This window comes from Rheinheimera sp. B2H12, from assembly GCF_059620065.1.
In genome coordinates, this window is the sequence record NZ_CM184363.1 from 2,246,337 (window position 1) to 2,477,022 (window position 230,686).

General features: G+C 48.7%; 161 protein-coding genes, 4 tRNA genes, 3 rRNA genes and 1 pseudogene (2 of these 169 only partly in view). 104 read left to right on the top strand and 65 right to left on the bottom strand.

Going from position 1 to position 230,686, the window contains the following annotated elements; genetic code table 11:
* From AC53GJ_RS09795 to AC53GJ_RS09815, 5 genes are all read right to left on the bottom strand, one after another.
* On the bottom strand, positions 1–325 hold the 5' portion of the coding sequence (locus AC53GJ_RS09795) for an exonuclease domain-containing protein (RefSeq protein WP_496732500.1). It extends 344 nt beyond the left edge of the window; only the first 325 of its 669 coding nucleotides appear in the window; its start codon is at positions 323–325; its stop codon lies beyond the left edge, outside the window.
* A 1-nt stretch (position 326) separates the two neighbouring features.
* Positions 327–2,153, bottom strand: coding sequence for a DUF294 nucleotidyltransferase-like domain-containing protein (locus tag AC53GJ_RS09800; protein WP_496732501.1), 1,827 nt, complete (start codon positions 2,151–2,153; stop codon positions 327–329).
* Positions 2,154–2,213: 60 nt separating this feature from the next.
* Positions 2,214–2,762: a hypothetical protein gene (locus AC53GJ_RS09805; protein WP_496732502.1), complete on the bottom strand. Its 549-nt coding sequence runs from the start codon at positions 2,760–2,762 to the stop codon at positions 2,214–2,216.
* 94 nt (positions 2,763–2,856) lie between these two features.
* A complete protein-coding gene (locus tag AC53GJ_RS09810; protein WP_496732503.1) occupies positions 2,857–4,623 on the bottom strand; it encodes a sodium:solute symporter family protein in 1,767 nt (588 codons plus the stop codon).
* Between the two features lie 6 nt (positions 4,624–4,629).
* Entirely contained in the window at positions 4,630–4,890 is a 261-nt protein-coding gene (locus tag AC53GJ_RS09815) for a DUF4212 domain-containing protein (RefSeq protein ID WP_496732504.1), read from the bottom strand.
* A gap of 157 nt (positions 4,891–5,047) precedes the next feature.
* Here AC53GJ_RS09815 and AC53GJ_RS09820 point away from each other — a divergent pair, with 157 nt between their 5' ends.
* The 3 genes from AC53GJ_RS09820 (at position 5,048) to AC53GJ_RS09830 (ending at position 10,594) form a co-directional block, all read left to right on the top strand.
* A complete protein-coding gene (locus AC53GJ_RS09820) occupies positions 5,048–8,599 on the top strand; it encodes a hybrid sensor histidine kinase/response regulator (protein WP_496732505.1) in 3,552 nt (1,183 codons plus the stop codon).
* A 67-nt stretch (positions 8,600–8,666) separates the two neighbouring features.
* Entirely contained in the window at positions 8,667–9,767 is a 1,101-nt protein-coding gene (locus AC53GJ_RS09825) for an AI-2E family transporter (protein WP_496732506.1), read from the top strand.
* Positions 9,767–10,594: a P-loop domain-containing protein gene (locus tag AC53GJ_RS09830; protein WP_496732507.1), complete on the top strand. Its 828-nt coding sequence runs from the start codon at positions 9,767–9,769 to the stop codon at positions 10,592–10,594. Before AC53GJ_RS09825 ends, AC53GJ_RS09830 begins: the two co-directional genes overlap by 1 nt.
* Before the next feature lie 17 nt (positions 10,595–10,611).
* Here AC53GJ_RS09830 and AC53GJ_RS09835 read toward each other — a convergent pair whose 3' ends face one another.
* On the bottom strand, positions 10,612–11,286 hold the full coding sequence (locus AC53GJ_RS09835; RefSeq protein ID WP_496732508.1) for a LuxR C-terminal-related transcriptional regulator: 675 nt from the start codon (positions 11,284–11,286) through the stop codon (positions 10,612–10,614).
* A 136-nt stretch (positions 11,287–11,422) separates the two neighbouring features.
* Positions 11,423–13,372, bottom strand: coding sequence for an acetate--CoA ligase (gene acs, locus AC53GJ_RS09840; RefSeq protein WP_496732509.1), 1,950 nt, complete (start codon positions 13,370–13,372; stop codon positions 11,423–11,425).
* Positions 13,373–13,584: 212 nt separating this feature from the next.
* Here acs and AC53GJ_RS09845 point away from each other — a divergent pair, with 212 nt between their 5' ends.
* The 7 genes from AC53GJ_RS09845 to rrf all read left to right on the top strand — a co-directional run bounded on the left by AC53GJ_RS09845 (position 13,585) and on the right by rrf (position 20,918).
* Positions 13,585–14,769, top strand: a complete 1,185-nt coding sequence (locus AC53GJ_RS09845) for a DcaP family trimeric outer membrane transporter (protein ID WP_496732510.1) — start codon at positions 13,585–13,587, stop codon at positions 14,767–14,769.
* A gap of 91 nt (positions 14,770–14,860) precedes the next feature.
* On the top strand, positions 14,861–15,151 hold the full coding sequence (locus AC53GJ_RS09850; protein ID WP_496732511.1) for a DUF6482 family protein: 291 nt from the start codon (positions 14,861–14,863) through the stop codon (positions 15,149–15,151).
* 564 nt (positions 15,152–15,715) lie between these two features.
* A 16S ribosomal RNA gene (locus tag AC53GJ_RS09855) occupies positions 15,716–17,240 on the top strand.
* A gap of 207 nt (positions 17,241–17,447) precedes the next feature.
* Positions 17,448–17,524: transfer RNA gene (locus AC53GJ_RS09860), tRNA-Ile, on the top strand.
* A 12-nt stretch (positions 17,525–17,536) separates the two neighbouring features.
* Positions 17,537–17,612 (top strand) — tRNA-Ala (locus AC53GJ_RS09865).
* Between the two features lie 205 nt (positions 17,613–17,817).
* Positions 17,818–20,701: ribosomal RNA gene (locus AC53GJ_RS09870) — 23S ribosomal RNA — on the top strand.
* 102 nt (positions 20,702–20,803) lie between these two features.
* Positions 20,804–20,918, top strand: a 5S ribosomal RNA gene (gene rrf, locus AC53GJ_RS09875).
* The 16S, 23S and 5S rRNA genes sit together here with 2 tRNA genes alongside, the layout of an rRNA operon.
* Before the next feature lie 263 nt (positions 20,919–21,181).
* On the opposite strand, the gene AC53GJ_RS09880 is transcribed toward rrf, so the two are convergent.
* From AC53GJ_RS09880 to AC53GJ_RS09895, 4 genes and pseudogenes are all read right to left on the bottom strand, one after another.
* A protein-coding gene (locus AC53GJ_RS09880) for an IS630 family transposase (RefSeq protein WP_496732747.1) occupies positions 21,182–22,217 on the bottom strand; the annotation gives its coding sequence in 2 pieces (ribosomal slippage) (positions 21,182–21,758 and positions 21,757–22,217; 1,038 coding nt in all).
* A 243-nt stretch (positions 22,218–22,460) separates the two neighbouring features.
* Positions 22,461–22,949, bottom strand: coding sequence for a helix-turn-helix domain-containing protein (locus AC53GJ_RS09885; RefSeq protein WP_496732512.1), 489 nt, complete (start codon positions 22,947–22,949; stop codon positions 22,461–22,463).
* Between the two features lie 69 nt (positions 22,950–23,018).
* A pseudogene (locus tag AC53GJ_RS09890) lies at positions 23,019–23,223 on the bottom strand (IS630 family transposase); the annotation flags it as partial.
* A 472-nt stretch (positions 23,224–23,695) separates the two neighbouring features.
* Complete coding sequence (locus tag AC53GJ_RS09895) at positions 23,696–24,298, bottom strand: arylesterase (protein ID WP_496732513.1); 603 nt, start codon at positions 24,296–24,298, stop codon at positions 23,696–23,698.
* Here AC53GJ_RS09895 and AC53GJ_RS09900 point away from each other — a divergent pair.
* Complete coding sequence (locus AC53GJ_RS09900) at positions 24,297–25,004, top strand: ABC transporter ATP-binding protein (protein WP_496732514.1); 708 nt, start codon at positions 24,297–24,299, stop codon at positions 25,002–25,004. The genes AC53GJ_RS09895 and AC53GJ_RS09900 overlap by 2 nt on opposite strands.
* On the top strand, positions 24,991–27,546 hold the full coding sequence (locus AC53GJ_RS09905; protein WP_496732515.1) for an ABC transporter permease: 2,556 nt from the start codon (positions 24,991–24,993) through the stop codon (positions 27,544–27,546). Before AC53GJ_RS09900 ends, AC53GJ_RS09905 begins: the two co-directional genes overlap by 14 nt.
* Before the next feature lie 57 nt (positions 27,547–27,603).
* Here the strand turns inward: AC53GJ_RS09905 and AC53GJ_RS09910 are convergent, their stop codons facing one another.
* From AC53GJ_RS09910 to AC53GJ_RS09935, 6 genes are all read right to left on the bottom strand, one after another.
* Positions 27,604–28,497 carry a TIGR01777 family oxidoreductase gene (locus AC53GJ_RS09910; protein WP_496732516.1) on the bottom strand — a complete coding sequence of 298 codons (894 nt, stop codon included), beginning with the start codon at positions 28,495–28,497 and terminating at the stop codon, positions 27,604–27,606.
* A 43-nt stretch (positions 28,498–28,540) separates the two neighbouring features.
* Entirely contained in the window at positions 28,541–28,906 is a 366-nt protein-coding gene (gene folX, locus AC53GJ_RS09915) for a dihydroneopterin triphosphate 2'-epimerase (protein WP_496732517.1), read from the bottom strand.
* Positions 28,907–29,050: 144 nt separating this feature from the next.
* A complete protein-coding gene (locus AC53GJ_RS09920; RefSeq protein ID WP_496732518.1) occupies positions 29,051–29,434 on the bottom strand; it encodes a hypothetical protein in 384 nt (127 codons plus the stop codon).
* A gap of 32 nt (positions 29,435–29,466) precedes the next feature.
* A complete protein-coding gene (locus AC53GJ_RS09925) occupies positions 29,467–30,786 on the bottom strand; it encodes an ATP-binding protein (RefSeq protein WP_496732519.1) in 1,320 nt (439 codons plus the stop codon).
* Positions 30,786–31,463, bottom strand: a complete 678-nt coding sequence (locus AC53GJ_RS09930; protein WP_496732520.1) for a response regulator transcription factor — start codon at positions 31,461–31,463, stop codon at positions 30,786–30,788. The genes AC53GJ_RS09925 and AC53GJ_RS09930 overlap by 1 nt, the downstream gene beginning before the upstream one ends.
* A 53-nt stretch (positions 31,464–31,516) precedes the next feature.
* Positions 31,517–32,023, bottom strand: coding sequence for a glycine zipper 2TM domain-containing protein (locus tag AC53GJ_RS09935; RefSeq protein WP_496732521.1), 507 nt, complete (start codon positions 32,021–32,023; stop codon positions 31,517–31,519).
* Between the two features lie 225 nt (positions 32,024–32,248).
* Between AC53GJ_RS09935 and AC53GJ_RS09940 the strand changes: the two genes are divergently transcribed.
* On the top strand, positions 32,249–32,569 hold the full coding sequence (locus AC53GJ_RS09940) for a ComEA family DNA-binding protein (protein WP_496732522.1): 321 nt from the start codon (positions 32,249–32,251) through the stop codon (positions 32,567–32,569).
* Positions 32,570–32,716: 147 nt separating this feature from the next.
* Here AC53GJ_RS09940 and AC53GJ_RS09945 read toward each other — a convergent pair whose 3' ends face one another.
* From AC53GJ_RS09945 to AC53GJ_RS09990, 10 genes are all read right to left on the bottom strand, one after another.
* Positions 32,717–33,940, bottom strand: coding sequence for an EAL and HDOD domain-containing protein (locus tag AC53GJ_RS09945; protein ID WP_496732523.1), 1,224 nt, complete (start codon positions 33,938–33,940; stop codon positions 32,717–32,719).
* A gap of 130 nt (positions 33,941–34,070) precedes the next feature.
* Complete coding sequence (putP, locus tag AC53GJ_RS09950; RefSeq protein WP_496732779.1) at positions 34,071–35,522, bottom strand: sodium/proline symporter PutP; 1,452 nt, start codon at positions 35,520–35,522, stop codon at positions 34,071–34,073.
* A 244-nt stretch (positions 35,523–35,766) separates the two neighbouring features.
* The gene (locus tag AC53GJ_RS09955) at positions 35,767–36,477 is read right to left on the bottom strand and encodes a DUF3379 family protein (protein WP_496732524.1); all 711 of its coding nucleotides are present in this window, start codon (positions 36,475–36,477) and stop codon (positions 35,767–35,769) included.
* Positions 36,470–36,982 (bottom strand): sigma-70 family RNA polymerase sigma factor, encoded by a 513-nt coding sequence (locus AC53GJ_RS09960; protein WP_496732525.1) that lies wholly within the window; start codon positions 36,980–36,982, stop codon positions 36,470–36,472. The genes AC53GJ_RS09955 and AC53GJ_RS09960 overlap by 8 nt, the downstream gene beginning before the upstream one ends.
* Before the next feature lie 209 nt (positions 36,983–37,191).
* Positions 37,192–38,889 carry a BatD family protein gene (locus AC53GJ_RS09965; RefSeq protein WP_496732526.1) on the bottom strand — a complete coding sequence of 566 codons (1,698 nt, stop codon included), beginning with the start codon at positions 38,887–38,889 and terminating at the stop codon, positions 37,192–37,194.
* The gene (locus tag AC53GJ_RS09970; RefSeq protein WP_496732527.1) at positions 38,883–40,715 is read right to left on the bottom strand and encodes a vWA domain-containing protein; all 1,833 of its coding nucleotides are present in this window, start codon (positions 40,713–40,715) and stop codon (positions 38,883–38,885) included. Before AC53GJ_RS09970 ends, AC53GJ_RS09965 begins: the two co-directional genes overlap by 7 nt.
* Positions 40,705–41,721 (bottom strand): vWA domain-containing protein, encoded by a 1,017-nt coding sequence (locus AC53GJ_RS09975; protein WP_496732528.1) that lies wholly within the window; start codon positions 41,719–41,721, stop codon positions 40,705–40,707. Before AC53GJ_RS09975 ends, AC53GJ_RS09970 begins: the two co-directional genes overlap by 11 nt.
* Positions 41,714–42,223, bottom strand: a complete 510-nt coding sequence (locus AC53GJ_RS09980; protein WP_496732529.1) for a DUF4381 family protein — start codon at positions 42,221–42,223, stop codon at positions 41,714–41,716. Before AC53GJ_RS09980 ends, AC53GJ_RS09975 begins: the two co-directional genes overlap by 8 nt.
* Positions 42,210–43,181 carry a DUF58 domain-containing protein gene (locus AC53GJ_RS09985; protein ID WP_496732530.1) on the bottom strand — a complete coding sequence of 324 codons (972 nt, stop codon included), beginning with the start codon at positions 43,179–43,181 and terminating at the stop codon, positions 42,210–42,212. Before AC53GJ_RS09985 ends, AC53GJ_RS09980 begins: the two co-directional genes overlap by 14 nt.
* Complete coding sequence (locus AC53GJ_RS09990; protein ID WP_496732531.1) at positions 43,181–44,131, bottom strand: AAA family ATPase; 951 nt, start codon at positions 44,129–44,131, stop codon at positions 43,181–43,183. The genes AC53GJ_RS09985 and AC53GJ_RS09990 overlap by 1 nt, the downstream gene beginning before the upstream one ends.
* Positions 44,132–44,334: 203 nt before the next feature.
* On the opposite strand from AC53GJ_RS09990, the gene fadI reads away from it, so the two are divergent.
* From fadI to AC53GJ_RS10005, 3 genes are all read left to right on the top strand, one after another.
* Positions 44,335–45,645, top strand: a complete 1,311-nt coding sequence (gene fadI, locus AC53GJ_RS09995; RefSeq protein WP_496732532.1) for an acetyl-CoA C-acyltransferase FadI — start codon at positions 44,335–44,337, stop codon at positions 45,643–45,645.
* The gene (fadJ, locus tag AC53GJ_RS10000; RefSeq protein WP_496732533.1) at positions 45,645–47,774 is read left to right on the top strand and encodes a fatty acid oxidation complex subunit alpha FadJ; all 2,130 of its coding nucleotides are present in this window, start codon (positions 45,645–45,647) and stop codon (positions 47,772–47,774) included. The genes fadI and fadJ overlap by 1 nt, the downstream gene beginning before the upstream one ends.
* 139 nt (positions 47,775–47,913) lie before the next feature.
* On the top strand, positions 47,914–48,108 hold the full coding sequence (locus AC53GJ_RS10005; RefSeq protein ID WP_496732534.1) for a hypothetical protein: 195 nt from the start codon (positions 47,914–47,916) through the stop codon (positions 48,106–48,108).
* Here AC53GJ_RS10005 and AC53GJ_RS10010 read toward each other — a convergent pair.
* On the bottom strand, positions 48,105–48,917 hold the full coding sequence (locus AC53GJ_RS10010) for a LysR family transcriptional regulator (RefSeq protein WP_496732535.1): 813 nt from the start codon (positions 48,915–48,917) through the stop codon (positions 48,105–48,107). The two genes, AC53GJ_RS10005 and AC53GJ_RS10010, sit on opposite strands and share 4 nt — an antisense overlap.
* Before the next feature lie 151 nt (positions 48,918–49,068).
* Between AC53GJ_RS10010 and AC53GJ_RS10015 the strand changes: the two genes are divergently transcribed.
* Both AC53GJ_RS10015 and AC53GJ_RS10020 read left to right on the top strand, forming a co-directional pair.
* On the top strand, positions 49,069–49,416 hold the full coding sequence (locus tag AC53GJ_RS10015; protein ID WP_496732780.1) for a MaoP family protein: 348 nt from the start codon (positions 49,069–49,071) through the stop codon (positions 49,414–49,416).
* 60 nt (positions 49,417–49,476) lie between these two features.
* Complete coding sequence (locus AC53GJ_RS10020) at positions 49,477–49,635, top strand: hypothetical protein (protein WP_496732536.1); 159 nt, start codon at positions 49,477–49,479, stop codon at positions 49,633–49,635.
* A gap of 55 nt (positions 49,636–49,690) precedes the next feature.
* Here AC53GJ_RS10020 and AC53GJ_RS10025 read toward each other — a convergent pair whose 3' ends face one another.
* Both AC53GJ_RS10025 and AC53GJ_RS10030 read right to left on the bottom strand, forming a co-directional pair.
* Positions 49,691–51,922, bottom strand: coding sequence for a putative bifunctional diguanylate cyclase/phosphodiesterase (locus AC53GJ_RS10025; RefSeq protein ID WP_496732537.1), 2,232 nt, complete (start codon positions 51,920–51,922; stop codon positions 49,691–49,693).
* 163 nt (positions 51,923–52,085) lie between these two features.
* The gene (locus tag AC53GJ_RS10030) at positions 52,086–54,857 is read right to left on the bottom strand and encodes an insulinase family protein (protein WP_496732538.1); all 2,772 of its coding nucleotides are present in this window, start codon (positions 54,855–54,857) and stop codon (positions 52,086–52,088) included.
* 172 nt (positions 54,858–55,029) lie between these two features.
* Here AC53GJ_RS10030 and sixA point away from each other — a divergent pair, with 172 nt between their 5' ends.
* Positions 55,030–55,521 (top strand): phosphohistidine phosphatase SixA, encoded by a 492-nt coding sequence (gene sixA / locus AC53GJ_RS10035; protein WP_496732539.1) that lies wholly within the window; start codon positions 55,030–55,032, stop codon positions 55,519–55,521.
* Between the two features lie 50 nt (positions 55,522–55,571).
* Here the strand turns inward: sixA and smrB are convergent, their stop codons facing one another.
* The gene (gene smrB / locus AC53GJ_RS10040) at positions 55,572–56,099 is read right to left on the bottom strand and encodes an endonuclease SmrB (RefSeq protein ID WP_496732540.1); all 528 of its coding nucleotides are present in this window, start codon (positions 56,097–56,099) and stop codon (positions 55,572–55,574) included.
* Positions 56,100–56,134: 35 nt separating this feature from the next.
* On the opposite strand from smrB, the gene prmB reads away from it, so the two are divergent.
* From prmB to AC53GJ_RS10055, 3 genes are all read left to right on the top strand, one after another.
* Positions 56,135–57,085, top strand: coding sequence for a 50S ribosomal protein L3 N(5)-glutamine methyltransferase (prmB, locus tag AC53GJ_RS10045; protein WP_496732541.1), 951 nt, complete (start codon positions 56,135–56,137; stop codon positions 57,083–57,085).
* 3 nt (positions 57,086–57,088) lie between these two features.
* Positions 57,089–58,207: a chorismate synthase gene (gene aroC / locus AC53GJ_RS10050; protein WP_496732542.1), complete on the top strand. Its 1,119-nt coding sequence runs from the start codon at positions 57,089–57,091 to the stop codon at positions 58,205–58,207.
* 110 nt (positions 58,208–58,317) lie between these two features.
* Positions 58,318–59,475: an MFS transporter gene (locus AC53GJ_RS10055; RefSeq protein WP_496732543.1), complete on the top strand. Its 1,158-nt coding sequence runs from the start codon at positions 58,318–58,320 to the stop codon at positions 59,473–59,475.
* A 23-nt stretch (positions 59,476–59,498) separates the two neighbouring features.
* Here the strand turns inward: AC53GJ_RS10055 and AC53GJ_RS10060 are convergent, their stop codons facing one another.
* Positions 59,499–60,908: a coniferyl aldehyde dehydrogenase gene (locus AC53GJ_RS10060; protein ID WP_496732544.1), complete on the bottom strand. Its 1,410-nt coding sequence runs from the start codon at positions 60,906–60,908 to the stop codon at positions 59,499–59,501.
* Positions 60,909–61,192: 284 nt separating this feature from the next.
* On the opposite strand from AC53GJ_RS10060, the gene AC53GJ_RS10065 reads away from it, so the two are divergent.
* From AC53GJ_RS10065 to bamJ, 3 genes are all read left to right on the top strand, one after another.
* Positions 61,193–62,377, top strand: a complete 1,185-nt coding sequence (locus tag AC53GJ_RS10065) for an ATP-NAD kinase family protein (RefSeq protein ID WP_496732545.1) — start codon at positions 61,193–61,195, stop codon at positions 62,375–62,377.
* On the top strand, positions 62,364–62,645 hold the full coding sequence (locus AC53GJ_RS10070) for a YfcL family protein (RefSeq protein WP_496732546.1): 282 nt from the start codon (positions 62,364–62,366) through the stop codon (positions 62,643–62,645). The genes AC53GJ_RS10065 and AC53GJ_RS10070 overlap by 14 nt, the downstream gene beginning before the upstream one ends.
* A 174-nt stretch (positions 62,646–62,819) precedes the next feature.
* Positions 62,820–63,437: a BamJ family beta-barrel-assembly machinery protein gene (bamJ, locus tag AC53GJ_RS10075; protein ID WP_496732547.1), complete on the top strand. Its 618-nt coding sequence runs from the start codon at positions 62,820–62,822 to the stop codon at positions 63,435–63,437.
* An 81-nt stretch (positions 63,438–63,518) separates the two neighbouring features.
* Here bamJ and dsbB read toward each other — a convergent pair whose 3' ends face one another.
* Positions 63,519–64,052 carry a disulfide bond formation protein DsbB gene (dsbB, locus tag AC53GJ_RS10080; protein WP_496732548.1) on the bottom strand — a complete coding sequence of 178 codons (534 nt, stop codon included), beginning with the start codon at positions 64,050–64,052 and terminating at the stop codon, positions 63,519–63,521.
* 184 nt (positions 64,053–64,236) lie between these two features.
* Here dsbB and fadR point away from each other — a divergent pair, with 184 nt between their 5' ends.
* Positions 64,237–64,953, top strand: a complete 717-nt coding sequence (gene fadR / locus AC53GJ_RS10085; RefSeq protein WP_496732549.1) for a fatty acid metabolism transcriptional regulator FadR — start codon at positions 64,237–64,239, stop codon at positions 64,951–64,953.
* A gap of 435 nt (positions 64,954–65,388) precedes the next feature.
* Complete coding sequence (locus AC53GJ_RS10090) at positions 65,389–67,644, top strand: aminotransferase class V-fold PLP-dependent enzyme (protein WP_496732550.1); 2,256 nt, start codon at positions 65,389–65,391, stop codon at positions 67,642–67,644.
* A gap of 57 nt (positions 67,645–67,701) precedes the next feature.
* On the opposite strand, the gene AC53GJ_RS10095 is transcribed toward AC53GJ_RS10090, so the two are convergent.
* Both AC53GJ_RS10095 and AC53GJ_RS10100 read right to left on the bottom strand, forming a co-directional pair.
* A complete protein-coding gene (locus AC53GJ_RS10095; RefSeq protein WP_496732551.1) occupies positions 67,702–68,376 on the bottom strand; it encodes a ChrR family anti-sigma-E factor in 675 nt (224 codons plus the stop codon).
* The gene (locus AC53GJ_RS10100; protein ID WP_496732552.1) at positions 68,360–69,019 is read right to left on the bottom strand and encodes a sigma-70 family RNA polymerase sigma factor; all 660 of its coding nucleotides are present in this window, start codon (positions 69,017–69,019) and stop codon (positions 68,360–68,362) included. The genes AC53GJ_RS10095 and AC53GJ_RS10100 overlap by 17 nt, the downstream gene beginning before the upstream one ends.
* 188 nt (positions 69,020–69,207) lie before the next feature.
* Here AC53GJ_RS10100 and AC53GJ_RS10105 point away from each other — a divergent pair, with 188 nt between their 5' ends.
* From AC53GJ_RS10105 to AC53GJ_RS10115, 3 genes are all read left to right on the top strand, one after another.
* Complete coding sequence (locus AC53GJ_RS10105) at positions 69,208–69,807, top strand: FMN-dependent NADH-azoreductase (RefSeq protein ID WP_496732553.1); 600 nt, start codon at positions 69,208–69,210, stop codon at positions 69,805–69,807.
* A 234-nt stretch (positions 69,808–70,041) separates the two neighbouring features.
* Positions 70,042–72,522 (top strand): S9 family peptidase, encoded by a 2,481-nt coding sequence (locus tag AC53GJ_RS10110; RefSeq protein WP_496732554.1) that lies wholly within the window; start codon positions 70,042–70,044, stop codon positions 72,520–72,522.
* A gap of 277 nt (positions 72,523–72,799) precedes the next feature.
* Entirely contained in the window at positions 72,800–72,988 is a 189-nt protein-coding gene (locus AC53GJ_RS10115; protein ID WP_496732555.1) for a hypothetical protein, read from the top strand.
* Between the two features lie 82 nt (positions 72,989–73,070).
* Here AC53GJ_RS10115 and AC53GJ_RS10120 read toward each other — a convergent pair whose 3' ends face one another.
* Positions 73,071–73,781, bottom strand: a complete 711-nt coding sequence (locus AC53GJ_RS10120) for a pseudouridine synthase (protein WP_496732556.1) — start codon at positions 73,779–73,781, stop codon at positions 73,071–73,073.
* A gap of 82 nt (positions 73,782–73,863) precedes the next feature.
* Here AC53GJ_RS10120 and AC53GJ_RS10125 point away from each other — a divergent pair, with 82 nt between their 5' ends.
* Positions 73,864–74,538 carry an RluA family pseudouridine synthase gene (locus AC53GJ_RS10125; protein ID WP_496732557.1) on the top strand — a complete coding sequence of 225 codons (675 nt, stop codon included), beginning with the start codon at positions 73,864–73,866 and terminating at the stop codon, positions 74,536–74,538.
* A gap of 35 nt (positions 74,539–74,573) precedes the next feature.
* Here AC53GJ_RS10125 and rrtA read toward each other — a convergent pair whose 3' ends face one another.
* Complete coding sequence (gene rrtA / locus AC53GJ_RS10130; protein WP_496732558.1) at positions 74,574–75,176, bottom strand: rhombosortase; 603 nt, start codon at positions 75,174–75,176, stop codon at positions 74,574–74,576.
* 152 nt (positions 75,177–75,328) lie between these two features.
* On the opposite strand from rrtA, the gene ggt reads away from it, so the two are divergent.
* The gene (ggt, locus tag AC53GJ_RS10135; RefSeq protein WP_496732559.1) at positions 75,329–77,119 is read left to right on the top strand and encodes a gamma-glutamyltransferase; all 1,791 of its coding nucleotides are present in this window, start codon (positions 75,329–75,331) and stop codon (positions 77,117–77,119) included.
* Positions 77,094–77,834, top strand: coding sequence for an enoyl-CoA hydratase-related protein (locus AC53GJ_RS10140; RefSeq protein WP_496732560.1), 741 nt, complete (start codon positions 77,094–77,096; stop codon positions 77,832–77,834). Before ggt ends, AC53GJ_RS10140 begins: the two co-directional genes overlap by 26 nt.
* Positions 77,835–77,876: 42 nt before the next feature.
* Here AC53GJ_RS10140 and AC53GJ_RS10145 read toward each other — a convergent pair whose 3' ends face one another.
* Positions 77,877–78,320: a hypothetical protein gene (locus AC53GJ_RS10145; RefSeq protein ID WP_496732561.1), complete on the bottom strand. Its 444-nt coding sequence runs from the start codon at positions 78,318–78,320 to the stop codon at positions 77,877–77,879.
* A gap of 100 nt (positions 78,321–78,420) precedes the next feature.
* Positions 78,421–79,389 carry a cysteine synthase A gene (gene cysK / locus AC53GJ_RS10150; protein WP_496732562.1) on the bottom strand — a complete coding sequence of 323 codons (969 nt, stop codon included), beginning with the start codon at positions 79,387–79,389 and terminating at the stop codon, positions 78,421–78,423.
* A gap of 110 nt (positions 79,390–79,499) precedes the next feature.
* Here cysK and AC53GJ_RS10155 point away from each other — a divergent pair, with 110 nt between their 5' ends.
* The 4 genes from AC53GJ_RS10155 to AC53GJ_RS10170 all read left to right on the top strand — a co-directional run bounded on the left by AC53GJ_RS10155 (position 79,500) and on the right by AC53GJ_RS10170 (position 83,972).
* Positions 79,500–80,345: an AAA family ATPase gene (locus AC53GJ_RS10155; RefSeq protein ID WP_496732563.1), complete on the top strand. Its 846-nt coding sequence runs from the start codon at positions 79,500–79,502 to the stop codon at positions 80,343–80,345.
* Positions 80,346–80,348: 3 nt separating this feature from the next.
* Complete coding sequence (locus tag AC53GJ_RS10160) at positions 80,349–81,521, top strand: vWA domain-containing protein (RefSeq protein ID WP_496732564.1); 1,173 nt, start codon at positions 80,349–80,351, stop codon at positions 81,519–81,521.
* A 55-nt stretch (positions 81,522–81,576) separates the two neighbouring features.
* Positions 81,577–82,659: an RDD family protein gene (locus AC53GJ_RS10165; protein ID WP_496732565.1), complete on the top strand. Its 1,083-nt coding sequence runs from the start codon at positions 81,577–81,579 to the stop codon at positions 82,657–82,659.
* A gap of 194 nt (positions 82,660–82,853) precedes the next feature.
* Positions 82,854–83,972 (top strand): beta-ketoacyl-ACP synthase III, encoded by a 1,119-nt coding sequence (locus AC53GJ_RS10170; RefSeq protein WP_496732566.1) that lies wholly within the window; start codon positions 82,854–82,856, stop codon positions 83,970–83,972.
* A 14-nt stretch (positions 83,973–83,986) separates the two neighbouring features.
* On the opposite strand, the gene AC53GJ_RS10175 is transcribed toward AC53GJ_RS10170, so the two are convergent.
* From AC53GJ_RS10175 to pabB, 4 genes are all read right to left on the bottom strand, one after another.
* Positions 83,987–84,289, bottom strand: coding sequence for an isoamylase early set domain-containing protein (locus AC53GJ_RS10175; RefSeq protein ID WP_496732567.1), 303 nt, complete (start codon positions 84,287–84,289; stop codon positions 83,987–83,989).
* Positions 84,290–84,662: 373 nt separating this feature from the next.
* Complete coding sequence (locus AC53GJ_RS10180; RefSeq protein ID WP_496732568.1) at positions 84,663–86,045, bottom strand: L-serine ammonia-lyase; 1,383 nt, start codon at positions 86,043–86,045, stop codon at positions 84,663–84,665.
* A 179-nt stretch (positions 86,046–86,224) separates the two neighbouring features.
* Positions 86,225–86,791 (bottom strand): CoA pyrophosphatase, encoded by a 567-nt coding sequence (locus AC53GJ_RS10185; protein ID WP_496732569.1) that lies wholly within the window; start codon positions 86,789–86,791, stop codon positions 86,225–86,227.
* A 14-nt stretch (positions 86,792–86,805) separates the two neighbouring features.
* A complete protein-coding gene (gene pabB, locus AC53GJ_RS10190; protein ID WP_496732570.1) occupies positions 86,806–88,296 on the bottom strand; it encodes an aminodeoxychorismate synthase component I in 1,491 nt (496 codons plus the stop codon).
* A gap of 252 nt (positions 88,297–88,548) precedes the next feature.
* On the opposite strand from pabB, the gene AC53GJ_RS10195 reads away from it, so the two are divergent.
* The 3 genes from AC53GJ_RS10195 to AC53GJ_RS10205 all read left to right on the top strand — a co-directional run bounded on the left by AC53GJ_RS10195 (position 88,549) and on the right by AC53GJ_RS10205 (position 92,906).
* Complete coding sequence (locus AC53GJ_RS10195; RefSeq protein WP_496732571.1) at positions 88,549–90,072, top strand: fumarate hydratase; 1,524 nt, start codon at positions 88,549–88,551, stop codon at positions 90,070–90,072.
* A 95-nt stretch (positions 90,073–90,167) separates the two neighbouring features.
* Positions 90,168–92,189, top strand: coding sequence for a S9 family peptidase (locus AC53GJ_RS10200; protein WP_496732572.1), 2,022 nt, complete (start codon positions 90,168–90,170; stop codon positions 92,187–92,189).
* Between the two features lie 414 nt (positions 92,190–92,603).
* The gene (locus AC53GJ_RS10205; RefSeq protein WP_496732573.1) at positions 92,604–92,906 is read left to right on the top strand and encodes a hypothetical protein; all 303 of its coding nucleotides are present in this window, start codon (positions 92,604–92,606) and stop codon (positions 92,904–92,906) included.
* On the opposite strand, the gene AC53GJ_RS10210 is transcribed toward AC53GJ_RS10205, so the two are convergent.
* A protein-coding gene (locus AC53GJ_RS10210; protein WP_496732760.1) for an IS3 family transposase occupies positions 92,899–94,073 on the bottom strand; the annotation gives its coding sequence in 2 pieces (ribosomal slippage) (positions 92,899–93,806 and positions 93,806–94,073; 1,176 coding nt in all). The two genes, AC53GJ_RS10205 and AC53GJ_RS10210, sit on opposite strands and share 8 nt — an antisense overlap.
* A gap of 62 nt (positions 94,074–94,135) precedes the next feature.
* On the opposite strand from AC53GJ_RS10210, the gene AC53GJ_RS10215 reads away from it, so the two are divergent.
* From AC53GJ_RS10215 to AC53GJ_RS10305, 19 genes are all read left to right on the top strand, one after another.
* Positions 94,136–94,555, top strand: a complete 420-nt coding sequence (locus AC53GJ_RS10215) for a transposase (RefSeq protein WP_496732781.1) — start codon at positions 94,136–94,138, stop codon at positions 94,553–94,555.
* Positions 94,501–95,037 (top strand): transposase, encoded by a 537-nt coding sequence (locus tag AC53GJ_RS10220; protein WP_496732574.1) that lies wholly within the window; start codon positions 94,501–94,503, stop codon positions 95,035–95,037. The genes AC53GJ_RS10215 and AC53GJ_RS10220 overlap by 55 nt, the downstream gene beginning before the upstream one ends.
* A gap of 1,063 nt (positions 95,038–96,100) precedes the next feature.
* A complete protein-coding gene (locus tag AC53GJ_RS10225; RefSeq protein WP_496732575.1) occupies positions 96,101–98,572 on the top strand; it encodes a penicillin acylase family protein in 2,472 nt (823 codons plus the stop codon).
* On the top strand, positions 98,569–100,266 hold the full coding sequence (locus AC53GJ_RS10230) for a cyclic peptide export ABC transporter (RefSeq protein WP_496732576.1): 1,698 nt from the start codon (positions 98,569–98,571) through the stop codon (positions 100,264–100,266). The genes AC53GJ_RS10225 and AC53GJ_RS10230 overlap by 4 nt, the downstream gene beginning before the upstream one ends.
* A 24-nt stretch (positions 100,267–100,290) precedes the next feature.
* Positions 100,291–106,737 (top strand): amino acid adenylation domain-containing protein, encoded by a 6,447-nt coding sequence (locus AC53GJ_RS10235; RefSeq protein ID WP_496732782.1) that lies wholly within the window; start codon positions 100,291–100,293, stop codon positions 106,735–106,737.
* The gene (locus tag AC53GJ_RS10240) at positions 106,734–114,557 is read left to right on the top strand and encodes an amino acid adenylation domain-containing protein (RefSeq protein ID WP_496732577.1); all 7,824 of its coding nucleotides are present in this window, start codon (positions 106,734–106,736) and stop codon (positions 114,555–114,557) included. Before AC53GJ_RS10235 ends, AC53GJ_RS10240 begins: the two co-directional genes overlap by 4 nt.
* A complete protein-coding gene (locus AC53GJ_RS10245) occupies positions 114,554–121,174 on the top strand; it encodes an amino acid adenylation domain-containing protein (protein ID WP_496732578.1) in 6,621 nt (2,206 codons plus the stop codon). Before AC53GJ_RS10240 ends, AC53GJ_RS10245 begins: the two co-directional genes overlap by 4 nt.
* A gap of 43 nt (positions 121,175–121,217) precedes the next feature.
* On the top strand, positions 121,218–134,921 hold the full coding sequence (locus tag AC53GJ_RS10250) for an amino acid adenylation domain-containing protein (RefSeq protein WP_496732579.1): 13,704 nt from the start codon (positions 121,218–121,220) through the stop codon (positions 134,919–134,921).
* A 93-nt stretch (positions 134,922–135,014) separates the two neighbouring features.
* Positions 135,015–135,839: a DUF6875 domain-containing protein gene (locus AC53GJ_RS10255; RefSeq protein ID WP_496732580.1), complete on the top strand. Its 825-nt coding sequence runs from the start codon at positions 135,015–135,017 to the stop codon at positions 135,837–135,839.
* Positions 135,836–137,191 carry an FAD-dependent oxidoreductase gene (locus AC53GJ_RS10260; protein ID WP_496732581.1) on the top strand — a complete coding sequence of 452 codons (1,356 nt, stop codon included), beginning with the start codon at positions 135,836–135,838 and terminating at the stop codon, positions 137,189–137,191. The genes AC53GJ_RS10255 and AC53GJ_RS10260 overlap by 4 nt, the downstream gene beginning before the upstream one ends.
* Positions 137,192–137,257: 66 nt before the next feature.
* On the top strand, positions 137,258–138,391 hold the full coding sequence (locus AC53GJ_RS10265) for a cupin-like domain-containing protein (protein ID WP_496732582.1): 1,134 nt from the start codon (positions 137,258–137,260) through the stop codon (positions 138,389–138,391).
* Positions 138,392–139,162: 771 nt separating this feature from the next.
* Complete coding sequence (locus AC53GJ_RS10270; protein ID WP_496732583.1) at positions 139,163–139,909, top strand: reverse transcriptase domain-containing protein; 747 nt, start codon at positions 139,163–139,165, stop codon at positions 139,907–139,909.
* On the top strand, positions 139,893–140,108 hold the full coding sequence (locus AC53GJ_RS10275; RefSeq protein WP_496732584.1) for a hypothetical protein: 216 nt from the start codon (positions 139,893–139,895) through the stop codon (positions 140,106–140,108). Before AC53GJ_RS10270 ends, AC53GJ_RS10275 begins: the two co-directional genes overlap by 17 nt.
* A gap of 319 nt (positions 140,109–140,427) precedes the next feature.
* Positions 140,428–141,675 (top strand): HlyD family secretion protein, encoded by a 1,248-nt coding sequence (locus AC53GJ_RS10280; RefSeq protein WP_496732585.1) that lies wholly within the window; start codon positions 140,428–140,430, stop codon positions 141,673–141,675.
* A gap of 15 nt (positions 141,676–141,690) precedes the next feature.
* Positions 141,691–142,413 carry an ABC transporter ATP-binding protein gene (locus AC53GJ_RS10285; RefSeq protein ID WP_496732586.1) on the top strand — a complete coding sequence of 241 codons (723 nt, stop codon included), beginning with the start codon at positions 141,691–141,693 and terminating at the stop codon, positions 142,411–142,413.
* Positions 142,413–144,812, top strand: a complete 2,400-nt coding sequence (locus AC53GJ_RS10290) for an ABC transporter permease (RefSeq protein ID WP_496732587.1) — start codon at positions 142,413–142,415, stop codon at positions 144,810–144,812. Before AC53GJ_RS10285 ends, AC53GJ_RS10290 begins: the two co-directional genes overlap by 1 nt.
* A gap of 68 nt (positions 144,813–144,880) precedes the next feature.
* Positions 144,881–146,302, top strand: coding sequence for a sigma-54-dependent transcriptional regulator (locus AC53GJ_RS10295; RefSeq protein ID WP_496732588.1), 1,422 nt, complete (start codon positions 144,881–144,883; stop codon positions 146,300–146,302).
* Between the two features lie 2 nt (positions 146,303–146,304).
* The gene (locus tag AC53GJ_RS10300; RefSeq protein WP_496732589.1) at positions 146,305–147,636 is read left to right on the top strand and encodes a sensor histidine kinase; all 1,332 of its coding nucleotides are present in this window, start codon (positions 146,305–146,307) and stop codon (positions 147,634–147,636) included.
* A 55-nt stretch (positions 147,637–147,691) separates the two neighbouring features.
* Positions 147,692–148,294, top strand: a complete 603-nt coding sequence (locus AC53GJ_RS10305) for a S9 family peptidase (RefSeq protein WP_496732590.1) — start codon at positions 147,692–147,694, stop codon at positions 148,292–148,294.
* Positions 148,295–148,420: 126 nt separating this feature from the next.
* On the opposite strand, the gene fghA is transcribed toward AC53GJ_RS10305, so the two are convergent.
* From fghA to asnB, 5 genes are all read right to left on the bottom strand, one after another.
* Entirely contained in the window at positions 148,421–149,263 is an 843-nt protein-coding gene (gene fghA, locus AC53GJ_RS10310) for an S-formylglutathione hydrolase (protein ID WP_496732591.1), read from the bottom strand.
* 43 nt (positions 149,264–149,306) lie between these two features.
* The gene (locus AC53GJ_RS10315; protein WP_496732783.1) at positions 149,307–150,416 is read right to left on the bottom strand and encodes an S-(hydroxymethyl)glutathione dehydrogenase/class III alcohol dehydrogenase; all 1,110 of its coding nucleotides are present in this window, start codon (positions 150,414–150,416) and stop codon (positions 149,307–149,309) included.
* 73 nt (positions 150,417–150,489) lie between these two features.
* The gene (locus AC53GJ_RS10320) at positions 150,490–150,795 is read right to left on the bottom strand and encodes a VF530 family protein (protein WP_496732592.1); all 306 of its coding nucleotides are present in this window, start codon (positions 150,793–150,795) and stop codon (positions 150,490–150,492) included.
* Positions 150,788–152,923: a hypothetical protein gene (locus tag AC53GJ_RS10325; RefSeq protein ID WP_496732593.1), complete on the bottom strand. Its 2,136-nt coding sequence runs from the start codon at positions 152,921–152,923 to the stop codon at positions 150,788–150,790. Before AC53GJ_RS10325 ends, AC53GJ_RS10320 begins: the two co-directional genes overlap by 8 nt.
* Positions 152,924–153,169: 246 nt before the next feature.
* Positions 153,170–154,834 (bottom strand): asparagine synthase B, encoded by a 1,665-nt coding sequence (asnB, locus tag AC53GJ_RS10330; RefSeq protein WP_496732594.1) that lies wholly within the window; start codon positions 154,832–154,834, stop codon positions 153,170–153,172.
* A gap of 167 nt (positions 154,835–155,001) precedes the next feature.
* On the opposite strand from asnB, the gene AC53GJ_RS10335 reads away from it, so the two are divergent.
* From AC53GJ_RS10335 to AC53GJ_RS10355, 5 genes are all read left to right on the top strand, one after another.
* Entirely contained in the window at positions 155,002–155,931 is a 930-nt protein-coding gene (locus tag AC53GJ_RS10335) for a DUF3025 domain-containing protein (protein WP_496732595.1), read from the top strand.
* Positions 155,928–156,713 (top strand): ABC transporter ATP-binding protein, encoded by a 786-nt coding sequence (locus AC53GJ_RS10340; RefSeq protein ID WP_496732596.1) that lies wholly within the window; start codon positions 155,928–155,930, stop codon positions 156,711–156,713. Before AC53GJ_RS10335 ends, AC53GJ_RS10340 begins: the two co-directional genes overlap by 4 nt.
* A 1-nt stretch (position 156,714) precedes the next feature.
* The gene (locus tag AC53GJ_RS10345) at positions 156,715–157,917 is read left to right on the top strand and encodes an ABC transporter permease (RefSeq protein ID WP_496732597.1); all 1,203 of its coding nucleotides are present in this window, start codon (positions 156,715–156,717) and stop codon (positions 157,915–157,917) included.
* Between the two features lie 51 nt (positions 157,918–157,968).
* A complete protein-coding gene (locus tag AC53GJ_RS10350; protein WP_496732598.1) occupies positions 157,969–158,838 on the top strand; it encodes an NUDIX hydrolase in 870 nt (289 codons plus the stop codon).
* A gap of 131 nt (positions 158,839–158,969) precedes the next feature.
* A complete protein-coding gene (locus AC53GJ_RS10355) occupies positions 158,970–159,422 on the top strand; it encodes a transglutaminase-like cysteine peptidase (protein WP_496732599.1) in 453 nt (150 codons plus the stop codon).
* On the opposite strand, the gene AC53GJ_RS10360 is transcribed toward AC53GJ_RS10355, so the two are convergent.
* The 6 genes from AC53GJ_RS10360 to astE form a co-directional block, all read right to left on the bottom strand.
* Positions 159,417–160,730: a sensor histidine kinase gene (locus AC53GJ_RS10360; protein WP_496732600.1), complete on the bottom strand. Its 1,314-nt coding sequence runs from the start codon at positions 160,728–160,730 to the stop codon at positions 159,417–159,419. The genes AC53GJ_RS10355 and AC53GJ_RS10360 overlap by 6 nt on opposite strands.
* The gene (locus AC53GJ_RS10365; RefSeq protein ID WP_496732601.1) at positions 160,730–162,127 is read right to left on the bottom strand and encodes a sigma-54-dependent transcriptional regulator; all 1,398 of its coding nucleotides are present in this window, start codon (positions 162,125–162,127) and stop codon (positions 160,730–160,732) included. The genes AC53GJ_RS10360 and AC53GJ_RS10365 overlap by 1 nt, the downstream gene beginning before the upstream one ends.
* A 104-nt stretch (positions 162,128–162,231) precedes the next feature.
* Complete coding sequence (locus tag AC53GJ_RS10370; RefSeq protein WP_496732602.1) at positions 162,232–164,394, bottom strand: FtsX-like permease family protein; 2,163 nt, start codon at positions 164,392–164,394, stop codon at positions 162,232–162,234.
* Position 164,395: 1 nt separating this feature from the next.
* On the bottom strand, positions 164,396–165,121 hold the full coding sequence (locus AC53GJ_RS10375; RefSeq protein WP_496732603.1) for an ABC transporter ATP-binding protein: 726 nt from the start codon (positions 165,119–165,121) through the stop codon (positions 164,396–164,398).
* Between the two features lies 1 nt (position 165,122).
* Positions 165,123–166,379, bottom strand: coding sequence for an efflux RND transporter periplasmic adaptor subunit (locus AC53GJ_RS10380; protein ID WP_496732604.1), 1,257 nt, complete (start codon positions 166,377–166,379; stop codon positions 165,123–165,125).
* Between the two features lie 199 nt (positions 166,380–166,578).
* Complete coding sequence (astE, locus tag AC53GJ_RS10385; RefSeq protein WP_496732605.1) at positions 166,579–167,664, bottom strand: succinylglutamate desuccinylase; 1,086 nt, start codon at positions 167,662–167,664, stop codon at positions 166,579–166,581.
* 282 nt (positions 167,665–167,946) lie between these two features.
* Between astE and AC53GJ_RS10390 the strand changes: the two genes are divergently transcribed.
* The gene (locus AC53GJ_RS10390) at positions 167,947–168,351 is read left to right on the top strand and encodes a hypothetical protein (RefSeq protein WP_496732606.1); all 405 of its coding nucleotides are present in this window, start codon (positions 167,947–167,949) and stop codon (positions 168,349–168,351) included.
* An 8-nt stretch (positions 168,352–168,359) separates the two neighbouring features.
* Here AC53GJ_RS10390 and AC53GJ_RS10395 read toward each other — a convergent pair whose 3' ends face one another.
* Positions 168,360–169,232 carry a DMT family transporter gene (locus AC53GJ_RS10395; RefSeq protein WP_496732607.1) on the bottom strand — a complete coding sequence of 291 codons (873 nt, stop codon included), beginning with the start codon at positions 169,230–169,232 and terminating at the stop codon, positions 168,360–168,362.
* Between the two features lie 305 nt (positions 169,233–169,537).
* On the opposite strand from AC53GJ_RS10395, the gene AC53GJ_RS10400 reads away from it, so the two are divergent.
* From AC53GJ_RS10400 to AC53GJ_RS10440, 9 genes are all read left to right on the top strand, one after another.
* A tRNA-Pro gene (locus AC53GJ_RS10400) sits at positions 169,538–169,614 on the top strand.
* 969 nt (positions 169,615–170,583) lie between these two features.
* Positions 170,584–171,606, top strand: a complete 1,023-nt coding sequence (locus tag AC53GJ_RS10405) for a hypothetical protein (RefSeq protein WP_496732608.1) — start codon at positions 170,584–170,586, stop codon at positions 171,604–171,606.
* Between the two features lie 650 nt (positions 171,607–172,256).
* A complete protein-coding gene (locus AC53GJ_RS10410) occupies positions 172,257–173,438 on the top strand; it encodes a thiamine pyrophosphate-dependent dehydrogenase E1 component subunit alpha (protein ID WP_496732609.1) in 1,182 nt (393 codons plus the stop codon).
* Positions 173,439–173,440: 2 nt separating this feature from the next.
* Positions 173,441–174,418 (top strand): alpha-ketoacid dehydrogenase subunit beta, encoded by a 978-nt coding sequence (locus AC53GJ_RS10415; RefSeq protein WP_496732610.1) that lies wholly within the window; start codon positions 173,441–173,443, stop codon positions 174,416–174,418.
* A gap of 20 nt (positions 174,419–174,438) precedes the next feature.
* Positions 174,439–176,007, top strand: coding sequence for a dihydrolipoyllysine-residue acetyltransferase (locus AC53GJ_RS10420; protein ID WP_496732784.1), 1,569 nt, complete (start codon positions 174,439–174,441; stop codon positions 176,005–176,007).
* A gap of 502 nt (positions 176,008–176,509) precedes the next feature.
* Positions 176,510–177,790, top strand: a complete 1,281-nt coding sequence (locus AC53GJ_RS10425; RefSeq protein ID WP_496732611.1) for an efflux RND transporter periplasmic adaptor subunit — start codon at positions 176,510–176,512, stop codon at positions 177,788–177,790.
* On the top strand, positions 177,771–178,475 hold the full coding sequence (locus tag AC53GJ_RS10430; RefSeq protein WP_496732612.1) for an ABC transporter ATP-binding protein: 705 nt from the start codon (positions 177,771–177,773) through the stop codon (positions 178,473–178,475). Before AC53GJ_RS10425 ends, AC53GJ_RS10430 begins: the two co-directional genes overlap by 20 nt.
* Positions 178,476–178,518: 43 nt before the next feature.
* Positions 178,519–180,912 (top strand): ABC transporter permease, encoded by a 2,394-nt coding sequence (locus AC53GJ_RS10435; protein ID WP_496732613.1) that lies wholly within the window; start codon positions 178,519–178,521, stop codon positions 180,910–180,912.
* A gap of 211 nt (positions 180,913–181,123) precedes the next feature.
* Positions 181,124–182,305, top strand: coding sequence for a YbfB/YjiJ family MFS transporter (locus AC53GJ_RS10440; protein WP_496732614.1), 1,182 nt, complete (start codon positions 181,124–181,126; stop codon positions 182,303–182,305).
* A gap of 1 nt (position 182,306) precedes the next feature.
* Here the strand turns inward: AC53GJ_RS10440 and AC53GJ_RS10445 are convergent, their stop codons facing one another.
* Positions 182,307–183,185 (bottom strand): substrate-binding periplasmic protein, encoded by an 879-nt coding sequence (locus AC53GJ_RS10445; RefSeq protein WP_496732615.1) that lies wholly within the window; start codon positions 183,183–183,185, stop codon positions 182,307–182,309.
* A 115-nt stretch (positions 183,186–183,300) separates the two neighbouring features.
* Between AC53GJ_RS10445 and AC53GJ_RS10450 the strand changes: the two genes are divergently transcribed.
* The 19 genes from AC53GJ_RS10450 to AC53GJ_RS10540 all read left to right on the top strand — a co-directional run bounded on the left by AC53GJ_RS10450 (position 183,301) and on the right by AC53GJ_RS10540 (position 211,477).
* Positions 183,301–185,127 (top strand): serine/threonine protein kinase, encoded by a 1,827-nt coding sequence (locus AC53GJ_RS10450; protein WP_496732616.1) that lies wholly within the window; start codon positions 183,301–183,303, stop codon positions 185,125–185,127.
* A 130-nt stretch (positions 185,128–185,257) separates the two neighbouring features.
* The gene (locus AC53GJ_RS10455; RefSeq protein WP_496732617.1) at positions 185,258–185,932 is read left to right on the top strand and encodes an SIMPL domain-containing protein; all 675 of its coding nucleotides are present in this window, start codon (positions 185,258–185,260) and stop codon (positions 185,930–185,932) included.
* 82 nt (positions 185,933–186,014) lie between these two features.
* Positions 186,015–186,488, top strand: coding sequence for a GAF domain-containing protein (locus AC53GJ_RS10460; RefSeq protein ID WP_496732618.1), 474 nt, complete (start codon positions 186,015–186,017; stop codon positions 186,486–186,488).
* Positions 186,485–186,838, top strand: coding sequence for a hypothetical protein (locus tag AC53GJ_RS10465; RefSeq protein ID WP_496732619.1), 354 nt, complete (start codon positions 186,485–186,487; stop codon positions 186,836–186,838). The genes AC53GJ_RS10460 and AC53GJ_RS10465 overlap by 4 nt, the downstream gene beginning before the upstream one ends.
* Positions 186,839–186,841: 3 nt before the next feature.
* A complete protein-coding gene (proQ, locus tag AC53GJ_RS10470; RefSeq protein ID WP_496732620.1) occupies positions 186,842–187,594 on the top strand; it encodes an RNA chaperone ProQ in 753 nt (250 codons plus the stop codon).
* Positions 187,595–187,610: 16 nt separating this feature from the next.
* Entirely contained in the window at positions 187,611–189,635 is a 2,025-nt protein-coding gene (gene prc / locus AC53GJ_RS10475; RefSeq protein ID WP_496732621.1) for a carboxy terminal-processing peptidase, read from the top strand.
* Between the two features lie 145 nt (positions 189,636–189,780).
* The gene (locus tag AC53GJ_RS10480) at positions 189,781–191,160 is read left to right on the top strand and encodes a sodium-dependent transporter (RefSeq protein WP_496732622.1); all 1,380 of its coding nucleotides are present in this window, start codon (positions 189,781–189,783) and stop codon (positions 191,158–191,160) included.
* Between the two features lie 57 nt (positions 191,161–191,217).
* Positions 191,218–192,717 carry a Na+/H+ antiporter NhaC gene (gene nhaC, locus AC53GJ_RS10485; RefSeq protein ID WP_496732623.1) on the top strand — a complete coding sequence of 500 codons (1,500 nt, stop codon included), beginning with the start codon at positions 191,218–191,220 and terminating at the stop codon, positions 192,715–192,717.
* A 156-nt stretch (positions 192,718–192,873) separates the two neighbouring features.
* Positions 192,874–195,465: an aminopeptidase N gene (pepN, locus tag AC53GJ_RS10490; protein WP_496732624.1), complete on the top strand. Its 2,592-nt coding sequence runs from the start codon at positions 192,874–192,876 to the stop codon at positions 195,463–195,465.
* The gene (locus AC53GJ_RS10495; RefSeq protein WP_496732625.1) at positions 195,437–195,694 is read left to right on the top strand and encodes a DUF2835 family protein; all 258 of its coding nucleotides are present in this window, start codon (positions 195,437–195,439) and stop codon (positions 195,692–195,694) included. Before pepN ends, AC53GJ_RS10495 begins: the two co-directional genes overlap by 29 nt.
* 315 nt (positions 195,695–196,009) lie before the next feature.
* On the top strand, positions 196,010–198,163 hold the full coding sequence (locus AC53GJ_RS10500) for a DUF1302 domain-containing protein (protein WP_496732626.1): 2,154 nt from the start codon (positions 196,010–196,012) through the stop codon (positions 198,161–198,163).
* Positions 198,164–198,179: 16 nt separating this feature from the next.
* A complete protein-coding gene (locus AC53GJ_RS10505) occupies positions 198,180–199,541 on the top strand; it encodes a DUF1329 domain-containing protein (protein ID WP_496732627.1) in 1,362 nt (453 codons plus the stop codon).
* 75 nt (positions 199,542–199,616) lie between these two features.
* Positions 199,617–200,648, top strand: coding sequence for a WD40/YVTN/BNR-like repeat-containing protein (locus AC53GJ_RS10510; protein WP_496732628.1), 1,032 nt, complete (start codon positions 199,617–199,619; stop codon positions 200,646–200,648).
* Positions 200,645–202,963: an efflux RND transporter permease subunit gene (locus tag AC53GJ_RS10515; protein ID WP_496732629.1), complete on the top strand. Its 2,319-nt coding sequence runs from the start codon at positions 200,645–200,647 to the stop codon at positions 202,961–202,963. Before AC53GJ_RS10510 ends, AC53GJ_RS10515 begins: the two co-directional genes overlap by 4 nt.
* A gap of 280 nt (positions 202,964–203,243) precedes the next feature.
* Positions 203,244–208,079, top strand: a complete 4,836-nt coding sequence (locus tag AC53GJ_RS10520; RefSeq protein WP_496732630.1) for an NAD-glutamate dehydrogenase — start codon at positions 203,244–203,246, stop codon at positions 208,077–208,079.
* Positions 208,080–208,311: 232 nt separating this feature from the next.
* A complete protein-coding gene (gene pyrD / locus AC53GJ_RS10525) occupies positions 208,312–209,322 on the top strand; it encodes a quinone-dependent dihydroorotate dehydrogenase (RefSeq protein ID WP_496732631.1) in 1,011 nt (336 codons plus the stop codon).
* 101 nt (positions 209,323–209,423) lie between these two features.
* Positions 209,424–209,948 (top strand): cell division protein ZapC domain-containing protein, encoded by a 525-nt coding sequence (locus tag AC53GJ_RS10530; RefSeq protein ID WP_496732632.1) that lies wholly within the window; start codon positions 209,424–209,426, stop codon positions 209,946–209,948.
* 142 nt (positions 209,949–210,090) lie between these two features.
* Positions 210,091–211,221 (top strand): 1-acyl-sn-glycerol-3-phosphate acyltransferase, encoded by a 1,131-nt coding sequence (locus AC53GJ_RS10535; RefSeq protein ID WP_496732633.1) that lies wholly within the window; start codon positions 210,091–210,093, stop codon positions 211,219–211,221.
* Position 211,222: 1 nt separating this feature from the next.
* Positions 211,223–211,477, top strand: a complete 255-nt coding sequence (locus AC53GJ_RS10540; protein WP_496732634.1) for a DUF2960 domain-containing protein — start codon at positions 211,223–211,225, stop codon at positions 211,475–211,477.
* Between the two features lie 25 nt (positions 211,478–211,502).
* Here the strand turns inward: AC53GJ_RS10540 and AC53GJ_RS10545 are convergent, their stop codons facing one another.
* A complete protein-coding gene (locus AC53GJ_RS10545) occupies positions 211,503–211,994 on the bottom strand; it encodes a DUF192 domain-containing protein (protein WP_496732635.1) in 492 nt (163 codons plus the stop codon).
* Positions 211,995–212,240: 246 nt separating this feature from the next.
* Positions 212,241–213,362 carry an alanine dehydrogenase gene (gene ald / locus AC53GJ_RS10550; protein ID WP_496732636.1) on the bottom strand — a complete coding sequence of 374 codons (1,122 nt, stop codon included), beginning with the start codon at positions 213,360–213,362 and terminating at the stop codon, positions 212,241–212,243.
* A gap of 90 nt (positions 213,363–213,452) precedes the next feature.
* Between ald and lrp the strand changes: the two genes are divergently transcribed.
* From lrp to AC53GJ_RS10585, 7 genes are all read left to right on the top strand, one after another.
* Entirely contained in the window at positions 213,453–213,986 is a 534-nt protein-coding gene (lrp, locus tag AC53GJ_RS10555) for a leucine-responsive transcriptional regulator Lrp (RefSeq protein ID WP_496732637.1), read from the top strand.
* Positions 213,987–214,102: 116 nt separating this feature from the next.
* Entirely contained in the window at positions 214,103–217,024 is a 2,922-nt protein-coding gene (locus AC53GJ_RS10560; protein WP_496732638.1) for a DNA translocase FtsK, read from the top strand.
* Positions 217,025–217,639, top strand: coding sequence for an outer membrane lipoprotein periplasmic chaperone LolA (lolA, locus tag AC53GJ_RS10565; protein WP_496732639.1), 615 nt, complete (start codon positions 217,025–217,027; stop codon positions 217,637–217,639).
* Positions 217,636–218,979, top strand: a complete 1,344-nt coding sequence (locus AC53GJ_RS10570) for a replication-associated recombination protein A (RefSeq protein ID WP_496732640.1) — start codon at positions 217,636–217,638, stop codon at positions 218,977–218,979. Before lolA ends, AC53GJ_RS10570 begins: the two co-directional genes overlap by 4 nt.
* The gene (gene crcB, locus AC53GJ_RS10575; protein ID WP_496732641.1) at positions 218,972–219,358 is read left to right on the top strand and encodes a fluoride efflux transporter CrcB; all 387 of its coding nucleotides are present in this window, start codon (positions 218,972–218,974) and stop codon (positions 219,356–219,358) included. The genes AC53GJ_RS10570 and crcB overlap by 8 nt, the downstream gene beginning before the upstream one ends.
* A gap of 5 nt (positions 219,359–219,363) precedes the next feature.
* Entirely contained in the window at positions 219,364–220,656 is a 1,293-nt protein-coding gene (gene serS / locus AC53GJ_RS10580) for a serine--tRNA ligase (RefSeq protein WP_496732642.1), read from the top strand.
* 120 nt (positions 220,657–220,776) lie between these two features.
* The gene (locus AC53GJ_RS10585; RefSeq protein WP_496732643.1) at positions 220,777–220,920 is read left to right on the top strand and encodes a hypothetical protein; all 144 of its coding nucleotides are present in this window, start codon (positions 220,777–220,779) and stop codon (positions 220,918–220,920) included.
* Between the two features lie 50 nt (positions 220,921–220,970).
* Here the strand turns inward: AC53GJ_RS10585 and AC53GJ_RS10590 are convergent, their stop codons facing one another.
* The 5 genes from AC53GJ_RS10590 to AC53GJ_RS10610 all read right to left on the bottom strand — a co-directional run bounded on the left by AC53GJ_RS10590 (position 220,971) and on the right by AC53GJ_RS10610 (position 223,062).
* Entirely contained in the window at positions 220,971–221,306 is a 336-nt protein-coding gene (locus AC53GJ_RS10590; protein ID WP_496732644.1) for a TusE/DsrC/DsvC family sulfur relay protein, read from the bottom strand.
* A complete protein-coding gene (locus tag AC53GJ_RS10595; RefSeq protein ID WP_496732645.1) occupies positions 221,300–221,548 on the bottom strand; it encodes a DsrH/TusB family sulfur metabolism protein in 249 nt (82 codons plus the stop codon). Before AC53GJ_RS10595 ends, AC53GJ_RS10590 begins: the two co-directional genes overlap by 7 nt.
* On the bottom strand, positions 221,549–221,905 hold the full coding sequence (locus tag AC53GJ_RS10600) for a DsrE family protein (protein WP_496732646.1): 357 nt from the start codon (positions 221,903–221,905) through the stop codon (positions 221,549–221,551).
* 28 nt (positions 221,906–221,933) lie between these two features.
* Positions 221,934–222,296, bottom strand: a complete 363-nt coding sequence (locus AC53GJ_RS10605) for a DsrE family protein (RefSeq protein ID WP_496732647.1) — start codon at positions 222,294–222,296, stop codon at positions 221,934–221,936.
* Between the two features lie 100 nt (positions 222,297–222,396).
* Positions 222,397–223,062, bottom strand: coding sequence for a Bax inhibitor-1/YccA family protein (locus AC53GJ_RS10610; protein WP_496732648.1), 666 nt, complete (start codon positions 223,060–223,062; stop codon positions 222,397–222,399).
* A gap of 230 nt (positions 223,063–223,292) precedes the next feature.
* Between AC53GJ_RS10610 and AC53GJ_RS10615 the strand changes: the two genes are divergently transcribed.
* Positions 223,293–223,383, top strand: a tRNA-Ser gene (locus AC53GJ_RS10615).
* 151 nt (positions 223,384–223,534) lie between these two features.
* On the opposite strand, the gene sppA is transcribed toward AC53GJ_RS10615, so the two are convergent.
* On the bottom strand, positions 223,535–225,415 hold the full coding sequence (gene sppA / locus AC53GJ_RS10620; protein WP_496732649.1) for a signal peptide peptidase SppA: 1,881 nt from the start codon (positions 225,413–225,415) through the stop codon (positions 223,535–223,537).
* Between the two features lie 156 nt (positions 225,416–225,571).
* Here sppA and AC53GJ_RS10625 point away from each other — a divergent pair, with 156 nt between their 5' ends.
* The 3 genes from AC53GJ_RS10625 to AC53GJ_RS10635 all read left to right on the top strand — a co-directional run.
* Positions 225,572–227,590, top strand: coding sequence for an oxidoreductase (locus AC53GJ_RS10625; RefSeq protein ID WP_496732650.1), 2,019 nt, complete (start codon positions 225,572–225,574; stop codon positions 227,588–227,590).
* 713 nt (positions 227,591–228,303) lie between these two features.
* Positions 228,304–229,536, top strand: coding sequence for a glucose-1-phosphate adenylyltransferase (gene glgC, locus AC53GJ_RS10630; protein ID WP_496732651.1), 1,233 nt, complete (start codon positions 228,304–228,306; stop codon positions 229,534–229,536).
* Positions 229,537–229,619: 83 nt separating this feature from the next.
* Positions 229,620–230,686, top strand: the 5' portion of a protein-coding gene (locus tag AC53GJ_RS10635) for a glycogen synthase (protein ID WP_496732652.1). It continues 346 nt past the right edge of the window; only the first 1,067 of its 1,413 coding nucleotides appear in the window; it begins with the start codon at positions 229,620–229,622; the stop codon falls past the right edge of the window.

The following is a 230,686-nucleotide window of genomic DNA, read 5'->3' on the forward strand; positions in this document are numbered from 1 at the left end:
ATTCGGTCAAAACGTCAGCGAGGTCATGCGCATTGCTGAAGTCTTTATCATGTAAGCCATGGAAAATGGCGCTCTGACCGACGCTGACCGGGCTGTTGATCAGATAATGCCGGGCCGCACTGAGTTCAATTTGCAACTGTCGCACCGGCAGCCAACCGATACTGAGGATATAATCTTTTTTTGCCACCAGACCTGTAGTTTCAATATCCAGCACCAGAAAGTCGCAATTGGAAACCTCGGTCGAAGCTGCTGGCAGTGGCACCGCATTAAAGCGTTTCACCACTTCATTGACCGTTTCTTTTTGCCACTGCAACCATTGCCACATGTTAAATTTCCCGGGTAAAGCGATAACGTAACGAACCTTGTGCATTATGGATCACGGCAAAGCTGTCTTTCAGTTGATGGCGTTGCAGACTGGACAGCACCACCGGATCCAGCAAATTGGTGACATCGTGGCCTTGTTGCAGTTCATGGATATGTTTATCAAAGCGCAGCTGCGCCAGTACATCGAAAGCGTCCAGCAGATCCTGCACATCCTTCGCTGCTAATTGTTGTTGTGCCGCTAGTTGTTCCAGCCGATGCCGGGTATTGACTGCGCTGATCCCCGCGGCCAGGGCATAGACCCGAACTAAGTCAGTGATCAAACTGATGCCGCGTTTTTTCAGATCCAGGCCTTTTTTATGCTTGCCATCTTGTTCCAGGATAAAATTCTTTAAAAATCCGAGCGGGGCAGTGCGCTCTAGTGCGGTTTTGGCCAGATGGAGCAAAAACAGCTCCTGCTGCGCAGTACGAGCCAGAATATCCTGTTGTAAGGCATTAAATAACCCACGGCTACCTTCGATCACTCTTAAATCAAAGTAGATACTGGCATTGAGCAACGCCTGGGGCGTTGGGGTGCTGATCCAGCGGGCAAACCGCATCGACCAGCCTTTCAGGCTGAGTCTGAGTTCGGGGTTGCTGGCCATAATATTGCCAGGGCACAATCTGATACCACAGCGGTCCAGGCCGCGACAGACAAACTCAGCCAGTCTGGCAAAATAATCCGCCACTTCGCCTTCGGGTTCTTTTTCCAGCAGCAGGGCATTGTCCTGATCAGCATTCAGGCTTTGATCCATTCTGGCTTGGGAGCCAAAAGCCAACCAACTGAAGACACAAGGTGGTTCACCCAGTTGCACAATCGCCAGCTTAATCAGCCGTTGGGTAATGGCATCGGTAATAGTCGTGATGATATGGCCTGCTTCATGTGCCGGCACCTGTTGCTTGCCCATCGTCAACGCCATTTCGGCAATATGTTGACTGCATTGCTCCAGTCCATCCAGACTTTGTTGACGGTGAATTTCGCCAATCAGATACACCGGATGATCCTGCTGCGCCCGGATAATATCAGTGGCTGTGATCATACTAAAACTTTGACCTTGTTCTGTCACTGGTAAATGATGAATGTTATAGCGACTCATCAACTGCACAGCCTCGAACAAATAGCCATGCTTATCAATGGTATAAGGTTGTTTTGTCATCACTTGGCTGATCAAGGTGCTGGCTGGCAGATTTTGTGCAAGTACCCGGCTGCGTAAATCCCGGTCGGTCAGGATGCCAACCAATTGCTGGCCGGTTTCGACCAGTAATGAGGATACCCGCTGTGCTGTCATTAAGGCGGCGGCTTGTTGTACTGTTTGCTCTGGCTCGATGGCAATTTTATGCGCTTGCACCACATCGGCTATTTTCAATGTGAAGCGGGAGTTTTGTTGCTGCTCCCGGTATTGATGCAAACGGCGGCTGAATAAACGCTGGAAAAAAATATCAATATTTTTATATTGGTGCCTGAGTTGATGGAAAGCGTCGGCGCCCAGCCAATACACCAGTCCATCTTCTTCACAGCGCAGTTGATCATCATCAGCTAAGTCAGTTAATAACAACTGGTAGCCATAAAAATCGCCTTCCTGCAATTTGGCCAACAGCTGTTGTTGGTCGCTGTACAGGGCAAATACCCCAGTGCGAACTATCATCAGCCGGTTGGTACCTGGCGGCACCAGTTCGGCTTGCTGATAGTAATACACCTGAATTTGCCGGGCGAGCTGGCCGAGTTCCGCGCTGGCCAAATGATTAAAAGGAGTGGTATGCGCCAGAAATTTGGTGACTTCGCTGATTTCCATAATAGCTCCTGTCTCAAGGCCTTTACTCTAGCAAGGGCAGGCCAGCCTCGACAGTCTACTTTAGTCTGAAGCTGCCGCCTTTTCGTCTGAGCCGGCCGGACAGACTTGCAGCAAAGACTGTTCACCACTGCCGATGGGGTGCCATGCCTGGCCCAGCGCGGTACCTGCAGCAGGGATCGGTAATTGCTCAGTGAAATCAGCTCGATACTGTAAGCCACAATGGATCACTTGTCGGATTGCAGCCGCTGGGCTTCGGCGTTCAAATAAATACAAAGTCGCCAGCATCAGCTGTGGATTTTGCTGATTCGCGGTGGCATTTTTCACATCCAGCGCCATAAAACGAACCACTTGTGGTCTGAGGTAGCTCCAGGGCCGCCAAGCGGTACTTTCAGCCACGGCTTTCACCACCACCACTCCCTCAGGTAACAGGCTTTTCTGATGTTCAAACCACTGATATTCGCTGTAAATCTGAAACCCCAACATACCGGCGGCGGCAAATGCAGGGACCAGATAACGGGGAGCACGTTGCGAGCTGAGTTTACGTAGCAATAATGCGATACCGGCGGCGCCAACTCCAGAGACGATAGTTGCAATCAAATCCCATAGCATAAAATGTTCTTCTCCAAAAAAACACGGGCTTTCAGTGAAAGCCCGTGGTGTAAGCTTCGTCTGAGCGCGCTCAGACCACTGCGTTTTATCTTACTTAATGATCGATGGCTGTACCAGCACCACGCGGGAAGCGCACGCTTTCCACTAAATCCTGAATGGCTTTTGGTGGCGCTTCGGTGACCGCTGACAATGCAAAGGCGACCGTGAAGTTAATCATTGCACCTATAGCGCCAAATGACAGCGGAGAGATACCAAATAACCAGTTTGCCGGCACGTTTTCGAAGCTAGCGGTGCCAGGCAGGAAGAACCAGCCCTGATACAGGAAGATATAAACACATGTGGAAATCAAGCCTGCCAGCATACCAGCGACAGCACCTTTGCTGTTGACGCGTTTGGAGAAAATACCCATCATCAGCGCTGGGAAAATTGAAGCTGCGGCGATACCAAAGGCCAGCGCCACCGTCTGCGCAGCAAAGCCAGGCGGATTCATGCCAAGATAAGTTGCAACAACGATAGCCACACCCATTGAAATACGGGCAGCCCGTAACTCACCTTTTTCACTGATATTTGGATTGATGGTGCCTTTGATCAGATCGTGACTGATTGCGGCAGAAATCGCCAGCAATAAACCGGCTGCGGTTGACAATGCTGCTGCCAGACCACCTGCGGCGATCAGGCCAACGACCCAACCTGGCAAATTGGCAATCTCAGGATTGGCCAGCACCAGAATGTCGTTATTGACCGTCAGTTCATTGCCTTTCCAGCCACGTTCCGCCGCTTTTTCAGCAAATGCTGGCGCATCACTATAGAACTGGATCCGACCATCACCGTTCAGGTCATTGTGTTTAATTAAGCCGGTTTTTTCCCAGTTTTTAATCCAGTCTGGTCTGGCGCTGTATTCAATCGCTTCCGCTTTTGGACCTTCCGGGAAAATAGTGGTCATCAGGTTTAACCGGGCCATGGCAGCAACAGCTGGTGCTGTCAGATACAACAACGCGATAAACACCAGTGCCCAGCCGGCAGACCAGCGAGCATCCGCAACTTTAGGTACAGTGAAAAAACGGATAATCACGTGCGGCAGACCGGCAGTACCAATCATCAATGACAAGGTGAATAACACCATATTCAGTTTGTTATCAACATCGGCGGTGTAATCAACAAAACCAAGTTCGCGTACCACTTCATCCAGTTTTTGCAGCAGTGGCACACCTGATTCGGTATGTTCAGCGAACAAACCCAGCGGTGGCAGGAAACTGTCGGTCAGTTGCAATGAAATAAACACCGCCGGAATGGTATAAGCCACAATCAACACCACATACTGCGCCACTTGGGTGTAAGTAATACCTTTCATGCCGCCCAGTACCGCATACATAAAGACTATCACAGCGGCAATGATCAGACCCATATCACTGCTGACTTCAAGGAAACGGGAAAACGCCACCCCAGCTCCCGTCATCTGACCGATAACATAAGTCACTGAAGCAATAATCAGGCAAGCAACAGCAACTAAACGGGCGCTGGTGCTGTAGAAACGATCACCGATAAAATCCGGTACGGTAAATTTACCGAACTTACGCAGATAGGGCGCCAGTAACATGGCCAGCAATACATAACCACCGGTCCAGCCCATCAGATAGGTCGAGTTGGCATAGCCGCCCAATGAAATAAGGCCAGCCATTGAAATAAAAGATGCCGCCGACATCCAGTCAGCTGCAGTTGCCATCCCGTTCATCACCGGATGGACACCACCGCCTGCGACATAAAACTCTTTAGTCGAACCAGCTCTGGCCCAGATCGCAATTGCGATATAGAGGGCAAAGGAACCTCCGACAAATAATAAGTTGATTGCAAATTGGCTCATCTGGAATTACTCCTCATCAACGCCAAATTCTTTATCAAGCTTATTCATTCTCCAGGAATAGAAGAAGATCAGGATGATAAAGGTAATAATTGAGCCCTGTTGTGCAAACCAGAAGCCAAGATCAGTGCCACCGACAGTGATGCCACTGAGCCAGGGACGAAATAAGATGCCACCGCCGTACGACACCAGCGCCCAGATGATCAGGCTGCCGATAATCAGTCGCAGATTGGCTTGCCAGTACTCCTGCGGACTATGTTTAGTTACCATGATGCATGTTTCCTTTAGTTATTTTTATCGAGCGATCTTAATCTAGCAGTTGGTGTGTGAAGCGTAAGCCCGACTTTAGTCGAAGGAAAAATATCAGCATTGACATCTGACCCGGACTGGCCAACAGTATGCGACTAAAAAGATGCTGGAGAATGCTGTGGCAGCGTGGATTATTGCGGTGTTGGCTCTGTTGTATGTCGGTGGCCTGTTTTATATTGCCAACTGGGCGGAGCAGCATAGAGCGGACAGGCTACTACGAAAGTATGGGGGGCTGATCTACAGTCTGGCGCTGGCGGTATACTGTACTTCCTGGACTTATTATGGTGCTGTGGGTTCTGCTATCAGTTCCGGCTGGGATTATTTACCGATTTATCTCGGGCCTTTACTGGTTTTTTGCTTCGCCCAGCCCATGTTGCGTAAGCTACTGCACGTCGCCAAAAAACATAACGTTACTTCTATTACCGACTTTATCAGTGCCCGTTATGGCAAACGTCATGCCATCGCCGCGATGACGGCATTGTTATGCCTGGTGGTGGTGGTGCCATATATTGCATTACAGCTCAAAGCAGTGTCTGCTTCTTATCTGGTGTTACTTGGCCGCAGTGAAGACAGCTTGCAACTGTGGTGGCAGGACACAGCGCTGATGAGCGCCCTGGCAATGACCCTGTTTGCTATTTTGTTCGGCACCCGCAAAGTGCATCTGACTGAACAAAATCGCGGTGTCATGGTCGCAATTGCCTTTGAGTCGGTGATTAAACTGGCGGCGTTATTGACGCTCGGCATTGCGGTCTGCTGGTTTGTGCTGGACAGGCCTTGGCACATACTGCACGATTTTAGCCAGTATGCCCAAACCCACAGTCTGGAAGACAGCGGTAGCTGGCTGGCGTTTTTCACCAAAACCATCCTGGCGATGGCAGCCATCTTTTTATTACCGCGCCAGTTTCATGTCACCTTTGTCGAAAATACCTCACCTGGTCATCTTGGCTATGCTAAACGCTGGTTTGGCAGTTATCTGGTGTTGGTGACTTTGGTGGTTCTGCCAATTGCGCTGGCTGGCTTGCAATTATTTCCGCAAAAACTGCATCTGGCCGATAGTTTTGTGCTGCTGTTGCCGGCCAGTCAGGGCTGGCAAAGTATTAGCGCACTGGTGTTTATTGGTGGTTTTTCGGCTGCCACTTCGATGATTATCATCGCCACGTTGGCGCTCAGTACCATGATCAGTAATGACGTGGTGATGCCGACCTTGTTAAACACCGATCCGAACCAACAGCTGGCGCGTGATTACAGCCCGATGATCCTGCGGGTACGACGCTTGATGATCGTGATGGTGATGGCATTGTCTTACGGTTATTACAGCCTGTTTGCCCGCAATTATGAATTGGCGGAAACAGGTTTATTATCCTTTGCGCTGATTATTCAACTGGCACCAGCGCTGCTGGGGGGGCTGTACTGGCGGCGTGGTCATGCGCTTGGCGTTTATGCCGGCGTCAGTATTGGTTTTGCCGGCTGGTTTTATTGTCTGATGCTACCGCAACTGGTCAGTGTTGGGGTGCTGGATTTAACGATTTTACAGCAAGGCGCTTTTGGTCAAAGCTGGCTCAGACCTACGGCGTTGTTTGGGCTAGAGTTGGATCCACTGACGCATGGTGTGTTTTGGTCTTTAGGGCTCAATCTGCTGGCTTATGTGTTGTTCTCGTTGCTGCACAAAGCCGATTTGAACGACAAACTGCAAGCGGTGGCTTTTGTCAAACCAAACCTGCCGCTGGATGATCTCAAAACGGCACGTCGCACCCGGATTGTCGGCCAGGATTTACTGACGTTGCTGGAGCGTTTTGTCGGCACGGCTCGGGCCAGAGAGTCCATTGCTGAATTTAGCCGTCGTCAGCCGATGCCGCCGCAACTGGAGGATATGCCAGAGCCGGCGTTTATTCGGCACATTGAACGGGAGCTGGCCGGTGTCATAGGTTCGTCCAGTGCGGCCGCTATGGTCAATGCCGTGCTGGATGGCCGGCAACTGGCGTTTGAAGATGTAGTGACCTTATTTGATGATACCCGCCAGGCGATTATGTTTTCCCGCAAGATCCTGTTTTCGACATTGGAGCACCTCAGTCAGGGGGTGAGTGTGGTGGATCGGGACTTACAGCTCGTCGCCTGGAACCGGCAATATCTGGAAATGTTTAATTACCCGGAGGGGATGGTGCGGGTCGGCCGTTCTGTTGCTGATATTGTCAGGTTTAACGCCGAGCGCGGTTTGTGTGGTGAAGGTAGTGCAGAAGAGCATGTGCAAAAACGGCTGCAGCATATGCAGCGGGGCACACCTCATGTCTTTCAGCGGGTACGACCTGATGGTTCTGTGCTGGAGATGCGCGGTAATCCAATCCCGGGTGGCGGTTTTGTCACCAGTTTTACTGATATCACCGAACACGTGCAGGCAGTGCGGCAATTGGCAGAAGCAAAACAGCATCTGGAGCAACGGGTGCAACAACGAACACAGCAAATCAGCCAAATCAATGAAGAACTGCGCGATGAAATAGCTTTGCGCCGGATCACCGAACAACAACTATTGCTGGCCAAAGCTGAAGCGGAAGCTGCCAATGCTTCGAAAACCCGTTTTCTGGCGCTCGCCAGTCATGACATTTTACAACCGCTGAATGCCGCCCGGCTTTTTACTTCAGCGCTACAGGAACAGCCTGAGCCGGAACGGCAGCAACAAATGTTGTTACAGCTGGATAATTCATTAAAAGCGACTGAAGAGTTGATTTCAACTTTACTGGAAATTGCCAAACTCGATGATGGCAAATTGGAGCCTGCCAGTCAGGAAATAGAACTTGGGCCTTTGTTATTGCAACTGCGTGATGAGTTTTCCCTGTTGGCGGCGCAAAAACAGTTGCAGCTACAAGTACGGAATACGCCTTATCTGGTCAGCAGTAATCCAACTTATCTGCGGCGTATTTTGCAAAATATGTTATCCAATGCGGTGAAATACACCAGCACAGGGAAAGTTCTGCTTGGTTGTCGCCGCCTCGGCAGCAGCCTTTGTATTGAGGTGTGGGATACTGGTCCTGGCATTCGATCCCAGGAATTACCGCATATTTTTGATGATTTTTATCGGGTGGATGCCACCTCCCGTGGTCAGCAAGGGGTTGGCCTTGGGTTGGCCGTGGTGCAACGGATGGCGAAAAGTCTGGGGCATCAGCTCAGTGTCGCGTCAAAGCCAGGCCAGGGCACAGTATTCAGGCTGACGGTGCCGCTCGTTGGCAGACAGCAGGCCAAAGTGCAACCCGGGTTAGCAGCTACCGTTGGCACTGAGCAAACACCGGTGAGTCCATTTACCCGGCTGTCGGTTTGTTGTGTCGATGATGATGTCAGTAATGTCAACGCATTAAGGGCCTTATTGCAACAATGGCAGGTTGGACAGATTGATACTTGTCTTGACGTCAATGAAACCCTGGCACTGGCAAAGCGCCAGGGACCGCCGGATTTACTGATTATCGATTACCAGCTCGGTCAGCATCAGAATGGTCTGGTTTTGCATCAGCAACTACAGCAATTTTGGCCTGGTGTGCCGGCCATTTTGGTCTCAGCCGCGCCTGAACCAGATTTACCAGGACGGGCCAAACAACAGGGACTGATTTTTTTGCCAAAACCAATTAAAGCGGCGGCACTACGGGCAACTTTTAACTATCTGAAATTAGGCAAGAACAATTAACTCAATGCCAGAGCAGTCAGCAAGCGTGTTAGCATGCTGCAAGTGAAACCATGGAGAGCGTAAACGGATGAGAGCACAATTAGAACGGCAATTTTTTCTCGGGTTACTGGCGCTGGTGACCTTCGGCTTTGGTTTAGTGCTGGAACCATTCTGGAGTGCCATTTTTTGGGCTTGTGCTTTGACGGTGATTTTTTATCCACTACAAACCTTATTGTTACGTCATTTAGGCAACAGACCCAGTCTGGCGGCACTGTTGACGCTCAGCATTTGTGTGGTGATGGTGGTGCTGCCGTTATTGGCAATAGGCGCTTCCTTTATTCAGGAGGGCGTGGCGTTTTATCAGCGTATTCAAAATGGCGATTTGAATCCGGCCGCTACTTTGGAAAAAATCCGTCAAGCCTTCCCGCTGGTATCTCAAACCTTACTCGAATTTGGTGTAGACACAGACAATTTACGCCAGCGCTTGTCAGATGCTGCGGTGGAAGCCAGCCGTTTGTTAGCCAAAGAAACATTGGCGATAGGTCAGAATGCGGCAGGCTTATTTTTGCAAATTGGTCTCATGCTCTATCTGGCGTTTTTCCTGCTGCGCGATGGCGCTAAACTGGTTGAATTACTGGTGCGAGCTTTACCACTGGGGGATGTCAGAGAGCGGATGTTGTTTGCAAAATTTGCCGAGGTAACCCGAGCCACAGTGAAAGGCAATTTGGTGGTTGCTGTGGTACAAGGTACGCTGGGTGGGTTGATTTTATGGATCTTAGATATTCCTGCACCTGTCCTTTGGGGCGTGCTGATGACGTTCTTAAGTTTATTACCTGCAATTGGAGCTGCGCTGGTGTGGTTTCCGGTGGCGTTATATCTTTATGCCACCGGTCAGTGGTGGCAGGCAACCATACTGATTGCTTATGGTGCAGTGGTGATTGGGCTGGCGGACAATATTTTGCGGCCGTTATTGGTTGGGCGGGATACCAAATTACCGGATTATATTGTGTTGTTTTCGACTTTGGGCGGTATCACTTTGCTTGGTATCAATGGCTTTGTGCTGGGGCCTTTAGTCGCGGCACTTTTTATGGCGTTCTGGCAAATTTTCATGGTTGAATTTAACCATGCACCTGTCAGTGTCGACGAATGTGCTGCTGACACACAACATGACAACAACAGCGAACTCTGATGCTGCCAACTGTTGATTTGTCGCAAAGTGGGATCCCGGCAGAGCACTGGCCGCAGTACCAGCGCGCAGTGACAGCGTTATTGCAACAACTGTCGATGCGGCCTGAACTGCGATTGATTGCTATCAGTGGAGCGCAGGGTTGTGGTAAATCGACGCTGGCGGCTGTGTTGGTCAACACGCTGCAACAACACGGCTGTCGGACCGCGGCAGTGTCGCTGGATGATTATTATTTTGCTAAACAACAGCGGCAGCAGTTAGCGCAACAAGTACATCCCTGGCTGGCGCAGCGCGGTGTCCCCGGCACTCATGATATAGCCCGTGCTATTCGTGATGCTGAGGCAGTGTTGACAGGGCTGCCAGTAAGTTTGCCCTGTTTTAGCAAAGCACTGGATGATGTGTTGCCAGACCGGCCGTCCCAACAGTTAGATGTACTGATTGTGGAGGGATGGTGCCTGGGCTGCCCACCTCAGCCGGCTTCGCAATTGCAACGCGCCGTCAATCAGCAGGAACAGCAGTTGGATGCAGATGGACGTTGGCGGCGTTATGTCAACCAGCAATTGGCAGGGCCTTATCAGCGGTATTTTCAGTTCATCCAGTATTTGTTGTATCTGCAGGCGCCGGATTGGCAAGCGGTGTGCCGTTGGCGGCAGCGACAAGAAGAAAAGTTGTGGCAGGCGCAAGGGCAGGGCATGACTGCAACTGAACTGGCCCATTTTATGGCCAGCTTTCAACGGCTGACCGAGTATGGTTGGCAACAATTACCGCAGTTGGCAGATGTTTGCTGGCAACTGGATCAGCAACAGCTGATCCTGCCGACACCTGCGTAGCGCTCAGCCAGCCGTGGTTAGTGTTGTTGTGCTAAAGCCCGATCCACCGGCGCTTCTAGTTGGAGTCGTTGAGCCTGGATCACCACTTGAGTACGGTTCGTCACGCCTAATTTTCGGAAAATTGCCGTCAAATGTGCTTTGACTGTGGCTTCCGAAATATGCAAATCGTAGGCAATTTGTTTATTTAGCCAGCCCTCAGTCAGGTAATACAACACCTTGTATTGCTGATTAGTCAGTTGCGCTACTTTATCTGCTAAGTCTAAATCTGCCAGATTGTTTGGATCGGGTTTAAATAAGGCCTGTAAATGTGCCGGTAACCAAAGTTCACCCGCCATCACGGCATTCAGAGCCTTACCAATTTCAACCGGGTGTGCTGATTTGGGGATATAAGCTGAAGCCCCAAAGTTCATCACCCGCCGGATCACATCCGGATCATCACTGGCTGAGATCACGACTATAGGCAACGTAGGGAAATTTTTACGCAATTGGATCAGTCCGAGAAAACCGCAGTTGCCTGGCATATGTAAATCCAGTAGCAAGAGATCAGTGTCCGGATGCTGTTCAAGCGCCTGACAGGTGGCTTCAAAACAGTCGGTTTCAATGGTTGCTTTGGTGACAAAAGTATTACTGATGGCATTGATCAGTGCATTTCGAAACAGCGGATGATCGTCCGCCACTATCAGTTTAGCCATTTCAGACTCCGTTCGGACAGGACTCAGCTGACAGCCGAGAACCAGAGGATATGTTGCAGCATAATCAACCTGATGGCAGCTGTCTATGTTTTGCATAGAGCATAAGCCATTCGTGGCTTATGCTCTGTCACGGAGGTTATTTATTCAGCCGGTGATTGATCAGATGTTCAACCACGGATGGATCGGCCAGTGTTGAGATGTCGCCTAATGAATCATGTTCGTTGGCAGCAATTTTACGCAAAATCCGCCGCATAATTTTACCGGAGCGGGTTTTCGGTAAACCCGGAGCCCATTGGATCAGATCCGGACTGGCGATTGGCGAAATTTCACGTCTGACCCAATCTCTGACCGCTTTGGTCAGATCATCACTTGGTTCAACACCAACCCTTGGTGCAATAAACACATAAATGCCCTGACCTTTTAAGTCATGCGGATAGCCAACGACTGCGGCTTCAGCAATAGCTTCATGCGCCACCAGACAGCTTTCAATTTCGGCAGTGCCTAAGCGGTGACCTGACACGTTTAACACGTCATCCACCCGGCCGGTTAACCAGTAATAGCCGTCTTCGTCGCGTTTGGCGCCATCACCGGTGAAATACATGCCTTGGTAGGTCGAAAAATAAGTCTGTTCAAAACGGTCATGATCCCCGTACAAAGTCCGCATTTGACCGGGCCAGCTATCCAGTAACACCAGATTGCCTTCAGTGACACCGTGCAGCAGATTGCCTTCGTTATCAACAATGGCGGGTTTCACACTGAAAAATGGGCGGGTAGCAGAACCTGGTTTTAATGCGGTAGCACCTGGTAATGGGGTGATCAGGATGCCACCGGTTTCGGTTTGCCACCAGGTATCGACGATAGGGCAGTTGTTTTTGCCGACTTGCTGATGATACCAGTTCCAGGCTTCCGGATTAATAGGCTCGCCGACACTACCTAACACTTTTAATGACGATAAATCAGCGCCTTCCACAGCGGCAGTGCCATGTGCCATTAAGGCCCGGATGGCAGTCGGCGCTGTATAAAGGATATTTACCTTAAATTTGTCGACGATTTGGGCAATGCGTTTGACACTCGGATAGGTGGGGACGCCTTCAAACATCACGCTGGTGGCACCATTGGCGAGTGGTCCATACACAATATAAGTATGACCTGTGACCCAGCCAACATCGGCGGCACACCAGTAAACATCGCCTGGATGGTAATCAAATACATACTGATGGGTCATTGACGCCCATACCATATAACCACCCGTGGTATGCAGTACGCCTTTAGGTTTACCGGTAGATCCGGAAGTATAAAGAATAAACAGCGGATCTTCCGCATTCATTGGCTCTGGTTCACAATGCTTCGGTTGCTGCGCCAGTAATTCGTGATACCAGACATCTCGGCCGGCATGCTCATCAATATTGTCGCCAACATGCTTGACGACGATCACATGTTTGACCGGGTTGGCTTTACCCAAATGGCCGAGTGCCATATCGGTATTATCTTTTAATGCAGTGACACGAGCGCCCCGCAGCGCCTGATCGGCAGTGATGACAAGTTTAGAATCACAATCGACAATCCGGCTGCCCAGCGCGTCTGGTGAAAAACCGGCAAAGACCACCGAATGTACTGCACCAATCCGGGCACAGGCCAGTAAGGCAACTGCAGCTTGTGGGATCATCGGTAAATAGATGGTGACGCGATCGCCTTTGCCGATGCCAAGACTTTTCATGCCATTGGCCAGTTGACAGACTTCATCATAGAGTTGTTGGTAAGTGACTGCTTTATCTACACCAGGCTCATCACCTTCCCAATAATAGGCAACTTGATCGGCTTTTTCTGCCAAGTGGCGGTCCAGACAGTTATAGCTGGCGTTTAAGGTACCGTCGCTGAACCAGTTCACATGGACATTGCCCAGTTCAAAGCTGGTGTCTTTTACTTGGGTAAATGGTGTAAACCAGTCGATGCGTTTACCATGTTCAGCCCAGAATTGTTCTGGTTGTTCAACAGACTGCTGATACATAGCAAGATAAGCAGCATCATCCAGATAAGTTCTGGCTTTGGCGGCTGCTGTCACCGGATAAAGTTGTTGTTGCGACATAATTCGTCTTCCCCGTTGGCGATCTGCGCCTGCTGTTATTGAATAATGTTGTTCTACCTGAACCCTTTAGCTGGCGAAATTAGACATTAGTCTAGCCGCTGCGTTCACCCGGATGTTCGACTAAAGGCTAATTGAGCTCTTTGGCTGCATCAACCACATTAAATTGGTTACAACTCGAACAACGATAACGACAGGGCGAACGGAGCACAACTATGCAACAAATTAACAGTAAACAAGGTCACACCAGATTGAAGCAACTGACACTGGCGATGCTGGCAGTGTTATTCAGTCAGGCCGTGCAGGCCGGTTTTAAAATGGGTGACAACACCGAAATTGGTATCGGTGGTTATGTCAAACTTGACGCGATGTGGACTGACACTTCAGAAGGGATGATTGGTAATGGTGTTGGGCGCGATTTTTATGTGCCGTCGACGATTCCGGTGACTGGTACCTCAGAATCGGCGAAATGGGATATGCACGCCCGTCAGTCCCGCTTCTTTATTACCAGCGATACGCTGCTGGAAAACGGCAAAAAAATCAGTGGCCGGTTTGAATTTGATATGATGGGTACTTATCCGATTGGTGATGAAAGAACCAGTAATGGTTATTCGCCAGAAATCCGCCATGCTTTTATCAGCTATGACGGTTGGCTGTTTGGCCAGACCTGGACCACCTTTATGGATGTCAATGCGTTGCCGGACAGTATCGATTTTGTTGGCACCACTGATGGCACAGTGTTTGTCCGTCAAGCGCAAGTGCGTTATACCAATGGTGGTTTCCAGGTTGCACTGGAAAATCCGGAAACCACAGTCTCACCACTAAAAAGCACCAGCAGAGTGGTGACTGATGATAATTCTATGCCAGATGTGGTGCTGCGTTATAACCATACTGCAGACTGGGGTGGTTTGACGGTCGCTGGTTTAAGTCGGCAATTGTCTTATCAGGAAGGTGCGGTGGATGACAGTACTCGAGGTTATGGTCTGACATTCAGCGGTAAGTTTAATCTGTCAAAAACTGATGATATTCGTTTTGCCGTCACCTATGGGGAAGGATTGGGTCGTTATCTGAGTCTGAACACCTCGAACGATGTGGTGGTCCGCCCTGACAATCAACTGGAAACGATTAAAAGTGTTGGTTATACCCTGGCTTATAAACATGCTTGGAATGACAAATGGCGTTCGAGCTTCTTTTATTCCGCTCAGAACATTGATAATCCGATTGAATTTACCGGCACAGCCTTAACAGAATCAACTTCAAGCTATAGTGCAAACCTAATTTATCAGGTTGCCAGTAAGTTATCGGTGGGCGCTGAATTCCGTCATGCGACCCGGGTGTTGGATTCGGATTTGGAAGGTGATTTAAACCGTATCCAATTTATGGCCAAATACGATTTCTGATGTCAGAACAATGTGCCGGTCTTTGCGATCACCGGCACAGATCCAGATGTAACTGCATGGCGTACTTCCTCTGACTACAATGGAGGGCGTTATGGCACATAAGTTAGAACATCTGAATTTTGACGACGTGGTAATTAACAAGTTAACAGTTCATTCATTAGAGATGGGCCTTTATCTGGCAGAAGTCGACTTTGACGGCCGGACCGGCTTTATCGTCGGTGACGATAACAGGCCAAAGCAATTCTATAGTGTGACCCAGGTAAAAGACCAGCTCAGTCAGGCCAGAATTAAATCCTCGGTGTTAGTTCATCAGTCCGCCTATGATGAAATGATCGGTTTAGCGAGCAAAAGTGACAATAAACTGGAAGTGCCTCTAGGTTGATGCTGCCAGGGTGGCAATGAACGTTGGTATTTCGCACAATGTGCGTGGTATTTGAGCTGTCGCGCGCTTTTTGGCACATTTTTTGATTTTTATCTGCTTTTGCGCTTGCACCCGGCGAAAAACTCCCTATAATGCGCCCCATGCCGACGGGGTGGTGCGAAAGCAGCAAGCCGGGTGAGTTTGAAGAAAGTTGAAAATGTCGATAAAAAGACGCTTGACACGAAATGAAAACTGACTAAAATAGCCGCCTCGCAGCGACGACAGGTTGAAAGGTCTGAAAGTTGTGGTGAGGTAGAAATCAGCAGTGATTTCTGAAGTAAGGCAGGTTGAGCAGAGAAGCTCATTTAAATAGTGAAATTCTCTGCTTGACTTAAATTCTGGGAAGTGTAACATACGCCTCCCGCTTCGTAGTCGAAGCACGCTCTTTAACAATTAGCAATCAATCATCTGTGTGGGCACTCGATTCATGAGATTCGCAAAACGAATTAACTGAGTGTGAGTGACCAGATAGTAAAATATTTAGTCAGTAATACTGAGCAGCTACTTAGGTAGCGAAAAAACTTTTAATTGAAGAGTTTGATCATGGCTCAGATTGAACGCTGGCGGCAGGCCTAACACATGCAAGTCGAGCGGGGTTTTCGGACCTAGCGGCGGACGGGTGAGTAATGCGTAGGAAGCTACCCGACAGAGGGGGATACCAGTTGGAAACGACTGTTAATACCGCATAATGTCTACGGACCAAAGTGTGGGACCTTCGGGCCACATGCTGTCGGATGCGCCTACGTGGGATTAGCTAGTTGGTGAGGTAATGGCTCACCAAGGCGACGATCCCTAGCTGGTTTGAGAGGATGATCAGCCACACTGGAACTGAGACACGGTCCAGACTCCTACGGGAGGCAGCAGTGGGGAATATTGGACAATGGGCGCAAGCCTGATCCAGCCATGCCGCGTGTGTGAAGAAGGCCTTCGGGTTGTAAAGCACTTTCAGCGAGGAGGAAGGGTTGGTCGTTAATAGCGGCTAACTTTGACGTTACTCGCAGAAGAAGCACCGGCTAACTCTGTGCCAGCAGCCGCGGTAATACAGAGGGTGCAAGCGTTAATCGGAATTACTGGGCGTAAAGCGCACGCAGGCGGTTGGTTAAGTCAGATGTGAAAGCCCCGGGCTCAACCTGGGAATTGCATTTGAAACTGGCCAACTAGAGTACGTGAGAGGGGGGTAGAATTCCAAGTGTAGCGGTGAAATGCGTAGAGATTTGGAGGAATACCAGTGGCGAAGGCGGCCCCCTGGCACGATACTGACGCTCAGGTGCGAAAGCGTGGGGAGCAAACAGGATTAGATACCCTGGTAGTCCACGCCGTAAACGATGTCTACTAGCTGTTCGTGGTCTTGTACTGTGAGTAGCGCAGCTAACGCACTAAGTAGACCGCCTGGGGAGTACGGTCGCAAGATTAAAACTCAAATGAATTGACGGGGGCCCGCACAAGCGGTGGAGCATGTGGTTTAATTCGACGCAACGCGAAGAACCTTACCTACTCTTGACATCTAGCGAAGATTGTAGAGATACGATTGTGCCTTCGGGAACGCTAAGACAGGTGCTGCATGGCTGTCGTCAGCTCGTGTTGTGAAATGTTGGGTTAAGTCCCGCAACGAGCGCAACCCTTATCCTTAGTTGCCAGCACGTAATGGTGGGAACTCTAGGGAGACTGCCGGTGATAAACCGGAGGAAGGTGGGGACGACGTCAAGTCATCATGGCCCTTACGAGTAGGGCTACACACGTGCTACAATGGTACGTACAGAGGGAGGCAAGCTGGCGACAGTGAGCGGATCTCTTAAAGCGTATCGTAGTCCGGATCGCAGTCTGCAACTCGACTGCGTGAAGTCGGAATCGCTAGTAATCGCAAATCAGAATGTTGCGGTGAATACGTTCCCGGGCCTTGTACACACCGCCCGTCACACCATGGGAGTGGGTTGCAAAAGAAGTAGGTAGCTTAACCTTCGGGAGGGCGCTTACCACTTTGTGATTCATGACTGGGGTGAAGTCGTAACAAGGTAACCCTAGGGGAACCTGGGGTTGGATCACCTCCTTACCTATAGCGAACTGATGTTTCGAAGTGTCCACACAGATGATTGATTGCAGAGATAGAGCAAAACAGTTAGAGGCCATCAGGCTTATAACGAAGAATGTTTGGCTTAGTGCAAGGCGCAGGCTGAGCGAGCGAAGGAGTGTACTGTAGTACATGACTGAGTGAGCAAAGAATGCAACGCAGCAATAAGACGAACAGGCAAGTTAGAATTGGTCTGTAGCTCAGGTGGTTAGAGCGCACCCCTGATAAGGGTGAGGTCGGTAGTTCGAGTCTACTCAGACCAACCAAATTTTATATTTGGGGTTATAGCTCAGCTGGGAGAGCGCCTGCCTTGCACGCAGGAGGTCAGCGGTTCGATCCCGCTTAACTCCACCATTCCTTAGAAGATTCTAAAGAATACCTGATTAATTGCTCGCAAAATTCAAATCAAAGCGCACTTGTTGGTGTGGTTTGATTTGAGTTTATCTCAAAATGCTCTTTAACAATTAGGCAAGCTGATAGTAGTAAAAATAAAGGTCAACAATTTTATTGTGAACCTTAAGCACAAACTTACGATTTCCAAGACAATTTGGGGTTGTATGGTTAAGTGACTAAGCGTACACGGTGGATGCCTTGGCAGTCAGAGGCGATGAAGGACGTGCTAACCTGCGAAAAGCTGTGAGAAGTCGGTAAGAGACGTTAGACTCACAGATGTCCGAATGGGGAAACCCACCAGATTTATCTGGTATCGTATGATGAATACATAGTCATACGAGGCGAACCGGGAGAACTGAAACATCTAAGTACCCCGAGGAAAAGAAATCAACCGAGATCCCCTTAGTAGCGGCGAGCGAAAGGGGGCTAGCCCTTAAGTTGGTGAAGAATTAGTGGAAGGCTCTGGAAAGTGCCGCGATACAGGGTGATAGCCCCGTACACGAAAAGTCTTCATCAGTGAAAACGAGTAGGACGGGACACGAGACATCCTGTTTGAATATGGGGGGACCATCCTCCAAGGCTAAATACTCCTGACTGACCGATAGTGAACCAGTACCGTGAGGGAAAGGCGAAAAGAACCCCTGTTAGGGGAGTGAAATAGAACCTGAAACCGTGTACGTACAAGCAGTGGGAGCCTCCTTTGTGGGGTGACTGCGTACCTTTTGTATAATGGGTCAGCGACTTACATTCTGTAGCGAGGTTAACCGAATAGGGGAGCCGTAGGGAAACCGAGTCTTAACTGGGCGAATAGTTGCAGGGTGTAGACCCGAAACCGGGCGATCTACCCATGAGCAGGTTGAAGGTTGGGTAACACTAACTGGAGGACCGAACCCACTAATGTTGAAAAATTAGGGGATGACTTGTGGGTCGGAGTGAAAGGCTAATCAAGCTCGGAGATATCTGGTTCTCCTCGAAAGCTATTTAGGTAGCGCCTCGAGCGAATACCATTGGGGGTAGAGCACTGTTAAGGCTAGGGGGTCATCCCGACTTACCAACCCTTTGCAAACTCCGAATACCAATGAGTACTACTCGGGAGACACACGACGGGTGCTAACGTCCGCCGTGAAAAGGGAAACAACCCAGACCACCAGCTAAGGTCCCAAAGTCATGGTTAAGTGGAAAACGATGTGGAAAGGCATAGACAGCTAGGAGGTTGGCTTAGAAGCAGCCACCCTTTAAAGAAAGCGTAATAGCTCACTAGTCGAGTCGGTCTGCGCGGAAGATGTAACGGGGCTAAACCATGCACCGAAGCTGTGGACTTGCACTATGTGCAAGTGGTAGAGGAGCGTTCTGTAAGCCGTAGAAGGTGTCTTGTGAAGGATGCTGGAGGTATCAGAAGTGCGAATGCTGACATAAGTAACGATAAGGGGAGTGAAAAACTTCCCCGCCGGAAGACCAAGGGTTCCTATCCCATGCTAATCAGGGTAGGGTAAGTCGGCCCCTAAGGCGAGGGCGAAAGCCGTAGTCGATGGGAAACGGGTTAATATTCCCGTACCGACAGTACTGCGATGGGGGGACGGAGAAGGCTAGGCAGGCATGGCGTTGGTAGTCCATGTGAAAGTATGTAGGTTGGGTGTTTAGGAAAATCCGGACGCCTAAGACTGAGATACGAGACGAGCCACTAAGGTGGTGAAGCTGTTGATGCCACGCTTCCAGGAAAAGCCTCTAAGCTTCAGGTACTTGTCGACCGTACTCGAAACCGACACAGGTGGTCAGGTAGAGAATACCAAGGCGCTTGAGAGAACTCTGGTGAAGGAACTAGGCAAAATAGTACCGTAACTTCGGGAGAAGGTACGCTCTTGGGTGTGAAGGACTTGCTCCGTAAGCATCTGAGAGTCGCAGTGACCAGCTGGCTGCAACTGTTTATTAAAAACACAGCACTCTGCAAACTCGAGAGAGGACGTATAGGGTGTGACACCTGCCCGGTGCCGGAAGGTTAATTGATGGGGTTAGCGCAAGCGAAGCTCTTGATCGAAGCCCCGGTAAACGGCGGCCGTAACTATAACGGTCCTAAGGTAGCGAAATTCCTTGTCGGGTAAGTTCCGACCTGCACGAATGGTGTAATGATGGCCAGGCTGTCTCCACCAGAGACTCAGTGAAATTGAAATTGCGGTGAAGATGCCGTATACCCGCGGCTAGACGGAAAGACCCCGTGAACCTTTACTATAGCTTGGCACTGAACATTGACCCTGTATGTGTAGGATAGGTGGGAGGCTTTGAAGTTGTGACGCTAGTCACGATGGAGCCGTCCTTGAAATACCACCCTTGCATGTTTGATGTTCTAACGTGGGCCCCTAATCGGGGTTGCGGACAGTGTCTGGTGGGTAGTTTGACTGGGGCGGTCTCCTCCTAAAGAGTAACGGAGGAGCACGAAGGTTGGCTAAGTACGGTCGGACATCGTACGGTTAGTGCAAAGGCAGAAGCCAGCTTAACTGCGAGACAGACACGTCGAGCAGGTACGAAAGTAGGTCTTAGTGATCCGGTGGTTCTGTATGGAAGGGCCATCGCTCAACGGATAAAAGGTACTCCGGGGATAACAGGCTGATACCGCCCAAGAGTTCATATCGACGGCGGTGTTTGGCACCTCGATGTCGGCTCATCACATCCTGGGGCTGAAGTCGGTCCCAAGGGTATGGCTGTTCGCCATTTAAAGTGGTACGCGAGCTGGGTTTAGAACGTCGTGAGACAGTTCGGTCCCTATCTGCCGTGGGCGTTGGATGATTGATTGGAGTTGCTCCTAGTACGAGAGGACCGGAGTGAACGAACCGCTGGTGTTCGGGTTGTCATGCCAATGGCACTGCCCGGTAGCTACGTTCGGAACGGATAACCGCTGAAAGCATCTAAGCGGGAAGCCGGCCAAGAGATGAGTCATCCCTTGTACCTTGAGTACACATAAGGGTTGTTGGAGACCACAACGTTGATAGGTGAGGTGTGGAAGCGTAGTGATACGTTAAGCTAACTCATACTAATTGCCCGAGAGGCTTAACCATACAACGCCCAAGTTGTTTTGCAGTAAGTGTGCGACTACTATCAAGAGCTACTAAAAATTAGTAATCAAGCTTGTCTAAGTTAAAGAAGCTAAACAGTTTTTGCCTGGTGGCAATAGCGCTGTGGAACCACCTGAATCCATTCCGAACTCAGAAGTGAAACGCAGCTGCGACGATGGTAGTGTGGCAGATGCCATGCGAGAGTAGTACACCGCCAGGCTCCCAATAAATGAAAAAGCCCCAGTCGAAAGACTGGGGCTTTTTTATTTATCGTGATTCTGGCGCTGGAGTACTTGGAGAGTAGTACAGTGAAGCCCGAAACAGACAACGCCAACAATTTGGCGTTGTCCGGGCTGAACGGCCCTGAGCTCTGCGAAGGGCATGAAGGCTCCCAAACTCGCTAGGCTTTTTTATTTATCGTGATTCTGGCGCTGGAGTACTTGGAGAGTAGTACAGCGAAGCCGGGAATTATACCATTCCATCTTAAAGTCTGTTCAGTACCGCCCAGTTTCTTGAGCACATCTTGCTCACCCGTACTTTATCGCTGATAAAGTCATTCCAGGCATCGCTACAGGCATCCACAATCGCTTCGTAGCTCTCGAAACAACGATTGGCTATGTGGTGTTGACGTAGCCAGCTCCATACTTGCTCTATCGGATTGAGTTCAGGTGAATACGGTGGCAGTTTTAATATCGACAGGTTATGAAAATCATCTGCAATATCATCAGTATGCCAACCCGCGCCATCCATCACGACCACTGCATAGCGGCCCTTGGCTGTTGTGGCTGAAATTTGCGCTAAGTGCATTTTCATCACCTCTTTACTCAGAAAAGGAACTATCAATGCTTCTGTTGCGCCATTGGCCGGGCAGATGGCGCCGAAAAGATGAGCGTATTCAAATTGCTGCTGTTTAACCGCACGTGGCCGAGAGCCTGTGCTAGCCCATAAGCGCGTGGTTGTATTCTGCTGGCCGATACGAGCTTCATCCTGGAACCAGACATCGACATCTTCCAGCCGCACCGTGCCAGGAATGTTAAGGATCGTTTCCAATTGGAAGTTTTATATATGCGTCCTGGACGCCTTGTTGTTGCTTCGGGTGCCGCGAGCGACTGGTTATCCAGCTAAATCCAAGTTGTTTCAGTAACTTATAAATGGCGTTATGGTGATAATGTACACCAAACTCGGCTTTGATATAGTTAAGAATTTTTTCACCGGTCAGCCTGCCACCATGTTCATTCTGGCTTTGGCATGTAATAAAGTCGCCCAATTGTTTTTGCTGCTGGGCAGTCAAAAATGGCGTACGTCCTTTTGCTTTACGTGCTTCTAAACCCTCGAGGCCAGAAGCAAGGTAGTTGCTCACCCAAGTATTCACACTGGTGCGACTGATTTTAAGCTGCTCAGCAACTGATGTACGGTTTTTACATTGAAGAAACAGAGACAGCGCCAGCAAGCGCATACGCTTGCGGGCATTTTTTTCGGCTCGAGAGCGCTTCAGTAAGTCTTCAGGAGTAAGATCCATCATGCGAATGCCGTATTGATGCTAATAGCTCAATTAGAACAGAAAATTAGATGGAATGGTATTACGCCATTGGCCGGGCAGATGGCGCCGAAAAGATGAGCGTATTCAAATTGCTGCTGTTTAACCGCACGTGGCCGAGAGCCTGTGCTAGCCCATAAGCGCGTGGTTGTATTCTGCTGGCCGATACGAGCTTCATCCTGGAACCAGACATCGACATCTTCCAGCCGCACCGTGCCAGGAATGTTAAGGATCGTTTCCAATTGGAAGTTTTATATATGCGTCCTGGACGCCTTGTTGTTGCTTCGGGTGCCGCGAGCGACTGGTTATCCAGCTAAATCCAAGTTGTTTCAGTAACTTATAAATGGCGTTATGGTGATAATGTACACCAAACTCGGCTTTGATATAGTTAAGAATTTTTTCACCGGTCAGCCTGCCACCATGTTCATTCTGGCTTTGGCATGTAATAAAGTCGCCCAATTGTTTTTGCTGCTGGGCAGTCAAAAATGGCGTACGTCCTTTTGCTTTACGTGCTTCTAAACCCTCGAGGCCAGAAGCAAGGTAGTTGCTCACCCAAGTATTCACACTGGTGCGACTGATTTTAAGCTGCTCAGCAACTGATGTACGGTTTTTACATTGAAGAAACAGAGACAGCGCCAGTAAGCGCATACGCTTGCGGGCATTTTTTTCGGCTCGAGAGCGCTTCAGTAAGTCTTCAGGAGTAAGATCCATCATGCGAATGCCGTATTGATGCTAATAGCTCAATTAGAACAGAAAACTAGATGGAATGGTATTACTCAGAAAAGGAACTATCAATGCTTCTGTTGCGCCATTGGCCGGGCAGATGGCGCCGAAAAGATGAGCGTATTCAAATTGCTGCTGTTTAACCGCACGTGGTCGAGAGCCTGTGCTAGCCCATAAGCGCGTGGTTGTATTCTACTGGCCAATTCTGGCTTCATCCCCAAAACAGAACATCGATACCTTCCAGTCGCACCGTGCCAGGAATGTTATTGACAATGGTGCGGCTAATTTTAAGCTGGTTGGCAACCAATGGAGGTTTTTACATTCAAGAAACAGAGACAGCGCTAGCAAACGTATACGCTTGCTGGCATTTTATCGGCGCATGAGAGTTTGAGCAAATCTTCAGCGGTATAATTCATAAGGCTAAGCCATACTGATGAAGAAACTCAATTAGAACAGAAAACAAGATTGAATTGGATAAATCCGCTGCTGTGGATTTGTGCATTATGGGGCAGGGCTGTTTAGACTGGTGCTCTGCGGCGAGTCCAGTCTAGGCATTTTGAGCTCTACCAACTTATTTGCATTCCATTGACCTAGAATTTTACAATTTTGCGTACAGTTGGCGTTAGGTCAATCGCTTGATGCCGGTTTATTGGGCTGCCCGACAGCGACCATCAAAAAATTTTGCGGCAGTAAATTCGCCATAAAGCAATTTTTCGACGAGTGGTTATACCGTAAATTCAATTTTCTACTAAGTCTTCAAGCAAAGGTAACATCATGTTACTGATCTTGACTTGCGCCTTTACATTCGGGTGAATACCATCAGCTTGCATCAGGTTTGGCTCGATAGCAATTTGGTCCATAAAAAATGGCCACAACGTTAATTGCTGTTGCTCGGCCAGTCGCGGATATAATGCGACAAACATTTGGTTATAGCGTGGTCCATAGTTCGGTGGGATCCGTATTTGCATCAGCACAGGCCGAGCGCGCTGGGCTTTAATCAGTTCAATGATTTGTAAGAGGTTTTTTTCGATAGTAGGGATCGGGAAACCACGTAGGCCATCATTGCCACCTAATTCGATCAGCACTGTATCAGGTTGGTGCTGTTGCAATAATTCAGGTAATCTGGCTAAGCCACCGGCTGTTGTTTCGCCGCTGATACTGGCATTGACCAGTCGCCAGGGCAATTTTTTCGCTGCGCTTTGTTGTTGCAGCAGGTGCACCCAACCTTGTTGTTGTTGCATGCCATAACCTGCGCTCAGGCTGTCGCCGAGAATAAGCAGTTTTTGTGCTTGCAGTTGCCAGCTTAAAATTACACACAGAAGAGTGAAAAAATATCTCATGTCGCATACACCAGAAATTTATATCCAGGCCAAAAACCTGACCAAGACTGTCGCGTTGACCGATTCAACACTGACTATCCTGCAACAGATTGATTTAACAATCAACCGTGGTGATAGTGTCGCTATCGTTGGCGCTTCAGGATCTGGTAAATCTACCTTATTGGGCATTCTGGCTGGATTAGATACTGCAAGCACTGGTGAAGTTTATTTGGCAGGCCAGCCATTACATCTGTTGTCTGATGATGCCAGAGCCGAACTTCGAGCCCGCTCGGTTGGTTTTGTCTTTCAGTCTTTCCTACTGCTGCCTGGCTTGACGGCACTGGAAAATATCACTTTACCCGCTGAGCTGGCTGGTTTGGCGGATGCCACCGAGCGTGGCCGCGAATTGTTATCCTTGGTTGGCCTATCGCATCGGGCTGACTTTTATCCGAGCCAGTTGTCTGGTGGTGAGCAACAACGCGTGGCTATTGCCCGGGCCTTTATTACCAAACCCGCTATTTTGTTTGCCGATGAACCTTCTGCGAATCTTGACGCCACTACAGGTGTGATGATCGAAGATTTATTGTTTGCATTAAATGAGCAGCAAGGCACAACTTTAGTACTGGTGACGCATAATCCGACCCTCGCCAGACGCTGTCGTTATCAATTACAAATGATTGCCGGTGTGTTGCAACAACAGCAGCAGGAGGTTCATGATGTGGCCTAATATAGCCTGGCGCTTGTTTTGGCGTGAACTGAAGCGCGGTGAGTTGTGGGTGATCGCATTTTCGCTGAGCCTGGCAGTGTTCACTGTGGTGACATTAACTGGTATTACCGAAAGTGTCCGTTCGGCGCTCGCTCAGCGCAGCAGTAACTTTATCGCGGCAGATAAAGTATTACGTTCCAGTTTACCTTTTAATGAACAAATTTTTCAGCAGGCGAACGCGCTTAATCTGCAAAGTGCCCGTCAGATCCAATTCAGTACTATGGTATTTGCCGGCGACGCTATGCAGTTGGTCAATGTTAAAGCTGTGTCTGGCAATTACCCATTACGCGGCAAGTTATTATTACAGCAATCTGAGCAATCTGAGCAATCAGCGGCTGCAGCGATATCACAACTTCAACCTGGTGAGGTTTATCTAGAACCACGATTGTTGCAGCTACTCCAGCTTACCATTGGTAGTCAGTTGGAAATTGGTGTGTTATCACTTCAAGTTGCTGGCGTGATTGTGGAAGAGCCGGATGCGCCACTCAGTGTGTTTGGCAATGCACCGCGGTTATTGATGCATGTTGATGATGTAGGCGCTACTGCAGTGATCCAGCCGGGCAGTCGGATTAACTATCGATATCAGTTTGCTGGCAGTGACAACCAATTGCAGCTGCTGGAACAGCAGGTCAAGCCGCTACTCACTCCCCATGACCGCTGGCAAAAGCTTGATCGCGAATCTGCTATTGGCGCTGCGCTTGACAGGGCTGAAAAGTTTTTATTACTGGCAGGTTTATTAGGTATAGTATTAGCAGCCTGTGCGGCAGCAGTGGCATCTAATCAATATAGTCAGCGACACGCTTTATCAGTCGCCATTATCAAAGCACTTGGCGTCACCACTGCGGTGGCACGTAAAATTTATGCCAGTCACCTGGCACTGGTGAGTTTGTTCAGTCTGCTATTAGGGCTTGGGCTTGGCCAATTGGCCAGTAGTAGCGCGCAATGGCTGATTAGTCGCTGGTTGGGTGACTACCAGGCTGAATTTAGTAGCAGACCCTTATGGTTGGGTTTGTTGACGGCATTGATTTGTAGTTGTCTGTTCTCAGCAAGGCCGATCTGGCGCTTGGCAGCAGTTCCTGCGCTGAATGTGTTACGACAACGCCAGCAGGAATGGCAATTGGACTGGTGGCATCTGAGCAGTGGTGCAGCGGCAATTTATCTGTTGATGTGGTTATTTAGCGGCGACGCCTTGCTTTCGGGCTGGTTGTTTGCGCTTTGCGTATTGTTTGCCGCTTTATTACTCGGTTTTGCTGCTGTACTGGTCAAAGTAGCCAGACCAATGGCTGCAGGTCAGAGTAGTGCGTTAAAGTTAGCGTTGGCTAATTTGCGCCGCCGGTTGTGGCCAAATAGTTTTCAGTTGATCACCTTCAGTCTGGCGTTATTTTTGACCTTGTTATTGTACTTTTTGCGCGCTGAATTGATTTCACAGTGGCAGCAACAAGTGCCGGCAGGCGCGCCGAATCAATTTCTTGTCAATGTAACAGCTGAAGAAAAACCCAAAATCAATCAGCTACTGCTCGAGCATCAATTACAGGCCGGTGATTATTATCCAATGATTTCAGGTCGGGTGCTGGCTGTAAATGATGAAACACTGGCTGATGAGCCGCCAGTGGAACAGGCTGCAGCGGCCGAACAGCAAAAAGGGGAGCAACAGGCTGATACTGACAACAACAGCAACAGTGCCAATAGTCGGCAAGGTGTTGGACGTGAGTTAAATCTGACCTGGTTAACTCAATTACCAGCTAATAATGAGGTCTTGGCCGGGCAATGGTTCAAAGCTGATGCAAAGGCTGAAGTGTCCGTTGAGCATGAGCTGGCCGAACGGTTGCAATTAAAATTAGGCGATAATTTAACTTTTTCGGTTGGTGGCCAGTTGTTTAAAGCCAGGGTCAGCAGCTTGCGCAAAGTTGACTGGAACAGCTTACAGCCTAATTTCTTTATGATTTTGTCACCAGATCTGATGCAGAATTTTCCGGCAACCTATCTGACCGCTTTTTATTTACCGGCGGAGCAACAGTTGCTGTTAAATCAACTTGCCAGACAATTCCCAACAATTTCAGTATTATCGGTCGACAATATTCTGAAACAAGTGAATGAAATTATCAGTCAGGTATCATTAGCTCTGACCGTTATTTTACTGTTGGTCTTTGCAGCAGCAGTGCTGGTGCTGGTTGCCCAGGTGCAGGCAACTCTGGAGCAGCGACAACAGGAGCTGGCAATTTTACGTACTTTGGGTGCCAAAACAGTATTTTTACGCCAGGCCATGTTAGGGGAGTTTGCTGTTCTGGGTTTATTAGCCGGGATATTTGCCACTATATTAGCAGAGGTGTTACTGGCAGTATTGCAAGTCAGATTATTTGAATTACCGTTCAGATTACACTGGAATCTGTGGTGGATAGGCCCTGGTCTTGGGGCTTTGCTGATCGCAGGATTGGGTTTTCTGTTATTGCGAGGTCTACTGAATATTCCGGCGCCAGTCCTAGTCAGAAGAGCACTCAGCTAACCTTAAATTTGCTGGCCGCTCTGATTGTGCTATCTATCAGAGTTGCCAGCAGTCAATTCAAAGTTTCAGCACCAGCAGGGCATTTCGAAGTTGGCTGTATTGAAAATGAAAACCTGCATCAAGTAGCCGTTGTGGATAAATATTCTGGCCAAATAACAATAAATCAGCCATTTCACCAAACAGTAACCTCATAACGAAAGCCGGCATTGGTAACAGCGCTGGCCGCTGTAACCGTTCGGCCAGTAAGCGGGTGAACTGACGATTACTAACCGCCATCGGAGCTGTCGCATTAAACACGCCGGACAACTCCGGTTTGTTTAACAAAAAATCAAAGGCGGCGACCAGATCATCCAACTGGATCCAGGACATATATTGTTCCCCACTGCCAATAGCGCCCCCCAAGCCTAACTTAAACGCAGGTAACATTTTTTGCAGAGCCCCACCTTGTTCTGCCAACACAATACCAATCCGGGTGATGCAAACTCTGGTCTTCGCAGATTTGGCTCTGTTCGCCAGATTTTCCCAACGCGCACAGACGTCATGCGAAAATTCCGGATAGTAGGACTGATAGCTTTCATCAATAGCTTCAGACCCTTGTCGACCATAAAATCCAACTGCTGAGGCATTTAGCAGCGTATGGGGCGGGGTACTGGCCTGTTGGATCAGGGCAACCAGTTGTTCGGTCAAGTGCCAGCGACTTTGACAGATCTGTTGTTTTTGACTTTCCGACCAGCGCTTGGCTGCAATAGGTTCACCAGCCAGATTCACCACCACATCTAACTGGTTAAAATCCAGCTGCTCCAGTTCTGCCACCACTTGCACTGCCGGGCCAAGTAACTGGCCGGCTTTCACGCTATTGCGACTCAATGCAAACAGCTGGTGCTGATGCTGCCAGCGCTTGATCAAGGCCTGACCGACTAAACCGGTGGCACCTGTCAGCAATATTCTCATCGCAAAACTCCTGTTGGCAGAATATGGCTGAGTATAGCCAGTTTCAGTTTTTGTGGACGGATAATGCTAATGATACAGAATCAGCAAAACGTAAGGCATGCGGTTTGTCAATCTCCACTTCGGCGAATCGAACGGCGGGGTGCTCGGATGCTATTGCCAATACCTCAGCCGTAAGTTTTTCCAGTAATGAAAATCTTTTATTTTCAACTAGTTGAATAATTTTTTTGGTGATAGTGCGGTAATTTAACGCCTGATCCATTTCATCAGAATCCGCTGCGTTGGCAGCGCTGTATTCAATACGGACATTAATCACTACATCTTGTTTGTTATTAATTTCTTCCTCTTTGATGCCGATAAAAGTCCGTAATCTGAGGTTTTTAATCCGAATAATAGCGTTATTTAAATTCATCTTGTTCCTGCTGACGGCCTTGCCGTAAGTTGTTTTGCCTGAAAGTTGCAGACATTACGCGGTTGCACTGCTATCAGATCAAGATTTGGCACGGTAATGGCTATCTTTAGCAGCTATCACTTTGCCTTGGGCAAGCACGCAATTTTAGTAGTGGATGTTCTGCAAAATAGTGACCTGATTTTGTAACTGCTGCAGCATACATTCTTTAAAGGCGCCAGTTCCGGCCTGACTATCCGGGATTAAAGCCAGGTATTGCCAGCGGCAATGATCGGTGCTGAATTTAATAAATTCTTTCCGTGAGCGTTTAAACACCCGTAATGGTTCGCTGCGGCCGGTATTTTTCTCCAGTTCTTCCAGTCGGAATAAATGGCTGTTTTCCCAACTACTGACTTCACGTTGCACTTTTTCCAGTTCTTGGTCCAGACAACGGAAATATTCAATGTGGAGTTGGCGTTTTTCGGCACAAAGGCTCGCTGCCTGAGTGTCCAGCGTTAAAATAATACATAAGCATAAAAACCATTTTTTCACAGCGGTGCAGCATCCTACAAAAAAGATGGATATTAATACTGGTGGTCAGGAAATTGTAAACAAAAACTGGCACCACCAAGAGAACTGCGATCAATCAATAATTTACCTGAATATGACAAACAAAGTTCATGCACAATTGAAAGACCTACCCCATGGCCTTCTTTATAAGTATCAAGCCTGGTACCACGGTCTAACAGCTCAAGGGTTTTATCCGCCGGGACACCAGGACCGTCATCCTCGACCAAAAATGTTAATGGTTTCAGATTGATGGTCAAATTCACCTGATATTGACAGGCTTTGCAGGCATTATCCAGCAGATTTCCCAGCATTTCCATCAGATCGGTTTCGTCACCGCGGAACATGGCTTCAGGTGGGCAACGCAACTGCAGCTGAATATTTTTCGCCCGATAGATTTTGCTTAAAGCATTTTGCAATTGGTCCAACACCGGCTGGATAGCGATCTGTTTATGCCAGACATCCTGACCTGAACTACTGGCTCTTTTTAACTGGTGCTCAATCATTGCTGTGATACGGTCAATTTGTAATTTCAGTTCAGGCTGAGCTGCCAGCGCAGAAGTGTTTAGCACGGCCACAGGCGTCTTTAAGGCATGAGCAAGGTCACTCAAATGATGACGATAACGTTGTTTTTGCCGGTTCTGACTGGCCAACAACAAATTAACATCTTCTTTGAGGGTGGTTAACTCGGCCGGATAAAACCCTGACAGTTGCTGTTGTTGACCACTTTCTACCTGACGAATTTCATGATCCAGCGCCGATAATGGCTGAGTTGTCCAGTAGTAAGCCAGCAGCATCACCAGCATCAATACAGCGGCGATGCCAATAAACCAACGGATCAGCGTATTACGAAAGCTCTGAATGGGTGCCTGTAATAATTGTTCATCCTGCACTATATGGATCGTCAGTGGCATGCTGCGATCCCCCATATCAAATAACAGGGCAAAAGAAAGCGTCCAGTAGGTTTTATCATCCTGTTCCAGCGCCACAAATTCATGTTTGCCCGGTAACATTTCATGTTGTGGCGGTATAAAATTCTGATTTAATGAGGAATCAGATTGCCACATTAACTTCTCACCGCTGACGATAAATGCACTGGTGCCGGAATCAGGCCGTAAAAAATCTGCCGGTAAAATACTATTATTGATTTCCAGGATATCGTTTTTAGAAGTTAATTCTGCCAGAAAGGAATAGAGGTGAACTTCGAGCTTTTGTTCAGTACTGGTGAGTAATTGCGCAAAAAATGCCCGTTCAATCGCCAGAAATGAAGCTGGTAATAAAATTAACAGCAGCACCAGGCTGACAACAGCCTGGCGCAACTTGAGCGATAACATCATTACTGCACAGCCAAATTAAAGCGGTAGCCACGTCCGCGCAGCGTTTCTATCGGTTTGAGTTCGCCAGTAGGGTCCAATTTCTTCCGCAGCCGTAACACAAAGACTTCAATGACGTTACTGTCCAGATCAAAATCCTGATCGTAAATATGTTCCGTCAACTCAGTCTTAGAAATCACTTTAGTTGGGTTGAGCATAAAATATTCCAACACCTTATATTCATAAGCGGTCAGTGGTACTTCTTCACCATGACACCAGACCTGTTGGGTTCTGCTGTTCAGACTGACAGGTCCGGCGGTGAGGGTTGGATCAGGTTGGCCAGCTGCTCGACGGATCAAAGCATTACAACGCGCCAGCAGCTCTTCGACATGAAAAGGTTTGGTCAGGTAGTCATCAGCGCCGGCATCAAGTCCTTGCACTTTTTCCTGCCAACTGCCGCGAGCCGTCAGTACGATGACCGGTGTTTTAATATCGGCGCTACGAGCTTTACGGATCAGCGACAAGCCATCCATCTTCGGCAAGCCAATATCAATGATGGCCAGATCATAGGGATATTCAGTGAGTTTATAAAAGCCATCACTGCCGTCATGCGACAAATCAACACTGAACTGTTGTTGCAACAAATGATTTTTTATTTGATCTGCTAACAGGACTTCATCTTCAACGACTAACACCCGCATGTTTTTTCCTTTTTATTCTGTAAAGTCCGAACCACTCAGCCTGAGCACTGCTATTAATTGCCACGCACCGGCTCAACGTAGACTGGCATGTTAGGGCCTGGGTCACGATCCATCCGGGTGTTATATTCCCGGCCATTCAATTGATAGGTGACTTGATAACCATCCACTACGCTCTGATATTCAACATCTGTCCCAGCCTGATAGCAGACGGTTTCATGATGTATCACATCAGTGCCATTACTCTGTCCGACATCGTAACCGACTGAGCCGCCTAAAATTGCGCCTGCTGCCATGCCGACTTTTTTATTGCTGCTGTTATGACCGATAGCATTGCCCAAGGCACCGCCGATAATAGCACCGACAATAGTTGGTGTCGCGGAATCCTGATGACGTTTGACCACTTGTCGTTCTTCACAGACCCGCTTTGGTTTGTGAACCTCAATGGTACGATAAATCGGTTGGGCCGAGGTCACAGTTGCCATCACATAGTGCTGCCGCTGATTTTGAGAATAACTACTACAGGCGGTCAGTATTGGCAGCAATAATGCTAAGTATTTCATCAGTCTAACTCCTCTGGTGGTGGCATTATCACCATAGCAACTGCAATCTTAATTGCCGCTGAATCTAAAAAAAAGCCTTTAATGTAAAATTGATATAAATAAAGTTAATTATATGTTTATTTTTATCCTATGGTTAACAAGTCGGCCGTTTGGCAGAATGTCACTGTGGTTTCTGCTCGCTCAGCCGTGCGATATTTTACTCACCTTTAACCAAACAAGGAATGGATGATGCGAATCAAATCATTGAAGTTGGCCCTATGGTACTGCGTGCCGGCGTTGTGGCTGAATCCGGTGCTGGCCGCTGAGCCGGCAGGTCAGGTTGCCAAACTGAGCAGTCAAACGCAGGCGGTAAAAACATTACTCAGTATCAATAAAGCCACAGCTGAACAATTGGTGGCAATTCCCGGTATCGGTCAGAAAAAGGCTGAAGCTATCCTGGCTTATATTAAAGAGCAAGGGCCCATTAAAAATCAGCAACAGCTGACTGAAGTGAAAGGCATTGGTGCAAAACTGGCGGAAAAAATTGCCGCTTATGTCAGTTTCTGAAACTGCACTATGGCTGCAACTGGGTTTGCTCCGTGGGGGCTGCAAATCCTGACGCAGACAACAGTCATAGCACAATCAACCGCATTGGCCTGCAACAATGCGGTTGTATTGAACCTGATGTGGGAGGAGACCATCACATCAGGTTATTTAACTTTCACCAAGGGCTTTCATTTGGGTATTCGCCCATTGTACTGCCTCATGGTAAGCATCAGGTAACCGGGTTGCCGGTAATGCCAACTGCGCTATCGCTTGATTGGCCTGTTGCCATTGTGCTTGTTCATAACATTTAACCAAGGCCAGATAATCGGACAATAAGCCCGGTTCACCGGTCAGCGCATCTTTAATATCCTTGGATAAAGGGAGTTTACTCATGACAGAGGTCATTGGCTCATCCAAAATTGCATCCATCAAAGACATCATGCCGGTCAAAAATGCTTTAGCGGTATCTGTTTTGCCATGTAAAGCGGCAATGCCCTCTGCAAATTTGGCTCTGGTCATGGCGAGCCGCATCAATTCGGCCGGCTTTTCGCTGCTGACCTGGGCGGTGAACAACACCGATAAAAACTTTTTCAACTCATTCTGACCCAGCACGACCAAGGCTTGTTTGATGGTTTCGATTTCAGACCGGCGTTTAAATACGGCGGAATTAGAATACCTGAGTAATTTATAAGATAAGTTCACATCACGCTGAAAGATGGCGGTAATGTTGGCCAAGTCCATTTCTGATTTTGACGTTTCATACAATAATTCAGCTAGCGTTAGCTGGGCAGGGGATAACGCTTTGCTTTGCAGCATTTCCGGCTTGGAGAAAAAGTAACCCTGAAAATAACTAAATCCCATATTCAGTGCCAGTTGAAACTCTTCGATGGTCTCAACTTTTTCTGCCAGCAGCTTGATATGTGGAAATTCTGCGATAGCTGCAATGATTTCGTGCATCAGTGGCTGACTGGTGGTGCGAAAATCAATTTTGATAATATCGACATAAGGGTAAAAATGCCGCCAGACTTTCTGATGGATATAATCATCCAATGCAATCTGATAGCCCTGTTCTTTTAACAACTGCACTTCACTGAGCAGACGCTTGCCTGGTTGCACTGTTTCCAGTATTTCGACCACTATCTGCTCTTTGGGCAATAGCGTTGGGTATTTCTTCAGCAGGGTATCCAGAGTGAAATTGATAAAACCTGGTTTATCGCCAAGAAAATCTTCCAAACCAAAATTAAACTGGCTACCGGCGATCATTCTGGAGGTGGCTTCATCACCGTCAATATCCGGAAACACATTTTCCAGACCATCACGAAACAACAATTCATAAGCAAAAAGATTTTTATCACGATCGAGAATAGGTTGCCGTGCAGCATAAAAATACATAAAGACTCAGATCCTTTCCCTGTTGCTTTTGCAACAATGTAGCAAAGAATTGGTTATGGTGGTGAAAAATTTAGTGGTCAGTCGGTGCACAAAGACGGGCAACTGAAAACGACAGTTGCCCGAGGAAGAATTATTTTGATTTTCGCAGTTGTTGCAGCATTTGTTCAAATTGGTTGAGCACGGCTTGCTCAGGTGCGGCCGTCAGCTTAGTGATCAGCCAAATGACCAAGGTCGAAACCAATACACCCGGGACTATCGCGTAGAGGTAATCATTGAGCGGCATGCCGTTCATTGTCCATGGGCCATAAACCCAGAGTAACACTGTAACCGCACCGGCAACCATCCCCGCCAGAGCCCCCCAGAGGTTCATTCTTTTCCAATACAGACTGAGCAGGACCAAAGGACCAAAGGCTGCACCAAAACCCGCCCAAGCGTTGGCAACCAGACTCAGGATAGAACTGCTGCGGTCCAGTGCAATGACAATTGCCACCACAGCAACCAAAAACACCGACAGCCGTCCCATTAACACCAGATGATGATCAGAGGCGGTTTTATTCAGGAAGGTTTTATAAAAATCTTGCGTCAGGGCACTGGAGGTGACCAGTAATTGACTGGAAATGGTACTCATCACTGCAGCCAGTAAGGCTGCCAGTAAAAATCCGCCAACAAAGGGATGGAATAAAACCTGAGATAATAAAATAAAAATGGTCTCTGGATCCTTTAATTCGACGCCTGTTTTATGGACGTAGGCAATGCCGACAAAGCCGGTGGCGACAGCACCAATCAGAGAGACAATCATCCAGGACATACCGATACGGCGCGCCAGCGGAAAATCTTTTACCGACCGTATCGCCATAAAACGAACAATGATATGCGGCTGACCAAAATAACCTAAGCCCCAGGCCATCAAAGACACGATGCCAATCAGACTGGTACCGGTGAATAAATCCAGATGGTTTGGATTGAGCATCGCTACAGTATCCAGCACAGGGCCAACACCACCGACTTCATTTAAGGTGACGACTGGCACCATCACCAGCGCCAGAAACATGATAATACCCTGCACAAAGTCAGTCATGCTGACGGCTAAAAAACCACCGAGTAAGGTATAAGCAATGACAACCCCTGCCGTCAGCGCTAAACCGAGGCGATAATCGAGCTGAAATACGGATTCGAACAGTTTGCCGCCGGCAACTACGCCAGATGCGGTATACAAGGTAAAAAATACCACAATAACCAAGGCTGAAATTAATCGCAGCAAGCGGGTATGGTCAGCAAATCTGTGTTCCAGATAATCCGGTAGGGTGATGGAGTCTTTGGCAACTTCTGTAAAAACCCGAAAGCGCGGTGCCAGCAGTAAGTAGTTAAGCCAGGCGCCCAAAACCAATCCAACCGCCATCCAAATTTGCGAAATACCCAGCAGGTACAAGGCGCCAGGTAAGCCCATCAGCAACCAGCCGCTCATATCGGACGCGCCAGCCGATAAAGCCGTGACTGCCGGGCCTAGTTTACGACCTCCGAGCATATATTCGGACAGATTGCTGCTGGACTGGCGGTAGGCATACAAACCTATCGCCAGCATGGCAATGAAATAGATTAACAATGCGAGAATTGTGCCCGTTTCCAAAATGACGACCTCAGCTGAATGATTTGATTATTATTGCTTGAATACTGTTAAAGGCAGACTCAGTTGACCGAGATGGTCAAATAGTGCTGCAGCATCGATAAAAGCGCAACATGCTAACAAGCACTGGCGGACAGAGCCAGTGCTTTTCTATGGATCACCTCACTGATGCTACCAGTTGCGGCTGGCAGAACACCAATGGTTAAATTCGCCAGCGGATATGTTGTTGCAGTTCGTCGGTAAAGGGTTGCAGTGCCTGCTGTCTCTCGGTGACCAGCACCAGTGAATGTTGGCCTAGTTGCAGGCTCTGGCCATGGAAGTTCTGATCGGCAAATTGCTGGTCGCCAGTTAAACCGTGTTGTGGTGGCAGTACAAACACAGTCAGCAGTCCATCCGCAGTCTGCAGGATCAGATGTAAAGAACGCTGGCCCTGAAAATCACAATAACGGGCATAACGCACGGCTCCTGGCCATTGCGTTAACTCGGCATTAAAATCAGCCAGTAGCTGATTGACCTCGGTCAGTGGCAAGTCAGTACTCTGGCCGACCAGATAAGCCGCTTCATGATAGACATGCGCCAGTGCATGCTCGGCTAAATTGTCGGACCAGAACAGTTGCTTATAAAGGGTGGGGGCCAGTAAACCAAGCACCAGCACTGCTGCGGCCAGACTGAACCAACGCTGCCGTTGCTGTTTGCGCTCACTGAAGCTGGCGATGCCCTGAGCCAGTAATAACCGGTCGGCCAGATCGGCAGGTACCGGCAGCTGCAGACTTTGTTTCAGCTTCTGTTCCAGCTCCAACAATTCCTGCTGATAGCATTGTCGCTGTGAGTCCAGTTGTAGCTGCTGTTGCACTTCTGGCTGGCGCGCCTGTGGATCAGCCAGCAGTCGACGGCGGAATTCAAGTTCATCCATGCTGATCTGCTCCTCTGGTTGGGGCTTGCAGCAGCTCTTTTAACTGTTGACGTGCCCGGAATAAACGGGTGTTGACGGTGTTTAAATTCAGCTCAAGTGCATTCGCAATTTCATCGCCGGTCATGCCGAAAATCAGTTGTAACAACAAAGGCTCCCGGTAATCTGCCGCCAGTTGCAAAATATGCTGGCGGATCAGTCGTTGTTCAGCTTGCTGTTCCTGAGTCAGATTTTGCTCATCTAACAGCACATCCTGATCAATATCCTGATAATCGAATTGTTTGCGCTCAAAGCGGCGGGCATTTTCCCGGCGTAAAATCGTGATCAACCAACTTTTTGCCGCCGCAGCATCGGTCAGGCTGTCGAGACTTTTCCAGGCCCGTAAAAACGTTTCCTGTAATAAATCTTCTGCCACGGCTTTGTGCTGGCATAACCAGCAGGCATATCGATAGAGATCCGCATGATAAGAACGGACCAGTGCTTCATAACGCAGATGTTTGTTGGTCATAACCGAAAGTTTCATTTTCAGCAGGTTGATACTGTAACAGACCGGCGACAGCGCTGAAAATGTGCAGCTCGGGGACAATTTTTTTCGCAGGCAAACAAAAAAGACCAAAAACAGTTTCAAGGCACTCAGCAGACAGGCCGTTTTCTGTTTGGCCTGTCTGCTGACAAGTGTGGGTCAGACCATGCAGTCGGTTGACATAGTCGCCGACGCTAAGCCGGGTACAAGGGGGGCAGCGCCGATACCGCCATGCTCTTGGCTGGCGTAAATTCAGACCAGGCGCGGTAGAGGGCATCACCTTGCCACACGACTGCCTCGCGCTGGTATTGCTGATAAGCCAGCTTTTCCAGTTGCAGTTTCAGCTCGCCAGCGGGTAGCAAGGGCAATAATTGGGACAACTGACGGATATCAGCAGCAAAGGTTTCCCGGCCCCAACGCAGCAAAAAGGTACTCACCAGCTCGGCATCATGCTGCTGACAAGCGGTTTTAAAACGGTTGGCATTAAATTTCACGTCGCTTGCTGCCACCTGCTCAGAACCTGCAGTGCCAGCGCCTATGTGGGTTCTGCGCTGCCAGAAAAACCAAACCGCAAAGGCTGTCACGGTCAGCAACCAGAGTAAAAACAGCGCGGTACTCAGATAATTCCACTGCCAGGGATTGACTGGCCCAGCGACAACAGTAGCGGGCTCAGCAGCGCCAACTGTTGTGACTGGTGCCATATTGGCTTGTGCCAGTTGCTGCGGATTCGCTATCACCTGCAGCTCACGAGCCGGTAACTCGGCATAGTCGATTTCGCCTTTAATGCTGTTCCACCAGGGCAAGCGCACTGCGGGTAACAGCAGTTTGCCCTGCTGATTGGCAATCAAAGCCGAGGTAAAGACTTTTTGCGCCACCATCCGGCCTTTGCGCTCAGCCTTTTTACTCTGTGGCTTTTCGTCGTAACTTTTAATGCCAGCAGGTAAATTGATCTGTAGGTCCGGTAATTGATGATCGGCCAAATCCATTGCCGTCAGCGTGATAGTGCGCGTGATGGGTTCACCTTGTACCAGTTGTGTTGGATCAGCTGACCATTCTTCCTGCAAAGTGACTAGTTCAGAGACCAACCATTGCCCCTCAAAACCGGTTTCGATAGGCTTTACCTGAAAACTCAGTGTTTGCCCTTGGGCTGAAACCGCTTTAGTTTTGGCAAAATAGTCGTATCTGGAGCTGCTGCGATCAATCATCTCGCCCTGGAACCAGGGCGCGGTCAGCTGATAGTCCCCACTTTGTTGTGGCACCAGACTATAACGCCGGGTAATGGTCTGGTAACGTTGACCATTCACCAGTTCGCTGCCCTCAATATCCTTGCCTATTTGTTCTATCGTCACCTGAGCTAATTCAGGTTGACTGAGACTGCCGCGTTGTAAATCACCGCTATAAAAAATTTTGACTTCGTAATAGCCCATTTGCTGCACATGCAGCTTGCTGCTACTGAGTGTACTTTCAATAAATAACTCGGCCGAACCTTTCCCTTGCTGACTGGCGGGTAAGATTTCTACGGTGATGGGTTCGGAACGGACCCCGGCCACTGCAAAAGCCGGGATTTGCACAGTCCCTGGCTGATTGGCAAATAAACTCAATTGCCAACGGGTACTCTGGCTGGATTGACCATTAATAATCTGCATACTCTGGCTGACCGCAGGGGGGCCAAACTGGAAATGTGCAGACAGTGGTGTGAAGTCGACCGCATCGGCGGGCACTTTTTCGTCCAGCTCCAACAACAAAATTAATTCCTCACCCATCATCAATGGGTTTTTATCCACCCGCGCGGTCAGACTGCTGGCGGCCTGGACACCGAAGGCTGTGCTTAATAACAGGCAGCACCATAACGTCTGCCACATCCGTTGCCAGATGAATCGCCCTGTTACCATTCTTGTTCTTCTCCTTGCGGCAAGCGTTGCTGTTGCCGTTTCTGATATTCCAGTAACATTTTGTTGCGCAATAACAAGGACGGATCATCCTGTACCTTACGCATTAAACTGTCCAGTTGCTGAGTTTGTTCGGCGTTGGCATTGGGCCAGGCTTGCGTCACGGCTTTTTCTTGAGGCTGCGCTTTGGCTTGCTCAGATTCAGCAGCGTCCTTGGCACTAGCTGGATCAGGTTTGGCTTGGGCTGGTTGTGGTTCTTGCTCTGCTGCGGACTCTGAGTTCGCTTGCGCTGGATTATCCTGCTGACCAGCATTATCCTGACCTTGCTGTTGTTGCTTACCCTGTTGTGCCTGCTCGGATTGTTGTTGATCCGACTGTGACTGTTGATCCTGTTGCTCGCCAGGTTTTTGCTCGCCTTGCTGCTGACCCTCTGATGCCTGTTGCTGCTGATTATCTTGCTGCTGAGCTAATAATTTTTCCATCAGACGGGCATTTTGTTCCGCTTTGGCAAAGTCAGGCTGTTGTTTCAGTGCTTGCTGATAAGCTGCCAGTGCTTCGGTATATTGTTGTTGCTGCGCCAGACTGTTGCCCAAATTAAATTGGCCAGTGGCAGACTGATCTTGCCGGTAATGCTCAGCGGCAGCGGCATAATCACCGTCACGGTAGGCGGCATTGCCTTGCCAGAGTGGCTGGCTAAATTTCTGCCGCGCCGTGGCATAATCTTGCTGCTGATAAGCATTTTGCGCTTGTTGCTGTTTGGTTTGCCACAAATCCTGCCAATTCAGTTCAAAAGCCTGTACAGTTTTGGGCTGCCACAAACAGAGCAACAGCAACAATAATTGGCTGCGCTTGCCAAGCCAAAGTGCGAGCGGTAACAACAACCACAGCAAATAAACGCCGGCATCTTGCCATTGATCGCCCATCATTTTGGCATTCTGATTGCTGTCTTGCAGTAAATCCAAGGGTTTTAAGCTCAGTAATGTAGTGACATCGCTGGTATCAAAAGTATTGCGGCTATAAACGCCGCCGGTCAATTCCGCCAGACTGCGGAGCTGGGTCAATGCGACTTTAGGTAACACGATCTGACCGCGCTGATCTTTTAATAATTCACCAGTGCTGAGCTGAATAGGTGCGCCTTCAGCGGTGCCAAAAGCCAGCACTGATATCCGGTGTGGGAACTGATTTAACTGATCTCTGAGTTGTTGGTAATGACCGGCACTGAAACCATCTGTCATCAGCACGATATCCCCTTTGGGATAACCGGCCTGCTGTAACAATTGATCAGCCAAGCGCAGTGCCTCCGCCACATTTGAACCTTGTGCTGGCATAATTTCCGGTTTCAGATCCGGCAATAACAGCTTGATATTATTATGATCGGGGGTAAGAGGTGAAATGACAAAAGCATCGGCGGCAAAACTGACCAGTGCCAGTTCACCTTCTTTGAGTTGACCGGCAAAATCCAGTGCTTTAAATTTGGCTTGCGCCAGCCGGTTTGGTTTGGCATCTGTTGCCAGCATCGACAACGACATATCCATCACCAGCACAGTCGCTTTATTCAGTTGAAAAGCCGGTTGCGGTATTTTTTGCCAACTGGGTCCGGCGGCAGCGAATACGCCACACACCAACAGCAGCAGTACCAACCAGAAATGCTGACGACTGTAGCGCTGCTGTTGGTGGTCAGTTAATAATAACTGTTGTAAGTGCACTGACAACCAAGCCTGCCAACCGCTGTTGTTCGGTTGATAACGCCACAGCCAATAAGCCAGCAAGGCAACGACAGGCAATAATGCCAGTAGCCAGGGCCGCAAAAAATGAAAATCACTCAACATCTGAGCCTCCGAATTTGCCGCTCATTCGGGTTGCCAACCATGAGTGCCATGGTAGCCGCGGCAACAATATCAGCCACAACACCAGCAAAGCCGCCAGCAGTGGCCAATGTAATAAACTTTGTTGCGGCCGGTAATTGATTTTTTCCCGCTCAATGGGTTCTAGCTGATCGAGTAATTGATAAATTTGCGCTAATTCTTTCAGATCACGGGCACGGAAGTATTTACCACCTGTCTCAGTGGCGAGTTCGGTTAATAACTTTTCGTCCAAATCATCAGAAGGGTTGACCAACTGCGGGCCAAAGATCCCTTGCTGGATCATTTGTTCAGCGCCCACACCGACAGTATAAATTTTCACCCCGGCCGCTTTGGCCAGTTTTAACGCTTCCCTTGGCTGGATTTGACCGGCGGTATTGGCACCGTCGCTGAGTAAAATCAGTACTTTATTCGAGCTTTGATAGGTATTAAAACGTTTGACGGTTAAGCCTATCGCCTCGCCAATGGCAGTGCGCTGACCAACCAGCCCAAGCACGGCTTCGTCCAGCATTTGCTGTACTGTGTCGCGGTCAAAAGTCAGCGGTGTTTGCTGATAGGCCGCATCGGCAAATAACACCAGCCCAAGCCGGTCGCCCTGGCGTCTGGCAATGAAGTCTTTCAGCACATATTTCACCGCATCCAGCCGGTTCAGTGGCTGGCCTTCAATCATCATATCACTGATATTCATCGAACCGGATAGATCAACCGCCAGCATCATATCCCGGCCTTGTTGTGGCAGGCTAATGGATTCCCCCAGCCACTTCGGTTGACAGGCTGCGATGACCAGCAACAACCAGAGTAGGGCGGCCAACCAGCGCCGGCTGCTGTGAACCTGACGACTGGATTGATGTTTCGCAGCCAAAGCTGCGAGCGGAGGCAGATATAAACTGGCGCTTGGTTGCTGGGCGCGACGTTTTAAAACAAGTGGCAGTGGCAGCAACAATAACAACCACGGAAAACTGAGTTCAAGCATCGCGGACTCCTGAATATGGCTGGGCTATTGCGCTATGAGCCAAATCCGCCTGATGATATTGCAGCCAGTGACGGGCAAAATCGGCATAGGCCTGCAAGTCCTCAGTCGCTGGGGATGCCTGATAATGTAACGTCAGTAAATCCGGTAATAATTGTGCTGCCGGCTGGCTCAGTGATTGTTGTAAAAACTGCTGCCACTGCCCGCCAGTCTGAGTCAACGCCGGATGTTGTGGCACCTTGGTCTGCAGGTAGCGTTTAAGCACAGCCGTGATGGCAGACGCACTCGCTGCTTGTTGCAGGTCAATACCGGCAAGTTCGTTCAGTGCCAGTTGCTGCGATTGTGGTGGTGGCCGGCGCTGGCGCAGCAGTCGCAGTAGCCATAGCAATAACAGCAGAAGCAGAACTGCCAGTAGCCACCAGATGGGTGCTAAATACCAGTCGCTGGCCAACAGCGGTTCCTGAATATCAGCCAGGCTCTGCAGACGCGGATCAGGCTCTGTCATCGCTGACTCCATATAATTGATGTAATAACGGCAAGTCGCTCGTCAACTGCCAGTGCCGACAGCCCAACAAACGCCAGTGCTGTTGTAACAGCTGGTTCGCTTGCAGTTGTTGTTGTTGATATTGTTGCTGCAACTGACGGTCTGATAAATCCAGCGGGATAGGTTCTGCTCCGGCCGAAACCGAAGCGATGCCGGTGGCGCTGGCAGGTAAAGCCAGCTCCAGTGGATCTGTGATCTGGCAAATCCGCACTTCGTTGTGTAATCGTATGGCCTGTAAATGCCGCAGCGCCTGGTCATTCAGTTGCTGAAAATCAGAAATCACAAACACTAAACTGCCGGGGCGGACCAAACGGCGTAACTGGCCCAGTGCATCCGCTAACTGAAAACTTGCTACTGTTCCTGGCGGTTCGGACAACTGGGTAATCGCCTGTTGTTGCAGTTCTATCAACTGATGCAAATATCTTAATACCGCCACACTGCGCCCAGCCGGTTTTAATTCGCGGATGGCTTGTTGATGAAACAGCAAACCGCCGAGTTTGTCGCCGGTTTTTTTCACATGCCAGGCAATTAACGCTGCCAAATGGGCGGCCTGCACCGACTTTAACAATAAAGTGGAACCAAACTGCATGCTGCGGCTAAGATCAGTCAGAATAAATACTGGCCGTTCTTTTTCTTCACGGAATAACTTGGTGTGCACTTTGCCGGTGCGGGCCGTGACACGCCAGTCGATGGTCCGGACATCATCCCCTGTCTGATAATGCCGGACTTCATCAAACTCCATGCCGCGGCCTTTACTTTTGGCCAGATAACTGCCTGCCAATTTATTCTGAATGGTCTGGGCAGGGCTGAGATCCAGCAACTGGGTGTGGCGCTGATATTTCAGCAATTGCGGTAAATCAAGCCGGATGCCATCGGCGGCCAGTTCCGTCAACCACTGGCGAATTTGTGGCTGCTGCATCAGGCGACCGGTACCAGACGTAAGATTTCATCCAGCACCTGATCACACTGAATGCCTTCTGCTTCCGCTTCATAAGTCAGGATTAACCGGTGCCGGACCACATTATGAAACACCGCTTGCACATCATCCGGTGTGACAAAGTCACGACCTGCCAGCCAGGCTCTGGCACGGGCACAGCGTTCCAGCGCGATAGTGGCGCGTGGCGAGGCGCCGTACGCAATCCAGCGCGCCAGTTGCGGGCTATAGCTGGCGGCTTTGCGGGTTGCCATAATAAGTTGCACCACATACTGTTCCAGTCCTGGTGCAAAATGCAGTTGCAAGATGGCCTTGCGGGCAGCAAAAATATCAGCCTGACTGATCCGTACCGGTTGCTCCGAAGCCTGCTCCAACGCTTCACCACGAGTCAGTTTCAAAATAGCCAGTTCAGTCGCTGCATCCGGGTAATCGACTTTTAAATGTAATAAAAATCGATCTAACTGCGCTTCAGGTAACGGGTAAGTGCCTTCCTGCTCCAGCGGGTTTTGGGTGGCCATCACTAAAAACAGCTCAGGTAACTTATAGCTGTGACGGCCAACGGTAATCTGTTTTTCTGCCATCGCTTCTAATAAAGCCGATTGTACTTTGGCTGGCGCCCGGTTGATTTCATCGGCCAGAATAATATGGTGAAACAGCGGGCCACTCTGAAATTCAAATTTGCCGGTTTCCGGCCGGTAAATGTCGGTGCCGGTTAAATCGGCCGGTAATAAATCCGGCGTAAACTGAATACGATGAAAACTGCCTTCGACGCCATGCGCCAGTGCATTGACGGCACGGGTCTTGGCCAGACCTGGTGGGCCTTCTACCAGTAAGTGCCCGTTGGCCAGTAAGGCCAGCAAAATACCTTCGGTCAGCGCCGGCTGACCCAGAACCTGAGAATCGAGATAAGTTTTTAACCGGTTAAAAGCGTTCACAGCAGCACTCTTCTGTTGTTATTCATATGAAATGATTGGCTATTTTTCAAGCGTTTCGGTTTAAAACCGTCTAGGCTATGACCTGTGTCAGGATATAAGGTTCTGACTTCATTAAAACAAGTGTTTTAATTTATCGGATCTCTCGTTACAATCGAAAAAAAGTACAGGTCAGACCTGTATCGAGCCATAAAAAGAGGATCACTATGACCACCCAGATTAAATTAACCACCCGTCAAGGGGACCGGATTGCGATAGTTCGCGGTTTACGTACGCCATTTGCCAAGCAAGCGACTGAATTTCACGGTGTTTCAGCGCTGGACTTAGGCAAACTGGTCGTCAACGAATTGTTGATCCGCAGTGAGCTGGATGCCAAATTAATTGATCAGGTGGTTTACGGTCAAGTTGTGCAGATGCCGGAAGCGCCGAATATTGCCCGGGAAATTGTGCTTGGCACTGGAATGAACGTTCATACCGATGCCTTTAGCGTGACGCGCGCCTGCGCCACCAGCTTCCAGTCGGTGGTCAGTGTGACAGAATCAATGATGGCGGGTATCCACCAGGTTGCCATTGCCGGTGGCGCAGATTCCAGTTCAGTGTTACCTGTAGGCGTGAGCAAGGCGCTGGCGCGTGCGCTGGTGGATTTAACCAAAGCCAAGACTTTTGGCCAGAAAGTGGCGATTTTCCGCCGCTTAGGGTTAAAAGATTTATTACCGGTACCCCCAGCGGTGGCTGAATACACCACGGGTCTATCGATGGGCGATACCGCTGAGCAAATGGCGAAAAGTCATGGTATCAGCCGCGCTGATCAAGATGCATTAGCGCACCGCTCACATACACTGGCAGCGCACGCCTGGGCGCAAGGTTGGTTAAAAGATGAAGTGATGAGTGCCCATGTCGAGCCTTATCAAAAATTCCTGGAGATGGATAACAATATCCGCCAGGACTCGAAACTGGAATCTTACAGTAAATTAAAACCGGTGTTTGACCGTCAGTACGGTTCTGTCACTGCAGCCACCAGTACACCGCTGACCGATGGTGCTTCTGCGGTACTGATGATGCCGGAAAGTTATGCCAAAGCCTTAGGGTACAAGCCATTGGGTTATGTGCGCAGTTACGCTTTTGCTGCCATCGATGTCTGGGAAGATATGTTGATGGGGCCATCTTATGCCACGCCAATTGCGCTGGATCGGGCTGGCTTAACGCTGAACGATTTAACCCTAATTGAGATGCATGAAGCCTTTGCGGCGCAGGCGCTGGCGAATATGAAAATGTTCGGTAGCAAAAAATTTGCCGAAGAAAAACTCGGTCGCTCTGCGGCTATTGGTGAGATTGATATGGCGAAGTTTAACGTCAATGGCGGTTCACTGGCCTATGGTCATCCTTTTGCGGCCACCGGCACCAGATTAATTACCCAGACCCTGAATGAACTAAACCGCCGCGGCGGCGGTATCGGTCTGACGACAGCTTGCGCGGCTGGTGGTTTAGGCGCAGCCATGATTGTGGAGACAGAATAATGACAACAACCCCAACTTTTTCTCTGGCAGTACGCGACGATGGCATCGGTATCATTACTATGGATGTCGCTGGCGAGAGTATGAATGTGCTTAAAGCCGCTTTTGCCGATGAAATTAAAAGCCTGCTCGATGAAATCCGCAGTAACAAGCAGATCAAAGGCTTAGTTATTATCTCCGGCAAAGCTGATTCTTTTATCGCCGGTGCTGATATCACTATGCTAGATGCTTGCCAAAGCGCACAACAAGCCACTGAGATTGCGGCTATGGGTCAGCAGATGTTTGGCCAGTTAGAGGCGCTGAATCTGCCGCTGATCGCGGCGATTCACGGTCCTTGCCTCGGCGGTGGTCTGGAGCTGGCGATGGCCTGTCATGGCCGGGTGGCGACTGACGATGGCAAAACAGTGCTTGGTTTACCAGAAGTGCAGTTAGGTCTGCTCCCTGGTAGTGGTGGCACCCAAAGATTGCCACAACTGGTGGGCTTACAAAAAGCGCTCGATATGATGCTGACCGGCAAACAGTTGCGGGCGACTCAGGCGAAAAAAGCCGGTTTAGTCGATGCAGTGGTGCCAAAAAGTATTTTACTGGAGGCGGCTGTAAAAATGGCACTGGCGGGTAAACCGCAGCGCAAACCGGTGAAATTGCCTTTGGTCGGACAACTGCTGGAATTTACCTCCATCGGTCGCGGCATTTTATTCAGTCAGGCCGAAAAACAAACCTTGGCTAAAACAGGCGGCCATTATCCGGCCCCGCTCAAAATCATCGAAGCCATCAAGGCTGGGGTCAATAGTGGGATGGCCCGTGGCTTACAAGTTGAAGCCCAGGCCTTTGGTGAGTTGTGTATGACGCCGGTGTCGAAATCACTGCGTGGCTTGTTTTTTGCTACCACTCAGATGAAAAAAGAATCGGGTGCTGGTGATGTCAAAGGCGGCAAAGTGAAAAAAGCGGCCGTGCTTGGCGGTGGTCTGATGGGCGGTGGTATAGCTAATGTCACTGCTGGTAAAGCCGGTATTCCGGTGCGGATCAAAGATATCAACCAGCAAGGGATCAGCAACGCACTGAAATATAGCTACAGCCTGTTATATAAAAAGTTTAAACGCCGCTATTTAAGCCGCACTGAAATGCAAAAACAAATGGCTTTGCTGACCGGTACGACGGATTACAGCGGTTTTCATGATGTTGATTTGGTTGTGGAAGCGGTGTTTGAAGATCTGGCGCTGAAACAACAAATGGTGCGGGACATTGAAGCGCATTGCCACGAGCAGACCATTTTTGCTTCCAATACCAGTTCCTTGCCTATTGGCCAAATCGCTGCAGGCGCAGCCCGGCCGGAAAATGTGATTGGTCTGCATTACTTTTCACCGGTGGATAAAATGCCGCTGGTGGAAGTGATTGCGCATGACAAAACGTCGGCTCAAACCATTGCGACTACTGTGGCTTTTGCCCGTAAACAAGGCAAAACACCGATTGTGGTGAAAGACGGCGCTGGTTTTTATGTTAACCGGATCCTGGCTTTATATATGAATGAGGCCGCCAATCTATTGCTGGAAGGCGAGCCAGTGGAAAAAATCGACAAGGCACTGACCAAGTTTGGCTTGCCGGTCGGTCCTATCACTTTGCTCGACGAAGTCGGGATTGACGTTGGTGCGAAAATTTCGCCGATACTGCAGCGTGAACTTGGCGAGCGTTTTGCCGCGCCAGGGGCTTTTGACAAATTGATGGCAGACGGGCGTAAGGGTAAAAAAGTCGAAAAAGGCTTTTACCGTTATGGCGCCAGTGTGAAAAAAGGCCGCAAAGAAGTAGATACTTCAGTCTATGCCTTACTTGGCGTGCAACCGGCCGGTCGCTTGTCAGCTGAACAAATCAGTAATCGTTGTTTAGTGCAGATGCTGAACGAAGCAGTGCGTTGTCTGGAAGAGGGCATTATTGCTTCTGCCCGCGATGGCGACATTGGGGCTATTTTCGGCATTGGTTTCCCGCCTTTTATCGGTGGACCATTCCGCTATATCGATGCAATGGGCGCGACCAGCCTGGTCGCCGACCTGCGCCGCTATGAAGCGCAATTTGGCAGCCGTTTTGCGCCAAGTAACTTATTGCTGCAGATGGCAGAGCAGGGCAAGACTTTCTATTGAGGGTTGCACTGCGTTGACATGCGACTAAAGTCGCTGGCCTGATGAAAAAAAGAGCTGTTATAATACAGCTCTTTTTTTATCGGCCTTCAAATAGCCTGAGACACAATGCCGGCAGCAGTCCGTCGGTCAGGAGTTCGCCATGTGGTTGTTGCTGATCGCACCTTTGTGCAGTCTGTATTGTTTTGTCCAGGCGCGCCGCGCTGGCTTGCGGCCGTTGATCTGGACTCTGCTGGGTGCTATTGCCGGTCCACTGGCGTTGCCGTTATTCCACAACCATAAGCGCTTACAGCTGAAAAAAGCCATTGGCCATGGCAAAGTGTGGTTCAGACCCTAAAGTGTGCTGACAAGCGCGCTGTGGCTTTGTAGTTGCTGTTGCCATAACAGCGGCCAGCTGGCATCTGGTAAACTATGGGCATAAACCGGGATTTTCAGCAGCATAGTATCCAATAATACCAACTTGTGTTGTGCCAGCCAGGGTTTGACTAACAATGCTGGCAAATAGGCGCAGCCATGCTGACTCAACAGCCACTGCAACAAGACGGCCGGATCTGCAGAACTGAATTGTAATGGCAAGGTACTCAGTCTGGGCGGCGCCGTGCTTAATAATAAACTCGCTTCAGCCACGGCAGGTGCTGCTGCACTTCGCACCGGCCACAATTCCAGGGCGCCAAGAAAATGCACTGCACTGAGTGGGTGGGCCGTTAGCGGTGCGCCGGTACTCACCACCCCATCAACCTGATTAAAATCTTGTCTTGCCAGTAAAGTGGCTGGTAAAAAGTCCAGCTGCCAGTGCGGACCGCTTGGACACAAGATGGCTAAGCAGTGCGGATCGGCAAGTACTGCTAATTCCTGTGACAACAATAGTTGTCTGGATTTGTGGGGTTGTAATTGGTTCTGGATCTGTTGTCTGGCCGCACCTATAGCACTGAGGACAGCTTCGGCATGAGGTAACAGTAACTCACCGGCTGAGGTCAACTGGATATTGTTACGGTAGCGGATAAACAGCGGCACGCCTAAACTTTGCTCCAGTTGACGGATCCGAAAACTGACGGCTGACTGGGTCAGATACAGATTTTCGGCGGCTTTGCCAAAATGCCTGGTTTTTTGCACTTCGAGAAAGGTTTTCAGCAGTTCGGTATCCAACAGTCTTCCTTCAGCAATTTGAGGTTTATTTTTTAGTATAATTGATTGTAACCATAAAAAATATTTGTTTTACGATCGGAATTTTGTTTACCATACTCCGCACAGTTTATTGGGATAGCTTTAGATTCAACAAGATCAGGGGAAAAAAGTGATGCAGCAAAGTTTTGTGGCTAAACGTCGCTTTTTTGATGACCGGAATTTCCCGAAAGGGTTTACCAGGTCAGGGCGTTTTACGCTGGCAGAGGGCAATCTGCTTGAGAAACACGGTGCAGCGATGTTGGAACTGGAAGAGGGCACACGTCCGCCAGCCAACGAGGAAGAACAGCGGTTTTTATTAGTCTGTAAAGGCGAAGCTGAAGCGCTGTCTTTATTTGAAAAAGTGTGGATTAAGTACAAACAGCGGGTGCAGGAAAAGAAAAAATTCCACACCGTGTTTGGTAAAAAACGCATTGCTGATGGCAGCGATGACTTTTCTTACGTCGAAACCGACAACGATTAAGCACGGATCTGACTCATGCTGCCGGCCTCTCATTGCAGGCAGCGCTCACAGGAGTGACAGGTGACTGACTTTTTTCGCGCCTTGATGCGCCCCGAAGTGCTGATTTTTTTAATCCCGCTGGCTGGTATTGGTCTCGGGGCATTAAAGCTGTGGTTTAATCACCAGGAGCGGATGGAAAAAATTCGCCATGGCATAGATCCGGATGCGCGCAGTCGTTAACCCGATCTGCAGAGCATAAAAAAAGCGCCAACGGCGCTTTTTTTATGCTCTGCCATCAGACTACCGCAGGTACTGCCGCTAACTTGGGTTTATGTTGTTTTTGATCGAGCAAAAACTGGGTGAAATCAGCTGCCGATAAAGGTTTGCTGTAATAATACCCCTGAATGATTTCACAGCGGAGTTGTTTCAGTTGCTGCAACTGCTCTGCATATTCCACCCCTTCAGCAACTACAGTCAGGCTTAAGTTGTGGGCAATGGTGACAATGGTATCAACCATATTGCGGCCACGGGCGGTGTTCATATCGTCGATAAAAGCTTTATCTATTTTCAGCGTGTTAAGCGGAAACTGTTTCAGATACGCCAGCGATGAATAACCGGTACCGAAATCATCCATCGCCAGATGGATCCCGCGCGCGCGCAATTTTTTCATGGTATCAATCGCCATCTTTGGCGATTGCATCACGGTGCCTTCAGTGATTTCTAACTCCAGATGATAAGAGGGCAGCTCGGTTTGCTGCAGCACATCGTCGATTTGCTCACACAAATAAGGTAACATAAACTGTTTCACGGACAGGTTCACCGCAACACGACCATGAAACAAACCTTGATCAATCCAGCGTTTAACGTCTTTACATGCTTTGCGTAGCACCACTTCGCCGATTTCAACAATCTGGCCGGTTTCTTCTGACACCGGAATAAAAGAGGCAGGGCTGATTAAGCCACGTTTAGGCGTGATAAACCTGACCAGAGCTTCCATCCCGACCAATTGCCCACTGAGAATATCCATTTTCGGCTGATAGTACACAGTAAAATAATCTTCTTTTAAGCCGTGCCGGATCAGGTTTTCCAGTTGTAGCCGTTTTACCGCCAGTTTGTTCATCGAATCATTAAAAAACAGATAACGGTTGGCGCCCTCATTTTTGGCGTGGTACATCGCCGTATCGGCGTTTCTGAGTAGGGCTTCCGGATCAGTGCCGTCTTCCGGATACAACACAATACCGATACTGCTGGTGATCGCCAATTCGTGTTGGTTGATAAAAAATGGCAGATTGATTTGTTTGATCAGCTCTTTGGCCATAGTGGTAATGGTATGGATATCGTTGGTGTTTTCCAACAGAATGGCAAACTCATCACCACCAAGCCGGTATAACCGCTCTTTTTGCCGGGTCAACTGACTTAACCGCTGCGCCAGTTTAATCAGCAGGGAATCGCCCAACTGGTGGCCAAGTGAGTCATTGATTTTTTTGAAGTTATCCAGATCAAACACCAACAGCGCGTGTTTAACTTCCCGCTCCACCAGTCGGCTCAGTTCGGACGAGAATAAAGCACGGTTGGGTAAACCGGTCAGGGTATCGGAATTAGCCAACCGGCTGAGCTCAGCCTCTTTGCGTTTGCGCTCGCTGATATCAGAAAAAACGGCAACATATTGGGTAATGGTATGATGGTCATCTTTGACCACATCAAAATTCAGTTCGGCCTGGTAGACTTCGCCGCTGATGCGCTGGTCCTGAATTTCACCTTGCCAACTGCCTTCAGCCTGCAGCACCACGCCAATTTCCTGTAGAAAACGGGTTGGGTACATGGCCAGATCAAAAGGTTTTTTGATCACTTGTTCCCGGCTTTTGCCGGTGATGGTACTGAACGAGTGGTTGACTTCAATGACCATGAAATTGGTGTCGCAGATCACCACCGCATCGGAAATATTTTCCAGACAACGGGCAAATAACTCCAGCCGTTCTTCGGTGTGTTTGAGTAACTGAATGTTTTTGATGGTGCCAGTCATCCGGGTGGCGATGCCATCCGCATCGGTACTGACCACTTTACCGCGGTCCAGCACCCAGACCCAGCCGCCATCAGAAGCCCGCAACCGGTAAGCGGCTTCGTAATAAGGGGTATCGCCAGCTAAATGCAAATACAGCTGTTCAGTGACACGTTCTAAATCTTTTGGATGAATTTGATCGCGGTTGGGCGGGAATTGATTGGTTTCAGGTTTCATTTCAACCGGATGTTGCCAGGAGCTGGAACGGTACAAAGTGCCAAAACTGATATTCCAGTCCCATAATTCATCACCGCTGCCCCACAAGGACAGCCGTAATCTTTCTTCACTTTGTTCCAGCCGGTTCTGATAACGCCGCATTTTCAGGATAGATAAATGCGCCAGCAGCAAAGCGCCGAAAGAAAACAACAAGATAGAGGATAATACATAAGGCATTGACCTTTGCCAGTCCAGCGCCAAAGCCGGCAATGGGCAACAAAAGCCAGCAAGCAGCAAAGCGAACTTATTCATTTTGTTATTATTTTTCACACGTTAAAGAATCCGGCAGGTCGTTACCGGTAAATTATATAAAATAGCAGGCGCTGTCAAAGCCAATCTATCCCAAGCCGGACTGTTCTGGTCGTTTCCAATGCTGAAAAAACGAGCAGCATTATGTTTTTGTTATGTTTTCAATTCAGTTATGCTGTATTAACTTTAATTTTCCCCTTAACGCAGCACAGGCCAGACTTTGCAGATGGCTATGCTCAGGTGCTGTGCCGGTCGCCAGAAAAATGGCATCATAGTCAGGTGCCAGCAGGCTATAACAGAAGCTGACAAAGTCAGCCAGGCTGAGGTCTTGCAGTTCATGCTCAATCGCACTGGCAAGCTGACAATGGATATCACCCTGACCAATGGCTAACCAGACCCGTTTTGCTCTGCTACTCAGACTGCTGTCTCTTTCCTGAATTTGCGCCTGCAAGCTTTGTTTTAATTCGTTAAATTCATCCAAAGGCAAATCTGGTAGTTCTTCGAGGAATTTGCGGTAAAAAATCACTGTGGCAAAATACAGATCCGCACTGCTCACCCTTGGTGACTGCACATAAAAAGCGATGCCTGGCTTCAGGTCCATCGGCACGTAACCGGTGCCAACCAGGTAACCCAGTTGTTGTTCGGTGCGCAGGGCATGGAAATACTCAGGTGACAACAGATGATTTGCCAGCATAAACAACGCCATGCTTCGAGGTGTACGGTCCTTGGCTGGCAGATAAATCACCAGCGCGGCATCCTCCTGTGACATTGGCAACTCCAGCCAGACAGGCCCAAGTCCACTGGTGCTATAACTTTGCCGCGCCAGCCGCTGGCCTGTGCTTGGCAGTTGCTGTTGCCAGTGCCGTAATTTTTCTGCCAGTTGACCGGCATCACTTTGTGTCCAGTTGCCCAGCATCAGTGCTTCCAGATGCACCTGCACGAACATCTGCTGACAGAACTGGTTAAATTCGGCAAAGCTGGTTTGTTGCAGCAGTTGCGCTAATTTGACTGGATCCGGATTCAGCGGTTGTAGCAAAGAAGATAGCTGGCTGAACAGGCGGCTGACCGGTTTATTCCGGCCATGGTTCTGCCAGTGCTGGATGAGTTGACGTTGTAGTTCAATAAAACGCTGCTCGCTAAATTGCCGGTTGGGCATTTGCTGCAATACATCGCTGACCAGGGCAATCTGATTACCGGACAAGCCTGAACTGTGCAGCGTCAGCCCATGTTGTTGTACATAAAGGTTGTAATGCAGGCCGGCGGTGGTGGCAGGATAAAATTGCTCATTGATATCGTCGAGCAATAACTCGAGCCACAGTTTGGTCAGCGCCAGTTCGGTTAAATCCCGAATCGTGTTTGGCAGCGTTAACTGGACAAAAATATGCCCCTTGGGCGTTTGAAATTCGGTATCAGGCTTAAACCATAAGGTGAGTTCAGGACTTTGCAGCCAGACTTGTGGTACAGGCTGGTGTTCGGTCTGATCTAACAGTTGTAATTGTGCCACCAGATATGGATTGGTGCCGGGTAAATGGCAGTGCTGACTGGGACCCACCTGAGCCAGCCGTTGCAGTAGTTCATTCGGTAACGCCAACTGGCTGTAAGGCGTATGATACCAGCGCGCCTGGCGGTCGACGTTGACGTCCGGCGCTATCAGCATCAGTCGCAGGTTTTCAGCATGGAAATAACCTAATAACTGTTGATAGAGCGCGACCGGCGGCGCTTCCATCCGATAATCTCCAAAAATGTAATCCTCTACCGGATAGTGTTGCAGATTAATCGCCAGATCGCTGGCCAGCTGCAAGGGTGGTTTTTGCTCCTGATAATCAAAACCCCAGCTGACCAGTTTTTGCCGTTCGGCAAACAAGGTCGCCGGAAAGGGTTGTTGTCTGAGCATGGCCAGATAGGCAAAACTTTCCGCCAAAATATCATCCAGATGAAACATACCGGCTGGCATCAGTTCAAAAGCCAGGGTGAAATCTTTGTAGTTACTGCCATCTATACCACCACCAGCGCTCAGGCCATTCACCCAACCACGATGTTTTAGCAGACTTAATAATGAACCAGGCCCTTCGTCACCCAATAAATGCGCCAGAAAGCTGACCAGTTTGTAGCGATACCAGGGCTGAATATCAGGTAAAGCAAAACTAGCGACAAAACGCTGGGTTGGTTTATGCGGCTGGATATTGAGTTGGATGCCCAGGTGTTCAGCCAGATAGAGTGGGGGTTGTAAGGGCGTTTTGGCCGGCAAATGATTCGGTAAATTATTGAAATAGCGTTCGCACAGCGCTTGTTGCTCTGCCAATGGCAAAGCAGACACCAGCACCAGCGTCATCCGCTCACTACTGTATTGTTGCTGATAAAAATCCTGTACCGCTTGTTGTGCGCTTTGACCAGGTCTGTCATCGAGAGTTGCCAGATTACCGACCGAAAACTTAGCAAACGGATGCTGCGGATTAATGCTCTCTTTATGTGCCTGGTAAATCCTGCGGCCATCATCTTTGAGTTTCATCGAAAACTCCGCTTCAATGGCCTGCCGCTCTTTGTCGACGGCTTCTGCGCTGAACAGCGGGGCACTGAACATATCAGCAAAACGGTGTAAGGCTTCCGCCAGGTGCGGATGTTCGATATCAAAATAAAAACAGCTATGCTCAGTGCCGGTCCATGCATTGTGGCTGCCGCCATGGGCACTGATAAATTGCTGATAACTGCCAGCTTGCGGAAAATTGGCCGATCCTAAAAATACCAAATGTTCCAAAAAGTGTGCCAGGCCTTCCCGATCCGCCGGATCGTCAAAATGGCCGACATTGACTGCCAGCGCGGCAGCACTTTTTTCGGCATCTGTTTGTTCGACCAATAACAGCCGCAAACCATTGGACAAGGTGTAGGGGAAATAGCGGCGATGATCGTTAGGGCTTTGCAGTACATGGCTTTTTTTCAAGGCTGGCCTCGTTTGGTTGCAAATCTGGACGAGTAAAACAACGACTCATCATACCGAATAGGAATATAAAGCATAAATTTTATGCTTTATTAACAGTTACTGTGACAGCAATCTTTCATTATCATAGCGCACTCTTTTCGCGTTGGGCGCGAAGTTGTAAATGGTGTAGACAATGGTCAATCTGGTTATCATGCGTCACGGCGACGCAGAGCCCTTACAGAGTCAGGATAGTCAACGGCAGCTTACCGGCAGAGGCCGGGCAGATGTCAGTCAAATGGCGCTTTGGTTATCCCGCCATTATCAGAGCTTTGATCGGGTGTTTTGCAGCCCTTATCTACGCACCTGCCAAACTGCTGAGCTTATGGTGGCACAACAACAGCAGGTTTCACAATTTGAAATTTTGCCTGAGTTAGTGCCGGAAGGCGACAGTCAGCAGGTACAACTCTATCTGGATGCGTTGTGGGCGGACCAACCCCATGGCCGGTTTTTGCTGATATCACACATGCCACTGGTCAGTTTTCTGGTCGAGACCTTCAGTCGGGGGGCTTTGGCGCCAATTTTTGAAACGTCCGGCCTGGTTTGTCTTGATTATCAGCCAGGACAGGCAGCCAGGGTGCTGGAGAGAATGGCGCCACAGGATTTAGTGTTAGCCGGTTTAAGCTAACCTGGGTTGTCAGCTCAAGGTCAGGCTTGTCATCATCGCCTGACCAACAGTTACAGCGGTGTCCGAAGCAACACCAGAACAGCGCCGTCGCGCCCCCAATGGGTGGGGGCAGTATGAAAGGCCCGCACATTTGGGTGCTGGAGCAGCCAATTGGGCACTTTTTTTGCCAGGATGCCACTGCCTTTGCCATGCACAATACAGGCACAATTCAGATGTTCACGTTGGCAATAGGCTAACAAGCCAGCCAGCTCAGTTTTGGCCTGTTGTTGCGTCAAACCATGCAAGTCCAGCACAACTGCCGGTTGATACTCACCACGTTTGAGGTTTTTGGGTAGATAGGGGTCATCGCCAGGTTGCACGTAACTGATGGTCAGACTCTCCGACTGATAACCTTCAAATTCATCAGAAAAATAGAATAAATCAGCTGGCTCAGGCTCTGCAGCCGTCTTTACGGCAGTTTTTTTGTTGCGGACCCGCCGTTCAGGCGGTATCTTGTCCTGCTGCATAGGCCGGGCGCCGGAAATCGCGTCCCGGAACAGCCGGATTTCATCTTCACTAGGAAATTTAGACTTGCTCATAGCGGGCAGTCTACCCAAAGAGCTAAGTTAAATAAATGACTGAACACGAACCTTTTCAACTGACCGCTGAATTAATCGACGAAGCGGTGACGGATTTATGCACTGTGCACGATTGGTTGCGCTGGGCTGTCAGTCAGTTTAATGCTGCTGATCTGTATTTTGGCCATGGCACAGATAATCCATGGGATGATGCGGGTGTATTATTGGCTTATACCCTCCATCTGACTCATCTGGCGGAACCGGCGTTGTTACAAACCCGCCTGACCCGCAGTGAAAGGCGGCAATTTTCGGCGTTAGTGCAACAACGGATTGAACAACGGATCCCGTCGGCCTATTTAACGTCACAGGCTTATTTTGCCGGTTTACCTTTTTATGTCGATGCGCGGGTGTTGGTACCACGTTCACCAATTGGCGAACTCATTGTGCAACAATTTGCATCATGGTTCCCGGTGACGGCGCCGCAGCGCATTCTGGATTTATGCACGGGTTCTGGCTGTATCGCTATTGCATGCGCCCATTATCTGCCTGAAGCCGAAGTGGATGCGGTTGACATCAGTGAAGACGCATTGGCCGTTGCTGATTTAAATATCTGTCAGCATGGACTGGAGCAGCGGGTGTTCCCGATTCAATCGGATTGTTTCAGTGCATTACCGGGCCAACAGTATGATTTGATTGTCACCAATCCGCCTTATGTGGATGCTGAAGATATGGCCGATTTACCGGATGAATATCAACATGAGCCTGAACTGGGGTTAGCTTCAGGCGTTGATGGCCTGGAGTTGACGCGCCAGATCCTGCGTGAAGCTGCCAGTCATCTGACCGAGCAGGGCGTGCTAATTTGTGAAGTGGGGAATTCGATGGTGGCGCTGGCGGCTCAGTTTCCACAAGTGCCATTTCACTGGATTGAATTTAATAAAGGCGGCATCGGCGTGTTTGCGCTGACCAAAGCACAGTTAGTGGCTCATCAGCAAGCGTTTGAGGAGTAAGTCATGGCGGGTAATAGTATCGGCGAGTTGTTCCGCTTAACAACTTTTGGTGAGAGTCATGGCCCGGCCATTGGGGGCATCGTCGATGGTTGCCCGCCAGGACTGGTGCTTGATCTGGCTGCCATTCAGCATGATTTGGACCGGCGTAAACCTGGGACTTCACGTTATACCACGCAGCGGCGTGAAGATGATGTGGTGAAAATTTTATCCGGCGTGTTTGAAGGCACCACCACCGGCTGTTCCATTGGCTTATTGATTGAAAACACCGATCAGCGCTCGCAGGATTATTCCGCCATCAAAGACGTGTTCCGGCCTGGTCATGCTGATTATACCTATTGGCATAAGCATGGCATCCGTGATTACCGGGGCGGCGGCCGCTCTTCGGCGCGTGAGACTGCCATCAGGGTTGCCGCTGGTGCTATTGCCAAACAATATTTGAAACAACGTTTTGGTGTCGAAGTCCGGGCTTATCTGGCGCAGTTAGGGCCGATTAAAGCTGAACAACTGGATTGGGCGCAAGTCGAGCAAAATGATTTTTTCTGTCCCGATGTGACTAAAATCAGCGTGCTGGATGAATTTATGCGCGACTTGAAAAAAGCTGGCGACTCGGTAGGGGCCCGGATTAACGTGGTTGCCAGCAATGTGCCTGTGGGTTGGGGTGAGCCGGTATTCGATCGTTTAGATGCTGATATTGCCCATGCCATGATGAGCATCAACGCAGTCAAGGCAGTGGAAATTGGCGATGGTTTTGCGGTGGTGGAACAACAGGGCTCGACTCATCGTGATGCCTTAACGCCGACCGGTTTCAGCGCTAATCATGCCGGTGGTATCTTAGGCGGGATTTCCTCTGGTCAGGATATTCAGGTCAGTATTGCGCTGAAACCAACCTCCAGTATCAGTATTCCGGGGGATAGTATCAATACCAGCGGTGAAGCTGTACAAATGCTGACCAAAGGCCGGCACGACCCCTGTGTCGGCATTCGGGCTGTGCCTATCGCAGAAGCCATGCTGGCGATAGTGCTGATGGATCATTTCCTGCGTCATCAGGCGCAAAACCATCAGGTCCAGGTAAGCACCCCGGATATTGCCCGGATCGGCCGTGGTCAGATAACTGGGCAATAGCAGTTTGCTGCGAGCCTGATGACCCGGTATGTCAGTTGACCCGGCAGTGCTGCAGCCTCAGCCTGACCGGGTTTTTGTTTTTTATCGCAGCTCAAGATGCGGAGTTTTGCTTGAAACTGTCAACGCCACAGACGCTCAGTCTGGCTTATTTTGCGTATTTTGCCGTGTTAGGCGTTTTTGTGCCTTACATTGGCTTGTTTCTGGATAATCGCGGGCTGAATTCACATGACATTGGGGTATTGCTCGCCATCGTCACCGGCATGCGGATCCTAGGACCTAGTTTATGGGCGGCCTTGGCAGCAAAACGGCGAGATCCGATCGGCGTGATGAGGTTTGGTGCTGTGCTTGCCACTATTGGCTGGCTCAGTAGTTTTTATCAGGGCGGCTATTGGTCGCTGGTGCTGGGGCTGGCTGTATACAGTCTGTGCTGGACCGCCATTTTACCGCAGCTGGAAAGTTCCGCTTTTCATTATCTTGACAATAACACCAGCAGATACAGCAAGGTCCGAACCGCAGGCTCAGTCGGGTATATTGTACTGGTGATGCTGGGCGGTTGGTGGTTTCAGCAAACCGGACCGCAGATGCTGCCCCATAGTGCACTGTTGTTTTTGTTGTTGATGCTGCTCACTTTGTGGCTGCTGCCGAAATTTCAGTTATCGGCTGAACACAGCAGCACGCCATTTCGTTTTCGCCAATTATGGCGCCACAGTGGCTTTGTCAAATTTATGCTCGGTGCCTTTTTTATCCAGATGAGTTTTGCGCCCTTTTATGGTTTTTTTACCCTGTATACCCGTGATCATGGCTACAGCGGTACCGAAGCCGGTCTGTTGATTGCGCTGGCGGTGGCGGCCGAAATTGTGGCTTTTTATTTTGCCGGAAAAATTTTGGCAGGCCGTAGTTATCAGAAACTACTGGGGTTTTGTTATGCAGTGACGGCACTTCGCTGGCTGATAGTGGCCTTTTGTGTCGATAGTCCCTGGTTGCTGGCTGCCAGTATGTTATTGCATGCCTTTAGTTTTGCCATTGCGCATAGCTGCGCCATGCAGTTTATTCAGCAATTTTTTCCGCAGTCACATCGCAGTCGTGGTCAGGCGCTGTATGCCGGTTTAATTTATGGCGGCGGTGGCGCACTTGGCGCTTATATTGCCGGTATCAGTTGGCAGGATGGCGCGGGCTCGACTTTCAGTTTTGTGCTGGCGGCAGGTTTTGCTTTGTTCTCAGCGCTGCTGGCTGTTTGGTTACCAAAACAAATCCAGCCAGCAGTCTAATACCAGCTGGCATTGTTGCCGGATCAGGCTTTTAATAACCAGCGGATAATCGGATCCAATAGTTTGGCACGATACTGCGGATAGGCCGGCAAGGTGCTGTTGATCCGGCCTTTTTGATGCACGGCTTTGGCATGACTGAAGGTGTAAAAGCCTTCTTTGCCATGGTAATGCCCCATACCGGATGGGCCGATACCGCCAAAAGGTAAATCATCCTGGCCAACATGTAACAAGGTTTCGTTCAGACAGACGCCGCCGGCGTGGGTTTCATGCAAGACTTTTTGCTGTAGAGTCGGGTCATCGGTAAATAAATACAGCGCCAGCGGTCTGGGTCTTTGCCGGATAAAAGCCAAAGCTGCGTCGATATCGTCGTAAGCCTGAATCGGCAATACAGGCCCAAAAATTTCCTGTTGCCATAATGTCGCCTGGTCCGGAGCATCCAGTACCAGTTGCAGCGGCAATAAACGCTGTGGATTTTGCTGTTGCAGATAATCTTTGCCGTCACAGCCAATGACAGTGGCACCCAGCTGCTGCGCTTGCTGCAGATTATCCAGCAAACGCTGATAATGGCGCTGATTAATCACACTGGTATAAGGGGTACTGCCAGCGCCGTCGGCCGGATAAAACTGTTGAAATTGCTGTTGTAAGGCTTCGACCAGTGCTGGCAGTTGTGGCCTTGGCACCAGCACATAATCAGGCGCTACACAGGTTTGACCGGCGTTGGCGGTTTTACCAAAGATGATGCGGTTGGCCACCTTGGCAATATTGGCATCCGGTGCCAGTAACAACGGTGATTTCCCACCGAGCTCCAGCGTAACTGGCGTCAGATGTTGGCTGGCTGCCCGCATCACCTGATGACCAATTGCGGTAGAGCCGGTATAGAGCAAATGATCAAAAGGCAGTTGGCTAAACTCAGCGGCCACTGCGGCATCCCCTTCGATCACCAGCGCTGCATCAGGTAAGGCCGTTTCAATGATGAGCTTCAGCACCTGATTGGTTTTTGGGGTAAATTCGGACAATTTCAGCAGCACCTTATTGCCTGCGCTGATGGCGGCAATCAGCGGCCCTAAACTAAGGAAAATTGGATAATTCCACGGCACTATCACACCCACCACGCCGAGCGGCTGGTAAAGCACATAATTTTTCGCGGGCAAAAATAGCCAACTGACATGACGGCGACTGGGTTTGAGCCAGTTAGACAGGTGTTTCAGGCTGTAATCAAGGCTATTGAGCGTTGGCAAAATTTCCAGCAACCTGGTTTCACTATCAGCGCGTTGACCAAAATCAGCATTGGCTGCGGCGCAGAGGCTAGCTTGTTGGCGTAATAATTGTTGTCTTAACGCCTGTAGCTGCGCTTTGCGCTGTGCCAAGGATGGATAAGGGGTGGTGGCAAATGCCTGGCGCATTTGCTGAAAGTGCAAGCCTGACAACGTCATATCAAAGGTCCAACCAGAAGCGTAAAACGTCAATCTAATGGAGTTGAGCCTGGCTGGCAATCTGTTGATAGCGAAAAGCCGTTGCCAAACCAGCAAGGATGGCTTCGATTGTGGTCGGGCATGACCTCAACTCAGGCAGCATGACCATTCAGACTGGGAAAACCGCGACACAATGGTTACAATGCCGGCCGTTGCAGCGCGCTTGCGGATGTAAGTGAAAGCTGTAGTACGACGACCGGGTCTGGCTAGTCGGCAGACAGGTCTTTGACCCTAATGAAAGTAGGATGGCGCAAATCGTGAGTGCAGCTGAGGCAATCGCAGATAAAATAAAATCTCCGTTATTCAGATTAGGTTTAATCATTAATCCATGGGCTGGGGTCGGCGGCTCCGTGGGTCTCAAAGGCAGTGACGGGGTGGCGGTGCAAGCGTTAGCGCTCGGGGCTGTGCCCCAGGCCCAACAGCGGGTTGCCGCTGCGTTAACTGAATTGCTGCCGTTGCAATCCGAGCTTGAGATCCTGACGGTGGCAGCTGATATGGGGGCAACACTGGCCAGCAGTATGGGTTTTGCTGTCAGGGTGGTCTATGCGGCGGCGCAACAGCCTTCTACTGCCCAGGATACCGAAGCCGCAGCGAAAGCCTTGGTTGCGGCAGGTATCGATTTACTGTTGTTTGCCGGTGGTGATGGCACTGCCCGCAATATCTGTAGCAGCGTGGGGGCTGCGACCACAGTGCTTGGCATTCCGGCCGGTTGTAAAATCCATTCCGGCGTCTATGCCATCACGCCTGCTGCGGCTGGTAAAGTGGTGGCGCAGATGGTGCGCGGCGAGTTGGTGACAGTGCAGGACGCGCAGGTGATGGATATCGATGAAACCGCCTTCCGCCAGGGCACTGTGCGCGCCAGACGTTACGGCGAAATGCAAATTCCCAGCGAGTTGCGTTATGTGCAAAGCGTTAAAATGGCTGGCAAGGAATCGGAAGAACTGGTGCTGGATGATCTGGCAGCTTATCTGGTCAGTCAAATGGAAGATGAGGTCCGTTATGTAATGGGCTCTGGCAGTACAGTGGCTGCTGTGATGCAGCAGCTTGGTTTGCCCAATACCTTACTGGGTGTTGATGTGGTGGAAAATGGTACTGTGCTCGCCTCGGATGTGACGGCAGAGGCGCTGTTACAGCTGGTGACGCCGGGCGCCACCCGATTGGTGATCACCCTGATTGGTGGTCAGGGCCATATCTTTGGTCGCGGCAATCAACAACTGTCGCCTGCAGTGATCCGGGCTATTGGCCGCGAGAACATTCTGCTGGTGGCGACCAAACATAAATTACAACAACTCCAGGGCCGGCCGCTGCTCAGTGACAGTGGCGATGCCCGTTTGGATCAACAGCTAAGTGGCATGATCAAAGTGCTGGTTGGTTATAACGACTATGTGATGTACCGGATAGGATTTGAGGAAGAAGATGCAGCAAACTGAGTTGTTTATTCAGGCAATCGCCGATTATTTTGATCAAAGTGTCGCCACCGCCAGCGATGATCAGTTATTTGCCGCCGGTTATCTGCGCGGGCATGTTGATTTAGCGGTGGGAACCTTACAGCTGTCAACCGCTGAGTTTAGTCAGACTGAATTGGTGCAACAGGTCGAGCAGAGTCTGCAACACGCGATTACGGCTGGCGAACTGACACCGGCGGATCAAAGTCTGGTGCGGCAGATCTGGACTGAGTTACAGCAACTTGCCGTATAAGCTGGCTGGCATGTTTGCCAGGTTCTGGTTGTGAGACTCGACAGTCAGCCGCGAAATGCGCCTCTGACAAGACAATTGTGACTTTTTCAGCTAGCATAGTGGTTTTTTCCGGGATGACTGATGGTCATCCGTCTTTTAACGTCGCCTGATGGCGCATAGCAAGAAGTGATCTTTATGTCGACATTCACTACGCTCGAACAACACGCCAGTTATGGCATTGGTCTGCAAATGGGTCAGCAACTGGCTGATAATCCGTTTGATGGCCTGGACATCGCTGCAGTGGCGGCTGGTTTGGCTGCAGCTTTTTATGGCGACGAGCCAGAAGTGTCAGAAGACCAAATCCGTGCTGCTTTTGAAGTGATTAGCGCCCGGATGCAGGAAGTTCAGGCTGAACAAGCCAAACAGGCCGCTGGTGCCGGTGATGCTTTCCTGGCTGAAAACGCCAAAAAAGCCGGTGTTACAGTCACTGCATCTGGTCTGCAGTTTGAAGTGCTGGTGCAAGGTGATGGTGAGAAACCAACACGTTCATCGACAGTCCGTACGCATTACCACGGTACTTTAATCGACGGTACTGTGTTTGACAGTTCATACAATCGTGGTCAGCCGGCAGAATTCCCGGTCGGGGGTGTAATTGCAGGCTGGACTGAAGCGCTGCAGATGATGCCGGTTGGTTCTAAATACCGCCTGTACATCCCACATCAACTGGCCTACGGTGAGCGTGGCGCCGGTGCTGCTATTGCACCATTCAGTGCTTTGGTGTTTGATGTCGAGTTGCTGGCTATCGTGGCGTAATGCTGCGGTAGTACTGATAAACAAACCGATAAAAAAAGCGCCAATGGCGCTTTTTTTATGCATAAGATACCATCCATACAGTTAATCGTAAGGATTGTACTTATGCTTTTTCAGTTGGCTGGCCATCACCATCAGCACCATCAATAAATAACCGGCAAAAATTAACCGCATCCAGAAAGGCATTGAATAGCCCATAAACTGCCAGGCCACTTCACCGCAGATGCCGGTTGGTTTGAAGATAGCAGGGAACCAGCTATCAAGCGGCAACCAGGTTGGGAATTCAGCAAAGATACCACAAGTCGAAAAGCCGCCTGACCGAACTGTTTCTTCCACCAGCACCTGATCATGGGCGATTTTTAGCCCCCAGCCTGCGGCAATTGTCCAACCGCTATAGGCCAACCAGCGGCCAGCGCCGTACTGATGCGTCCAAAGTCCCACTAAGCCTGCCAACAGGATACCGACAATGGCAAAACGCTGATATACACACATAATGCAAGGTTCGAGACCCAGACCATATTGAAAAAACAATGCAACTAACAATAAAGTCAGGGCGGTTAATGTTAATAAAACCCAAGGCCAACGTTGTTTTGGCCAACGAGCCACTGCTGCAAACATCCGATTTCCCTTGTTGGTCAACTTGTTATTCCAAAGTGACAATCTAAGCGAAAATCATTGTTAAAACAACCTTTGCGATAAACTGAGCCACGCAATTTTTATTGCATGGCTTGTTAACTGTTTTGTCTCTGGTACAATCAGTCGCAATCATGGTGAGACAGACAACAAGAACGGACAAATCCGGATGACCAATCTGATAAAAGCGCAAAGCCCGGCAGGTTTTGCTGAAGAATATATTGTTGAATCCATTTGGAATGGTAAGTTTGCCCCCGGTTCCATTCTGCCGGCTGAACGTGAATTGTCCGAACTGATCGGCGTCACTCGCACCACGTTGCGGGAAGTATTACAACGTCTGGCGCGTGATGGCTGGCTGACTATCCAGCATGGTAAACCAACGAAGGTCAATAACTTCTGGGAAACCTCAGGCCTGAATATTCTGGAAACACTGGCGCGGCTTGATGAAGAACGGATGCCGGAATTGGTCGATGAATTATTATCAGCCCGCACCAATATCAGCGCTATTTATATTCGGGGTGCCATTAAAACGCATCGTGAGCAAGTGATTTCGGTGTTTGCCGGTGCTGAAAACTTGGCCGATACCGCCGAAGCTTTTGCCGATTTTGATTATCGGCTGAATCATGAACTGGCGCTGCACTCATCAAATCGCATTTATGTGCTGATCCTCAATGGTTTCCGTGGTTTATATCGTAAGATCGCGACCTTTTATTTCTCGCAGCCGGAATCCCGTGAATTGGCCCGCAAATATTACCATCAGCTCAAACTCTATGCTGAAGCCGGCAAGCATGATGAAGTGGTGTTTGCTGTGCGTAAGTACGGTAAAGAAAGTGGTAAAGTTTGGTCAGCACTCAGACCAGATATTCCAAAAGATCTGGTGGAATAGCCCCGAAAAAACTCCGCACTGCGGAGTTTTTTTTCGGGCGAAATCGAGCGACTGTTGACGCGGTTTTCCAATAATGAACCAGCGCGGACTCTGTTCAGAGCCGGCTTAACTGGGATCATGGCCCAAGCCGATGAAAAAAACTGCGCTTCGGCTCTTGTCCTGAGATAGTAGGCTGCTTATTATGTCACGGCATAAGTTATAACTTTTTGTTATAATTTAGAGTATGACCACAGGTGCTGATAAGCTGTTGCCAGCGGTGACAGGTCGCAGCATGCAATCGTATTGGATAGTCTGGCCAGGCAACTGCTGCTTTATTGGCTAAAAGCCGGCGGGTCCAGCCTGTCTGCGCTGTCGCAGAGATTCTGTTAGGGTTGCCAGTATCAGCATAGGTTTCACGTAATGTTAGTCACTTACACCTCAGTAAAGAGTACAGAAATGTCAGCTACAACCGAGTCGAATCCGTTAAAACAGCAAGAAATCTATCTGGATAACAATGCGACCACCCCCGTACTGGCCTGTGCCGCTGCCGCGGTGATGCATCATATGCAAACTTGCTTTGGCAATCCAAGCAGCAGCCACAGCACAGGTCTGAAAGCAAAAGTTGAACTGGAAGCGACCCGCGCTTTAGCACGCCAGGTGATTGGTGCCAGCAGTGGCCAGATAGTTTTTACTTCAGGCGCGACTGAAGGGATCCAAACGTCGATTGTATCGGCATTATTAGATGCGCGTAGTCGTAGCCTGACTGGGCCGGAAGTATTGCTGTTATATGGCGCGACCGAGCATAAAGCGGTGCCGGAAAGTCTGAAGCACTGGAATCAGGTGCTGCAATTAGGCGCCACTGTGATGGCCATCCCGGTTGATCAACATGGGGTATTGGATCAGACGTTTATCCGCCACAAGCTCCCGGCGGCAGCGTTAATCTGTACTATGGCGGCGAATAATGAAACTGGTGTCAAACAAGATTTAGCGGCGCTCGATCAGTTGATCCGCAGTGTCAATCCAACGGTACGCTGGATGGTTGATTGTGTACAGGCGCTTGGTAAAATGTCGCTGGATATTGCTAATACCAGCATCGATTACGCGCCCTTCAGTGGTCATAAATTGTATGCACCTAAGGGGATTGGCTTTTTGTATGTCCGCTCTGGCAGCCCTTACCGGCCTTTTATTGCCGGTGGCGGCCAGGAAAGTGGTCTAAGATCGGGCACTGAGAATTTACCGGGTATTGCAGCATTACATGCCATTTTTACTGAACTAAATAAAACCACCGGTTCTGTATTTCAATCCGAAACCATGTTATGGCAGCATCGGCAGCAACTACTCGACGCATTAAGGCAGGTCTTTCCGGCGTTGGTGCTGAATAGTCAGCAACCTTATATAGTACCGACCACGCTGAATTTCTCAGTACCTGGGTTTTACAGTAAAGATATCATGGATTTATTTGACGCTGCGGGTATCCGTGTCAGCTCCGGCTCGGCCTGTAGTTCTAAAGTACCAACCAGCTTTGTGCTGGATGCGATGGGGCTGGATACCTGGCGTAGTCAAGGTGCGATCCGGTTATCCTTTGGACCTGCGATGACAGTCGAAGAATGTCAGCAGGCCTGTACCGCCATTCGTCGGCTCAGTCGCATCGTGCAGCAATGCTGCCTGGTGTTATCTGATGTTGAACCTTTGGCTGATTTGGCGATTGGCGGCCTGACGCAACTCAAGCATGAAGATATGTGCAGCTATTTGCTGGTCTGCGAGCAAAGCCGCAGTGCTGTGATTATTGATCCGGTGCCAGCCTTAGCCAACCGGCTGGCGAATATGGTGCAGGGTCATCAACTGAACCTCATCGCTGTGCTGGATAGCCATTTACATCAGGATCATCGCTCGGCGAGGGTAGATTTAATGACGTTGCTCAGCCAGCAAACGCAGGCGGTCGATGCGCTTGGTTGGCCTGTCAATGAATTGCAGCTTAGCTTGGGTCAGTATCAACTGAAACTGCTGGCGACGCCTGGTCATAGTGCCGAAAGTCGCAGTTACCTGTTGTATCAGCAACAACAGCTGGTGGCGGCCTTTGTTGGTGATTTGCTGCTACCAGGTGGCACCGGCAGGCTGGATTTAGCCGATTCGGATCCGCTGGCGTTTTGTCAGTCGTTGACGCAGTTACAGCGTTATGTTGCCGCCGACACAGTGCTGTTATCCAGCCATGACTATGCACAGCGCTTTTTTACCAGTTGGCGGCTCGCCTGCCAGGAGCAACCGCTGCTGGCGGATTTAATTGAACAACAGCAGCCGCCAAGCGCCTGGCTGAACCAGCTACAGCAACAGAATGCCGCGCTGGCAGCACAGAACCAATACAGTTGCGGTATTGTTGAAGTGTGTTGGTCAGATGCCAAAGCCGTGATCGAAACCTCAGAATTAGCGGCCTTTTTACAAGCCAAACCGCAAACCGTACTCGTCGATGTGCGTGAGCCTTATGAGCAAAGTGCGGGCATGTTACAGCAGTTTATTCCGACTGGTTGTACTGTGCTGCAATTACCATTGACCCGGCTTTGTGATGCACTGATGAGCGGAGCGTTAACACAGGCACAACCGTTGTTGTTGGTTTGTCGTTCTGGTAACCGCAGTTTAGTGGCCGCGAAAGTGCTAAACAGGGCCGGTTTCAGCGAAATTTATAATCTCAAGGGTGGCATCGCCATGTTGAACTGATGGCTGGATTGCCAGACGAGCACAAATTTATTTGTGATCGCCTGGCAGCTGCTCGCATTAGTAAAAGAAACGTTGCAATGGGTTTAATAATCGGGTCAAGCCCTGTTTAAATTCCAGCGGTGCCGTCAGCACTGATAAGCACAAGCAAGGCTCATCACTTAAATTGCGCGGCGTATGGGTATGATCCGGTGTATTGATAATCAGATCACCAGCGGCATAACGACCCATTTCATCGACCATTTCACCTGCCAGTACCAGGGTGATCTCCAGTCCTTTGTGGGTATGTAGCGGCACTTCAGTACCTGTATCAATACAGAGCAAAGATAAATGATGCTCAGCAGTGCCTGGCAACTTTGCTGTGGCAATACCGCCTAAACTCAGCCATTTACTGCGCTTTTCGGCGATCCGTTGCAAACTTCGTGGCAGCTTAAACTGATGTTCGCCCACTTGCAGTGAGACCTCGTTGGCAGCAGCTTTGTGCACAACTGTTGTAGCAGGAGTGGCCAGAATAGTATCTAACATCTGTTGCCAATCTTGCCCTTGCGCTGCCGCCGCTGGCTGTTGCGCCAGGCTGCAGGCTAAGTCTGCTTCAATATCACGGTGCAATGACTGACAATGTGGACAAAAATCCAGATGAGCAGCCACCACCAGTGCCACTTCCGGCGTCAAAGTCCCTTCGCTGTATTGTTCCAGCAAACTCAGGCTGGGATGAAATTTAACTACGTGGGCCATCGATCGCCTCTCTTAATCTGTCTAATGCCAGCCGGATCCGTGATTTTACTGTCCCCAGTGGAATACCTAATTGTTCTGAAACTTCCTGATGCGATTGTTCTTCCAGGTAGACTTTTTCCATCACCAGCCGTTGTGCTGGGGGCAGCGCATCGAAATAAGGGGCCACTTTTTCTGCCACCAAATACAGATCCCATTGTTGACTGTGGTTACCTTCCTGTTCAGGGTAATCACCGTTTTCCCATAAATCGTCGGCACTGATGTCGTCTTTACGGCTTTGTTTTTTCCGCAACATGTCAAAACGCACATTGCGGGCTATGGTAAAAATCCAGGTCGAAGCACAACCTCGGCTGGCATCAAATAAAGCAGCTTTTTGCCATACATTGAGCATAGTGTCCTGAACCATTTCCATCGCTTGTTGTTCATTGCCGAACATCTTGATACCAAAAGCTTTTAATCTTGGTGCAAAATAGCTAAACAACTCTGCATAGGCTTTTTTATCCCGATGCACGGCCACAACGCCTAAGGCTTCTTCCCACTGACCCAGTGCAAGCACTGGCGTTATTTCATTTGGTGAACTCATGCAGGTGCTCAGATGACTGATATCCGCGCCATGATGACCTGTTAGTCCCGACGGATCCAACATTATTTATATCCTCAGCCAGAGTTGAACCGGCAAATAAAGCATTTTGCTACTGTGATTAAATACGCAACCATAGTTCGTTCAGACCTCCAGTTTTCAATGAATAAAATAGAACGATTAAAGTGATTTAATCTTATTTTCTGTCTAAAAAGTTAGATATAGAATAGTGGCATCTAAGCAAGAGGTGCGGTATGAAAAATATTCTGGTGATTAAAAGTTCAGTAAGTGCAGGTCAGGGTCATTCCAATCAACTGATTGATTTCTTTTTACAACAAGTGCCTAGCACTGTGGCCGTGCAGCAAGTGGATCTGGTGGCAACGCCATTCCCTCATCTGGAAATGGCGGATTTAGCCGCCTGGAGTACGCCTGTCGACGAACGCACAGCTGCACAACAGCAACTTGCTGCTTTGTCAGATGATGCTATTGCAGCGGTACAAGCGGCAGATTTAATTGTAGTTGGTGTGCCGATGTACAACTTTGGCCTGCCGAGTCAGTTAAAAGCCTGGCTGGATCGGATAGCCCGTGCCGGCGTGACTTTTCGTTACACCGAGACTGGCCCTGTTGGCTTGCTGGCGGATAAACCCGTGTTAGTGGTGGCAAGCCGCGGTGGTATTTATCGCGATACCCCAAATGACACCCAAACGCCATTTTTACAAAGCATCTTCAACTTTGTCGGTTTAACTCAGCAGCATTTTGTCTATGCCGAAGCGTTAAATATGGGGCAAGCTGAGCCTGCCATCGCCGCTGCGCAAGCCGAACTGGTCAGCCTTGCCCAGCAATGGTTACGCTAATAAGTACTAAGACGCCATCCTGACTTCGCTTTGTGCTTAGGCAGTCTAAGCCGCTGCAATCAGTTTCGTACCTTGTCACAGTCTGGTTCCCCATCGCCGGACTGTGACTTTTTTTTGCGTTGCTCGCGGCATGCTTTTTGACTTGCCGGGACTGTGCTTAAACGCAGAAGTTTGAAATTCTGTCGCTTCCTTTGTATAACTGATACACCTCAATCCGACTTAAATATTAACTCAATGAAATCACAAGTATTTCCTTTGCATGCTTTGTTGCTGGCAACAACGCTTGCGCTCAGTGTGCAGCCGCTCAGCATCAAAGCGGCTGAAACTCAAACCTATCAGACCACTAGGGTACAAGTGGCTTCGCAAGCAGGGGAAACCCTGATGACACTGGAGCAGGCGATGGCGCATCCTGACTGGCTGGGGCGTCAGCCAGAAGCTGCCTTCTGGGGTTATGACAGTAAAACTGTTTATTACCAGCGCAAGCAACAAGGCAGCGAATTACGGGATTGGTTTGCCCAGCCGGTCGCCAACAGTAACCAACCACAACAGGTCAGTTTGCAGCAATGGGATGATATTGGCGAGCAACTGCAGATTTTCTCTGCCGACGGTCAATATGTGGCCTGGACTTTTGAAGGTCAGGTGATGGTACGGCAGCTCAGAACCGGCTTGACCAGTCAAATCACCCGTAATCATAAGATGCACCAAGGCCTGCTGTTCCTGCAGGATGGCCGGTTGAGTTTTCGCCAGGGCTGGGATTTTTATGCCGTTGATCTAGCCGAAGGCTTAGCCAAAGGCCGTGTTAGTTTAATCGCCAGTTTGAGCAATGCCAAAGCGCCGGCAGAGCCTGCTACCCCGGACAGTTATCTGGCGCGCGAACAGCACAAGCTGATAGGCTTTATTGCGTTGGAACACAAAAACGCGCAAGACCAATTCCTGCATGAACAACAACTGCAACAGCAAAGTGATGCGTTAGCGCCAAAGCCTATTTATCTATCGGCGGATAAACAAATTGTGGGCGCCTATATGTCGCCAAAAGCAGATCAGTTGGTGGTGGCTCTCGGTGACAAGGACAGCCAGCAAGCACGGGATATCATGCCAAACTATATCACTGCCACCGGTGATATTGCGGCGCAACCGGTGCGCAGCCGGGTGCATGATGCTAAGCCAGAAAGCCAGCAGTTGCTGCTGATCGATCTGAAAACCGGTCTGCAAAGAACATTATCTTTTGCTGATCTACCTGGCTTTGATGAAGATGTGCTGGCAGCGGTGAAAACGGAAAACGCCGTCCGTGCTGGTAAAAAGTACACCTCCGTCAAAGCGCCACGCGCCATCAGTCTGTTAGGGGGTTGGGGCAGTCAGGATGCACCGGTGCGCTGGAATAATGATGGTACTGCCGTCGCTGTGATGCTTAGAGCCTGGGATAACAAAGACCGCTGGCTGGCGACTGTCGATCTGAAACAAGCCAAACTGGTGAATCAACATCGGTTACATGATGATGCCTGGGTCAATTACAGTTTTAATGACTTTGGCTGGAATAAAGCCGGCGACAGCTTATGGTATTTGTCAGAGCAGTCGGGTTATTCGCATTTATATTGGCAACCACTGCACAGTAAAGCCAAAAAGCTGACAGCCGGCACTTTTGAAGTCAGTGATCCGGTGTTAAGCCGCGATGGCAAGAGTTTTTATTTCCGTGCTAATCCGTCGCATCCTGGTATCTATAACCTGTTTAAACTGGATATAGCATCAGGTCAGCAGCAACAATTAACCGCGCTGACCGGCAATCTTAGTTATCTGTTGTCACCGGACGAGCGTAAAATTTTGCTGACGTATTCAACGTCAGTGCAGTTACCAGAATTGTATCTGATGGAGAATCAGCCGGCGGCTAAGCTGCAACGTCTGACCTTTACTACCTCAGAGCAGTTCAGCAAAATGGCATTGCAAGCGCCCCAGGTGATTGCAGTACCCTCTAGTCATGGTCAACAACCGGTTTTTGCCAAATTATATCTGCCAAAGGATTACCAGCAAGGTCAGAAACGACGGGCGGTGATTTTTAACCATGGTGCCGGCTATCTGCAAAACTCTGATTTAGGTTGGTCGAATTATTTCCGCGAATTTTTCTTCCATAACCTATTAACCCAACAAGGTTATGTGGTGCTGGATATGGACTATCGGGCTTCTGCCGGTTATGGCCGTGATTGGCGCACCGCGATTTATCGCCGGATGGGCACGCCGGAAACCGAAGATCTGATGGATGGCGTCAAATGGCTGGCTGAAAATGCCAATGTGGATGTGAAACGGATCGGCACTTATGGCGGTTCTTACGGCGGTTTTATGACCTTTATGGCGATGTTTACCCAGCCGGACTTGTTTAAAGCCGGTTCCGCGCTGCGGCCGGTCGGTGATTGGGCGTATTATAACCATGGTTATACCTCTAACATCCTCAATACGCCGGACGTGGATCCGATAGCTTATGAGCGCAGCTCACCGATTTATTTCACCCAAGGGCTGAAAAACCAGTTATTAATCAATGCGCCTATGGTGGATGACAATGTGTTTTTCCAGGATGTGGTGCGGGTGGTGCAACGTTTAATCGAGCAGGAAATCAATAGCTTTGAAACTGCTATTTTCCCGGTTGAACCTCATGGTTTCCGTCAGCCAAGCAGTTGGCTGGATGAATACCGCCGGATTTATAAGCTGTTTGAACGCGAATTGTAAAAGACGCTGTCACAGATGAAGTGATCTGAATACTGTTTACTCTCGATCCCCCGGTGCCAGCCGGGGGATTTTTTTTATCGGGGTTACGTAGCAAAAGTCCAGCCGTAACATGGCCGCGGCAACTCTGGTTCATATTCAGTTATCGCTCGTTGTGATAGATGAGGAGTTGATAAAAATATTACAATGATGAGTCACTTATTGTTTTTTTAAGCATGTGGTTGCTAGTTTGGTGTTAGCTGGAATTGGTTCCAGTGTCGAGCAAAAAAGGAATGCAAAGATGAAATTAACACTTCTCAAGTCACAACTGGTCAACTTGTCGCCAGATAAAGAAATTCTGCCTAATGACCAAGTGCTGCCAAACGAACTGACACCACAGGCTGCGGGCGGCAATTCGACCATGCCACCAATGCTGACCGGTGATGAAAACTGCGGCACTGGTTATTGGTCAATTAATTTCTGCCTTTGATTCAGGCAGTCAGGGCGGAAGCGTCGCTTCCGCCTTCGTCGCACCGGTCTCAAGGTTGGTCATCCGAGCACAGCGATAGCGCTTAGCGTTGTAACCAAGCAGGATCCCAGTCTTGTTGTAGCATAAATTCGACCGGTTCAGGCCAGTTGCAAAACTCGAGCGAAACACCGGAGTAGGGGTGTTGCAACTGTAACTGGGCGGCGTGCAACAATAACCGAGGAGCAGCTTGTTGCGCTGCCTCTGGTGCATACAGCGCATCACCTAAAATCGGATGGCCGATCTGTTGTAAATGCACTCTGAGCTGATGCGCGCGACCAGTATGTGGAAAGAGCGCCAGCAAGGGATGACCGTCCGCAGTGATGTCGGGTAAGGTGCGATAAAAGGTGTGTGCGCTTTTGCCCTGTTGCCAGCAGACTTTATTGCGCGGTGGCGCAGTTAAATCCGCAATCAGTGGCAATGCAATATCGCCAGTTGACTCAGCTGGGCATGACCAGACTCGCGCCAGATAGACTTTTTTCACCAGGCGATTGGCAAATTGTTGTTTCAGATTGGCTTCTGCTTTGCGTCTTAACGCAAAGACCACGAGCCCAGAGGTCGCCATATCCAGCCGATGCACCAGCAAGGCTTGCGGAAATTGTTGTTGCACCCGACTGAGCAAACAATCTGCCAAGTGCTCGCCGCGGCCAGGGTTGGTTAATAAACCGCTTGGTTTGGCAACCACCAGCACATCTTTATCCTGATGTAATATATGCAGTGGACTTTGTGGCGGCTGGTAAAGAAACGACGCTGGCATATGTTGAAAAATCCTCTGGCTGCACCCAGTTTTGGCTGGCTGTGGCATAATAGCAGTTTTTCAGTGTTGGAAGCGTGTTCAGATGACCACAGCCGTAGATGAATTAACAGTGTTAACAGCCACAACACAGCCTTGGCAATTACTTTATCAGGATGAGGATCTGCTGGTGGTGGATAAACCAGCCATGTTGTTGACTGTGCCGGGTCGACATCCGGCCAATTTCGATTGTCTGATTAGCAGAGTACAACAACAATTTCCGACCGCTCAGGTCGTGCACCGGCTGGATTATGATACGTCGGGTCTGGTGTTATTGCCGCTGCATAAAAAAGCTTTATCTGACCTCAGTAAACAATTTCAGGCCAGAACCATCGAAAAACATTATCAGGCGCTGGTTGGCGGCGAATTGTTACCCGAAAACGGCAGTATAGATTTACCTATTGCGGCAGATGCTGAACGTCGACCTCTGTATAAAATCTGTCAGCAAAACGGCAAAGCATCCCTGACGCATTACCAGCGGCTGCAGTATGATGCAACAGAGGATTTAAGCCGGGTGTTGCTCAAACCCGTGACTGGCCGCTCTCATCAGTTACGATTACACTTGGCCAGTATTGGCCATGCCATTAGTGGCGATACGCTGTATGCCAGTACTGAACTTGCCAGGCGTCACGACAGATTATGTTTACATGCAGCCTGGATCCGACTTGTGCAGCCGCGCACAGGACAGCCGTTGGAATTTACTGCAGCACTGCCGTTTTAACTGAACATGATACTGGCTTCGGCAAACAGCGATGGCTAACCGGCGTGGCTGTGCTGCAGTTGTTTTAACTGCTCTGCAAAATAACAGCCGCCAAATAATACCAGACCGGCCAGAGCGCCATAGAGATGGGCGTCGATCGCAACTTCTGCGCCGATGAGCGCTGCCACATCCTGACTGGCGCCACGGTATTGTTCCCATAATACTTTGCCAAAGGTCGCGGCTAAAATCAGCCAGCCACTGCTCCAGTTGCGTTGAATATCAATCAGGCAACCACAGACTAACAAGGCATGCAAAAAGCCGGATAAGCCGAGATAAATCTGGATATCCGGACTAAACCAGAACAGCGCCAGGCCGATCAGTAAATTACCGGCGATTAATAAGGCGATTAAACTGCGGCCACTGTAATACATCCCGTGCAGTAACAAAATCAGGATAAAACCGGCCAGATTCATCAGCAGATGCCAGCTATTGGTATGAACCAGATGGCCGCTGAGCAAACGCCACCACTGGCCATCCGCAATAGCCTGACGATTAAACTCAAGCCAGGGATGCAAATCAGCCTGAAATAGCTGCAACAGCATAAACAACAACAACAGCGCCATAGCCATCCACTGTTGCCGGAGAAAAGTGCCTGACATCAAATTTTCAGTCTCTTTGGTAAAATTTTGCAAAAGGGATAACGCCAAAGTGTTTCATTCACAAGGTTATCTTAACTTATTTTTCGCTTTGATTGATCTGTTTGCGCCAGATAAGTTAAGGTGATCGCCATTTAAGAAATATGGGACATCACATGAAGTTTGCTTTTGTCCGTACTGCTGCTGTTGTAGCGATATCGGGTTTACTCAGCCTCCACAGCTTTACCTTAGCTGCCCGTTCTTCAGTTGTCGACCCCGAAGTGGCCACTGGCATTTCACAACAGCAAAAGGTGTTTGGCCGCCAAAGTATGGTGGTCACCGCCAATCCGTTGGCAAGTCAAGCTGGCCAGCAGATTTTAGCCGCTGGTGGCAGTGCCGTGGATGCCGCGATTGCGGTGCAGTTGATGTTAAGTCTGGTCGAGCCGCAAAGTTCTGGCATTGGTGGCGGCTTATTTATGCTGCATTATGATGCGTCGAAAAAACAATTACAGACCATTGATGGCCGCGAAACCGCACCTGCTGCCGCTGGCCCCGACTGGTTTATGCAACAAGGCAAAGTGCAGCCCTGGTCGCAAGCTTATGTTGGCGGCAAGGCTGTTGGCAGTCCAGGCGTGATCAAAGCGCTGGCGCTGGCGCATCAAAAGTGGGGTAAATTGCCTTGGGCAGATTTATTTCAGCCTGCAATCCAACAAGCCGAGCAGGGCTTTCTGGTGTCACCACGATTGGCAAAACTGCTGCAAATCTACCAGGACGGTTCTTTAGCGAAATTTGCCGCCAGTAAGGCGTATTTTTATCCGGATGGGCGGCCGTTAGCAGCGGGTCATTTACTGAAGAATCCTGCTTATGCGGCTATTTTGCGTAAAATTGCCAGCGCCGGTGAAGCCGGGTTTTACCAGGGCGACAATGCTAAAGCCTTAGTACAGGCTGTAAATCAAGCGCCGCTGAATCCAGGTCGGCTGACGCTGCAGGATCTGGTACAATACCAGCCAGTGCTGCGCGAACCGATTTGTTTACCTTATCGTCAGTACCGTGTTTGTGGCATGGCACCACCAAGCTCCGGCAGTTTGGCGGTTTTGCAGATGCTTGGCATCCTGCAACATTTTGACCTGGCGCCATTAAAACCGCAGTCCGTGCCGGCGTTACATTTATTTGCCCAGGCCAGTCGGCTGGCTTTTGCCGATCGGGATCGATATGTCGCAGATCCGGCGTTTAGCTCAGTGCCAGTGGCTGGTTTATTGGCAACAGATTATTTGAAACAACGGGCCGCCCTGATCGATGCAAAACTCGATAGCAGCAAGGTCGAAGCCGGTTTACCACAAGGCGCTGTGCCACTGGCCAGTGCCAAGGCTGTTGAATTTGCCAACACCACCCATTATTCGATTGTCGACAAGCAGGGCAATGCGGTGAGTCTGACCAGCAGTATTGAAAATGCCTTTGGTTCTGGTTTACTGGTCAATGGTTATCTGCTGAATAACCAGATGACAGATTTTGCCCTAGAGCCGACCCTGGATGGTTTAGCTGTGGCGAACCGGGTCGAAGCCCTGAAAAGACCACGTTCTTCGATGGCACCTATGATGGTATTTTCTGCCGACGGTCAATTACAGATGCTGGCGGGCTCGCCTGGTGGCAGCCGGATCATTAACTATGTAGCTCAGGCTTTGGTGGCGATGATTGACTGGCAACTCGATCCACAACAAGCCGCAGACTTAGCCAAAATAACCCATCGCAACGACCACCTGGCGCTGGAAGCTGGCAGTGATTTGGCAGGGTTGGCACCAAAATTCCGCGATCTGGGCTATCAGGTCAAAGTGGTTGATTTAAACAGTGGTTTGCATTTAATTAAAAGAACAGACAACGGCTGGCTGGGCGGCGCCGATCCTCGTCGTGAAGGCAAAGCCCTGGCCGAACTGAAGGTGAACAATGAGCATACAACTAAGTCGCACTGAGCGGGTCCTGACGATCACTTTACAAAGACCGGAGAAGAAAAATGCTTTATCTGGTCAGATGTATCTGGATTTAACCGCTGCTTTAGTACAAGCACAAGCAGATGAAAGTATTCATGTGGTGCTGTTGCAGGGGCAACCGGACTGTTTTTGTGCTGGGAATGACCTGGCTGATTTTATCGCCGCGGGTTCGCTCAATCATGAACATCCGACCGTGATGTTTTTACATCAGCTCAGTCAGTTTGAGAAACCGCTGATTGCGGCAGTGGCAGGCTTGGCAATCGGGATTGGTACCACGGCGTTGTTGCATTGTGATTTGGTGTATGCAGCGCCTGGCTGTCGTTTCCAATTGCCATTTACCGCACTCGGGCTATGCCCGGAAGCAGCGTCCAGTTTGTTACTCCCCAAGCTGATAGGTTACCAGAAAGCGGCACAGTATCTGTTGTTGGGGGAAGCTTTTAGCAGCGAAGAGGCGGCTGTTTTTGGTCTGGTGAATCAGTTAGTACCTGCTGAATCGTTATTTGCACTGGCAGCAGAAAAAGCGGCCAAATTGGCTGCATTGCCCGCGACAGCAGTGCAACAGTCAAAAAAGCTGTTACGCCAGCCACAACAACAGTTGGTCAAGCAGGTGCTGCATCAGGAATTGGCTGTGTTTGAACAGTTATTACATAGTCAGGATTGTCAGCAGGCATTAACCAGGTTTTTTAGCCGCGGTTAATGCCAGGCTGCTTGAGATCAGAGGCGAGGGGGGAAGCGTTCGCTAAACGCCGGGTCGGGCAAATGGATCATCTTTAATTTCAGCCAATAGCCATTTGCCACGATGTTTCTCCATCTTGACCATCCGCATATCGACTTTTTTGCTGCCATCATAGTTGCCAATAAAAATCAGCATCACATCGGCGTTGCTGGTATAAAACTCACGCACGCTTTTGTTGGTATCTTCGACATTAATTTCAACTTGATCAAAGCGCATATTCAGCACAGTGCGGGCATAAGCCCGGCCGGATGAATAAGTATCCAGTACCCTGACCATCGTCGGCACCACGTAACGGCGTGCTTCGGTCAAATCATTACGCAACAGCACGGCTTCAAAAAACTTCACAGCGATCAATTCCGGTACTTCGACACTGGCAGCAGGTGCGGGCTGATCTTCGCTGCAACTGCTGAGCAAAAACAGTAAAAACACGGCCAAAATAGCTCGCATGGCAAAATCCTGTGAAAAAATTCAGCGCGAAGTGTGCATTTTTTTCCATGCTCTGTAAAGAAAAAGGCCGCATGGCGGCCTTGTTTTTACAGTTTCCGTGTTAAGCCTGTAATTCGCTTTCGGTGAAGACATCTGCAAAGAGTGGGCTGGACAAATAACGCTCCGCCGCAGATGGCAGGATCACCACGATATTTTTACCGGCAAATTCCGCCGATTCTGCCAGGCGTTTTGCGGCGACTACTGCAGCACCAGAAGAAATACCACAAAGGATCCCTTCTTCTTTCATCAGCCGGTGAGCCATCGCGATCGCTTCATCATTGGTCACAGTTTCCACCCGATCCAACAATTCCAGATCGAGGTTACCCGGAATAAAGCCGGCACCAATGCCTTGAATTTTATGCGGACCAGGTTTTAATTCAGCACCGGCCAGCTTTTGTGTGATCACCGGTGAGTCGGCAGGTTCAACCGCAACCGAAATCAGCGGATGTTTTTTCTCCAGCTTAATATAGCGGCTGACGCCTGTGATAGTACCGCCAGTGCCAACACCGGCCACAAATACATCGACCTGGCCATCGGTATCATGCCAAATCTCCGGACCTGTGGTGTCAAAGTGAATTTGTGGGTTGGCCGGGTTTTCAAATTGCTGTAATAACAGATATTTGTTTGGATCTGATGCCTGAATTTCTTTGGCTTTTTCAATGGCACCTTTCATGCCTTTGGCCGCTTCCGTCAGCACCAGATTGGCACCTAAGGCTTTTAATAGCTTGCGACGCTCCAGACTCATCGAAGCTGGCATGGTCAAAGTCAGTGGATAACCACGGCTCGCGGCTACAAAGGCCAGGGCAATCCCGGTGTTACCAGAGGTTGGTTCAATCAGTTCTTTGCCAGCACCCAGCAGACCTTTTTTCTCAGCATCCCAAATCAGCGCTGCACCTAAGCGGCATTTCACACTGAAACTTGGGTTACGTGCTTCAATTTTGGCAAATACGTTACCCGTGGTAACACGTTTTAATTTGACCAGCGGGGTATTGCCGATTGACAATGAGTTGTCTTCATAAATTTTAGCCATGCTAAGCTCCAGCATTTACAGTCGTTGCCACAGCATAACGATTCGGGTTAAAAACGAAAGAAGCATTTGGTATAAGTTATACCCACTTTTAGTTATAAGCAGGTGTCTGGATGAGTTTTCAAAGTAATGATCAATATATTGTCAGTGCTGAGTTAGCGCTGGCGGTTAATGCTGCCATAGCATTAGAAAAACCTTTATTAATCAAAGGTGAACCTGGTACCGGTAAAACTCAGTTGGCGTTACAACTGGCGAGAACACTGCAAACCAGTCTGATCTCATGGCATATCAAATCGACGACCAAGGCACAACAAGGTTTGTATGAGTATGATGCCGTATCAAGGCTGCGTGATAGTCAGCTTGGCGATGCCAAAGTACAGGATATTGGCAACTATATTAAACCCGGCAAGTTGTGGCAGGCCTTTACCGCTGAGCAGCGGCCGATTTTATTGATTGATGAGATTGATAAAGCTGATATTGAATTCCCGAATGATCTGTTACACGAACTGGATCAAATGTCGTTTGATGTTTATGAAACCGGCCAAACCATCAGTGCCAAACAAAGGCCAGTTGTCATTATTACCTCAAACAACGACAAAGAACTGCCGGATGCGTTTTTACGACGTTGTTTTTTCCACTATATCCGTTTTCCAGACAAAGAAACGCTGGCTGCTATTGTTGAGGTGCATTTACCTGGCCTGCGGCCGGAATTACTCAGCGAAGCGCTGGAACTGTTTTTTGGTTTACGCGAGATGTCGCAGCTGAAGAAAAAGCCGTCTACCTCGGAGCTGATTGACTGGCTGAAGTTATTGCTGGCGGAGCAAATGCCGGCGCAAACATTAGCGCAAAGCCGGCAACAAGGCGGTTTAATGCCACTTTATGGTGCTTTGCTGAAAAATGAACAGGATGTCGCACTGGTGGAAAAACTGCTGTTTTTAGCCAAAAGACAAGGGCGCTAAGCCATGTTGATCGACTTTTTCCTGACTGTGCGCAAATATGGTGTGCCGGTCAGCATCACCGAATGGCTGGATTTGCTACGGGTCCTGCAACAACAGCTGGTGTTTGCAGATATGGAGCAGTTTTATCTGCTGGCAAGGGTATGTCTGGTGAAAGACGAAGTGCACTATGACAAGTTTGATCGCGCCTGCGCTGAGTATTTTGAAGGGGTAGAGCAACTGGACTTAGCCAGTGCGATACCGCCGGAATGGCTGCTGCCTGGTCTTATCCGGCAACTGAGTGAAGAAGATAAAGCTGCGTTACAAAGTCTGGGCGGCTTAGAGCAGCTGTTAGCGCAATTTAAACAACGGATGCAGGAGCAACAAGAGCGGCATCAGGGCGGTAATAAGTGGATTGGTACCGGTGGTAGTTCACCTTTTGGTGCTTATGGTTTTCACCCCGAAGGGATCCGCGTTGGTCAGCAAGCTTCGGGCCAACGCAAAGCGGTCAAAGTCTGGGACCAACGTGAATTTGCCGAGCTTGACAGTGGTGCTGAGTTAAATAATCGCAGCATCAAACTGGCACTGCGGCAATTACGGCGTTTCGCCCGTAGCGGGGCCAAATCGGAACTGGATTTAACCGGTACTGTCAGTGCCACTTCAAAACAAGGCTGGTTGGATTTACAGTTTCAAAGTGAACGGCATAACGCAATTAAAGTATTGATGTTATTTGATATTGGGGGGTCGATGGATGATTATATCCATCAAGCCGAACAACTGTTTGCGGCAGCTCATACTGAGTTTAAGCAACTGGAATATTTTTATTTTCATAACTGTGTTTACGATCAGGTCTGGAAAACTGCCAGGCGCCGGCCACAGGATGCACTGTCAGTGCAGACGTTGATCAACACCTATGGCCGGGATTACAAACTGATTTTTGTCGGTGATGCCACCATGGGCCCTTACGAAATCAGTTATCCGGGGGGCAGTGTGGAATATTTTAATGCCGAAGCCGGTGAGGTGTGGTTACGCCGTTTGCTGGCGCATTTCCCCAAGGCCGTCTGGTTGAATCCACAACCTATCGATTGGTGGCGGCAGTATCCTTCTATTGGCCAAATTGGACAGATTTTTTCTGATCGGATGTATCCGTTGTCACTGAGTGGGCTTGCCGCTGCGATCCGGACTTTATTAGTAAAATAAAACGGCCACACTGTGGTCAGCCAAATAAAAACAATAACATTTATAGAGGGAATTGATGACTGAGCCAGCTGTGTTACCTGAAGCCGCATCTGCCGATAGCAATGCACTGACAAGAAAAGAAACCCGGGAAATTGTCACCCCTTATGCGTTTGAAGTAGCACCAGAGCTGCTTGGTACAGTGCTGGCAACACCGCTGCAACGTGCGATAGCCATTGCTGTTGATGGACTGCTGATTTTAATGCTGGCCAGTGCCAGTTTGCTGGTCGTGCTGCCCCTGATGTTGTATTTATGCTGGTTGCGCTGGCAACTGAAGAAATACCGCCAAGTGGCGGCTTTAACTGTACTGACTTTGTTACTTTGTTCATCCTTTAATTGGATGCCGGAGTTCTGGCAAGATGGCGATATAGTCACCCCACAATCTGCCAACAATAGCAGTCATAAATTTGATTTCATTAGTGCGGCAGTGTTAACCAAAGCGGCGCTGACATTTAATGATGAAAATTGCCAACAAGCCTGTATTGAAGAAGAGTTGGCTGATATGTCAGAACAGTTACAAGAAAGTGGCATGGCCAGCCAAGATGCCGAATCGCTGTTTAAAGAGTTATTGCTTTTGACAAAGTTGCCGGCGCTTGAGCAGCAGCAATTACTGCAGCGTCTGATGCAGGATTATACCGCAGCTGCAGTGCAGGCAAAGTCTGAGGCCAGCGTCGAAGCGAGCGCCAACAGCGATAACGTTGCTGCGGGTAAAACTCCAACAGCTGCCGACCCAGCCACAAAACATTGGTATAAGCCGTCTGCAGGTACCCAAAGTGTGCTTGGCTGGGTGCAGGGCATTCTGGCCGATTTCGGCCTGGGTTTTGGCTGGGCCGTGTTTTATTTTACCCTGCTGACTGGTTGGGCGCATGGCCAAACGATTGGGAAAAAGTTGATGAAAATCAAAGTCCTTCAACTTGATGGCCAAGAGTTGTCATTATGGGGCGCTTTTAGCCGGCAGGGCGGTTATGGCGCAGGTTTTGCCACAGGTTTGATGGGATTTTTACAGGTGTTCTGGGATCCAAACCGACAGGCGATCCAGGACAAAGTGGCATCCACGGTTGTGATCAGGTTACATCAGGCGAAAAGACCATTACACCACTGATTCTAATAGTAAAAATAAACAAGCCAGCTTTGCAGACGCTGGCAGAGGCAGATTTTGGCAGCGGACATACAGCGCTTTCGGTTATACTGGTACGACAAGATTGGTGGGCGACTATGCTTGAATTGCGCCGCCAGCACAGAACAACAACAAACAATATGCATCGACATAGATAGCGACAGTAAGCGGAGTATCAGATGAAAGAGGTTGTGATCAGTGGCTCAGGAGTCTTCACTCCGACAGATATCATCACCAACGAAGAACTGGTGGCCAGTTTTAATCAGTATGTAGATTTGTTTAACAGCGAAAATGATGCCGCGATTGCCGCCGGCGAAGTGACTGCACTGGAATACTCCAGTTGTGAATTTATTGAAAAAGCTTCTGGTATTAAAGCGCGGCATGTGTTGTATAAAGCCGGTATCCTGGATCCTTATGTGATGCAACCGGTGTTCCCGAAACGGCTAGAAGGTGAAGTGCCGGAAATGGTAGAAATGGCGTTGGTTGCAGCCAAAGAAGCCTTAGCCCAGGCTGGAAAAACCGCAGCGGACGTTGACCTGGTGATTTGCGCGGCCTCTAATTTGCAACGTGCTTATCCGGCATTGGCCATTGAACTGCAACAGCTGCTGGGCTGCTCAGGTTATGCCTTTGATATGAATGTGGCATGTTCCTCTGCTACTTTTGCCATCAGTAACGCGGTGAATGCCATTCGCGGTGGTACGGCTAAAGTGGTGTTGGTGGTGAATCCGGAATTTGCTTCACCGCAGGTCAATTATACCAGCCGCGACAGTCATTTTATTTTTGGTGATGTCTGTACTGCTACCATTATTGAAGCAAAAGAAACTTGTACTGCAGAAAACAGTTATCAAATTCTGGGGATGAGTTTAAAAACAGAATTTTCCAATAATATCCGTTGCGATGTCAGTTATACCGATCATTGTCATCCTGAAGTCGATGCAGACACACCATTTTTTAAACAGCAAGGCCGTAAGGTGTTTAAAGAATTACTGCCAATAGTAGCGGATGTGATCCAAACCGAAATGGCCAGACTGGAGATAGCGCCAGAGCAGTTAAAACGGTTATGGCTGCATCAGGCCAATATCAATATGAATATTTTTGCCGCCCGTAAAATCCTTGGGCGTGAACCTGAAGCTGGCGAAGCTCCACTGGTGTTGGACACTTACGCCAACACCGCTTCAGCAGGTTCGATTATTGCGTTTCATCAGCATAAACAAGGGCTGCAACCTGGCGATAAGGCTGTGCTCTGTTCATTTGGCGCCGGTTATTCGGTTGGCTGTTTGTTACTGCAACACTGCTAACCGCAAGTCCTGCGTTAAACACGCAGGACTGAATTCTCCTCATAACTCAGTGGCGACGGCACATAAGCATCAGCTTCATGGTCGTTTTGCCACTGCTGTCCATCGATTAAATAGCGAAACTGAAATTCCTGATCTTTTGGCACTGTCACTGTGGTGCTGAAATCACCATTTTTTTGCTTTTTCATCAACGTTACCTGCCAGTCATTAAACTCACCGAGTACGGCGACTGTCTCTGCCGCACTTGCTTGTGCAGCTGGCACGATAAAGGTCACTTTACAGACTGGTTTGGTCTTCAGATATTGTTTGCTAATCGACATAAGCTGCTCCCTGACTGTGATTGGACCGATTGGGCATTTTTTTCAAACTGCCTGTTTAAGCTAGCACATCTTTGTGGACAAAAAAAATACATCTTTGTCACTGAAAACTTAGCTGGGCTGATTAAAAGATGGTCTGAAAGTAGATCAACGGGGTTTCATGCCACGCCATGTTAAAGTCTGTTTATATCTGCGCAGTCTGCACGTAAAAGACTGGGACCCATCTGAAGCCAAGCGTTAGTCGTCAAGGTTGCCATTCCTTGCGGTATTGCCGTCAAGTCTTGGACTGCCGCTGCACGGCGACTCAGAAGCTACTCATTTGTATAGCCAGCCCAGCGCCACCAGAGCGCTGAACTGGGCAAAGCAGCTCATTGACTTAACATTCAATAATATTGACCGCTAAACCACCGCGTGAGGTTTCTTTGTATTTGCTTTGCATATCGCGGCCGGTGTCCCACATGGTTTTGATCACTTTGTCCAGGCTCACTTTATGCTCGCCGGTGCCGCGCAGCGCCAGGCGGGAGGCGTTGATGGCTTTGACAGAACCCATGGCATTGCGTTCAATACAAGGCACTTGTACTAAGCCGCCGACTGGATCGCAGGTCAGGCCCAGATTATGTTCCATGCCAATTTCAGCGGCGTTTTCGACGTTTTCAACTGAACCACCGAGGATCTCGGTCAGTGCAGCTGCGGCCATCGAACAGGCGACGCCCACTTCCCCCTGACAACCGACTTCAGCACCTGAAATCGAAGCATTTTTCTTATAAAGAATGCCAATAGCTGCAGCGGTCAGCAGATAACGGCAATAAATGTCCGGCGTCACCGGCTGGACAAATTTATCGTAATACATCAGCACGGCTGGAATAATACCGGCAGCACCATTGGTCGGGGCTGTGACCACCCGGCCACCGGCGGCGTTTTCTTCGTTGACAGCTAAGGCAAATAAATTCACCCAGTCCATCGCCTGCAGTGGATCAGAGGATTTTTCGGCACATAACCTTTTATGCAAAGCCGGGGCGCGGCGTTTTACTTTTAAACCGCCGGGTAAAATACCTTCAGTGCGGATGCCCCGTTGCACACAGTCATACATGGTTTGCCAGATCAGGCCAAGCTCGGCTTTGATCTGCGTTTCAGAGCGCAATACCTTCTCATTTTCCATCATCAGACCGGCAATAGACAAGCCATTGTCTTTACAGAGCTTTAACAGCTCAGCACCTGAGTTAAACGGGAAAGGCGGCGGGTTATCGGCGGCAAACTGACTGGCAGCTTCTTTTTCGCTCGCAAAATCTTCCGCTTTGACAATAAAACCGCCTCCAATAGAGAAATAAATTTCACTCAGCACAATTTCTTTATTTTCGTCAAAAGCAATCAGCTCCATGCCGTTGCTGTGCTCTTTTAAAGTTTTACGCCGATGGTAAATAATGGCGCCTTCACGTGGGAAATTGACCACATGCTCACCGTTTAACCGGATCTGCTGCTGCTCATCCACTTGTTTTAATAAAGCGGGCACCATGTCTGGATCACAGTTTTCTGGCAAATAACCACAAAAGCCTAAAATCACCGCTTTACCGGTGCCGTGGCCTATGCCGGTTTGGCCTAAAGAACCAAATAACTCAGCCTTCACGCTGTGCACTTTGCCGAGCAGGCCGCTTTGTTGTAATTGATCGGTAAATTGTTTGGCGGCACGCATAGGGCCAACGGTATGCGAGCTGGACGGGCCTATGCCAATGCTGAACATATCGAATGCACTGATAATCATGGATTTAAACTACTTAAACAAAAAATTGATGCGGCATTGTAGCCCAAGCTATCTGATTCTGTAAGTCGGTTGGTAACTGGTCAGTGTTGATTTTATCTCTGGCAGTCTCTTTTAGTGTCCGTTTTTCTGGCCAGCAACTCTGTATGTTGCCGGAATAGTGACAAATGCAGAAAAAATCCTTAGCGTTGCTGGTCAAAAGGGCTTAGCTGTTGCACCAGTTGTTGCAACATGGCGGCGGTAGCGCCCCAAATCAGTTGGCCGTCAAAAGGTAAAAAATGTAAGGTGCGCTGCCGAAACTGCAATTGATGCCAGTGACTCTGACCATCAGATTGCGGCAGGGCATATTGCAGCGGCATCGTCAGCACTGCTGCCACTTCAGCTTGTTGCAGCTCCATGTGGGGGCGGGCCGGTAAATAGCCGAGCCAAGGCTGGACAATAAAACCGGTGGACGTATTGAGTGCAGCTAACGAGCCCAGCAACTGGATTTGCTGCGGCTCAATGCCGAGTTCTTCAAAGGTTTCCCTCAGCGCAGCGGCAACTGCGGTTTCACCAGCTTCAATTTTGCCGCCCGGGAAACTGATTTGCCCTGGGTGGTGGCGTAAATGGGCGGCGCGCCTTGTGAGCAATAACTGTAATTGCGAATTTTCCTCAAACAGCAGCAGCATGACGGCGGCATTGGCAGTTTGTGAGCTTGCTGTCGCCTCTGTTTTGGTCAATGGCAACTGAAACAGAAACTGTTGACGCAACAGAGGCCACTGCATTAGCTGGCCTCAGCCTGAGTGACAGTCGCTGATTCTGGTGCAAAAGCTGAACCAGCGCAGGCCGCTGCGTTGCTGCGATTGGTTGTTGATAAAGCGCTCAGCACCGGTAAAATTTTAGCCACTTTATCAAAGGTTTCCTGATATTCACTGTCAGCTTTTGAATCGGCTACAATGCCACCACCAGCCCAGCAATAGATCTGTCCTTGCTGGCAGACCAAGGTGCGGATGGCGATATTGCTGTCCATCCGGCCATGCTGACTGAGATAACCAATGGCTCCGCAATAGACAGAACGGCGGCAGGGTTCCAGTTCTTCAATAATTTGCATGGCGCGCACTTTCGGCGCGCCGGTAATGGAACCGCCCGGAAAAGCCGCCCGCAGTAAATCGGCTGCCTGATAGTCGCTTGCCAGCTCGCCGGTAACAGTACTGACCAGATGATGTACGGCCGGGAAAGATTCAATCTGAAATAACGCTGGCACCCTGACTGTACCAGGAGTGCATACTTTGCCTAAATCGTTGCGCAACAGATCGACGATCATCACATTTTCAGCGCGATCTTTATTGGATTGTTGTAGCGCTGTCGCACTTTGTGCATCCAGCACCGGATCGGCAAAACGTGGTTTAGTGCCTTTAATGGGTTTGGTTTCAACCTGACGCTGGTTAAGCAGTAAAAACCGCTCCGGCGAAATCGACAACACGGCCCCTTGTTCCAATCGGATAAAGGCAGAAAAAGGTGCGGCATTGGCAGCGCGCAGTGCCAGATAAGCTTGCCATTCTGAGCCTTGATAACCGGCACTGAAACGTTGCGCCAGATTAATCTGATAGCAGTCGCCGCTTTGTAAATACTGCTGAATTTGCTGGAATTTTTGTTGATACTGGCGCTGACTGATGCCAGATTGCCAGTCAGTTGTTAATAAAAAAGGCGGCAAAGCTGTAGCAGGCTGCGGTTGCAATGCGCTGGCAAATAAATGCTGCACTTGCTGATAATAACGGGTTGCTTGCGCCTGGTTGGCGGCGCGGCAATCGACATACCAAAGTTGTTGTTGCTGCTTGTCCAGCACCAGGCCCCAGGCATAAATACCAAAGGCCAGATCCGGCAGCTTGATGTCAGCCTGCGCTAACTCAGGTAATTGTTCGATCACCCGACCAGCGTCATAGCTGACATAACCCAGCGCACCACCATAAAACGGCAGCGGGGGCTGGTCTGTTGCGACTGCGGGTAACAGTTGTTGTTGCAATTGTTTCAGCAGCAAAAACGGGTCTTGCCCAGAATGCTGCTGTGACGCGGCCTCATCCGCAAAATGCACCTGACAAGCATGGCCATAGGCTTCCAGTCTCGCCAAAGGCTGGCAGACCAGAATATCAAACTGGCTGTTAGGATGATCCGGCGCTGCGGAGTCGAGCAACATGGCATAAGGCAACTGCTCAACAGCGGCAAAACAAGCTAATAAATCGCGCTGATTTTCAGCAATCAACAAAGCAACTGACATTCACACATCTCTTCAAACGAGGCTTGGCACACCTATGCATAAGACTGGCTGCAGAAAATTTCAGCAACAGCCCCGGCCAAGCCACAGGAAAACACCATTGGCTGACTAGCCGCTGGATTTGATGCGGGGTATGATACCAGCCCTGCTTAAAAAGAACAGCGCAGCGCAGGTTGAGCAAGCGACCTGTGCCTGTGTGATAACCAACGGCATTCCGCCTCTGTGGTGGAGTGCCAGCACGCTCGAGGGCATGACATGACCGTGATTCGCCAGCAAGACTTTATCGACAGCATCGAAGATGCACTGCAATACATCTCTTTTTATCACCCGCTGGATTTTATCCAGGCACTGGAAAAAGCCTACCATAAAGAACAAAACCAGGCCGCCAAAGACGCTATCGCGCAAATTCTGATTAACTCACGCATGTCGGCTGAAGGCCACAGACCTATTTGTCAGGATACGGGGATTGTGACTTGTTTTGTCAACATCGGCATGGATGTGCGCTGGGATAAAACCGATATGACAGTGCAACAGATGGTCGATGAAGGCACCCGCCGTGCTTATATGAATCCAATCAACCCGTTACGGGCATCTATTGTGGCAGATCCGGCCGGTAGCCGGAAAAACACCAAAGACAATACGCCAGCTGTTGTCCATATCAATCTGGTGGCCGGTCATCATATTGAAGTGGCGATTGCAGCCAAGGGCGGCGGTAGTGAAAACAAAACCAAAATGGTGATGCTCAACCCATCCGACTCTGTGGTGGAGTGGGTGCTGGAAACCTTACCAAAAATGGGAGCCGGCTGGTGTCCACCGGGCATGTTGGGGATTGGCATTGGCGGTACAGCCGAAAAAGCGGCAGTCTTGGCCAAAGAAGCGCTGATGGAGCCGGTTGATATTCAGCAATTGATTGAAAAGGGTGCAGAAAGCGGCGAAGAAAAACTGCGGTTGGAACTGTACGAAAAAGTGAACAAACTTGGTATCGGTGCCCAGGGACTTGGTGGTTTAACGACTGTGGTGGATGTCAAAATCAAATCGGCACCAACCCATGCTGCCTCCAAACCTGTGGTGATGATCCCCAACTGTGCCGCCACCCGTCACGTGCATTTCCACCTGGACGGTTCAGGCCCGGCGCAATTACCAGTGCCAAAACTGGAAGACTGGCCGGAAGTGACCTGGGAGCTGGGCGCCAATGTGCGCCGGGTTGATCTGAACACTGTGACGCCAGCCGACGTCCTGAACTGGCAAGCCGGTGAAACCGTGTTGTTATCCGGCAAGATGCTGACCGGTCGTGATGCGGCGCATAAACGGATTGCCGATATGCTGGCCGCAGGTGAAGGTTTACCAGCCGGCGTTGATTTTAAAAATAAATTCATTTATTACGTTGGCCCGGTGGATGCTGTGGGTGATGAAGTAGTAGGCCCGGCTGGCCCAACCACAGCCACCCGGATGGACAAATTCACCGAGATGATGTTAAGCCAGACCGGTCTGCTTGGCATGATTGGGAAGTCTGAGCGTGGTGATGCCACGGTCGAAAGTATCCGTCAGCATAAAGCGGTTTATCTGATGGCGGTTGGTGGCGCAGCGTACCTGGTGTCTAAAGCCATTAAACAGGCGCGCGTTGTCGCTTTTGCCGATCTGGGGATGGAAGCCATTTATGAGTTTGATGTGGTGGACATGCCAGTGACAGTCGCCGTTGACAGCCAAGGCAATAACGTGCATAAACAAGGACCTGCCATCTGGAAAGTGAAGATTGGCGAGTTGGATCAACCAGCTTAATGCTGTGGTGCGCGCTTGCAGCGCGGCCATCATAACAACGACGTCTGTCGGTGCATGGCGCCTGACAGACGCACCTATTCAGGGAAACAAGCAAGATGAAAGCATGGGGTTTTATCGTCGCCGCACTGGTGATGGGATCAGCGCAGGCCAAGACGCCACTGACTATCGAACATCTGAATAAACTGAACAACATTTACCAGGTCACCTTATCTGCGGATGGCCGCTATCTGGTATATGGCCAGAAAAATGGTGGTTTGCAACCGGCTGATAAAACCGCAGATTTGTATCTGGTAGACTTGGTTGAGGGCAATAAAGTGAAACGCCTGACTGAAAGCGCCAGTATGGAACATTCAGTACGTTTTAGCGCCGATGGCAGCAGCCTGTATTTTCTGACCGATCGCAGTGGTTCAACTCAACTCTGGCAACTGCCCCTGACTGGTGGTGAAGCGCGGCAAATCACTGACTTACCGTTGGATGTGCAAGGTTATTTATTGTCAACCGATGAGAAAAAACTGGTGCTGACGCTGGATGTGGTGCCTGGCTGTAAAGATTTAGTCTGTACTGTCGATTTTGACAAAAAACAGACCGAGCGCAAAGATACTGCCATGGTGTATGACCAATTGATGGTCAGACACTGGGATAGTTTTGAAGATCAGAAAAAGTCGCATTTATTTGTCGCTGATCTGAATGGCAACAAAGTCACCACCGCCAAAGACTTAATGCCAGAATGGAATACCGATGTGGCTGGTATTAGCGAGGCTGCTCTGACGCCGGATGGCAAGAATCTGGTGTTCAGTGCCAAAATCCCGGCCAAAGATCAGGCCTGGCATACTAATTTTGATATTTTTCAGGTGTCCTTGAATGGTGGCGAAAAAATCAATCTGACCAAAGATAATCCAGCCTGGGATGCGGCTCCTTCGTTTTCTGCCGATGGCCGTTTTATGGCTTATAAAGCGATGAAGAAACCGCAGTTTGAAGCCGACCGTTTTGCGCTGATGTTGCTGGATCTGGTGACCGGCGAGCGTAAAGAGCTGGCGGCTGAGTGGGATCGATCGGTTGATGAGTATGTGTTTGGCCCGGATAACCGCACCTTGTATGTCACAGCACAGGATATGGGTCAAAAAGGTATTTTTGCCATCAGCACCAGCTTTGGTGAAGTATCCAAAGTCTATGCCGATGGCAGTGCCGAGTCATTACAAGTGGCTGGCGGCAAAATAGTGTTTAAAAATCACCGCTTGAATGCTCCGGCCGATATCTACCAGATGAAAGGGGAGTCAGGCCAGCCGGTCGCCATTACCCAAATCAATGCTGATAATTTAAAAGATATCCAACTGGCTGAATTTGCGCAGTTTAATTTCCCAGGTGCCAATAATGACACTGTGCATGGTTACTGGATGAAACCCTGGAATTATCAGGAAGGCAATAAATACCCTATTGCCTTTATTGTGCATGGCGGACCGCAAGGCAGCTTTGGCAATATGTTTAACAGCCGCTGGAATGCACAGTTGTGGGCAGCGCAGGGCTATGGCGTGGTGATGATCGATTTCCATGGTTCTACCGGTTATGGTCAGGCCTTTACCGACTCGATCAGCCGGGACTGGGGTGGCAAGCCACTGGAAGACTTACAAAAAGGCATGGCTTTTATTACCCAGGATCAACCTTGGTTAGATGGTAGCAATGCTTGTGCCTTGGGGGCTTCTTATGGCGGTTATATGATGAACTGGATTGCCGGTAACTGGCCAACTGGTTTTAAGTGTCTGGTCAATCATGCAGGTTTATTTGATATGCCATCGTTTTACGGTAGCACTGAAGAGCTGTGGTTGCCGGAACATGACATAGGCGGTCCGGTCTGGAATAAAGAGGGCGATTATCACAAGTTTAACCCGGCGGCCTTAGTGGATAACTGGAAAACGCCGATGCTGGTGATCCATGGCCTGAAAGATTATCGGGTGCCCTATGCCCAGGGTCTGGCCGCTTTTACCACCTTACAGCGAAAAGGCATTGATTCCAAACTGGTATTGTTTCCGGATGAAAATCACTGGATCTTAAAACCAGCCAATGCTGAGCGTTGGTACAACGAAATTTTTGCCTGGATGAAACAACACACGGCAAAATAATCAGCTCAAGCGCCAATGGCCGCTGGTCATTGGCACTACGAATCAGAGTTGGTCAAGCACTGTGGAATGCATTTGACGTTATATTTTATTATTGTTTGCAGCGTTTTAATTTTAAATTGTTTTTTGTAAGATCACATTTTTGTTGAAGTACAGACAAAATGATGGAACTGCTATGAATGGTGAAATAGTAAAAAATAATCGGACAAGTTAGAGTTTAAAAAATTTATGTCCTGAAGGATCGCCAGAAATAAAATAACATTATCATGCTATTACCTTCCTGATATTCGACCAATCAAAAATACCTGAGGAATCCCCACACATGGAGTAGGTAAAACAAATAGTTAGGCGAGATGGGAACATTCATGGCAGTTCCTGATCTGATCTTTCGCCAAAAAAATTAACCAGTAGCACGCCATGAATGTTCAACGAATGCTCGCCGATTTTCTCTCATTTGTCACGCCAAAAAACATCCATAAAACCAGAATGGCGTCACTTTGCGCGTCGTTGCAAAGTTTAGTCACCAACGGCAAATGTACGGTCACTGCCATCGGTCGCGGCATTCAAAGTGCCGCTACTGAAAAAAGCTGTATTAAAAGAGCCGACCGGCTGCTGAGTAACGAAGGTTTACAGGACGACATTCCGCTGATTTATGCGGCACTGACGAAGGCATTAGTTCAAACTAAACAACCCCTTATCCTGGTTGTAGTGGTCAACTAATTTTGGCCACATCGTTGTAGCCAAGCCAGTACCTGCGCTCGGATTCATTCGGAGCCAAACCACCGTTATAGTGATGTGGCCTGAGCTGGCTGTAATAGCCCAGCATGTAATTCAGTATCTCTCGTTCTGCTTGAGCAAATGAGCTGTAACCTACGGTCGGAACCCATTCTGTCTTTAAGCTTCTGAAGAAGCGCTCCATCGGGCTATTGTCCCAGCAATTACCACGACGACTCATGCTTTGCCGAATTTGAAAGCGCCACAGCAATTGCCGGAACTTGGTACTGGTGTAATGGCTGCCTTGGTCTGAATGGAACATCACTCCTTCAGGCCGACCTCTGGATTCAAACGCATGACTAAGCGCCTTGCCGGTTAATTCACTGTCAGGCGAGAACGACATGGCCCAACCAATTGGTTTTCTTGCAAATAAATCCATCACTACAGCTAAGTAAGCCCAGCGGTTGCCTGTCCAGATGTAGGTCACATCGCCACACCACACCTGATTTGGTTTGGTTACGGCAAACTGGCGCGCCAGCAAGTTTGGGATATCAATCCGTTCACTGCCTGTCTTTTTATATGAATGCGCCGGTTGCTGGCAGCTGATAAACCCTAGTTTTTCCATGCATTTAGCCGCCAGGTATCGGCTCATTTTAACACCCTGAGTGCTTGCCATCGTTGCAATGCTGCGAGAGCCTGCGGAGCCATTGCTGGCATCAAACAGCTCCCGGACTTTGCTTAGCCGAACAACCTGCTCTGGCTGAATCGCCTTGGGCTTTTTCCAATACTTAAAGCTGCTGCGATGGACTTCAAACACCCGGCACAACTGCGCCACGGCATAACTCTGCTTGAGCTGAGCAATTATCGTGAATTGTTCAGCGAGTCCGACATCAAGAGAGCTGTAGCCTTTTTTAGGATTTCTTTTTCCAGCTCTATCTGTTTGATTCGCTTCTCTAATTCGCGAATTTTAAGTTGGTCTGGCGTCATCGGTGTGGCTTTGGGCGTGATGCCTGAGCGCTCTTCACGCAACTGCCGAACCCATTTATCCATGGTGGATTTACCAACATTCATCGCTGCCGCTGCTTTAGCAACCGAGTAACCTTGGTCGAGCACCAGTTGGGCACATTCCAGACGAAATTCTGGGCTAAAAGTAGGTCTTGTCTTTTTGTTCATCATGTCACCTAATTGCTTACGAGGTATAGCATAACACCTCTAATCAGGTGGCCAAATTCAGTGTGCCACTACAGGTTGATTGGAGTAACGCCGACAATAAAAAGCGTCACTTTATTTTGCGGGCCAGCCTCGCACTCGAAGGCCGCTCTTTGACCTTACTGCAAGAAGTGAAAGCGATTGATGAGTACAACTGTCCACGCGTGCATCAGGCATTTTTACTGCGCCTCAAGGCAAGCCTTCCAGCGGATTGCCGACCTATTATCGTCACCGACGCCGGTTTTAAGGTGCCGTGGCTGCAACAAATTCGTAAGTTGGGCTGGCATTATATTGCGCGGGTGCGCGGCAATCAAACGCTGCAACCACTTGATTCCATAGCATTTATCAGTGTGGCCAGCTCTACAAAAAAGCCAGAACGACGCCGCAGTGTTTGGGTAAAATTAAGCTCACTAGCAGCCAGCGTTATGTCACCACAGCAGCGTTAGTCGGCACGCCCTGGAAACTTCGAAAACGCGATAAACATAAGTCATACAAAGAGCCGTGGTTACTGGTAAGTTCATTAGCGCAAACAACTGATTATGCTTCAAAAATCGCTAAGTGTTACAGCGCCAGAATGCAAATTGAAGAGAGCTGCCGCGACCAGAAAAGCCAGACATATGGTCTTGGCAGCAACGCGCATCAGACCTATAAAAAGGAACGTCTCAAAGTGCTGTTGATGCTTGCTGCGCTCGCCAACTGGCTTCATTACATGCTGGGATTGGCGGTGGAAATCAGTGGCCAACATAGGTCGTTGCAAGCAAACAGCATCAAACATCGACGGGTGTTGTCGTGCAACTATCTAGGAATGCGATTATGTCGTCTGGCACGGCTGACTATCTCAGCGCAGGATATCCAAGCTGCTATCAGGCAAATCATGACTTGGGCTGAAGAGTTAGGTTGGAAAAACACCAAACATGCAACTTATTGATATTATTGTATAATTTACGATAAATCCGTCATGCCAGCCGAGGTGAGTTGAGGACCAATCGATTGAACAGAGTGTATGCACTGTCGGATTTGATCGGTAATTAGTTCACAATGAGCGTGCTGTGTTGCTTGTATCTGTGCTTATCAACTTTATTTTAGGTGAAATACAAGCTCCTGCTTACAGGGAAACTCCAGTTATGTGGCTGCACCTAAAACGAAAAAAAGATGGCAGGAGGATACCTATACGACTGCCCTGTTCACCCCGAAGCGCGACGCAAGGCGATACCTAAATACGCATTACTAAAATTGTACATATTAATGTGTTTGAATTGTAAATATGATTCGGTTAGGATAATGTTATCAAAAAGTACCTTCGTTTTGACGCAGGTTTGTCTGGAATGCGTTTCTGTATAACGGAAGTATTTTTAGAAATGCTCTTCGCAGTTCAAACTGTTGCAATTTTACATCTGGCGACAGCTGCAGTAGATCTCACATGTGAGATAAAAATTTTCTGCTTCGGCCTGAAAATGTGAATCTGGCACTGAAGGCTGTGGTGAGTATGTTTTACGATGCCAGTATATTGGATTTCTGTAACACAAAGCTGGGGATTTTCACAGGGCGAGAGCGTGAGTGTTCGTTTGTTGTTGAAGTTGTTTGGCAATCGTTCTAGCTAACGTAAACACGAAACTAAATATGCCAGTTACGTTCAAAAAATGTCTGCGATCCCCTAGGGATATTCAGCCAACACTTTGTACTTGCATACATAGTTAAGATTATAGGATGTTTTGTCGCATTTACTTCACAAATTGGTCGCAATTCGAAAGCATTGAACCATAACAAAGTGGCATAAAGAACGTTTGCTTATTTCCATAAGATTATATTTTTGTTGAAACAAAAATGCAATTTCCACATATTGTTCTAGTTCAGCTGTGTAACGATCATGGATTGATTATGTTGTGTATGAAATCAGTTTAATATACATTTTTTATTTACAGCTAATTACTACCCGTGGGCATTTAATAAAATTGCACCATAAATTAATAATTAAAGGGGTCGAGTGTGTAATGTCAGTCTTATTGAAAAAGTTTCCATTGATATCTAGAGCAGTAATTTTTTTTATTCTACCTGCGGCGATTTCAATCATAGTTCTCAATAAATTTTATTTCATAAATGCACTACCTCAAAATGATGGCGTTACCATTGTTGAGAATTTAAAAGAGGATGTGGCTATACAAAGAGATATCAATGGTGTTGTGTACATCAATGCATCAAATGATGAAGATGTCTATTTTTCAATGGGGTTTGTTCATGCGCAGGATCGATTGTGGCAGTTGGAATTACAACGCCGGCTCAGTCAAGGCAGGCTAAGTGAAATTTTTGGTAAAAGCGCTGTCAATCAGGATATATGGCTGCGAACTTTAGGGATAAGACAAGCAGCTGAAGCAAGTAAAAAACATTTATCTAAAGACGCACTGAAATCACTGTCAGCTTATGCCGCAGGTGTTAATGCATGGATGAAAAGCGGCAGGCAATTACCTATAGAGTTTCAGCTTCTTGATATTCAACCTGAGCCTTGGACTGTAGAGGATTCATTAAGTTGGGTTAAGATGTTTGCCCTAAATCTTTCTCAGGATTTCAAACAAGAGATCCAAGCGTTAACTGCTGCAAAATATCTATCTGCGACACAAGCTACTGTTTTTTTTCCGTATCTGAAAAATTCTGAATTCAAAGATTCTGAAGTTTCGGCTGAAAAAATGGATTCTCTACTCGGACATTTATTTTCATTACAAACCGAATTGGAAAAAAAATATAAAGTCGGCGGGCAATATGTCGGTAGTAATGCTTGGGTGATCGCAGGGAAGTTGACCAAAACTGGCAAGTCTGTGCTCGCCAATGACCCACACTTAGGTTTGCAAATTCCATCGTTGTGGTATGCAGTAAGTCAGAAAGGAAAGCATCTTTCAGCAACTGGTATGAGTCTTGTTGGTTTGCCCATTATTGTTTTTGGAAAAAATAATCACATTGCCTGGGGTGGCACAAATATGATGGCTGATGTGCAAGATTTATATATTGAACAGATTAACCCAAAAAATCAGCGTCAATATTGGCATGATGAAAAATGGAAACAATTTGAACATCGGGTAGAAGTGATAAAGGTTAAATCTGATTTTCCTGCAATTATAAGAACACCAACTAAGGATATTAAAATCCAGGTCCGAAATTCTATTAACGGACCTATTATTAGTGATGTTATTCAAGGTTTCGAGCAGGCACTGGCGTTAAAATGGACCGCCTTGCTTGATGAAGACACCAGCTATGACGCAATGTACCAGATTAGCTATGCGAAAAACTGGGAAGAATTTAACAAAGCCTTGGAGAAGCAAGTTGTACCTGTACTCAATATGTTCTACGTCGATGATAAAAATAATATTGGCATGGTTGGTGCTGGTAGAATTCCGGTCAGAGATAAGGGCTTTGGAAACTTTCCTGTTTTTTCCTCTGCACAGGGCGGGAAATGGTCTGGCTACGTTGATTTTAATAAGATGCCGAGGATATATAATCCAGAGAGTGGTTATATAATTAATGCGAACAATAAAAATATAGATAACAATTATCCATACTATATATCTAGTAGTTTTGCCGCCCCTTATCGTTACAACCGAATCGAAAGTTTAATCAATGACAGAGATAGAGGAGGTTTGTCTATTGAAGATATTAAAAGCATGCAAGCAGATGTGTTAGATGTTTCAGTTAATTTGTTGTTGAAACAGTTTAATAAATACCGGCCTAACAATGAAAATGAAGCGTATATAATATCACAATTAAATAGCTGGGATGGCATGGCAACCACTAGCAGCGTTGCTGCTACGTTGTTTTATTCTTGGCAGAGGCATTTGAAAAATGAATTATTTGATGATGAACTAATTGGTTTTTGGGGCAAAGAATCTCATCAAAAACACTTGCAATCTATTAAAGAACTTGTCAGTGCAGATGAGCTTGCAGATTTAATCAATTCTAACTCCGTTTGGTGTGATGACGTTGAAAGCGTCTTGTTGATTGAAAGTTGCCTTTCAGTATTAGATAGTTCGCTGAAAAATATGGTGGAGGAAATGACAAAATTTGCAGGTGGAGACATTTCGCAATGGCAATGGGGAAATGTACAACATACCGTCTATGGACATACACCGTTTAGTGAAATGAAAGTTTTGAAACATGTATTTGAAAGACAAATTTCTAATGGTGGAGCAGTCAATACCATTAATGTCGCAAGTAGCGAGTTTAGTGCTGATGAGGGGTATCAGCAGAAATTTGGTGCGGGCTTCAGGCAAATAATGCAATTTTCACCAGAAAATGACATTCACTTGTTTATGAACTCAACTGGACAATCTGGTCATGTCAACAGCTCACATTATGACGATATGATAGATGGGTTTAGTGACGTTGATTATTTTCATTTTTCGCGTGATCCGAAAGTTCTTAGCACTATTGGTATTGCCCCTCAATCTATAAGAAATAATTCTGGGATTTTAGAATGAGCATTCTTGCCGCGTTTACAAAAAAATCATCAAATAAGTTATTTTTATCTTTATCTTTAGGTGCATTATCAGGGGTTTTGTTCTCCGGGATTATGCCTATGTTAATGTCTGGTATTCAGCCTGAAGACCCAAATTTCGAAAGTACGGAAGCTACAGTTGTAAGTTTTTTGACTTTTGAATTTTATAATTACAAATTAGCAGCATTGTTTTTTGTGACTTGCTTTTTCATTTTTTTGACGCGAACATTATCAGAGCTAATTTTACTACGTCTCGCTAATGAAGTTGCAAAAGATATCAGAACAGAATTTTACTATCGTATATCTCAGGCTCCGTTGTCAGTATTGGAGCAAATTGGCTCATCAAAGTTTATCTCATCAATCAATATTGATGTACCCAAAATTATTAGCGGAGCAAAGACACTTCCTGTGATTCTTGTAAATAGTATCACTTTGTTAGGCATGCTGGGTTTTTTGGCATACTTAAACTTCTCAGTGTTTAAGCTAGTTATGGTTGCTATTGTTGTAGGCACTTTTTTTTATCAGGTACCTATGTTATTTGGTAAAATATTTTTGCAACGCTCTAGAAATATTCGAGATGACTTGCAGGAGTCTATTCGCGGTTTGATTTATGGAATCAAAGAGATAAAACTGGATACATTAAAGAGAAATAAGTATTTTGATTTAGAGTTGATCCACAATGAAAAATTAATTCTTCTCAACGAAAATAAATCTCAAACAATAATTAAATCGACAAAAAATTTTGGTGACCTTATAGGGTTGTTAGTGATCGGATTGGTGTGTTTTGTTTTTATCAATTACTATTCAGTTGCGCAGCATGAACTTATTGGTGTGGTCATGGCATTGCTGTACGTTACAGGGCCAATTTCAGCGCTGTTAAATTCCATACCTGATGTAACAATCGCTTCTATATCCTACCGGAAATTAAACGATTTACTCGCTGAAATTCCAAGCGAAGATGTGAGTCAAAAAATTTCCCCAGTGGCGGAGTGGTCTACTCTGCGGTTTGAACATGTTGAATATCAATATCCTGGAGTCAATGATGACAGTAGCTTCAAAGTGGGTCCGCTCAATTTAGAAATTAAAAAGGGTGAAATTACATTTATTGTAGGAGCAAATGGTTCCGGTAAATCAACATTGAGTAAACTTCTTACGTTGCATTACAGGCCAAGCGCAGGAAATATTTTATTTGATGATGTTGTTTTGTCAGATAGCTCGCTCTCAAGTTATAGGCAAATTATTGGTGCTATATACACTGATTTTTACTTGTTTGATCGGTTGCTTATTGAAGTGACTGACGATGTTGCTACACAAATTCAGCATTATCTTGTCATGTTGCATTTGGATAAGAAGGTTTCTATTTGCAATGGGCAGTTTTCTACGACATCGTTGTCGGATGGGCAACGAAAACGTTTAGCTTTACTCGTTGCTTTTCTTGAAGATAAACAGGTTTACCTTTTTGATGAATGGGCAGCTGATCAAGACCCATTGTTTAAAGCTGTTTTTTACAATGAAATATTACCTACTCTAAAATTAAAAAATAAAGCAATAATTGTTATTAGTCATGACGATAGTTACTTTGAACTTGCAGATCACATGCTTGTAATGGAACAAGGGATGCTGATGTTAAACACTAAAAGTTTGTTCGATGACACATCTACCAAAAAAATTGCTTAAAAATACAAGCGGAGTTATATGTATATGCAAGTAAATAACAAAGTAAACGCATTTCCATTAAGTCTGACTCAGAGTGATATTTACTTTGATCAACTTCGCAACCAAAATAATCCACTTTATAACATTGGTGGAATTATCAGGTTTAAAACGATCGACTTTGTCAAATTGCAAGAAGCTCATCAACGCGTCGTCTTGGAGCATGACGTTTTTGGACTGCGAATTATTGAACGGCAGCAGACACTTCTTCAATATGTCAGTGATGAAAGAAACCTTGAACTAAAGCTTTTAGACTTCAGTAGTCACTCTAATCCAGAACTTGTTGCGGATAGCTGGTTAAAAGCACTTTTTGGGGCGCCTGTCCCTATTAATGATAGCGAAATGTTTCGTGCTTACATGATCAGAATATCATCGGATAAACATTACTATGTGGGTTTTTCGCACCATTTAATTATGGATGGCTGGGGATTTTCAAACTGGGCAAGTTTACTCGCTCGTCATTACAATGCCGGAGAGGATATAAATAGTTATCTGTCTTGGCAGGAAGTCGTACAGAATGATTTGAAGTATCTGGAAAGTCAACGCTATCAGAGTAGTCTTGAATATTGGCAAACAGAATTGAAGCAAGTTCCAGATTTGATTTTTCCGGCTAGGTATCTGCAAAATTATCAGTCGGCGGTTGCTATCCCCAGTTGTCGTCATACATTTAAAGTCAGTCAAACCACCCATCAGCAACTGAAGCTAAGGGCTGAAGAGGCAAAGGTCACTGTTGCGCAGGTTTATTTGTCAGTCCTGTCTGCTTACTTTGCATTACAAACCGGGCAGCACGAACTGATGATTGGCGTGCCTGCTCACAATAGACTCAGTAAAATGGATAAAGACATGTTGGGAGTTTTCACCAGTGTCAGTCCTTTAAGAGTTAACATTGATGTCAGCCAGAATTTAGCAGTTTTTTGTCAGTCTGCGGCCCATTCGATGAAACGTAATTTCAGACATCAGCGCTTTCCCATTGGCCATATGTATCCGATGCTGCAAGATGGACATGGACGAAAACGTTTATATGATCTTGGTTTTAATTACTTAAAACTGGACAGTAGGATACATATTGAGGGTGATGCCGCTGATCTGGTGTACTTGAGTCACTACCATGAAGCCACTCCTCTGATGGTGACGATCTGGGAATATGGTGAAAACCAGGATGTTGAAGTCCAGTTAGATCATAACCTAGCCTATGTATCATCTGATGATATTGATGCAGTTGCTAGCCGGTTAGCCTGGATGCTTGAACAAGCTGCACAAAATATTGTTCGGCAGTTATCTGCTTTTTCTATAGTTCCACCTTCAGAAGTGCTGTTGATCAAGCAGTTGTCACAAGGGCCAGTACTTGAATATCCACAAGATGCTTTATTGCATCAGCTGTTTGAAACACAAGCACAGTTAACTCCACATCAGCCTGCACTGGAATTTCGTGGTGAGACCCTCAGTTATGCCGAGCTAGAACAACGGGCCAGCCAGTTAGCTGGCTATTTAAGGGCACGGCATAATGTAGGCGCTGGCTCTGTGGTAGGCCTTTGTGTCAGGCGCTCAGTTGAGATGGTTGTCGGGCTGCTGGCTATTCTGAAAACCGGGGCAACTTATGTGCCGCTTGACCCTGATTATCCCCGTTCCAGACTGGACTATATTATCGACGATGCACAGATCCGGACAGTGTTGAGTCAAAGTGGCTTATTTGGCGACAGCCAGTTGGCAGCAGAACAAATTTTGTATCTGGACCAATTGCGTCAGCAGGATTTTGCTGACGCTTTGACTGTTGACAGCCAGGTCCCGACAGCCACATCGGCAGATCTGGCTTATATTATTTACACTTCAGGTTCAACAGGCCAGCCAAAAGGGGTCGCGATCAGACATCGTAATGCTATAGCCATGTTGTACTGGGCAAGACAGGAGTATCAGGCCACTGACTTAGCCAAAGTACTGGCGAGTACGTCTTTGAATTTTGATTTGTCGGTATTTGAATTATTTGTGCCTTTGTCTTTTGGTTACCAGTGTGTGCTGGTTGCTAATGCGCTTGAATTGCTGGAACGCAAGGTGGAGGTTAGTTTAATCAACACAGTGCCGTCGGCGATCAGTGCATTGCTGGAGCAAAAAGCGATCCCGGCCACAGTACAGACAGTGAATCTGGCTGGTGAACCTTTAAGTGCTTCGATAGTTAACGAGCTGCTGCAGCAAACGTCTTGTCAGAAGGTTTACAACCTGTACGGCCCGTCGGAAGATACCACCTATTCAACAGTAAAAGTGTTTACGGCGCCGATAAACCGGGTGCCGGAAATAGGCAAGGTGATACCGAATAGTCAGGCGTATGTGCTGTCATCCGGACTGGAGTTATTACCAATAGGAACAGTGGGAGAGCTATATCTGGCTGGGGCCGGGGTGGCACAAGGTTACTTTAATAAACCAGAGCTAACAGCGGAACGGTTTTTACCCAATCCTTATGTAGATGACCGGCTTGCAGACGACAACAGTGTACTGTACAAAACCGGCGATTTGGTGCGTTATCAGGCGGATGGCAATTTAGAATATATTGGTCGAATAGATGACCAAGTCAAAATTCGTGGTTTTCGTATCGAGCTGGCAGAAATAGAGCATCAGTTGCGTCAGTGTGATGGTGTGGATTCAGCCTTAGTGCTGGCTCGTGGTGAAGCAGGCCAGAATCAGCAACTGGTTGCCTATGTGAAATTAGCGCTCGCGCATGAGGCTGTTGTGTCGCAGTCGAAGCTGCGCTTTCAGCTAAAAGAGCTGTTAGCGGAAAAATTACCGGATTACATGGTTCCTGGATTGATCGTCTTTGTCAGGGATTGGCTATTAACTGCCAATGGGAAGATTGATAAAAAAGCCTTACCAGCCCCGGATGAGTCGTTTTCAGCCGATGAATTTGAAGTACCTGCATCTGTGATTGAAACTCAGGTGCTTGAGATCTGGAGCCGCTTACTGAACACTGCGCCGCAAAAATTAAGTGTAACCGCGAGTTTTTTTGAGCTGGGCGGTCATTCTCTGTTATCCGTGCGTTTAATCACTGATATACGGCAGAAACTGGCAGTCGAGCTATCGATTCATACCGTTTTTGAACATTCTACTATTCGTAAATTATCGGCCTGGATTGCGGGGCAACCTAGGGTGGCAGCCAAAACATGCATTGCGAGGATATGTCGTACTGAGAGTCGGCATCTGGTTTCTTCTGCTCAGCGCGGTATGTGGTTCCTTGATCAGCTCAGTACGGAAAAGAGTGAATATAACATGCCAGTAGCTTTTGAGATCAAAGGTCACTTTGATTCCAGGGTCGCTGAAGAGGCATTAAAGCAGATGCTGCGCCGACATGAAATTTTGCGGACTACGTATGTGGAAGCACAAAATGAACTATGGCAAGTTATTCATGAGGACATGCAATTTCAGATCGTGCAACATGATTTAAGCCATTTACCAGCCCCGGCACAGCAACAGGCAGTGCAGCAGTTATTGATTGATAATGCACAAAAACCTTTTGATTTAAGTTCAGACCTGATGATTCGGGTCTGGTATCTCCGGCTTCAGAACGTGATAGCTAATGACAATGACACAACGGGGATCTTACAGTTTAATTTGCATCATATAGCCTCGGATGGCTGGTCCATGAAAATATTGATCAATGAGTTTTCAACATTGTATTGCGCATTGATCGCTCACGAATGTCCCGGACTCACTGAACCAGAGATCCAATATGTGGATTTTGCTTGCTGGCAAAGGCAGTGGTTGCAAAGTGATGAACTACAACCAATGTTGCATTACTGGCGGGAACAACTTGCAGGACTTCCACTCACGCACAGTCTGGTGCAAGATCAGTGCAGGCCTGCGGTAAAACAGCATCAAGGGAGGCAGGTTTCAGGACGATTAGACGCAAATATTGCCGCTGGACTGATGAACACGGCCCGCCATTATGAGCTTACCCCTTTTATGTTGCTGCACGCTGCACTGGCATTAGTTCTATCTCGTCATAGTAATAATCATGACATTGTCATTGGTACACCTGTTGCAAATCGTCTGAACAGTGAACTAGAACCTTTAGTGGGTTTATTTGTAAATACTTTGGTTCTCAGACTGAACACAGCTTATGTCCAGTTAGCCGATTATCTGGCTCACGTCAGGCAGGTGAATCTGACAGGACAAAATTATCAGAGTGTCCCACTTGAATTGTTAGTTGAGTTGCTACAGGTTCAACGCTCTGCATCATATACCCCGTTGTTTCAGATCATGCTGACTACGACCACAGATTTTGGCCGGGATTCGGTATTTAATTTAACTGGTGCGCAGTTACACTTGCTTCCCGTAGCTGTGCAAATGGTCAAATTTGATTTGGATTTAGACATCAGGATCAGTGAGGACGGGGTATTATTACACTGGAATTATGATCAAAGTATTTTTAGTGATACTCATATTGAGCGTTTAAATGCAGATTTGAGCCGTGTTTTAGTCAGCCTTGCACAGCAGACAAACCTTCCTGTGACCGTCCGCGAAATACCTCTGCTTTGTGCTGAAGAAACAAAAACTCTGCTGGAGACATTCAATAATACCACTCTGGAATATCCACAAGATGCTTTATTGCATCAGCTGTTTGAAACACAGGCACAGTTAACTCCACATCAGCCTGCACTGGAATTTCGTGGTGAGACCCTCAGTTATGCCGAGCTAGAACAACGGGCCAGCCAGTTAGCTGGCTATTTAAGGGCACGGCATAATGTAGGCGCTGGCTCTGTGGTAGGCCTTTGTGTCAGGCGCTCAGTTGAGATGGTTGTCGGGCTGCTGGCTATTCTGAAAACCGGGGCAACTTATGTGCCGCTTGACCCTGATTATCCCCGTTCCAGACTGGACTATATTATCGGCGATGCACAGATCCGGACAGTGTTGAGTCAAAGTGGCTTATTTGACGACAGCCAGTTGGCAGCAGAACAAATTTTGTATCTGGACCAATTGCGTCAGCAGGATTTTGCTGACGCTTTGACTGTTGACAGCCAGGTCCCGACAGCCACATCGGCAGATCTGGCTTATATTATTTACACTTCAGGTTCAACAGGCCAGCCAAAAGGGGTCGCGATCAGACATCGTAATGCTATAGCCATGTTGTACTGGGCAAGACAGGAGTATCAGGCCACTGACTTAGCCAAAGTACTGGCGAGTACGTCTTTGAATTTTGATTTGTCGGTATTTGAATTATTTGTGCCTTTGTCTTTTGGTTACCAGTGTGTGCTGGTTGCTAATGCGCTTGAATTGCTGGAACGCAAGGTGGAGGTTAGTTTAATCAACACAGTGCCGTCGGCGATCAGTGCATTGCTGGAGCAAAAAGCGATCCCGGCCACAGTACAGACAGTGAATCTGGCTGGTGAACCTTTAAGTGCTTCGATAGTTAACGAGCTGCTGCAGCAAACGTCTTGTCAGAAGGTTTACAACCTGTACGGCCCGTCGGAAGATACCACCTATTCAACAGTAAAAGTGTTTACGGCGCCGATAAACCGGGTGCCGGAAATAGGCAAGGTGATACCGAATAGTCAGGCGTATGTGCTGTCATCCGGACTGGAGTTATTACCAATAGGAACAGTGGGAGAGCTATATCTGGCTGGGGCCGGGGTGGCACAAGGTTACTTTAATAAACCAGAGCTAACAGCGGAACGGTTTTTACCCAATCCTTATGTAGATGACCGGCTTGCAGACGACAACAGTGTACTGTACAAAACCGGCGATTTGGTGCGTTATCAGGCGGATGGCAATTTAGAATATATTGGTCGAATAGATGACCAAGTCAAAATTCGTGGTTTTCGTATCGAGCTGGCAGAAATAGAGCATCAGTTGCGTCAGTGTGATGGTGTGGATTCAGCCTTAGTGCTGGCTCGTGGTGAAACAGGCCAGAATCAGCAACTGGTTGCCTATGTACTGTCGGAGCCAGACCTGCAGTCTGATAGGGATGAAGCTGCTCAAATCAAAGCACTAAAACGCTCGCTATCTAAGGAACTTCCTGAGTATATGGTGCCTAAACATATTATTTTTGTGGCTCAGTGGCCGCTGACCCCAAATGGTAAGACAGATAAAAAAGCATTAACTTTGTTGTCTGCACAGGCAGACATAAGCATCTGTCAGGCTCCCGTCACCCCAACTGAAAAAGTACTGGTTGAAATTTGTGCTAGGTTGCTTAAAACCGCACCGGAAAATCTCAGTGTTTCGGCAAATTTCTTTGAGTTGGGAGGACATTCTCTGTTGTCGGTAAAACTGATCGCCGAAATACGCCAGGCTTGCGGTGTTGAACTGGCGGTCGCACAAATTTTTGAATGTTCGGACATTTCAGAGTTAGCGGATCGGATAGACAGCATTGCCAGACAAAGTGATATTCAGCACAGATTCCATGATGTCACAACACGCACCGATGAACAGGTTGAAGAGTTAGTCATATGAATAATATAGAATCATTTATTGATTGGTGTGTGCATCAGTCCATCAGCTTTACTTTAGAACAAGGCGATAAACTGAAGATTAATGCCGCGAGCGGGGCTTTAACAGAGTCAGTGGTTGCCCAGTTAAAACAGCGCAAACCGGAAATTATCAATTGGTTGAAGGCGCAAGATAAAAAGAAAATCCATCCGAGAGATAACACGATAGAAAGTGTTGAACTTTCATTCTCGCAACAACGTTTGTGGTTGTTGGACAGGCTAAATCAAGGTAGTGCTGAATATAACATGCCCGCAGCTTTCCGGGTGGATGGCGAATTTGACGTCAGCAATGCGGAGCAGGCCATTAGCCAGATTATTCAAAGGCACGAAATATTACGGACAGTCTATTTAGCTGCAGATGACGGTGCATTACAACGGGTTCGGCAACATTTCGACTTTAGCATTCAACGATATGATTTAACTTCTGCTGCAGAAGAGGAGAAACAACAGCAATTGCAATTGCTGATTGAAGAAGATGTGAATCAATCTTTTGATTTAAGTCAGGATCTGATGATCAGAGTTAGTTTCATTCTGTTGGCAACAGAACCCACTGCGGCCTTTCAGCAAGGGGTCTTGCTATTTAATATTCATCATATTGCTTCTGATGGCTGGTCTCTGAAGAATTTAGTCCATGAATTTACCCTGTTATACCAAGCTTTAACAACTCAGACCACGGCTCTTTTACCGCCAGTCGGGATCCAATATGCAGATTATGCCTTGTGGCAAAGATCTTGGTTGCAGGGAGATGTGCTTGAAAAGCAACTCAACTACTGGCAGACCCAGCTGTCTAATGTGCCGGAAGTACATAGTCTGCCTCTTGATTTTGACAGAACAGAATCAACGCTAGCGCGTGGAGGCCGGGTACAGAGCCAATTATCTGCGACCAAAGCGCGACAATTACAATTGCTGGCAAAGTCATTGCAACTGACTCCGTTTATGTTAATACATGGAGCCTTAGCGCAGGTATTCGCTCGCCACAGTAACAGCTGTGATATTGTCGTCGGCACTCCGGTGGCAAATCGGATCCAGCTTGAACTGGAACCCCTGATTGGTTTTTTTGTGAATACCTTAGTATTGAGGCTGGATACAGCTCAGAGCACTTTAGCTGAATATTTTGCGCATGTCAGACAAGTGCATCTGGCAGCACAAAGTCATCAGGATGTGCCGTTTGAAAAATTAGTTGAACGACTGAATATTCCGCGTTCTCATACACACAGTCCACTATTTCAGATATTTCTGAGCACCAATACCGAGTTTGAAATTGCAGGCGATGCTCTTGCACAAAGCCTTACTTTGGACAAAGTACGATTGTCACCTGAACCATCTGAATATATTGTTACTAAGTTTGATCTTGAAATTACAGTGAATATTTCAGCCAGCGGGATAACATCAGACTGGATTTATAATAGTGGCTTGTTTCTGCCAGAACGCGTTAAGCAACTGAACGAACATTTCTGTCGCTTGCTGGATAATCTGAGTGCACTGGACCCCTCAGCGCTCTCTTCACTGCGGCTGGCTGATTTACCTATGCTGTCGGCCGTCGAAACTAAGTTTTTGGTACAGCAACTTAATGCAACTACCCGGGATTATTCTGCAGATTTACACCTGCATCAGTTGTTTGAGCGGCAATGTTTGCGCTCCCCAGGGCAGACGGCTTTAATTTTTGCCGGTGAACAACTGAGTTATCAAGAGCTGAACACCAGAGCCAACCAGTTTGCTCGTTATTTACAATCTGCAGGAGTCACAGTCGGATCTTTTGTAGGTGTTTGTTTACATCGTAGCAGTGACATGATGGTGGTGATTTTAGCTATCTTAAAAACCGGGGCTGCGTATATACCTTTTGATCCTGACTATCCGTTACAGCGGTTAAATTACATGCTGCAGGATTCACAGTTGCAGATGATGATTTGTCAGCGTGATTTGTTGCCCGCTTTGCAGCAGAATCAACTGCAACGGCTTTATTATGATGAGCTGTCAGAACTCCTGTCCCGATATTCCGCTGAAAATATTGAGCCAACCACAGTGCTTCGGCCCCATCTGGCTTTGTGTTATGTAATTTATACTTCTGGTTCTACCGGTCAGCCGAAAGGCGTACAGGTACCTCATTCATCTGTGGTGAATTTTTTACTGAGTATGAGTGAACAACCAAGTATGACGGCAGATGATTGCTTGTTGGCCGTTACGTCAACCTCTTTTGATATTCATGTACTGGAATTATTTCTGCCTTTGGTTACAGGTGCAGTTTTATTGCTGGCACCAACATCGGCCATGCGGGATCCGGAACATCTGAAAGATTTAATGGCGCATCATCCGGTCAGTGTGATGCAAGCGACGCCTGCGACCTGGAAAATGTTGCTGGACAGTGGCTGGCAAACATTACGCCCACTCAAAGTATTATGTGGCGGTGAAGCGCTGAGTCGCGCCTTGGCTAGGCAATTGTTGGTGCAGCCGATGATTTCTCTATGGAATATGTATGGCCCAACGGAAACAACAGTCTGGTCCAGTCTGCAACAGATAAAAGCGGACGATGAAAAGATCTGTATTGGCCGTCCTATCCACAACACGCAGTTTTATGTAATGTCTGCGCAGCAGGAACTGGTTCCCTTTGGTGCGGTGGGAGAGTTGCTGATTGGGGGCGCTGGCGTAACTGCCGGTTATTTAAACCGACCTGAGCTTACCAGCCGCCAGTTTATTGCAAACCCCTATTACCAAGCGTCAGAGCAGCATAGTAGTCAGTATTTATATAGAACAGGGGATTTGGTTCGTTGGCTGCCAGATCACAGAATGGAGTGCTTCGGCCGAGTGGACCAGCAGGTAAAAATCCGCGGTTACAGGATTGAGCTGGGGGAAGTTGAAGCTATTTTAGCGTCTCATCCGCAAGTGAAAGAAGCAGTAGTGCTGGCGCAGAACACCGAGGATGAAGAATCCAGGCTGATTGGTTATGTGATCCCAGCACCAGATGTCAGCACAGAACCTGCCATGGCATTACAGATTGCCGCTTCGAGTCAAATCAACTTTAGCCTGTTCTATTTTGGCGGCGACAGTTATGACCAGCAGGACAAATATAAGCTGTATCTGGACTCAGCACGGTTTGCTGACAGTCATGATTTTGAAGCGATCTGGACTCCGGAACGGCATTTTGATCGGATCGGCAGCTTGTATCCAAATCCTTCAGTGCTGAACGCTGCGCTGGCAACTATTACCAGACAAATCAAATTGCGTTCCGGCAGTGTGGTGCTGCCACTGCATGACCCTGTCAGGGTCGCTGAAGAGTGGTCAATGGTGGACAATCTGTCACATGGAAGGGTTGGCCTGGCGCTGGCACCGGGCTGGCACAGTCGCGACTTTGCCTTACAACCAGAGAATTATCAGCATCGGAAAGAAAAGCTTAAACAAGGCATCACTGAACTGAAACAGTTATGGTCTGGCCAGAGCATCACCCGTAAGGACGGGCTGGGTCAGGATGTGGAACTGACAATTTTCCCGAAACCAGTGCAGGCCCGGCTGCCGCTCTGGCTGACGGTGGCAGGTAATCCCGAAAGTTTTATTGAAGCAGGGCGACAGGGAGTCAACCTGTTAACTCACCTGATTGGTCAGACATTTGATGATCTGGCCAGAAATATTGCATTGTACCGTACTTCATTAGCCCAGCATGGTTTTGATCCGGCTCAGGGACAGGTTACGCTGATGATCCATACCTATTTAGCTGCGGATATCGGATCTGCTGTTGCCGAAGCCAGGGGCCCCTTTATTAAATACATGCTCGGTCATATTGGTTTATTAAAACCAATCCTGGATAGCTTGGAAATTGCTGGCACTGAAACTGCTAGTGTCGATATGGAAAGTATCGCCGCTATTGCTTTCGAGCGCTATGTGAACACTGTATCGCTAATAGGCACGCCTGAAAGTGTATTACCTATAGTGGATGCCGTAATACAGGCCGGAGTGAATGAAATAGCCTGCCTAATTGACTGGATGGATGTCAGTCAGGCAACAGCCGGATTGGAACACATCCTGCGTCTTAAACAACTAGCACAGCAGCCTCGGATCGATCCGCAACAGTTACTGCAGTATTGCCGGCAACAATTGCTCGATTATATGGTGCCGTCGGCTTTGATGATGTTGACAGAGTGGCCATTAACTCCAAATGGAAAAATTGATAGAAAAGCGTTGCCGGTAGTTGAGCTGATGTCGTCAGCACAAAAGTTCATAGCGCCAGAAACTGACATGGAAGTCGCACTTGCGACTATCTGGGAAGATTTGTTCGGTATAAAGCAGGTCAGTCTGTCGGATAACTTTTTCCAACTAGGAGGCAATTCTCTGCTGGCCATCCGGTTAATTTCAAAAATTAATAAAGAATTACAGGTTACCTTGCCATTAAGGACCGTAGTCAATAGCCAGACACTGGGAGCTCTGGCTTCAGCTTTAGCAGAAGAAGGGAGGCAATTAGTCCGGCCTGTTCTGGCAAGAATGCCACGTGACAGTGTCATGTTAGCGTCTTTCGCACAGCAACGGATCTGGTTTATTGATCAGTTAAATGGCCAAAGCTCCGAGTATAATAAATCGCTTGCATTTGAGGTGGAAGGACACTTTTCTCCGGAAGCGGCTGAGCAAGCTATCAACCAGATTGTCCGGCGGCATGAAGTGTTGCGTACTGTCTATCAGGGCTCACCGCTTGGTACAGTGCAAAAGATATATCCTGAGGTCGATTTCAAACTGACTTCACTGAATATTTCCCACCTCAGTGAAAAAGAGCAACAAAATGTTCTGATGCAATTGTTAAACGAAGATGCACAACGCCCCTTTGATCTCAGTGAAGATTTGATGGTTCGTGCCAGTTACATTGCACTTCAGCAAGATACTGACAAAAATCAGCCGGTAAAAGGTGTATTGCTATTCAACATCCACCACATCGCATCTGATGGCTGGTCAATGCAGGTATTGCTCAGAGAGTTTGTCACTTACTACAGAATTGCAATGGGATTGTCTGAAGACCCACTGGCAGAATTGAATATTCAATACGCAGATTATGCCCACTGGCAGCGACAATGGTTATCAGGTGGTGAGCTGGATAAGCAGCTTGGCTACTGGATCGCTCATCTACAGGATGCTCCACCGTTACACAGTGTGCCGTTAGATCGGCCAAGACCTGTAATCAAACAACGGCTGGGTGAAAGAATCACTGACACCTTGTCAGCAGCAGTGTCAAAACAGCTGCAAAAGGTCGCCAAAGAATTCAGGCTGACGCCTTTTATGCTGGTTCACGCTGCATTGTCTCTAGTGTTATCGAAACACAGTAACAGCCATGACATAGTTATCGGCGTTCCGGTTGCTAACCGGGTTGAGAGTCAGTTGGAATCGCTGATTGGATTTTTCGTCAATACTTTGGTTTTACGACTGAATACCGAATTTGATACCTTAGCCGGGTATTTTCAGCATGTACGTCAAATTCACCTCGATGCACAGACACATCAGGATGTGCCTTTTGAGAAGTTGGTGGAACATCTGAATGTTCCCAGAACAATGTCATACACGCCGCTTTTTCAGATAGTCCTTAACACCGATATGGATTATGGATTACAAGATACAACGACTGACTCAGATGTCCGGTTGCCGGGTGTTATTGTCAAATCCCTCAACAGTCAACATATTACCGCGAAGTTTGATTTGGATATCCGGATTGATGTCACCGACGACGGCGTTGAACTGGACTGGGTGTATGACTGTGCGATATTTGAGCGAGCGCATATTAGCCGATTGAACCAACATTTAACGACGTTATTAAATGCTATGGCAGATTTGAATCCATCACGTTCAGATGCAGCATCAATCAAATTGAATAGTTTGCCGATGATACTGCCTGCCGAGGAAACTCACTTACTGGAAGAACTCAATGCCACCAAAGTTGTATGGCCGATCCAGTATCCAGTGCATCAATTGTTTGAGCAACAAACGTTAAAAGTACCGGAACAAATAGCAGTCATTGCTGGCACAGAGTCTCTGCGGTATCAGCAATTAAATGAAAGAGCCAATCAGTTAGCTCATTTATTGCGGGCCAGTGGTGTTGAAAGTAATGACCGGATTGGTATTTATCTTGACCGTTCGGTCACGATGATTGTAGCTATTTTAGCTGTTTTAAAGGCTGGTGCAGCCTATGTACCTATGGACCCGGCAGCCCCAGTTTCGCGTCTTAGCTACATGGCTGAAAATTCAGCCTTAACTCTGGTGCTGACAACTGCTGAACTGGCACTAAAGCTGCCTGCAACTGTGTGTCGCTGGTTTGCGCTGGATGAGCCTGATGTGGCTGCTTTAATCGCGGGGTCAGCGAAACACAATATACAGTCATCGGAACCAGCTGAATCAGCTTATGTAATTTATACCTCCGGATCGACAGGTCAGCCCAAAGGTGTGGCGGTAACACACTCAAATCTGACCAATTATGTGCTAGGTGTTCAGCAACGCTTTGAAGTGGTTGAACAATTAAGCTACGGCGTGCTGAGCAGCATTACGACTGATTTGGGAAATACCTCGATTTACTTAGGCCTTGCCTGTCAGGGAACCTTACATCTGATGTTGGAAGAGCAAATCACCAACAGTGAACTCTTTGCACGTTACATGCAGCAGCATCAGCTTGATTTATTAAAGTTAACGCCGTCACATTTTTCAGCGTTATTTCCGTTACAGAGTTTAGACTGGCAATTTAACGCCCGCTGGTTAGTGTTGGGCGGTGAAAGAATCACAGCTGATGTGGCTGAAAAAATTAAACTGTTACTGGCAAAAAATGTCAGAGTATTTAATCATTTCGGCCCAACCGAAACGACGATCGGCTGTTGTGTTCATACATTCAGTGCAACAACGGACTGGCATAATATTCCGATTGGACGACCGTTACCCAATGTTCAGCTTTATGTGTTGTCCCCTTCGCAGCAATTGTTACCCTATGGCGCTATCGGTTGTCTGCATATCGCGGGGGCTGGTGTTGCCAGCGGTTATATTGGTCAGCCCGAATTAACTGCAAAGAATTTTATCTGGTGCTCGTTAAAAGAAGGAGCCCCAGTGCGGATGTACAATACCGGAGATCTGGTTCGTTATTTACCTGATGGTCAGTTACAGTTTTTAGGCCGTGCTGATGAACAGCTCAAAATCCGGGGTTTCAGAATTGAACTAGGTGAGATTGAATATCAGTTATCTCAATGCAGTGCCGTGCAAAGTTATCTGGTTGTGGCAAACAAAGACGATCCGGAACAGCCTCGTATCATTGCTTATGTGATTTGCAAAGCTGGAGAGCTGAATCTGGCTGAGCAGGAGGGGGCATCAGTTGATGAAGCGAAGCAACTGAGTGAAATCAGGTTGCAACTCAGGGAGACTTTGCCTGCACATATGATACCTGCTGCAATAGTTACTCTAACTGAGTGGCCTTTGATGCTGAATGGCAAAATAGACCGGAAACTTCTGCCGGTGCCAGTGGGTGGGGCTACTGGTGCCTACGTTGCTGCAACCACAGAAACTGAACAAAAACTGGTAGCTATCTGGACCAGTCTACTCCATAAGGCTGATGCGGATATTAGTATCCAGGCCGATTTTTTTGATCTGGGCGGACACTCGTTATTAGCCATCCGGTTATTAACCATGTTGCAGGATACATTTAATATTGAGTTTAGTATCAAAGACATTTTTGAACGCAAGACGATTAAATCTTTGGCTGACCATATCGAAAATTATGATTGGTTACGCAGTTCAGATGAGATGGCCGAAGATGAAACTTTTGAGGATTTTCAGTTATGAGTATTGAGCAGTTGTTCGGTCGCTTGAAAGAAACCGGAGCTAAAATAAATCTGGTTGATGGCGAAGTAAAACTGGCTTTACCTAAGTCTGTTTCTGACACTCTCAAAGCGGAGTTGGTGGAAAGAAAAGCAGAGCTTAAGCACTATCTTGAGACATTGTTCAAATTAAAAGAAACGATACCAAAAATCATCCCACAGTATGTTGAGCAAGGCGAAGTACCGTTGTCTTATGCTCAACAGCGGTTATGGTTCATTAATCAGCTGAATCCGGGCAGTACAGAGTATAATATGCAGTCTGTGCTGACCATTCAGGGATACCTGGATGTTGATCTGGTTGAGCAAAGTTTTCGTTTGATCACTGATCGGCATCAGATCCTGAGAACTGTGTACCTAAATTCGGGTTGCAACATCGTTCAATGTATTCAGAAACAGCATAATTTTGCTTTAACCCGACATGATCTGACGCAATTCTCCGCAGAGTTACAGTTAACACGTCTGACAGAGCTGCTGCATGCTGACAGAGTGCTGCCCTTTGCACTTGATAAAGATTTAATGCTGCGTGCCAGCATGATTCAATTAAAGCATCAGGATAATGGCGAAGGGGCTATGGCAACTGCAGTTCTGGCGCTGAGTATGCATCACATCGCTTCAGACGGTTGGTCTGTGCAGGTGCTGCTCAAAGAATTTATCAGCATTTATCAGGCATTGATAATATCACAGCCGGTAATATTACCTGATCTGACAGTGCAGTATGCTGATTATGCCCATTGGCAGCGTCAGTGGTTGCAGGGGGATGTGCTGGAAACCCAACTGAGGTACTGGCAAAAGCAACTGGCAGATCTGCCAACTGTGCATGGATTGACACTGAGCCAGCCCAGACCGGAAGAACCTTTACGGCAAGGTGCAGTATTACGGGGCCAGCTATCAGCCGAGATTGTGGAACAACTGACCGCAGTTGCCAGATCGCATCAGATGACTGCATTCATGTTGCTGCATGCCGGTCTTGCTCTGGTACTGGCCCGGCATAGCAATAGTCAGGATATAGTACTGGGAACTCCGGTTGCAAACCGTCGTCAGCTTGAACTGGAGTCTTTACTTGGTTTTTTTGTGAACACTTTAGTGCTGCGGGTGGATACCGGTGAAAATGACCTTGCACTTTATCTGGCTCACGTCCGGCAAGTGCATCTGGATGCGCAGAGTCATCAGGATGTTCCTTTTGAACAATTGGTTGAACGGTTAAAAGTACCACGGAGCAATACTCACACGCCCTTGTTTCAAATTATGCTAACAATGAATACAGACTATGGTTTGCAAGGTGACAACCACGACATTAAGTTGGATAATCTCACTTTCACACGATGGCCGCAGGATGTTGTGAGCACAAAATTTGATTTGAACATTGCATTTGTTTTCCGGAATTCAATGCTGGAATTAGAATGGACTTACGATACCGGGCTGTTCAGTGAAGATTATATTGCTCAGCTAAACGAGCATTGTCTGCGTCTCTTTACTTCGTTGTCAAAGGTTCCTGTGCTGCATTTCACAACAACGGCGGAATTAGCAATGCTGTCGGCACAGGAAATCCATTTTTTACAGCATGAACTCAACAACACTAGCACAGAACATCCGCAAGGTGATCTCATGCATGAGTTGTTTGAAGCCCAAGTGTTGGTCACACCCGAAAAATTGGCTTTAATCTGTGGGGCAGAGCAATACAGTTTTGCCGGGTTGAATGAACGGGCCAATCAACTGGCTCATTATTTGCGAGCTCAGGGGGTGGTTGCGGGCTCTCTGGTAGGGATCGCTTTAACCCGTTCATCACTGATGGTGGTAAGCATTCTGGCTGTGCTGAAAACTGGCGCAGCTTATGTACCACTCGATCCTGAGTCTCCGGCGCAACGACTTGAATACATGCTGGAAGACACAGGGGTGCAGTTTCTATTGACAGAGTCCTGCCTGAGTGCACGTTTTGCTTCAGTGTCAGCCCGGTTGCTGGTGTTAGATTTAGCAGATTTGCACTCATACAGCAGTGAAAATCTGCGTTTTGACTGCGGGCAAGCGACCGACAGTCTGATGTATGTTATTTACACCTCAGGCTCCACCGGGAAACCAAAGGGGGTCATGGTACCTCACTCTGCGGTCGCAAACTTAGCTTACAGTATCCGCAGTCTGGGGCTGGGAGGAGCAACAGGCAGTTGGGGTTGGATTGCTTCATTTGCGTTTGATGCTTCAGTGCAAGGCCTTACCCAAATGCTATTGGGGCAAACCCTGATTGTGATCACTGAAACACAAAAGCATGATGTGCAGCAACTGAAACAACAAATTCAGCAGCATCAAATTGGCGTCCTAGACTGTAGCCCGGCATTGTTGGAGCTCTGGAGTTATCAAGCAACTGGTGATTTGGTGGCGCCTGAGCTCGGAGTTGACTTATTGATTGGTGGTGAAGCTATCAGTCCATCGTTATGGCGGGCCTTGTTGTGTTATCAGCAACAACAAGGGCGCCTTGCCTACAACGTTTATGGTCCGACTGAATGCACGGTCGATAGTTGCTGGGCAAAGATCATAGGCGAAGCACCAGTGATTGGTGTGATGATGCCCAATACCGAGGGGATGATTCTCAGCCAGCAGCGACAACTGGTGCCTTTTGGTTGTGTTGGAGAGCTATATATTGGCGGGGCAGGTTTGGCGCGCGGCTATTTAAATCAGCAAGAACTAACGGCACAAAGCTTCATCCCACATCCTTTCAGCGATTTGAACGGGGCCCGACTGTATAAAACCGGTGATTTAGTTAGGTATACGGCTAGCGGCCAGCTGTCGTATATCGGGCGGGCAGATGAACAAGTGAAAATCCGCGGTTACCGTATTGAGCTGGGTGAGATAGAGCAGCAGTTATCGCGCTGTGAAGGCGTATCAGGCCAGTTGGTTATCGCCCGGCCGGATGCATCGGGTGACAAAAGACTGGTGGCCTATCTCAGTCTGACCGAAAGTAGTCTGCTGGCTGAAGGCTCAACAGCGGAGGTAGTGAAAGCGGTCAGAACCAGTCTGCAGCAGCAGTTGCCGGACTATATGATACCGTCCGCTTTTGTGGTCTTAGAAGCGTGGCCGCTGACCAGTAACGGCAAAATAGATAAAAAAGCGTTACCGGCAGCGGATGTGAGTCAGATGCATGCGGAGTACGAAGCGCCAAAGACAACAACAGAGTTACAGTTGGCGGAGATTTGGCAACAGCTGCTGGGTGTAGCGCAGGTGGGGAGGCATGATAATTTCTTTGCGCTGGGCGGGCATTCGTTGTTGGCAACCCGGTTGGCCAGTCAAATCCGGCAGCAACTGGAGGTTGTGGTGTCCCTACGTGACCTGTTCAGTCACAGCGAACTGATGGCGCAGGCCAGACTGATTGAGCAGGCGGGTGAAGGCGATTCCATTCCGGCGATAGTGGCAGTCAAGCATGAAGGCCCATTGCCGCTGTCGTTTGCCCAGCAGCGGTTGTGGTTGCTGGACCAGATAGAGGGAGGCAGTCCTCATTACCATATGCCGGTGGTGCTGGAGCTGAGAGGTGAGTTGGATGTGGCAGTGGCGCAGCAAGCGTTGCAGCAGATAGTAGAGCGGCACGAAGTGCTGCGCACGACCTTTGATAAAGATGCGGAGGGTGAGCCGTATCAGGTGGTGCATGCGGATGTGCAGATAGAACTGAGAGTGGAGAATGTGCAGGCGCAGGAAGGAGCCGCTCAGGTGTCGGCGGTGCGAGCTCGGGTAGCATCAGTGCTGGGACAGCCGTTTGATTTAAGTCGTGATTTGATGCTGCGTGTGCTGCTGATAAAAGTTGCGGCGCAGGAGTATGTACTGGTTGCGAATATGCATCACATTGCCTCGGACGGTTGGTCGATGGGAGTGCTGGTGAAAGAGTTTAGTGAGCTGTACCGTGCAGGCGTGGCGGGTGTAGAGCCGGAGCTGGCAGAGTTAACGGTGCAGTATGGCGATTATGCGCTGTGGCAGCGGGATTATTTGCAGGGCGAGGTGCTGGAGAGACAGTTGAGTTACTGGCGTGAGCAACTGGCGGGGTTGCCGGTGCTGCATAGTTTACCGCAGGATAAGGCGAGGCCGAAGCAACAGAGTTTTGCCGGAGGCACAGTAGAGAGTCAACTGGATGTAAAGCAGGCGCAGAAGCTGAAGCAGTTGTGCCAAAAAGAAGGAGCGACCTTGTTTATGGGGTTGCATGCGGTCTTTAGCGCGTTGTTGTCAAGGTACAGCAATGAGACAGATATCGTAGTGGGCAGTCCGGTGGCGAACCGCGAGCAAGCGGAAGTGGCGGGACTGATAGGATTTTTTGTCAATACCCTGGTGCTCAGAAGCGATGTGTCGGCACAAGCGGGGTTGGTGGACTTGATACGGCAGAGCCGTGAGACCTGTCTTGGGGCTTATGCCCATCAGCAGGTGCCGTTTGAGAAGTTGGTGGAAGTGCTGCAGGTGGAGCGCAGTCTGAGTCACAGTCCGCTGTTTCAGGTGATGCTGGTGTTGCAGAACAACGAGCAGAGTGAACTGGTGTTACCGGGGCTGACGCTGAAGCCGGTGGCGGATGAAGGCGCAAGTGCGAAGTACGATTTAACACTAAGAGCGGTTGAGGTGGACGGTGAGCTGATGCTGAGCTGGAACTACAACAGCGACCTGTTTGAGGTGTCGACTATAGCGCGGATGGCAGGTCACTTTAACCGGCTGGTGAGCGAAGCCTTACAGGCACCAACACAGTCGGTGCATAAACTGGCGCTGCTGGATGCTGAGGAAGTGGCGCAGTTAGACAGCTGGAATGAGACGGCGGTGGATTACCCGGACGCCTTATGTATTCATCAGTTGTTTGAAGCGCAGGTAGCGAAGACGCCGGATGCAGTGGCGCTGGTGTGTGGGGATGCACAACTGAGCTATAGCGAACTGAACAGACAGGCGAATCAACTGGCGCATTATCTGCGTAGTGAATACGGGGTGACAGCAGAGACACTGGTTGGTATTTGTCAGCAGCGCAGTATAGCGCTGGTGGTGTCGGTGTTGGGGGTGCTGAAGGCGGGTGGTGCTTATGTGCCACTGGACCCTTCGTATCCGGCGGAGCGACTGGGGTACATCTGTACGGATGCTGGGTTGGGTGTGGTGTTGTGTGATGATGATGGTGTTGCGGCGCTAAGCGCAGTGGCCACGGTATTGCTGGATGTGAACAGACTGGAAATTCAAACACAGGCAGAGGATAACCCGCAACTGCTGGGTAGCAGTCGTGATGGGGCCTATGTGATTTACACCTCAGGTTCAACTGGTCAGCCGAAGGGGGTGGTGGTAGAACATAGGGGGGTGCTGAATTACCTGACGGACATCAAGGCAAGATACTTCAGTGAACTGTCGGATGCAGTGGTCAGTACGCCATTATCATTTGATGCCACTGTCACCAGCTTATATGGGCCTTGGTTGGTGGGGGGATACTGTCTGCTTCAGGCAGGTCATGAGCTGGAGGAGTTGGCTGCGCTCCTGATGAAGGCAGAGCATGCGATGGTGTGGAAACTGACGCCAGCGCATCTGGATGGTCTGATGGGGTGCCTGTCGGTGCCATCGGCTCAGGCGCATCACTTTGTTGTGGGCGGAGAGCAGTTGCATACAGCAACGGCATTGCGGTGGCTGGAGCAGTATTTTCCGCAGGCACAGCTATTTAATGAATATGGCCCAACCGAAACGGTAGTGGGTTGTACAGTGCGTAGTGACTCACTGTTAAGTTTGGCCCTTAAACAGGCCGCGGTCCCTATTGGATATGCGATTAGTAATACTCAGCTGTATGTGCTAAACGGGCAATTGCAGCGGGCGCCATTGGGCGTTTCTGGAGAGTTGTATATAGGCGGTGCGGGCGTAGCGCGAGGGTATCTGAACCGGTCGGAATTAACAGCAGAGCGGTTTATTGCCAGTCCATTTGTGGCGGGAGAGCGGTTATACCGGACCGGAGATGTGGTGCGATATCGGGCAGATGGTGAGCTGGACTACCTGGGTCGCAATGACTTTCAGCTAAAAATCCGAGGTTACCGGATAGAAGCGGGAGAGATAGAAGCTGCGCTGCAAAGTTGTGGTGCAGAGGTGGCACTGGTGACGGCACACCGTGACAGTCAGGGTCATCAGATATTGGTGGGGTATTATCAGGGGGCAGAGTTAGATGCGGTGCAATTGCGAGAGCAACTGAGCAAAGCATTACCAGGCCATTTGGTACCGACGTTGTTGATAGCGGTAGATAAGTTTGTGTTAAGCGCGAATGGCAAGATAGACCGCAAAGCGTTACCGGCAGCGGATGTGAGTCAGATGCATGCGGAGTACGAAGCGCCAAAGACAACAACAGAGTTACAGTTGGCGGAGATTTGGCAACAGCTGCTGGGTGTAGCGCAGGTGGGGAGGCATGATAATTTCTTTGCGCTGGGCGGGCATTCGTTGTTGGTGATCCGTTTGAAGACACTGATCCAGAAAAAGATGGTCATTGATTATCCATTCAGAGAACTATTTATCAATGACACAATTGCTGAGCAGGCTAATTTGATTGATCTGTATCTGTATTCAACTGAGCAGCATGAAACTCAAGAAAAATATCTGGCCGAAGAGTTTTAACAAGGTTCTTCCTAGAGTGAAAAATAAAAATTAAGGGATTGTGATGAGCATTGAGTTATTGAGACAGGCGAAGGCGCAGGGTATATTTATTTCCGTTCAGGATGGCAAGTTAATTGTAAAAGCTGTGGAAGGCGGGATTACTCCCGAATTGAGGCAGGACATTAAAACTCACAAAGAGCAGTTAATTGAAACACTGACCAGGCTTTCACAAACTAACATGAAAAAGAGTCTGGCTGCTATTACAAGGATCGGCAGAGATCAGGAACTGTTCCCAGTTTCATTTAGCCAGCAACGTTTGTGGTTTATTGACCAGCTCAATGGTGGAAGCCCGGAGTACAACATGCCTGTTGTGTTTAATGTGACAGGTAATTTTGATGTTTCCGCAGCAGAACAAGCGTTTTCAAGGATTATCAGACGACATGAAATCTTGCGTACCAGGTATCATAATGTTGACGGTGTCGTCTGGCAGCAGGTTGATAATACCTCTGTTTTCGCAATAACCAGACATGATTTGAGTTGCATTGCTGAAGATCGCCAGTCGAGGCTGAATGCGCTGATTCAGGCGGATATAGCTAAACCGTTTGATTTAAATCTTGACTTAATGGTACGGGTCAGTTTTTTTGTCTTGAGTGATTCCGGTGAACACAATCAGCAAGCCGTGTTGCTATTCAATATGCATCATATCGCATCCGATGGCTGGTCGATGGATATTTTGGTCCGTGAGTTTGTCACTCAGTATAAAGCCATTGTTGATGGGCAGGCTGATTCGCTACCGCCATTAGATGTGCAATATCTTGATTATGCTTACTGGCAACGCCAATCAATGACGGAGCAAGTACTGGCGCAACAATTAGCATACTGGCTGAAGCAACTGGAAGATGTATCGCCAGTGCACAGTCTTATGCTCGATAAAGCCCGACCTGAGGTGAAGCAATTCGCAGGGCGCCGGGTGCTGGCTCAATTGGGTGCTGATGTCGCTGAGCGGCTGAATACGCTAGCCAGTGAGCATCAACTGACCCCTTTTATGCTGATGCATGCTGCGCTGGCATTGGTACTGGCCAGGCATGGTAATAATCCGGATGTCGTCGTCGGAACGCCGGTCGCTAACAGGCTGCAGGCAGAACTGGAGCCGTTGATTGGTTTTTTTGTCAACACCCTGCCACTGAGACTGAACACAGCTCATGCTGACCTTGCAGCATATTTTGTTCATGTAAGACAAGTACACCTTGATGCTCAGACTCACCAGGATATTCCTTTCGAACAGTTGGTAGAGCAACTGCATTTACCGAGGACAACAGCGCATTCGCCTTTATTCCAGATTATGCTGACAACACAGATGCAAAATCGCACTGATGATGCCCAGGAACTTGAAGTTAATGGCGTGCAGTTCACTCCGGTAGTGGATGATGAGACAGTGGCAAAGTTTGACCTTAACGTCAACATTGTACTGGAAAACAACGGTGTTTCGGTTGACTGGACTTATGACACCAGCCTATTTACCCATTCGCATATTAGTCGGTTGAGTGAGCATCTGTTGCAGTTGCTCACCGAGTTAGCCGCGCTTGAGTCCAGGGAGTCTGTGGCTTTATCCACCTTGTCAATTCTTACCGCCTCCGATAAAAAATACCTGCTTGATAATCTGAATCAGGTCGACATCAGCGCCGCAAAGCAGCAGTTACTGGACCGCATATTTGGTACCGGGGATGATAAAAAAACACGCAATCTTTTTACGTTACTCTCGGAACAGGCAAAACGAACACCGGATGCCATTGCCATTGTCGATGCGGCGAATCAGCTCAGTTATTGCCAACTGACAGAGCGGGCGCAGGGGATTGCCTGGAAATTATCGGAGGCTGGCGTGTTGCCAGGCCAAAGAGTTGCTATTGTTACAGAAAGAACCTCGGCGTCATTAACCGGGCTGTTGGGTATTTTAGCGGCAGGAGCCAGTTACGTACCTCTTGATCCACAACATCCGGCTGAACGTCTGGCTTATATTGTCAATGATGCCGACATCAAAGCACTAGTTGCTCCTTCAGCTTTGTCTGTAGTGGCAACTGCGATTGCATTGCAGCGTCCGGTAATTATTGTGGAAGATGTCAGCGCTTCGCCGACAGCGCTTGATGTTTGTGCTGACGAGGATGACGAAGCCTATGTCATTTATACATCGGGTTCTACAGGAACCCCGAAAGGGGTGATGCTTAGTCACAAAAATGTACTGAATCTGGTCAAAGGATTTATTGTCGGGCATGACTTTGTTGATCAGCGGGTCCTGATGATCCCACCACTGGTGTTTGATGCTTCAGTTGGCGATATCTTTCCGGTGTTGGCTGTAGGTTCAACGCTGATCCTGCATCATGCACCTGCAGAGCTCGATGCTGAAGCGCTCCAGCAGTTTTGCGGGGAATATCAGGTGTCTGCTATTGATGCGCCGGCAGCTATGTGGCGTCGGTGGGTTGAAGACTTTGGCAATCAGTATGAAACCGTTCTCCCGCATTTATCTTTGATGATGATAGGCGGCGAATCTGTGCCGCTGGAGGTGGTAAAACGTTTTTCCAGACAAACCTTGCAACAGGTGACTTTATCTAATCACTATGGCCCTACAGAAACATCTGTTTGTGCCGCAATGCTCAGCACTCAGGATGGTGAGGAATTCAGTGCGGCCGAACTGCCTGTCGGCAGACCCCTGCCTGGTGTCAGGCTCTATGTATTAACTCCTGAGTGCCAGTTGTTGCCTGCCGGAGTCATCGGCGAGTTGTACATTGGTGGTGCCGGAGTGGCTTCAGGTTATCTGGGAGCGACGGAATTAACAGCAAAGCATTTTATCCGGGATCCCTTTGTCGCAGAATCTGATGCCAGAATGTATCGTACTGGTGATTTAGTACGCTGGAATGATGACAAAACACTACAGTTTGTTGGCCGGATCGATCATCAGGTTAAAATCCGTGGTTTCCGTATTGATCTGGGTGAGATAGAGCAGCAGTTATCGCGCTGTGAAGGCGTATCAGGCCAGTTGGTTATCGCCCGGCCGGATGCATCGGGTGACAAAAGACTGGTGGCCTATCTCAGTCTGACCGAAAGTAGTCTGCTGGCTGAAGGCTCAACAGCGGAGGTAGTGAAAGCGGTCAGAACCAGTCTGCAGCAGCAGTTGCCGGACTATATGATACCGTCCGCTTTTGTGGTCTTAGAAGCGTGGCCGCTGACCAGTAACGGCAAAATAGATAAAAAAGCGTTACCGGCAGCGGATGTGAGTCAGATGCATGCGGAGTACGAAGCGCCAAAGACAACAACAGAGTTACAGTTGGCGGAGATTTGGCAACAGCTGCTGGGTGTAGCGCAGGTGGGGAGGCATGATAATTTCTTTGCGCTGGGCGGGCATTCGTTGTTGGCAACCCGGTTGGCCAGTCAAATCCGGCAGCAACTGGAGGTTGTGGTGTCCCTACGTGACCTGTTCAGTCACAGCGAACTGATGGCGCAGGCCAGACTGATTGAGCAGGCGGGTGAAGGCGATTCCATTCCGGCGATAGTGGCAGTCAAGCATGAAGGCCCATTGCCGCTGTCGTTTGCCCAGCAGCGGTTGTGGTTGCTGGACCAGATAGAGGGAGGCAGTCCTCATTACCATATGCCGGTGGTGCTGGAGCTGAGAGGTGAGTTGGATGTGGCAGTGGCGCAGCAAGCGTTGCAGCAGATAGTAGAGCGGCACGAAGTGCTGCGCACGACCTTTGATAAAGATGCGGAGGGTGAGCCGTATCAGGTGGTGCATGCGGATGTGCAGATAGAACTGAGAGTGGAGAATGTGCAGGCGCAGGAAGGAGCCGCTCAGGTGTCGGCGGTGCGAGCTCGGGTAGCATCAGTGCTGGGACAGCCGTTTGATTTAAGTCGTGATTTGATGCTGCGTGTGCTGCTGATAAAAGTTGCGGCGCAGGAGTATGTACTGGTTGCGAATATGCATCACATTGCCTCGGACGGTTGGTCGATGGGAGTGCTGGTGAAAGAGTTTAGTGAGCTGTACCGTGCAGGCGTGGCGGGTGTAGAGCCGGAGCTGGCAGAGTTAACGGTGCAGTATGGCGATTATGCGCTGTGGCAGCGGGATTATTTGCAGGGCGAGGTGCTGGAGAGACAGTTGAGTTACTGGCGTGAGCAACTGGCGGGGTTGCCGGTGCTGCATAGTTTACCGCAGGATAAGGCGAGGCCGAAGCAACAGAGTTTTGCCGGAGGCACAGTAGAGAGTCAACTGGATGTAAAGCAGGCGCAGAAGCTGAAGCAGTTGTGCCAAAAAGAAGGAGCGACCTTGTTTATGGGGTTGCATGCGGTCTTTAGCGCGTTGTTGTCAAGGTACAGCAATGAGACAGATATCGTAGTGGGCAGTCCGGTGGCGAACCGCGAGCAAGCGGAAGTGGCGGGACTGATAGGATTTTTTGTCAATACCCTGGTGCTCAGAAGCGATGTGTCGGCACAAGCGGGGTTGGTGGACTTGATACGGCAGAGCCGTGAGACCTGTCTTGGGGCTTATGCCCATCAGCAGGTGCCGTTTGAGAAGTTGGTGGAAGTGCTGCAGGTGGAGCGCAGTCTGAGTCACAGTCCGCTGTTTCAGGTGATGCTGGTGTTGCAGAACAACGAGCAGAGTGAACTGGTGTTACCGGGGCTGACGCTGAAGCCGGTGGCGGATGAAGGCGCAAGTGCGAAGTACGATTTAACACTAAGAGCGGTTGAGGTGGACGGTGAGCTGATGCTGAGCTGGAACTACAACAGCGACCTGTTTGAGGTGTCGACTATAGCGCGGATGGCAGGTCACTTTAACCGGCTGGTGAGCGAAGCCTTACAGGCACCAACACAGTCGGTGCATAAACTGGCGCTGCTGGATGCTGAGGAAGTGGCGCAGTTAGACAGCTGGAATGAGACGGCGGTGGATTACCCGGACGCCTTATGTATTCATCAGTTGTTTGAAGCGCAGGTAGCGAAGACGCCGGATGCAGTGGCGCTGGTGTGTGGGGATGCACAACTGAGCTATAGCGAACTGAACAGACAGGCGAATCAACTGGCGCATTATCTGCGTAGTGAATACGGGGTGACAGCAGAGACACTGGTTGGTATTTGTCAGCAGCGCAGTATAGCGCTGGTGGTGTCGGTGTTGGGGGTGCTGAAGGCGGGTGGTGCTTATGTGCCACTGGACCCTTCGTATCCGGCGGAGCGACTGGGGTACATCTGTACGGATGCTGGGTTGGGTGTGGTGTTGTGTGATGATGATGGTGTTGCGGCGCTAAGCGCAGTGGCCACGGTATTGCTGGATGTGAACAGACTGGAAATTCAAACACAGGCAGAGGATAACCCGCAACTGCTGGGTAGCAGTCGTGATGGGGCCTATGTGATTTACACCTCAGGTTCAACTGGTCAGCCGAAGGGGGTGGTGGTAGAACATAGGGGGGTGCTGAATTACCTGACGGACATCAAGGCAAGATACTTCAGTGAACTGTCGGATGCAGTGGTCAGTACGCCATTATCATTTGATGCCACTGTCACCAGCTTATATGGGCCTTGGTTGGTGGGGGGATACTGTCTGCTTCAGGCAGGTCATGAGCTGGAGGAGTTGGCTGCGCTCCTGATGAAGGCAGAGCATGCGATGGTGTGGAAACTGACGCCAGCGCATCTGGATGGTCTGATGGGGTGCCTGTCGGTGCCATCGGCTCAGGCGCATCACTTTGTTGTGGGCGGAGAGCAGTTGCATACAGCAACGGCATTGCGGTGGCTGGAGCAGTATTTTCCGCAGGCACAGCTATTTAATGAATATGGCCCAACCGAAACGGTAGTGGGTTGTACAGTGCGTAGTGACTCACTGTTAAGTTTGGCCCTTAAACAGGCCGCGGTCCCTATTGGATATGCGATTAGTAATACTCAGCTGTATGTGCTAAACGGGCAATTGCAGCGGGCGCCATTGGGCGTTTCTGGAGAGTTGTATATAGGCGGTGCGGGCGTAGCGCGAGGGTATCTGAACCGGTCGGAATTAACAGCAGAGCGGTTTATTGCCAGTCCATTTGTGGCGGGAGAGCGGTTATACCGGACCGGAGATGTGGTGCGATATCGGGCAGATGGTGAGCTGGACTACCTGGGTCGCAATGACTTTCAGCTAAAAATCCGAGGTTACCGGATAGAAGCGGGAGAGATAGAAGCTGCGCTGCAAAGTTGTGGTGCAGAGGTGGCACTGGTGACGGCACACCGTGACAGTCAGGGTCATCAGATATTGGTGGGGTATTATCAGGGGTCAGAGTTAGATGCGGTGCAATTGCGAGAGCAACTGAGCAAAGCATTACCAGGCCATTTGGTACCGACGTTGTTGATAGCGGTAGATAAGTTTGTGTTAAGCGCGAATGGCAAGATAGACCGCAAAGCGTTACCGGCAGCGGATGTGAGTCAGATGCATGCGGAGTACGAAGCGCCAAAGACAACAACAGAGTTACAGTTGGCGGAGATTTGGCAACAGCTGCTGGGTGTAGCGCAGGTGGGGAGGCATGATAATTTCTTTGCGCTGGGCGGGCATTCGTTGTTGGCAACCCGGTTGGCCAGTCAAATCCGGCAGCAACTGGAGGTTGTGGTGTCCCTACGTGACCTGTTCAGTCACAGCGAACTGATGGCGCAGGCCAGACTGATTGAGCAGGCGGGTGAAGGCGATTCCATTCCGGCGATAGTGGCAGTCAAGCATGAAGGCCCATTGCCGCTGTCGTTTGCCCAGCAGCGGTTGTGGTTGCTGGACCAGATAGAGGGAGGCAGTCCTCATTACCATATGCCGGTGGTGCTGGAGCTGAGAGGTGAGTTGGATGTGGCAGTGGCGCAGCAAGCGTTGCAGCAGATAGTAGAGCGGCACGAAGTGCTGCGCACGACCTTTGATAAAGATGCGGAGGGTGAGCCGTATCAGGTGGTGCATGCGGATGTGCAGATAGAACTGAGAGTGGAGAATGTGCAGGCGCAGGAAGGAGCCGCTCAGGTGTCGGCGGTGCGAGCTCGGGTAGCATCAGTGCTGGGACAGCCGTTTGATTTAAGTCGTGATTTGATGCTGCGTGTGCTGCTGATAAAAGTTGCGGCGCAGGAGTATGTACTGGTTGCGAATATGCATCACATTGCCTCGGACGGTTGGTCGATGGGAGTGCTGGTGAAAGAGTTTAGTGAGCTGTACCGTGCAGGCGTGGCGGGTGTAGAGCCGGAGCTGGCAGAGTTAACGGTGCAGTATGGCGATTATGCGCTGTGGCAGCGGGATTATTTGCAGGGCGAGGTGCTGGAGAGACAGTTGAGTTACTGGCGTGAGCAACTGGCGGGGTTGCCGGTGCTGCATAGTTTACCGCAGGATAAGGCGAGGCCGAAGCAACAGAGTTTTGCCGGAGGCACAGTAGAGAGTCAACTGGATGTAAAGCAGGCGCAGAAGCTGAAGCAGTTGTGCCAAAAAGAAGGAGCGACCTTGTTTATGGGGTTGCATGCGGTCTTTAGCGCGTTGTTGTCAAGGTACAGCAATGAGACAGATATCGTAGTGGGCAGTCCGGTGGCGAACCGCGAGCAAGCGGAAGTGGCGGGACTGATAGGATTTTTTGTCAATACCCTGGTGCTCAGAAGCGATGTGTCGGCACAAGCGGGGTTGGTGGACTTGATACGGCAGAGCCGTGAGACCTGTCTTGGGGCTTATGCCCATCAGCAGGTGCCGTTTGAGAAGTTGGTGGAAGTGCTGCAGGTGGAGCGCAGTCTGAGTCACAGTCCGCTGTTTCAGGTGATGCTGGTGTTGCAGAACAACGAGCAGAGTGAACTGGTGTTACCGGGGCTGACGCTGAAGCCGGTGGCGGATGAAGGCGCAAGTGCGAAGTACGATTTAACACTAAGAGCGGTTGAGGTGGACGGTGAGCTGATGCTGAGCTGGAACTACAACAGCGACCTGTTTGAGGTGTCGACTATAGCGCGGATGGCAGGTCACTTTAACCGGCTGGTGAGCGAAGCCTTACAGGCACCAACACAGTCGGTGCATAAACTGGCGCTGCTGGATGCTGAGGAAGTGGCGCAGTTAGACAGCTGGAATGAGACGGCGGTGGATTACCCGGACGCCTTATGTATTCATCAGTTGTTTGAAGCGCAGGTAGCGAAGACGCCGGATGCAGTGGCGCTGGTGTGTGGGGATGCACAACTGAGCTATAGCGAACTGAACAGACAGGCGAATCAACTGGCGCATTATCTGCGTAGTGAATACGGGGTGACAGCAGAGACACTGGTTGGTATTTGTCAGCAGCGCAGTATAGCGCTGGTGGTGTCGGTGTTGGGGGTGCTGAAGGCGGGTGGTGCTTATGTGCCACTGGACCCTTCGTATCCGGCGGAGCGACTGGGGTACATCTGTACGGATGCTGGGTTGGGTGTGGTGTTGTGTGATGATGATGGTGTTGCGGCGCTAAGCGCAGTGGCCACGGTATTGCTGGATGTGAACAGACTGGAAATTCAAACACAGGCAGAGGATAACCCGCAACTGCTGGGTAGCAGTCGTGATGGGGCCTATGTGATTTACACCTCAGGTTCAACTGGTCAGCCGAAGGGGGTGGTGGTAGAACATAGGGGAGCAGTGAATCTGACACTGGCACTTCGTAAAGATCTGATAGACGTTACTCAAGTTCAACGATGGGGTTGGTCACTTTCGTTTGCGTTTGATGGCGCAGTCAAAGGGCTCCTGGCATTGATGGGTGGCTGCACTCTGTGCGTGGTGCCGGAAGAAGCGCAGCGCTCTCCGGAGTTACTATTGGCCAGTCTGCGACAGATGAAAGTCGAATTATCAGATGGCGCGCCAGCAATGGCACAAGAAGTGTTTGGTATAGGTGATGCTGCAGGAGAATTTCACTGGGCACTGGGCGGTGATGCCATTTCACCGACGCTGTGGCGGCGGATAGGCAGTTTGATGGCTAGGTGTGGACGACGGGCATTTAACCTGTATGGGCCGACTGAATGTACGGTAAACAGCAGTTGGGGCGAGATTTTCGAAGGACAGCAGCCGACGATAGGGCGTGCGATAGCGAATGTGCAGTTGTATGTGCTAAACGGGCAATTGCAGCGGGCGCCATTGGGCGTTTCTGGAGAGTTGTATATAGGCGGTGCGGGCGTAGCGCGAGGGTATCTGAACCGGTCGGAATTAACAGCAGAGCGGTTTATTGCCAGTCCATTTGTGGCGGGAGAGCGGTTATACCGGACCGGAGATGTGGTGCGATATCGGGCAGATGGTGAGCTGGACTACCTGGGTCGCAATGACTTTCAGCTAAAAATCCGAGGTTACCGGATAGAAGCGGGAGAGATAGAAGCTGCGCTGCAAAGTTGTGGTGCAGAGGTGGCACTGGTGACGGCACACCGTGACAGTCAGGGTCATCAGATATTGGTGGGGTATTATCAGGGGTCAGAGTTAGATGCGGTGCAATTGCGAGAGCAACTGAGCAAAGCATTACCAGGCCATTTGGTACCGACGTTGTTGATAGCGGTAGATAAGTTTGTGTTAAGCGCGAATGGCAAGATAGACCGCAAAGCGTTACCGGCAGCGGATGTGAGTCAGATGCATGCGGAGTACGAAGCGCCAAAGACAACAACAGAGCTACAGTTGGCGGAGATTTGGCAACAGCTGCTGGGTGTAGCGCAGGTGGGGAGGCATGATAATTTCTTTGCGCTGGGCGGGCATTCGTTGTTGGCAACCCGGTTGGCCAGTCAAATCCGGCAGCAACTGGAGGTTGTGGTGTCCCTACGTGACCTGTTCAGTCACAGCGAACTGATGGCGCAGGCCAGACTGATTGAGCAGGCGGGTGAAGGCGATTCCATTCCGGCGATAGTGGCAGTCAAGCATGAAGGCCCATTGCCGCTGTCGTTTGCCCAGCAGCGGTTGTGGTTGCTGGACCAGATAGAGGGAGGCAGTCCTCATTACCATATGCCGGTGGTGCTGGAGCTGAGAGGTGAGTTGGATGTGGCAGTGGCGCAGCAAGCGTTGCAGCAGATAGTAGAGCGGCACGAAGTGCTGCGCACGACCTTTGATAAAGATGCGGAGGGTGAGCCGTATCAGGTGGTGCATGCGGATGTGCAGATAGAACTGAGAGTGGAGAATGTGCAGGCGCAGGAAGGAGCCGCTCAGGTGTCGGCGGTGCGAGCTCGGGTAGCATCAGTGCTGGGACAGCCGTTTGATTTAAGTCGTGATTTGATGCTGCGTGTGCTGCTGATAAAAGTTGCGGCGCAGGAGTATGTACTGGTTGCGAATATGCATCACATTGCCTCGGACGGTTGGTCGATGGGAGTGCTGGTGAAAGAGTTTAGTGAGCTGTACCGTGCAGGCGTGGCGGGTGTAGAGCCGGAGCTGGCAGAGTTAACGGTGCAGTATGGCGATTATGCGCTGTGGCAGCGGGATTATTTGCAGGGCGAGGTGCTGGAGAGACAGTTGAGTTACTGGCGTGAGCAACTGGCGGGGTTGCCGGTGCTGCATAGTTTACCGCAGGATAAGGCGAGGCCGAAGCAACAGAGTTTTGCCGGAGGCACAGTAGAGAGTCAACTGGATGTAAAGCAGGCGCAGAAGCTGAAGCAGTTGTGCCAAAAAGAAGGAGCGACCTTGTTTATGGGGTTGCATGCGGTCTTTAGCGCGTTGTTGTCAAGGTACAGCAATGAGACAGATATCGTAGTGGGCAGTCCGGTGGCGAACCGCGAGCAAGCGGAAGTGGCGGGACTGATAGGATTTTTTGTCAATACCCTGGTGCTCAGAAGCGATGTGTCGGCACAAGCGGGGTTGGTGGACTTGATACGGCAGAGCCGTGAGACCTGTCTTGGGGCTTATGCCCATCAGCAGGTGCCGTTTGAGAAGTTGGTGGAAGTGCTGCAGGTGGAGCGCAGTCTGAGTCACAGTCCGCTGTTTCAGGTGATGCTGGTGTTGCAGAACAACGAGCAGAGTGAACTGGTGTTACCGGGGCTGACGCTGAAGCCGGTGGCGGATGAAGGCGCAAGTGCGAAGTACGATTTAACACTAAGAGCGGTTGAGGTGGACGGTGAGCTGATGCTGAGCTGGAACTACAACAGCGACCTGTTTGAGGTGTCGACTATAGCGCGGATGGCAGGTCACTTTAACCGGCTGGTGAGCGAAGCCTTACAGGCACCAACACAGTCGGTGCATAAACTGGCGCTGCTGGATGCTGAGGAAGTGGCGCAGTTAGACAGCTGGAATGAGACGGCGGTGGATTACCCGGACGCCTTATGTATTCATCAGTTGTTTGAAGCGCAGGTAGCGAAGACGCCGGATGCAGTGGCGCTGGTGTGTGGGGATGCACAACTGAGCTATAGCGAACTGAACAGACAGGCGAATCAACTGGCGCATTATCTGCGTAGTGAATACGGGGTGACAGCAGAGACACTGGTTGGTATTTGTCAGCAGCGCAGTATAGCGCTGGTGGTGTCGGTGTTGGGGGTGCTGAAGGCGGGTGGTGCTTATGTGCCACTGGACCCTTCGTATCCGGCGGAGCGACTGGGGTACATCTGTACGGATGCTGGGTTGGGTGTGGTGTTGTGTGATGATGATGGTGTTGCGGCGCTAAGCGCAGTGGCCACGGTATTGCTGGATGTGAACAGACTGGAAATTCAAACACAGGCAGAGGATAACCCGCAACTGCTGGGTAGCAGTCGTGATGGGGCCTATGTGATTTACACCTCAGGTTCAACTGGTCAGCCGAAGGGGGTGGTGGTAGAACATAGGGGGGTGCTGAATTACCTGACGGACATCAAGGCAAGATACTTCAGTGAACTGTCGGATGCAGTGGTCAGTACGCCATTATCATTTGATGCCACTGTCACCAGCTTATATGGGCCTTGGTTGGTGGGGGGATACTGTCTGCTTCAGGCAGGTCATGAGCTGGAGGAGTTGGCTGCGCTCCTGATGAAGGCAGAGCATGCGATGGTGTGGAAACTGACGCCAGCGCATCTGGATGGTCTGATGGGGTGCCTGTCGGTGCCATCGGCTCAGGCGCATCACTTTGTTGTGGGCGGAGAGCAGTTGCATACAGCAACGGCATTGCGGTGGCTGGAGCAGTATTTTCCGCAGGCACAGCTATTTAATGAATATGGCCCAACCGAAACGGTAGTGGGTTGTACAGTGCGTAGTGACTCACTGTTAAGTTTGGCCCTTAAACAGGCCGCGGTCCCTATTGGATATGCGATTAGTAATACTCAGCTGTATGTGCTAAACGGGCAATTGCAGCGGGCGCCATTGGGCGTTTCTGGAGAGTTGTATATAGGCGGTGCGGGCGTAGCGCGAGGGTATCTGAACCGGTCGGAATTAACAGCAGAGCGGTTTATTGCCAGTCCATTTGTGGCGGGAGAGCGGTTATACCGGACCGGAGATGTGGTGCGATATCGGGCAGATGGTGAGCTGGACTACCTGGGTCGCAATGACTTTCAGCTAAAAATCCGAGGTTACCGGATAGAAGCGGGAGAGATAGAAGCTGCGCTGCAAAGTTGTGGTGCAGAGGTGGCACTGGTGACGGCACACCGTGACAGTCAGGGTCATCAGATATTGGTGGGGTATTATCAGGGGTCAGAGTTAGATGCGGTGCAATTGCGAGAGCAACTGAGCAAAGCATTACCAGGCCATTTGGTACCGACGTTGTTGATAGCGGTAGATAAGTTTGTGTTAAGCGCGAATGGCAAGATAGACCGCAAAGCGTTACCGGCAGCGGATGTGAGTCAGATGCATGCGGAGTACGAAGCGCCAAAGACAACAACAGAGTTACAGTTGGCGGAGATTTGGCAACAGCTGCTGGGTGTAGCGCAGGTGGGGAGGCATGATAATTTCTTTGCGCTGGGCGGGCATTCGTTGTTGGTGGTAAAAATGCTCAGTCGCAGCCAGCCTTGGTCAAAACGACGCCTGGTGGTGCAGGATCTGTTTGCGAATCAGACGCTTGCTGAGTTGGCGCTGTTGTGTGATTCAGTTGCAGTTGAGACCGAAACCAAGACGCATCTTCATGTAGTACCGCTGCGTATCGTGCCCGCATCAACCAGAACCTTAATTTGTATCCACCCTGTAGGTGGAGGTTACTGGAGTTATCGCACTTTGCTGCAATGCCTGAATTTTCCGGGGGATGTCTATGGTATTCAGTCCAGCGGACATGCCTCCATTGAGGAGATGGCTGCCTGTTATGTTGCCGAAATAAAACAACAAAATTTAACAACCACCATCTCGTTATTAGGTTGGTCAATGGGCGGGCTTGTCGCATATGACATGGCTCAAAGATTAGAAAACACCAGCCACGTAATCATGGTTGATTCACATTCATCCCGTTTAACTAAGTCAGTTACTTTGCAAGAACGAAATCTTTTGTTGTTGCAGACAATAGCATCAGAGTTGTTCATAGACTATAGCCAGGCCCTGACCAGTACAGTGCGACTACAAGAGATGCCTGTGGCTACATTGCTAGAAATGTTGTTGTCATTAGCAAAACAGCAGCAACGTTTGCCGCAAGAATATTCATTGGAAGATTTTCAAAATCAATTCAATATTTTGGATTCAAACTATAGTGCGCTTGATAAATATCAGCCAACGCCTGGTGAAACCAAAATTGACCTAATAAAAGTTAGTCAGAATCAATCTAATAGAGACGATCTGGGATGGTCAAATTATTCTATAAATACCGTAGCTCATGAAGTTCAGGGGGGGCATTTTAGCGTCATGGAACAACCTTATGTTCAAGGTCTGGCTGCTTTGATTGATGATATTTTAAATAGGTAGTAATAATTTTATTTCTGTATTCAATGAATTTAACAATTTTAATTTGTGAGGGTGGATAAAGTGAGTGTAAAAGATAACCTTCAAGGTTTTGACATGGAAAAAATAAAAGCAGAAGATAAACGTTGTCCGCATTTAGCGGAGGGGAAAACAGGTTTTGGTTTAGATTTAATTTCTGGAAATGGCTATCCAAGATTATTGCAATTATCAGCAATCAATGATTATTGTAATGATTCAAAGCCTATGTCTGCCATTCGTAACTGGGTTCATCAGTATCTGGCGCGCCCACACCCTGAACTAGGACGGAAAGGTCCGGTGTGCCCTTTTGTTTCCTTGTCAATTAAATTGGATAGCATATGGATCACTCAGGTAGCTGAGAGTGATTTGACAGAAGATAGAATACAAGAGATTATTAACTATTACAGGGATGCATTTTTTTCAACAGAACCAACAAGTGAGCAGCATAAAATGAATAAGGCGTTTATTGTATTGTTCCCAACGTTGGAAAAGTACGGTGCTGCAGTCATTGATCGTATTCAAAGTAAACTAAAAAAACATTTTGTTGAATCAGGACTCATGCTTGGTGAGTTTCACGAAGAAAATCAAAGTCCAGGACTACGGAATCCAGAATTTAAACCCTTGAGAAGTCCGATCCCAATGCTGGCGATCCGATATATGGTTGATACCGATTTACCATTTTTACTTCCAGATAATTATCCGGCGGAAGAAAGATCATTATATTTGCGTTCATATTTGACCTATCTTAGTCGAACGCTGAGTTCGGCCAACTTAAACTTGGCGATTCAGGCTTTAGTTAATGCAGAGGTAGAGACTGCAATAAACAAAATGAAAGTCGATATAGTTTCCGAACCCATCAGATTGAAATTTCAAAATAACAATTATGATATGGCTAAATTATGACATACAGCACGAATAACATATCCACAAAACACATTGAAAAAAAACGTATTGCGATTATCGGTGCAGGTTTAGCCGGATCGTTGCTGGCTCTTAAGTTATCGCAGCAAGGTTATGCTGTCGATGTCTATGAAAGACGATCAGATCCCAGGGCATTGTCTGCAAATGCAGGGCGTTCAATTAATTTAGGTTTGTCAAAGAGAGGTATGCAAGCTTTAGCTTCAGTTGGTTTATTAGAGGACGTATTAAAAACTGCCGTTGTGATGCGTGGCCGAGTGATTCATTTCCCTGATGGTTCTACTAAATACCAGGCATATGGAAAAAATGACAACGAAGTTCTGCATTCAATCGACAGGAATGAGCTGAACAACTTGCTATTGAATCATTCAGAACAATATAAAGATCTGAAGTTACACTTTAATCACAAGCTTGTCAGCGCAGATAAGACAAAGCGATTGCTGGAATTCAGCAATGAAGGACGAGTTATCACTGTGACGCCTGCGTGGGTGATTGGGGCTGATGGTGCTTTCTCCACTATGCGTAAAGAAATGCAATATGGTGAGCGGGCAGATTACCAGCAGGAATACCTGGAGTGGGGTTACAAAGAACTGACCCTAGAAGCCGGGAGCGATGGGCAATCCGTAATTGAGTTGTCTGCATTACATGTCTGGCCCCGCAATCATTGCTTGTTTGTTTCCCATCCCAACCTGGATGGCTCTCATACATTAACTTTGTTTCTGCCATTTAAAGGAGCAGACAGCTTTGAATGTCTGCATACGCCAGCAGATGTTCGTGTATTGATAGATAAATATTTTCCTGATTTGACTCCGTTATTGCCATCTTTACTTGAACAATGGGACCGGCATCCAGTTGGTGCACTAATCACTACCCGTACCAACCAGTGGTGTTTTGAAGACTGGGCTGTTTTGGTGGGGGATGCTTGCCATGCTGTATACCCCTTCTTTGGGCAGGGCATGAATTCTGCGTTTGAAGATTGTTATATGTTAATTGCTTTGTTGGCCGAACGCCCGGCGGACTTGGCTACAGTATTTAAAAAATATGAAGAAAAACGGCGACTTCATACTGATGCATTAGCGGAGTTATCAAAACAAAATTTTACTGAGCTCAGACAAAAGGTGCAATCACCATGGTTTCATGCCCGCAAAAAACTGGATGTCCTGCTTAATCAACTATTCCCTTCGGCTTGGTTACCTCTTTATACCATGATTGCACATACAACGATCCCATATGCCGAAGCCCGCGAACGGGCTCGCAGGCAAAATAATGTTATCAATGTTGGCAGCGCTGCTATTTTTTGTCTAATTGGTATTAGTGTGGTTATGTTGCTGTCTTGATCAGTACCTGCAAAGTGAAATGAAATTTTTTAATTAAAATAATAACTAGTCGTAGATGAGGTGATCATGAAATATGTAAGAGTAATCGAGAATTCAGAACTGTTAAGTGTAAGCGGTTTTAACTCAGAATTGTATCAAAATAGTATGCCTGCCATATTCAGAGGCGCAGCAAGCATCCTGGGTTGTTACAATGAATGGACTCTTGATTATTTGGAAGGGAAACTTTTTTCCAAAGAGGTCGAAGTTAATTACTGCGAGGTCGGAAACTATGATTTTACTATTGAAGGTCGTTTCCAGGAAAAGATAATGCCATTTAGTCAATTGGCTAACTTGATCCGTTTCCCACATGCTGAACCAGGTACTTATTATCTGCAAGCTGGTAATATTAACAAAGATTTTCCAGAGCTTTTTGATGGTCTATGTAATCCACGCTGGTTGATATCATCAGATTGTGTACATGATCGAAAATTATGGGTAGGTGAAGCAGGTTGTACCACACAATTACACTACGACACTTCCCCAAATTTTCTGCTACAACTTGCAGGTCGTAAGGAAGGAATTATTTACTCGCCTTTAGATAGTCCTTACTTGTATGCAAAAACTGAAGTCAAAAAAAATCATGTCAGTCAAGTGGATATAAATAATGTCGATGCTGAAAAATTTCCGTTATTCACCAGAGCTATACCAATCAAATTTGTTCTTGAGCAAGGCGATATGTTATTTCTTCCGCCAGGATGGTGGCACCAGTTTACATCAATTACACCTTGTATAAATGTTAATTTTTGGTGGCTGCGGTTTGATGTGATTGAAAATGTGGGTATTGAATATATGGATGTTGAGACTTTGGTAGTTCAGGTAAAAAAACATCTTGATCGTGGCTTTGATATTAATCACCAAGTGTATGAAGGTGATATTATTTTGCTTAAAGCGATAATAAAAGGTTTCGATAACTTGACAGAAGCATTGTTGAAGTCCGGCGCAAATGCAAATGTAGAAAGTGTACACTACCGTAAAGGTGCGAGTGCATTAAGTCTTGCAACGGAAAGGCAGAGCAATAATATTGTCAGGTTGTTATTAAAATATGGTGCCACAGATAAAAATGGCGAGGCTTTCGCACTTGCCGAACAGTCGGGCTATACAGATATTGCTGAATTATTGCAACAGCAGCAAAAATGCCCGGTGGCTACTGAAATCAGTTGATATACCTCAATTACCCTTCTGATAAAGATGTGCATTAAAACACATTTTTCATTTGGTGCGCCGGGCACGGCGCGTTGCGCGTAAGCGCAACTGGTTTGACTGTGGTAGTTAAACCGGTGACTTGGAGGTGTAAGTCCTCTACACACCCGGCAAGGGGAAGTGTTAGCTGAACGGCAAGGGTGCCTATCGCGAGGTAGGATCTGAATGAAGCTGTAAGCAAAATGCTAGCCTGACGAACAGGAAGTGGCTCAGGCGTTGTAGCAGGGTAAGGTGGCTATTATCACTAAAGCCCAATACTTGCACAGAAGACTGCAACGTACAGTCGACAGGTATAAGCAGGACAAATTCGCTTGGAGCGAATTTGCGCGTAAGCCCGAAGGGTTTATCACAAGGATGTGATAAACAACGTCGCGCGAATTACCCCGAGAGATCTGACAGTCTGCCACAGTGCTACCAACATCGGGAGGTGTTGGGATGGATGTTCAGAAGACCGGAAATGCTCCCGGCATTTTCCGGCATACACTCCATCCATGGCGATTTCAGCCGAAACCGCAGTAGTGCTGAAAACCGACAGCATGAAGGGCTGAACATAGTTAACTGTGATTAGGACTCTGGACCTCGATGTTGATTGATGATGCACAAACGCAGCAAGCTGCGGCGGGGTTAGATAACCTTAGCGTATCGGTGTTAAGACCATGGCTGATACTGCATCTGCCGACTATCAAAAGTTGACTGATTGTAGGGAGCTATCTGCCACGGGCAATTCGCAAAGTGGATATCCCAAAGCCAAACGGCGATGTGAGAACACTGGGCATTCCAACCGTAGTAGACCGGCTTATCCAGCAAGCGATAGCACAAGCATTAACACCTTATGTGGAACCGACGTTCTCAAATTCGAGTTACGGCTTCAGACCAAACCGCAATGCGTGGCAAGCGGTGCGCCAAGCGCAGCAGTTCATTCATAGCGGCAAACGCTGGGTCGTCGACATGGATTTGGAGAAATTCTTTGACCGGGTCGACCACGACATCCTGATGTCGAGGCTGGCCAGAATCATCAAAGACGAGCGGTTACTGAAACTCATCCGCCGGTATCTGGAAGCAGAGATGGTGGATGGGAAAGAGGTGTTAAAACGCAATAAAGGTATGCTGCAAGGTGGCCCACTGTCACCGCTGCTTTCGAATATCCTGCTGGATGAACTGGATAAAGAGCTGCAGCGGCGAGGCCACAGCTTCTGCCGCTATGCCGATGACTGCAACATTTATGTCAGCAGTCAAAAGGCGGGCGAACATCTACTAAAAGACCTCAGTGGATTCTTAGCAAAAACACTGAAACTACAGGTAAATGCACAGAAGAGTGCAGTGGCAAGGCCATGGACACGCAAGTTCCTTGGCTACAGCTTCACATGGCACAAAGTGGTCCGACTGAAAAATTGCAGCCAGCAGCGTGGCGAGGCTAAAAGAGAAAATCAGAACGCTCACCACGGGAAATGGTTCAAAATCAGTGGCAAAAGCGATTAGTGAACTGATACCAGTACCGCGCGGGTGGATGAGTTACTTCCGACTGATGGAAGTCAGAGCATGGGCGTCAGCGTGGAACCAGCGTGGTGCTTGGTGGAACTCTGGTGCCAGTCATATGAATCAGGGCTTCAAGAAGAGCTGGTTCGACCGACTGGGATTAGTATCATTGCTGGAATGTCACCGACAGTTCCAGTGTTAACATGAACGGCCGGATGCGGAACCGCACGTACGGTGGTGTGAGAGGACGGCGGGAGTGATCCCGCCTCTTACTCAATATAACACAGCGGATATCGCTTTTGGTGCTTTGCCGCAGTTGTGCTCAGCGTAAGGCCGCTGCGAGGTTTCAGTCGATCGCTAAACCCAGACCTGAATTCCCATTTCCATTAATTCAGTCAGTTCGATTCCGGGAATTTTAACAAAAATCGCCATGTTATATTTTATTTTTTATATAAATCATATGGTTAAGTTTGGAACAGTTTTTGCTTTGTATTATGCAAATGTATCAAAGGTAAATAAACATGGATATCAAAGTCAGTGCAAGTCGGAGAAATTTAAAAAAATGGCATGTGGCGATAGCTGCAGTCGTCTTAACCATTGGTTTTACAGTTTATTTCTATCTGCAGCCTGCTGCCAACAGTAAAATAAACGCAACGCAACTTTGGCTCGGTCAGGTGAAGCAGGGAGATTTAACTCTTGAAGTTGCCGGCTTTGGCGTCCTTGAGTCTAAAGTACAACGTTTTCTGACCGCACCCTATGCTGCAGTGATCGAAGAAATAGTACTGAGACCTGGCGCTATAGTTACCCCAGACAGTGTCATCCTGAAAATGTCGAATCCTGAAATCATACAGGGTGGAATTAATGCGGAGCTAGCGTTGAACACGCAAAAAGCAGTGTTAAAACATCTGATACTGGCACAAGAAAAAGAAAGAATGGAAGCAAATAATGCTCAGTCCGAATTAATGTCAGATCTCGAAGTGGTTAAAGCAAAATTAAAATCGCTGACGGCTGTAGCAAAGCTGGGAGCCGTCTCTCAGCTCACTCTGTTAGAAACTCAGGCTGAATTTGATAAATTAACAGTACGCTTGGCTAACAGTAAAGAAATGTTGGCACAACTGGCAGGACTGCATCAGCAAAGCCGTCAGATCCAACAAGAACAAATTGATGAAAAAACCAGCTTACTTGAATTAGCAAAAGAGCAGCAGAGCCGTTTAGCGGTCAGGGCTGGCATCCATGGAGTATTACAGGGACTGCCGGTTGAACTGGGGCAAAGTGTGACAGCTGGTGGTCAACTTGCACTGGTGGGCGGTACTGATGAGCTGATTGCTGTGGTACAGGTCCCTCAGCGGGATGTACATGGGATGGAAGCGGGGATGCCAGCGACTATAGATACGCGTGGGGGAGGGGCTGAAGGTTTGGTGCGTCGGATTGATCCTGTGGTAAAAGAAGGAAATGTTGAAGTTGAAATCAATCTTATCGGAAAGTTGCCACTTAATGCCCGTCCTTCTATGAACGTGGAAGCAAAAATCAAATTAGGTGAGCTAAAAAATGCTCTTTACATTAAATCACCAGTGAACAGTACTCAAAATTCAAAGCAGCAAATTTTTAAAGTGAATACCACAAATCAAACAGCACAATTAGCCTGGCTGGAGTTCGGTGCCAAAAGTGGCGAGTTTATTCAGATAAAATCTGGTGCTGAAATCAACGACAGTTTTATTCTGAGTGACATGCGTAACTTTGCCGAACAACCGCTGATTAAAATTAATTGAAATAAGGACATTATTATGACGAAATCAATATGCTTGCAATTAACGAAAATAACTAAAGTATTTCGTACCGATGAACTGGAGACACATGCACTGCGTGGGGTCAATCTGACCATTTATCAGGGAGATTTTGTCTCTATCTCTGGCCCTTCTGGCTGCGGTAAATCATCGCTGTTGGCTATTATGGGATTATTAGATACTGCCTCAGGTGGTAAATATATTATTGGCAATAATGATGTCAGCCGACTTGATGTTGATCAGCGTGCTGAAATCCGCAATAAAAGTATTGGTTTCATTTTCCAGTCATTTAACTTAATCGATGAGTTGAGTGTGTTCGAAAATGTAGCACTTCCATTGCGCTATCGTGAGCCGGATGAACATGGAAAGTTAGTAACCGAAGCTGAAATAACTCAGGCGGTACAAAACGCCTTGCAGCAGGTGGATATGGCACACCGCGCAGGTCACAGACCGAATCAGTTGTCAGGTGGTCAGCAGCAAAGGGTTGCCATTGCCAGAGCTCTGGTCGGTTCGCCGGCAATATTACTGGTGGATGAACCCACAGGTAACCTCGATTCAAAAAATGGCGATGCAGTGATGGCATTACTCAAACAGCTTAATCGGGCAGGAACGACCATTTGTATGGTTACCCATGATTCCCGATATGCCGAGTTTGCCAATACCCGACTGCATTTACTGGATGGAGAGATGGCTTCTGCGCATGGATTAGAGGAGGCGTGCTGATGAAGTTAAAACATGAAGTCCTTCATGCCGCTGCCGGGCTTAAACAATATCCGATGTTTGTTTTTACCTTGGTTTTTACTCTGGCATTGACTCTGGGAGCTTTGATCGCAGCCTTTAATTTAAACAATGTGATTATGTTTAAAGGATTGCCTTATCAAAACACAGAACAGTTATACATCTTGGATCAGGAAATAAAACGTGAAGGGAATCACAGAAGGGGTAAGCAGCATATTGATGCCCAGGTACAAATGTATAAAAAAAGCAAAGAATTTTTGCCTTCTGCTTTACTCCTCAGAGGGCGGGGCATACTTGCCAGCACTGAAAGTGAACCAAGGTTAAATTCTTTACATGTTACTTATGAGTTTTTCGAAATATTATCAGTGCCATTTGAAATTGGCAGAGGTTTCTCCAAAAGTGATGACTTGAGTTCGGCCCCGCCGGAAGCTGTGATCAGTTATGACACCTGGCAACGCTATTTTCTTGGTAGAGAAGATATTATCGGTCAAAGCTTGGAATTCGAACGGATGCAGTTCAAAGTTGTAGGAGTGTTAAAAAAAGACTTTAAAGAACCGCTGCTTTTTCAACCCGATGCCAGTGATATCTATATTCCGGCAGCTTTTAGTCAGTTAAACGCGCTCAATGCTGGTGCTGCAACAACTAACTTGCTGACACTGGTACAGATAGTGCCAGGAAATAATATTGAACAAATTGGCTCGCGTCTTACATCAATATTTGACGAATTTATTAAAACAGGTTCGGAAGCTCACTTATATAAAGATGCCGAACTTAGTGCACGACTCATGCTGCTGGAGGAAAATATTAAAGGCGACAGCGGAACAATTACCACTATGATTCTGGCTGGTGCTTTTGTTCTTTTATTGATTGCCTTTGTCAACGTAACAAACTTATACCTGTCACATATTAATAAGAAGCAACAAACGTTGGCAATCTGTGCCTGTTTAGGTGCGAAACCTAAGTTAATATTTAAGCGCTTGTTTGTTGAAAGCCTGGTTCTTACTATGTCATCGACATTGTTTGCCATACTGCTGGCTACCTGGTTACTTACATTTATAAAAGAATTTGCCTACGGCACCTTGCCACGATTATCTGAATTAGGGCTGGACCTCCCAACAGTGATATTCAGTGTTGTGATCGCTTTATTATTAGCGGCATTACTGGCTTTTTGTGGCCGATTTACTGTGAATTATGATGCTTTAAAAGAGCAATTGAATTCGAGTGGTAAAGGTACCAGTGCACAGGTTTCGCCTAAAGTCCGGCAGGTACTGATTGCGTCGCAGACCGCTTTGACCGGATTACTGATTGTTGCCTCTTCGATGGTGTTACAGTTGAGTCTGGCAACAGCAAATCATCCGCTCGGAATTGATGTTGAAAATGTAATTAGTGTTGAAGTTGATGCTGAGAAAAATTACACAACTGAGGCCCAGAAAGAAACACTTGCAGCAGAAATAAGAGAACGTTTCAGTCAGTTGCCGCAGGTTGCTAAAATAGCAAACACTCGAATTTCACCCATCATGCAAGGGCACTATGGTACGTTTGTGTATGATGAGAGTAAAAAAATGATTGGTGGATTTTTGTACAATACTGTGGATGAAAATTTCATGGATATAGTTCAATTACCGCTGTTGCATGGACGGAATTTCAGCCGGGAAGAGGTTGTAGACCATGAAAAAGTGGTGATACTGAGTAAATCAATGGCGCAAACAATATTTGGCGAGACGGATGTTGTTGAAAAGCGTATATATAATTCGAAAGGTCAGGCTTTTACAGTTGTTGGAGTTGTTGGCGATTATTTCAGTGTATCTAATGGTGAACCCTATTTTTATTTCACCTACAAAGCTACAGATATTAATTTACTTATAAAGCTGAAAGATCAGTCATCCTTCTCGAAACTTGATATCCTTCAACAACTCAGGACTATTGACCCAAGTTTGAATATCCAGCAATATCTTGTGTTGGAGCAAACGGCTAGGGATTTGGTCTACAAGTACCGTTTATCCGCCTGGCTGGCCGGAGCATTAAGCTTATTTGCTTTAATCCTAGCATGTACTGGTATCTATGGAGTGATCAGTTACTCTACTCAGATGCGACGTTATGAGATGGGGGTAAGGATGGCTCTGGGGGCTAAGAAAAAACGGATTATTGCGATGGTGTTAAAAGATGCGATGAACCCAATTTTAATCGGGCTTGGGATCAGCCTGCTGCTTTCCGTAGTACTCTATGGCTTGGCCAACAGCCAAGTCACGGGGCTGAGCCAGCCTGATGCAGTGCAGGTGGGAGCTTCGTTGATTTTGCTTTTAGTATTCTCTTTGTTAGCTTGTTATTTACCAGTTAACAATATTGTCCGGAGCGATCCGATAAAAGCACTCCGCAACGAATAGTCGGCAATCACAACTCAAAAGCTACCCGCCATCACAAACGGGTAGTTTTACTAAACAATAAAAATCAAATGCCAAATAAAAAAATAGTGCTTGTTATTGATGATAATGCTGATATTAGGTTAAGTGTCCGGTTTTTGCTAACGAATCATGGCTTTGAAGTGAAAGAAGCTGATAGCCCGATGCAGGGCATTGAACTCCTTAAATCTGAGCCTGTTGATTTGGTAATACTGGATATGAATTTTTCCAGAGATACCTCATCCGGTGAAGAGGGGTTGTATTGTTTAAGAAAAATAAAAGAGTTAGATCAATCCTTACCCGTAGTGGTGGTGACTGGATGGGCAGCGGTTGAGCTGGTTGTCAGCACCCTCAAAATTGGAGCTGATGATTTTATTGAAAAACCCTGGGATAACCAAAGATTGTTGCAAGTGATCCGACAGTCGCTGAAATTGGGCCGTTTAGAAAAACAAAATCTTAAATTGCAACAGTATGTCCGGGAGCAGGAAAAACCAATTCAACTGGTTGCACATTCTGCAGCCATGAAAGCGTTAAAAAGCAAACTGGACGACATTGCATGCACTGATGTCACTTTGCTGTTAACCGGGGAAAATGGCACAGGAAAAAGTACTCTGGCGCAGTATGTTCATCATTTATACCATCAGCACCATGCCCACCAATCTTTCGATGAAAGAAATACTCATTATGTAGAAGTGAACATGGGCGCTATTTCCGAACATTTGTTTGAAAGTGAGATGTTTGGTCATGTCAAAGGTGCTTTTACTGGTGCAGATCAACCCAGGGTTGGCCGCTTTGAGTTGGCAGAACATGGCACCTTGTTTCTGGATGAAATAGCAAATATAGCGCCAGCTTCACAAGCAAAGTTACTGCGGGTGTTAGAGTCAGGTCATTATGAGCGGGTTGGATCCAGCATTACTGCAAGGGCAAATGTTCGACTGATAAGTGCCACAAATGCCAGTTTTGAACGACTTATTTCTCAAGGTCAGTTCCGGCAGGATTTATACTTTCGGCTGAATACCATTGAACTGCAGGTTCCTGCCTTACGAAATCGTCGTGAGGACATCCCGGAATTAGCAAACATGATGATCGTGAAACATTGTCAGCGTTATAATAAACCACTTGTCAAATTACTTCCTTGTGCTTTGGAACGCTTGGCCAATTATGACTTTCCAGGGAATTTACGCGAATTAAGCCATATTTTAGAAAGAATTGTGTTATTTTCGACAGATTCAACAATAAGCATGGAACAACTCGTAGTGAAAGGTATCTTGCCAGAGAACTCCGCCAGCGAAAATAAAACAATTTCGGCGTTACCGCTAATGACTATTGAGCAAGCTGAAAGACAGCTTATTGAGCAGGCATTGCTAAGCAGTCAGGGCCAGACAATTGAAGCCGCAATACTGCTAGGTCTCAGTAAAAGTGCTTTATATCGTCGGCTGGAAAAGTACAACATTACGCCAAAAGAATATTCCTGAACATGAATGACAAATTTTGTGAATTCCTAAACCTGCTTAAAATAGACAGTCTGGAATTCTTTATTAAATCTTTTATTTTGTTTTTCAGTGTCTCATTTTTTTTAATAAGCTTTTCTTTTTTATGGTTGCTTGGCTTAAGTCAATTAGCATTAACTACATCAATGTTGTTTATATTATTGTTTTTGATTTTTATGTATTTCTGGGTCAAAAAAAAATTAATGTCACCATATTTCAGAATTATGGAGGCTATAGAGGCAATTAAAGTTGATGATTACTCTGTAACTTTTTTTCCTGGTTATAAATACGGCGTTATCGAAAAAATATTTTCTGAGATAAATGAGTTTTCAACTGATTTTCGCAATAAAAAAAGACGTTTTGATGAGAAAAATTTGCTGGTGCATAGTCTGATCAAACAACTGGATAGCCCTGTTTTACTACTCGATGCTGAAGGCAGGCTTATTCATGGTAATGCCGCATTTTCGCGCTGGCTTGGGAAAGACTGGCGGATGATTCGCCTGACACCCATCGGTCATTTGGGATTATCTAAGCATAAAAATTACTGGTTGTTTGACAACGACTCGACAAATATTAAGTACAAAATTCGTTCCAGTTTTTATAAAGATTCTGTTGGTGAACATCAGCTGTTAATCTTTACTGACATTAGCCGTGAACTAAGAGATATGCAAACTAAATCCTGGCAGGAAGTTGTGAGGGTGCTGAGTCATGAAATAAAAAATTCTTTAACTCCAATAGTCGCATTATCTCAGGAACTGGCTGACGTTTGTGTTGACCCGCTGCAAAAGGAAATGTTAAATGTTATTTGTGCTCGGGGTAGAAGTTTATCAAAATTTATTTCTCAGTACAGTACGCTTGGTTATGTCTACGAAATAAGTAAAACTCCGTTTAATGTAAAAGATGTTTTGCTGTCAATGTCTGGTTTGTATCCTGATGTTGCGTTCAATTTTGACATTCAGAACGAAATATTAAATGCAGATCCTGTCCTTATTGAACAGGTTTTGTTAAACCTGATTAATAATGCACAGCAGTCAATAATGAAAAAAGGAGGACTAGAAAAAGTCATTAATGTAAGTTGTTATGCGTTGGCTAGGAGAATACATCTTGATATTACAGATAATGGTATTGGTATTGAGAATGTGAGTAATATTTTTGTCCCTTATTACACTACAACACCAGGCGGGCAAGGTATAGGCCTGACTATCTGCAGGAATATTATTGAGCAGCATGGCGGTGAGCTGACGCTGACTAATAACAACATGGGTAGCGGCGCTATAGCCAGTATTAAACTGCCGATGTTGGCAGACGGATCAGGCTAAGAGCATAAACGGTTTTTATCCAAATAGAACATGTGGTTGACCCAAGAACCCGCATATGATCAGATTCAGCCTTTTGCAAAAGGATTATGATGGTTCTACCGGTTATGGTCAGGCCTTTACCGACTCGATCAGCCGGGACTGGGGTGGCAAGCCACTGGAAGACTTACAAAAAGGCATGGCTTTTATTACCCAGGATCAACCTTGGTTAGATGGTAGCAATGCTTGTGCCTTGGGTGCTTCTTATGGCGGCTATATGATGAACTGGATTGCCGGTAACTGGCCAACTGGTTTTAAGTGTCTGGTCAATCATGCCGGTTTATTTGATATGCCATCGTTTTACGGTAGCACTGAAGAGCTGTGGTTCCCTGAACATGACATGGGTGGTCCGGTTTGGAATAAAGAGGGCGATTATCACAAGTTTAACCCGGCGGCCTTAGTGGATAACTGGAAAACGCCGATGCTGGTGATCCATGGCCTGAAAGATTATCGGGTGCCCTATGCCCAAGGTCTGGCGGCTTTTACCACCTTACAGCGCAAAGGCATTGATTCCAAACTGGTATTGTTTCCGGATGAAAATCACTGGATCTTAAAACCAGCCAATGCTGAGCGTTGGTACAACGAAATTTTTGCCTGGATGAAACAACACACGGCAAAATAATCAGCTCAAGTGCCAATGGCCGAAGGTCTTGGCAGCGCATGCAAAAGTCGGCGCTCGCGCCGACTTTTTTGTATCTAGCTATGGATGGGACAGCCTTGCGATCGGAAACTCGCAGGGCTGCATGCCTTAGTCAGATAAATACGCCGCGTGAAAGCGCAAATGCTGCTCGATAAAACTGGCAATAAAATAGTAGCTGTGATCATAACCCGGCTGAGTTTCCAACTGGATGGCGGAGCCACTCTGGGCGGCAGCTGCTAACAGGGTTTCAGGTTTAAGCTGGCTGGCCAGAAACTGATCGGCATCGCCTTGGCTGACCAATATCGGTAACGGGCAATAGCTGGCGGCCAACAACAGACTGGCATCGTAGGCAGCCCAGCTTGCTTGATCAGCGCCTAAATAAGCGGTAAACGCTTTTTTGCCCCAGTCACACTGCGTTGGATTGGCAATAGGTGCAAAAGCGGACACTGAGCAAAAACGTTCTGGTTGGCGTAATGCCATCACCAGCGCACCATGACCACCCATCGAATGGCCACTAATACTGCGTCTGCTGCTAAAGGGTAATTCAGCTTCGCATAAAGCCGGTAATTCCAGACTGATGTAGTCATACATCTGATAATTATCCAGCCAGGGTTGCTCAGTGGCATTGACATAAAAGCCAGCACCTAAGCCTAAGTCATAAGCCGCATCTGCTGCATCTGGTACTTGCTCGCCACGCGGGCTGGTATCTGGCATCACTAAAGCAATACCGAGTTCAGCCGCAATCCGCTGGGCGCCAGCTTTGCTGGAAAAGTTCTCGTCTGTGCACGTCAGGCCGGATAACCAGTACAACACTGGCACCGGATGTTTGGCGGCCGCTGGCGGTAAAAATACTGAAAACTGCATGCTGCAATTGAGCAGCTCCGACTGATGTTGATAACGTTGCTGCCAGCCACCGAAGCAGTGCTGACTGGAGATTTGTTGTAATGACATGGTAACTCCAACAGTGGGCAGAGCAGCGCTCTGCCCGTCAGGGTTAAAAATGAATAACGGTGCGGATCGATTTGCCCTGGTGCATCAGCTCAAAGGCTTCATTAATTTGTTCCAGTGGCATGGTGTGCGTGATAAAAGTATCCAGCTCAAACTCACCCTGCAGATAACGCTCCACATAATCCGGCAATTCGCTGCGGCCTTTGACGCCACCAAAAGCAGTACCACGCCACACCCGGCCTGTCACCAGTTGGAAAGGACGGGTGGAGATTTCAGCGCCGCTTGGTGCGACACCGATAATGACAGATTCACCCCAGCCTTTATGACAGCATTCCAATGCCGAACGCATCACATTGACATTACCGATACATTCAAACGAGAAATCTACGCCACCGTCAGTCATTTCGACAATCACATCCTGAATGGGCTTGTCGAATTTCTGCGGGTTGATCACATCAGTGGCGCCTAATTTCAACGCAATATCAAACTTCGATTCGTTGATATCAATGGCAATAATGCGACCGGCTTTGGCCATCACAGCGCCGATAATAGCGGATAAACCAATACCACCGAGGCCAAACACCGCCACAGTATCACCAGGCTGAACTTTGGCGGTATTCATCACTGCGCCCATGCCGGTGGTGACACCACAACCAAGCAGACAGACTTTTTCCAGTGGCGCTGCTTTATTAATTTTAGCCAGCGCAATTTCAGGTAATACCGTGTATTCGCTGAATGTCGAGGTGCCCATATAGTGGTAAATCGGTTGACCATCTTTAGAAAAACGCGTGGTGCCGTCTGGCATCAGCCCCTGGCCCTGAGTGCTGCGAATGGCCTGACAGAGGTTGGTTTTACCACTTAAACAGAACTTACATTGGCCACATTCTGGTGTATACAGCGGGATCACATGATCGCCAACCGCCACGCTGCTGACGCCTGGTCCGACTGCTTCCACTATACCTGCACCTTCGTGGCCCAGAATACAAGGGAATTTACCTTCTGAATCGGCGCCCGATAGGGTATAGGCATCGGTATGGCAAACGCCGGTTGCGATCAATCGCACCAGTACTTCACCTTGTTGCGGTGGCATCAGATCCACTTCTTCAATCGATAATGGCTGACCTGGACCCCAGGCAACGGCAGCACGGGTTTTAATCATGTTCATAATTATTCCTCAGAAAAGCACCAGCAGTCACAAGCTGTGGTGGAGATGAGCCAGCACAGGGGGATTAACCCTGGCTGCCCTGACGATATAACGCAAGCCGGATAAATAATTGTTCAACTTCAGTTCGGGCCCAAGCCGTTTTACGTAAAAAATTCAAACTGGATTTTAAACTTGGGTTTTCACTGAAACATTTTAGCTTCACTTGCCTGGCAAGCGCTGGATAACCACCATAATGCGCCAACAAGGCCAATAAAATTTGCTCCAGCGTAAAACCATGCAAGGGGTTTTTCGGCTGACTGCGGCTAAGATCTGCCGCTACCGTGCTGCCAGCAGCAGTGGCAGGCACTTTGGTGCTGATGTCTTCAGTCATGTTGAGCTCCACTCTGGCTGGCTTGGTTAGGCTTGTCTGCCGTGCTAAGCGCCGTTTTGCCGCTGGCCGGTTGGGCAGGGGCTGCCGGCGCTGTTTGCACTGGCACAGGTTCGGCGGCCACTGCCGGCAATTGCCAAGGGATCACCGGCGATTGCCCATGCGGCGCAAATAAAGCCCGCCATTGGCCGTTAAAATGTTCATCTTCAGTGCCGATGGCGAGGCTGCTACCGGCGATTAAATTGCTCGGCGCTGCCAGCGCTTCGACTTTAAAACCATCAATCTGCCAGAACGCCTGACTGCTGGCGATGACGCTGATGGGCTGGGCCGCTTGCACGTCAATCAAGGCAATCTGATAAATAATAGAACTGAATGGGCCATTATCACTGGCTTCACGCACGGCACTGGCCCACAGAATATTAGACTCCAGATAGAGATCGGCAATATCACGCAGGCTTGGATCCATGCTAAACGGCAGCGGTGGCTGGGCCGCAAAGGTTTGGGCAGACCAGATAATATCGCCGGCGGCTAAATCCAGTTCACCGGCAATCAATTGACCTCTATTACCCCGACCGCCACGCTCACCCAGGATCAACAGATAACGGTTGGCAGCTTTAGCGGCACAGACCAGACCTTCAAAGTTATCGCCACTTTGTTGTTCACTGTTATCCTGTTGAATGGGTAATGGATAACTGCCAAGAATAGTGGCTTGATTTTGTTGTACTTTAAAATGGAATAACCGGCCGAATTCTCCATGCCAGCTGCCACTTTCAGCCGCCAGAAACTCATCTGGCCGGCCAGGTAAGGCACAGGCGGACTCCAGATCATTGGAGGCCTGTTGTTGTGGCCAGTTGCTGACGGACAGCGGCTGATAACTCTGGATGCCATGTTCTGTCAGTTGCAGTACGCCAAGCCGGCTGCCCCCCTGGTCGATTTTTTTATCCTGCACCAGCAAATAGCGATCCTGTTCCATTTTGGCCATAGCACTGATGCCAGGTAAGTTGACCTGCAATTTCGGCCGGCTCAGTGTGAACCAGCGTGGGTCGACTTCCAGTTGGAATAACAACGGCGACATCTGCTGAAAATGCACGGCATTGACATCACACTGAATATTATCCGGATAATGTTGTTTCCATGGGTCATTCACCAGATACACCCGGTTACCATGCACCGCCACGCCTTCCAGCGCAGTTTGCACCATCCGCTCATAAGCAGGGCATAAGCCAGAGTTGTCGGTCGCCACATAAAAACTCAGTGGCTGCACATATGGCGCGACTCTGTTGGTCAAATCAAAGATCCAGAGCTGATCGTCATTGCGCGCCACCGCCACCAGATAACCCGGATGGCCAGGGATCGGACTGGGTAAAAAGTCGATGCCATTAATCGGATGGCCTTTGCTATCCAGCGGCGGTAATGTCAGATTGGCATCGATCACTTTGACGAAGTTATCTTTGGCCCAAAAATCAGCGGTCAGCCGCGTTTTGAAAATGGCCGGAAAACTGGCACTGTTTTTTTCCAATGCCAGATACAGATTCTGAAAATCATCCACGGCCAGGCCTTCAATGCCATCATTGGGTAAATTGCCCACTTTACTGTCGAGCGGGAATTGTACTGGCCTGACGGCGGTGATTTCTGCCGCAGTAAAATCATCATTTAGACTGATTTTTAGCAACAAAGTCGGATAACTGGTGGAATTGGTTTGGGCATACTTGCGGCTGCAAGCCGGGCTGAGTTGCGCCCGGCTGGCATCTTCAGTCACAGTGATCAGCGTTTTGTCGTCGATCCTATCCCAGGTCAGGGCTTCCAGATCAGGTGAGTTGACCAGATAGTCACCAAAACAGCTATTGCGCACCTGCTCAGAGACGGTGATGTCAATCGGCGGTTTGTTCAGAGTGGCGGTCGCCGGGTCAAGCCGGAAAATCTTCATCCGAAGTGCCGGATCGGCACTTTGATCGCCGAGGCTTAACAGTTCATCATGGTGCCAGGTCAGGCCTGAGGTTTGCGGATCTTTCAGTGGTTGTTGCGCCTGATCGCGGATCCAGCTGCCAGTCAGGGCCTGCTCGGCCAGGGCGGGTGCTGACAGCGATATAGCTATCAACAGCAAACAAAAACGACGACAAGTCAGACTCATAGCTATCCTAACAAAACTGTAACATAAACGCGGTAGACAACGCCGGAGAAACAGCGGCAGTAAAGAGGCGACTAATTTACCAGAAAAATAAAGCTCAGCATACCGAAGACGATTAAATGCGGCATGGATAAGACTAAGCCAAAATAGATGATCAGTTGCGGGCCTGAACTAGATAGGGAGACTGCACTGTGATGGATGAACTTTATAGCGGCTCAGTCTGGAGCCGCTATAAAGTTGGCAGGATAATTAATAACCTTTGGCGTGGACGTCGCGCACAGCGCGGCCGGATGGATCAGTCAGTTGCGCCATTTTCGCATCCCAAGCCAGCGCTTCCGGGGTCGAACAAGCGACAGATTTACCGCCTGGCACACAAGCAATAGCACCACTGTGCGGGAAATGCTCTTCGAAGATCACCCGATACAAATACGCTTCTTTACTATCCGGCGTATTGACCGGGAAACGGAAGCTGGCCGTGGTCAGTTGTTGATCCGTCACTTCTTTTTCGGCAAAAGCTTTCAGACTGTCAATCCAGCTGTAGCCCACACCATCGGAAAACTGCTCTTTTTGCCGCCACAAAATTTCATCCGGTAACAAACCTTCAAAGGCCTGGCGCAGGATATGTTTTTCGATTTTGCCGTTGCCGCACATCTTGGCTTGTGGATTGAGCCGCATCGCGACATCCATAAAGTTTTTGTCCAGGAACGGCACCCTGGCTTCAATACCCCAGGCTGACATGGCTTTATTCGCTCTGTTGCAATCAAACATATGCAGGCGATCGAGTTTACGCAGTGTTTCTTCGTGGAATTCCTTGGCATTAGGGGCTTTATGGAAATATAAATAACCACCAAACAGCTCATCAGAACCTTCGCCAGACAGCACCATTTTAATCCCCATGGCTTTGATTTTACGTGCCATCAGATACATAGGGGTCGAAGCACGAATGGTGGTGACATCATAAGTTTCCAGATAGTACACCACGTCGCGCAGGGCATCGATGCCTTCCTGCACTGTGAATAAGACTTCGTGGTGCACTGTGCCAATAGTATCTGCAACTTTACGGGCTGCGATTAAATCCGGTGAACCGGCCAGACCAACCGCAAAGGAATGCAACCGTGGCCACCAGGCTTCAGATTGACCGTCATCTTCCACTCTGTTGCGGGCGAATTGCTGGGTAATGGCAGAGATTAACGAGGAGTCCAGGCCGCCGGATAACAATACACCATAAGGGACATCAGACATCAAATGGCTTTTGACCGACTGCTCCAGCGCCGTTTTCAATTCAGCTAAATCGGCTGGATTGTCTTGCACGGCAGCATAACTTTGCCAGTCGCGACTGTAGTAAGGCTGCAGTTTGCCGATTCTGCTGTCGAAATAATGTCCTGGCGGAAATTCCTGCATTTGTTTACAAACCGGCACCAGCGCTTTGAGTTCCGAAGCCACATACAACTGACCATGTTCATCGTAACCGTAATAAAGCGGAATAATGCCGATATGGTCGCGCGCAATTAAATAACGTTGTTGTTCGGCGTCATACAGGATAAAAGCAAACATGCCCTGTAATTGGTCAATAAAATCGGCCCCATGCTCAAGATACAAAGGCAAAATCACTTCGCAATCTGATTTGGTTTGAAACTGGTAGTCAACAGTCAAATTTTTCTCTAAATTCTTGTGATTATAAATCTCCCCATTCACTGCCAGAATGTGATTTCGATTTGGATTAATCAGAGGTTGCGCGCCATTTTCAGTATCTACAATCGCCAGACGCTCGTGCACGAGGATGGCATTATTGTCATTCCATACTCCAGACCAGTCTGGACCACGATGACGTAATAACTTAGATAACTGTAGCGCCTGTTGGCGCAAGGCTTTAACATCAGTCTTGATGTCAAGCACCCCGAATATCGAACACATGATAAAAACTCCGTTAGATTTAATCCGAATAAAAACATTCAATTTGGCAGTATGTACGTCAAGACGTACTGACCTGACTCTGCCATTTACCGCAAAAATTGCAAGCGCTTTTTGCATTTTCACTGAAGTAACTGCAACCGGAGGTTTTCAGCGCAGGAGACAAGCGGATGTCTGAAGTCACGACAAAAAACCAGAATGCACGTTTTACTGCCCCGGCCACCTGGCAGACTGAGCTGTTAACGGCAAATCCACTGTTTGCCGATTTATGCCAATTATTTCCATTTGCCAGTCAGTCAGACTTCCCGACAGTGACTGAACTTAATCAATGGCTGGCGTTACACCAGCCGCAGGCAACGATTCAATTCGTGACGGATGAAGTACTGGCTGCAGATGGGCGTTATTACGAGGTTTTTATTCATCAGACCGGTCAAATCCCAACCCGGCAGCAAAATTGGCATGATTTGTTTGGCGCTTTGATCTGGTGTTTGTTGCCCAACACTAAAACGCTGCTCAACCAGTTGCATATGCAGGAAATCAAGCTGTATGGCCAGCAACAGCGCAGTAAGCTGCGCAATAAACTGACGTTGCTGGACGAATGTGGTGTGATCCTGGCTTATAGTCCGGCCGCCACAGAGCTGATTGTGCAATTACAACAGCATCAATGGCAGTCGGCTTTTGTCGCCAAACGGTATTGCTGGACCACAGCGGCAGATCATGACACTGGCAGCGGGGCTGCTCAGGAAAACCTAGCCAGAGCGCAAGTGATGCCGCTGATGTTTGGGCATGCCAACTATGAAATGGCAACCCGGCCTTTTATCGGCCTGACCGGCAAGCTGCTGGCATTGCCGGTGGCTGACGACTTTTGGCAATTGTCATTATGGCAACGTTATGCCGTGATTGACTGCGCACTTAGTTTACAAATTGCCAACAGCGATTTTTTATTGCAAGCTGCGCAATTAACGCCGTTGCCATTACTTGGGGTGCCGGGCTGGTATGCTGCGAATACTGCTGCCGATTTTTATCTTGATCAGCAGTATTTCCGGCCTTTGCCATTGCACCGCAGGGCAGCTTTGCTGCATAACAGGGAGTCAGAATGATCCAAATCCAACATTTGGCCAAAGCCTTCGCGCTGACCAAAGATCATAAATTATCCGACAGTGAAAAAGCCGATGTCCGTTTTGGTGGCACTTTGTTTCATTCGGTGCGCGATGTCAGTTTTAACTGTGCTGCCGGTGAAGTGCTTGGGTTATTAGGCCCAAACGGCGCAGGTAAAACCACGACGCTCAGGATGCTTTCTACCGCCTTGCAACCGGACCGTGGTTCAGTGTTGATTGATGGTAGGGATGTGCTGAAAAACCCGCTGGAAGCTCGCAAAAGGTTAGGCTTTTTGTCCAGTAGTACAGGGTTGTATGGCCGGCTGACTGCGCGGGAAAATATTGCTTATTTTGGCCGTTTACATGGCATGACAGAAACGGCGTTAAATGAGCGGATTGAGCAGCTGTTTAGTTTGTTGTCGATGCATGAGTTTGCCAATCGCCGTGCTGACAATATGTCGACCGGGATGAAACAAAAAACCGCGATTGCCAGAGCTGTGGTGCATTCGCCCAAAGTGGTGGTGCTGGATGAACCGACCACCGGGCTGGATATTATGACGGTGCAAACGGTGCTGGATTTTATTCAGTCGCTCAAAGCACAAGGCACCCCTGTGATATTTTCCACCCATCACCTGGATGAAGTGGCAGCTTTGTGTGATCGGGTGGTGGTGATCAATCAGGGCATCAGTGCTTTTGATGGCAGTCTGAGTGAATTTCGACAGTTATCGGCGACTGGTGATTTGCGCCAGGCGTTTTTACAAACTTTAGCGCAGGAGCAGGCATAACATGTGGCAAGTGTACTTAAAAGAGCTGACTGAGCTTTTGCGCGACAAAAAAACACTGCTGTTTGTGATTTTATTGCCGGTACTGATTTTCCCAGTGTTGTTTGGCATTATGGGTTTGGTGATGTCCAATGTCAGCCGGCAGGCTGAAGCCGAAGAACACCGGTATGTGATTATCAACGCTGAAAAAGCACCACAATTTGCCGATGCCTTGTTTTACCATAAAAACTTCAAACGCATGACCACTGAACTGCGGGATCCGGCTGCGCTGAAACAAGCCATTCGCGACAATCAGTTTGATCTGGCCATTGTGATCCCAGCTGATTTTAATCCGGCGGCGGATAATTTGCAGCAAAGCAAATGGCAGCTTATTCATAACAGTTCATCGCAATTGGATATGATTTCCAAGCATTTCACTGAATTGCTGCAGACCTACAGTAAAAGTTTACAGCAGGCGAAACTGACTGGCTTAGGCGTCAGTGTTGACAGCATTACCGCCTTGCTGGAGCCGGTGGCGGTGGAAAAAATAAATACCGCAGAAAGCCGGGAAAATGTCGGCGAATTGATTGGCGGCTGGATTGCTTATCTGTTGGTGCCGCTCTGTCTGGCCGGCGCTTCTTATCCGGCGATGGATATTGGTGCCGGCGAAAAAGAGCGTGGCACGCTGGAAACGCTGCTGATTTGTCCTATTGCCCGCACCTCGATTGTGTTGGGTAAATTTCTGACCGTACTGACGACGGGTCTGGTGGCGGCGGCCATCACAGTGATAAGTTTTGGCGGCTGGGGTTATCTGATTGGTTCGCTGGCTGGGGTGGATATTGTCGAAAAAGCCATGTCTACTTTGGGCTTGTTGGATCTGGCGTTGATTCTTGCACTGTTGATCCCGCTAACAGCGACCCTGGCCGCGGTGTTGCTCAGCTTGTCGATTTATGCCCGCAGTTACAAAGAAGCGCAAAATTATATTGGTCCGCTGACGATGGTGGTCTTTATGCCGCTGGTGGTGTCCATTTTGCCGGGGATTGAACTGAACTGGAAACTGGCACTGGTGCCGGTACTGAATGTGGCACTTGGGATTAAAGAACTGGTCAAAGGCACCATTGACTACAGTTTGCTGGGCTTGATTTTAGTCTCAACCTTGCTGTTAGCTGGCGCCATGATTGCATTTTGTGTCAGTTGGTTCCAACGTGAAAAAGTGTTGTTTCGCTAGCGGCCGTTTGATCTGCCGCCAACACCCCAGTTGAAGCTGATGGAGCCTTGGATGTCCCATGAAATGTCTGATGAAATGTTCGATGAAATGATACCAACAGAGGTGTTCAGCGCCGTGGTTAACCCATATGCGGGCTGTTATCTCGGTCCGGAGCAACTGTTGCCTTTGCTGCAGTCGACGGCCCCTGATAGGGCAGTGGCGCTTTTCCGTAAAAGGTTACAAGCTTCTTTAGCTGCCTGGCAGCCTTTATATCAGCTGGTTTGGCTGGATTTGCCAGCCAGCGCAGCTGTGCTGATCCCTGAGGCTTTGGCACAAGGCTTTGAATTTCATCATTGCCAGCCGCAACAGCTGATGCTGGTGAAAAAGTTACAACCGCAGGCCTATTTACCGCTGGCTGCGACTCACAGTATTGGTGTGGGTGCTTTAGTCTGGTCTGGTGATCGGCAAGACAGGGGCCAGGTACTGATGGTGCAGGAGCAGCCGTTGCCCGGTCAAGCTGCTGGTTATTTTAAATTACCCGGCGGCATGGTGGAGCCCAAAGAGCACCTGGTGCAGGCGGTACAACGTGAAGTACTGGAAGAAACCGGTGTCAGCGCTCAATTTGTTGGCATGCTGGGGCTGCGGCATCATCATCAGGGTCAGTTTGGGGCGTCAAATCTCTATCTGGTCTGTGTCCTCTATGCCGGCTCACCGGCGCTATTGCCCGCGTTATCGCCACAGGCTGGTGAAATTGCCATGGCACGCTGGTTTTGGCCTGAGGAGTATCTGAGCGATGAAAAAGCCCATCCTTACAATAAGTTATTGCTAAGCAGGGCGTTAGACGCACCGCTGTGGCCCGATACCAAAATAGCCCAGTACCGGGCCCGTCACGACGATTACGAAATTTTTATCGCTGCAGCCATTAAGTCCGCAACCAAGTAGCGACTGCTTCGAAATAACACGCCGCTTTGCCTTGTCATCCGAATGCCATCAGAGCCACAGATACTGCCAGCAGAAATATGCTTTGCGCTGTCGTATTTACTGGCAGTGGCAGCTTTGTCAAAGGTGGTGCGATGAAACAGCGAATATTGCTGCTGATGTTATTACTGGGCTTGGCTTTACCGCAAACAGCAGCCGCTGAATTATTAGCGGCCAGCCCCAGTCGGCAGTTATTGCAAACTTTGCAAAATTTCGCCCAAAAGCATCACCAGTATCGCTCTGATCAGCAGCAATACCAGCAAGCTGATTATTGGCAGGCTAGTCTGGAAGGCGACTGTGAGGACTATGCCTTGTGGTTACAGCAAAAATTGTTGCTGCTGGCCGTGCCAAGTGAACTGGTCTGGGTCTGGCGTCAGGGCCAGAGTCATATGGTGTTATTGGTGGCAGATCAGTATGTGATGGATAATCTGCAGCCGCAGGTGCTGTTGCTGGCCGATGCCAAAGCACAGCATCATTATCAGCGGGTGTTTGGCAAGTGGCAGTTACAACATGGCCAGCAGGTTTTTGTAGCGCAGTCAGAGTTATAGTTCAAGCTGGTCTGCCTTGGGCTTGCTGGCTAATCCGGCATTGGCAGGCAGGGGCCAACTGGCCGTTAACAAGGCGCCACTGTCTGTGGCATTACGAGCAAGCAACTGACCCTGATGCAAATGCAGGATATCACGGCATAGTGTAAGGCCAACCCCTTGTCCCTCCGGCTTGGTGGTATAAAAGGGGGTAAATAAATTAGCCGGATTGGCAAAGCCCGGACCGGCATCCTGCAAGCTGAAGTGTTGTTGCTGATGCTGCTGATAAAACTGAATTTGTAACGGCACACCGGCCGGTTGCGGTGCTTGCTTAGCATTTTTCAGCAGATTCAACCAGAGTTGTTCAAATAACAGCGGATCAGCAAAACACCAGGTCTCGCCTTGAAAATTCACCGGAATATTCAGTAGTTCTGCACAGCGTGCCACCAGTGTATCCAGTCTGAACCATGTTGGTTGGGCCGGTGGTAATTCACTAATTTCACGATAAGCGTCAATAAATTTCAGTAATCGGGTCGCCCGCAGGCCAATCCTGCTGAGCACCTGACGCACTTGTTCGGTTTGCCATGCTGGTTGTGCTAACAGTGTCTGTGTCATAGATGCCATTGGGCTTAAAGAATTGCGCAGTTCATGCGCTAACACTCTGACCAGTCCAGTCTGACTCTGTCGCTCGCCGGCATGCAAGGCCTGGCGCAAATCCAGGGCAAACCACAGCAGATATTGCTGCTGGCCAAGGGTTAACTGCAATTGCTGTTGCCGCCAGCCGCTTGGGCACAGGGCCAGCGGCAATTGCAAAGATGTCGGTTCGGTAAAACCACACTGTGCGCTGGATTGGCCCTGTAACAGCGGTCGTTGCAAAAAATCAGCGGCTGCTTTATTGGCAAAACAGAGTTGCAGCTTTTGATCAAATAGCAACACCGGGTAGGGTAACCATTGCCACAGTTGCTGAAATAGCTGTTGTTCGGTTTGCAACTGGCTGGCATGACCGGCCTGCTGCTGTTGTAGTCTGGTTAATTCTGCCAGCCCTTGCTGACAATAAGCCGGCAGTTGCTCAGTGGCAATCCGAAGATTATGTTCGCCATGGCGCATGGCATCACAGCTGAGCGACACCCAGCGCCAGGGGCTCAGGTAACGCCGGGTACACCAGCTTAAAAAACCGATTTGTAGCAGTAATAACCCAAGGATCAGGCTCAACAACGCCAGCCAGTCCCAGCCTTGTGCTGCCAGTAGCCAGCACAGCAGAGAGCCCAGCAGCAGGCTGGGTAAGCTCCAAATCAGCAGTTCTGGGGCTAAAGATGTAGTGCGGCCTGTCATCAGCACAGATCCTGTGGTGTAGATTGTTGCGTGGGTTCCGCACTGCCATCGGCGAGTTTTTCTAATCGCCTGGCCAGCGCATGGCGGCTGATCCCGAGTAATTGCGCGGCCTGCGTTAACTGGTACTGGCTTTGTGCTAAGGCTTGCTGGATCAGATTTTTTTCCATCTGAGCTAAATCCAGCGAGACGGGTTGTGCCGGGCCAGCGCTATTTTGCGGCGCTTTGGTGCTGCCATTGGCCAGTGGCAGTTGTTCAATCACGCCATGCTGGCACAGCAAGACTGCACGCTCCAGCAAATGACTGAGTTCGCGGACATTGCCAGGCCAATGATATTGCTGCATTTGCAGCAAAGCCGACCGGCTCAGCTCAGGGGCAGTTTTACGATATTTCTGACTGAACAAACGGATAAAATGTGTGGCCAGTGCCGGTAAATCGGCCTGACGCTGTCGCAGTGGCGGCAGCTGCAGCACAAAAGTATTGAGCCGGTACAATAAGTCCTGCCGGAACAGTCCTTGTTCGATCAGTGTTTCCAGTGGCGCATTGGTGGCGCTGATCAGCCGGACATCGGCTTGTTCAGTAACGCTGGATCCCAACATTTCATATTGACCGCTTTCTAACACGCGTAATAATTTAGGTTGCAGTGGCAGCGGCAAACAGCCAATTTCATCGAGAAATAAACTGCCACCTTCGGTCATGGCAAAACGGCCAAGTCGTTGCTGGCGGGCATCGGTAAAGGCGCCTTTTTGATGGCCAAATAACTCAGCTTCAAACAAAGTATCCGGGATAGCTGCCATATTCACGCTGACCAGTGGTGCTGTGGCGCGATTTGACAACTGATGCAGCCGGCTGGCCAGCACAGATTTACCAGTGCCGTTTTCACCCAATATCAACACATTGGCATCGGTGGTGGCGATTTGTTGCAGTAGTTGCTCCAGTTCCAACATGGCTGGACTTTGCGCTATCCAGGCTGGGGTCCTTTGCTGATGCAGTGCTGTCAGCCGCTGCTGCTGACTGGTTAACTGTTTTAGTTGTTGTTGCTGGCTGACATAGCTGAGTAACTGCTGATTGTCCCAGGGTTTGGTCAGAAATTGACAAGCTCCGAGCCGGATAGCCGCCACCGCCAGTTCAATACTGCCCCAGGCCGTCAGGACAAAGACCGGTATTTGCCGTGCCACCAGCGTCGGTAATAACGCCATACCTTCCTGACCGCTGGTGGTATCGCGGCTAAAATTCAGATCTAACAGCACTAAGTCGGCTGGGCGCTCAGCCAATCGGGTGAACACTTCAGCCGGACTGGTCGCTTCGCGGCAACGATAACCGGCACCTTGCAATAATAACGTCAGTGCCAGCCGGATATCGGCATCATCATCGGCAATCAGTAGTTCAAAAGCGGCCATTGGGACTCCATTTTTAACAGTGAGCTGCACACTTTGCAAGGTAACTCACTGATTTACAAATATGATTTGATGGCGCCTTGCGAAGCCGGCAGCGCCATCCGATGTTATAAAGATCTTAAGGTTTGTAACGGATCTTGCGCTAAGGTTTGTCGCACCGGCCACCAGCCAGCGAATGCCGCCACCAACCACATCAGCAACGCCAGCAGCAACTGCATCGGCAGTTCCAGTTGTTCCAACTGGGGAAAATAATGCCAGAGCTTGGCAAGTAACTGATGCGAAATCAGCAGGGCTAAAGCTACGGCCAGCGCCAACAGTGGCAGCAGTGGTTTGAGCATCAGCAGATATAACTGACGCTGACTGGCGCCGGTTGCCAGCCGGACCGCCAGTTCATAACGGCGCTGATGGCTGTACAAACGGCCAATACCCGCCACGCCGAGCACAGCCAGTAGCAGGGAAGTGGCGGCTAACAAAGCAATCAGATAAAAATTTAGCCGTGACTGGCGGCTGTGTTGCTGAAAAAAATCCATTAACGACGTCCATTGCAGCTCTTCGGACAGACCCGCTTGTTGCAGTAATTGTGTGACTTGCTGCTGTTGTTCCGGTGTGAGCGCGCTGCTACCATCGCGGTGGCGCAGTACCAAGCCCGGTTTCATGTCTTGGTGCGGCAATCGATAGAAGGTGGGTAACGCCAAATAGCTTTTTACATCCTGTAAAATCCCAACCACCTGAAATTGCTTTTCTTCCTGGAATAATGTCAGGCCAACGGCTTGGGTCCAATCATTGCCTGCCAGTTGTTTGGCATAAAACTGATTGATGAGCACCGGGGTCGGGCCGCCAGCAGCCAAATCAGCTGGTTGCAGGTAGCGTCCATGCAGCAATGGCATCTCAAATGCTGAATGATAAACCGCATCAGTTTGTTGGGTGAGTACCATCCCGACCTCATCACTGCCTTGCTTTTTCAGGAGCAGCATTTTAAATGCACTTTGGATTGGTAAGCCTTCTGCCAGCAACACCTGATATTCTGGCAGCTGTGCACTGATAAGTTGCTGTAAACTTTGCCAACGTAAAAAATCGGCATTGTCCTGTTGTTCTTTGATGGCTTGCTCAACCTGCTCCTGGCTGTCAGCTATGCTGCGGTTGACCGTTAAATGACTGGCAGGTTGCAGTTGATAGCCCAGGTCTGTATAAATGTGGCGGTACGACGATAACGTCAGGCAAGCAGCGGTCAGCACCACAGTGGTTGACAATAACACCTGTAAAAGCAACCAGCTACGCGCCAAGCCTCGTTGAGCTGGCAGACCTTTGCCGCTGGCTGCTAAGGTACTCTGCAAGTGCGTGGCAAAGTACCGCGTTAACAATGGCAAACTTAAGGCAGTGGTTAACAGCAGCACGACCAGTAACAGCGCCAGTATGTCGCTCGGGGTTAATTGCATTTGGCTGACGAGTGGAAATAAACCCCCCGTGATCTCAGGCAGTAATCTTAACAGCCAGGCCGCAGTCAACAGTGCCAGGGTGAAGGCCGGTAAAGTCCAGGCCAGCAATTCTGTAAAAATCAGCACTCTTAATCTGCCAAGGCTGCAACCAGCGACCAGTTGCAGTGCCATGTCCCGCTGTCGGCTGGTAAAGCGACCAGCGGTCAAATTAGCCAGATTGAGCACTGTGATTGCCAGTAATAACATGCTGACAGCCAGCAGCATTAACGCCAGTACACCACTTTGCCCTAAGATCAGCTGCAAATAGGGTTGTTGTGTAATGGATAATTGCCGGTGAGGATGGCTGGCAGGCAAACCTTGTTGGTCAAGCTGAGCCTGGTACCATGTTTGCAGATCCTGTTGTTGCAGTTGTTGGGTGGATGTCTGGCGATAAAGCAAGACTGTCGTTTGCTCGCCAGTCAGTTGGCTTGCCAATTCAGCGTCAGGGATAAACTGCCAAATTTGGTTGGGCTGGGTCAAAGCGCTGGAGGAATGGCCAGCAAAATGTTCAACCACGCCAGCAATACTCATGTCGAACCCAATGGCCTGGACTTGCGCTATATCCTTCACCCCGGCAATAGGCTGCAGCCATAAAGTGCGACTGATACAAATAAGGCTCACAAACATCGCCAGCATTAACGCCAGCGACAGCACAAAGGGCACACTTTGCGTCGGTTTTCGCAGCAGTTCGCGCAGGCCTTGCCAGAACGATTGCTGCAACAGTGGCCATAATTGCCACCAACGGCTGCTTGAGGTTGCGGTCAAAGGTGCGGTTGAGATGTGGTCACTGTGCATGTTAAGCGACCTCGCGAGCGATTGCGGCAATCAGTTTGCCATCAAGTAACTGCAAGGTGCGATGGGCGCAAGCGCTGTAGCGGCTATCATGTGTCACCATGATAATGGTGGTGCCAGCACGATTCAGCTCGCCGAGCAGCGCCATCACGGCATCGCCGTTTTTACTGTCCAGGTTGCCGGTCGGCTCGTCGACTAACAATAAATCCGGTTGGGTGACAATAGCCCTGGCAATTGCCACCCGTTGTTGTTGGCCGCCGGAGAGTTGGGATGGGTAAAAATCAGCCCGATGCGACATATCAACCTGTTCCAGACAGGCCATCACTTGTTTGGCAATATCCTTGGCTGGCAGGCCGCGGTGGCGCAGTGGCAATGCCACATTATCAAAAACCTTCATGCTATCAATCAGGTTAAACGCCTGAAATACAAAACCAATATGGCGATTGCGGATCAAAGCGCGCTGATCGGTATTCAGTTGGCGGGTATCCAGCCCTGCTAACAGGTAACTCCCGCTACTGTATTGATCCATCAAGCCAAGTAAATGCAACAGGGTAGATTTACCGCAACCTGACGGACCGCTGATACTGACAAACTCACCGCGCGTGACCTGAAATGTCAGCTCCTGCACTGCCTTGGTAATGAGCTGTCCCTGGCGAAATTCTTTGGATAGTTGCTGCACATCAACCACGATCTGTGGGTTGGCACTATGGTCTGGAACCACTTTGATCATCTTATTTTTCCTTTGCTAGTTTGATTGTATCAAAAGTCAGCCAGTGCGCGGGCACGGTCGACAATACTTTTTCACCTTGAGTTAACCCGGATTTCACTAAAATCTGTTCGCCACTGATATCACCGAACACCACATCACGCCGCACCGCTTGCTGTTCGGATTGCAGCACAAAGACTTGTTGTTGATTGGGTAAAAAACTGGTCAGGTATCGGATATAAAGCGCCGACGCTAATGGCTGTAAGTCAACTTGAGCCCTTAATCTTTGGGCCGGTCGGGCGCCTGCCGGCAATGGCCGTTCCGGTTCTGCCTCCGCCATCACCATGCCTTCTTTGACGACGGCTTCTACCCGGCTGATGCGGGCAGGTAATTGCTGGCCAGCCAGTTCCAGCGTCAGCCGCGTACCGGGTTGGATCTGACTGGCATGGCGCTCTGGTAACCATAACCGCACATTTAATTGCTGTTGACTGCCAATACGTGCCAGCGGCGCGCCCGCGACGACCGACTGGCCAATTTCGACGTCCAGCTGTTGTACCAGTCCGTTGATACCGGCTCGCACTGTCAATTGTTGTTGTTGCTGTAACAGCAACTGATAAGCACTTTGCAACTGCTTGAGTTCAAGTTGACGTTGGGCATGCTGAGCCAGTTGCATCTGGCTAAATTGCTGCAATCGGGCCTTGGCATTGCTGGTGGCTGCTTGCAACTGATGAAATTTCAGTTCAGTGCGTTTGAGCTCCAGTTGTGACACCACACCGCGTTTTTGCAATTCCAGATGAACATTGAGTTCCAGCGCTGCTGCGGCTTGTGCGGCGGTGCGCTCAGACAGCTGATCCTGTTGCAGCAATAATTCCTGTTGCTGCAAAGCGGCAAAGGCCTGTAATTCAGCTTGTTTTTGCTGCACCTGCCGCTCGGCAGTCTGCACTTGTTGCACCAGTTCCGGATTGTCCAGTTGCAGCAGGATGGTTTCTGGTTGTACTTCTGCCCCTGGCCGCTGCAGTAATGAAGTCACAGTGGCTGGTACCGGGCTGGTTAACAGGCGCTGTTGCTGGCTAATCAGCTCGCCGCTGACGTTGCTTTGTTGCATAAAAAGCCCTTGCTGCACAGTGAGCAACTGATCGGCCTGATAACTGAGCACCGGCGCACCGAGTGTGTGCCATAGCAAGAGTGCCAGTGGCAGTAACAACAGCCAGTGCCAATGATGCAACCAGCGGCGGTAAAAGGGGGGCGGTGGTAACAAAATATCCAATCTTAACCTCAACATCACTCACAGGATGCCAAGCTATAGGAAGTTTTGTGCCAACATTTTTAATGTTAAAAATCAGATGGTTATATTTATTGTTAGGGGCTTTATCTTAAAATCGCGCCGCGTGGCGCGCGATTTCGCGCCACGCTGGCTGGTTGCTGTCATGATGGCTCAGACTAGACCCAGCACTGGGATACCGGCCTATGCTTTCGCTGATTCAGCACACCCGTCCGGCAATAGAAACCGGTTTGACCATCAGCATGGCGCGCTGACCAAGAGCGACATTGGCATTCGGGAAAATAATGGCTTCACCGGGTTGTTCGACCCGATATTCGAGATTGCCATCCCTGGCTAGAAGTGTGCCCAGCGGCAGTTGAGTAAAGTTTTCAATCGAAGCGGCAAAACAAAGTTCAAAAGCATCGGTTTGTTTGTTGATGGAGCGATACACTTCAAACAGCTGAAAATCGCTTTCCACAAATGGCTTTAATTGCAATGGACCGCCGCTGATCAGCGCACGCAAGGTGTCGGTCACGGCGCTAAACCGGCTCATATCGTTTTGGCCCATTGGCCGCACTTTGCCAAGCTCCAGCGTGAAAGCTGCAGCACCATGGGTGTGGGCGGCATAATAACTAAAAGTGGTGGCCGGGCTTTGCATCAATAAAAAGGTGTGAATGTCACAAGCGGCCAGCAAGCTAAACTGGGCTGCTGACCAGGGCTTGCCATGCAAAAACGGATATACCGCAAACTTCTCAAATTGTGAGCCACGAATGGCGGTGTGTAAATCGTATAAACAGCGCTGCCGGCCAGCAGGCAGCGCCTGATAAAACCGACTGACGTATTGTTCCAGCCGGGCGCAGCGGACTTTCTCAAAAGTTTCTGCGGTGGTGCTGAGGGCAGGATCGCTGATGCCATGGCTGCCACTGAAAAAACGATTCATATTGTCAAAAAGTTCACGCTTGGCTGCATTGATGGCCGGCGGATTGCCAAATAAAAACAGCACCCGTTCAGTCAACTTTAGCTGACCGGTTAAAATGTCTTGCAGCAGGGCAGCACAGATTTCAATCGGCGCGGTTTCATTGCCATGCACACCTGAACTTAACACGATGTCTTGCTGACCAAACCTGGCTGGTGTCAGGCATATGACACCTGTGTCCCAAATGTCGACCAAGGTGCCATTGTCCAGTCGCCAACTGGTGGCTGGCGCTTGATAGGGTCGCGCCAATGTCCAGGCCAGAAAATCGCCGTCCACGGCTAATTGTGCGACTTGCTGGTTGGGCGCCGGGGCAGCGGAAAAAACGCTCATGATGATTCCTTCAAAGCTAAGACCGGCAGCAGGGCCGGTTGGCAGCGGTAGGATGGGCTGCTATGTTGTTTTGTTACCCGGCAGTGTAGCCTGTCAGATGGAAAAAATTAACCCCGAACGGGCAAGCTGGGTCAAAAGCAGGGCGATGCGTATGACAAGTCGCGCACTGCACAGCGTCGCGCATTCTAAAGCAAGCCTGTAGCAATATTTGCCCGCTGCGTGGCGGATGCCCAGCGGACGCGGCGAAAGTCTGTGCGTTTACCTTAATTATGGAGAAAGCGGGTGGCAATATTGCAACAACTGGCGTTCGGCTTTCTTTTGCTTGCCAGTGGTTATTTGTGTGTGTTGGGGCTGATTGCTTTGCTAAAACCGGCGTTGGCGCTGCAGTTTTTACAAGGTTTTGCCACCACAGCCGCGAAGCACCGGTTAGAACTGTGCGTGAGGATGCTGCTAGGTGCAGCTTTTTTGTTGCAGGCAGAGCTACAGCATTGGCCGCAGCTGTTCCAGTTGGCTGGCTGGTTGTTGCTAGGCAGCAGCGCTGTGATGTTGCTGCTACCATGGCAGTGGCACCAAAGATTTGCCCGTCATACGGTGCCAGCTATTGCGCCCTGGCTCGGCTGCATCGGTTTAGTGTCATTATTGCTTGGCTGTGCCTTGTTACTGGCGTTGCTACAGCCATTGCGCTAACACCAGGCTCAGGCCCACATCACCATTACAGCCGCCAACATAATCAGCCCAAGGCCGAGGTAGTCTTGTTTTTTCAGTCGTTCACCAAAGAAAAATACTGAAATGAGCAAAGTAAACAGCACTTCAATCTGGCCCAGCGTTTTAACCAGCGGCACTATTTCCAGACTCATGGCAGTAAACCAGCCAAGGGAGCCAACACAGCTAGTGACGCTGGTCAGTAAAGTCAGCCGAGGGCGCAGCCATAATGCCACTAAGGTGGCGCGGTCTTTGAGCAGCAAATAAGCCAGCAACAGCAAGGTTTGCAAGCTGATGACGCACAGCAGCACCCAGGCCGCGCCATAAGGAAAAGGCAAACCAAGCGCCAGACTGGCTTCCCGCACCCATAACGACGTCAGTGCAAATGCCAAACCGGATGCAGAACCAATCAGCACTGTGGACCAGTTCAGACTACGGATACTACGCACACCACTAAGTAAAAACACCGCCACAGCGCCAATCAAGACGCCAAACCAGCCCAGCAGCGTTAAACTGCTGGCAAAAAATGCCACCCCCAGCACGGCGGCAAAAATGGCTTCACTTTTGGCAAGCCCGACGCCAATGGCATAGTTTTTTTGCTTAAATAGCACCACCATCAAGGCTGTCGCCAGGATTTGCATACCGGATGCTGCCACCACATAACCATAAAACTGGCCAGAAAAGGCTGGCAGCTGCGCCTCTGGATCAAGATATAACAGCCACAGATACAAAGCCGCCAGCGGACTGGCATACAGAAACCGCGCCAGCGTCACCCCCAGCACCGGCACATCGACCGACAACTGCTTTTGAAAAGCATTGCGCCAGGCCTGCATAAAAGCAGCCAGCAGGGTAAATAAAATCCACATCGAGACGACTCCGGAAATAACGGCTGATCATAACCAGCACACCAACGCTGCAACACAATCAAAGCACCGCAGTGTGACAGACACAGCGGGTTAATCATGCAACTGACCAGCACAAAGCGCTGACGCCATGACTATTTTGCACGCGGCGGATGGCCAGATGGGTAAACAAAAGATGTACTCTAGCCGATCTGACATCACTAAACTGCTGTTATTTTTGAATAAACGCTTAAAAAAAACGCAGTCAGCCAGATCTGTACCAAAGCGCCGTTGCAATCACAGTGAAAAGCATTATGATAAGCCCACGTCGGTACGTAGCGCAGCTTGGTAGCGCACTGTCATGGGGTGTCAGGGGTCGTGGGTTCGAATCCCGCCGTACCGACCATTAAATCCTTGATTTACAAAGTTATTTTAAAAGCCTCCAAATTCACTCGCGAAATACTCGCGAAACCACCAGCAGAAATGCGTGAGTTGTGTAGCGCACCACGTAGTTTGATAAATTCTTTTCACACAGTTTGATAAATTATCAAATTACCTGAAATGGCGTTAAACACCGCTTAAACCTGTATTTCACGATAAGGTAGTGTTGCTGGCTGTCCGATGATCCTGCTGCCTTCAATGTAAGCCTTATTGCCAGCCACCACTTTCATGCCAAGTACGCCAATTTTCAAAGTCGTGGGGCAGGTAGTACAGATCGCCAAAGATATCGGCGATTAAGAATTAGATCCGATTCTTACAGCTCAATTTCGTGCGGAACAAGCCGCAAGCCTTTAATCTAGAGGTTTTTAAGAAAACGATCTGTTGATCCGATTTATTTGAGAATCGGATCAGTGCCCCAGATCCGATTCAGCTGCCTGAAATTGATGAATCAGCCTCCAAGCCCTTATATACCGTGTTATTGCTGACTGATGCTTAGCATGTGGATTTCTCAAACCATCTGAAATCGGTGCGGCATAGAGTGGTGAATTTTATCAAACTGTATGAAATAACTTCCGATTCTGTTTGAACGAAACCAAGCGTTTAACCCCCCTTAAAACCCTGATAAACAAAGACGATCCCGCCAATTCCCGCCAAATTTTTCTTATTCCCACTTGTTGACCTTTTTATCAATCTATCTGGTGGGTTACAAAAATACCGACTGTTCTTTGCAGCTCCTCTGATCTACTGTTCAGAAATCATTCAGATTTGGCATGTCATGTTGCTGACAATGAGGCACGTAGCGTCACCGTGCTTGGTTGTGGCTGCAGGCTATCAATGGTGCAGGCCGAAGGTTTTGCGAAACATCTGACCAGTTCAGTTGCATGATCAGCCTAAGATAAGCTCTAAATTAACTATTCAATTACAAGGAATTAAAATGAAAGCAGCCTGGTTGATCGTGGCGACCTTATGTTCACAGTTTGCTTATGCGCAAGCGACAGCGGATAAAACCAGTATCGAACTGTTGCTGGCCAAAGAGCAATACAGCAAAACTATCGACGCTGTACAGCAAAAGCCGGATTATGCCAGCAACGCAGACTGGCAGGAGTTACACATTCAAGCCTTGATGGGGTTGCAAAAAAATGAAGATGCCGACGAACTCATGGTCAAAGCATTGCAGCAGTTTCCAAAGCGCGCTGAGCTTTATCATCTGGCGGCGATGAATAAATTTGCCCTGGCAGAGCAAGTCAGTATTTTCTCGGCGCCTGGTTATGCCAAAGAAGGCTTAGCTCAGTTAAAGCAAGCGGTGCAACTGGCGCCTGAACAAGGGCGTTTTCAACTGACACTGCTTGGGTTTTATCTGCAAGCGCCAGGTATTGTTGGTGGTGATGAAAAGCTGGCCAGACAAATGGCGGCTGATTTACAACAAGCCGCCGCTGCACAAAAGGCCGATCCGGTGGATGCGGCGATAGCACAAAGTATGGTGCTGCAAAGTGCTGAAAAAACTGCGGCGGCCCTGCAACTGCTTGATACACAACTACAACAAACGCCAGTAAATGTGCGTTTGCTAGTGCAAAAAGCCAATGTGCTGCGCAGTGATAAGCAAGACGCAGCCGCGTTGCCGCTTTACCAACAGGCAGTGAAATTGGCCGAAAAGCCTGGCGCTCAACATCAGCATTTGTATCAGATTGGTCGAATTGTGGCGCTGACAGGTCAGGATGCAAATGTTGGTAAAGCGGCGCTACAACAGGTGATTGCGTTTTATCAGCAAAGCGAAGGTCAGTCGTTACACTGGGCCCGGTTAAAACTGGCGCAAATCCATCTGGCAGAACAAGACCTCAGCTCAGCGCAACAACTGCTGCAGCCGTTATTGGCATTAGATTCACCTTCTGACCGATTAGCCGCTGAGGTGTCCGCACTGCACAAACAACTGAAAAAAACCAAACAGAAAACCAGTTAGTCAACAACGCTCCACTTGGCTTAAATCATTTGCCTGCTGGCTGTGAAGCGTTGGACGCCAAGCGTTGGACTGCCCGGCGCTTGGCACCGGGTCGAGTCCGACAATGTTGATAGTCGTATTTCCTCTGTGCTCACCAACAAACGTCCAGCATTGTACTTTGACAGCCAAGACAGATCCGATGAGTTGCTGTCAGCTGTATTCTGCCATGCTATGACAACGGCAGTCTTGTCTGAGCTGCTTGGTGTTGGATGATAAATGTTAATTTAATCATATAGATAATAATCAAACAAATAGATGGATGTTGTTGGCTCAGCCACTGCTGTCCGTAAAAATCCACAGCAGTTGGTTTGTTCTTTGCTAACTTTTAATCGGCGAGCGGGTTGCAATGCAGTTTACGTAAAGGTAAAGTTGGCCAGCATTTTAAAAACAATAGCAGCAGGGTGTTCAGGACGCTGTCTTGTTGACGCCAACGTCAAGTAAAATAATAAGCGCAACAGATTTTCAGACAGTGCTGACCCCGACGGGGAGAAGCTGCGGTGTCGGCAACAAGTGACCATCAGAGTCACGCTGCCACCGCAGCCTGGTTCAATTTCATGGTAAAGCAGGCAAACAACCAAGGTCCGCGTTACCCGAAACCTAAAGAGAGACCTATGACCAACCCTAACAACGCCACCATTTCGACTGTGCATACAGCCGAATTTACCAGTGGGCACGCGTTACAAATTCCAACCCTACGCATTTTACAGGACGATGGCAGCATTTATCCGGGGGCCACTGAGCCAGAGCTGGACCAGGCCACAGCACTAAAAATGTACCAGAGCATGACTTTTATCCGGGTATTGGATGAGCGGATGTTAGCCGCACAGCGCCAGGGCCGGATTAGTTTTTATATGCAGTGCCTGGGGGAAGAAGCGGCAACGGTCGGTAGTGCCGCGGCTCTGGATGATCAAGATATGATCATGGCACAGTACCGTGAACAAGGGGCCTTGCGGTATCGTGGTTTCACGCTGGAGCAGTTTATGAATCAGCTGTTCTCCAACGAAAAAGATTTAGGTAAAGGCCGGCAGATGCCAGTGCATTACGGCAGCAATGATATTTATTATATGACTATCTCCAGCCCGCTGGGGACTCAGATCCCACAGGCGGCAGGTTATGCCTATGCGCAGAAACTGCGTGGTTTGAGTAATGTCACTATTTGTTATTTTGGTGAAGGCGCCGCTTCTGAAGGCGACTTCCACGCCGGTTTAAATATGGCCGCAGTGCACAAAGCGCCGGTATTATTCTTCTGTCGTAACAATGGGTATGCCATTTCAACGCCTGCCAATGAACAGTTTAAAGGCGATGGTATTGCTTGTCGTGGCGTCGGTTATGGCATGAAATCCATCCGGGTGGACGGTGCCGACATTCTGGCTGTGTATCAGGCCACTAAGATGGCGCGTGATCATGCGATAGCCACCAATGAACCTGTGCTGCTGGAATCTATTGCTTACCGCTTAGGTGCGCATTCTTCCTCAGACGATCCAAGTGGTTACCGTAGTAAAGAAGAAGAAGAACAATGGCGTAAAAACGATCCGATTGCACGGTTTCGCTTATGGTTACTGGCCAAAGGCTGGCTGGATGATGTGGCTGATAAAGCCCAGTTGGAAGCCTTGCGCCAGGAAATTCTGGATGCACTGAAAGTGGCTGAAAAAGTGGCCAAACCAGGTATTGAACATTTAATTTCCGATGTCTACGCCGAACCTATACCTGAACTGGAACGCCAACTGGCGGAACTGAAAGATCATATCCGGAAATATCCGGCTGCTTATCCAATCACGTCAGGGAGAATGTAATAATGGCGAAGATGAATATGTTGCAGGCCATTAATAACGCCCTTGATCTGGCGATGGCCAAAGACAGCACTGTGGTCTGTTTTGGTGAAGACGTTGGCCACTTTGGTGGTGTGTTTCGTGCCACCTCTAAACTGCAGGAAAAATACGGTAAAGACCGCTGCTTTAATACGCCGTTAACTGAACAGGGTATTGCCGGTTTTGCCAATGGCATGGCGGCGCAAGGCATGAAACCAGTCGCTGAAATTCAGTTTGCCGATTATATCTTTCCGGCCTTTGACCAAATCGTCAATGAAACTGCCAAATTCCGTTACCGCTCAGGCAATGAATTTAATGTGGGTGGCCTGGTGTTCCGCACGCCTTATGGCGGTGGTATTGCCGGGGGGCATTATCACAGTCAGTCACCGGAAGCTTATTTTGCCCATACACCGGGCTTAAAAATAGCGGTGCCGCGGGATCCATACCAAGCCAAAGGCCTGTTGCTGGCATCGATAGCTTCTGAAGATCCGGTGATATTCTTTGAGCCGAAGAAGTTATATCGTGCTTCAACCGGTGAAGTGCCGGCAGAGTACTACGAAATTCCACTCGGCGTCGCGGAAGTGATGAAAACTGGTACTGATGTCACAGTGCTGGCCTGGGGCGCGCAGATTGAAATCTGCCAAAAAGCCATTGAAATGGCCGAAGCTGAGGGCATTTCCTGTGAACTGATTGACTTGCGTAGCATACTGCCATGGGATGTTGACACAGTGGCGGCCTCTGTGACTAAAACCGGCCGGTTGGTGATTAACCATGAAGCGCCGCTGACCGGTGGTTTTGCCGGTGAAATCGCGGCCACCATTCAGCAACGTTGTTTCTTGCATCTGGAAAGCCCGATTGCCCGCGTTTGTGGCATGGATACGCCGTATCCACTGGCACTGGAACGGGAATATGTGGCGGATCATTTAAAAACCTTTGAAGCCATCAAAGCTTCAGTCCAGTTCTGAGCGCGTGCGGCGAGGCTATGATGAAAAAAGATTTTATTCTGCCGGATATCGGTGAAGGCATCGTTGAATGTGAACTGGTCGAATGGCTGGTGAAAGAAGGCGATACCATTGTGGAAGATCAGCCGGTTTGTGACGTGATGACCGATAAGGCGCTGGTGCAAATTCCAGCCATTTTTAACGGTGTGGTCACCAAACTCTATTATGCCAAAGGTGACATTGCCAAAGTGCATGCGCCTTTGTTTGAGATGGCGGTTACAGGTGAAGCGGCTGAGACTGCGGTAGCTACGCCAGTTGCGGCAACGGTCGTTGCAGCCAGCGGCACTGTGGTGGAAGATTTCCTGCTGCCGGATATCGGTGAAGGTATTGTTGAATGTGAAGTGGTCGACTGGCTGGTGAAAGAAGGCGATATGATTGCTGAAGATCAGCCGATCTGTGATGTGATGACTGACAAAGCATTGGTGCAAATTCCGGCCAAATACGCTGGCAAAGTATTGAAGCTCTATACCGCCAAAGGCGATATTGCCAAGGTCCATGCACCGCTGTTCGCGATTGAACGCCAAGCGGAAGCCGGTGCTGTCAGTACGACTGCTGCTGTTGCAGCTGCCCCAGCGCCTGTCACTGTAGCGACTGCGCCAACCGCAGCTGTGGTGGTTGCTGGCTTGCACAAAGCGGTGGCCAGTCCGGCGGTACGTCGGTTGGCACGGGAGCTGAATATTGACCTGACCCAGGTACCGGGCTCCGGTGCGAAAGGCCGGGTTTATAAAGAAGATGTGCAGAAATTTGTGGCTGCGCCTGTGGCTGTAGCAGCGCCAGCGGCCAAAGCGGCTTGTGCTGTGGCTGCTGGCAAAGCGACCGCTGTGGCCGTCAGCGCCAGCACGGATGGCGGCCGTCGGGTTGAACCTATTAAAGGCATCAAAGCTGCCATGGCGCGGCAGATGGTTGAGTCTGTCGCCACTATTCCACACTTTACCTACTGCGAGGAGATTGATTTAACTGAGCTGATTGCACTGCGGCTGAGTCTGAAAGACGGTCTGGCCAAGCAGGGCGTCAAGCTCACCATGATGCCGTTTTTTATGAAAGCGATGTCACTGGCGCTGAACGAATTCCCGATATTAAACAGCCAGGTCAATGCCGATTGCAGCGAAATCACTTATTTTACCGATCATAACATTGGTATTGCGGTGGATTCGAAAGTAGGGCTGTTAGTGCCGAATATCAAAGGTTGCCAGCATAAGTCTATTGTTGATATCGCCAATGATCTGACCAAACTGACCGACTTAGCGCGGGAAGGCCGCGTTAGTCCAGCTGATTTAAAAGGCGGGACTATCACGATTTCCAATATTGGCGCCATTGGGGGCACTGTGGCGACCCCTATCATCAATAAACCGGAAGTGGCGATAGTAGCGCTGGGTAAAGTGCAGCAATTGCCAAGGTTTGACAGCAAAGGCCAGGTGGTGGCGCGATCCATGATGCAAATCAGCTGGTCGGGCGACCATCGGGTGATTGATGGCGGCACTATTGCCCGCTTTACCAATCTGTGGAAAAAATATCTGGAAGAACCAAGCAGCATGTTGATTGCAATGCGTTAAGTCATTGCAGCTTGCTTGAACAAAGCCGCCCGGTTTTCCGCTGGCGGCTTTTTTTATCGTGCCATGTTATGCCATTCCATCTCAAAGTATCGTTCAGACTCTTGATCGCATTTTGATGAGTCGGCTGCTATCGCTGATAAAGTCATTCCAGACCCCGCTGACGTAATAATTGCTTGTCAGTTATCAAAACAATGTTCGTCGTGCGATTTGGTGCTGATAAACCCGATATAGCTATCCAACTCTTTCTCTAAATTCAACGATATTTGTTGGTGAAGTCCCTCGTTCAAGCGCTGAAAAAAGATGTACTGAAATTAATGGAGGGCAAATTTGCTGCACTGCTTCAAGTGACGGTGACACTTGCGATTTCGAGTCTATGTCATGGTGTTAGTTGCGAATTTGTAGGCTAGTCGGCTTCGATAGATTTTGGTTTAAATTGCTGGACTTTAGATCTAATAACTTGTTATAGATTATCTGTTAATCAGGATGCTAAAAGTGGAAAAAAATGGAAATTCCAATCGATAAACCGCTATGGCGACAACATATACGGCCGCTGGCCGTGATCAGTGTTTGTTTAATGCTGGTATTAACGGGTTTGGTTTTTGCCAAACATGCACTGCAAACACCTGTCAGTGCCCAGCAGTTATCGCTGACCATCATTGAACATGCCCCTTTACAAAATAAAGTGTCGGCCTTTGGCCAATTGGCGCCAGCCAAAGTGCATAGCTTAATTGCGATGGTGGACGGTCGGGTGCAGCAGATTGACGCCAGGCCTGGTCAAATGGTGAGCGCCGGGCAACCTTTATTAAAGCTGGTAAATCCGAGATTGCAACGGCTGCTGGAAGAGCAACAACTGGCGTTACAAAGCCAACAAGCCGAAGTGATGCTGGTGGCGCAACAACTGACGCAAGAAGCCTTGCAGTTAAAACATGATCAACTGTTAGCAGCCGGTGAACTGAAATTGCTCGAAACGCAGTTAAAAGCCAAACAACAGTTATTTCAGCAGCAAATTGTGTCGGCGCTGGATTTTGCCCAAAGTCAGGTGCTGGTTGAACAAGCCCAGCAAAAATTACAGCTGGCCACAGAAAAGCTGCATGGGTTTAGCAGTAGCCGGCAAAATCGGCAACAAGCCGCCGAATTACAATTACAACGGGTGCAAAAACAATTTGCTATTGCCAGCCAGGATGTCGATGCCTTACAGATTGCCGCTGACTTTACCGGCCAGCTCATTGCGTTGGATGAAACGCTCAAACCTGGCAGTCGGGTCGAAATGGGGCAGGCGCTTGGTTTAGTGGCCAAGCCCGACGCTTTAGTGGCGGAATTAAAAATAGCCGCTGTCGATGCGGCCACAGTGAAACTGGGGCAGCAGGTGAAGGTGAATATTAAAGGTAAGCCGATGCCTGGGGTGATCAGTTGGATCTCACCTAATATCAGCGACAATTTTATGCGGTTGGATGTAGAACTGCAGGGCACCTTGCCAGACACCGCCCGCGCCAATATTGAAGTGAATGCGGAGATTCAAGCGGCGGAATTTCCAGCTGGCCCGCTGAGTGCCCGTCCCGCTTACATCAACAGTAGCCATCGCCGCTACCCAATTTTTGTGCTGAACCCGACCACAGATGTTTTTGAACGCCGCGAAGTGCAGGTTGGCGAAATTAATCAACGCCAAATGCAGCTATTAGCAGGCGGCAGTATTGGTGAGCAATTGTTACTGACAGTGCCTAGTCGCTTGTTAAACCAAGCGTCGATCAAACCGGAGGATCTTGATGACAGAACGACTGATTGATATTCAACAGGCGAGTAAATCATTTCGGCAAGGCAAGTTGGATATTCCAGTATTGCATCAGTTGGATTTAACAGTCCAGCGTGGTGAGTTTGTTGCACTGGAAGGTCGCTCGGGCAGCGGTAAATCCACCTTGTTATCCGTGATCGGTTTGCTCGATCAGTTTAGTAGTGGCCAGTATTTTTTATTAGGCCAGCAAGTGCAGGGGCTATCGGCTTATCAGCAAAGTGTGTTGCGTAACCGGGATATTGGCTGGATATTCCAAAACTTTAATCTGATTGCGGATATGACAGTGGCGGAGAATATTATGTTGCCGTTACGCTATCTGCGTGGGGTTAAAAGTTCGACCTACCGCAGTAAGGTGGAGCAGGTACTGGCGCAAGTGCAGCTGAGTGATAAATATGCTTGCTACCCAGAGCAGTTATCTGGCGGACAACAACAACGGGTTGCTATTGCCCGGGCATTAGTCACAGCGCCAAGTTTGTTATTGGCGGATGAACCCACCGGGAATTTAGATACCGAAAGCAGCGAGATAGTGTTTGATATTTTGCGCCAACAGCATCAACAAGGCGCAACTATTCTGATGGTGACGCATGAACCGGCGTTGGCGGCGCGCGCACAGCGGCGTTTGCTCCTGAAAGATGGCCGTTTTTGTCACACAGAATCCTCACTAAAGCGGGTATGTTAAATGGGGTGGTGGCAATGCAAAGCACAATGGAGAGGTGCCGCTGATGTTTAGTCTGATCTATGGGTGGCGGCAATGGCGCGGCCAGCGATTACAGTGGTTGTTTATTGCCTTGGGGTTGTCGTTATTGTCGGCCATGTTGTTATTGCTCAGTCAGTTATATCGGCAGTTGGTGGAGCCAAGCCCCGCTTGGTTAGGTGCGAGCGGGCCTTTTGTGACGGTGCAACGGCAAGATCCGCGTGGAGAGTTTCAATATATTAGTAATGCTGAATTAAACAAACTGTCGCAATTGCCTGAAGTGCTGGATGCTGGGCGGGTCAAATTTGGCCGTCTGCCAAGTGTGCGCATTGCTGAGCAGCGCCATGAAGATTTGCGGGTGGCTTATTACAGCGACAACTTACCGCAGTTATTGCAGTTGCCTGAGCCATTTAGTTATCTACCGCAACAAAAGCCAGGCGTTTATCTCAGCCATTGGCTGTGGCAACTGTTGGATAAACCGGCGCTTGACGGGTTAATGCTGGTGGTGAACCAAGCCTCGGGCTGGCAGTATCCGGTCCTTGGGGTGTTACCGAAAGAATTTAATCGCTTTACCTCGCAAAGACCCGCGCTTTGGTTGCCAATGACTGAATCTCGTCGACGTTCTACCGAGCAACGAGGTGAGAATTTTGCCGATAAACCCAGCGAGAAAACCATCGCCTTTAATGAAAATTTTCCCGATTATTTAGCCATTGCCAAATTAGCTGGCAACACGGATTTAATTGCGTTGGCTCAGCGTTTTGATGCTATCGAAACCCAATGGTTGGGTTATGGTTATCATCTCGATGAAGAGCCCCATCAAGCGGTGTTGTTGCCAGGTGTGGAGTTGTTCCCGCAACAACGCGCGATGCTATTGAATAACTGGTGGTTATTAAGTTGTCTGAGCTTGATGTTGGCCTCTGTCGTGGCGCTGAACTTGATGGTGTCTTTATTGGGGCAGTTGATCAGGCGCAGCCATGAATTTGGCGTGCGGCGTATGTTTGGGCCAGGGTTCGGCCCCTTGTGCCGACAATGTTTAATGGAGCAGTTGCCGCTGTGTCTGTTTGCTCTGGTGGGGGGCTTATGTGGCTATGCGTTGTTTATCAAGCTGTTAAGTTCCACTCAACTGTTTGGTTATTATTTCGGGCCTGCGGGTTTGCCCTTTGAGTTGTGGACTTGGTTAGGCACTGTGGTGGTGATCTGTGGTTTTATTTTACTCTGCAGTTTATTACCGCTGTGGTTGCTGGTGGGGAAAACACGGTTTTATCGCAATCGTCAGGCGCAGAGTCATCGCTGGCAGTTGCAGCTGTTGCGGTTCCAGCTGTTATTGCAAGCCAGTGTGGCAGGTTTCGTGCTGTTACTGGCGGCGTCTTTACAAGTGCTGTTGTGGCAACAACAACAAGAGATGGCACAGTACCCTTATAGTGAAATAGAGGCGAAGCTAAAGCCTGGTTATATACCGGATGCTCGACTGCAACAAGGGCTGCTAGGGGGCTTAGGGCCCATGCAGTTAGCGTTGTCAGCATCAGCCTTTGACGACCCTTTTAGTTCTGCGGGCCTGCTGGCCCTGGATGGCAGTGATACCACCTATCAGGTTTTTACGATGATGGTATCAGAGCATTATTTAACCTTTGTGAAGGCAAAAGTCTTGGCAGGAAGCTTGGTGTTGGCATCCAACCAACTGGTACTGAGTCAAAGTGTTGCCGATAAATTGCTGCAGCCTGGGCAAAGTTATGCCGATTTGATTGGGGTCGATGTAGCCTGGCAAGAGCCGATGGCGCGCAACTCACGGATTAGCGGTATTGTGGCCGACTTGCCGCATAGTGGCGTTGGCCAACAGCAGCAGCCCATGATGTATCAATTGTGGAAGCCAAATGCCTTTTTTAAATATTCAAAACTTTCTGTGTTGACTGCGCCCGCGCTGGAGGACCCGGTGTTAGATGCGCTGGACGAGTGGGCAGATCAGCAGTCGCAGGATGTGGAGTTATTGCCCAAAGGCTTATTGTCGGAGCAACTGAAGACCAAGAATGAATCACAATGGCTGTTAACGCAGTTATCTTTATGGATGGCGCTGCTGATTTGTGTGCTGACGTGCGTGAGTTTGTATTATCAAGTGAATGCGCAACTGGCCTTACAGCAACAGCGGTTGGGGACCATGTTAGCCTTGGGGGCGCAGCGCAGCAGCTTAATTGGCCGATTATGTGGCCAGCATCTGCTGCTGTTAGTGGCGGCCATGCCGGTGGTGGCTGGTTTGTTGTATGGGCTGAGTCCATGGTTGGCCAGCAAAATGGGCTCAACTGTGTTTTTACCCCAAGTGGTGCCTATGGTGGTGGCGCTGCTGTTGCTGATGGTGTTGCTCGCCAGCTGGCTACCAGCGCAATGGCGCTTACGCAGACCCATTAGTGAACTGTTACAAGCGCGCTGAGGCGGTTTTTCACAGGCGATGGAGGTGCCGCTGATGGACTGCCAGCGGACTTCTTATTACAGCAAACCATCTGCATAAAGCCGCTCTACGACAGAAGTGGCATTGGCATGGGTTGATTTTTACGTTTCAATAGGCTTTTCCTGACTTTAGCAGCAATGAGGCAAGCTAGGTGCATGCAGAGCAACAACCGCAGCCATTGGTAACCCCAGTTGTGAACGGGACTCGCTATTTACAAGTGATACTGGCCGGCATTGCCGCTTTGATCCTGACAGTGGGATTTTCCCGTTTTGCTTACACGCCGTTATTACCGCTGATGCTTGCACAGACGGAGCTGACTAAGGCGCAAGGCAGTTGGCTGGCCACCTTTAATTATCTGGGTTATCTCAGCGGCGCTTTACTGGTGGCTGCCATCCGGCAACCGCGGCTGAAATTTCGCTTGTATCGTCTTTGCCTGTTGCTGGCGCTGGCCAGTACGCTTGGCATGGGGCTGACGGAACACTATTGGTTATGGGCTGTGCTTAGATATGCCGGTGGCATTGGCAGCGTGGCGGGGTTGTTATTGGCTTCGGCTTTTGTCTTGCGCTGGTTGGCTGAACAAGGTTACAGGCCCAGGCTTGGTTTGCATTTTATCGGCATTGGTGCCGGTATTGCCTTGCCGGGGCTGTTAATAGGCTACGCCAACACCTGGTGGTGCTGGCATAGCTTCTGGCAATTGCTGGCATTGTTTGGGCTGTTATTTGCCTGGCCAGCCTGGCGCTGGATGCCGCAACCTGTCGACTTGCCCGCCAGCCTGAGCCAGCAGGCTGTCGGCGAGCAAAGCGATGATCGCTCTTGGTTGCGGGCCATGTTGCTTGCTTATTTTTGTGCCGGTTTTGCTTTTGTGGTCAGTACCACCTTTGTGGTAGTGGAACTGGAGAGTCTGCCACAATTTCAGCATCAGGGCGGCTGGATTTGGCTGGCGGTGGGGCTGGTGTGCGCGCCAGCTGCAGTGTGCTGGGATCTGCTGGCGGCAAAAACCGGTTTGATCATGGCCACAGTGCTGGCCTATGCGTTACATTTGTGCGCTTGTGCTTTACCGCTACTCAGCACTGACGCCGGTTGGCACTTGCTGGGGGCTTTATTATTTGGTGCTAGTTTTATTGGGATTGTCAGTCTGATGCTGACGCTGGCGGGACAACGCTTTGCCCAAAATGCATCAGCGGCGATGGGAAAACTGACGCTGAGTTATGGCCTGGCACAAATTCTGGCACCGTTATTGGCAGGGTTTCTGGTGCAATGGACCGGCAACTTCCGCATCATGTTGCTGTTATCCTGCTTGATGTTGCTCAGTGGTCTGCTGGTGATGGTCGGGCTGGGCTGGCGTCAAAGTGGTAGCGTTGCAGCCAGGGGGTAAATTAGCGGTTATCTGCCGCCGGTTTGCTGGCTGGGGTTGGCGAGTCTGCTGTGATGTCAAAATAGCGCTGATAACGGCCGGAACTCTGGAATTGCAGCAGCCCTTGCTGAAAAATTTCCAGCAGTAACTGGCTGTCCGGGCTTTGTTTTGGAAATAACACAAAACTTTGATTTCGAAGGATCACTGTGTCTGCATGGCTGAACAAATGTTGTGACTGCGGTAATTGACTGCGCAAAATATGGTAGCCCACCTGTTTCTCTTCCGGAAAAGCCTGGATCCGGCCTTTTAGCAGGCGCTGAAAATTTTGTATCGTCTGACTGACGCGTGTCATCTTGAGCACCCCATTGGCGATGGCGGCATCAAAAGCGGCGCCATAGCTATAACCAAAACCACCGCCAAGTTCCAAACCAGCTAAATCCTCTAGTTTGTCAAATTGAATGGACTGCGCTTTGAGTTGAAATAACACAAATTCCTCTTCCAAAACGGCAGCGCTGTAGTAGAAATCAATGGCCCGCTCCGGCGCATACATCCAGATGGCAGTGGCCGCATATTGACCATGCAAGGTTTCCCGATACGCGCGTGGCCAGGGTAAAAAGTGGAAACTGACCTGGTAACCGGCTTCGGCAAAAATGTCGCGGATCAATTGGGCAGCCATGCCTTGTCCTGGGAGCTTGGCACCCAGATAAGGCGGCCATTCACCAGCGCTGAAATGTAGTTTTTTTAGCGGTGACGCAGCCGTGGCAGCTTTGACCTGTGGCTGGTTCGCCACCGTTGACAATGGATCTTGCATGCCAGCAGCCAGCACCAACGGAGCTATCCACACCATGTAACAGACAAAACCCAATCCCAGCCACAGCAGAGGTTTGGACAAAACTTTCATTTACCACCCTCAGGCTTTGTTGCATGATGAATGCGACCTCGTTTCCCAATGTTAACCTTTTGCCAGTGTTTTGCAACGCTGGCGATGTGTTGTATTCAGACCAAAGCAGGCGGCCATGGAAAAGCATCAACTGAGAAATTTTTATATTCCGGAAGAGCAATCGTTTTATCTGCTCAATGCCAATGATGCGAAAAAATTAAAAGACTGGGTGGCACTTTGTATTGAAGAGTTGGAAAAGCTCGGTTATTGCCAGATTGAACTGGTTGGTAAAGGTGCTTACGGTTTTGCCTTTGCTGGTGTCGATGCGCGGATGCAGCAATGTGTGTTTAAGTTTTCCCGAATCAACTTACCCCAGCATATTCAGGAACGACTGGCGGATGAAGCTTATATGTTATCGCAAATATGCCACCCCAATGTGCCGGAATACCTGACCTATCAGGTGGTAAAAAAGCAAGGCATTCTGATGATGGGACGGGCCAAGGGCATCGATTTGGAACAATACAGTCTACAGCATGGGCGTTTACCGGTGCGGCTGGTGATTGATATTGCCGCTCAGTTGGCCAGCTTATTACAGGTGTTGCGTTCACATCGTAAAGATGGCGAACTTTGTCCTGTGGTGCATGGCGATATTAAACCGTCCAATATTGTGTATGACGAACAAACTGGCCAGATCAGTCTGGTGGACTGGGGATCTTCAGTGTTTGCCCAAACCGATGAGCAAGGCCAGTACATCAGCAATAATGTGATGCAACTGATGTCGGCTGATTTACAAACGTCCAATGCCAGGCTCGGCGATGTATATTTTATCGGCGATGAACAGCGCTCCGGTGCGTTATCCAGTCCCAGGTTTGATGAGCAGGGTGTTGCCGGGACTCTCTATGCGCTGGCCTCTGGTCAAAGTTGTCGCTTTGGACGCAAAGCAATCCCGGCGCGCAGTCTGGGCTTACCGGTCGAATTTGCTACTATGCTCGATAGCCTGTTAGCCGATGACCAGCAGTTGCGTTATCAGGCGGGTGATTATTATCTGCAAGTGATGGCGCGGTTAAAACGCTTAGTATTACCGGAGGTGGTATTATTTGACGATAGCGCCTTGCTGCCGGTCCGGCTGAATCAGCAGCCGCGGGAATTGGATACTGTGGTGTACTCATCACGCAAATCGTTTTTACGCGAGCACAGCGAAGAGCAAGGCATCCAGTATGTCGATGATGTGCAGTTGGAGCGTTATTACAAAAACTATCTGGTTGGCATGGGGGAAACCGAAAAAGCCTTTGTGGCTGCCGTCAGCCGGCTGGCTCGTTATCCGGTGGTGGGGGGGTTGGCCATTCACTGGCAGTTACAAGGGGTTTATATCGATTGTAATCTGCATTTATATGATCAGTCACTGCTGAGTGCTTTTAGTCTGGCGGTGAATAATGTGGTGCATTTAGCCCAGGCCATTGCCAAAGTGGGTATTTTCAAAGCCTGTTTATTTGATGCCCGTCAAACCATCCACTTAGCCCGTGAACACAGTGGGCTGGCTTTTGCCCTTAGTCCAGGTCAGCATATCCGCTATGAAGTCACGGCAGGGGCAGGCTTGGATGATAGCAGCCGTCAGCATTCTTATTTTGAAGATGGTAAGGATCCAGATGAGCAACTGGTATTACCGGATCCGATTATGGCTGATCTCGGTCGGTTAAATTTAATCCGCCACAGCGGCTGTATCATTTTTGAAGTAACACCTTTGTATATGAAAATACACAGCTTTTTTCAATTACTTGATCCAGCGCGGGAAACTGAATTTGCTGCTTTATTGGCCAGCATTCTGGCCAATATTCATCTGATCAGTGGTGAAGGTGTCGGTGGTTTTATGAAATTACCGCACAAAGATACCCGTTATTTTCAGCATCAGATGGTGCAACCAACCCTGTATTTTCCGGCCAATCCACTGAAAAACAGTAACTAAGCAGAGGCAAAACAACATTATTTCACAGTTTCTGCCGCTTAATGTTGTTAAGGTGACGGCGCTTTCAGGTCAGATTCAGCCAGTCACGGCATACTGACCGGGTAATTTTGCTTAATGATGGAGAAACAAGATGAAATTTGCAGTGTCAATGATGATGGCAGCCTCGCTGTTGGTCGCAGTGCCGGAAGTGTTTGCAGCACCAGAGATGGCGTTGATTACAGTACAAGGCTCAGGTGCTGTCGCTGGCACCCCGGATCAAGCCAGACTGAGCATGACCATCAGTAGCCGGCAATCTGCGGTACAAAAAGCCAAGCAGGAAGTGGACAGCAAAATGCAGCAATTAACCGCCATGGTGCAGAAGGCCGGTATTGCCAATGCAGATATCAATAATGCACCGCTGCGGATTTATCCGGAATACCAGCAAGATCAAAGTAAAGTCGAGCTGTACCGGGTAGAGCGGGAGTTGACGGTACTGGTACGGGATCTGAAGTTATATCCGCAATTACTGGAACAAGCCAGTGCGCTTGGCATCACACAGTTGCAACCAGCCGAATTGCTGGTGTCACAACCAGAGCCGCTGTATCAACAAGCGTTACAACTGGCTTATAAAGATGCTGAAGCCAAAGCCCGGCAATTAGCCAGTCTGAGTGGTCGGAGCATTGTGCGGGTTCATCAGATCCAGGAACAGGGATCTTCACCGGCACCGCGTTATAAAATGGCGATGATGTCAGCAGAAGCTGTACAATTTGGCAGCAATGAAGTGCGGGCCGATCTGACAATTCAGTTTGAACTGGCAGGAAACTGATAAATCTTCTCTGCAAAGGTTTAATTTTGTGCCCAAACCAAGTAAGGTAGGGGCCTTAATTCTGTTAGCCTGTTTGTGAACTATGTTTGCTGAAAAATTAGACTTTTACCGCACTTTAGTGGCTCAGGCCAAAGCATTGATCGCCGATGAAACCGATCTGATTGCCAATATGGCAAATCTTAGCGCACTGTTGTTCCAGCAAATGCCTGATCTGAATTGGTCAGGCTTTTATATTTTACGGGGTGAGGTGCTGGTATTAGGCCCGTTCCAGGGAAAACCTGCCTGTGTGCGGATCCCGGTTGGCAAAGGTGTTTGTGGCACTGCTGTGGCGACTGGTGAAATCCAGCTAGTCAAAGATGTGCATGAATTTCCTGGTCATATCGCCTGTGATGCCGCCAGTAACTCAGAAATTGTGTTACCAGTGCGCTTAGGCGGACAAATTATTGCGGTACTGGATATTGACAGTCCGTCGCTGGCCCGCTTTGATCAAGCTGATTTACAAGGCCTGGCTGAATTAGTGCAAGTATTTGAGCAGCATCTGGACCAAATCCAATGAAAGATTTAGTCTCAATCCAGGATTATTTGTTTTCTTTGACCGATGTCGGTGACTGGGAAGGTGAAGAAGAGCTGGTTGCTGATCGGATCAATGCCATTTACCATGCGGTTTGGTTAAGAATTCCGGATGACACAGCAGTCGATTTAATTGATCAGATCCTGCATAGTATCTGGGATCAGTTAAGAGGCAGTACTGTACTGCTGGAAGCCGATGAATATGAATTAATCGACTGGGCGCAGGCCTACACCAGAAAGACTTTGTCTGAAGGTGGTGATGACGATGAAGACGATGCTGACGACAACGACAGCGATACCGATGAAGAAGTTGACGAAGAAGATGAAGAGTATTAATGCATGACTAGCCAAGTCGAACCACAAGTTAAACCGCACAACGTAAAAGAAATCGTTGCCTTGCTCAGTGAACAGTTTCCATTATGTTTTTCGCTGACAGGTGAAGCTAAGCCGCTGAAAATTGGTATTTTTCAGGATTTAGTTGAAAAATTACAGGCCGATCCCTTGCTGAGCAAAACTCAGTTACGCCAGGCGCTGCGGGTTTATACCTCCAGCTGGCGTTATCTGGATGCCATTAAAGAAGGTGTCGCCCGGATTGATCTGGACGGTGTGGCAGGTGACTTAATTGATGCGCAACAGGCTGAGCATGCAGCAAAAACGTTGAGCGAAAGCAAGGCCAAAGCGGCTGAATTACGTAAAGCCCGTCATCTTGAGCAAAAGCGTCAACAACAGCAGAAACAAGCACAACAAGCGGCCGACACTCCTGCCGATGCTGTGGCAGCACAGGCTGACAAACCTGCTTACAAAAAAAACGGCCCAAAAGTTGCTGCTCAGGGTGTAAAAAGCTCTAACCTGAAAGTGAAACGTCAGCCGGCGGCAGCAACCCAGGCACCGATGAAGGCGAAAGTTCAGCCAGCGGCAGAATTGTTAGCCGTCAATGCAGCGACTTTGACAGCGGGTGCCAAAGTTCTGGTTAAACTGGGACAAAACCCGATGCCAGCTACTGTCGTTGAAGTAGTTAAACAGGATGTCGTAGTGCAGCTTACCTCTGGTATGGTAGTGAAAACACAAATCGGCAGTTTGTATCAGGCTTAACAAGACAGAGTCTCAGATGAAGAAATTATCCGGTGTAGCGGCAGCTTTGCTGCTGATTTTTGGTGGTGCCGTCAGCGCTCAAGCGCGTGCGGAAGCAGTGGTCATCCCAAAGCTGAGCCAACTTGAGCAACATTTTACCGCCAGTAAGCGGGTGTCTGCTTTTTTCACCCGCGCGCATTATTTGCCGGTGCAAATAGATGACAAGTTGTCGGCTAAAGTCTATGACCGCTATCTGGATAGTCTTGACTACTACAAAAATATCCTGCTCAAATCCGATATTGATAGTTTTGCCCAATATAAATTTCAGTTTGATGATGCCATGCAAAAAGGTCAGTTTGATTTTGCCTACCAGATGTTTAATCTGAGTTTGCAACGCCGGGCTGAACGCTTTGATTACGCGATTTCGTTGCTGGAAAAACCTGTTGATTTTACCACTGAAGATCATTACGAATATGAGCGTGAAGATGCTGAATGGCCAGCCGATCTGGCTCAACTGAATGAGTTATGGCGGCAACGGGTTAAATTTGATGCGCTTAACTTAAAGTTAGCTGGTAAAAAGCCTGAAGAAATTAAAGACTTGCTGTTAAAGCGCTACAAGAGCGCAAAAAAACGGCTGGTGCAAACCGAAAGTGAAGATGTATTCCAACTGGTGCTGAATTCCTACGCACGTAGTATTGAAGCGCACACCTCTTATTTATCACCACGTAATGCTGACCGCTTCCAGCAGGAAATGAACCTGAGTCTGGAAGGTATTGGTGCTGTGCTGCAACTGGACGATGATTACACTGTCATTTCCAGCCTGGTACCAGGTGGTCCGGCCGATTTGACGAAAAAACTCAAACAGAAAGACAAAATTGTTGGTGTGGCCCAGGGCGACGAAGAGTTTGTTGATATCGTTGGCTGGCGGCTTGATGACGTGGTTGACCTGATCAAGGGACCAAAGGGCTCAAAAGTCCGGTTGCAAGTGATTGCGGCCAGTGATGCTGCCGGTGCAGTACCACAACAAATTGAAATTGTTCGCGACAAAGTCCGGTTAGAAGACCGTGCAGCCAAAGGTGAAGTGTTTAAATCTTTATTACATCAAGACGGTAAAAACATCGGTGTGATTAATATCCCGAGTTTTTATAACAACCTGACTGAAGATGTGAAAAAAGCTATTACTTCACTAAAAACAGCCAAGGTAGAAGGTATTATCGTCGATTTACGAGGCAATGGTGGTGGTTCACTACCGGAAGCAATTACCTTAACCGGCTTGTTTATCGAGCAGGGTCCTGTGGTCCAAATTCGTGAAGGCAATGGCCGTATTACCCAGAATGACGATACCGATGCCACGGTCTTTTATGAAGGTCCTCTGACGGTGATGGTAGACCGCTATAGTGCTTCCGCATCGGAAATTTTTGCGGCGGCGATGCAGGATTATGGACGGGCGCTGATTATTGGTGAACATACCTTTGGTAAAGGGACTGTACAACAACATCGTGGCTTGGGCCGGATTTACGATACCTTTGATGCCGATTTGGGTTCACTGCAATATACCATCGCGAAGTTTTACCGCATTAATGGTGGCAGTACCCAGCACAAAGGCGTGACACCGGATATCGTGTTTCCATCGCCAATAGACCCGGCTGATTGGGGCGAAAGCAAAGAAGAAAATGCCTTACCTTGGGATTCGATCCCGGCGGCCAGTTATACTGCTGCCACCGACTTAAAAGTAGCCATTCCACTGCTGACAGAAAAACATCAGCAGCGGATCAGCAAAGAACAGGAATTCAGCTACCTGATGCAAGATATTGCCTTGTATAAACAGGAAAAAGATGAAAAAACGGTCTCACTGAATGAAAAAGTTCGGCTGGCGAAAAAAGATGAACTGACGGCAAAAGATTTAGCCCGCACCAATGAACGGTTGGCTCGACTGAAGTTACCTTTAGTGAAAAAAGCCGAAGATGCACCTGAAGTTCTCAGCAAGTTAGATCCATTCCTGGAAGAAGCTGTGCTGATCACTTCAGATCTGGTGCAGACCAGTAAGTTAGTGAAAAAATAACTTTCAGCTGCATAACAGCCGGCTCATCGTTGATAAAGGACTGATTTCAGTCCTTTATTGTTCATTGTATCTTGCAAAGGCACTAACCTTCTGCAGCCTGCCTGATGCGACATCAGTCAGTTGAGTGATAGTACAAAGGTTCCCCATGTCACAAACCCGTCAGTCAATCCACGGTCAATGGTCAGGCCGTTTCACCTTTATCATTGCTGCTACAGGTGCTGCGGTAGGCCTTGGTAATATCTGGAAATTCCCATATATCATGGGCGAAAATGGCGGTGGCGCTTTTGTGTTGGTGTATTTGCTGGCTATTTTATTGATTGGCATTCCGGTGCTGATGGCCGAAGTCCTGATGGGCAAACGTGGCCGGCAAAGTCCGGGCTTGACCGCGAGAACCCTGGTACTCGAAGCCCATGCCCATTCATTCTGGCAAATCACTGGCTGGATCGGGCTGGTGGCCGGATTTATCATTTTATCCTTTTATTCGGTGATTGCCGGTTGGGCCTTTGCCTATGTTGGTAAAGCACTGCAACAAGGTTTTGCTGGCCAGACGCCGGCTCAACTTGGCGAAATGTTTGCTAATTTCTCAAGTGATCTCAATAGTCTATTACTCTGGACTACAGTAGTTATCGTCACCACTTGTGCGGTCGTGGCACGTGGCTTAAAGCAAGGCCTAGAAAACACTTTGCGCTGGATGATGCCGGCTTTGTATCTGCTGTTAGTTGGGATGGCAATTTATGCCGGCCTGAATGGCGAATTTGCCGCCGCTTTTAACTTTATGTTTTACCCTGATTTTTCTAAATTAACAGTCAATGGCGTGTTGATAGCGCTCGGGCACGCCTTTTTTACCCTGAGTCTGGCATCTGGTGTCATGATGATTTATGGCGCTTATTTACCCAATCAGGTTTCAATCGTTAAAACGTCGATCTGGATTGCGCTGGCGGATACCTCAGTGGCGCTGATTGCAGGGATGGTTATTTATCCTATTGTATTTGCACAAGGATTGGACGCCGGGCAGGGACCAGGGCTGATTTTTGTCACCTTGCCAATCGCTTTTGGCAATATGACGGCTGGTGCTGTGATTGGACCGTTATTTTTCCTGATGCTGGTTTTTGCCGCTTTTACTTCGACTATCGCGATGATTGAGTCTGTGGTGGCCTGGTTAGTGGAGTCACGCGGTTTTCAACGGGGTCAGGCGGCCTTGTTGTCAGGGGTTGTGCTGTGGCTGTTGAGCTTATTGACGGTATTTTCTTTTAGTGGTGCCAGCTGGACGCAACTGGAGATGAACTTTCTTGGCAAGCAGGTGCATAATTTATTTGAAGTGCTGGATCATCTGGCTGCCGATATCCTGTTACCTATTGGTGGCCTGTTGATTGCTCTGTTTAGCGGCTGGGTGATGAAAAGATCCGCGACCACAGAAGAGTTGAATACTTCGCCGGTTGCTTATACTATCTGGCGCTTCTGTATCCGCTGGTTCACACCTGTCGCTATTATTGCAGTGTTTCTGAATTTAGTCGGAGTGCTCTAGCTCCATAGGATGCCATATAACAACAGCCCGGAACCACCGGGCATGCCAGGTAAGAACATGAATCAACAATTAAAACAACCCAGCTTGCTGGATGCGCTGCTACCGCTTTTTGCCCTGATTATCATGCTGGGTTTATCAGTCCAGTTGTATGGCAGTGATTCATCTTATGGACCGAATCAAATCGTCCTCTTTCTGACGGCAGGAATTGCTGCGTTGATTGGACTAAAAAATGGTTATCGCTGGGCTGATATTGAACATGCCATGATCAATGGTATTTCGTTGTCGCTTGGTGCGGTATTAATTTTATTTGCCGTTGGCGCTTTAATCGGCACCTGGTTACTGTCCGGCACTGTGCCAACGCTGATTTATTACGGCTTACAAGTGCTGAGCCCTGCCTGGTTTTATGCTGCCAGTTGTGTTTTGTGTGCTGTGGTATCCCTGAGTATCGGTAGCTCCTGGACCACGGCAGCTACTATTGGCGTGGCGTTGCTGGGCGTCGCTGCAGGCCTGGGCTTGTCGCCTGTGGTGACGGCAGGGGCTATTATCTCTGGCGCTTATTTTGGTGATAAGCTATCGCCGCTATCGGATACCACCAATTTGGCGCCGGCTGTCGCGGGCGCTGAATTGTTTGCCCACATCCGCCATATGACCTGGACCACGATCCCAAGTTTAGTGTTGGCAGTGTTAATATTCGTCGGACTTGGTTTTAATCACTCTGGTGCGCAAGACCTGGGGCGTATTGCTGAACTCAGCGATCAACTGCAACAACAATTTCAGATTGGCTGGCCAATGCTGATCCCGCTGTTGGTGTTGATGTTGATGGCGATGAAAAAAGTACCGGCCTTTCCAACGGTATTTATTGGTGCTTTATTAGGGGCGGTCTGGGCGCTGTTATTTCAGCCAGCCCAAATTGCCAAAATGCTGGACCCACAACTGAGCCCGGCGCTGGGTAGTTTAAAAGTGGTCTGGACAACGTTACACAGTGGATTTGTGCTGGAATCGGGCCAGGCGGAGCTGGATAAATTATTATCCGGTGGTGGTATGGCCAAGATGCTCAATACCGTTTGGTTGATTATTGCCGCTATGGTGTTTGGTGCCGTGTTGGAATATACCGGTTTATTACGCCGGGTGGTGCAGTTAATCCTGGCCAAAGCGCACAGCACAGGTTCCTTGGTCAGCCGGACCATTCTGACCTGTATCGCCACTAATATCCTGGCCGCTGATCAGTATATTGCCATCGTGATGCCCGGTCGTATGTACAAAGATGAATATGCCCGACGTGGTCTGGCACCGGTGAATTTATCCAGAACACTGGAAGATGGTGGCACTATTACCAGTCCGTTGGTGCCATGGAATACCTGTGGTGCTTATATGCATGGTGTGCTGAATATCAATCCGTTGGATTATCTGTTTTACGCCTTTTTTAATCTGATCAACCCTGTGTTAGCCATTGGCTATGCCTATTGTGGGATTAAAATTCTGAAACTGACCCCGCCGGAAGCCATACTGCCAGTGCCGCTCACTGCTGTGGTTGATACAGAACCTGGTCGCTCTTAAGCACAGCACTTTTGGCTCCTTGGTTGAACAAAAAGCTATCTCTTTGATTGTCCTTAAAATCTGCCCGGAAACTTTCGGGCAGATTTTACTGCCGCTTGTGATCACATTGCATTACACTTGAGAAAAATGTCTGGACTTACGCCAGGAGTGCAACTGATGAGTCAATTACCTCAGGCAAAAAAACTTGCCGATTACCAACCACCTTCTTATCTGGTTAGCCAGCTTGAGCTGACCTTCGAACTTGATCCGGCCGCGACGCTGGTCACCGCCATCAGCCAGATGAAACGGCAGGGAGAGCATCAACAGCCGCTGCTGTTAGACGGCCAAAACTTGCAGTTAGTCGGCATTTGGCTCAATGATCAGCCGGTCGATAATTATCAGCTACTGGATGGACAGTTGCTGCTGCCTGCGGTGCCTGCTGAGTTTTGTCTGAAAATTATCACGCAGATCAGTCCAGCAGCCAATACCGCGCTGGAAGGTTTGTATTTGTCCAATGGCGCCTATTGCACCCAATGTGAAGCAGAAGGTTTTCGCGCTATCACTTATTACCCGGATCGGCCTGATGTGCTGGCGGTATTTACCACCCATATTATTGCCGACCAAAGCTTGTATCCGCAGTTGCTGTCCAATGGTAATCAGATTGCCGCAGAAGTATTAGCGGATGGACGCAGTAAAGTCAGCTGGCATGATCCATTTCCAAAGCCTTGTTACCTGTTTGCACTGGTGGCTGGTGATTTTGACCAGTTACAGGATAGTTACCAGACCCGCTCAGGCCGGCTGGTCAAGTTAGTGTTTTATGTTGACAAAGGCAATCAACAGCGGGCTCGTTTTGCCTTGGATGCGCTCAAACGTGCGATGCAATTTGATGAGCAACATTTTGATTTAGAATATGATTTAGATATCTACATGGTGGTTGCTGTCGACTTCTTTAACATGGGCGCGATGGAAAACAAAGGCTTGAATGTCTTTAACAGTAAGTTTGTGTTGGCCGATGATCAATCGGCAACTGACCATGATTATTACCTGATTGAAAGTATTATTGGTCATGAATATTTCCATAACTGGACAGGAAACAGAGTCACCTGTCGTGATTGGTTTCAGCTCAGTTTAAAAGAAGGGCTGACGGTGTTTCGCGATCAGCAGTTCAGTGCCGCCATGTCCTCGCCAACATTGTGCCGGATTGATGCTATTCAGACCATTCGGACTGCTCAGTTTGCCGAGGACGCCAGCCCGATGGCCCATCCGATCCGTCCATCACAAGTTATTGAAATGAATAATTTTTATACTGTGACTGTATACGATAAAGGTGCTGAAGTGATCAGGATGCAGCACGCCTTGCTGGGTGAGGCGGGCTTTCGTCGTGGCATGGCACTTTATTTCGCCAGACATGATGGACAGGCGGTTACTTGTGATGATTTTGTGCAGGCGATGCAAGATGCCAGTGGTGTAGATTTAACTCAGTTTAAACGCTGGTACCAACAAGCCGGGACACCGGTAGTGACAGTCAGCAGTGATTATTGTGCCGACAGCAAACAGCTGCGGGTGCAACTAAGCCAGCAAACACCAGCGACTGCTGATGGTAGTCCGAAACAGCCATTATTGATCCCGTTAAAAACTGAGTTGATCAGCGCCGATGGCAGTTATCAGCAGCAGCTGTTATTGACCTTAACTGCGGCTGATCAGACCATTGTGCTTGAGGATGTGCCCGTTACGGTACAATTGGTGACGCTGGCTGATTTCTCGGCGCCGGTGAAATTAGTGCAGTCTCGGACGCTCTCAGAATTGCTGTTTGTGGTGCGCCATGCCAGGGATGGGGTAGCTCGCTGGGATGCGATGCAGACCATTTGGGGCGATTTGGTGCAACAGGCAATTGCGGGCGGGATGCCAGACGCTTTTACGCTGCCGGACGAACTGGTGGCGATGTTAGGGCATTTATTGCGAGCGCCGTTGGCCGACCAGGCTTTTTGTGCCGAGCTGCTGACGCTGCCAGGTTTTGATATTTTGGCGGAGCAGTTTGCGCCTATTCCAGTGGCCGCAATCATGCAAACACTGGCATCTTTTCGCCAACAGATCGCCACTTTGCTTGGCGCCGAGCTACTGCAGTGTTACCGCTCGTTACCGGTCATGCCTTATCGTTATGATGCTGAGCAAGTGGGTCGCCGCCGCTTACAGGCTTTGTGTTTGTCGTACCTGGCCTTATTGCCTGAGCAACTGGCGCTGTTGCAACAGCATTATTTGCAAGCTGACAATATGACGGACCGGCTCAGTGTGTTGCAGGCGTTGGTGGTGGCTGATCATCCCAAAGCAATTGCGTTCACTGATGTGTTATTGCAAAAATTGTATGACGATTACGCCAGTGACGTGCTGGTTTTTGATAAATGGGCCAGTCTGCAAGCCAGCCGGCCAACAGACAGCGTGTTTACACATATAACGCAAGTGCTTGCGTGCACACAATTTTCCTTTAGTAATCCGAACAGGGTCCGGGCTCTGTATGGTGCATTTAGCCGACTTAATCCAACGCAATTTCATCGTGCCGATGGCCAGGGCTATCGCTTGTTGGCCGATATTGTCGCAACGCTCGATGACACGAATCCGCAACTAGCAGCCCGTCTGATCACACCGCTGTTATCCTGGCGACGTTATCCGGCTGCGCAGCAACAACTGATGCAACAGCAGTTACAGCAGTTAAAAGCTAAAACGACGATCAGCAATGATTTGTTTGAAAAAGTCAGCAAAAGTCTGGATTAATCTGATGGCACGGCTTTACCGCTTTTCGTTAGTGCTGACTGAACAACAAATTCTGGGTTATTACAGCGGTCAGATTAAATATGTCTTGGTTTGGGCTGATAGTGGAGAAAAAATCCAGCTGGAAGCCCATAATTTCAGAAGATTTTTCAGCCATAGCGGTCTGTCAGGCCGCTTTGAGCTGACAACCACGGAGCAGGGGAAGTTTGTCAGCCTGACTAAAATTAATTAGAGCATCTACTTTAAACGACAGTTTAAAAACTGTGCAGTGGCATTCTTTAAATTAGCAACTAATATCATAGACTTAGCATGGTCGGATATTTCGGGTACACTCATTGTTAAACGCTGGGCAGGCTTTTTTGCGTGGCTGCACTCCAGAATTGACAAAAACTAAAACAAAATCAACATATTTAGCCTCAGCCAAGCCTTGCACCACGTAGAAAATGATGTAATTATTTTAATGCAATGAGAAGAGATCAGAGCAGTTGTTCTCTCTCAGCTATAACAAAAACAAATAGACCTGCTGGACAGGGGGGGAGATCACAAGATGAACCAAAGACCATTAGCCTTTGCTAAAAATCCTTTAGCAAAGTGCATCGCGTCTGCACTGTTAGCTTTAACTGTAACTTCAGTACAGGCAGCCAGCTTCACAGTCGGTGATGACGTTGAAGTTGTATTCGATTCAAGTTTTTCTTATGGTGCCAGCTGGCGGGCAGAAGACCGTGACTGGAATACCATCAGTAAAGCCAACCATCCGAGATTTAACTGGACCGGTTACAATGCAGGGACAGGCAACATTATTTACCCGTCGACTGAAATCTGGAAACAGCCAGGTTCTTATTCAGCCAACGGTGATGCTGGTAATCTGAATTATGACAAAGGCGATATGTTCTCCGAGCTGTTTAAAGGCACGCATGAGCTGTCGATCACCAAAGGTGATGTTGGTCTGTTCAGCCGGTTTATGTATTTTTATGACTCAGCGCTGATGGACAAAGAAGGTGCTTATACCAATCCGGTATCACAAAACCGGGTCGATCCATGTGCTGACGATGAAGCTCGTGATTTGGCATGCCGTGATATCCGTTTATTGGATGCCTATGTATTTGCTAATTTCGCGCTGAATGATGGTGCCAACCCGCTGTCGATCCGGGTCGGTAACCAGGTGCTGAGCTGGGGTGAAAGTACTTTAATCCAGCATGGTATCAATATCACCCCAATTGATGTCGGTATTGCCAGATTGCCTGGTGCTGACTTAAAAGAAGCTTATATTCCGGTTGGGATGGTGTATGCCTCGCTTGGTTTAACTGAAAAGTTATCTGCTGAAGTGTTTTATCAGTACGAGTGGAAAAACAGCTATTTGCCAGTACCTGGTACTTTTTTCTCCACCAATGACTTTGCTGGGAAAGGCGGTTATAACCAAAATATTCAGTTGGGTTTTGCCGGTAACCCGGATTTAGACCTGAGCACTTTACTGGCTGGTTTAAACAGTATTGGTAATACAGTGAAAACCTTATCCGGTGTGCTGGCCAATCCACAGGCAACAGCTGTCCAAAAACAGCAGGCCCAGGCCCAGTTAGCGCTGATGCCAACTGCTTATCTGGCGTATCCAACTAAAGTGACGTTACGTCCTTATGGCGATGCCGGTGAAATTGAACCGGAAGATGGTGGTCAATATGGGGTGAAGTTTGAGTACTTTGCGCCTGAATTAAATGACACCGAATTTGCGGTGTATTACATGAATTACCATAGCCGTACCCCGGTGATTTCAGGGATTGCCGCTGATTTCCGTGCTGCGGCTATCCAATCTGATATCGCCTATCTGACGGCGAATGCCGGTAATATCACCAAAGAAAATGTGATGAATCTCAAAGCCTTGTCTAAAGGCTTAATCGAATATCCGGAAGATATCAAGCTGTGGGGTTTTAGTTTCAATACCACTCTGGATGGTACTTCTGTCGCTGGTGAGTTGGCTTATCGTAAGGATGAGCCATTACAAATCGACGACGTAGAAATCCTGTATGCCGGTATGCCTGAACAGCTGGCTATTGGTCAGCCTGCCATTGGTGGCGGATTTGCCGGAATTTCACAAATTGGCCGCTACAACGGTCAAAAAGTTCAACCAGGTGAGTTCGCTCAAGGCTATATTCTGGCTGACACTGCGCAAGCTCAGATGACAGTCACCCATTTATTCGGGCCTGCACTGATGGCTGACAACTTCACCTTATTGGGTGAAGTGGGCGTGATCAAAATTAACAATATGCCCAAAGAAAGTGAATTGCGCTTAAACGGTCCAAATACTGACCGTAGTGGTTACCCGCTAATGGGTACAGATGCTGCCGGCAACCTGATCCCGAAACTGGGTCTGCACACAGCCGTTTCCAATGGTGCCGAAACCAACCCGTTCCCGACAGCTTCGGCCTGGGGTTATCGTTTGGTGGCTAAAGCGGATTACAACAACGTGTTGGCAGGGATGAACCTGTCACAACGGGTGACCTTTGCCCATGACGTGAACGGTATCACGCCTGATCCACTGTTTATGTTCTCAGAAGATAAAAAATCACTGAGTTACGCCGTTAGTGTGGATTATCTGAACCAGTGGTCGGCTGAAGTGTCTTATAACGCTTTCTTTGATGGCGTAGGCACCACCAACAATACCGAAGACCGTGATTTTGTGTCTTTTAACATCAAATACTCATTATAAGGGACGAGATAGTCTTATGAAAAAACTCACCCTGTTATCTACCGCCATTGCGCTGGTATTCAGCTGTGCTGCAACTGCCAAGATAAGTCCGGATCAAGTCGCGCGGTTAGGTACTGATTTAACACCGCTCGGTGGCGAAAAAGCGGGCAATAAAGATGGTAGTATTCCGGCCTGGACCGGCGGTATTACCTCTGCTCCTGCTGGTTTTAAACCAGGTGATCACCACTTAGATCCTTTTGCTGCTGATAAAGTGGTTTATACCGTCACCAAAGCCAATATAGACCAGTACAAAGCTTTGTTATCACCAGGCCAGATTGCGTTATTTAATCTGTATCCGGACACTTATAAAATCAATGTGTATCCAACGCAGCGCTCAGCGTCTTACCCGCAGTATGTTTATGACGCGACCAAGCAAATTGCCGGTAAAGCTGAGTTAGTGCAAGGCGGTAACGGTATTATTAATGCAGCTATTGGTATTCCGTTCCCAATTCCAGCTAATGGTCTGGAAGCGATCTGGAACCACATTGTCCGCTTCCGTGGTGTGGCAGCGACCCGTAATGGCGGCCAGGCAGCACCGACTGCCACTGGTGCTTACACCCTGATTGGTTTTGACGAACAAATTATGTTTAAGTATTCAGATCCGGCGGCTACACCGCAGGCGCTGCAAGCGGAGAATATTCTGTTCCGTTTTAAACAAAGCGTGACCACGCCAGCCCGGCTGGCCGGTACTGCGCTGTTGGTTCACGAAACCATGGATCAGGTTGCGACACCACGTCAGGCCTGGACTTATAACACCGGACAGCGTCGGGTGCGTCGGGCACCAAACGTAGCCTATGATGCACCAGGGACAGCGTCAGACGGTCTGCGGACCACGGATGACTTTGACATGTTTAACGGTTCACCAGACCGTTATACCTGGGAGCTGAAAGGTAAGCAGGAAATGCTGATCCCTTATAACAGCTACAAGTTACATAGCAAAGAAACCAAATACGCCAGTCTGCTCACTGCAGGTCATATCAACCCTGATTATGTCCGTTGGGAAAAACACCGGGTCTGGGTGGTTGAAGCTAAATTGAAAGACAATATGCGCCACGTGTATGGCAAACGGGTGTTTTATATTGATGAAGACAGCTGGCAAATTCATGTGGCAGATCTGTACGATGCCCGTGGCGAATTATATCGCGTGGCAACAGCCCATGGTCTGAACTACTATGAAGTGCCGACACACTGGAGTACGCTCGAAGTTTATCATGATCTGAATTCACGCCGTTATATTGCTATCGGTCTGGATAACGAAGATAAGATGTATGATTTTTCAGTGAAATTATCAGATAACGATTTTACCCCGGCGGCACTGCGCCGTGAAGGTACCCGTTAATCGGATCGTGCGGAAAATAACGGTTGGCACCTGCCAACCGTTTTTGTTTTATCCCTTGTTTGAGTCAGAGTTGTCATGATTGCGAAATTATTATCAGGTCTGGGTTTATGTTGTCTGTTGTGGCCTGCGACTGCGGCTGAGCAGGATAAACCTCAGGCTGCTTACATGCTGCCAAGAGCAGTGAACTCAGTGTTAACCGATATTATTCCGGTGGCTGATCAGTTTTATATGGCTGCCGGTGAGCGTGGCCATCTGCTAAAAAGTAAAGATGGCCAGCAATGGCAACAAGTGCCGGTGCCGCTGAATTCAAATTTAACCTCCGTCTATTTTGCCGATGCCAGCCATGGTTGGGCCGTTGGTCATGATGCCAGCATTTTACATAGCAAGGATGGTGGGGACAGCTGGCAGATCCAGCAGTATCTGCCGCAGCTGGATAAACCGCTGTTTGACGTGGTTTTCCTGGATGCAAACCAAGGTATAGCCGTCGGTGCCTATGGCATGTTTTATCGCACCACAGATGGTGGCCAACACTGGCAGACCGAATTTCATCCAGAATTAGCATCAGAGGATGATCAGGCTTTACTCGCCGAATTAAAAGCAACGGATCCGGAAGGTTATGCTGCTGAAGCTGAATCAGTATTACCGCATTTTAACCGTTTATTCCGTGATGGTCAGACTTTATACATGGTTGGCGAAGCCGGCTTTGTCGCCATCAGCGATGATTTTGGGGTGAGTTGGCGGCGGCTGGCAGAATTTTACAATGGCTCTTTATTTGCGATTGCCAGAACACCTGCGAAAACTTTATTGGTGGCAGGTTTACGGGGTCACTTATTCCGCAGCACGGATCAAGGCCAGCAATGGCAACAAATTCAACTGCCAAGCCCGGCCACTTTAAATAGTCTGTTTGTAGCCGCGGATGGTGCTATTTACGCCACAGGCAATGCTGGTACTTTGCTCGTCAGTCGAGATGACGGCCAAACCTTCAGTGCCATCGCACTGGAAGAAGGTAAAGCAATACTGCAGATGGTAGCTATTGGCGCCCAGCTGGTGCTGGCGACTGAAGCAGGTATTAAAACAATTCAGCCGGAAGACAAAACACAACCATGAGTGCTAATCGTTTAATCAATAAATGTGAATATGCTTTGTTCCGGCATCGGGGTCTGGTGATCCTGGCTTTTGTGCTGGCGACTTTATTCCTGTTGTTTAAAGCCAGCCAGATCAAACTGGATGCGGCTTTTACTAAAAATATACCGCTCAAACACGAGTATATGCAGACCTATTTAAAGCACGCCAAAGACTTTGGTGGCGCCAATAATATTCTGATTTCGGTCTGCGATGCCTCCGGTAATATTTTTAATCCACAGTTTTTCGATAGTTTTAAAAAAATCCATGATCAGGTGTATTACATGCCTGGCGTCGATCGGGTGCTGGTGAAATCTTTGTTCAGCCCAAGTACACGCTTTGTGGAAGTGGTGGAAGATGGTTTTGCCGGTGGCCCGGTGATCCCGGCAGATTTCAGTCCGGATGCCCATGGGTTGTCTATTGTGCGGCAGAATGTCGATAAAGCCGGTATTGTCGGTCGGATGGTGGCGGACGATTATAGTTGCGCTATGATCACCGCTCAGTTGCAGGAAATTAACCCGGATACCAACGAAAAACTTGATACCATTGCTTTTGCCAACCAGTTAGAAACTGAGGTGCGTACGCAATATGAAAAAGCTGGCATTAGCGTGCATATCATTGGTTTTGCCAAGATGGTTGGTGATGTGGCCAATGGCGCCAAAGGGGTGTTGGCGTTTTTTGCCGTTGCCATAGTGATCACGGCAGTGATGGTGTTTTTGTTCTCAAAATCAGTGACATTAACATTGTTACCTATTGCCTGTTCGTTAATTGCCGTGATTTGGCAGATGGGTTTATTGACAGTGCTTGGCTTCGGCATTGACCCTATGTCCATTCTAGTACCGTTTTTAGTCTTTGCCATTGGCGTCAGTCATGGTGTGCAGATGATTAACGCCACCGGTAAAAATGTCGCTGCCGGGATGAATGCCAAAACAGCCGCTCAGGCTAGTTTCCGTAAATTATTGATCCCGGGCGGGGTAGCGCTGTTATCGGATACCGTTGGTTTTATCACGCTATTGATTATTGAAATAGGTGTGATCCGCGAACTGGCCATTACTGCCAGTCTAGGTGTCGCGGTCATTATCCTGACCAACCTGATTTTATTGCCAGTCTTGATGTCTTATGTCCGCTTCAAAGCTGATTATGTGGCCAAGGTGTCAGCACCGACACCTTTAGAGGATAAGTTTTGGTATAAATTATCGGCTTGTGCTGAGCCAAAAGTGGCTGCCATTATCCTTGGCGTGACAGCACTGTTGTTTACTGCGGGTTACTGGCAATCTCAGCAACTGAAAATTGGTGATTTGCATGCCGGGGCTTCCTCTTTGCACGAAGACTCCCGTTACAACCAGGATACCTTTCTGATTACCGATCGTTATGCTATTTCGGTCGATTACATCAATGTGATGGTGGAAACTGAAGCTAATGGGTGTACCTCACATGCCGTGATGGATAGGGTTGATCAGTTCCAATGGCAGATGGAAAATATTGAAGGTGTGCAAAGCGCGGTGTCGTTGCCTTCAGTGTCAAAAGCGATTAATGCCGCTTTTAATGAAGGCAATATGAAATGGCGCATCTTACCAAGAACCACCGAAAGTCTGGTGCAATCCTCTTCCCGGGTTGAAACCAGCACAGGTTTACTCAATCCGGATTGTTCGGTGATGCCCGTGATCCTGTTTTTGAATGACCATAAAGCCGAAACCATTGAGCGGGTGGTGGCAGCAGCGAAAAAAGCCGGTGCCGAACTTGGCACTGACAATGTCAAATTTATGTTGGCCTCAGGCCCGGTTGGGGTGATGGCAGCAACCAATGAAGCCGTAGCTGCGGCGCAAAATCCGATGACCTGGTATGTGTATGGTGCTGTGATCCTGCTGTGTTTACTCAGTTTCCGCTCTCTGCGAGCCACGCTGGCGGTGATTATTCCGCTTTATGTGGTGACAATGCTGGCGACAGCGCTGATGACTTTGCTGGATATTGGCCTGACCGTATCAACGCTGCCAGTGATTGCGCTTGGCGTTGGCATTGGCGTCGATTATGGTATTTATATTCTGACCAATATGACCCAGCCGTTGCGTTCTGGTGTGCCATTACGTCAGGCTTATTACGAGGCTCTTAAATCAACCGGTAGTGCGGTTTTGTTTACAGCTCTGACCTTGGCTGTCGGCGTCAGTACCTGGGTATTCTCAGCCCTGAAGTTCCAGGTTGATATGGGGATTCTGCTGACCTTCATGTTTATTGTGAATATGTTAGGTGCAGTATTTGTGTTACCGGCACTGGCCGCCTTCTTCTGGCCAAAAAATCGTTAAACCTAAACAAAACCGGACGGCTGGCAGTATCGCCGTCCGGTTGTCAAAAATCGCATCTTTATGCACAAATCCTGATAAAACAGCTCCGCAGTTCATTTTGTAGTTAATAAGCTTGAATATCTTGTCAAATCTGGACTTTACAGCTGGTACAACCAGTGTGAAAGGCAGAAATAAAGCTCGAAAAGCACTACAATAGGCAATAAACTTCGCACCTGACACGCTCTGTATGTAATGCACAATCCTGCTTGACCCTGGCAGAGATTAAAACAAGGATACAAAAATGGCACTGATAGACGGTCAACCATCTGTACTTCTACAAAACGTAAGTAAACTCATCCGCCAAAAAGTAAAAGATCAGGTTGATCTGGTGGAGAAATTCGCCCATACCCTGTACGGCAATGTTGCTAACGAAGATATGTTCGGCCGCAACGACAGCGATCTGTACGGTGCGGCCTTAAGCCTGTGGCAAACTTTTAATGCCCATACTGCCGATGAAGCCAAAATCCGGGTGTTTAACCCGGAGATTGCCCGCCATGGCTGGGAGTCGAAACACACCATTGTTGAAATTGTGGTGAAAGATATGCCTTTCCTGGTCGATTCTGTGCGTATTGCATTAAATCGGCATAATATTACGGCGCATTTACTGTTGCATTACCCGCTGCAGACTTTCCGTGATAACCAGGGGCAAATAACCGAATTCCATAAGCTGGCTACGAAAGCCAATCCAACAACTCAGCAAACCGTATTTCATATCGAAATCGATCGGATGTCGGATAAAACCTCAATTGAACAATTGATTGCTGAACTGGATTCAGTGATGCAGGACGTATCGCTGGCGGTGTCTGACTGGAAACCGACCAAAGATAAACTGGAGCAAGTGATTGCAGAATTGCCGCAACATTGTGGCAAAGCAACACCAGCGCAACTGGCGGAAACCATTGAATTCCTGAACTGGCTGGCCAAAGATAACTTCACTTTATTGGGTTATCGTCAATACAGCATAATTCCGGTGCAAGGTGACTACCGTATCGCCGGCATGGCAGATACAGCACTTGGTTTAATGCGTCGTTCGGTATCGCGCGATCTGATGTTATCTGATCTGCCAGATGTAGCGCGTAAACAGGCGCTGAGTAATGATTTATTGATCCTGACCAAAACCAATAATAAGTCACGGGTGCACCGGCCGGCTTATATTGACTACATCGGTATTAAACGTTTTGACGCGCAGGGCCATGTGATTGGTGAAGACCGTTTTATCGGTTTGTACTCATCGTCACTTTACAATAACAGTGCTGCTGATATTCCGCTGCTGAAAAACAAATTAGCGACTGTAATGGCCAACTCAGGCTTTTCAGTCGGTACTCATGCCTATAAAGCGCTACTGAATATTCTGGAAACTTATCCGCGTGATGAGCTTATTCAGGCCGATGCTGCGGAACTGCTGGATATTTCAACCGGTGTGTTGCAGATGCAAGAGCGGGATATGACGCGACTCTTTATGCGTAAAGACGCCTTTGGTCGTTTTGTCTCTGCCATGGTGTATGTGCCGCGTGAGCGTTATAACACCCAATTGCGTAAAGATACTCAGCAAATACTGCAACAATTTTTAGGCAGTACCGAACCGGTTGAATTTACAACCTATTTCTCTGAATCAGTGCTGGCCCGGACCCATTATTTCGTTCGGATCAACGACAGCAATATCGAGTTCAACGTGAAAGATATCGAAAATAATTTAATTGAAGCAGCGCGGACCTGGGAAGATAAATTAAACAGCGCGCTGATTGGCCGCTTTGGTGAGCTGACCGGTCGTGAACTGAGTCAGAAATACGTCAACGCTTTCCCGCGTGCCTATAAAGAAGAAATGCTGCCGAATGATGCGCTGGTTGACATTGCCAAGATTGAAGCGCTGAGCGAAGAAAATACGCTGGAAATGTTGTTCTATCGGCCGCAGGAAGAAAGTGATGACTCCAAAGCGGTGCGATTAAACCTGTTCCATAAAGATCACCCAATCCATTTATCCGACGTGTTACCGATGCTGGAAAACTTTGGTTTACGGGTGATCGGTGAAACGCCTTATGCAGTGCGCTGCCCGGAAGGCTCGGTGAGCTGGATCTTAAATTTCAGTATGGAGTTAAACGGTAAGGTACCGCTGGATTTCGAAGCTGCGCAGCAATTATTCCAGGAGTCTTTTGCCAAAGTGTGGCAGGGCCAACTGGAGGACGATGGTTTTAACCGGCTGATTTTAGGCGCTGGTTTAACCGGTCGTGAAGCCTCTTTATTGCGGGCTTTTGCTAAATACAAACGTCAGATTGGGGGTACTTTCTCGCAGGCTTATATCGAATCGACTTTTGGTCGTTATCCGTTATTGGCTGGTTTGCTGGTGCAGTTATTCAACAGCAAGTTTACCCCGGGTAAAGCAGACGCGACTTTGGCAGAAAAACTGGAAGCAGAGATCCTGGCGCAACTGGAGAACGTGGCCAATCTGGATGATGATCGGATTATTCGCCGTTTCCTTGCCATTATTCAGGCTATCGTGCGTACCAACTACTTCCAGTTATCGGCTGAAGGCACAGATAAACCTTATATTTCGTTTAAAGTACGTCCGGCATTGATCCCGGATATGCCGTTGCCACTGCCATTCTTTGAGATTTTCGTTTATTCACCCAAAGTGGAAGGCGTGCATTTACGTTTTGGTAAAGTTGCCCGTGGTGGTCTGCGTTGGTCTGACCGTCGGGAAGATTTCCGCACTGAAGTGCTGGGCCTGGTGAAAGCACAACAAGTGAAAAACACCGTGATCGTGCCGGTTGGCGCCAAAGGTGGTTTTGTTTGTAAAAAATTACCGGAAACTGGTGGTCGCGAAGCTTGGTTGAATGAAGGTAAAGCTTGTTACCGGACCTTTATTCGTGCGCTGCTGGATGTGACCGACAATATCGTGCTAGGCCAAATTGTGCCGCCAAAAGATGTGGTTCGGTTGGATGAAGACGACCCGTATCTGGTGGTTGCTGCTGACAAAGGGACCGCCACTTTCTCTGATATTGCCAATGGTATTTCGCTGGAATACAACCACTGGTTAGGCGATGCTTTTGCTTCTGGCGGTTCCAATGGTTATGACCACAAAGGCATGGGTATTACCGCACGCGGTGGCTGGGAATCTGTCAAACGCCATTTCCGTGAAGTGGGCATTAACTGTCAGACCACAGATTTCACCGTAGTTGGTATCGGTGATATGGCCGGTGACGTGTTTGGTAACGGTATGTTGTTATCTGAGCATATTCGTTTGCAAGTGGCGTTTAACCACATGCATATTTTTGTCGATCCTAATCCGGATGCAGCCAGTTCATTTGTCGAGCGGCAACGGATGTTTAATCTGCCAACTTCAACCTGGGATGACTATAACAAAGCGTTAATCTCGGAAGGTGGTGGTATTTTCCTGCGTAGCGCCAAGTCAATTAAACTGAGCCCGCAAATGCAAACGATGTTAGGCACAGATAAAACTGCCCTGACGCCGAATGAATTGATCCGTGCTGCCTTAATGATGGAAGTGGACCTGATCTGGAACGGCGGTATCGGTACTTACGTTAAAGCCAGTGATGAAAGTCATGCTGAAGTCGGTGACCGTGCTTCTGAGCCGTTACGGGTCAATGGTAAAGAAGTGAAAGCCAAAATTATTGGTGAAGGTGGTAACTTAGGTACCACCCAACGTGGCCGTATTGAATATGCCGCTCATGGTGGCCGTATTAATACCGACTTTATCGATAACGTCGGTGGTGTCGACTGTTCAGACAATGAAGTGAATATCAAAATTCTGCTCAATGCCTTGGTCGCCAGTGGTGATTTGACGTTAAAACAACGCAACGAATTGCTGTACAGCATGACCAATGATGTTTCAAATATCGTGATTAACGATTGTTACCGTCAGACGCAAAGCATTTCGGTGTCTTCGCTGTTAGGCGCCGAGCAGATGAAAGAATACACCCGTTTTATCCATGCCCTGGAAAAAGATGGCAAACTCAATCGTGAACTGGAATTCCTGCCATCCGATGAAGTCTTGGCTGAGCGGATGGTCAAGGGGGCTGGTTTAACCCGACCTGAGCTGGCTATTCTGACTGCATACGGCAAAATGGTGTTAAAAGAGCAACTGGTGCTGCCGGAAATCTATGAAAACAGTTACTTTAAACAAGAGCTGTTCCAGGCTTTCCCGCAGGTACTGCAGGATAAATACGCCCGTGAAATGGAAAATCATCCGTTAAAAGCCGAAATTATTGCCACTAAGCTGGCCAATATGATGGTCAATGATATGGGCGCTAACTTTGCCCAGCGGATGATGGAAGAAACCGGTTCAACTATTGCTGAAGTGGCCATCTGTTATTCAATTGCCCGTGATCTGTTTGATCTGGAAACGGTATGGCATCAGTTGGAAGCGCTGGATAATCTGATTGATGCCCAGTTGCAAACGCGGTTATTGTTCCAGTTACGCCGTACTATGCGTCGGGCGACCCGTTGGTTCCTGCGTCACCGCAACAAGGCGCTGGATATTGCCCAGACGGTGGCATTCTTTAAACCGGCGTATCAGCAAATTGCTGCTGACTTGCCAAAACTGTTGGCGAAAGCCGAAGCTGAATCTCTGCAGGCGCATCAGGACAAACTGGTCGCACAGCAGGTTCCGGTTGAGCTGGCTTGTTATCTGGCGCAACTGAGCACTGTGTTCTCAGTGATGGATATTGCGCAGGTTGCTGATAGTGAAAAAACCAGCTTGTTACTGGTGGCTGAAATTTACTTCAAATTGGGTGATAAGCTGGATCTGCATTGGTTCCTGGAACAGATCACGCATCAACCTGTGACCAACCACTGGCAAGCACTGGCGCGGGCTTCTTACCGCGAAGAGCTGGATTGGCAGCAACGTGCATTATCCCAAGTGGTGGTCAGAACCTGTCAGGGTCATTGTGATGCAGAAACCGTGATCAGCAGTTGGTTAACCTCCAATGAGCTGGTGCTGTCACGCTGGAGCATGATGCTGGCTGAGTTCAAAACCACCAAGAGCCATGAATTTGCCAAATTCTCAGTGGCGCTGCGTGAGCTGATGTTATTAAGCCATCACTGCGATACGGTAAAATAAGCTGATAGTCAGCTATTAAGATGGCTCTGTGCCAGTTAAAATGCCCCGTTCGACGGGGCATTTTGTTAATGGCAGCTGTAGCCGCATGTTTGCTGACAGCATGCTAATACGCTGACCATTTGCTGTTCGCGCCGTGTTCAGCGTGCTTTCAACCTGAACCAGCGCATCCGTTTTTGATTATTTGCCCGGCAGCTGATGCAAAGCTGCTGTTGTTAACCCGAAGAGGCGGCCGATGTTTTACCAACTTGCACGAGATCTGATGTTTATGACAGATGCGGAAAAATCGCATCACTTTGCCTTAGGCAGTCTGAAAAAGTTGCAACATACGCCACTGGCGCAGTTATGGCGTCAACAAGTAGCGGCTAAACCAGTCACTGTTGCCGGTATTACCTTTGCAAATCCGGTGGGCTTGGCCGCCGGATTAGATAAAAATGCCGATTGTATTGATGCTTTTAGTCAAATGGGATTTGGCTTTATCGAAGTCGGGACTGTCACGCCAAGACCGCAAGCGGGTAACGACAAACCACGCATCTTCCGTTTGCCGCAGGCCAATGCCATCATCAACCGGATGGGTTTTAATAACCAAGGCGTTGATTATCTGGTCAATAATGTGAAGAACGCCCGTTATCAGGGCGTGCTCGGCATTAATATCGGTAAAAACAAAGATACCCCGAATGAACAGGGCAAAGATGATTATGTGCACTGTATGCGTAAAGTTTATCCTTATGCCAGTTACATCACAGTAAATATTTCTTCGCCAAATACCCCGGGTTTGCGTGATCTGCAGTTTGGCGATGCCTTATTCGATTTGCTGCAAACGGTAAAAAATGAACAGTTGGATCTGCAGCAGCAGCATGGCAAATATGTGCCGGTGTTTGTCAAGATTGCACCTGATATGGATGCCGTTGCAGTACAACAGGTCGCTGAGACCTTACTGCACAGCAAGATGGATGGTGCTATTGCCACCAACACCACGCTGGACCGTAGCGCCGTTGAGGGCATGCTGCATGCCAATGAAGCGGGTGGTTTAAGTGGCCGGCCGGTCCGGGAAAAAAGTACCACAGTGATTAGCCAGCTCAGAGCTGCTGTTGGTGCTGATTTTCCGATCATTGGCGTCGGTGGTATTGATGATGCCGCCTCAGCGCAGGAAAAATTGCAGGCCGGTGCTCAGTTAGTGCAGATCTATACCGGTTTTATTTATCAAGGGCCGCGTTTGATCAAAACGATCGTCGACAGCTTATAACGATCCGGTGCTGATCAGTATTTGTTAGAGCAAAACAGTCTTTACCAAGCAGCCGCAGTCGGTGTACAACGGCGACATTGGCTTCTGAACTGGCATTGACTATGTCCGCATATATTCCATCCGCGCTCTGGCACTGGCAATGTCAGGGCGATGTTCTGGCACTGGATACCGGTGTGGGTTGCCATTGCACTGGTTTTAAGTTGAGCCAGTTGTATGCCACCCCACAGCAACAGCCATTTACCCTGGCGCAAGCTGAAGCGTATTGGTTGTACTGGCATCAATTGGAAACCTTAGGTTGGCCAAAAGAGCACTGTTTTGCTGCAGCGATTGACGCTGTCGCAGGGCAATTCTTTTTACGGTTAGCAGCTCATAAAAGCTGGTGGTTTCAGCCATTGTCGCAGCAGTTTCAACCCAAAACCGGCAGTTTAGTCCAACTGGCAGCGCAGGGTATGTTGTTGGCGTTAGTGCTGAATCAAACCGCAAACTGCGCGCAATTATTATTGTTACAACATGGCATGACGCTGCAAGCGAAAACCGTGTCGGCAGGTCAGGTGCTGACGGTGCTGTGTGACAGATTACAACCCCATCGGCAGCAACTGCCGCCGAAATTGGCCAAATCAGCCTGATCTGGTCTGAGCTGTGATAGAAACATCAGCTTTTTTGTCGCTTTTGGCTTTTTCTGCTAGGCAGTCTGGCGTGGATAGGTAAAAATAGCCGCCTGTAACAGCAAGAACTTAGGTTCGCCCAGCGATTTTCAGGTAGTAAAGTTTGACAGACACAAGCCAAAATTTTGATGACATCCGTCCTTATGACGACAGTGAAGTTCCAGCCGCAGTGCAACGGATCATTGCTGATCCCGAATTTATCCGCGCTATTATCCGTTATCGTTTTGGTAGTTCAGCACCTTGGTTGATGGCGCTGGCATCGCCGCTGTTAAGTTGGTACTTGCGGCGCCACTGGTCAGGTTTAAAGACAGTGCAGGCGGTGCAACAATATGTCGCCACTTATCTGCAACGCACTCTGAGTCATACCACCCGCAGTTTAACCTGTAGCGGTCTGGAGCAACTCGATCCGAAGCAAGCTTATTTATTTGTGTCTAACCATCGGGATATCGCGATGGATCCGGCGTTAGTGAACTGGTGTTTAAGTCAGGCCGGATTTAGCACGTCGCGCATTGCCATAGGTGATAATTTGCTGAAAAAAACCTGTGTCACTGAACTGATGAAGCTCAATAAAAGTTTTATTGTCCGGCGCTCCGCCAAAGGGCCCCGCGAGATGCTCAAGGCTCTTGGTCAGCTGTCTGCCTATATTCGTCACTCTTTGCTGACCGGGCATCATATTTGGATAGCGCAAAAAGAAGGCCGTGCCAAAGATGGTCGTGATCAGACCGACCCGGCTATTTTGAAGATGTTTTATATTGCCGGTAAACAAGCGGGTATTGAATTCCCGGCTTATATGGCTAGTTTGCAAATTGTACCTGTTTGTTTGTCTTATGAATTTGACCCCTGTGATGAAGCCAAGGCGCAGGAGTTGTATCAGCTGGCAACTGCAGGTAATTATCAGAAAACCGAGTTTGAAGATATTGAAAGCATTGTCAGGGGCATTACCGGCAATAAAGGCCGGGTGCATGTGCATTTTGGCCAGGTGATGCAACAGTCCTCTGAACTGACAGATCCAGATTCGCTGGCGGCGGCGATGGATCGGCAAATTTATCAGGGCTATCGTTTTTTTCCGGCGAATTATCTGGCAGCAGAACAAGCCTTGCCGCCAGAGCTGGCCGCTGAGGGTTGTGCCGAGTATCAGCGCAGATTACAAAGTATGCCGGCAGAAATCCGGCCTTACATAACGCAGATGTACGCCAGTCCGCTGCAAAATTTTAAAAAATTGGCGGAGCACTAACATGTCGCGCAGTATCAGCTACAAATTTAAAGGTCAGAGCAAAACCATCCCTTTTAGCTACGATAAATTTCATGACATGTATGAAGCGGTGGCAGCAGCTGAAGGGATTGATTTAACAAATTTCCTGAAGATGGAACAGCAAGTGGCCATGACCGCTAAACGCAAAGCTGCGATGAAAGATTATCGGCAGCAGGAATTTAAACGTTTTGGTTTTAGTGACATTTATCTGCATAAGGATGAGCCGGAGGCTAGTTAAGCCTGCGGCTTGGCTGCCATCACAATCAAAAAGGTAGGGCCTGGCCCTGACAGTGATTGGGTTGGATCGGACAATGCAGCACCTTGCTGCCAACCTTGATATTTTGTTTGGCAAACCAGCCCAATGGCATTTCCAGCGCTGCCACCACCGGGCCTTCCGAGCTATGCCGGGTTTCACTGTAAGCTTCCATCTGGTGGATTGATAAGATAGTCCAATCCGCGCTGATAAAAGCAACATCCAGTGGTTCCGGCGTATTTTTCATCCACAACACCACAGTTTTCACTTCGTCCTGTAACAACAGCATACCGTGATGCAATGGGCTTTGTCCCATCAGGCCCTGACTTCTGCGCTCTGGGTTGTCCGCCAATTGTACTTCAATCAGTTTATCTCCCAGTTTCAGTTTGACCAGATCAAACTGGCTAAAGGGCAGTTCTGCAGGTTGCGTCTGTAGCGCTAAGGGGCCGGCATAACAAGCAGGCAATAACAACAGCAACGGCAGTAATAGTGAAGCGCGCATAAAGCCTCCAATCAAAACAACAGTTTAAGCACTATTGTCGCAGGGATGCAAGCAGTCTAAAACGCAACTTTGTTGCCGCTTGCCGTCATACAGCCTTGCTTGTTCCCGACTACAAAGCTGTAAAGTCACAGATTTGACCACCAAGCTCAGTCCGATTGCGCTTACGCGCAACGCGCCATGCCCGGCGAACCATAAAAAAAGCCAGTCACTGTGGACTGGCTTGGTCAAGATTTGGCAACAGCTGTATTACAGCGCGTTGATGGCTTGACGCGGATCAACGTAGTTCAGGTTCAGCGCTTCAGCCACGTGCTGATTGACGACCTGGCCATTGATGACGTTCAGACCATTTAATAAATGCTGGTCTTCCAGTAATGCCGCTTTATAGCCTTTGTTCGCCAATTTGATGATAAAAGGCAAAGTGGCATTGTTCAGCGCAAAGGTCGAGGTCAGTGGGACTGCACCTGGCATGTTGGCAACACAATAATGCACCACGTCATCAACGATAAAAGTTGGTTCCGCATGGGTGGTGGCATAAGACGTTTCAACACAACCGCCTTGGTCAATTGCAACGTCTACAATCGCAGAACCTGGTTTCATCTTGCGGATATGCTCGCGAGTCACCAGTTTTGGTGCTGCTGCGCCTGGAATGAGCACACCACCGATGACTAAGTCAGCTTCCAGGACATGTTTTTCCAGCGCATCGGCAGTTGAGTAGATGGCTTTCACAGCGCCGTTAAATTGGGCATTAATCCGACGTAATACATCAACATTGCGATCCAAGACTACAACATCAGCACCCAAACCTACTGCCATTTGTGCAGCGTTAGTGCCGACCATACCACCACCTAACACGACAACTTTCGCTGGTTCAACACCTGGCACACCACCTAACAGCATACCGCGACCAGCACAGGATTTTTCCAGCGCACGGGCACCGGCTTGAATGGACATCCGGCCCGCCACTTCTGACATCGGCGCCAACAGTGGTAAACCACCACGGCTGTCAGTGACAGTTTCATAAGCGATACAAATGGCTTTAGATTTAATTAAATCTTCAGTTTGCGGCAGATCAGGTGCCAGGTGCAGATAAGTGAACAGGATCTGGCCTTCACGCAGCATGGCACGTTCAACCGCTTGTGGCTCTTTTACTTTCACAATCATTTCGGCTTTGGCGAAGACTTCAGTCGCTGTTGCTAAAACCTGAGCACCCGCGGCGCTGTAATCTGCATCACCAAACCCAATGCCGCTACCGGCATTGTGTTCAACAAAAACAGAATGACCATGAGCGACCAGCTCACGGACGCTGGCTGGAGTCATACCGACGCGGTATTCATGGTTTTTAATTTCTTTTGGCACGCCAATAATCATGATGTTTTGCCTTGATAGGGTTGAGGAAAATTTTTCGCTAGTATAGTGCGAAAATTGCAGAATTAATGGTTGTTTTATACTGCTGTAATAGTGGAAAATGCTACCAATATTTCTTTATCAGCATTTTCATCTGCCATGTTTTCAGCCCAGCACAACATTCGAAAATTAGACCGGATCGACCAGAAAATTCTGCGGGAATTGCAAAAAGACGGCCGACTTTCCAATGTCGAACTGGCCAAGCGGGTAGGGCTGAGTCCGACCCCTTGTCTGGAACGGGTAAGACGCTTGGAAGCCGATGAATTTATTTTAGGTTATACCGCGCTGGTGGACGCCAATAAAGTTGGTGCCGCGTTACTGGTGTTCGTTGAAATTACCTTAAGTAAAACCTCGCCGGAAGATTTTGATGAGTTTAGTAAAGCGGTGCAAAAACTGGATGAAATTCTGGAATGCCATCTGGTCTCAGGTAGTTTTGACTTTTTACTGAAGACCAGAGTCGCCAACATGGCGGCCTATCGGGAACTTCTGGGCGAGACCTTGCTCAGATTGCCGAGTGTCAGGGAAAGCCGGACTTATGTAGTGATGGAAGAGGTTAAACAAACAACAGTGATCACAGTGAGTGGTTAAATAACAAGCAGATAGCTGGCAATTCCTGTCAGAACTGTGGTCGAAACAGATGCATCATTAGCCTCAGTCTGGTATCTTGACAGGGCATTTTTTAAGATTTTTATGGGGCCTGGCCTTTGCAAGCTAAAACAGTTTTTTCGCTAAATGGTATTCAACGGCTGGTCGAAGTCGGCTTAATTGTGTGTTCCGGCTTAGCCGCTTTTATGCTGCTGGCGCTGTTAAGTTTTGACCCATCAGATCCAAGTTGGTCGCAAACGGGCTATCAGACCGATATCGCCAATTTTGCCGGGCCTGTTGGTGCTCAGGTGGCTGATATGCTCTTTACTGTGTTTGGCTGGTTGTCTTATTTATTTCCGCCTTTTTTTGCTTTTTGTGGTTATTTATTATTTAAGCGATTTAAAGATCTGATCACCATTGATTATCTGATCCTAGGCCTGCGTTTGCTTGGTTTGTTGCTGACAGTGATTTCAGCTTGTGCTATCAGCAGCATCAATTTTGATGACTTTTTCATGTATTCCTCAGGTGGTGTGGTTGGCGATGTGTTAAGCAGCCTGTTGCTGCCCAATCTGAATTTTGTCGGCAGCAGTTTGTTATTGTTATGCAGTTTTTGCATCGGCATGACCTTATTAACCGGCATCTCCTGGTTAACAGTTGCAGATGAGCTGGGTGCCTTGGTGATGCAGGCTGTCAATTTTATTGTCAATTTCCCTGCCAGACTTAGTGAAGCAAAAACTGCAACAAAACCAGCCAGCCCGTCAGTTGCAACTGCTGCAGTAACGCCGGCCAGTAGCTTTGCCACAGCGCTGACCGAAGCGCAACAAGAGTTTGGCAGTCAAGGCCAGTCAGAGCGTCAGGAGCCCGGGTTTTCGGCACTGGATGATGCAGTGGTTGCGGATGGATTTAACGTCACGGCTAACCTTGACAGTGCCACAGGCATGGCCGGTACAGACGAATATCACTGGTCTGATTACCGACCTGTTGCGGATGACCCCTATACAGAGCATGAGACTGCCAGGATGTCTGTGAACGACACCGCAGGCAGCGATGGGTCAGTGGCTGCCGATAAAAAACCGCTGGATGCAACCGAAGCATTCCGCCAACAATTACTCAGAGATAAGCCGCAAAGTTATCAGCCCAGCCCGGAACCTGTTGCGTTGCCTAAAACCAGTGCAATCAAGACTGAACCGCAGTTGCAGAGCCGGGCATTTTTCCCGCCTGCCGATGCTGCAGTCGAGCCTTTACCATTCCAGCCATTGGATATCCGAACCGAGTCACAGGCTTTTGTCAGTGTCGACACCTTGGCGGACGATGAACTTTCTTTTAGTGCCATCGATGATAGCTTTGATGATGATGATTTAAATCAGAGTTTTATTCATACTCAGGCAGATATCAATCGTTTATTAACCGATGAAGACGATGAGCCTCCCTTTGATATGGATGAGCCTGTCCGGGCCCATGTGCCTCAGCCAGCGCGACCGGCGGCACTGAATTCATTTGGTCAGCCGTTGTTACTGGCCACTGCGGCTGATGCAGAGCCACTGGATGAATTACCGGCCTTGAGCCTGCTCGACAGACCCAATAAAACTGTTAATCCGATTTCAGTGGAAGATCTGGAGCGGGTGTCGCGGCTGGTTGAGCTGAAGTTGTTAGATTTTAATGTCGATGCCAAAGTGGTCGGTGTGTATCCGGGCCCTGTGGTGACCCGCTTTGAATTAGACCTGGCACCCGGGGTGAAGGTCAGTAAAATTACCGGTCTATCAAAAGATTTGGCCCGTTCTTTGTCGGCCATCAGCGTGCGGGTGGTTGAAGTCATCCCAGGTAAGTCTTTCATTGGTTTAGAATTGCCAAATCAACATCGCGAGATAGTCCGGTTATCAGAAGTCATCGGTGATGAGGTCTTTACCGAGTCTAAGTCGCCACTGACCATGGTGCTTGGCAAGGATATCGCCGGTAAATCTGTGGTGGCCGATCTGGCGAAAATGCCGCATTTGTTAGTCGCAGGCACCACCGGCTCCGGTAAGTCAGTTGGCGTTAATGTGATGATCTGTAGTCTACTGTACAAGTCGACGCCGGATGATGTGCGGTTTTTGATGATAGATCCAAAAATGTTGGAGTTGTCCGTCTACGAAGGCATTCCGCATTTGCTGACCGAAGTCGTCACTGATATGAAAGAAGCGGCCAACGGTCTGCGCTGGTGTGTTGGTGAAATGGAACGTCGGTATAAGCTGATGTCGGCACTGGGCGTGCGTAACTTAAAAGGTTACAACGTCAAGATTGCAGATGCCATCGCTGAAGGCCATCCGATGCGTGATCCACTGTGGCGGCCGTCGGACAATATGTTGACCGAAGCACCTTTGTTAGAAAAGCTGCCTTCTATAGTGGTAGTGATTGACGAATTTGCTGACATGATGATGATTGTTGGCAAAAAAGTGGAAGAGCTGATTGCCAGAATTGCGCAAAAAGCTCGTGCTGCAGGTATCCATTTGATTCTGGCAACCCAACGGCCTTCGGTGGATGTGATTACGGGTCTGATTAAAGCCAATATCCCGACCCGGATTGCTTTTCAGGTGTCATCCAAAATTGATTCCAGAACCATTCTGGATCAACAAGGCGCCGAAAGTTTATTAGGTCAGGGCGACATGTTATATCTGCCGCCTGGCTCTGGCGTACCAAACCGGGTGCATGGTGCTTTTGTTGATGATCACGAAGTGCATGCGGTGGTGGCTGACTGGAAAAAACGCGGTCGGCCAAACTATATCCCGGAGATTTTAAGTGGCGAAACCACAGAAGAGAATCTGTTGCCGGGCGAGACTTTAGAAGATGAAGATGCGGAAGCGGATCCGCTGTTTGATCAGGCTGTCGCTTTTGTCACTGAAAGCCGTAAGGCGTCGGTTTCTGGTGTGCAACGGCGTTTTCGCATTGGTTACAATCGTGCTGCGCGTTTAGTTGAAACGATGGAACAAGTAGGTATTGTCAGTGGACCTGGTCACAATGGCAATCGTGAAGTGTTGGCACCTCCGCCACCAAAAGGGTTTTAAATGAAAAAATTGATGCTCGCCGCCGCGTTATTAGGCACCAGCTTGTTTAGTCAGGCTGCCAGTCAGGCTGATTTACTGAAAGAAAAACTGGCGCGTTTATACAGTTATCAGGCCAGTTTCCAGCAAACTGTCACAGATGCCAGTGGCAAACCGGTGCAGACCGAAGGTGAAGGTATGTTGTCGGTCAAGCAACCGTCGATGTTCCGGTTTGAAACGCTCACCCCTGAACCAAATGTTTTTGTCGGCAATGGTGTGACTTTATGGCACCACAATCAGGTGCTGGAGCAAGTCAGCATTTATGATGCCAAACAAGAAGTCAATGTCACACCATTTGTACTGCTGACCTCCAATGATCCGGCGTTATGGGCACAATATGACGTGTCCGGTAGTGGTGAAGAATTTATCATTCGGGCTAAAGATCCGGCCAGCTCAGTGCCGCAACTGACGTTGCAATTTGCTGGTGTTGGTTTTGCCAAAATGACAGTGCTGGATCAAAACGGTCAAACCAGTGTGTTTGAATTTTTAGCAGTGCAAAATAATATCAAGCTCGATAGCAGTTTATTTAAACTCGAGCTGCCAGCCAATGTTGATATTGAAGACTTGCGCAAAAAGTGACGAGCTTAAGTTTCGATTTTCAGCCTGATGTCAGGCCCCTGGCAGCCAGACTCAGGCCGGTCAAGCTGGAACACTATATTGGTCAGCAACATTTGCTTGGGCCAGGCACGCCGCTGCGACAAGCCATTGAAGCGGGTCGGGTGACTTCACTGATTTTGTGGGGACCGCCAGGTACCGGCAAAACCACATTGGCGGAGTTGATTGCTGGTCATGCCGATGCTTTTCTGGCAAAAATTTCGGCCGTTACTGCTGGGGTGAAAGAAATCCGCGATGAAATTGCCGCTGCCAAACTACGTTTGTTGCAATATCAGCAGCGGACTTTGTTGTTTGTCGACGAAGTGCATCGCTTTAACAAAAGCCAGCAAGATGCTTTTTTACCGCACATTGAAGATGGAACTATTATTTTTATCGGTGCAACCACAGAGAATCCGTCCTTTTCGCTCAATAACGCTTTATTATCCCGCGCCAGAGTCTGCATTTTGAAAAAAATTGCCGCTGCTGATTTAGCCTTAGTGCTGCAGCGTGCACTGACCGATACAGCATTGGGTTTAGGCCAGCAGCAACTCAGTGTCGACGAAGAAGCCAAAAGCTTATTGCTGCAATTGGCCGATGGTGATGCCAGGCGGTTGCTGAATTTGCTGGAGCTCGCAGCAGAATCGGTACAGGCTGAGGGCCAACAGGTCATTAGTAAACAATTATTGATACAACTGGTGCCAAGACAATTGCCGGGTTTTGATAATCATGGCGATCAGTTTTACGATCTGATTTCAGCGTTTCACAAATCAGTGCGTGGTTCCAATCCGGATGCCGCCTTATATTGGTATTGTCGTATTCTGGATGGCGGCGGCGATCCTTTATACGTGGCTCGTCGGTTGTTGGCCATCGCCTCGGAAGATATTGGCAATGCCGATCCTCGCGCGCTCACCATGGCGATTGATGCCTGGGATACTTTTAGCCGGGTCGGGCCGGCCGAAGGTGAGCGTGCTATTGCCCAAGCTGCGGTTTATCTGGCACTGGCGCCGAAGAGTAACGCTGTTTATACCGCTTTTAACCAGATCCGCAGTTTCGTCCAGCAGTCGCCGGCTTTTGAAGTGCCGTTACACTTGCGCAATGCACCGACCAAACTGTTAAAAGAAATGGGCCATGGCAGCGAGTATCGTTATGCCCATCATGAACCTGGCGCTTATGCCGCCGGTGAGCGCTATCTGCCAGCTGAAATGGCGCAGATGCAATTTTATCAACCAAGCGATCGCGGGCTGGAAAAACAGCTGGCCGAAAAGCTGAGTTATTTGCAGCAGTTAGATTTGGCGGCCAGAAACCGGGGGGAAGGGCGTGACTAATCCGCTCATCAATTATCTGGCGATTGCTATTGGCGGGGCCATTGGCGCTTGTTTGAGATTTGCTATCAGTGAATGGATGCTACATCTTTTCGGCAGAGCATTTCCTTTTGGTACATTGCTGGTTAATATTCTCGGGTCTTTTGTCATCGGACTGTTGTATGGTCTGTTGCTCACCGAGCAAATCGCGCCTAATCCGTGGCGGATTTTTGTTGGGATCGGCGTGTTGGGTGCTTTTACCACCTTTTCAACTTTTTCTATGGACACTGTGTTGTTGTTACAGCAAGGCGATTGGCCTAAGGCCGTTGTAAATGTGGTGCTGAACGTGGTGTTGTGTTTAACCCTCGCCTGGCTTGGATTAAAGCTGGGCTCGATGAAGTAAAACTTATGTTAGATAGCAAATATTTACGCAGTGAATTAACCCAAGCCGCTGAGCGGCTGGCGACTCGTGGTTTTGTACTGGATGTAGCCCAGCTCAGTGCGCTGGAAGAACAACGCCGTGAATTACAGATGGCAACGCAGGATCTACAGAATCTGCGCAACAGCAAATCCAAGGCCATTGGTCAGGCCAAGGCCCGTGGTGAGGATATCGCGCCATTATTGGCTGAAGTGGATGGTTTAGGCAGTCAGCTTGATGCGGCTAAAATCCGGCTGGATGCCGTGTTGGCGGAGCTGGATCAGATAGCATTATCGCTGCCGAATCTGCCGGACTTGTCTGTACCTGTAGGTAAAGACGAAACTGCAAACTTAGAAGTGCGTCGTGTTGGTGATATCCCACAATTTGATTTCGTCGTCCAAGATCATGTGGCGGTCGGTGAAGCCCTGGCAGGTGGCCTCGATTTTGAAAGTGCGGTCAAAGTTGCCGGCTCACGTTTTGTCGTGATGAAAGGCCAAATCGCCAAACTGCATCGGGCCTTAGCGCAATTTATGTTGGACTTGCATACTGAGCAGCATGGCTATACCGAGTTATATGTGCCTTATCTGGTGAATAAAGACTCCTTGTATGGCACTGGTCAATTGCCGAAGTTTGGCGCTGATTTATTTCATACCCAGCCAGCCACTGAAGAAGGCGTTGGTATGAGTCTGATCCCAACTGCCGAAGTGCCAGTCACCAATTTAGCCCGCGATCGCATTTTTGATTTGGCTGAACTGCCACAAAAATATACCGCGCATACGCCGTGTTTTCGCAGTGAAGCCGGCTCTTATGGCCGGGACACCCGTGGTTTGATCCGTCAGCATCAGTTTGAAAAAGTCGAACTGGTGCAGCTGTCGCATCCGGATCACTCGATGGCCGCATTGGAAGAACTGACCGGGCATGCCGAAAAAGTGCTGCAACTGTTAGGCTTGCCATACCGGGTGATGCTGCTGTGTACCGGCGATATGGGTTTTGGTGCTTGCAAAACCTATGATTTGGAAGTTTGGTTACCGGCGCAACAGACTTATCGGGAAATATCGTCTTGCAGTAATATAGGCGATTTCCAGGCCCGTCGGATGCAAGCCCGGTTCCGGCCGGAAGAAGGTAAAAAACCAGAACTGCTGCATACCTTAAATGGCTCTGGTTTGGCGGTAGGCCGTACCTTAGTGGCTATTTTGGAAAACTATCAGCAAGCAGATGGTTCAGTCCGGATCCCTGAAGTATTGCAACCTTATATGGCTGGCAAAACTGTGATCAGTGCCTGATCCAGTATTGATGTTGAGCACTGCAGCTAAGGCTGTAGTGCTTGTTCTTCGCGTTTTTTGGATGAATCATCACAAATGGCGAGCAAAACGACGAAAACTGACAAAACGGACAGTAAAACAGTGACAAAAAAAGTGCTGGTGCAGAAAAACCCGCTTAAACAAGCACTCAGGGTGGTGTATTGGCTGGTGCTACTGGCGGTGGCTACTGTGGTTGGTGGGTTGTTGTTTGATGCTTACTGGACTTATTATAGTAATACCCGCTAACAGTTTGCTCTGCGTTTGCCAGTCGCGCTTTGCGGCTGATTGGCCAGCTTTTATAAGCAACGTGCCGGCTTGGGCAAACCTGCAATACGGGTCGCTTGTTTAGCAGGCCCTTCCGGAAACAATAAAAACAAATACTTACTGTTGCCTTTCTCTGGGCCTAACTTCTCTGCCATGGCTTTGACCAATAAACGAATGGCAGGCGAAGTCCGGTATTCCTGGTAAAAATCACGCACAAAATGAACTACTTCCCAGTGTGCATCGGTCAGGGTTAGCTGTTCGAGCCTGGCAAATTCGGCGGCCAATGCTGGAGTCCATAAGGTGAGATCAGCCAGATAGCCATGTTGATCAAGTGCTATAGGTTGATGATCGATAGTTAAAGTCAGCATAACATCACCGTGGCAGCGGCTAAAGATAAAGCCACCCATTGTTGATCGTCCAACACAGTGATGCCAGTTGGTGGGCTGATCTGGCGGTCTGCGGCATCCTGCGCTGATATATAAAGCCGGCAAGCGGGCAGGGACTCTGGTATCAGCGCCAGGTAAACGCCGTCCTGGCGCAATAATACGGCATCATCAGGACTGACCAGGGACAACGAAGCTGACGGGTTAATGACCTGAAATAACACCATTTAAAACCTCAGGATATGCTGTTGCTGTGACAGTTGCTGTTGTAATTCAGCCATGGAGCAAAGCTGCACCGGTACACGGAAATGATCTGCACTGAGCCGATACTGCAGGCAGGCGTCACTACTGACCAGGAGCTGTTCAATCTCATACAGACCAAATAGTTTTTGCCCTGGGGTAAAATCTTTGCAGCCGAGGTTTGAATGAACAGCAGTTGGCAATAATTGGCAGACGGCTTCGCCAAGATAGAGCACCGTCAATTGATGCTCCACTGCAGCCAGCGCCAGCAGCATGTCATGCGCCTCACGCGCTAGGGCGCTGCTAAAAGCAGATTGTTGTAACACTAAAGCAATTTTCACCATCAGAGCGTTCTCAATCTAGACAGAGCCGTTAAAACTGGATCAACCGATCCACTTGCGCCAACCGAATGGCAAATTCAGCCAGTCCTGCTGCAGTGTACCCAGCGCGTGCCGGTCGATGCCTGCTGGCAAAACCACGTTTTTCTGCGGCTGTTACACAATATAACAACGGGATCTGCTGTTGCTGACAAAACTCGGCCAAAGCGCCCGCCTGGTCCGGTTCATCGGCTGGTAAATCAGCCTCTGCAACCACAGCCTGAACGGCAGCCTGATAAAGAAAAATATGATCAATCTGATGACCAGAAGCTAATGCGGCTCTGGCAAAACGCAGGCAGGATGCCAGCGTCGGACTGGCATAAGTATCAGACTGCAAATAAAGCGCAAAACTTGCCATAAAACTCCGTTCAATCGAACAATACCGCCATGCCATGACTGTGATAAAAAAAGCCCCGCAAGCGGGGCATTTTAGCTTAAATCAGTCTATCTGCAACTGATTAGTCATCACTGTTCATAAAACCTAACAGCTGCAGTAAAGATGTAAACAGGTTAAAGATGTTCAGGTATAACGACACTGTGGCGCGGATATAGTTGGTTTCACCACCATTGATGATACGGCTGGTATCAAACAGAATAAAACCGGACATGATTAACACCACCACAGCATTAATAGCCAGATGCAAAGCCGGGATCTGGAAAAAGAGATTGGCCAGACCCGCCACTACAGCCAGGATTAAACCGACAAACAAGAAATTACCCATGAAGGAAAAATCTTTTTTGCTGGTCAGGGTATAGGCTGATAACGAGAAGAAAATCAGCGCCGTCGCGCCAAAGGCCTGCATGATAATTTCCGGGCCGTTGGCCATGCCAGCGTAACGATTCAGCATAGGGCCAATAGAGGCACCCATTACACCAGTAAAAGCAAACACCCAAAAAATACCGGCAGCAGAGTCTGCAGTTTTCATCACCACAAATACCAGCACCAAGGCCAGAATGGCTAAACCAAGACCAACTAACGAACTAAAATCTAACGCCATGGCGATGCTGGCAGTCACAGCACTGAATGTCAGTGTCATGGCCAGTAACATATAGGTATTTCTCAGTACTTTGTTGATGCTGAGGCTATCAGCTGTGCTGAAAACCTGTTGGTTTTGATAAGACATATTCACTCCTGTGTTTTAAGGTCTGGTGAACTATACAAGTTAATCAATAGGCTGTCAGTAGCTTTGACGTGCCGCGCTGACAGAAATTCCCATGCTTGAATAAAAAAAACACCGAAGCCGCCGATTTAATAATCGACCGGAAAAAAACATCTTTATAAAGTAATTCAATGCGTTAAAAACGAAAAAAATGCTTTCCTTTCTGCATAAATCTGATTATCATACGCGGCATTGGAGAGATGGCAGAGTGGTTTAATGCACCGGTCTTGAAAACCGGCGAGGGTTAGTAGCCCTTCAAGAGTTCGAATCTCTTTCTCTCCGCCACCTTTAAAAGCCCGCACTTGTTGCGGGTTTTTGCTTTTTGGTTCAATAACAGCAATATGCAGCGACAGGCTGATCTGAAGTCAGGCTCTTGATATATCGGAGCAAAAGTAAAAACCCGGCTATGCCGGGTTTTTACATACTGCAGCTGTCATTATTCGATTTGGCAGGTAAAGCAGTAAGAATAGATGCCGTTTGGATCATTAAACTGACTGAACTGCGCCAGTTGCTGATTAAACTGTTGCACCAGCTTGCCAATTCGTTGTTGTTCTGTACTGTGCTCAGCCGGTAATAACCCCATCGCTTTGGCTGAGCCAAACATTTGTTTCAACACCTGCTCCTGCGGGGTTAATTCCTGTTCAACCACCCAGACATCGTACTGAGTCAGACTGGCTTTGGCCGCAGCGGAGGCAATCGCATCTTCCAGTGTGCCTAATTTATCGACTAAGCCAAACTCCAGTGCTTTTGTGCCAGTCCAAACCCGCCCCTGGCCTACTTTGTCGACCGCAGATTTCTCCAGATTACGGCTGGTACCAACATGAGTAATAAACTCATCATAACCACGCTCAATCAGGCGTTGTAATAGTTTTTCCGCATCTGCAGGTAAACCTTTATACAAGGGCAAGCCTGCTGAGAAACCGGCTAATTCAGTGGTGCCAACGCCATCGACATTCAGACCTAAGGTACCCATCACGTTTTCTGCCGTCCAGAATAACGAGAAAATGCCAATTGAACCTGTGATTGTGGTTGGCGAAGCCCAAATTTCATTGGCAGGTGCGGCAATCCAGTATCCGCCTGACGCTGCGACTGCACCCATAGAGGCAACCACGGGTTTGCCGGCCGCTTTTAATAACCGCACTTCTTCGGCAATGATTTCTGAAGCAAAAGCACTGCCACCGCCACTGTCAATTCGCAGCACCACTGCTTTGACTTTTTCATCCAGTCTGGCACGACGGAGTAATTTGGCGGTGCTGTCACCACCGATAGTGCCTGCTTTAGCGGTACCATCGACAATATTGCCGCGGGCGATCACCAATGCCACTTTATCCGTTAATGGATTCACCACCGGCATTTTTGGGATCACCAGATGCTGATAGTCCTGATAATTAATTTGGTTAAAGGTTTGATTTTCCGCGTCAGTGCCAACAATCGCGATCACGTCCTGGCGGAATTGTTCAGCTGTTTTTAAACTGTCGACAAACTTGGCATCCAGTGCATACTTGGCCAGATCGCCATCAGCGGCATTCACGCGCTGATATAAACCGGCAAAAGTCTCATCAAAATTATCGATGGCAAAACCACGGCGCTCAGCAACCTGCTGCTTGTATTCGCCCCAAAGTTCATTTAACCAGGTCGCATTCGCTTCTTTCGCTTCTACTGACATATCGTCGCGCAGGAATGGCTCAACCGCTGATTTATAGGTACCGACCTTAAACACATGCATACTGATTTTCAGCTTTTCCAGCGCACTTTTATAGTACATAGGATAAGAACCATAACCTTCCAGTAACACAGCACCTTGTGGGTTTAAGTTGATATTATCAGCGTAACTGGCGAGGAAATATTGGTTCTGTGCATAAAATGCACCTGTGGCGAACACTTTTTTCTCTGCAGCTTTAAATTTTTCCAACGCGCTGCCAACAGCTTTTAACTTATCTTGTGAAGCAGATCCCAAATCGGCCAAATCAAGCACAATTACTTTGATTTTATTATCTTTTGCCGCGTGCTCAATGACTTTGACTACATCGCGGACCAACATTTCAGGTTTTGGTTTGCTGCCACCGGCGTTTTCATTGAGCAGGGCTTCGACTGGATCAGTCCAGCGTTTTTCTTCAACCAAATCACCTTTGAGCGACAACACCAAAGCGGCAGTATCAGGCACTGTGACCTCATCATCGTCGGACAACAAGACACTGATAAAACCAACAAATAGTACTAAAAAAACCAGGTTGAGCACCAGATTACGGATGAATTTAAAGCCGGAACCGAAGAAGCCAAAAAAGCGGCGGATCAAGCCAGGTTGGGCTGCTGACATAGTTTAACCTTCGTTAACATGAGAAATATCTTCGTAAGATAACGAATTTACCCGGCAAACTTAAACGGAATTTGTAAGTAAATGTATATTCCTTGTCAGTCTGAGCAAAAGCAGCTAAAGTCAGACCATTCAACAGGTATGACCAGAGGGGCGAACGTGACCTATCCTCATTTATTACAACCATTAGATTTAGGCTTTACCCAGTTAAAAAACCGGGTGCTGATGGGTTCAATGCATACGGGCTTAGAAGAAGAAAAACAAGGCTTTCGCAAACTAGCGGCATTTTATGCCGAACGGGCCAAAGGTGGAGTTGGCTTAATTATTACTGGGGGTATCAGTCCAAATTTTCGTGGTAATTTAGTACCATTTGGCAGTCAGCTCAGTTGGTTCTGGCAAGGCTGGAAACACCAGCAAGTCACTGCCGCAGTGCACCAGTATGATGCGAAAATTTGTTTGCAGTTATTACATGCCGGTCGTTATGGTTATCATCCGCTCAGTGTGGCACCAAGTAAAATTCAATCCCCTATAACGCCGTTTAAACCTGCCGCTTTGTCCTCACGGCAGGTACGAAGCACCATCAGTGACTTTGCCGCGTCGGCCCGACTGGCGCAAAAAGCCGGTTATGATGGTGTGGAGATTATGGGATCTGAAGGTTATCTGATTAATCAGTTTATCTGTCAAAGGACCAATCAGCGCACCGATGAATGGGGCGGTAGTTTTGACAATCGCTGTCGTTTTGCCTTGGAAACCATTCGCCAGGTCCGACAGCGTTGTGGCGAAAAATTTATTATTATCTATCGCTTATCTATGCTTGACCTGGTCGAGGATGGCAATAGCTATGAAGAAGTGGTGGCGCTAGCCAAAGCCGTTGCAGCCGCAGGTGCCACCATGATTAACACCGGCATTGGCTGGCATGAAGCCAGAGTCCCTACTATAGGAACTATGGTGCCCAGAGCCGCATTCAGTTGGATCACCGCGCGGGTAAAGCAGCAGGTCAATATTCCGGTGGTCGCTACCAATCGGATTAATGATCCGCAGGTGGCGGAAGATATTCTGGCCGCCGGGCAAGCTGATTTAGTCTGTATGGCCAGACCTTTTTTGGCCGACCCCGATTTTGTCAATAAAGCAGCGGCTGGGAAAGCAGATGAAATCAATACCTGTATCGCCTGTAACCAAGCCTGCCTTGATCACGTGTTTCAAAACAAAAGAGCCAGTTGTCTGGTCAATCCGCGGGCTTGTTATGAAACTGAATTAAATTTCCAGCCAGCAGCACGACAGAAAAAAATTGCCGTGGTCGGTGCTGGACCGGCCGGCATGGCTTTTAGTGTGTATGCCGCCCAGCGTGGCCATCAGGTGACTTTATTTGATGCCAACAGCCAGATCGGTGGTCAGTTTAATTACGCCAAACAAGTACCTGGTAAAGAAGAGTTTGAACAGACATTGCGTTATTTTGGCCGCATGTTGCAATTGCATGCTGTCAAACTGCAACTGGGCACATTGCAAACGGTTGAATCCTTGAGCAAGGCAGGTTTTGATGAAATTGTACTGGCGACAGGTATTGTGCCGCGTTCGCTGGCATTACCGGGTTTTGATCACCCTAAAGTGTTGAGTTATTTGGATGTTTTACGCGATCATCGCGAGGTGGGTGCGAAAGTTGCCATTATCGGCGCCGGTGGTATTGGTTTTGATGTGGCAGAGTATCTGACAGAACCGCATTCCTTAACGATGCAACCTGAAGCTTGGTTACGCGATTGGGGCATTGATCAGGATTACCAGAGCAGGGGAGCATTATTACCGGATCAGGTACCCGCTGTCGCAGCGCGTAAAGTCTATCTGTTACAACGCAAGAACAGCAAAGTCGGCGCCGGACTTGGTAAAACGACCGGCTGGATCCATCGTGCGTCATTAAAGAAAAAAGGCGTTGATATGCTGTCTGGCGCGCAGTATCTTCGGGTCGACGACGAAGGGCTCTGGGTTGATTTTCAAGGCCAGCAACGTTGCCTGGATGTCGACCATGTGATCATCTGTGCCGGTCAGGAGCCTCAGCGCGCTTTGCAGCAAGGACTGTTGGCTGCCGGTTGTTCAGTACATTTAATTGGTGGCGCCGATGTGGCTGCTGAACTGGATGCCAAAAGAGCCATCCGGCAGGGGGCTGAACTGGCTGCCAGCATCTGACAGCTCAGTCGCTGACTGAGATTGCAAATTTTGCACCATAGGTGCAGTTGATTGAGTTTGACTGCACCTTAGCTCGTTCCAAAACCCGCGATTAAATTTTCTGCCGAAAAAGATCAAATTGACTTGCCAGCTCACCACGTTTGGCGTTATTTAATGTATGGCAAAGCTGTCATGTGCCGCTCTGGTGCAAGCCGTTGTTTTTGCACCAATCTGGCGCACGCTGTCATACCTTTGCCATACCATGGACATACAATTGTCTGGTGCTGTCCTGCAACAGTGTTGTCGTCTGCGTCTGGAGCATAGCGCCGGCTCTATGGTTTCGCCACAGTAAATCGGCGGTTTGACAGCAATATCTGGCAGGGTTGCCATCTGAGAAAAGTGGTTTTTTCAACCATGGTTGGAAAATTTTTCAAGATCGCACAGGATGGTATCGCCTTTGCTTAGGTTCGTACAGCTGCAATCAGTGTCAACAGCTGTTTGCAGTGGGTACTGTTTTGGTCAGTAAAGGTTCAGAGTCATAGTGATTGAGTGACAGCAGCGGATTTTATAGCCAATAGCATTGAGGATTCGGGTAAGCGTCAAGTGAGTAAGGCTTCAGGAGCATAGTGCTGCTATCTGACTGCGGCAAGTCACTGCAAACAATTACCTCACATCTTCAACGACTAAGGGTATGCACCGGGCTGATCAAATGCTTTATTAACAGGGAGTCTCAGATGTCAGGTGTATTAACAATGATTTTAGCTGGCGGGGAAGGCACCAGACTGGCTCCTCTGACCGGGATCCGGGCTAAACCTGCTGTACCATTTGGTGGCAATTACCGGATTATCGATTTTGTACTGAATAATTTTGTCAATTCCGATTTACTGCAAATTTTTGTCATCACTCAGTTTAAATCGCATTCGCTGATGAAACATTTAAGTCGGTCCTGGCGTGTTACCGGCCTGACGAACAGGTTTATTGACCCCATCCCGGCACAGATGCAAACGGGAAAACACTGGTATCTGGGCACTGCCGACGCAGTGTATCAGAACCTGCATCTCATTCATGGCCTGGACCCTGAACATGTTTGTGTCTTTGGCGGTGACCATATTTATAAAATGGATGTGCGGCAAATGCTGGATTTTCACCGCCAGCATGATGCCAAATTGACGGTGGCGGCCATTCCGGTGCCAGTGTCGCAAGCACATGAATTTGGTGTCATTGAAGTCGATGCAACTGGCAAAATGATCGGTTTTGAAGAAAAACCTAAATCAAATCCTAAAACCATTCCCGGCAAGCCTGATTTTGTGCTGGCTTCGATGGGCAATTATATTTTCGAAGCCCGTTGTCTGGTGGATGTGCTGGAACAGGATGCAAAAGAAATTGATTCTAAACATGACTTCGGCCACAACATTATTCCAAAGCTGTTTCCGCAAGGTGATGTCTACGTTTATGATTTTTCAACCAATATTATTCGTGGTGAAAAAGAGGCTGCCTGGGGTTACTGGCGCGATGTCGGGACTATTGACTCCTATTATGAAGCCAACATGGATCTGATTTCGGTGGTGCCACCTATTGATTTATACAACAAATACTGGCCATTACGCAGTTACACGCCACCGGTGCCGCCAGCTAAATTTGTCCATGATGAAGCCAACAGGACCGGTCAGGCGATCAGTTCTATGGTGGCGGCTGGTTGTATTGTCAGTGGTTCTATCGTGTACCATTCGATCCTTGGCTATAACGTGCATGTGCACAGCCATGGCTACATCGAAAAAAGTGTGTTGATGGGCAATAACGATATTGGCCGCGGTTGTCGTATCCGCCGTGCCATTATTGATAAAGATGTCAAAATTGCGCCAGGGACTATCATCGGCGAGGATCCGGTATTGGATCGTGAACGTTTCCATGTGTCGCCGGATGGCGTGGTGGTGATCCCCAAAGGTGCTCTGGTCGGGTTTGATTAAGCCATGCCAGATCCAGGCAACTTACGCTGAACAAGCGTACTTGCCTGGAGCGCTCAGAGACAGCAAGAAGTAACGGGTTGCAGATGCAAATAGTCTTTTTATGCAGTGAATATGAAGGTTTATTAAAAACCGGTGGCTTGGCCGATGCCACCCGGGGTTTGGCGCAGGCTTTGCTGGCTGAAGGCCATCAGGTCACAGTGTTGATGCCACGTTATGGCAGTCTTTATCAGACTGCGTTGTTACCCGAATGGCAATCGCTTTATTTTCCGCTGGCAGAGCAGCGATATGGTTGTGCTATCAGGCATCTGCAACTGGATGGGGTGCAGATAGGGCTGATTGAGCATCATGATTTTTTTCAGCGGCCGCGTCCTTATGATGATGGCGAGCATGGCTATTCAGACAACGCACTGCGTTTTGCTTTTTTCTGCCGTGCTGCGTTGCAATATTTGACGACCTGGCAGCAAGCTCCAGCCATTATTCACGGTCATGACTGGCAAAGTGCATTGGGTGCTGTCTATTTACGTCAATTGCAACAGCAGGGCCAATTGCAGCACAGCCGGTTTGTGCTGAGCATTCATAATGCAGCTTACCAGCAAATGATTGGCCAACATGAACTGGGCCTGCTTGGGCTCAGCCAGGCTGATGTACCACCAGATGCCCCGCTGAGCCTGCTCGGTATTGGCGTATGGCAAGCGGCGGCGCTCAATACCGTCAGTCAGGGCTATCGGGAGGAGTTGTTATCTGAACCGGCCGCCAATGGCCTCAGCGCGTTATATCAAGCAAGACAGGCAGATTTTGTCGGTATTTTAAATGGTTGTGACTATCAGCGCTGGGATCCAATCACAGATCCGATGCTCAGTCACAATTATCATAGCGGCGATCTAACCGGTAAAGCTGGTTGTAAAACCAGCTTGTTACAACGGGTTGGCTGGCAAACTCAACGTCAAGCCTTATTTGTGGCCGTTAGTCGGGTTACCGGACAAAAAGGTTTTAGTCTGTTGCTGCCAGCATTACGGCAGTGGCTACCAAGCACCCAGGCCAGAGTACTGATGATGGGAACTGGCGAGCAGCAATTTATTCAGCCGCTGTTAGCGCTGATGGCTGACTTTCCGGCCCAGTTTCATTTTATTCAGGGCTTTGACGAGGCGTT

Excerpts from the sequence above, each read along its gene's own strand:
- AC53GJ_RS10120 (WP_496732556.1), bottom strand. The coding sequence starts at position 73,781 with ATGCCAGCGTCGTTTCTTTACCAGCCGCCACAAAGTCCACTGCATATA.
- AC53GJ_RS10170 (WP_496732566.1), top strand. The coding sequence starts at position 82,854 with ATGAAAGAGGTTGTGATCAGTGGCTCAGGAGTCTTCACTCCGACAGAT.
- AC53GJ_RS09845 (WP_496732510.1), top strand. The coding sequence starts at position 13,585 with ATGCAACAAATTAACAGTAAACAAGGTCACACCAGATTGAAGCAACTG.
- AC53GJ_RS10205 (WP_496732573.1), top strand. The coding sequence starts at position 92,604 with ATGAATGTTCAACGAATGCTCGCCGATTTTCTCTCATTTGTCACGCCA.
- AC53GJ_RS10265 (WP_496732582.1), top strand. The coding sequence starts at position 137,258 with ATGAAATATGTAAGAGTAATCGAGAATTCAGAACTGTTAAGTGTAAGC.
- fghA (WP_496732591.1), bottom strand. The coding sequence starts at position 149,263 with ATGTCATTACAACAAATCTCCAGTCAGCACTGCTTCGGTGGCTGGCAG.
- AC53GJ_RS10140 (WP_496732560.1), top strand. The coding sequence starts at position 77,094 with ATGAGCATACAACTAAGTCGCACTGAGCGGGTCCTGACGATCACTTTA.
- AC53GJ_RS10600 (WP_496732646.1), bottom strand. The coding sequence starts at position 221,905 with ATGGTGAAAATTGCTTTAGTGTTACAACAATCTGCTTTTAGCAGCGCC.
- AC53GJ_RS09805 (WP_496732502.1), bottom strand. The coding sequence starts at position 2,762 with ATGCTATGGGATTTGATTGCAACTATCGTCTCTGGAGTTGGCGCCGCC.
- AC53GJ_RS10180 (WP_496732568.1), bottom strand. The coding sequence starts at position 86,045 with ATGATTATCAGTGCATTCGATATGTTCAGCATTGGCATAGGCCCGTCC.
- AC53GJ_RS10340 (WP_496732596.1), top strand. The coding sequence starts at position 155,928 with ATGATCCAAATCCAACATTTGGCCAAAGCCTTCGCGCTGACCAAAGAT.
- AC53GJ_RS10410 (WP_496732609.1), top strand. The coding sequence starts at position 172,257 with ATGACCAACCCTAACAACGCCACCATTTCGACTGTGCATACAGCCGAA.
- AC53GJ_RS10515 (WP_496732629.1), top strand. The coding sequence starts at position 200,645 with ATGAGTGCTAATCGTTTAATCAATAAATGTGAATATGCTTTGTTCCGG.
- AC53GJ_RS10295 (WP_496732588.1), top strand. The coding sequence starts at position 144,881 with ATGCCAAATAAAAAAATAGTGCTTGTTATTGATGATAATGCTGATATT.
- AC53GJ_RS10610 (WP_496732648.1), bottom strand. The coding sequence starts at position 223,062 with ATGTCTTATCAAAACCAACAGGTTTTCAGCACAGCTGATAGCCTCAGC.
- AC53GJ_RS09825 (WP_496732506.1), top strand. The coding sequence starts at position 8,667 with ATGAGAGCACAATTAGAACGGCAATTTTTTCTCGGGTTACTGGCGCTG.
- AC53GJ_RS10395 (WP_496732607.1), bottom strand. The coding sequence starts at position 169,232 with ATGTGGATTTTATTTACCCTGCTGGCTGCTTTTATGCAGGCCTGGCGC.
- serS (WP_496732642.1), top strand. The coding sequence starts at position 219,364 with ATGTTAGATAGCAAATATTTACGCAGTGAATTAACCCAAGCCGCTGAG.
- prc (WP_496732621.1), top strand. The coding sequence starts at position 187,611 with ATGAAGAAATTATCCGGTGTAGCGGCAGCTTTGCTGCTGATTTTTGGT.
- AC53GJ_RS10125 (WP_496732557.1), top strand. The coding sequence starts at position 73,864 with ATGACCACAGCCGTAGATGAATTAACAGTGTTAACAGCCACAACACAG.
- pyrD (WP_496732631.1), top strand. The coding sequence starts at position 208,312 with ATGTTTTACCAACTTGCACGAGATCTGATGTTTATGACAGATGCGGAA.
- smrB (WP_496732540.1), bottom strand. The coding sequence starts at position 56,099 with ATGAGCAAGTCTAAATTTCCTAGTGAAGATGAAATCCGGCTGTTCCGG.
- AC53GJ_RS09980 (WP_496732529.1), bottom strand. The coding sequence starts at position 42,223 with ATGACAGAGCCTGATCCGCGTCTGCAGAGCCTGGCTGATATTCAGGAA.
- AC53GJ_RS10155 (WP_496732563.1), top strand. The coding sequence starts at position 79,500 with ATGAGTTTTCAAAGTAATGATCAATATATTGTCAGTGCTGAGTTAGCG.
- AC53GJ_RS10280 (WP_496732585.1), top strand. The coding sequence starts at position 140,428 with ATGGATATCAAAGTCAGTGCAAGTCGGAGAAATTTAAAAAAATGGCAT.
- AC53GJ_RS10365 (WP_496732601.1), bottom strand. The coding sequence starts at position 162,127 with ATGGCCGCTTTTGAACTACTGATTGCCGATGATGATGCCGATATCCGG.
- AC53GJ_RS10370 (WP_496732602.1), bottom strand. The coding sequence starts at position 164,394 with ATGCACAGTGACCACATCTCAACCGCACCTTTGACCGCAACCTCAAGC.
- AC53GJ_RS10480 (WP_496732622.1), top strand. The coding sequence starts at position 189,781 with ATGTCACAAACCCGTCAGTCAATCCACGGTCAATGGTCAGGCCGTTTC.
- AC53GJ_RS09930 (WP_496732520.1), bottom strand. The coding sequence starts at position 31,463 with ATGCGGGTGTTAGTCGTTGAAGATGAAGTCCTGTTAGCAGATCAAATA.
- AC53GJ_RS10465 (WP_496732619.1), top strand. The coding sequence starts at position 186,485 with ATGAAAGATTTAGTCTCAATCCAGGATTATTTGTTTTCTTTGACCGAT.
- fadI (WP_496732532.1), top strand. The coding sequence starts at position 44,335 with ATGACCACCCAGATTAAATTAACCACCCGTCAAGGGGACCGGATTGCG.
- ald (WP_496732636.1), bottom strand. The coding sequence starts at position 213,362 with ATGATTATTGGCGTGCCAAAAGAAATTAAAAACCATGAATACCGCGTC.
- AC53GJ_RS10115 (WP_496732555.1), top strand. The coding sequence starts at position 72,800 with ATGAAATTAACACTTCTCAAGTCACAACTGGTCAACTTGTCGCCAGAT.
- AC53GJ_RS10375 (WP_496732603.1), bottom strand. The coding sequence starts at position 165,121 with ATGATCAAAGTGGTTCCAGACCATAGTGCCAACCCACAGATCGTGGTT.
- AC53GJ_RS10590 (WP_496732644.1), bottom strand. The coding sequence starts at position 221,306 with ATGCTGACTTTAACTATCGATCATCAACCTATAGCACTTGATCAACAT.
- glgC (WP_496732651.1), top strand. The coding sequence starts at position 228,304 with ATGTCAGGTGTATTAACAATGATTTTAGCTGGCGGGGAAGGCACCAGA.
- AC53GJ_RS10500 (WP_496732626.1), top strand. The coding sequence starts at position 196,010 with ATGAACCAAAGACCATTAGCCTTTGCTAAAAATCCTTTAGCAAAGTGC.
- rrtA (WP_496732558.1), bottom strand. The coding sequence starts at position 75,176 with ATGTCAGGCACTTTTCTCCGGCAACAGTGGATGGCTATGGCGCTGTTG.
- AC53GJ_RS10355 (WP_496732599.1), top strand. The coding sequence starts at position 158,970 with ATGAAACAGCGAATATTGCTGCTGATGTTATTACTGGGCTTGGCTTTA.
- AC53GJ_RS10435 (WP_496732613.1), top strand. The coding sequence starts at position 178,519 with ATGTTTAGTCTGATCTATGGGTGGCGGCAATGGCGCGGCCAGCGATTA.
- AC53GJ_RS10450 (WP_496732616.1), top strand. The coding sequence starts at position 183,301 with ATGGAAAAGCATCAACTGAGAAATTTTTATATTCCGGAAGAGCAATCG.
- asnB (WP_496732594.1), bottom strand. The coding sequence starts at position 154,834 with ATGTGTTCGATATTCGGGGTGCTTGACATCAAGACTGATGTTAAAGCC.
- AC53GJ_RS09810 (WP_496732503.1), bottom strand. The coding sequence starts at position 4,623 with ATGAGCCAATTTGCAATCAACTTATTATTTGTCGGAGGTTCCTTTGCC.
- bamJ (WP_496732547.1), top strand. The coding sequence starts at position 62,820 with ATGTCGACATTCACTACGCTCGAACAACACGCCAGTTATGGCATTGGT.
- prmB (WP_496732541.1), top strand. The coding sequence starts at position 56,135 with ATGACTGAACACGAACCTTTTCAACTGACCGCTGAATTAATCGACGAA.
- AC53GJ_RS10145 (WP_496732561.1), bottom strand. The coding sequence starts at position 78,320 with ATGCGAGCTATTTTGGCCGTGTTTTTACTGTTTTTGCTCAGCAGTTGC.
- proQ (WP_496732620.1), top strand. The coding sequence starts at position 186,842 with ATGACTAGCCAAGTCGAACCACAAGTTAAACCGCACAACGTAAAAGAA.
- AC53GJ_RS10005 (WP_496732534.1), top strand. The coding sequence starts at position 47,914 with ATGTGGTTGTTGCTGATCGCACCTTTGTGCAGTCTGTATTGTTTTGTC.
- AC53GJ_RS10175 (WP_496732567.1), bottom strand. The coding sequence starts at position 84,289 with ATGTCGATTAGCAAACAATATCTGAAGACCAAACCAGTCTGTAAAGTG.
- AC53GJ_RS09900 (WP_496732514.1), top strand. The coding sequence starts at position 24,297 with ATGTCGCATACACCAGAAATTTATATCCAGGCCAAAAACCTGACCAAG.
- AC53GJ_RS10460 (WP_496732618.1), top strand. The coding sequence starts at position 186,015 with ATGTTTGCTGAAAAATTAGACTTTTACCGCACTTTAGTGGCTCAGGCC.
- AC53GJ_RS10530 (WP_496732632.1), top strand. The coding sequence starts at position 209,424 with ATGTCCGCATATATTCCATCCGCGCTCTGGCACTGGCAATGTCAGGGC.
- AC53GJ_RS10320 (WP_496732592.1), bottom strand. The coding sequence starts at position 150,795 with ATGACTGAAGACATCAGCACCAAAGTGCCTGCCACTGCTGCTGGCAGC.
- AC53GJ_RS10260 (WP_496732581.1), top strand. The coding sequence starts at position 135,836 with ATGACATACAGCACGAATAACATATCCACAAAACACATTGAAAAAAAA.
- AC53GJ_RS10305 (WP_496732590.1), top strand. The coding sequence starts at position 147,692 with ATGATCAGATTCAGCCTTTTGCAAAAGGATTATGATGGTTCTACCGGT.
- AC53GJ_RS10425 (WP_496732611.1), top strand. The coding sequence starts at position 176,510 with ATGGAAATTCCAATCGATAAACCGCTATGGCGACAACATATACGGCCG.
- AC53GJ_RS10090 (WP_496732550.1), top strand. The coding sequence starts at position 65,389 with ATGTCAGCTACAACCGAGTCGAATCCGTTAAAACAGCAAGAAATCTAT.
- AC53GJ_RS09910 (WP_496732516.1), bottom strand. The coding sequence starts at position 28,497 with ATGAGAATATTGCTGACAGGTGCCACCGGTTTAGTCGGTCAGGCCTTG.
- cysK (WP_496732562.1), bottom strand. The coding sequence starts at position 79,389 with ATGGCTAAAATTTATGAAGACAACTCATTGTCAATCGGCAATACCCCG.
- lolA (WP_496732639.1), top strand. The coding sequence starts at position 217,025 with ATGAAAAAATTGATGCTCGCCGCCGCGTTATTAGGCACCAGCTTGTTT.
- folX (WP_496732517.1), bottom strand. The coding sequence starts at position 28,906 with ATGAATTTAAATAACGCTATTATTCGGATTAAAAACCTCAGATTACGG.
- AC53GJ_RS10235 (WP_496732782.1), top strand. The coding sequence starts at position 100,291 with ATGCAAGTAAATAACAAAGTAAACGCATTTCCATTAAGTCTGACTCAG.
- AC53GJ_RS09905 (WP_496732515.1), top strand. The coding sequence starts at position 24,991 with ATGATGTGGCCTAATATAGCCTGGCGCTTGTTTTGGCGTGAACTGAAG.
- AC53GJ_RS10510 (WP_496732628.1), top strand. The coding sequence starts at position 199,617 with ATGATTGCGAAATTATTATCAGGTCTGGGTTTATGTTGTCTGTTGTGG.
- AC53GJ_RS10060 (WP_496732544.1), bottom strand. The coding sequence starts at position 60,908 with ATGACGTTGTCAGGCTTGCACTTTCAGCAAATGCGCCAGGCATTTGCC.
- AC53GJ_RS10290 (WP_496732587.1), top strand. The coding sequence starts at position 142,413 with ATGAAGTTAAAACATGAAGTCCTTCATGCCGCTGCCGGGCTTAAACAA.
- AC53GJ_RS10255 (WP_496732580.1), top strand. The coding sequence starts at position 135,015 with ATGGAAAAAATAAAAGCAGAAGATAAACGTTGTCCGCATTTAGCGGAG.
- AC53GJ_RS10095 (WP_496732551.1), bottom strand. The coding sequence starts at position 68,376 with ATGGCCCACGTAGTTAAATTTCATCCCAGCCTGAGTTTGCTGGAACAA.
- AC53GJ_RS10160 (WP_496732564.1), top strand. The coding sequence starts at position 80,349 with ATGTTGATCGACTTTTTCCTGACTGTGCGCAAATATGGTGTGCCGGTC.
- sppA (WP_496732649.1), bottom strand. The coding sequence starts at position 225,415 with ATGTCAGCAGCCCAACCTGGCTTGATCCGCCGCTTTTTTGGCTTCTTC.
- AC53GJ_RS10360 (WP_496732600.1), bottom strand. The coding sequence starts at position 160,730 with ATGACAGGCCGCACTACATCTTTAGCCCCAGAACTGCTGATTTGGAGC.
- AC53GJ_RS10285 (WP_496732586.1), top strand. The coding sequence starts at position 141,691 with ATGACGAAATCAATATGCTTGCAATTAACGAAAATAACTAAAGTATTT.
- AC53GJ_RS09815 (WP_496732504.1), bottom strand. The coding sequence starts at position 4,890 with ATGGTAACTAAACATAGTCCGCAGGAGTACTGGCAAGCCAATCTGCGA.
- AC53GJ_RS09955 (WP_496732524.1), bottom strand. The coding sequence starts at position 36,477 with ATGGATGAACTTGAATTCCGCCGTCGACTGCTGGCTGATCCACAGGCG.
- AC53GJ_RS10245 (WP_496732578.1), top strand. The coding sequence starts at position 114,554 with ATGAGTATTGAGCAGTTGTTCGGTCGCTTGAAAGAAACCGGAGCTAAA.
- AC53GJ_RS10335 (WP_496732595.1), top strand. The coding sequence starts at position 155,002 with ATGTCTGAAGTCACGACAAAAAACCAGAATGCACGTTTTACTGCCCCG.
- AC53GJ_RS10070 (WP_496732546.1), top strand. The coding sequence starts at position 62,364 with ATGCAGCAAACTGAGTTGTTTATTCAGGCAATCGCCGATTATTTTGAT.
- AC53GJ_RS10025 (WP_496732537.1), bottom strand. The coding sequence starts at position 51,922 with ATGAATAAGTTCGCTTTGCTGCTTGCTGGCTTTTGTTGCCCATTGCCG.
- AC53GJ_RS10520 (WP_496732630.1), top strand. The coding sequence starts at position 203,244 with ATGGCACTGATAGACGGTCAACCATCTGTACTTCTACAAAACGTAAGT.
- AC53GJ_RS10405 (WP_496732608.1), top strand. The coding sequence starts at position 170,584 with ATGAAAGCAGCCTGGTTGATCGTGGCGACCTTATGTTCACAGTTTGCT.
- AC53GJ_RS10195 (WP_496732571.1), top strand. The coding sequence starts at position 88,549 with ATGACCGTGATTCGCCAGCAAGACTTTATCGACAGCATCGAAGATGCA.
- AC53GJ_RS10350 (WP_496732598.1), top strand. The coding sequence starts at position 157,969 with ATGTCCCATGAAATGTCTGATGAAATGTTCGATGAAATGATACCAACA.
- AC53GJ_RS10540 (WP_496732634.1), top strand. The coding sequence starts at position 211,223 with ATGTCGCGCAGTATCAGCTACAAATTTAAAGGTCAGAGCAAAACCATC.
- AC53GJ_RS09970 (WP_496732527.1), bottom strand. The coding sequence starts at position 40,715 with ATGTTGAGTGATTTTCATTTTTTGCGGCCCTGGCTACTGGCATTATTG.
- AC53GJ_RS09925 (WP_496732519.1), bottom strand. The coding sequence starts at position 30,786 with ATGATGTTATCGCTCAAGTTGCGCCAGGCTGTTGTCAGCCTGGTGCTG.
- AC53GJ_RS09850 (WP_496732511.1), top strand. The coding sequence starts at position 14,861 with ATGGCACATAAGTTAGAACATCTGAATTTTGACGACGTGGTAATTAAC.
- AC53GJ_RS10250 (WP_496732579.1), top strand. The coding sequence starts at position 121,218 with ATGAGCATTGAGTTATTGAGACAGGCGAAGGCGCAGGGTATATTTATT.
- putP (WP_496732779.1), bottom strand. The coding sequence starts at position 35,522 with ATGCTGGCGATAGGTTTGTATGCCTACCGCCAGTCCAGCAGCAATCTG.
- AC53GJ_RS10065 (WP_496732545.1), top strand. The coding sequence starts at position 61,193 with ATGGCGCAAATCGTGAGTGCAGCTGAGGCAATCGCAGATAAAATAAAA.
- AC53GJ_RS09960 (WP_496732525.1), bottom strand. The coding sequence starts at position 36,982 with ATGACCAACAAACATCTGCGTTATGAAGCACTGGTCCGTTCTTATCAT.
- AC53GJ_RS10380 (WP_496732604.1), bottom strand. The coding sequence starts at position 166,379 with ATGTTGAGGTTAAGATTGGATATTTTGTTACCACCGCCCCCCTTTTAC.
- AC53GJ_RS10345 (WP_496732597.1), top strand. The coding sequence starts at position 156,715 with ATGTGGCAAGTGTACTTAAAAGAGCTGACTGAGCTTTTGCGCGACAAA.
- AC53GJ_RS09830 (WP_496732507.1), top strand. The coding sequence starts at position 9,767 with ATGCTGCCAACTGTTGATTTGTCGCAAAGTGGGATCCCGGCAGAGCAC.
- AC53GJ_RS10165 (WP_496732565.1), top strand. The coding sequence starts at position 81,577 with ATGACTGAGCCAGCTGTGTTACCTGAAGCCGCATCTGCCGATAGCAAT.
- acs (WP_496732509.1), bottom strand. The coding sequence starts at position 13,372 with ATGTCGCAACAACAACTTTATCCGGTGACAGCAGCCGCCAAAGCCAGA.
- AC53GJ_RS09985 (WP_496732530.1), bottom strand. The coding sequence starts at position 43,181 with ATGCAGCAGCCACAAATTCGCCAGTGGTTGACGGAACTGGCCGCCGAT.
- AC53GJ_RS10595 (WP_496732645.1), bottom strand. The coding sequence starts at position 221,548 with ATGGTGTTATTTCAGGTCATTAACCCGTCAGCTTCGTTGTCCCTGGTC.
- AC53GJ_RS10420 (WP_496732784.1), top strand. The coding sequence starts at position 174,439 with ATGAAAAAAGATTTTATTCTGCCGGATATCGGTGAAGGCATCGTTGAA.
- AC53GJ_RS09965 (WP_496732526.1), bottom strand. The coding sequence starts at position 38,889 with ATGGTAACAGGGCGATTCATCTGGCAACGGATGTGGCAGACGTTATGG.
- nhaC (WP_496732623.1), top strand. The coding sequence starts at position 191,218 with ATGAATCAACAATTAAAACAACCCAGCTTGCTGGATGCGCTGCTACCG.
- AC53GJ_RS10430 (WP_496732612.1), top strand. The coding sequence starts at position 177,771 with ATGACAGAACGACTGATTGATATTCAACAGGCGAGTAAATCATTTCGG.
- AC53GJ_RS10445 (WP_496732615.1), bottom strand. The coding sequence starts at position 183,185 with ATGAAAGTTTTGTCCAAACCTCTGCTGTGGCTGGGATTGGGTTTTGTC.
- AC53GJ_RS10240 (WP_496732577.1), top strand. The coding sequence starts at position 106,734 with ATGAATAATATAGAATCATTTATTGATTGGTGTGTGCATCAGTCCATC.
- sixA (WP_496732539.1), top strand. The coding sequence starts at position 55,030 with ATGGTCAATCTGGTTATCATGCGTCACGGCGACGCAGAGCCCTTACAG.
- astE (WP_496732605.1), bottom strand. The coding sequence starts at position 167,664 with ATGAGCGTTTTTTCCGCTGCCCCGGCGCCCAACCAGCAAGTCGCACAA.
- AC53GJ_RS10455 (WP_496732617.1), top strand. The coding sequence starts at position 185,258 with ATGAAATTTGCAGTGTCAATGATGATGGCAGCCTCGCTGTTGGTCGCA.
- AC53GJ_RS09885 (WP_496732512.1), bottom strand. The coding sequence starts at position 22,949 with ATGATGGATCTTACTCCTGAAGACTTACTGAAGCGCTCTCGAGCCGAA.
- AC53GJ_RS09975 (WP_496732528.1), bottom strand. The coding sequence starts at position 41,721 with ATGCTTGAACTCAGTTTTCCGTGGTTGTTATTGTTGCTGCCACTGCCA.
- fadR (WP_496732549.1), top strand. The coding sequence starts at position 64,237 with ATGACCAATCTGATAAAAGCGCAAAGCCCGGCAGGTTTTGCTGAAGAA.
- dsbB (WP_496732548.1), bottom strand. The coding sequence starts at position 64,052 with ATGTTTGCAGCAGTGGCTCGTTGGCCAAAACAACGTTGGCCTTGGGTT.
- AC53GJ_RS10105 (WP_496732553.1), top strand. The coding sequence starts at position 69,208 with ATGAAAAATATTCTGGTGATTAAAAGTTCAGTAAGTGCAGGTCAGGGT.
- AC53GJ_RS09935 (WP_496732521.1), bottom strand. The coding sequence starts at position 32,023 with ATGAAATACTTAGCATTATTGCTGCCAATACTGACCGCCTGTAGTAGT.
- AC53GJ_RS10230 (WP_496732576.1), top strand. The coding sequence starts at position 98,569 with ATGAGCATTCTTGCCGCGTTTACAAAAAAATCATCAAATAAGTTATTT.
- pabB (WP_496732570.1), bottom strand. The coding sequence starts at position 88,296 with ATGTCAGTTGCTTTGTTGATTGCTGAAAATCAGCGCGATTTATTAGCT.
- AC53GJ_RS09895 (WP_496732513.1), bottom strand. The coding sequence starts at position 24,298 with ATGAGATATTTTTTCACTCTTCTGTGTGTAATTTTAAGCTGGCAACTG.
- aroC (WP_496732542.1), top strand. The coding sequence starts at position 57,089 with ATGGCGGGTAATAGTATCGGCGAGTTGTTCCGCTTAACAACTTTTGGT.
- AC53GJ_RS10545 (WP_496732635.1), bottom strand. The coding sequence starts at position 211,994 with ATGCGCGCTTCACTATTACTGCCGTTGCTGTTGTTATTGCCTGCTTGT.
- AC53GJ_RS09945 (WP_496732523.1), bottom strand. The coding sequence starts at position 33,940 with ATGTATTTTTATGCTGCACGGCAACCTATTCTCGATCGTGATAAAAAT.
- fadJ (WP_496732533.1), top strand. The coding sequence starts at position 45,645 with ATGACAACAACCCCAACTTTTTCTCTGGCAGTACGCGACGATGGCATC.
- AC53GJ_RS10200 (WP_496732572.1), top strand. The coding sequence starts at position 90,168 with ATGAAAGCATGGGGTTTTATCGTCGCCGCACTGGTGATGGGATCAGCG.
- AC53GJ_RS10225 (WP_496732575.1), top strand. The coding sequence starts at position 96,101 with ATGTCAGTCTTATTGAAAAAGTTTCCATTGATATCTAGAGCAGTAATT.
- AC53GJ_RS10505 (WP_496732627.1), top strand. The coding sequence starts at position 198,180 with ATGAAAAAACTCACCCTGTTATCTACCGCCATTGCGCTGGTATTCAGC.
- pepN (WP_496732624.1), top strand. The coding sequence starts at position 192,874 with ATGAGTCAATTACCTCAGGCAAAAAAACTTGCCGATTACCAACCACCT.
- AC53GJ_RS10605 (WP_496732647.1), bottom strand. The coding sequence starts at position 222,296 with ATGGCAAGTTTTGCGCTTTATTTGCAGTCTGATACTTATGCCAGTCCG.
- AC53GJ_RS10015 (WP_496732780.1), top strand. The coding sequence starts at position 49,069 with ATGCAGCAAAGTTTTGTGGCTAAACGTCGCTTTTTTGATGACCGGAAT.
- AC53GJ_RS10325 (WP_496732593.1), bottom strand. The coding sequence starts at position 152,923 with ATGAGTCTGACTTGTCGTCGTTTTTGTTTGCTGTTGATAGCTATATCG.
- AC53GJ_RS10300 (WP_496732589.1), top strand. The coding sequence starts at position 146,305 with ATGAATGACAAATTTTGTGAATTCCTAAACCTGCTTAAAATAGACAGT.
- AC53GJ_RS10100 (WP_496732552.1), bottom strand. The coding sequence starts at position 69,019 with ATGTTGGATCCGTCGGGACTAACAGGTCATCATGGCGCGGATATCAGT.
- AC53GJ_RS09835 (WP_496732508.1), bottom strand. The coding sequence starts at position 11,286 with ATGGCTAAACTGATAGTGGCGGACGATCATCCGCTGTTTCGAAATGCA.
- AC53GJ_RS10110 (WP_496732554.1), top strand. The coding sequence starts at position 70,042 with ATGAAATCACAAGTATTTCCTTTGCATGCTTTGTTGCTGGCAACAACG.
- AC53GJ_RS09940 (WP_496732522.1), top strand. The coding sequence starts at position 32,249 with ATGATGCGAATCAAATCATTGAAGTTGGCCCTATGGTACTGCGTGCCG.
- AC53GJ_RS10415 (WP_496732610.1), top strand. The coding sequence starts at position 173,441 with ATGGCGAAGATGAATATGTTGCAGGCCATTAATAACGCCCTTGATCTG.
- ggt (WP_496732559.1), top strand. The coding sequence starts at position 75,329 with ATGAAGTTTGCTTTTGTCCGTACTGCTGCTGTTGTAGCGATATCGGGT.
- AC53GJ_RS09800 (WP_496732501.1), bottom strand. The coding sequence starts at position 2,153 with ATGGAAATCAGCGAAGTCACCAAATTTCTGGCGCATACCACTCCTTTT.